Source organism: Actinomadura geliboluensis (genome assembly GCF_043197915.1).
GTDB lineage: Bacteria > Actinomycetota > Actinomycetes > Streptosporangiales > Streptosporangiaceae > Spirillospora > Spirillospora geliboluensis.
The window spans coordinates 52,833-278,331 of the sequence record NZ_JBICUA010000011.1; the positions used below are offsets into that span (position 1 = coordinate 52,833).

At 74.9% G+C, this 225,499-nt stretch carries 208 protein-coding genes and 1 tRNA gene (2 of these 209 only partly in view); 91 read left to right on the forward strand and 118 right to left on the reverse strand.

The genetic code is table 11. The features are described from left to right. The 5 genes from ACGFI1_RS31655 to ACGFI1_RS31675 form a co-directional block, all read right to left on the reverse strand. On the reverse strand, nt 1-498 hold the 5' portion of the coding sequence (locus tag ACGFI1_RS31655; RefSeq protein ID WP_392790707.1) for a class I SAM-dependent methyltransferase. 138 nt of this gene lie to the left of the window's left edge; the window shows 498 of its 636 coding nt (coding positions 1-498); the start codon lies at nt 496-498; the stop codon falls past the left edge of the window. Next, on the reverse strand, nt 495-1,178 hold the full coding sequence (locus ACGFI1_RS31660; RefSeq protein ID WP_392790709.1) for a TIGR04282 family arsenosugar biosynthesis glycosyltransferase: 684 nt from the start codon (nt 1,176-1,178) through the stop codon (nt 495-497). The genes ACGFI1_RS31655 and ACGFI1_RS31660 overlap by 4 nt, the downstream gene beginning before the upstream one ends. Then, a complete protein-coding gene (locus ACGFI1_RS31665) occupies nt 1,175-1,843 on the reverse strand; it encodes a glycosyltransferase family 2 protein (RefSeq protein WP_392790712.1) in 669 nt (222 codons plus the stop codon). Before ACGFI1_RS31665 ends, ACGFI1_RS31660 begins: the two co-directional genes overlap by 4 nt. A 36-nt stretch (nt 1,844-1,879) precedes the next feature. After that, a complete protein-coding gene (locus tag ACGFI1_RS31670) occupies nt 1,880-2,905 on the reverse strand; it encodes an NAD-dependent epimerase/dehydratase family protein (protein ID WP_392734825.1) in 1,026 nt (341 codons plus the stop codon). A gap of 137 nt (nt 2,906-3,042) precedes the next feature. After that, nucleotides 3,043-4,095: an aminotransferase class V-fold PLP-dependent enzyme gene (locus ACGFI1_RS31675; protein WP_392790714.1), complete on the reverse strand. Its 1,053-nt coding sequence runs from the start codon at nt 4,093-4,095 to the stop codon at nt 3,043-3,045. Between the two features lie 84 nt (nt 4,096-4,179). Between ACGFI1_RS31675 and ACGFI1_RS31680 the strand changes: the two genes are divergently transcribed. Continuing rightward, complete coding sequence (locus tag ACGFI1_RS31680; RefSeq protein ID WP_386865724.1) at nt 4,180-5,145, forward strand: LysR family transcriptional regulator; 966 nt, start codon at nt 4,180-4,182, stop codon at nt 5,143-5,145. Between the two features lie 12 nt (nt 5,146-5,157). On the opposite strand, the gene ACGFI1_RS31685 is transcribed toward ACGFI1_RS31680, so the two are convergent. Beyond that, entirely contained in the window at nt 5,158-5,955 is a 798-nt protein-coding gene (locus ACGFI1_RS31685; protein WP_392790716.1) for an IclR family transcriptional regulator, read from the reverse strand. A gap of 63 nt (nt 5,956-6,018) precedes the next feature. Here ACGFI1_RS31685 and ACGFI1_RS31690 point away from each other — a divergent pair, with 63 nt between their 5' ends. Next, nucleotides 6,019-7,386: a cytochrome P450 gene (locus tag ACGFI1_RS31690; RefSeq protein WP_392790718.1), complete on the forward strand. Its 1,368-nt coding sequence runs from the start codon at nt 6,019-6,021 to the stop codon at nt 7,384-7,386. Here the strand turns inward: ACGFI1_RS31690 and ACGFI1_RS31695 are convergent. Next, nucleotides 7,383-8,363, reverse strand: coding sequence for a helix-turn-helix transcriptional regulator (locus ACGFI1_RS31695; RefSeq protein ID WP_392790720.1), 981 nt, complete (start codon nt 8,361-8,363; stop codon nt 7,383-7,385). The genes ACGFI1_RS31690 and ACGFI1_RS31695 overlap by 4 nt on opposite strands. 62 nt (nt 8,364-8,425) lie before the next feature. Here ACGFI1_RS31695 and ACGFI1_RS31700 point away from each other — a divergent pair, with 62 nt between their 5' ends. Further along, complete coding sequence (locus ACGFI1_RS31700; RefSeq protein WP_392790723.1) at nt 8,426-10,738, forward strand: excinuclease ABC subunit UvrA; 2,313 nt, start codon at nt 8,426-8,428, stop codon at nt 10,736-10,738. A 25-nt stretch (nt 10,739-10,763) separates the two neighbouring features. On the opposite strand, the gene ACGFI1_RS31705 is transcribed toward ACGFI1_RS31700, so the two are convergent. Beyond that, on the reverse strand, nt 10,764-11,153 hold the full coding sequence (locus ACGFI1_RS31705) for a PPOX class F420-dependent oxidoreductase (RefSeq protein ID WP_392790726.1): 390 nt from the start codon (nt 11,151-11,153) through the stop codon (nt 10,764-10,766). 88 nt (nt 11,154-11,241) lie between these two features. Between ACGFI1_RS31705 and ACGFI1_RS31710 the strand changes: the two genes are divergently transcribed. Then, nucleotides 11,242-11,769 carry a pyridoxamine 5'-phosphate oxidase family protein gene (locus ACGFI1_RS31710; RefSeq protein WP_386865714.1) on the forward strand — a complete coding sequence of 176 codons (528 nt, stop codon included), beginning with the start codon at nt 11,242-11,244 and terminating at the stop codon, nt 11,767-11,769. Nucleotides 11,770-11,819: 50 nt separating this feature from the next. Here the strand turns inward: ACGFI1_RS31710 and ACGFI1_RS31715 are convergent, their stop codons facing one another. From ACGFI1_RS31715 to ACGFI1_RS31725, 3 genes are read right to left on the reverse strand one after another with little or no spacing between them, the layout of a single operon-like run. Further along, nucleotides 11,820-12,557 (reverse strand): hypothetical protein, encoded by a 738-nt coding sequence (locus ACGFI1_RS31715; protein ID WP_392790729.1) that lies wholly within the window; start codon nt 12,555-12,557, stop codon nt 11,820-11,822. 28 nt (nt 12,558-12,585) lie between these two features. After that, complete coding sequence (locus ACGFI1_RS31720; protein WP_392790732.1) at nt 12,586-13,926, reverse strand: hypothetical protein; 1,341 nt, start codon at nt 13,924-13,926, stop codon at nt 12,586-12,588. Between the two features lie 2 nt (nt 13,927-13,928). Next, nucleotides 13,929-14,360 carry a hypothetical protein gene (locus ACGFI1_RS31725; RefSeq protein ID WP_392790734.1) on the reverse strand — a complete coding sequence of 144 codons (432 nt, stop codon included), beginning with the start codon at nt 14,358-14,360 and terminating at the stop codon, nt 13,929-13,931. A gap of 147 nt (nt 14,361-14,507) precedes the next feature. Between ACGFI1_RS31725 and ACGFI1_RS31730 the strand changes: the two genes are divergently transcribed. Genes ACGFI1_RS31730 through ACGFI1_RS31740 form a run of 3 tightly spaced genes read left to right on the forward strand, consistent with a single transcriptional unit; the run spans nt 14,508 to nt 17,310 of the window. Further along, the gene (locus ACGFI1_RS31730; RefSeq protein ID WP_392790737.1) at nt 14,508-16,328 is read left to right on the forward strand and encodes a hypothetical protein; all 1,821 of its coding nucleotides are present in this window, start codon (nt 14,508-14,510) and stop codon (nt 16,326-16,328) included. Then, the gene (locus tag ACGFI1_RS31735) at nt 16,325-16,507 is read left to right on the forward strand and encodes a hypothetical protein (protein ID WP_392790740.1); all 183 of its coding nucleotides are present in this window, start codon (nt 16,325-16,327) and stop codon (nt 16,505-16,507) included. The genes ACGFI1_RS31730 and ACGFI1_RS31735 overlap by 4 nt, the downstream gene beginning before the upstream one ends. An 11-nt stretch (nt 16,508-16,518) precedes the next feature. Further along, nucleotides 16,519-17,310 (forward strand): SDR family NAD(P)-dependent oxidoreductase, encoded by a 792-nt coding sequence (locus ACGFI1_RS31740; protein ID WP_392790742.1) that lies wholly within the window; start codon nt 16,519-16,521, stop codon nt 17,308-17,310. Nucleotides 17,311-17,314: 4 nt separating this feature from the next. On the opposite strand, the gene ACGFI1_RS31745 is transcribed toward ACGFI1_RS31740, so the two are convergent. The 8 genes from ACGFI1_RS31745 to ACGFI1_RS31780 all read right to left on the reverse strand — a co-directional run bounded on the left by ACGFI1_RS31745 (nt 17,315) and on the right by ACGFI1_RS31780 (nt 27,495). After that, nucleotides 17,315-17,800 carry a TIGR00725 family protein gene (locus tag ACGFI1_RS31745; RefSeq protein WP_301177375.1) on the reverse strand — a complete coding sequence of 162 codons (486 nt, stop codon included), beginning with the start codon at nt 17,798-17,800 and terminating at the stop codon, nt 17,315-17,317. 7 nt (nt 17,801-17,807) lie between these two features. Beyond that, nucleotides 17,808-18,107: a 4a-hydroxytetrahydrobiopterin dehydratase gene (locus ACGFI1_RS31750; RefSeq protein WP_301177374.1), complete on the reverse strand. Its 300-nt coding sequence runs from the start codon at nt 18,105-18,107 to the stop codon at nt 17,808-17,810. A gap of 76 nt (nt 18,108-18,183) precedes the next feature. Continuing rightward, nucleotides 18,184-20,256, reverse strand: a complete 2,073-nt coding sequence (locus tag ACGFI1_RS31755; protein WP_392790744.1) for an ArnT family glycosyltransferase — start codon at nt 20,254-20,256, stop codon at nt 18,184-18,186. 44 nt (nt 20,257-20,300) lie between these two features. Then, a complete protein-coding gene (locus tag ACGFI1_RS31760; protein ID WP_392790747.1) occupies nt 20,301-22,451 on the reverse strand; it encodes an ArnT family glycosyltransferase in 2,151 nt (716 codons plus the stop codon). Further along, a complete protein-coding gene (locus tag ACGFI1_RS31765) occupies nt 22,448-23,788 on the reverse strand; it encodes a glycosyltransferase (protein WP_392790750.1) in 1,341 nt (446 codons plus the stop codon). Before ACGFI1_RS31765 ends, ACGFI1_RS31760 begins: the two co-directional genes overlap by 4 nt. A gap of 117 nt (nt 23,789-23,905) precedes the next feature. Further along, a complete protein-coding gene (locus ACGFI1_RS31770) occupies nt 23,906-25,384 on the reverse strand; it encodes a sensor histidine kinase (RefSeq protein ID WP_392790752.1) in 1,479 nt (492 codons plus the stop codon). Next, on the reverse strand, nt 25,381-26,115 hold the full coding sequence (locus ACGFI1_RS31775; protein ID WP_387066764.1) for a response regulator transcription factor: 735 nt from the start codon (nt 26,113-26,115) through the stop codon (nt 25,381-25,383). Before ACGFI1_RS31775 ends, ACGFI1_RS31770 begins: the two co-directional genes overlap by 4 nt. Before the next feature lie 84 nt (nt 26,116-26,199). After that, nucleotides 26,200-27,495 (reverse strand): hypothetical protein, encoded by a 1,296-nt coding sequence (locus ACGFI1_RS31780; protein ID WP_392790754.1) that lies wholly within the window; start codon nt 27,493-27,495, stop codon nt 26,200-26,202. Nucleotides 27,496-27,820: 325 nt separating this feature from the next. Here ACGFI1_RS31780 and rsgA point away from each other — a divergent pair, with 325 nt between their 5' ends. Together rsgA and ACGFI1_RS31790 are read left to right on the forward strand one after the other, a co-directional pair. After that, nucleotides 27,821-28,903 (forward strand): ribosome small subunit-dependent GTPase A, encoded by a 1,083-nt coding sequence (rsgA, locus tag ACGFI1_RS31785; RefSeq protein ID WP_392790756.1) that lies wholly within the window; start codon nt 27,821-27,823, stop codon nt 28,901-28,903. Further along, nucleotides 28,900-29,445, forward strand: a complete 546-nt coding sequence (locus tag ACGFI1_RS31790; protein ID WP_392790758.1) for a GNAT family N-acetyltransferase — start codon at nt 28,900-28,902, stop codon at nt 29,443-29,445. Before rsgA ends, ACGFI1_RS31790 begins: the two co-directional genes overlap by 4 nt. Nucleotides 29,446-29,523: 78 nt before the next feature. Here the strand turns inward: ACGFI1_RS31790 and ACGFI1_RS31795 are convergent, their stop codons facing one another. Both ACGFI1_RS31795 and ACGFI1_RS31800 read right to left on the reverse strand, forming a co-directional pair. Beyond that, nucleotides 29,524-30,369 (reverse strand): ABC transporter permease, encoded by an 846-nt coding sequence (locus ACGFI1_RS31795; protein WP_392790760.1) that lies wholly within the window; start codon nt 30,367-30,369, stop codon nt 29,524-29,526. Next, nucleotides 30,366-31,364, reverse strand: a complete 999-nt coding sequence (locus ACGFI1_RS31800; RefSeq protein WP_392790762.1) for an ATP-binding cassette domain-containing protein — start codon at nt 31,362-31,364, stop codon at nt 30,366-30,368. The genes ACGFI1_RS31795 and ACGFI1_RS31800 overlap by 4 nt, the downstream gene beginning before the upstream one ends. 96 nt (nt 31,365-31,460) lie before the next feature. Here ACGFI1_RS31800 and ACGFI1_RS31805 point away from each other — a divergent pair, with 96 nt between their 5' ends. Continuing rightward, a complete protein-coding gene (locus ACGFI1_RS31805; protein ID WP_386865678.1) occupies nt 31,461-32,183 on the forward strand; it encodes a TetR/AcrR family transcriptional regulator in 723 nt (240 codons plus the stop codon). Between the two features lie 188 nt (nt 32,184-32,371). Here the strand turns inward: ACGFI1_RS31805 and erm are convergent, their stop codons facing one another. After that, entirely contained in the window at nt 32,372-33,157 is a 786-nt protein-coding gene (gene erm / locus ACGFI1_RS31810; RefSeq protein ID WP_392791169.1) for an ErmE/ErmH/ErmO/ErmR family 23S rRNA (adenine(2058)-N(6))-methyltransferase, read from the reverse strand. A 449-nt stretch (nt 33,158-33,606) separates the two neighbouring features. Between erm and ACGFI1_RS31815 the strand changes: the two genes are divergently transcribed. Together ACGFI1_RS31815 and ACGFI1_RS31820 are read left to right on the forward strand one after the other, a co-directional pair. Then, on the forward strand, nt 33,607-34,557 hold the full coding sequence (locus tag ACGFI1_RS31815; RefSeq protein ID WP_392790765.1) for an alpha/beta hydrolase: 951 nt from the start codon (nt 33,607-33,609) through the stop codon (nt 34,555-34,557). Nucleotides 34,558-34,671: 114 nt separating this feature from the next. Beyond that, on the forward strand, nt 34,672-34,962 hold the full coding sequence (locus ACGFI1_RS31820; RefSeq protein ID WP_386865674.1) for a hypothetical protein: 291 nt from the start codon (nt 34,672-34,674) through the stop codon (nt 34,960-34,962). A 40-nt stretch (nt 34,963-35,002) separates the two neighbouring features. On the opposite strand, the gene ACGFI1_RS31825 is transcribed toward ACGFI1_RS31820, so the two are convergent. The 3 genes from ACGFI1_RS31825 to ACGFI1_RS31835 all read right to left on the reverse strand — a co-directional run bounded on the left by ACGFI1_RS31825 (nt 35,003) and on the right by ACGFI1_RS31835 (nt 38,335). Further along, a complete protein-coding gene (locus ACGFI1_RS31825) occupies nt 35,003-36,649 on the reverse strand; it encodes a DUF885 domain-containing protein (RefSeq protein WP_392790767.1) in 1,647 nt (548 codons plus the stop codon). A gap of 75 nt (nt 36,650-36,724) precedes the next feature. Next, nucleotides 36,725-37,372, reverse strand: a complete 648-nt coding sequence (locus ACGFI1_RS31830; protein ID WP_386865671.1) for a LysE family translocator — start codon at nt 37,370-37,372, stop codon at nt 36,725-36,727. A 75-nt stretch (nt 37,373-37,447) separates the two neighbouring features. Further along, nucleotides 37,448-38,335 carry a hypothetical protein gene (locus ACGFI1_RS31835; protein WP_392790771.1) on the reverse strand — a complete coding sequence of 296 codons (888 nt, stop codon included), beginning with the start codon at nt 38,333-38,335 and terminating at the stop codon, nt 37,448-37,450. A 113-nt stretch (nt 38,336-38,448) separates the two neighbouring features. On the opposite strand from ACGFI1_RS31835, the gene ACGFI1_RS31840 reads away from it, so the two are divergent. From ACGFI1_RS31840 to ACGFI1_RS31875, 8 genes are all read left to right on the forward strand, one after another. Continuing rightward, nucleotides 38,449-39,462 carry an AAA family ATPase gene (locus tag ACGFI1_RS31840; protein ID WP_301177167.1) on the forward strand — a complete coding sequence of 338 codons (1,014 nt, stop codon included), beginning with the start codon at nt 38,449-38,451 and terminating at the stop codon, nt 39,460-39,462. Then, the gene (locus tag ACGFI1_RS31845) at nt 39,459-40,532 is read left to right on the forward strand and encodes a DUF58 domain-containing protein (protein ID WP_392790773.1); all 1,074 of its coding nucleotides are present in this window, start codon (nt 39,459-39,461) and stop codon (nt 40,530-40,532) included. Before ACGFI1_RS31840 ends, ACGFI1_RS31845 begins: the two co-directional genes overlap by 4 nt. Continuing rightward, nucleotides 40,529-41,476 carry a VWA domain-containing protein gene (locus tag ACGFI1_RS31850; RefSeq protein WP_301177169.1) on the forward strand — a complete coding sequence of 316 codons (948 nt, stop codon included), beginning with the start codon at nt 40,529-40,531 and terminating at the stop codon, nt 41,474-41,476. The genes ACGFI1_RS31845 and ACGFI1_RS31850 overlap by 4 nt, the downstream gene beginning before the upstream one ends. Nucleotides 41,477-41,572: 96 nt before the next feature. Then, nucleotides 41,573-42,187 carry a class I SAM-dependent methyltransferase gene (locus ACGFI1_RS31855; RefSeq protein ID WP_386865665.1) on the forward strand — a complete coding sequence of 205 codons (615 nt, stop codon included), beginning with the start codon at nt 41,573-41,575 and terminating at the stop codon, nt 42,185-42,187. After that, nucleotides 42,184-42,753 carry a TrmH family RNA methyltransferase gene (locus ACGFI1_RS31860; protein WP_392790775.1) on the forward strand — a complete coding sequence of 190 codons (570 nt, stop codon included), beginning with the start codon at nt 42,184-42,186 and terminating at the stop codon, nt 42,751-42,753. Before ACGFI1_RS31855 ends, ACGFI1_RS31860 begins: the two co-directional genes overlap by 4 nt. A 140-nt stretch (nt 42,754-42,893) precedes the next feature. Beyond that, nucleotides 42,894-43,244, forward strand: coding sequence for a TraR/DksA family transcriptional regulator (locus tag ACGFI1_RS31865; RefSeq protein ID WP_301177172.1), 351 nt, complete (start codon nt 42,894-42,896; stop codon nt 43,242-43,244). Further along, the gene (locus ACGFI1_RS31870) at nt 43,244-44,044 is read left to right on the forward strand and encodes a rod shape-determining protein (protein WP_386865662.1); all 801 of its coding nucleotides are present in this window, start codon (nt 43,244-43,246) and stop codon (nt 44,042-44,044) included. Before ACGFI1_RS31865 ends, ACGFI1_RS31870 begins: the two co-directional genes overlap by 1 nt. A 151-nt stretch (nt 44,045-44,195) precedes the next feature. Further along, the gene (locus ACGFI1_RS31875) at nt 44,196-46,031 is read left to right on the forward strand and encodes an MFS transporter (protein ID WP_392790778.1); all 1,836 of its coding nucleotides are present in this window, start codon (nt 44,196-44,198) and stop codon (nt 46,029-46,031) included. A gap of 6 nt (nt 46,032-46,037) precedes the next feature. Here ACGFI1_RS31875 and ACGFI1_RS31880 read toward each other — a convergent pair whose 3' ends face one another. After that, on the reverse strand, nt 46,038-46,259 hold the full coding sequence (locus ACGFI1_RS31880; protein WP_301177175.1) for an EF-hand domain-containing protein: 222 nt from the start codon (nt 46,257-46,259) through the stop codon (nt 46,038-46,040). A gap of 115 nt (nt 46,260-46,374) precedes the next feature. Here ACGFI1_RS31880 and ACGFI1_RS31885 point away from each other — a divergent pair, with 115 nt between their 5' ends. The 3 genes from ACGFI1_RS31885 to ACGFI1_RS31895 are packed head-to-tail and all read left to right on the forward strand — an operon-like array spanning nt 46,375 to nt 48,979. Then, entirely contained in the window at nt 46,375-47,175 is an 801-nt protein-coding gene (locus ACGFI1_RS31885) for a glycerophosphodiester phosphodiesterase (RefSeq protein ID WP_392734891.1), read from the forward strand. 10 nt (nt 47,176-47,185) lie between these two features. Beyond that, complete coding sequence (locus ACGFI1_RS31890; protein WP_392790781.1) at nt 47,186-47,866, forward strand: hypothetical protein; 681 nt, start codon at nt 47,186-47,188, stop codon at nt 47,864-47,866. A 48-nt stretch (nt 47,867-47,914) separates the two neighbouring features. Next, nucleotides 47,915-48,979 (forward strand): dipeptidase, encoded by a 1,065-nt coding sequence (locus ACGFI1_RS31895; RefSeq protein WP_392790783.1) that lies wholly within the window; start codon nt 47,915-47,917, stop codon nt 48,977-48,979. On the opposite strand, the gene ACGFI1_RS31900 is transcribed toward ACGFI1_RS31895, so the two are convergent. Further along, nucleotides 48,976-49,794 (reverse strand): dienelactone hydrolase family protein, encoded by an 819-nt coding sequence (locus ACGFI1_RS31900; RefSeq protein ID WP_387066716.1) that lies wholly within the window; start codon nt 49,792-49,794, stop codon nt 48,976-48,978. The genes ACGFI1_RS31895 and ACGFI1_RS31900 overlap by 4 nt on opposite strands. An 89-nt stretch (nt 49,795-49,883) precedes the next feature. Between ACGFI1_RS31900 and ACGFI1_RS31905 the strand changes: the two genes are divergently transcribed. Then, nucleotides 49,884-50,855 (forward strand): GlxA family transcriptional regulator, encoded by a 972-nt coding sequence (locus tag ACGFI1_RS31905; RefSeq protein WP_392790786.1) that lies wholly within the window; start codon nt 49,884-49,886, stop codon nt 50,853-50,855. A 44-nt stretch (nt 50,856-50,899) separates the two neighbouring features. Here ACGFI1_RS31905 and ACGFI1_RS31910 read toward each other — a convergent pair whose 3' ends face one another. Further along, a complete protein-coding gene (locus tag ACGFI1_RS31910) occupies nt 50,900-51,184 on the reverse strand; it encodes a type II toxin-antitoxin system Phd/YefM family antitoxin (protein WP_392790788.1) in 285 nt (94 codons plus the stop codon). A 163-nt stretch (nt 51,185-51,347) separates the two neighbouring features. Between ACGFI1_RS31910 and ACGFI1_RS31915 the strand changes: the two genes are divergently transcribed. The 3 genes from ACGFI1_RS31915 to ACGFI1_RS31925 all read left to right on the forward strand — a co-directional run bounded on the left by ACGFI1_RS31915 (nt 51,348) and on the right by ACGFI1_RS31925 (nt 52,999). Beyond that, on the forward strand, nt 51,348-51,911 hold the full coding sequence (locus ACGFI1_RS31915) for a ClpP family protease (protein ID WP_386866753.1): 564 nt from the start codon (nt 51,348-51,350) through the stop codon (nt 51,909-51,911). Beyond that, complete coding sequence (locus ACGFI1_RS31920) at nt 51,908-52,513, forward strand: ATP-dependent Clp protease proteolytic subunit (protein WP_138641388.1); 606 nt, start codon at nt 51,908-51,910, stop codon at nt 52,511-52,513. The genes ACGFI1_RS31915 and ACGFI1_RS31920 overlap by 4 nt, the downstream gene beginning before the upstream one ends. A gap of 141 nt (nt 52,514-52,654) precedes the next feature. Beyond that, the gene (locus ACGFI1_RS31925) at nt 52,655-52,999 is read left to right on the forward strand and encodes an RNA polymerase-binding protein RbpA (protein ID WP_131945145.1); all 345 of its coding nucleotides are present in this window, start codon (nt 52,655-52,657) and stop codon (nt 52,997-52,999) included. Nucleotides 53,000-53,080: 81 nt separating this feature from the next. Here ACGFI1_RS31925 and ACGFI1_RS31930 read toward each other — a convergent pair whose 3' ends face one another. Continuing rightward, nucleotides 53,081-53,743: a response regulator gene (locus ACGFI1_RS31930; RefSeq protein WP_392790790.1), complete on the reverse strand. Its 663-nt coding sequence runs from the start codon at nt 53,741-53,743 to the stop codon at nt 53,081-53,083. Continuing rightward, nucleotides 53,740-54,732, reverse strand: a complete 993-nt coding sequence (locus ACGFI1_RS31935; RefSeq protein ID WP_392790793.1) for a sensor histidine kinase — start codon at nt 54,730-54,732, stop codon at nt 53,740-53,742. Before ACGFI1_RS31935 ends, ACGFI1_RS31930 begins: the two co-directional genes overlap by 4 nt. A 136-nt stretch (nt 54,733-54,868) precedes the next feature. Here ACGFI1_RS31935 and ACGFI1_RS31940 point away from each other — a divergent pair, with 136 nt between their 5' ends. From ACGFI1_RS31940 to ACGFI1_RS31950, 3 genes are read left to right on the forward strand one after another with little or no spacing between them, the layout of a single operon-like run. Further along, entirely contained in the window at nt 54,869-55,795 is a 927-nt protein-coding gene (locus ACGFI1_RS31940) for an ABC transporter ATP-binding protein (RefSeq protein ID WP_392734905.1), read from the forward strand. After that, nucleotides 55,792-57,255: a hypothetical protein gene (locus ACGFI1_RS31945; protein WP_392790796.1), complete on the forward strand. Its 1,464-nt coding sequence runs from the start codon at nt 55,792-55,794 to the stop codon at nt 57,253-57,255. Before ACGFI1_RS31940 ends, ACGFI1_RS31945 begins: the two co-directional genes overlap by 4 nt. After that, the gene (locus tag ACGFI1_RS31950; protein WP_392790798.1) at nt 57,252-58,037 is read left to right on the forward strand and encodes an ABC transporter permease; all 786 of its coding nucleotides are present in this window, start codon (nt 57,252-57,254) and stop codon (nt 58,035-58,037) included. Before ACGFI1_RS31945 ends, ACGFI1_RS31950 begins: the two co-directional genes overlap by 4 nt. A gap of 28 nt (nt 58,038-58,065) precedes the next feature. Here ACGFI1_RS31950 and ACGFI1_RS31955 read toward each other — a convergent pair whose 3' ends face one another. From ACGFI1_RS31955 to kamD, 6 genes are all read right to left on the reverse strand, one after another. Continuing rightward, nucleotides 58,066-58,626 carry an FxsA family protein gene (locus ACGFI1_RS31955; protein ID WP_392790801.1) on the reverse strand — a complete coding sequence of 187 codons (561 nt, stop codon included), beginning with the start codon at nt 58,624-58,626 and terminating at the stop codon, nt 58,066-58,068. A gap of 81 nt (nt 58,627-58,707) precedes the next feature. Further along, nucleotides 58,708-59,454 carry a polyprenol monophosphomannose synthase gene (locus ACGFI1_RS31960; protein ID WP_138642124.1) on the reverse strand — a complete coding sequence of 249 codons (747 nt, stop codon included), beginning with the start codon at nt 59,452-59,454 and terminating at the stop codon, nt 58,708-58,710. Nucleotides 59,455-59,459: 5 nt separating this feature from the next. Beyond that, nucleotides 59,460-61,139 (reverse strand): apolipoprotein N-acyltransferase, encoded by a 1,680-nt coding sequence (gene lnt, locus ACGFI1_RS31965; protein WP_392790803.1) that lies wholly within the window; start codon nt 61,137-61,139, stop codon nt 59,460-59,462. A gap of 542 nt (nt 61,140-61,681) precedes the next feature. Next, nucleotides 61,682-62,077 (reverse strand): 3-aminobutyryl-CoA ammonia lyase, encoded by a 396-nt coding sequence (gene kal / locus ACGFI1_RS31970; RefSeq protein WP_392790805.1) that lies wholly within the window; start codon nt 62,075-62,077, stop codon nt 61,682-61,684. Beyond that, nucleotides 62,070-62,924, reverse strand: a complete 855-nt coding sequence (gene kamE, locus ACGFI1_RS31975) for a lysine 5,6-aminomutase subunit beta (RefSeq protein WP_387066699.1) — start codon at nt 62,922-62,924, stop codon at nt 62,070-62,072. The genes kal and kamE overlap by 8 nt, the downstream gene beginning before the upstream one ends. Then, entirely contained in the window at nt 62,921-64,546 is a 1,626-nt protein-coding gene (kamD, locus tag ACGFI1_RS31980; protein ID WP_392790808.1) for a lysine 5,6-aminomutase subunit alpha, read from the reverse strand. Before kamD ends, kamE begins: the two co-directional genes overlap by 4 nt. A gap of 272 nt (nt 64,547-64,818) precedes the next feature. Here kamD and ACGFI1_RS31985 point away from each other — a divergent pair, with 272 nt between their 5' ends. Both ACGFI1_RS31985 and ACGFI1_RS31990 read left to right on the forward strand, forming a co-directional pair. Continuing rightward, nucleotides 64,819-65,583, forward strand: coding sequence for a bestrophin-like domain (locus tag ACGFI1_RS31985; protein ID WP_387066693.1), 765 nt, complete (start codon nt 64,819-64,821; stop codon nt 65,581-65,583). Nucleotide 65,584: 1 nt separating this feature from the next. After that, nucleotides 65,585-66,181, forward strand: a complete 597-nt coding sequence (locus ACGFI1_RS31990) for a hypothetical protein (RefSeq protein ID WP_392790811.1) — start codon at nt 65,585-65,587, stop codon at nt 66,179-66,181. Between the two features lie 46 nt (nt 66,182-66,227). Here ACGFI1_RS31990 and ACGFI1_RS31995 read toward each other — a convergent pair whose 3' ends face one another. Further along, nucleotides 66,228-67,028 (reverse strand): SAM-dependent methyltransferase, encoded by an 801-nt coding sequence (locus ACGFI1_RS31995; protein WP_392790814.1) that lies wholly within the window; start codon nt 67,026-67,028, stop codon nt 66,228-66,230. 100 nt (nt 67,029-67,128) lie between these two features. Here ACGFI1_RS31995 and ACGFI1_RS32000 point away from each other — a divergent pair, with 100 nt between their 5' ends. After that, the gene (locus ACGFI1_RS32000; protein ID WP_392790816.1) at nt 67,129-68,724 is read left to right on the forward strand and encodes a PP2C family protein-serine/threonine phosphatase; all 1,596 of its coding nucleotides are present in this window, start codon (nt 67,129-67,131) and stop codon (nt 68,722-68,724) included. Between the two features lie 21 nt (nt 68,725-68,745). Here ACGFI1_RS32000 and ACGFI1_RS32005 read toward each other — a convergent pair whose 3' ends face one another. After that, a complete protein-coding gene (locus ACGFI1_RS32005; RefSeq protein WP_138640195.1) occupies nt 68,746-70,077 on the reverse strand; it encodes a DUF2252 domain-containing protein in 1,332 nt (443 codons plus the stop codon). A gap of 52 nt (nt 70,078-70,129) precedes the next feature. Beyond that, nucleotides 70,130-71,236, reverse strand: coding sequence for an L-erythro-3,5-diaminohexanoate dehydrogenase (gene kdd, locus ACGFI1_RS32010; protein WP_392790818.1), 1,107 nt, complete (start codon nt 71,234-71,236; stop codon nt 70,130-70,132). A 142-nt stretch (nt 71,237-71,378) separates the two neighbouring features. Between kdd and ACGFI1_RS32015 the strand changes: the two genes are divergently transcribed. The 12 genes from ACGFI1_RS32015 (at nt 71,379) to ACGFI1_RS32070 (ending at nt 84,898) form a co-directional block, all read left to right on the forward strand. Beyond that, the gene (locus ACGFI1_RS32015) at nt 71,379-72,773 is read left to right on the forward strand and encodes a KamA family radical SAM protein (RefSeq protein ID WP_392790821.1); all 1,395 of its coding nucleotides are present in this window, start codon (nt 71,379-71,381) and stop codon (nt 72,771-72,773) included. 73 nt (nt 72,774-72,846) lie between these two features. After that, nucleotides 72,847-74,016: a cytochrome P450 gene (locus tag ACGFI1_RS32020; protein WP_392790824.1), complete on the forward strand. Its 1,170-nt coding sequence runs from the start codon at nt 72,847-72,849 to the stop codon at nt 74,014-74,016. A gap of 62 nt (nt 74,017-74,078) precedes the next feature. Next, entirely contained in the window at nt 74,079-75,170 is a 1,092-nt protein-coding gene (locus tag ACGFI1_RS32025; protein ID WP_392790827.1) for a DUF3616 domain-containing protein, read from the forward strand. A gap of 68 nt (nt 75,171-75,238) precedes the next feature. Continuing rightward, nucleotides 75,239-76,450 (forward strand): acyl-CoA dehydrogenase family protein, encoded by a 1,212-nt coding sequence (locus ACGFI1_RS32030; RefSeq protein WP_392790830.1) that lies wholly within the window; start codon nt 75,239-75,241, stop codon nt 76,448-76,450. Nucleotides 76,451-76,606: 156 nt separating this feature from the next. Next, nucleotides 76,607-77,146, forward strand: a complete 540-nt coding sequence (locus tag ACGFI1_RS32035; protein ID WP_138640189.1) for a DUF1707 and FHA domain-containing protein — start codon at nt 76,607-76,609, stop codon at nt 77,144-77,146. Between the two features lie 132 nt (nt 77,147-77,278). Then, nucleotides 77,279-78,520: an ROK family transcriptional regulator gene (locus ACGFI1_RS32040; RefSeq protein ID WP_386865613.1), complete on the forward strand. Its 1,242-nt coding sequence runs from the start codon at nt 77,279-77,281 to the stop codon at nt 78,518-78,520. 43 nt (nt 78,521-78,563) lie between these two features. After that, a complete protein-coding gene (locus ACGFI1_RS32045; protein WP_392790832.1) occupies nt 78,564-79,880 on the forward strand; it encodes an ABC transporter substrate-binding protein in 1,317 nt (438 codons plus the stop codon). Between the two features lie 3 nt (nt 79,881-79,883). Continuing rightward, on the forward strand, nt 79,884-80,861 hold the full coding sequence (locus ACGFI1_RS32050; protein WP_392734936.1) for a carbohydrate ABC transporter permease: 978 nt from the start codon (nt 79,884-79,886) through the stop codon (nt 80,859-80,861). Beyond that, nucleotides 80,858-81,688, forward strand: coding sequence for a carbohydrate ABC transporter permease (locus ACGFI1_RS32055; RefSeq protein WP_392790834.1), 831 nt, complete (start codon nt 80,858-80,860; stop codon nt 81,686-81,688). The genes ACGFI1_RS32050 and ACGFI1_RS32055 overlap by 4 nt, the downstream gene beginning before the upstream one ends. Continuing rightward, nucleotides 81,685-82,956 carry a 6-phospho-beta-glucosidase gene (locus ACGFI1_RS32060; protein WP_392790837.1) on the forward strand — a complete coding sequence of 424 codons (1,272 nt, stop codon included), beginning with the start codon at nt 81,685-81,687 and terminating at the stop codon, nt 82,954-82,956. Before ACGFI1_RS32055 ends, ACGFI1_RS32060 begins: the two co-directional genes overlap by 4 nt. Further along, nucleotides 82,956-83,960 carry a BadF/BadG/BcrA/BcrD ATPase family protein gene (locus ACGFI1_RS32065; RefSeq protein WP_386866751.1) on the forward strand — a complete coding sequence of 335 codons (1,005 nt, stop codon included), beginning with the start codon at nt 82,956-82,958 and terminating at the stop codon, nt 83,958-83,960. The genes ACGFI1_RS32060 and ACGFI1_RS32065 overlap by 1 nt, the downstream gene beginning before the upstream one ends. 32 nt (nt 83,961-83,992) lie before the next feature. Next, entirely contained in the window at nt 83,993-84,898 is a 906-nt protein-coding gene (locus tag ACGFI1_RS32070; RefSeq protein WP_386865605.1) for a TIGR03619 family F420-dependent LLM class oxidoreductase, read from the forward strand. A gap of 58 nt (nt 84,899-84,956) precedes the next feature. Here ACGFI1_RS32070 and ACGFI1_RS32075 read toward each other — a convergent pair whose 3' ends face one another. Both ACGFI1_RS32075 and ACGFI1_RS32080 read right to left on the reverse strand, forming a co-directional pair. Further along, entirely contained in the window at nt 84,957-85,397 is a 441-nt protein-coding gene (locus tag ACGFI1_RS32075; protein WP_392734942.1) for an Lrp/AsnC family transcriptional regulator, read from the reverse strand. Nucleotides 85,398-85,498: 101 nt separating this feature from the next. Beyond that, entirely contained in the window at nt 85,499-86,515 is a 1,017-nt protein-coding gene (locus ACGFI1_RS32080) for a LacI family DNA-binding transcriptional regulator (protein ID WP_392790840.1), read from the reverse strand. A 149-nt stretch (nt 86,516-86,664) separates the two neighbouring features. Here ACGFI1_RS32080 and ACGFI1_RS32085 point away from each other — a divergent pair, with 149 nt between their 5' ends. Next, entirely contained in the window at nt 86,665-87,903 is a 1,239-nt protein-coding gene (locus ACGFI1_RS32085; protein WP_138638683.1) for an ABC transporter ATP-binding protein, read from the forward strand. Nucleotides 87,904-87,975: 72 nt separating this feature from the next. Here the strand turns inward: ACGFI1_RS32085 and ACGFI1_RS32090 are convergent, their stop codons facing one another. From ACGFI1_RS32090 to ACGFI1_RS32110, 5 genes are all read right to left on the reverse strand, one after another. Further along, nucleotides 87,976-88,905: a carbohydrate ABC transporter permease gene (locus ACGFI1_RS32090; RefSeq protein ID WP_392734945.1), complete on the reverse strand. Its 930-nt coding sequence runs from the start codon at nt 88,903-88,905 to the stop codon at nt 87,976-87,978. After that, entirely contained in the window at nt 88,902-90,290 is a 1,389-nt protein-coding gene (locus ACGFI1_RS32095; protein ID WP_138638681.1) for a carbohydrate ABC transporter permease, read from the reverse strand. Before ACGFI1_RS32095 ends, ACGFI1_RS32090 begins: the two co-directional genes overlap by 4 nt. Before the next feature lie 37 nt (nt 90,291-90,327). Further along, nucleotides 90,328-91,650 (reverse strand): ABC transporter substrate-binding protein, encoded by a 1,323-nt coding sequence (locus tag ACGFI1_RS32100; RefSeq protein ID WP_138638680.1) that lies wholly within the window; start codon nt 91,648-91,650, stop codon nt 90,328-90,330. Beyond that, nucleotides 91,647-92,876 carry an ABC transporter ATP-binding protein gene (locus ACGFI1_RS32105; RefSeq protein ID WP_138638679.1) on the reverse strand — a complete coding sequence of 410 codons (1,230 nt, stop codon included), beginning with the start codon at nt 92,874-92,876 and terminating at the stop codon, nt 91,647-91,649. The genes ACGFI1_RS32100 and ACGFI1_RS32105 overlap by 4 nt, the downstream gene beginning before the upstream one ends. A gap of 249 nt (nt 92,877-93,125) precedes the next feature. Next, nucleotides 93,126-94,232: a M24 family metallopeptidase gene (locus ACGFI1_RS32110; protein ID WP_386865594.1), complete on the reverse strand. Its 1,107-nt coding sequence runs from the start codon at nt 94,230-94,232 to the stop codon at nt 93,126-93,128. 96 nt (nt 94,233-94,328) lie between these two features. Here ACGFI1_RS32110 and ACGFI1_RS32115 point away from each other — a divergent pair, with 96 nt between their 5' ends. The 3 genes from ACGFI1_RS32115 to ACGFI1_RS32125 all read left to right on the forward strand — a co-directional run bounded on the left by ACGFI1_RS32115 (nt 94,329) and on the right by ACGFI1_RS32125 (nt 97,663). Then, entirely contained in the window at nt 94,329-95,249 is a 921-nt protein-coding gene (locus ACGFI1_RS32115) for a 5'-3' exonuclease (protein WP_392790843.1), read from the forward strand. Between the two features lie 231 nt (nt 95,250-95,480). Continuing rightward, nucleotides 95,481-96,203: a Crp/Fnr family transcriptional regulator gene (locus tag ACGFI1_RS32120; RefSeq protein WP_392790846.1), complete on the forward strand. Its 723-nt coding sequence runs from the start codon at nt 95,481-95,483 to the stop codon at nt 96,201-96,203. Nucleotides 96,204-96,244: 41 nt separating this feature from the next. After that, the gene (locus ACGFI1_RS32125) at nt 96,245-97,663 is read left to right on the forward strand and encodes an RNB domain-containing ribonuclease (RefSeq protein WP_138640370.1); all 1,419 of its coding nucleotides are present in this window, start codon (nt 96,245-96,247) and stop codon (nt 97,661-97,663) included. Nucleotides 97,664-97,722: 59 nt separating this feature from the next. Here ACGFI1_RS32125 and ACGFI1_RS32130 read toward each other — a convergent pair whose 3' ends face one another. From ACGFI1_RS32130 to nirB, 7 genes are all read right to left on the reverse strand, one after another. Next, nucleotides 97,723-98,379, reverse strand: coding sequence for a biliverdin-producing heme oxygenase (locus ACGFI1_RS32130; protein ID WP_392790849.1), 657 nt, complete (start codon nt 98,377-98,379; stop codon nt 97,723-97,725). Between the two features lie 48 nt (nt 98,380-98,427). Next, the gene (locus ACGFI1_RS32135; RefSeq protein WP_138640368.1) at nt 98,428-98,721 is read right to left on the reverse strand and encodes a DUF2470 domain-containing protein; all 294 of its coding nucleotides are present in this window, start codon (nt 98,719-98,721) and stop codon (nt 98,428-98,430) included. A gap of 41 nt (nt 98,722-98,762) precedes the next feature. After that, nucleotides 98,763-99,620, reverse strand: coding sequence for an amidohydrolase family protein (locus tag ACGFI1_RS32140; protein ID WP_392790851.1), 858 nt, complete (start codon nt 99,618-99,620; stop codon nt 98,763-98,765). A 10-nt stretch (nt 99,621-99,630) separates the two neighbouring features. Then, nucleotides 99,631-100,224, reverse strand: a complete 594-nt coding sequence (locus ACGFI1_RS32145) for a TetR/AcrR family transcriptional regulator (protein ID WP_392790854.1) — start codon at nt 100,222-100,224, stop codon at nt 99,631-99,633. Between the two features lie 16 nt (nt 100,225-100,240). Then, complete coding sequence (locus ACGFI1_RS32150) at nt 100,241-101,671, reverse strand: MFS transporter (RefSeq protein ID WP_392790857.1); 1,431 nt, start codon at nt 101,669-101,671, stop codon at nt 100,241-100,243. Between the two features lie 83 nt (nt 101,672-101,754). Continuing rightward, nucleotides 101,755-103,233: an FAD-dependent oxidoreductase gene (locus tag ACGFI1_RS32155; protein ID WP_301176295.1), complete on the reverse strand. Its 1,479-nt coding sequence runs from the start codon at nt 103,231-103,233 to the stop codon at nt 101,755-101,757. After that, entirely contained in the window at nt 103,230-105,743 is a 2,514-nt protein-coding gene (gene nirB, locus ACGFI1_RS32160) for a nitrite reductase large subunit NirB (protein ID WP_392790860.1), read from the reverse strand. Before nirB ends, ACGFI1_RS32155 begins: the two co-directional genes overlap by 4 nt. A gap of 212 nt (nt 105,744-105,955) precedes the next feature. Here nirB and ACGFI1_RS32165 point away from each other — a divergent pair, with 212 nt between their 5' ends. Then, the gene (locus ACGFI1_RS32165) at nt 105,956-106,330 is read left to right on the forward strand and encodes a hypothetical protein (protein WP_386865577.1); all 375 of its coding nucleotides are present in this window, start codon (nt 105,956-105,958) and stop codon (nt 106,328-106,330) included. Nucleotides 106,331-106,364: 34 nt separating this feature from the next. Here ACGFI1_RS32165 and ACGFI1_RS32170 read toward each other — a convergent pair whose 3' ends face one another. Then, entirely contained in the window at nt 106,365-107,621 is a 1,257-nt protein-coding gene (locus ACGFI1_RS32170) for a beta-ketoacyl-[acyl-carrier-protein] synthase family protein (protein ID WP_392790862.1), read from the reverse strand. A gap of 223 nt (nt 107,622-107,844) precedes the next feature. Here ACGFI1_RS32170 and ACGFI1_RS32175 point away from each other — a divergent pair, with 223 nt between their 5' ends. Then, nucleotides 107,845-108,690, forward strand: coding sequence for an NAD-dependent protein deacetylase (locus ACGFI1_RS32175; RefSeq protein ID WP_392735271.1), 846 nt, complete (start codon nt 107,845-107,847; stop codon nt 108,688-108,690). Nucleotides 108,691-108,694: 4 nt separating this feature from the next. On the opposite strand, the gene ACGFI1_RS32180 is transcribed toward ACGFI1_RS32175, so the two are convergent. From ACGFI1_RS32180 to ACGFI1_RS32190, 3 genes are all read right to left on the reverse strand, one after another. Further along, complete coding sequence (locus ACGFI1_RS32180) at nt 108,695-109,420, reverse strand: DUF4142 domain-containing protein (protein ID WP_387070032.1); 726 nt, start codon at nt 109,418-109,420, stop codon at nt 108,695-108,697. A gap of 126 nt (nt 109,421-109,546) precedes the next feature. Then, nucleotides 109,547-110,026 (reverse strand): MarR family winged helix-turn-helix transcriptional regulator, encoded by a 480-nt coding sequence (locus tag ACGFI1_RS32185; protein ID WP_301178144.1) that lies wholly within the window; start codon nt 110,024-110,026, stop codon nt 109,547-109,549. A gap of 61 nt (nt 110,027-110,087) precedes the next feature. Beyond that, entirely contained in the window at nt 110,088-113,075 is a 2,988-nt protein-coding gene (locus ACGFI1_RS32190; protein WP_392790865.1) for an FAD-binding and (Fe-S)-binding domain-containing protein, read from the reverse strand. Nucleotides 113,076-113,242: 167 nt separating this feature from the next. On the opposite strand from ACGFI1_RS32190, the gene ACGFI1_RS32195 reads away from it, so the two are divergent. Then, nucleotides 113,243-114,859 carry an MFS transporter gene (locus ACGFI1_RS32195; RefSeq protein WP_392790868.1) on the forward strand — a complete coding sequence of 539 codons (1,617 nt, stop codon included), beginning with the start codon at nt 113,243-113,245 and terminating at the stop codon, nt 114,857-114,859. On the opposite strand, the gene ACGFI1_RS32200 is transcribed toward ACGFI1_RS32195, so the two are convergent. The 6 genes from ACGFI1_RS32200 to ACGFI1_RS32225 form a co-directional block, all read right to left on the reverse strand. Further along, nucleotides 114,824-116,596 (reverse strand): glycoside hydrolase family 15 protein, encoded by a 1,773-nt coding sequence (locus ACGFI1_RS32200; RefSeq protein ID WP_392790871.1) that lies wholly within the window; start codon nt 116,594-116,596, stop codon nt 114,824-114,826. The two genes, ACGFI1_RS32195 and ACGFI1_RS32200, sit on opposite strands and share 36 nt — an antisense overlap. A gap of 71 nt (nt 116,597-116,667) precedes the next feature. Continuing rightward, complete coding sequence (locus ACGFI1_RS32205; RefSeq protein WP_392790874.1) at nt 116,668-119,037, reverse strand: ABC transporter permease; 2,370 nt, start codon at nt 119,035-119,037, stop codon at nt 116,668-116,670. Next, nucleotides 119,034-119,801 carry an ABC transporter ATP-binding protein gene (locus ACGFI1_RS32210; protein WP_392790877.1) on the reverse strand — a complete coding sequence of 256 codons (768 nt, stop codon included), beginning with the start codon at nt 119,799-119,801 and terminating at the stop codon, nt 119,034-119,036. Before ACGFI1_RS32210 ends, ACGFI1_RS32205 begins: the two co-directional genes overlap by 4 nt. Continuing rightward, nucleotides 119,782-120,429: a TetR/AcrR family transcriptional regulator gene (locus ACGFI1_RS32215; RefSeq protein WP_392790879.1), complete on the reverse strand. Its 648-nt coding sequence runs from the start codon at nt 120,427-120,429 to the stop codon at nt 119,782-119,784. Before ACGFI1_RS32215 ends, ACGFI1_RS32210 begins: the two co-directional genes overlap by 20 nt. 165 nt (nt 120,430-120,594) lie before the next feature. Further along, nucleotides 120,595-121,434: an ABC transporter permease gene (locus ACGFI1_RS32220; RefSeq protein ID WP_392790882.1), complete on the reverse strand. Its 840-nt coding sequence runs from the start codon at nt 121,432-121,434 to the stop codon at nt 120,595-120,597. After that, nucleotides 121,431-122,450 carry an ABC transporter ATP-binding protein gene (locus ACGFI1_RS32225; RefSeq protein WP_386865557.1) on the reverse strand — a complete coding sequence of 340 codons (1,020 nt, stop codon included), beginning with the start codon at nt 122,448-122,450 and terminating at the stop codon, nt 121,431-121,433. Before ACGFI1_RS32225 ends, ACGFI1_RS32220 begins: the two co-directional genes overlap by 4 nt. 211 nt (nt 122,451-122,661) lie before the next feature. On the opposite strand from ACGFI1_RS32225, the gene ACGFI1_RS32230 reads away from it, so the two are divergent. After that, on the forward strand, nt 122,662-123,519 hold the full coding sequence (locus tag ACGFI1_RS32230) for an oxygenase MpaB family protein (RefSeq protein ID WP_392790885.1): 858 nt from the start codon (nt 122,662-122,664) through the stop codon (nt 123,517-123,519). A 14-nt stretch (nt 123,520-123,533) separates the two neighbouring features. Here ACGFI1_RS32230 and ACGFI1_RS32235 read toward each other — a convergent pair whose 3' ends face one another. The 6 genes from ACGFI1_RS32235 to ACGFI1_RS32260 are packed head-to-tail and all read right to left on the reverse strand — an operon-like array spanning nt 123,534 to nt 129,881. Further along, complete coding sequence (locus tag ACGFI1_RS32235; RefSeq protein WP_301177308.1) at nt 123,534-126,302, reverse strand: DEAD/DEAH box helicase; 2,769 nt, start codon at nt 126,300-126,302, stop codon at nt 123,534-123,536. Between the two features lie 37 nt (nt 126,303-126,339). Next, on the reverse strand, nt 126,340-127,203 hold the full coding sequence (gene tatC / locus ACGFI1_RS32240) for a twin-arginine translocase subunit TatC (protein WP_364552935.1): 864 nt from the start codon (nt 127,201-127,203) through the stop codon (nt 126,340-126,342). 51 nt (nt 127,204-127,254) lie between these two features. Then, nucleotides 127,255-127,638 (reverse strand): Sec-independent protein translocase subunit TatA, encoded by a 384-nt coding sequence (gene tatA, locus ACGFI1_RS32245; protein ID WP_301177310.1) that lies wholly within the window; start codon nt 127,636-127,638, stop codon nt 127,255-127,257. A 25-nt stretch (nt 127,639-127,663) separates the two neighbouring features. Further along, nucleotides 127,664-127,882 carry a hypothetical protein gene (locus ACGFI1_RS32250; RefSeq protein ID WP_301177319.1) on the reverse strand — a complete coding sequence of 73 codons (219 nt, stop codon included), beginning with the start codon at nt 127,880-127,882 and terminating at the stop codon, nt 127,664-127,666. 23 nt (nt 127,883-127,905) lie between these two features. Further along, nucleotides 127,906-128,898: a helix-turn-helix transcriptional regulator gene (locus ACGFI1_RS32255; protein ID WP_301177311.1), complete on the reverse strand. Its 993-nt coding sequence runs from the start codon at nt 128,896-128,898 to the stop codon at nt 127,906-127,908. Then, nucleotides 128,895-129,881, reverse strand: a complete 987-nt coding sequence (locus ACGFI1_RS32260; RefSeq protein ID WP_392790888.1) for a helix-turn-helix transcriptional regulator — start codon at nt 129,879-129,881, stop codon at nt 128,895-128,897. Before ACGFI1_RS32260 ends, ACGFI1_RS32255 begins: the two co-directional genes overlap by 4 nt. 128 nt (nt 129,882-130,009) lie before the next feature. Here ACGFI1_RS32260 and ACGFI1_RS32265 point away from each other — a divergent pair, with 128 nt between their 5' ends. Next, nucleotides 130,010-131,092: a DUF3866 family protein gene (locus ACGFI1_RS32265; protein WP_392790890.1), complete on the forward strand. Its 1,083-nt coding sequence runs from the start codon at nt 130,010-130,012 to the stop codon at nt 131,090-131,092. Here the strand turns inward: ACGFI1_RS32265 and ACGFI1_RS32270 are convergent. The 12 genes from ACGFI1_RS32270 to ACGFI1_RS32325 form a co-directional block, all read right to left on the reverse strand. Then, nucleotides 131,089-131,595, reverse strand: a complete 507-nt coding sequence (locus ACGFI1_RS32270) for a DUF3291 domain-containing protein (protein ID WP_392790892.1) — start codon at nt 131,593-131,595, stop codon at nt 131,089-131,091. The two genes, ACGFI1_RS32265 and ACGFI1_RS32270, sit on opposite strands and share 4 nt — an antisense overlap. 33 nt (nt 131,596-131,628) lie before the next feature. Beyond that, nucleotides 131,629-132,297, reverse strand: coding sequence for a helix-turn-helix transcriptional regulator (locus ACGFI1_RS32275; RefSeq protein ID WP_392790897.1), 669 nt, complete (start codon nt 132,295-132,297; stop codon nt 131,629-131,631). A 116-nt stretch (nt 132,298-132,413) separates the two neighbouring features. Continuing rightward, a complete protein-coding gene (locus ACGFI1_RS32280; protein ID WP_301177316.1) occupies nt 132,414-133,352 on the reverse strand; it encodes an FKBP-type peptidyl-prolyl cis-trans isomerase in 939 nt (312 codons plus the stop codon). Nucleotides 133,353-133,464: 112 nt separating this feature from the next. After that, on the reverse strand, nt 133,465-134,823 hold the full coding sequence (gene pafA / locus ACGFI1_RS32285) for a Pup--protein ligase (RefSeq protein ID WP_067800572.1): 1,359 nt from the start codon (nt 134,821-134,823) through the stop codon (nt 133,465-133,467). Between the two features lie 203 nt (nt 134,824-135,026). After that, nucleotides 135,027-135,800: a proteasome subunit alpha gene (prcA, locus tag ACGFI1_RS32290; protein WP_301177320.1), complete on the reverse strand. Its 774-nt coding sequence runs from the start codon at nt 135,798-135,800 to the stop codon at nt 135,027-135,029. A gap of 21 nt (nt 135,801-135,821) precedes the next feature. Continuing rightward, a complete protein-coding gene (gene prcB, locus ACGFI1_RS32295; protein WP_138641984.1) occupies nt 135,822-136,667 on the reverse strand; it encodes a proteasome subunit beta in 846 nt (281 codons plus the stop codon). 208 nt (nt 136,668-136,875) lie between these two features. After that, nucleotides 136,876-137,706, reverse strand: coding sequence for an endonuclease VII domain-containing protein (locus ACGFI1_RS32300; RefSeq protein ID WP_392790900.1), 831 nt, complete (start codon nt 137,704-137,706; stop codon nt 136,876-136,878). 424 nt (nt 137,707-138,130) lie between these two features. Then, nucleotides 138,131-138,340, reverse strand: coding sequence for a ubiquitin-like protein Pup (locus ACGFI1_RS32305; protein WP_089325987.1), 210 nt, complete (start codon nt 138,338-138,340; stop codon nt 138,131-138,133). Nucleotides 138,341-138,624: 284 nt separating this feature from the next. Next, complete coding sequence (dop, locus tag ACGFI1_RS32310; RefSeq protein WP_301177318.1) at nt 138,625-140,142, reverse strand: depupylase/deamidase Dop; 1,518 nt, start codon at nt 140,140-140,142, stop codon at nt 138,625-138,627. A gap of 159 nt (nt 140,143-140,301) precedes the next feature. Next, on the reverse strand, nt 140,302-142,065 hold the full coding sequence (gene arc, locus ACGFI1_RS32315; protein ID WP_364552924.1) for a proteasome ATPase: 1,764 nt from the start codon (nt 142,063-142,065) through the stop codon (nt 140,302-140,304). A 289-nt stretch (nt 142,066-142,354) separates the two neighbouring features. Next, nucleotides 142,355-143,326: a tRNA (adenine-N1)-methyltransferase gene (locus ACGFI1_RS32320; RefSeq protein WP_392790904.1), complete on the reverse strand. Its 972-nt coding sequence runs from the start codon at nt 143,324-143,326 to the stop codon at nt 142,355-142,357. 98 nt (nt 143,327-143,424) lie between these two features. Next, nucleotides 143,425-144,609, reverse strand: a complete 1,185-nt coding sequence (locus tag ACGFI1_RS32325) for a M50 family metallopeptidase (RefSeq protein WP_392790906.1) — start codon at nt 144,607-144,609, stop codon at nt 143,425-143,427. Between the two features lie 110 nt (nt 144,610-144,719). On the opposite strand from ACGFI1_RS32325, the gene ACGFI1_RS32330 reads away from it, so the two are divergent. The 5 genes from ACGFI1_RS32330 (at nt 144,720) to ACGFI1_RS32350 (ending at nt 151,535) form a co-directional block, all read left to right on the forward strand. Further along, nucleotides 144,720-145,664 carry a RecB family exonuclease gene (locus ACGFI1_RS32330; protein WP_392790909.1) on the forward strand — a complete coding sequence of 315 codons (945 nt, stop codon included), beginning with the start codon at nt 144,720-144,722 and terminating at the stop codon, nt 145,662-145,664. 122 nt (nt 145,665-145,786) lie between these two features. Continuing rightward, nucleotides 145,787-147,049 (forward strand): histidine kinase, encoded by a 1,263-nt coding sequence (locus ACGFI1_RS32335; protein ID WP_449202376.1) that lies wholly within the window; start codon nt 145,787-145,789, stop codon nt 147,047-147,049. Nucleotides 147,050-147,211: 162 nt separating this feature from the next. Then, complete coding sequence (locus ACGFI1_RS32340) at nt 147,212-147,892, forward strand: response regulator (protein ID WP_301177775.1); 681 nt, start codon at nt 147,212-147,214, stop codon at nt 147,890-147,892. Between the two features lie 329 nt (nt 147,893-148,221). Continuing rightward, nucleotides 148,222-149,034 carry an ABC transporter ATP-binding protein gene (locus ACGFI1_RS32345; RefSeq protein WP_301177774.1) on the forward strand — a complete coding sequence of 271 codons (813 nt, stop codon included), beginning with the start codon at nt 148,222-148,224 and terminating at the stop codon, nt 149,032-149,034. After that, nucleotides 149,031-151,535, forward strand: a complete 2,505-nt coding sequence (locus tag ACGFI1_RS32350) for an ABC transporter permease (RefSeq protein WP_392790913.1) — start codon at nt 149,031-149,033, stop codon at nt 151,533-151,535. Before ACGFI1_RS32345 ends, ACGFI1_RS32350 begins: the two co-directional genes overlap by 4 nt. A gap of 138 nt (nt 151,536-151,673) precedes the next feature. On the opposite strand, the gene ACGFI1_RS32355 is transcribed toward ACGFI1_RS32350, so the two are convergent. From ACGFI1_RS32355 to ACGFI1_RS32385, 7 genes are all read right to left on the reverse strand, one after another. Continuing rightward, complete coding sequence (locus ACGFI1_RS32355; protein ID WP_386865523.1) at nt 151,674-152,819, reverse strand: ABC transporter ATP-binding protein; 1,146 nt, start codon at nt 152,817-152,819, stop codon at nt 151,674-151,676. A 23-nt stretch (nt 152,820-152,842) separates the two neighbouring features. Continuing rightward, nucleotides 152,843-153,910, reverse strand: coding sequence for an ABC transporter ATP-binding protein (locus tag ACGFI1_RS32360; RefSeq protein ID WP_301177772.1), 1,068 nt, complete (start codon nt 153,908-153,910; stop codon nt 152,843-152,845). Further along, nucleotides 153,910-154,923 carry an ABC transporter permease gene (locus tag ACGFI1_RS32365; RefSeq protein ID WP_138639957.1) on the reverse strand — a complete coding sequence of 338 codons (1,014 nt, stop codon included), beginning with the start codon at nt 154,921-154,923 and terminating at the stop codon, nt 153,910-153,912. Before ACGFI1_RS32365 ends, ACGFI1_RS32360 begins: the two co-directional genes overlap by 1 nt. 107 nt (nt 154,924-155,030) lie before the next feature. Next, nucleotides 155,031-156,791, reverse strand: coding sequence for an ABC transporter substrate-binding protein (locus ACGFI1_RS32370; protein ID WP_138639964.1), 1,761 nt, complete (start codon nt 156,789-156,791; stop codon nt 155,031-155,033). 53 nt (nt 156,792-156,844) lie between these two features. Next, nucleotides 156,845-157,837 (reverse strand): ABC transporter permease, encoded by a 993-nt coding sequence (locus ACGFI1_RS32375; protein ID WP_138639958.1) that lies wholly within the window; start codon nt 157,835-157,837, stop codon nt 156,845-156,847. 481 nt (nt 157,838-158,318) lie between these two features. Then, nucleotides 158,319-158,759 (reverse strand): hypothetical protein, encoded by a 441-nt coding sequence (locus ACGFI1_RS32380; protein WP_387070004.1) that lies wholly within the window; start codon nt 158,757-158,759, stop codon nt 158,319-158,321. 216 nt (nt 158,760-158,975) lie between these two features. Next, entirely contained in the window at nt 158,976-159,659 is a 684-nt protein-coding gene (locus ACGFI1_RS32385) for an HAD family hydrolase (RefSeq protein WP_301178242.1), read from the reverse strand. Nucleotides 159,660-159,848: 189 nt separating this feature from the next. On the opposite strand from ACGFI1_RS32385, the gene ACGFI1_RS32390 reads away from it, so the two are divergent. From ACGFI1_RS32390 to ACGFI1_RS32405, 4 genes are all read left to right on the forward strand, one after another. After that, on the forward strand, nt 159,849-160,307 hold the full coding sequence (locus ACGFI1_RS32390; RefSeq protein ID WP_138639961.1) for a universal stress protein: 459 nt from the start codon (nt 159,849-159,851) through the stop codon (nt 160,305-160,307). A gap of 217 nt (nt 160,308-160,524) precedes the next feature. Continuing rightward, on the forward strand, nt 160,525-161,379 hold the full coding sequence (locus ACGFI1_RS32395) for a PAC2 family protein (protein ID WP_386865516.1): 855 nt from the start codon (nt 160,525-160,527) through the stop codon (nt 161,377-161,379). A gap of 157 nt (nt 161,380-161,536) precedes the next feature. Further along, nucleotides 161,537-162,070 carry a TrmH family RNA methyltransferase gene (locus ACGFI1_RS32400; RefSeq protein ID WP_392790917.1) on the forward strand — a complete coding sequence of 178 codons (534 nt, stop codon included), beginning with the start codon at nt 161,537-161,539 and terminating at the stop codon, nt 162,068-162,070. A 39-nt stretch (nt 162,071-162,109) separates the two neighbouring features. Beyond that, a complete protein-coding gene (locus tag ACGFI1_RS32405; protein ID WP_392790919.1) occupies nt 162,110-163,687 on the forward strand; it encodes a serine/threonine-protein kinase in 1,578 nt (525 codons plus the stop codon). A gap of 13 nt (nt 163,688-163,700) precedes the next feature. On the opposite strand, the gene mshC is transcribed toward ACGFI1_RS32405, so the two are convergent. The 8 genes from mshC to ACGFI1_RS32445 form a co-directional block, all read right to left on the reverse strand. Continuing rightward, on the reverse strand, nt 163,701-164,930 hold the full coding sequence (gene mshC, locus ACGFI1_RS32410) for a cysteine--1-D-myo-inosityl 2-amino-2-deoxy-alpha-D-glucopyranoside ligase (protein ID WP_392790920.1): 1,230 nt from the start codon (nt 164,928-164,930) through the stop codon (nt 163,701-163,703). Between the two features lie 106 nt (nt 164,931-165,036). Beyond that, nucleotides 165,037-165,981, reverse strand: a complete 945-nt coding sequence (locus tag ACGFI1_RS32415; protein ID WP_392790922.1) for an ABC transporter permease — start codon at nt 165,979-165,981, stop codon at nt 165,037-165,039. A 7-nt stretch (nt 165,982-165,988) separates the two neighbouring features. Then, nucleotides 165,989-166,972 carry an ABC transporter permease gene (locus ACGFI1_RS32420; protein ID WP_387069997.1) on the reverse strand — a complete coding sequence of 328 codons (984 nt, stop codon included), beginning with the start codon at nt 166,970-166,972 and terminating at the stop codon, nt 165,989-165,991. Beyond that, nucleotides 166,969-168,753, reverse strand: coding sequence for an ABC transporter substrate-binding protein (locus ACGFI1_RS32425; protein WP_392790925.1), 1,785 nt, complete (start codon nt 168,751-168,753; stop codon nt 166,969-166,971). Before ACGFI1_RS32425 ends, ACGFI1_RS32420 begins: the two co-directional genes overlap by 4 nt. A gap of 173 nt (nt 168,754-168,926) precedes the next feature. After that, nucleotides 168,927-169,691, reverse strand: a complete 765-nt coding sequence (locus ACGFI1_RS32430; RefSeq protein WP_392790927.1) for an NRDE family protein — start codon at nt 169,689-169,691, stop codon at nt 168,927-168,929. A gap of 63 nt (nt 169,692-169,754) precedes the next feature. Beyond that, a complete protein-coding gene (locus ACGFI1_RS32435; protein ID WP_392790930.1) occupies nt 169,755-170,546 on the reverse strand; it encodes an SCO1664 family protein in 792 nt (263 codons plus the stop codon). Between the two features lie 53 nt (nt 170,547-170,599). After that, nucleotides 170,600-171,148, reverse strand: coding sequence for a DUF3090 domain-containing protein (locus tag ACGFI1_RS32440; protein WP_386865496.1), 549 nt, complete (start codon nt 171,146-171,148; stop codon nt 170,600-170,602). A 10-nt stretch (nt 171,149-171,158) separates the two neighbouring features. Next, nucleotides 171,159-171,872, reverse strand: coding sequence for an MSMEG_4193 family putative phosphomutase (locus tag ACGFI1_RS32445; protein WP_392790931.1), 714 nt, complete (start codon nt 171,870-171,872; stop codon nt 171,159-171,161). A 58-nt stretch (nt 171,873-171,930) separates the two neighbouring features. Between ACGFI1_RS32445 and corA the strand changes: the two genes are divergently transcribed. Further along, nucleotides 171,931-172,911: a magnesium/cobalt transporter CorA gene (corA, locus tag ACGFI1_RS32450; protein WP_392790934.1), complete on the forward strand. Its 981-nt coding sequence runs from the start codon at nt 171,931-171,933 to the stop codon at nt 172,909-172,911. 50 nt (nt 172,912-172,961) lie between these two features. Here corA and ACGFI1_RS32455 read toward each other — a convergent pair whose 3' ends face one another. Further along, on the reverse strand, nt 172,962-173,603 hold the full coding sequence (locus tag ACGFI1_RS32455) for a hypothetical protein (protein ID WP_386865490.1): 642 nt from the start codon (nt 173,601-173,603) through the stop codon (nt 172,962-172,964). Between the two features lie 130 nt (nt 173,604-173,733). On the opposite strand from ACGFI1_RS32455, the gene ACGFI1_RS32460 reads away from it, so the two are divergent. From ACGFI1_RS32460 to ACGFI1_RS32470, 3 genes are all read left to right on the forward strand, one after another. Further along, entirely contained in the window at nt 173,734-174,687 is a 954-nt protein-coding gene (locus tag ACGFI1_RS32460; RefSeq protein ID WP_138639993.1) for an aldo/keto reductase, read from the forward strand. Beyond that, a complete protein-coding gene (locus ACGFI1_RS32465) occupies nt 174,684-176,603 on the forward strand; it encodes an AAA family ATPase (RefSeq protein WP_392790936.1) in 1,920 nt (639 codons plus the stop codon). The genes ACGFI1_RS32460 and ACGFI1_RS32465 overlap by 4 nt, the downstream gene beginning before the upstream one ends. Nucleotides 176,604-176,767: 164 nt before the next feature. Then, nucleotides 176,768-177,430 carry a hypothetical protein gene (locus tag ACGFI1_RS32470; RefSeq protein WP_392790939.1) on the forward strand — a complete coding sequence of 221 codons (663 nt, stop codon included), beginning with the start codon at nt 176,768-176,770 and terminating at the stop codon, nt 177,428-177,430. A 93-nt stretch (nt 177,431-177,523) separates the two neighbouring features. Here ACGFI1_RS32470 and fabI read toward each other — a convergent pair whose 3' ends face one another. Next, entirely contained in the window at nt 177,524-178,309 is a 786-nt protein-coding gene (gene fabI / locus ACGFI1_RS32475) for an enoyl-ACP reductase FabI (RefSeq protein WP_089325951.1), read from the reverse strand. A 4-nt stretch (nt 178,310-178,313) separates the two neighbouring features. Next, complete coding sequence (locus ACGFI1_RS32480; protein ID WP_138639995.1) at nt 178,314-179,018, reverse strand: beta-ketoacyl-ACP reductase; 705 nt, start codon at nt 179,016-179,018, stop codon at nt 178,314-178,316. Between the two features lie 166 nt (nt 179,019-179,184). On the opposite strand from ACGFI1_RS32480, the gene ACGFI1_RS32485 reads away from it, so the two are divergent. Together ACGFI1_RS32485 and ACGFI1_RS32490 are read left to right on the forward strand one after the other, a co-directional pair. Then, the gene (locus ACGFI1_RS32485; RefSeq protein WP_392735025.1) at nt 179,185-180,684 is read left to right on the forward strand and encodes a TldD/PmbA family protein; all 1,500 of its coding nucleotides are present in this window, start codon (nt 179,185-179,187) and stop codon (nt 180,682-180,684) included. 5 nt (nt 180,685-180,689) lie between these two features. Then, a complete protein-coding gene (locus ACGFI1_RS32490; RefSeq protein WP_387070055.1) occupies nt 180,690-182,069 on the forward strand; it encodes a metallopeptidase TldD-related protein in 1,380 nt (459 codons plus the stop codon). Between the two features lie 224 nt (nt 182,070-182,293). On the opposite strand, the gene ACGFI1_RS32495 is transcribed toward ACGFI1_RS32490, so the two are convergent. Continuing rightward, nucleotides 182,294-182,506 (reverse strand): dodecin, encoded by a 213-nt coding sequence (locus tag ACGFI1_RS32495; RefSeq protein WP_138637761.1) that lies wholly within the window; start codon nt 182,504-182,506, stop codon nt 182,294-182,296. A gap of 69 nt (nt 182,507-182,575) precedes the next feature. Between ACGFI1_RS32495 and ACGFI1_RS32500 the strand changes: the two genes are divergently transcribed. The 5 genes from ACGFI1_RS32500 (at nt 182,576) to ACGFI1_RS32520 (ending at nt 187,834) form a co-directional block, all read left to right on the forward strand. Beyond that, nucleotides 182,576-182,938, forward strand: a complete 363-nt coding sequence (locus ACGFI1_RS32500) for a DUF3099 domain-containing protein (RefSeq protein WP_138637762.1) — start codon at nt 182,576-182,578, stop codon at nt 182,936-182,938. Between the two features lie 490 nt (nt 182,939-183,428). Beyond that, nucleotides 183,429-185,252, forward strand: coding sequence for a substrate-binding domain-containing protein (locus ACGFI1_RS32505; RefSeq protein WP_392790942.1), 1,824 nt, complete (start codon nt 183,429-183,431; stop codon nt 185,250-185,252). A gap of 86 nt (nt 185,253-185,338) precedes the next feature. After that, nucleotides 185,339-186,490: an acyl-CoA dehydrogenase family protein gene (locus ACGFI1_RS32510; RefSeq protein ID WP_138637764.1), complete on the forward strand. Its 1,152-nt coding sequence runs from the start codon at nt 185,339-185,341 to the stop codon at nt 186,488-186,490. Between the two features lie 14 nt (nt 186,491-186,504). Then, nucleotides 186,505-187,260: a 3-oxoacyl-ACP reductase FabG gene (gene fabG, locus ACGFI1_RS32515; RefSeq protein WP_386865480.1), complete on the forward strand. Its 756-nt coding sequence runs from the start codon at nt 186,505-186,507 to the stop codon at nt 187,258-187,260. Next, nucleotides 187,244-187,834, forward strand: coding sequence for a TetR/AcrR family transcriptional regulator (locus ACGFI1_RS32520; protein ID WP_138637766.1), 591 nt, complete (start codon nt 187,244-187,246; stop codon nt 187,832-187,834). Before fabG ends, ACGFI1_RS32520 begins: the two co-directional genes overlap by 17 nt. Here the strand turns inward: ACGFI1_RS32520 and ACGFI1_RS32525 are convergent. Then, nucleotides 187,831-188,601: a helical backbone metal receptor gene (locus ACGFI1_RS32525; protein WP_392735031.1), complete on the reverse strand. Its 771-nt coding sequence runs from the start codon at nt 188,599-188,601 to the stop codon at nt 187,831-187,833. The genes ACGFI1_RS32520 and ACGFI1_RS32525 overlap by 4 nt on opposite strands. Beyond that, on the reverse strand, nt 188,598-191,825 hold the full coding sequence (gene icmF, locus ACGFI1_RS32530) for a fused isobutyryl-CoA mutase/GTPase IcmF (protein ID WP_392790945.1): 3,228 nt from the start codon (nt 191,823-191,825) through the stop codon (nt 188,598-188,600). Before icmF ends, ACGFI1_RS32525 begins: the two co-directional genes overlap by 4 nt. Before the next feature lie 45 nt (nt 191,826-191,870). Between icmF and ACGFI1_RS32535 the strand changes: the two genes are divergently transcribed. Continuing rightward, entirely contained in the window at nt 191,871-192,461 is a 591-nt protein-coding gene (locus ACGFI1_RS32535) for a MarR family transcriptional regulator (protein WP_392790948.1), read from the forward strand. 12 nt (nt 192,462-192,473) lie between these two features. On the opposite strand, the gene ACGFI1_RS32540 is transcribed toward ACGFI1_RS32535, so the two are convergent. Further along, nucleotides 192,474-193,577 (reverse strand): alpha/beta hydrolase, encoded by a 1,104-nt coding sequence (locus ACGFI1_RS32540; protein ID WP_392735036.1) that lies wholly within the window; start codon nt 193,575-193,577, stop codon nt 192,474-192,476. A 132-nt stretch (nt 193,578-193,709) separates the two neighbouring features. Between ACGFI1_RS32540 and ACGFI1_RS32545 the strand changes: the two genes are divergently transcribed. Then, a complete protein-coding gene (locus ACGFI1_RS32545) occupies nt 193,710-194,513 on the forward strand; it encodes a tryptophan 2,3-dioxygenase (protein WP_240807836.1) in 804 nt (267 codons plus the stop codon). Next, nucleotides 194,503-195,825, forward strand: a complete 1,323-nt coding sequence (locus tag ACGFI1_RS32550; RefSeq protein WP_392735040.1) for an FAD-dependent oxidoreductase — start codon at nt 194,503-194,505, stop codon at nt 195,823-195,825. The genes ACGFI1_RS32545 and ACGFI1_RS32550 overlap by 11 nt, the downstream gene beginning before the upstream one ends. Here the strand turns inward: ACGFI1_RS32550 and ACGFI1_RS32555 are convergent. Further along, nucleotides 195,822-197,255 carry a DHA2 family efflux MFS transporter permease subunit gene (locus ACGFI1_RS32555; RefSeq protein WP_386865468.1) on the reverse strand — a complete coding sequence of 478 codons (1,434 nt, stop codon included), beginning with the start codon at nt 197,253-197,255 and terminating at the stop codon, nt 195,822-195,824. The two genes, ACGFI1_RS32550 and ACGFI1_RS32555, sit on opposite strands and share 4 nt — an antisense overlap. An 80-nt stretch (nt 197,256-197,335) precedes the next feature. Between ACGFI1_RS32555 and ACGFI1_RS32560 the strand changes: the two genes are divergently transcribed. After that, entirely contained in the window at nt 197,336-197,575 is a 240-nt protein-coding gene (locus tag ACGFI1_RS32560; RefSeq protein WP_138637773.1) for a hypothetical protein, read from the forward strand. Between the two features lie 24 nt (nt 197,576-197,599). Here ACGFI1_RS32560 and ACGFI1_RS32565 read toward each other — a convergent pair whose 3' ends face one another. The 3 genes from ACGFI1_RS32565 to moaA are packed head-to-tail and all read right to left on the reverse strand — an operon-like array spanning nt 197,600 to nt 199,483. Further along, nucleotides 197,600-197,905 (reverse strand): DUF6457 domain-containing protein, encoded by a 306-nt coding sequence (locus ACGFI1_RS32565; protein ID WP_240807838.1) that lies wholly within the window; start codon nt 197,903-197,905, stop codon nt 197,600-197,602. A gap of 33 nt (nt 197,906-197,938) precedes the next feature. Beyond that, nucleotides 197,939-198,493: a molybdenum cofactor guanylyltransferase gene (mobA, locus tag ACGFI1_RS32570; protein WP_392790952.1), complete on the reverse strand. Its 555-nt coding sequence runs from the start codon at nt 198,491-198,493 to the stop codon at nt 197,939-197,941. Continuing rightward, nucleotides 198,494-199,483, reverse strand: a complete 990-nt coding sequence (gene moaA / locus ACGFI1_RS32575) for a GTP 3',8-cyclase MoaA (RefSeq protein WP_386865460.1) — start codon at nt 199,481-199,483, stop codon at nt 198,494-198,496. It lies immediately after the preceding gene. A gap of 141 nt (nt 199,484-199,624) precedes the next feature. Between moaA and ACGFI1_RS32580 the strand changes: the two genes are divergently transcribed. Continuing rightward, nucleotides 199,625-200,443, forward strand: a complete 819-nt coding sequence (locus ACGFI1_RS32580; protein WP_392790955.1) for an alpha/beta hydrolase — start codon at nt 199,625-199,627, stop codon at nt 200,441-200,443. On the opposite strand, the gene ACGFI1_RS32585 is transcribed toward ACGFI1_RS32580, so the two are convergent. From ACGFI1_RS32585 to ACGFI1_RS32595, 3 genes are all read right to left on the reverse strand, one after another. Then, nucleotides 200,433-200,624 (reverse strand): hypothetical protein, encoded by a 192-nt coding sequence (locus ACGFI1_RS32585; protein WP_392790957.1) that lies wholly within the window; start codon nt 200,622-200,624, stop codon nt 200,433-200,435. The genes ACGFI1_RS32580 and ACGFI1_RS32585 overlap by 11 nt on opposite strands. Before the next feature lie 237 nt (nt 200,625-200,861). Further along, nucleotides 200,862-202,094 carry an RtcB family protein gene (locus tag ACGFI1_RS32590; protein ID WP_392790959.1) on the reverse strand — a complete coding sequence of 411 codons (1,233 nt, stop codon included), beginning with the start codon at nt 202,092-202,094 and terminating at the stop codon, nt 200,862-200,864. Nucleotides 202,095-202,146: 52 nt separating this feature from the next. Next, entirely contained in the window at nt 202,147-203,967 is a 1,821-nt protein-coding gene (locus tag ACGFI1_RS32595) for a selenocysteine-specific translation elongation factor (RefSeq protein WP_392790961.1), read from the reverse strand. A 347-nt stretch (nt 203,968-204,314) separates the two neighbouring features. On the opposite strand from ACGFI1_RS32595, the gene ACGFI1_RS32600 reads away from it, so the two are divergent. Together ACGFI1_RS32600 and ACGFI1_RS32605 are read left to right on the forward strand one after the other, a co-directional pair. Then, nucleotides 204,315-205,745 carry an MFS transporter gene (locus ACGFI1_RS32600; protein ID WP_386865452.1) on the forward strand — a complete coding sequence of 477 codons (1,431 nt, stop codon included), beginning with the start codon at nt 204,315-204,317 and terminating at the stop codon, nt 205,743-205,745. Between the two features lie 91 nt (nt 205,746-205,836). Further along, nucleotides 205,837-207,849 carry a propionyl-CoA synthetase gene (locus ACGFI1_RS32605; protein WP_392790963.1) on the forward strand — a complete coding sequence of 671 codons (2,013 nt, stop codon included), beginning with the start codon at nt 205,837-205,839 and terminating at the stop codon, nt 207,847-207,849. 51 nt (nt 207,850-207,900) lie between these two features. On the opposite strand, the gene ACGFI1_RS32610 is transcribed toward ACGFI1_RS32605, so the two are convergent. Beyond that, nucleotides 207,901-208,176, reverse strand: a complete 276-nt coding sequence (locus ACGFI1_RS32610; RefSeq protein WP_301177914.1) for a GlsB/YeaQ/YmgE family stress response membrane protein — start codon at nt 208,174-208,176, stop codon at nt 207,901-207,903. 101 nt (nt 208,177-208,277) lie between these two features. Further along, on the reverse strand, nt 208,278-209,270 hold the full coding sequence (gene selD / locus ACGFI1_RS32615; protein WP_392790965.1) for a selenide, water dikinase SelD: 993 nt from the start codon (nt 209,268-209,270) through the stop codon (nt 208,278-208,280). Nucleotides 209,271-209,541: 271 nt separating this feature from the next. Between selD and ACGFI1_RS32620 the strand changes: the two genes are divergently transcribed. The 3 genes from ACGFI1_RS32620 (at nt 209,542) to ACGFI1_RS32630 (ending at nt 211,702) form a co-directional block, all read left to right on the forward strand. Then, nucleotides 209,542-211,344 carry an AMP-dependent synthetase/ligase gene (locus ACGFI1_RS32620; protein WP_392790967.1) on the forward strand — a complete coding sequence of 601 codons (1,803 nt, stop codon included), beginning with the start codon at nt 209,542-209,544 and terminating at the stop codon, nt 211,342-211,344. A gap of 10 nt (nt 211,345-211,354) precedes the next feature. Further along, nucleotides 211,355-211,450 (forward strand) — tRNA-Sec (locus ACGFI1_RS32625). A 69-nt stretch (nt 211,451-211,519) separates the two neighbouring features. Beyond that, nucleotides 211,520-211,702, forward strand: coding sequence for a DUF3099 domain-containing protein (locus ACGFI1_RS32630; RefSeq protein WP_138639493.1), 183 nt, complete (start codon nt 211,520-211,522; stop codon nt 211,700-211,702). 31 nt (nt 211,703-211,733) lie between these two features. On the opposite strand, the gene ACGFI1_RS32635 is transcribed toward ACGFI1_RS32630, so the two are convergent. Beyond that, complete coding sequence (locus tag ACGFI1_RS32635) at nt 211,734-212,060, reverse strand: DUF4333 domain-containing protein (protein WP_171069272.1); 327 nt, start codon at nt 212,058-212,060, stop codon at nt 211,734-211,736. A gap of 254 nt (nt 212,061-212,314) precedes the next feature. Here ACGFI1_RS32635 and fdhD point away from each other — a divergent pair, with 254 nt between their 5' ends. From fdhD to ACGFI1_RS32660, 5 genes are all read left to right on the forward strand, one after another. After that, complete coding sequence (gene fdhD, locus ACGFI1_RS32640; RefSeq protein WP_387069969.1) at nt 212,315-213,127, forward strand: formate dehydrogenase accessory sulfurtransferase FdhD; 813 nt, start codon at nt 212,315-212,317, stop codon at nt 213,125-213,127. Nucleotides 213,128-213,258: 131 nt separating this feature from the next. Continuing rightward, nucleotides 213,259-214,194 carry a metal-dependent hydrolase gene (locus ACGFI1_RS32645; RefSeq protein ID WP_392790969.1) on the forward strand — a complete coding sequence of 312 codons (936 nt, stop codon included), beginning with the start codon at nt 213,259-213,261 and terminating at the stop codon, nt 214,192-214,194. Nucleotides 214,195-214,346: 152 nt separating this feature from the next. Continuing rightward, nucleotides 214,347-216,035 carry an SDR family oxidoreductase gene (locus tag ACGFI1_RS32650; protein ID WP_392790970.1) on the forward strand — a complete coding sequence of 563 codons (1,689 nt, stop codon included), beginning with the start codon at nt 214,347-214,349 and terminating at the stop codon, nt 216,033-216,035. A gap of 50 nt (nt 216,036-216,085) precedes the next feature. Beyond that, the gene (locus ACGFI1_RS32655) at nt 216,086-217,699 is read left to right on the forward strand and encodes a phytoene desaturase family protein (protein WP_364554844.1); all 1,614 of its coding nucleotides are present in this window, start codon (nt 216,086-216,088) and stop codon (nt 217,697-217,699) included. Nucleotides 217,700-217,797: 98 nt separating this feature from the next. Next, nucleotides 217,798-218,232 (forward strand): CBS domain-containing protein, encoded by a 435-nt coding sequence (locus tag ACGFI1_RS32660; protein ID WP_392790972.1) that lies wholly within the window; start codon nt 217,798-217,800, stop codon nt 218,230-218,232. Nucleotides 218,233-218,257: 25 nt separating this feature from the next. Here the strand turns inward: ACGFI1_RS32660 and yczR are convergent, their stop codons facing one another. Further along, complete coding sequence (gene yczR / locus ACGFI1_RS32665; protein ID WP_392790974.1) at nt 218,258-219,727, reverse strand: MocR-like transcription factor YczR; 1,470 nt, start codon at nt 219,725-219,727, stop codon at nt 218,258-218,260. Nucleotides 219,728-219,823: 96 nt separating this feature from the next. On the opposite strand from yczR, the gene yczE reads away from it, so the two are divergent. Then, nucleotides 219,824-220,447 carry a membrane protein YczE gene (yczE, locus tag ACGFI1_RS32670; protein WP_392790976.1) on the forward strand — a complete coding sequence of 208 codons (624 nt, stop codon included), beginning with the start codon at nt 219,824-219,826 and terminating at the stop codon, nt 220,445-220,447. Here yczE and ACGFI1_RS32675 read toward each other — a convergent pair. From ACGFI1_RS32675 to ACGFI1_RS32690, 4 genes are all read right to left on the reverse strand, one after another. Further along, entirely contained in the window at nt 220,444-221,571 is a 1,128-nt protein-coding gene (locus ACGFI1_RS32675; protein ID WP_392790978.1) for a glycerate kinase, read from the reverse strand. The genes yczE and ACGFI1_RS32675 overlap by 4 nt on opposite strands. Then, nucleotides 221,571-222,461, reverse strand: coding sequence for a hypothetical protein (locus ACGFI1_RS32680; protein WP_392790980.1), 891 nt, complete (start codon nt 222,459-222,461; stop codon nt 221,571-221,573). The genes ACGFI1_RS32675 and ACGFI1_RS32680 overlap by 1 nt, the downstream gene beginning before the upstream one ends. Continuing rightward, complete coding sequence (locus ACGFI1_RS32685) at nt 222,458-223,495, reverse strand: S66 peptidase family protein (protein WP_387069963.1); 1,038 nt, start codon at nt 223,493-223,495, stop codon at nt 222,458-222,460. The genes ACGFI1_RS32680 and ACGFI1_RS32685 overlap by 4 nt, the downstream gene beginning before the upstream one ends. A gap of 165 nt (nt 223,496-223,660) precedes the next feature. Next, a complete protein-coding gene (locus tag ACGFI1_RS32690; protein ID WP_138640063.1) occupies nt 223,661-224,428 on the reverse strand; it encodes an SIR2 family NAD-dependent protein deacylase in 768 nt (255 codons plus the stop codon). A gap of 123 nt (nt 224,429-224,551) precedes the next feature. Between ACGFI1_RS32690 and ACGFI1_RS32695 the strand changes: the two genes are divergently transcribed. Further along, on the forward strand, nt 224,552-225,499 hold the 5' portion of the coding sequence (locus tag ACGFI1_RS32695) for a sulfotransferase family protein (protein ID WP_386865425.1). The gene runs 9 nt beyond the window's last position; 948 of the gene's 957 nt are visible here — the first part of the coding sequence; its start codon is at nt 224,552-224,554; the stop codon falls past the right edge of the window.

Consider the following 225,499-nt stretch of genomic DNA (forward strand, 5'->3'; position numbering starts at 1 on the left):
GCCGACGGTGTACCCCGACCGCAGCCGCACGGGCTCGATCCGGGAGCCGGCGCCGGGCGGGTCGACCTCGACCAGGACCCGGCCGCCGGGCGCGGGCAGCGCGAGGACGCGGCGCAGCAGCGCGGCGGGGTCGCCGCCGATGCCGATGTTGCCGTCCGCCAGCAGCACGGTGCCCCACCGGCCGGTGCCGGGCACGCGCCCGAACACGTCGCGGCACAGGGCGGGCGCGCCGGCGGCGACGGTCAGCGCGACCGCGGCGGGGGCCACGTCGATGCCGAGGACGGGGACGCCGCGGCGGGCCAGCGCCACGGTGAGCCGGCCCGGCCCGGACCCGACGTCCAGGACGGCGCCGCGGCAGCGGGCCAGCAGCCCGGCGTCGCCGGGGCGGGCCGCGGCGAGCCAGTCCTGCACCGGCAGCGGGCGTCGGCGGCCGTCGGCGTGCTCGATCTCCACGGGGGCGCGGCCCCGCAGCGCCTCCTCGTACAGCGCGCCGATCATGCCGGGACGGTCCCGGCGTGCAGGCCTCGCAGCGCGGCGGCGAACCGGGTCCCTTCGGCCAGCGCGGCGACGGCGCGGGCGTCGGCGGGGGTGTCGACGTCGGTGAGCTCGGGCAGCAGCCCGACCCGCAGGCCGGCGCCGCGCAGCCGGGCGAGCTGGGCGGTTCCGGTGTCGGGACGCGACATCGGGACGCCGCGCAGCAGCCGCGGGTCGGGGCGGCGCAGCCCGAGCAGCCAGTACCCGCCGTCGGCGGCGGGCCCGAGCACCGCGTCGCGGTCGCGCAGGGCGCGGGCGGCGCGGCGCAGCAGCGCGGGGGTGACCTGCGGTGTGTCCATGCCGATGAGGACCAGGGGGCGGCCGGCCCACGCGTCGGTGAACGCGGCGGCCAGCCGCTCGTCCAGGCCGCCGCCGCGCTGCGGCACGACGGTGAACCCGGCGGGCAGCCACGGCCCGGGCGCGCCGTCCAGCGCCAGGACCCGCCGCCCGGCGGGCGCGGCGGCGACCGCGGCGAGGGTGTCGCACAGCGCCGCCTCGGCGAGCGCGGCGGCCTGGCCGGGCGTGTAGGCGGGGGTGAGGCGGGTCTTGACGCGCCCGGGCGCGGGCTCCTTGGCGATCACGACGAGATCGGCGGGCGGGTCGGCGTCCGGAGTGGCGTCCGGGGCGGCGGCGGGGGCGGTCACCGGGCGGCCTCGGCCAGGACGCGGCGCATGTCGCGGACGGCGCGGACCGTCCCGCCGAGGGTCCCGGTCACCTTGGACGCGCCGGTGCGGGGCAGGTAGGCGACGTCGATCTCGGCGACCGGCCAGCCGTGGGCGGCGGCGCGCAGCACCATCTCCAGCGGGTAGCCGAACCGGCGGTCGGCCAGGCCCAGGCCGAGCAGCGCGGCGCGGGGCGCGGCGCGCATCGGGCCGAGGTCGCGCAGGCGGGTGCCGGCGCGCCGGTTCAGGGAGCGGGCCAGGACGGCGTTGCCGAGGCGGGCGTGCGGCGGCCACGCGCCGCGTCCCGCGGGGCGGCGGCGGCCCAGCACCAGCGCGGCCGCGCCGCCGGCGCGCAGCGCGGCGAGGGCGGCGGTGAGCCGGGGCAGTTCGGCGGGGTCGAGGGAGGCGTCGGCGTCCATCACGCACACCACCTCGGTCTCGGCGGCCAGGAGCCCGGCGTGGCAGGCGGCTCCGAACCCGCGTTCGGGCGCGGCGACGACGCGGGCGCCGCGGTCGGCGGCGACGCGCGCGGAGCCGTCGGTGGAGGCGTTGTCGACCACCAGGGGCCGGAACCCGGCGGGCATCCGGTCCAGTACCCAGGGCAGTGCCTCGGCCTCGTTGAGGCACGGGAGAACCACATCGATCACGGTCCGACGCTACTTTCGGTGACGGGGCGGCGACCCTTACGAAGTGGTGACGGGCGCGGCGGCGAACTCGGCGATGCCGTCGGCGAACGCCACCGCCGGGGAGAACCCCAGTTCGCGGCGGGCCCGGTCGGGGCGGGCGACGATGTGTCGGACGTCGCCGAGCCGGTAGCCGCCGGTGACGCGCGGCGCCGGCCCGCCGTACGCGGCCGACAGCGCGGCCGCCATCTCCCCGATGGTGCGGGGCTCGCCGCTGGCGATGTTGTAGGCGCGCAGCCCGCCGGGCTCGGGCGGCCCGGCGGCGAGCCGCTCCAGCGCGAGCACGTTGGCGCGGGCGACGTCGCGGACGTGCACGAAGTCGCGGCGCTGCGCGCCGTCCTCGAACACCAGCGGCGGCCGGCCGTCCAGCAGCGCGGACCGGAAGATCGCGGCGACGCCGGCGTAGGGGGTGTCGCGGGGCATCCGCGGCCCGTAGACGTTGTGGTAGCGCAGCGCGGCGGCGGACCCGCCGGTGGCGCGGGCCCAGGACGCGGCCAGGTGCTCCTGGGCGAGTTTGGTGTCGGCGTAGGCGTTGCGGGGGTCGGGCGGGGCGTCCTCGGCGACGGCGCCGGGCGCGAGCGGCCGCCCGCAGGCGGGGCAGCCGGGGTCGAACCGGCCGGCGGCCAGGTCCTGCTCGGGGCGGGGCCGGGGCCGGACGGGCCCGTGCGCGGCGCAGCCGTAGGCGCCCTCCCCGTAGACGACCATCGAGGAGGCCAGGACGAGGGCGCCGACGCCGGCGCGGGCCATCTCGGCCAGCAGCACGGCGGTGCCCTGCACGTTCGCGGCGGTGTAGGCGGGCAGGTCGGTCACGTCGACGCCGAGGCCGACCTTGGCGGCCTGGTGGCAGACGGCGTCGACGCCGGCCAGCCGCCGGGCGACGGTGGCGGGGTCGGCGACGTCGGCGGGCGCGCCGCCGAGGCCGTCGGGCCGGGCGTCCAGGCCGCGGACGCGGTGCCCGGCGGCGGTGAGCGCCTCGGCGACGTGCGAGCCGATGAACCCGGCCGATCCGGTGAGCAGTACGTTCATGGCGACGAAGGTAGGACGCTCGGCGCGGCCGGGACGGCGTCCGCGGCCCGGTCAAGCCACCTTGTTCCAACCTTGTAAGAACTTCACCCGCGAGCCCCCCGCCGCGACCCCGCCGCGACCCCGCCGAGGGGGGTGGGTCAGGGGGTGACGAGCGGGGCGAGGAGCCCGACGGCCTTGTCGACGTCGGCCTCGGTGGTGGTGAGGTGGAACGCGCAGCGCAGCCGCCCGGCCCGCACGGAGGCGATCACCCCGCCGCGGCGCAGCGCCTCGGCGGTGCCGCCGGGGACGTCGACCGCCACGATCGCCGAGTCGCCGGGCGGCAGCCCGAGCCCGGCGCGGAACCGGCGGGCCAGCGCGACGTCGTGGTCGTGGATCGCGGCGATCCCGACCCGCTCCAGCAGTTCCAGCGCGGGGGCGTGCCCGGCCCAGCACTGCCACGCCGGGGACAGGTCCAGGCGGCGCGCGTCGCCGGCCAGCCGCAGCGGCAGCCCGTAGATCGAGTCCCAGATGTCGGCGCCGGCGTACCAGCCGGCGCCGATCGGCGGCAGCGTCCGCAGCGCCTCGGCGGTGCCGGTGAGGAAGCAGGTGCCGCGGGGCCCGAGCAGCCACTTGTAGCCGCCGCACACCAGCCAGTCGACGCGGTCGGCGGGCAGCGGCAGCCATCCGGCGGCCTGGGTGGCGTCCAGCAGGATCCGGGCGCCGTGCGCGCGGGCCGCGGCGATCAGGTCGCCGAGGGGGGCGATGCGGCCGTCGGCGGACTGCACCGCCGACACCGCGACGACGCCGGTGCGGGCGGTGACCTGCTCGGCGATCCGCTCCAGCGGCACCGACCGGACGGTGAGGCCGGGCCGGGCGGCGAAGGGGAACAGCAGGGAGGTGAAGTCGCCGTCGGCGACCAGGACCTCGGTGCGGTCGGGCAGCGACGCGGCGACCAGCCCCACGAAGTAGGACACCTGCGGCCCGCACGCGACCCGCGCGGCGGGGACGCCGAGCAGCCGCGCGAACGCCTCCCGGGACCGGGTGACGGCCGCGTCCAGGTCGGTGGGGACCATGAGCCCGGCGGCGCGGTCGCGTTCGGCGGCGAGCATCGCCTCGTGCGCGGCGCGGGGCGGCAGCCCGTAGGTGGCGGTGTTGAGGTAGGCGGCGCCGGCGGCGAACTCGCGCTGCGCCGCCTCGATGGAGAGGGTCATGGTCCGATCGTCGGGCACCCGCGTCCCATAGCGCAAAGTACGGTTTTCTGGGCGTCCCATCAATATCGTTGATACCTTGCGGGGATGCTGGACCTGCACCGGGGCCGGATCCTGCGGGAGGTCGCGCGGCTCGGCTCGATGACCGCCGCCGCGCGGGCCCTGTCCTACACCCAGCCCGCCGTGTCGCACCACATCGCGCGGCTGGAGGCCGAGGCCGGGACGCCGCTGGTGGTGCGGCACGGCCGCGGGGTGCGGCTGACCGAGGCGGGCCGGATCCTGGTCGAGCACGTCGAGGACGTCCTGGCCCGGATGGACGACGCGCAGGAGCAGATCGCGGCGATCGCGGGGCTGCGGGCGGGGCGGGTGCGGGTCGCGGTGTTCCCGACGGCGGCCGGGGCGCTGCTGCCGGACGCGCTGGCGCGGCTGGCCGGGCGGGCGCCGGGGGTGTCGGTGACGCTGGTGGACGCCGAGCCGCCGGAGGCGCTGTCGCTGCTGCGCGCGGGCGACACCGACATCGCGGTGGTGTTCCGCTACGAGCACACTCCGCCCGACGCCGACGCCCGGTTCCGGGAGGTGGCGCTGGCGCGCGACCCGCTGCGGCTGCTGGTCCCGGCGGGCCACCCCCTGGCGGCGGCGGAGGCGCCGCGGCTGGCGGACCTGGCCGGGCAGCGGTGGGCGTCGGGCTGCGCGCGGTGCCGCGACCACCTGCGGTGGGCGTGCGGGCGGGCCGGGTTCGTCCCCGACATCGCGTTCGCGACCGAGGACCACGTCGCGGTCCAGCGGCTGGTCGCGCGGGGCCTGGCGGTCACGGCGCTGCCGGCGCTGGCGCTCGGCCTGCACGCCGAGCCGGGCGTGGCGGTCCCGGACGTGCCGGCGGTGGGCAGCCGCCTGATCAGCGCGGTCGTCGCGGCGGGCCCGCGGCCGCCGGCGGTGGCGGCGCTGCTGGACGAGCTCACCGCCGTCTCCGCCGCCGCCGTCGGCCCGGACGGTCCCGCACAGGCCGAGCCGGTCGAACCGGCGGAACCGGCTGAACCGGCCGGGGCGGGCTGAACCGGCCGGGGGTCAGGACAGGTGGCGGTGCAGGGCGGTGAGGCGGCCCGCGGCGGCCAGGACGGCCTCGGCCAGGCCGGGCAGCCGGTCGTCGCCGAACCGCACCGACGGGCCCTGCAGCGCGACCGCCGCGAACACCCGGCCGCCGCCGTCGCGGACCGGCGCGGCCACCGCCCGCACCCCCACCAGCCGCTCCTCGTCGTTGAGCGAGTAGCCGCGCGCGCGGACGCGGTCCAGGTCGTCGTCCAGGCCGCGGCGGGTGGTGAGGGTGGCGGGGGTGTAGCGGGCGTAGGGCTCGTCCATCGCGACGGGGTCGCCGCCGAACGCCAGCAGCGCCTTGCCCATCGCGCAGGTGTGGATGGGGTTGCGGTCGCCGGGCGGCTGGTCGTAGCGCAGCGGGTGCAGCGACGGCAGGTGCATCAGGACCGCGACCTCGTCGCCGGCGCGGACGCCGAGGCTGACGGCCTCGCCGGTGCCGTCGCGCAGCGCGGTCAGCTCCGGCTGCAGCAGGGTGGCGCCCATCCGCTCCAGCGCGAGCCGGCCGAGGATCGCGGTGGTGGGGCCGAGGAAGTACCGCTCGGTCGCCGGGTCCTGCGCGAGCATCCCGGTGGCGTGCAGGGCGTGCACGATGCGGTGCGCGGTGCTGACCGACAGCCCGAGCCGGTGCGCGATCTCGGTGGGGGTCTGCCGGGCGGCGTCCTCGAAGGAGCGCAGGACCGCCACCGACCGGTCCACGGTCTGCGTGCCAGGTTTGGGGTGATGGGTCCCGTCCGCCCGTCCGCCGGGGACGGCGCCGCTGTCGTCCGTCACGGAGCCCATCCTCCCACCGCGGCCCGCGCCGGGACCGGCGGGGGGGCGTGCCATAGTGGGCGGGTGGCCTCCCAGACCCCGGTACGGCTCCCCCGTCCGCACGGCCCGCGCGGCGGGCCGTCCCCGGCGCTGACGGCGCGGCACGGGCTGGCGTTCGCGCTGAACCCGTGCGCGAGCCTGCTGCGCCTGCACGCCGAGGCCGGTCCGGTCGCGGCGGTGGGGACGCGGCGCCGCCCGTTCGTGCACCTGTTCGGCCCCGACGCCAACGCGTTCGTGTTCGCCAACTCGGGGCTGTTCCGGTGGCGGGAGGCGTTCGACCTGCTGGTGCCGGTGAACGGGGAGACCGCGCTGATCGTCAGCGACGGCGCCGACCACCGGCGGCGCCGCCGGCTGGTCCAGCCGGCGTTCCACCACCGCCGCGTCGGCGGGTACGTGGCGCGGATGGCGGCCAACACCGACGCGGCGCTGGTGTCGTGGCGGCCGGGGCGGCGGCTGGACGCCTACGCCGAGCTGCGGTCGGTGATCCGCCGCAGCACCGTGGAGGTGCTGTTCGGGGACCGGCTCGCCGCCGACGCCGAGGTGATCGGGCGGCGGCTGCAGACCGCGCTCGCCGCGATCGACCGGAACTTCGTCCTGCAGATGGCGCTGCGGTCGGTGCCCAACCCCTACATGCGGCGGGTCGCGGCGGCCCGCGCGCAGGTGGTCGCGCGGGTGGACGAGGAGGTCGACCGGCGGCTGCGCGAGGGCGGCGCGCACGACGACGTGCTCGCCATGCTGATGGCCGCCCGCGACGAGGACGGCGCGGGCCTGACCCGCCAGGAGCTGCAGGACCAGGTCATCAGCCTGATCTCCGCCGGGTACGACACCACCAGCGCGGCGATGGCGTGGGCGGTGTACGCGCTGGCGGCGCACCCGGCCGCGTGGGAGCGGGCGCGCCGCGAGGTCGCCGAGGTGGTCGGCGACCGGGCGGTGGCGGCCGCGGACCTGCCCGCGCTGACCTTCCTGGACGGGGTGGTGAACGAGACGCTGCGGCTGTTCCCGCCGGCGGTGCTCAGCGCCCGCGTCCCGGTGGAGGACTTCACCTACGCCGGGCACCGGGTCCCGGCGGGCGCGATGGTGCTGTACTCGCCGTTCGTCACGCACCGGATGCCGCGGGTGTGGCCGCAGGCGGGGCGGTTCCGGCCCGAGCGGTGGGATCCGGCCTCGCCGCTGCACCGGCCCGCGTCGCCGTCGACGTTCCTGCCGTTCGGCGGCGGGCCGCACCGCTGCATCGGGTCGACGCTGGCGACGGTGGAGCTGAAGACGATGCTGGCGTGCCTGCTGCGCGGCACGCGGCTGCGGCCGGCGGGCCCGGTGCCGGTCCCGACGAGCGTGACGGCGATGCGGCCGCGCGGCGGCCTGCCCGTCGAGATCCTCCCGCCCGCCCCCTAGCCGCCGGCCGGGCCGCCGGCCGGGCCGGTGGCGGCGCGGGTCAGTCGCTCGCCCATGGCCGCGAGCCGTTCGCGCAGTTCGGCGGGTTCGCGGATCTCGAAGTCCAGGTCGAGGTAGGCGATGCGCAGCGCCGTCCATTCCAGGGAGTCGGCGGTGGTGCGCAGCAGGCAGGTGTCGTCGTCGACCGGTTCGACCTCGGCGGCGGTGACGCGGAACCGGTCGGCGAGTTCGGCGGCGGGGGCGTGCACGAGCAGCACGGCCTGCCGCAGCGGCCGCGACCGCGCCAGCGACCGGGTGACGAACGCGGCGGCGCCGCCGGCGGGCGGCTCGCGGGGCGGGAACCGGACGCCGGTGGGGTGCGGGGCCGAGAGCCGGTCGACGCGGAAGGTCCGCCATTCGCCGCGGCCGGTGTCGTGGGCGACCAGGTACCAGCGGCGCCCCGCCGACACCAGCCCGTGCGGGTCGGCCAGGCGGCGGGTCTCGGCGCCGCCGGAGTCGCGGTAGGCGAAGCGGAGCCGTTCGCGGTCGCGGCACGCGGCGGCCAGCGCGGTCAGGACGGCCGGGTCGGCGGCGGGCCCGGCGGGCGGCCCGGTCAGCGGGGTGGTCGCGGTGTGCAGGGCGGTGACGCGGCGCCGCAGCCGCGCGGGCAGGACCTGTTCGAGCTTGGCCAGCGCCCGCACCGACGCCTCGCCGATGCCCTCGACCGCTCCCCCGGCGGCGGTGCGGAGCCCGACGGCGATCGCGACGGCCTCCTCGTCGTCCAGCAGCAGCGGCGGCATCGCGGCGCCGGCCTCCAGCGCGTACCCGCCGGCGGCGCCGAGGGTGGAGTGCACGGGGTAGCCGAGGCCGCGCAGCCGCTCGACGTCGCGGCGGACGGTGCGGGCGCTGACGCCGAGCCGCTCGCGCAGTTCGGGGCCGCTCCATTCGCGGCGGGCCTGCAGGAGCGACAGCAGGCGCAGCAGCCGTTCGGACGACATGCCCCCAGTATGCGGGCGAAGGAGGCCAGGTCCTGACCGCTTTGGTTCCTAGCGTGGCGGGCATGAGCGACGACGACATCGTGATCATCGGGGCCCGGCACAACAACCTGAAGGACGTCTCGGTGCGCATCCCGAAGAACCGGCTCGTGGTGGTGTCGGGGGTGTCGGGGTCGGGCAAGTCCTCGCTGGTGTTCGGGACGGTCGCGGCGGAGGCGCAGCGGCAGCTGGGCGAGACGCTCGGCTGGTTCGCCCGCGACCGGCTGCCCAAGCGGGAGCGGCCGGACGCCGACGCCGTCGACCGGCTGGCGCCCGCGGTGGTGGTCGACCAGCGGCCGGTCGGCGGGAACGCCCGCTCGACGGTCGGGACGGCCACCGGCGTGTCCCCGGTGCTGCGGGTGCTGTTCTCCCGGTTCGGGACGCCGTCGGCCGGGGAGGCCGCCGCGTACTCCTTCAACGACCCGCGGGGCATGTGCCGGGCGTGCGACGGGCTGGGCCGGGCGGTGCGGGTCGACCTGGACCGGTTCCTGGACGTCTCGCGGTCGCTGAACGAGGGCGCGGTGAACTTCCCGCCGTTCGGCGTCGGGACCTTCCCCTGGCAGCTGTACGCCGAGTCGGGCCTGTTCGACCCCGACAGGCCGCTGCGCGAGTTCACCGAGACCGAGTGGGAGCTGCTGCTGCACGGCAAGGGCTTCCGCGTGCCGCGCCGCAACCGGACCGGGTCGATGGGCGACAACGCCTACGAGGGCCTGGTCGCGCGGTTCGAGCGCCTCTACCTCAACCGGGACCCGGGAGCGCTGCGGGCGGGGCTGCGGGAGGCGGTGCGGCGCGTGGTCCGCGAGGACGCCTGCACCGCGTGCGGGGGCGCGCGCCTGAACCCGGCGGCGCTGGCGTCGCGGATCGGCGGCCGCTCCATCGCCGACCTGGCGCGGCTGGAGGCCTCCGACCTGATCGGCGTGCTCGCCGCGATCACCGACCCGGTCGCGGCGCGGGTCGCGGACGCGGCGGTCACCCGGCTGCGGCGGCTGGACGGCATCGGCCTGGGCTACCTCACCCTGGACCGCGAGACCGGCACCCTGTCGGGCGGGGAGGCGCAGCGGCTGAAGGTCGTCCGGCACCTGGGGTCGAGCCTGACCGGGATGGCCTACGTCTTCGACGAGCCGACCGCCGGCCTGCACCCCGCCGACGTGGACCGGCTGACCGGGCTGCTGGCGGGGCTGCGCGACCGGGGCAACACGGTGCTGGTGGTCGAGCACGACCCCGCCGTCATCGGCGCCGCCGACCACGTGATCGACATGGGGCCGGGCGCGGGCGAGGACGGCGGCCGGGTGCTGTTCACCGGCACCCCGGAGGCGCTGCGGGCCGCGGGGACGCCGACGGGGCGGGCGCTGCGCCGCACCGCGCCGGTCAAGGCCGCGGTGCGGGAGCCGTCGGGCTGGACGACGGTGGCCGACGCACGCGCCCGCAACCTCAAGGGCGTGACGGCGCGGTTCCCGCACGGGGTCCTGACGGCCGTGACGGGCGTGGCGGGGTCGGGCAAGACCACCCTGGTCATGGACGGGTTCGCGGCCCGCCACCCCGGCGCGGTCGTGGTGGACCAGTCGGCGATCGCGGCGTCCCGCCGGTCGACCCCGGCGACGTTCCTCGGCGCGATGGACCCGCTGCGGCGGCTGTTCGCCCGCGCGAGCGGCGCCGCGCCGGCGCTGTTCTCGCACAACTCGGCGGGCGCGTGCCCGGACTGCGGCGGCAGCGGCGAGATCGTCACCGACCTGGCGTTCATGGACCCGGTCACGACGCGGTGCCGGGCGTGCGGGGGCCGCCGCTACCGGCCGGAGGCGCTGGCGCACACGCTGCGCGGCCGCACGATCGCCGACGTGCTGGAGATGACCGCCGACCGCGCCCTGGCGTTCCTCGAAGGACCCGCCGCCGACGGGCCCGCCTCCGAGGGGGCCGCCGCGGAGGGGATAGCCGGGCCGCTGCGGGCGCTGCGGGACGTGGGCCTGGGCTACCTGACGCTCGGCCGTCCGCTGACGTCGCTGTCGGGCGGGGAGCGGCAGCGGCTGAAGCTGGCGGCGCGGCTCGGCGGCACCGGCGCGGTCTACGTGCTGGACGAGCCGGCGACCGGGCTGCACATGTCCGACGTCGGCGGGCTGATCGCGCTGCTGGACCGGCTGGTGGACGCCGGGAACACCGTGGTGGTGGCCGAGCACGACCCGCGGGTGGTCGCGGCGGCGGACTGGGTGATCGACCTCGGCCCGGGCGGCGGCCGGCACGGCGGCGAGATCGTGTTCGCCGGCACCCCGGCGGCGCTGCTGGACGCGCCGGGTTCGGCGACGGCGGAGTACCTGCGCCGCGAGGCCGCCCCCGCCGCCGTGTGACCCGCCGCCCCGGGCCTCGTCGGGGCTAGTCGCCGGCGGCGAGGCGGGCGGGGAACCCGCCGGTGGCGATCGGACCCCACCGGTCGATCGCGACGCGGATCAGCGACTTGCCCTGGCGGCGCATCGCCTCGCGGTACTCGTCCCAGTCGGGGTGCTCCCCGGCGATGCACCGGTAGTAGTCGACGAGGGCGTCGGCGGCGTCGGGCATGTCGATGACCTCGGCGGTCCCGTCGACCTGGACGTAGGGGCCGTTGAAGTCGTCCGACAGCACGCACAGCGACACGCGCGGGTCGCGGCGGGCGTTGCGGGCCTTGACGCGCTCGGGGGTGGACAGCAGGGCATGGTGGCGGGGCCGCAGGAACTCCAGCAGCTCGGCGCGGCCGACGCGGTTCGCGGTGGCGATGGAAGGAGCCATGGCCCCACCCTAGGGAACCGGGCGCCGATGAGTTCGGGCCCGCCGCGCGGTCTGCACCAGGAGACGGCCCAGCCGAAGGAGGACGGAGATGACCACCGACCGCGAACCCGTCGAGGCCCGCAACCTCGACATCTACGGGAGCCCCGAACTGGAGTGGGCGGACGTCCGCGACGCGCTCGTGGGGGCGCTGCCCAAGCCGGAGACGGCGGCGTTCCTGGGGACGGTCCGCCCGGACGGCCGACCGCACTCGGCGGGCATCGGCCCGCTGTGGCGCGACGGCGAGGTGTTCTTCGTCAGCGGGCCCGGCACCCGCAAGTCGCGGAACCTGGCGGCGAACCCGGCCTGCACCCTGTCGGTCCGCACCCCGTCCGGGGACGTGGTGCTGGAGGGGACGGCCGAGCGCGTCACCGACCCGGCGGTGCTGGAGCCGGTCGCGGCCGCCTACCGGGAGGGCGGCTGGCCCGCGCAGGTCGACGGGGACGCCTTCACCGCCCCCTACAGCGCGCAGAGCGCCGGCCCGCCGCCTTGGCACCTGTACCGGCTGGTGTTCCACACGGTGGTGGCGCTCAGCACGGTCGAGCCGTACGGCGCGGCGCGCTGGCGCTTCGCGACCTGACCGCCGCCCGGCCGCCTCGGTCGGCCGCCCGGCCGGTCATCGACTTTCGTCTACGGTCCCGTCGCCGTTCGGGCGCACCGCGCGGCGCCGGCGGGCGGCGAGACTTGCTGCATGGCACGGGGCATTTCACTCGGGGGCGCGCCGGTGGGCCGCTGGAGGCTGGAGCACGGCGGCCACCTGCTGGAGGTCGAGACCGGCCGCGCCGGCTGGGACCGGTTCGCGCGCCTGTACGTCGACGGCGCGGAGGCGGCGGCCGTGGACGGGGTGCTGCTGAAGGCGGCACTGCCGTACGGGCAGTGGTCGGTGGCGGTGGTGTTCGACGCGGCCGGGCTGCTGGACGGGCAGGCCGCCCGCTGCGCCCTGACCCCGCCGAAACCCGCCGAGGACGACGCGACCGACAAGGGCGTCGAGGACGACAAGGGCGTGGAGGACGGCGCGGTCGGCGGGGAGCCGGTGGCGTTCGAGCCGCCGGCGGGGACGCGGGCGGCGCGGCGGGAGGCGTTCGCGCGGGCGCGTCCGGTCCTGTACGCCTCGCGGCATGTGGTGGTGGCGGCGGGGAAGGTGCTGTTCCCGCTGCTGGGGCTGGGTGCGCTGGTGCGGCTGCTGCTGGCGCTGGTGCCGCGCCCGGACGTCGACCTGCCCGACATCGACCTGCCGTCGCCGCCGTGGCCGGACATCCCGTGGCCGGACGTCCCGCTCCCGGACCTGCCGGAGGTGCCGGGGTGGGTGCGGGCGGTGCTGGCGGCGACGAAGTTCTGGGTGCCGGTGCTGATCGCGGCGGTGGTCACGGCGCGGGAGGTGCGGCGCCGCGGCCGGTCAGCCGCTGAGCAGGGCGAACAGCCCGGCGCAGGTGAGCGCGACCATGACGGCGGCGATCGGGAGCTGCCCCCGCGCGGCCGGGCCGGGGCCGCGCAGGGCGAGGTCGTGCGCGGCGATGGTCCCGGCGATGTGGCCGAGGACGATGGCGTTGACCTGGACCTGCGCGGTGAGCGTGGGCCCGGCGAGGTCGTAGTCGATCCGGTTGCCGGTGGAGCCGAGCAGGTTCCAGCCCGTCCCGAACGGGTCGCTGGCGAGGATGACGGTGGTCTGCCCTTCCAGGACGAAGAAGGAGAAGTAGTGGGCGAGGGTGTAGCCGAGCGCGATGGGCAGCAGCGTCGCGGCGAACCGGGCGGGCAGCGCGGCCGGGTCCTGGCCGGTCAGGCCGGCGCTGAGGCGCAGCGCCGCGACGTAGAGGGCGGCGACGGCGCCGATCGCGGCGGCGAGCCCTAGCGTCCCGGCGGGGACGCTGGAGGGGTCGACGTTGTCGCGCCAGTAGGTGGTGCGGGTGATGCCGTCGAACCCGGTGGAGCCGATGAGGACGCAGGCGGTGGCGGTGAGGCCGGGTTCGGGGGCGCCGGTCATCAGGCCGGTGAGGGGCGTCCGCAGGACGAGGGTGCCGTCGGGGCGGCGGCCGATCGGGCACATCCGGGCCAGCAGGCTCGCGTAGGCCTCGAACCCATCCCCGCGGGTGAACCAGTCGCGGCCGAACCACCAGGCCAGGGCGAGGTTCGCGGCCGCGTAGGCGAGGATGAGCGTCCCGACCAGGCGCGGGTCGGAGCGGTGGGGGGCGACCAGTTCCAGCCACACGAACCCGGTGAGCCAGGCGGCGGCGGGCCAGTACCCGAGGCGGGCGGGCAGGGGGCGGCGCCCGGTGGGCGGGGTGCGGGTGGCGCGGCACAGGACGGTGTGCAGGGTGCGGAGCGGGTTGACGCGCCGCCACACGGGTCCGAGCAGGACGGCGGCGGGGACGAGCCCGACCCAGAACGTCACGTACAGCGCCCACGGCGCCAGGTTGGCGTCGGCGCCGGGCGGCCCGGCGAACGCGACCGCGACGACGAGCGCCGCCGCGGCGAGGGCGAGGGCCCGCCCGGCGGCGGTGAGGGCGGGGGCGTCCAGGGCGCGGGCGAGCGCGGCCGGGAGGGGGCGCCCGGCGGCGGGGTGCAGGCGGGGCCGCTTCCACGCGGCGGTGAGGGCGGCGAAGGAGGCGGCGACGGCGATGCCGCCGCCGGCGATGGCGGCGACGGCGTCCAGCGGCAGGTCGGTGCGTCCGCCGAGTCCGTGCGCGAGGACGGGCCCGTGCGCGAGGACGGGGCCGGCGGCGAGCGCGTGTCCGGGCACGCTCAGCCGACCCGCAGTTCGAGGACGCGGGTGCCGGAGCGGTGCAGTTCGGCCTCGAACACGCCGGGGGTGTCGGCGGTGAACCGCAGGACGGCGGGGCGCCCGGGGGTGATCGTCAGTTCGCGGTCGTAGCCGTGCAGGTGGAACTCCTCGGCGGTGTCGCCGGTGACGGTGATCTCGACGATCGCGCCGCGCGGGACCCGCACGCGGTGGTGCGGGACGCGGGGCTCGCCGCCGGAGACGGTCACCGCGACGCGCACGACCCGCGGCGCGGTCCCGGTGGGCGCGGCCGGCGTCCCGGTCGCGGCGGGCACGGACGAGGCGGGCGGTGCCGGCGGGGCGGCGGTGTCGGGGGCGGCGGGCTCTCCGCATCCGGCGGCCGCCGCCAGTGCCGCGGCGGCGGCCGCCGTTCCCGCGATGGTCCGCAGCCTCATGGCGCTCCTCTCGTCCCGGTGTCGCACACCACAGATTGTGACACTAGCCAATGACACATTCAAAGATGGCATACTCCGTCGCGGAAGGCGGTGTTCGCCCCCTTCCGTTCTGGTTCCTGCGGCGAGGGAGCACCGGTGGTGGAGCACATGACGGGCACGGGGGCGGGCGCCGCGGCGGCGGCGCTGCGGCTGGCCGCGGCGGCACCGGCGAAACCGGCCGGCGGCGCGGCCCTGGACCAGATCGTCATCGCCTCCACCGGCGCCGCCGCGCTGACGGCGGTGCTGCTGGTGCTCGGCTGGGGGCACCGCACCGGCCGCGTCACCGCGCTGGCCCGGCTCGCGCGACTGGCCGAGCGGGGCCCCGGCCGCGGCATGCCGGGCTGGGCGGCGCTGCCGCTGCAGGTCGCGCTGCTGTCGCTGCTCGTCGCGCTCCTCGGCATGTACTGGGACATCTCCCTGCACATCTCCCACGGCCGCGACGAGGGGCCGCTGGCCAACGCCGCGCACTACCCGATCCTGGTCGGGCTGTTCGGCATCTTCACCTCCGGTGTCCTGGCGGTCGTGCTGCCCAAGGGGGCGCGGCCCGGCGCCGCGTCGGTGCGGATCACCCGGGGCTGGTACGCGCCCGCCGGCGGCGTCCTGCTGGCCGGCGCCGGGTTCTACGCGCTGCTCGGCTTCCCCCTCGACGACGTGTGGCACCGCATCTTCGGGCAGGACGTCACGCTGTGGGGCCCGACCCACCTGATGCTGATCGGCGGGGCCGGGCTGTCGCTGGTGGCGATGATGATCCTGGAGCGGGAGGGCCGCCGCGCCCTCCCCGACGCCGCCGGCCCGCCCGGCTGGGTCCGCTACGCGCGCCGCTGCATGCTCGGCGGCGGGCTGCTGATCGGGCTGTCGGTGTTCCAGGCCGAGTACGACTTCGGGGTGCCGCAGTTCCGGCTCGTCCACCAGCCGCTGCTGATCGCGCTGGCGGCGGGCTGCGCGCTGGTCGCGGTGCGGCTGTGGGCCGGGCGCGGCGCCGCCGTCCTGGCCGTCGCGTTCTACATGCTGGTGCGGGGCGGGGTGTCGGTCGTGGTCGCCGGGGTGATCGGGGAGCTGTGGGCGGCGGTGCCGCTGTACGTCGCCGAGGCGCTGTGCGTGGAGGCCGCGGCGCTCCTGCTGGCGCGGCGGCCGCTGGCGGCGGGCGCGGTGTCGGGGCTGCTGATCGGCACGGCCGGGTTCGGCGCCGAGTACGCCTACGGGCAGGCGGCGTTCCGGCTGCCGTGGACGCCCGACGTCCTGGCCGAGGGCATGCTGATGGCGGTCGTCGGCGGTGTCGCGGGCGGACTGTGCGGGGCGCTGCTGGCCGAGGGCCTGGCGGGCCGGTCCCCGCGCCCGGCGGTGGCGCGCGGGCTGTTCGCCGGCGCGATCCTGGCGGTGTCGGCGGCGGTCGCCAACGGCCTGGTCGTCGACGTCCCCGCCGGACGGACCGCCACCGTCACCCTCACCGGCGTCCGCGGCGACGCCGCGCACCGCACCGCCTCGGCCCGCGTGGAGTTCTCCCCCGCCGGCGCGGTCGACGGGCCCGCGTGGGTGACGGTGACCGGCTGGCAGGGCAAGGGCCTGCACGTCGACCGCCTGGTCCGCGAACGCCGCGGCGTCTACCGGACGAGCGCGCCGATGCCGCTGCACGGCGACTGGAAGACGCTGATCCGGGTGCACGACGGCCGGACCCTGGCGGGCGTCCCGGTCTACCTGCCCGCCGACCCGGCGATCGGCGCGGCGGCGCTGCCCGCCCCGGCGGAGTTCACCCGGGACGTGCGGGGCGAGCGGTCGATCCTGCAGCGGGAGCTGAAGACCGATGTGCCGGGGTGGCTGTGGGCGCTGTGCTCGGCGGTGGTGCTGGCGTGCACGCTGGCGCTGGTCCTGGCGCTCGGCTGGGGCGTCGCGCGGATCGCCCGGCTGCTGCCCGCGGAGCGGGGCGCGTGAGCGCCGCCGGCGGGGTCCTGGCGGCCCACCCGCTCATCTCGGCGGTGCCGTTCTTCGTGCCGACGTTCATCGTCGTCGCGGTGATCGCCGTCGTGGTCTGGCGCGACCGCCGCCGCACCGACGACGAGGACACCGGCAACGAGGGGGACGGGGAGGGCGGCGCGCCGCCGGAACCGTAGACTCGGCGGTCATGAACGAGCGGACCTCCCCTGCCGGGTACCTGTCGGAGCTGTTCTCGCTGGAGGGCCGGGTCGCGGTGGTGACCGGCGGCAGCTCCGGGATCGGCCGGGCGATCGCGGTGGCGCTGGCCCGGTCGGGCGCGTCGGTCGTGGTGGTCGCGCGGCGGGAGGCCGAGCTGGCCGCGACGGTCGCCGAACTCGAGGGCCACGGGTGCAAGGCGGCGTCGGTCAGCGCCGACCTGGCCTCGCGGGACGCGGTCGCCGAGGCCGCCGACGCGGCCGCGGCCGCGTTCGGCGAGCCCGACATCCTGGTCAGCGCGGCGGCGGTGAACCTGCGCCCGCCGATGGACGAGCTCGGCGCGGACGTGTGGGACGCCACGATGGCGGTGAACCTGGACGCGCCGTTCCTGCTCGGGCAGCGGTTCGGGCCGGGGATGGCCGAGCGCGGCTTCGGGCGGCTGATCCACATCGCCTCGCAGCAGGCGTTCCGCGCGTCGGTGACCAGCGGCGCCTACGGGGTGTCCAAGGCGGGCGTGGTGGCGCTGGCGCGCTCGCAGGCCGAGGCGTGGTCGGGCCGCGGCGTCACCGCCAACGCCCTGGTCCCGGGGTTCGTGATGACGCCGCTGAACGCGCGGCTGTCGGCCGACCCGGTGAAGGTCAAGGCGCTCGCCGAGCGCACCATGACCGGCCGCAACGGCCTGGCGGAGGACTTCGCGGGCGCGGCGGTGTTCCTGGCGTCGGCCTCGTCCGGCTACGTCACCGGCCAGTCGATCTTCGTGGACGGCGGCTTCTCCGCCCACTGACCGCCTAGCGGTCCCGCCGGTCCCACAGGCCGGTGGCGTCGACGGCGGCGGCCGGGTCGGCGGCGTGCACGATCCCGCCGGCGGGCCGCCCGTCCTCGTCGTGGACGCGCCACCCGCCGAGCTGCACGACGGGGACCCGTCCCGCGCGCATGGCCAGGGCGATCTCCGACAGCGTCCCCCAGGACCCGCCGACGGCGATGACCGCGTCGGCGGCGTTGACGACGAGGTTGTTGCGGGCCTGCCCGAGGCCGGTGGGGACGGCGACGGTGAGGTCGGGCCCGGCGGCGGCGCGGTCGGCGGCCGGCAGCACCCCGACGGTGATCCCGCCGCCGGCGCGGGCCCCGGCCGCGGCGGCGGCCATCACCCCGCCGAGCCCGCCGCACACCACGACCGCGCCGCGCACGGCCAGCAGCCGCCCGGTCTCGTACGCCAGGTCCCATTCGCGTTCGGTGCACTCGCCGGGCCCGCACACCGCGACCTGCACGGCCATCGCGCGGCTACTCCGCGCCGTGCCGGGCGGCGATCTCGTCGATGACGGCGGCGAGGTCGAAGTCCTTGCCGGTGATGCCGCCGGCGCTGTGCGTGGACAGCGTGAACGTCAGCGTCCGCCAGCGGATGTCGATGTCGGGGTGGTGGTCGGCGTCCTCGGCGGCGCGGGCGACGTCGGCGACGATGTCGATCCCGGCCAGGAACGCGGGCGCCCGCACGCGCCTGCGGATCGCGTCGCCGTCGCGCTGCCAGGCGGGCAGGCCGCGCAGGCGTTCCGCGACGGCGGTGTCGTCGAGCGTGTCGGCCATCGGCCCTCTCCTCTGCCTCACCGGCGCCGCCTCGCCGGGCGCCGGTGCCGTTCCCCTTCCCACTACATCACGCCGGTCACCCGCCGCCGAGGTCGTACAGGACGGTGCCGCCCACGGTGGTGGCGGTGTAGTTCGCGGCGACCCACGCGCTGATCTTCTGGGCGGCGTCGCTGCCGCTCTGCGCGCGCATGGCCGGGCCGCCGCCGCGTCCGGTCCCGATGAAGTAGTGGATCCGGCCCTGCCGGACCAGGCTCTGGAACCCGGCGAGGGTGGGGGCGGGGTCGGTGCCGTTGAACCCGCCGACGGCCATCACCGGCTCACCGGTGGCGAGCTGGTACCCGGCGGCGGTGTTGGACCCGACGGCGGCGGCGACCCAGGTGTAGGAGCCGGCGTCGCGTTGGAGCGCGGACACGGCGGCGGCGCCGGGGGCGGCGGTGTCCAGCAGCCCTCCCGGCCCCCCGCCGCCGCCCGGCGCACCGGGCACGCGCCCCGGCCCCCCGCCCCATCCGGGCCGCCGCTGCCCGGTGCGCTGCTGCCCGGTGCCGGGGGCGAGGCCCATGGGCGGGGGCCCTGCGGCCGGGCCCCGGTTCCCGCCGCCCGGGCCGCCGCGCCAGGGACGTCCCCCGCGCCCGCCCGGCCCGGCGCCCGCGGTGACGGCGGGCCCGGCGGTGACAATGGCGCCGGTGTGCGGGGTACGGGCGGTCTCGGCGGCGTAGGCGGCGGGCCCGGCGAGCCCGGCCAGGACCGCCAGCGCGGCGGCGCCCCCGAGGACCCGGGGCCGCAGGACCCGCGCCGCGGCGAGCCCGGCGGCGCCGGCAAGGCCGGCGGCGCCGGCAAGGCCGGCGGCGGCGACCGCGGGCGCCAGCCACGGATGCCAGCCCGGGGACCGCCCCAGCAGCACGTACGCCCACAGCGCGGTCACGGCGGCGGCGGCCGTGAGGGCCGCGGCCGGACCGGGGGCGCGGCGCCGCTCCCACAGCAGCGCGGCGCCCGTGCCGGTGAGCGCGGCGATCGCGGGCGCCAGCGCGACGGTGTAGTACTCGTGGAAGATCCCCTGCATGAAGCTGAACACCGCACCGGTGAGCAGCAGCCACCCGCCCCACAGCGCCAGCGCGGCGCGGGCGGGGTCGGTGCGGGGCGCGCGGCGGACGGCGGCCAGCCCGGCGGCGAGCAGGACCAGCGCGGCGGGCAGCAGCCAGGAGACCTGCCCGCCGATCACGGGCCCGAACATGCGGCCCCAGCCGGCGTCCTGGTTCAGGTTGCCCAGGCCGCCGGTCTCCTCGCCGTTGAGGCGGCCGAGCCCGTTGTAGCCGAGCGCCAGCTCCAGCACCGAGTTGTGCTGGGAGCCGCCGATGTAGGGGCGGCGGGAGGCGGGGACGGCCGCGACCGCGGCGACCCACCACCCGGCCGAGGCCAGCAGCACTCCCCCGGCGGCGGCCAGCTGCGCCAGCCGCCGCCGGACCGGGCCGGGCGCGGCGGTCAGGTACACGGCCGCGAACACCGGCACGACCAGGAACGCCTGGAGCATCTTGGCCAGGAACCCGGTGCCGGTGCAGGCGGCGGCGAGCAGCAGCCACCGGGTGCTCGCGGTCTCCTGCGCGCGGAGCACCGCGTACGCGGCCAGGGTCAGCAGCAGTACCAGCAGCGCGTCGGGGTTGTTGTACCGGAACATCAGCGCGGCGACGGGCGTCACCGCGAGCGCGGCCCCGGCCAGCAGCGCCGCCCAGGCGGGGGCGTGGCGGCGGACGCAGGCGTGCACGGCGGCGACGGCCGCGACGCCCATCAGCGCCTGCGGGACCAGGATGCTCCAGGTGTTGACGCCGAAGACGCGGGCGGTCAGCGCCATCGGCCACAGCGCGGCAGGGGGCTTGTCGACGGTGATGGCGCCGGCGGCGTCGGAGGAGCCGAAGAAGAACGCCTTCCAGGAGGTCGCGCCGGCCTGGACGGCGGCGGAGTAGAACGCGTTGGCCCAGCCTGACGCGCCCAGCCCCCACAGGTACAGCACGGCGGTGGCGGCGAGCAGGGCCAGCAGCGCGGGCCGGGCCCAGGCGGGGTTGTGGTCGGGTCCGCGCCAGAGGCGGCGCGGGAGGCCGCCCCGCCCGCGCGGGGTGCGGGACGCGGGCGGGGCGGCCTGGCCGGTGGAGGTCATGTGGTCGTTTCCCGGTAGTGGTCGTTTGCCGTGGTGGTGGGCGGTCAGCCGAGTTTGTAGAGCTGTGCGCCGGAGGCTCCGGCGCCGGTCTGTCCGGTGGCGGATCCGCCGTACTCGCTCGCGTCGACGGGTGTGCCGTGCCGCTGGACCCAGGCGGTGACGGCCGAGCTGCCGCCGCCGGGGCCCATGCGTCCGCCGAGGAGGATGTAGCGGAGCTTGCCGTCGCGGACGTAGGACTGGAGCTTGGCGGTGGTCATGGCGGGGTCGCTTCCGGTGAAGCCGCCCATGGCGATGACGGGCCGCCCGGTGGCCAGGATGATCGAGGACGCCTCCTGGGCGGAGGACACGGCGACGAGCCAGGTCGCGCCGCCCTGGTTCTTCTCCAGGTAGCCGATCATCTGCTGGTCGACCCGTCCGCCGGGCCCGCCCCCGCCGAACCCGCCGGGGCCTGCGGAGCCGAAGCGGGGTCCGCGCGCGTCACGGTCCCCGCCGCCTTGGGCGGTGCCGTCGGGGCCGGTGCCGTTCTGCCACGGGGGACGCTGCCCGCCGGGTGCACCGGGTGCACCGGCGGGGGCGCCTGGGCGGCCGTCCGGCATGCCGCGCCCGTCCGCCGTCCCGGGTGGGCCGCCGCGGCCGCCTGGCATGCCGAAGCCGCCGCCGGTCGCGGGCCCGGCGAGGGGGTTGGTGCCGTTGACGGCGGTGGAGGCGGCGGACACGGCGTAGGCGCCGGGCCCGGCCAGTCCCGCGGCGGTGGCCAGGACGAGCCCGGCCGCGGCGGTGCGGGCTCCGGCGCGCGGGATGAGGCGCCCGGCCAGGAGCGCGGCGACCGCGAGGACGGTGGCGGCGGCGATGGCCCACCGCAGCCACGGGTGCCAGCCGGGGGTGCGGTCCAGCAGCAGGAACGCCCACGCCCCGGTCGCGGCGATCCCGGCGGGCAGGACCCACGCCCACGCCGCGCTCCGCCGGTACGCGCCGGCCAGCAGGACGGCTCCGGCGCCGGTGAGCGCGGCGACGGCGGGCGCCATGGCGGTGGTGTAGTACGGGTGGAAGGTGCCCTGGGCGAAGCTGAAGACGGTGTAGTGGACGGCGAGCCAGCCGCCCCACAGGATCAGCGCGGCGCGGGCGAGGTCGGTGCGGGGCCGGCGCCGCAGGAGCACGAGCCCGGCGGCGAGGGCGAGGACGGCGAAGGGGATCAGCCAGGAGATCTGGCCGCCGATGATGTCGTTGAACAGCCGTCCGGCGCCGGGCTGCCCGCCGAACCCTCCGCCTCCACCAGGGCCTCCGCCGGGTCCTCCGCCGGGGCCGCCGGGTCCGGCGGTCTCGCCGAGGATGCGGCCGAGGCCGTTGTAGCCGACGACCAGGTCCCGGGCGGTGCCGTCGGTGCTGCCGCCGATGTAGGGGCGGGAGCGGGCGGGGACGAGGTCGACGGCCAGCACCCACCACAGCGACGACGCGGCGAGGACGGCGCCGGCGGCCGGCAGGTGCAGCATCCGCCTGCCGATCCCGGGCCGCGCCGCGACCAGGTAGGCCAGCGCGAACGCCGGGACGACGAGGAACGCCTGCAGCATCTTGGTGTTGAAGCCGCAGCCGACCAGGAACGCCGCGAGCAGCAGCGGACGCACCCGGCCGGTGGCGATGGCGCGCTGGCAGGCCCAGGCCGCGGCGGCCATGAGCAGGACGAGCAGGGTGTCGGGGTTGTTGTCGCGGTTGATCGCGACGGTGATCGGGGTGAGCGCCAGGACGGCGGCGGCGGTGACCGCGGCGGCGTGCCCGAACGCCCGCCGCACGGTCGCGTGGACGACGGCGACGGCGGCGACGCCCGCGATGACCTGCGGGAGCAGCAGGCTCCACGTCCCGAATCCGATGATCCGGGCGCAGATCCCCATGGCCCACAGCGCCATCGGGGGCTTGTCGACGGTGATGTAGGACCCGGCGTCCAGGGAGCCGAAGAAGAACGCCTTCCAGCTCTGGGTGCCGCTCTTGACGGCGGCGGAGTAGTAGGAGTTGGCGTATCCGGACTTGCCGAGCCCCCACGCGTACAGGGCCGCGGCGGCGATGAGGACCGCCCACAGCGCGGGCCGCGCCCATCGGGGGTCGCCGTCGCCGCCGAGGAGCAGGCGGCGGGCGCGGCGGGCCGCGGCGGGGCCGCGCGGTGCGGGCGGCGCGGCGGCGGGTGAGGTGGCGGGTGCGGTCATGACGTGCTCCCTGCGGTGCCGTCCCCGGCCGCGGGGAGCCGGTCGCCGTGGCCGCTCTGCTCACCGGGGCTGGTGCCGTGGCTGGTGCCGGGTCGGCGGTCGGGTCGGCGGTCGAGGCGGCGGGGGTGGAAGATCCAGGCGCGCATCAGCAGGAACCGGGCCAGGGTGGCGGCGGCGTTGGCGGTGACGAGCGCGGCGAGCTCGACGGCGCGGGACGCGCCGGGCGCGGCGGCGTGCAGCAGCGCCAGGCCGCCGGTGGACAGGGCGAGGCCGAGCAGGAACGCGGCGCCGCCTTCGAGCTGGTGGCGCAGGGCGCGGCGGGTGCCGGTGACGCCGAAGGTGAAGCGCCGGTTGGCGGCGGTGTTGCCGATCGTGGTGACGGTCAGCGACACCGCGTTCGCCCACAGCGGCCCCATGGCCAGGCGCAGCAGCAGGAACAGGGCGAGCTGGGCGAGGGTGCTGAGGACGCCGATGACGGCGAAGGCGGGCAGCTGCCGGCGCATCCCGGCGGGCAGGCCGGCCGTCGGCGCGGCGCGGGCGACGGGGGCGCGGAACGCGCCGGTGAGGATGCGGCGGGCGACGCGGGCCATGCCGCGCAGGTCGTCGCGGGCGGTGCGGAGCACGTCGACGCGGGAGTCGGGGTCGTCGACCCAGTCGACGGGGACCTCGTGGATGCGCAGCCCGTTGCGTTCGGCGAGCAGCAGCAGTTCGGTGTCGAAGAACCACGCCTCGTCCTCGACGGCGGGCAGCAGCGCCTGGACGATCTCGGTGCGGGCGGCCTTGAACCCGCACTGGGCGTCGGTGAAGCGGGCGGCGAGCGCGGTGCGCAGCAGCAGGTTGTAGCAGCGGGAGACGGCCTCGCGGCGGGGGCCGCGGACGACGGCGGAGCCGCGGGTCAGCCGCGATCCGATGGCCAGGTCGCTGTGCCCGGAGATCAGCGGCGCGACCAGCGGCAGGAACGCGTCCAGGTCGGTGGACAGGTCGACGTCCATGTAGGCGACGACGTCGGCGTCGCTGCCGCCCCACACGTGCCGCAGCGCCCGCCCGCGGCCCTTCTGCTCCAGCCGGACGGCCCGCACGTGCGGGAGCCGGGCCTGCAGGCCGGCGGCGATCGTCCAGGTGGCGTCGGTGCTGGCGTTGTCGGCGACGGTGATGCGGAACGGGTAGGGGAAGGTGTCGGCCAGGTAGCCGTGGAGGCGGTGGACGCTGGCGGCCAGGACGCGTTCCTCGTTGTGGACGGGGACGACCACCTCGACCAGCCGTCCCCGTCCCGCGTGCTCGGGCGGGGACGGCGGCGGCCCGGCAGGCGTGCCCCGTTCGGTGATGAGGTGACTCATGGGACCGAGGTTGCGGCGCGGCCGTGGGAAGCCGGTGAGCCGCCGATGAAGGCGGCATGAGAATGCGCCCGGCGCCCTCTCATCCACCCGGGCGGATGAGAGGGTGCCGGGGGCCGGTCAGTCGGGGGGCCGGGGGGTGCCGGGGAGGTTCACGCGGGCGAGGGTGCCGCCGCCGGGGGCGGGGTCCAGGGCGACGGTGCCGCCGGATTCGGCGACGACGCGGGCGACGATGGACAGGCCCAGGCCGGAGCCGGGCAGGCTCCGCGCGGACGGGGACCGCCAGAACCGCTCGAACACGTGCGGGAGGTCGGCGGCGGGGATGCCGGGCCCGTGGTCGCGGACGGTCAGCTCCCCGCCGGTGAGGCCGACGGTGACGGTGCCGCCGGGCGGGGAGAACTTGACGGCGTTGTCGAGCAGGTTCACCACGGCGCGTTCCAGGGAGGCGGGGTCGCCGAGCACGTACCAGGGGCCGATGGCGGCCTCGATGGTGAGGCCGGGGCCGCGGAGCCGGGCGCGTTCGACGGCGCGGCCGGCGACGTCGTGCAGCGCGACGGTCTCGTGGACGGGCTGCGCCTCGGCGGGCCGGGCCAGTTCCAGCAGGTCCCCGACGAGGCTGGACAGCTCCAGCATCTGCGCCTTGACGCTGGTGAGCAGGTTGCGGCGGGCGGCGGGCGGCAGGTCGCGGCCGGTGGCCTCGGCGCGCAGCAGCAGGTCGATGTTGGTGCGCAGGCTGGTGAGGGGGGTGCGCAGTTCGTGGCCGGCGTCGGCGATGAGCTGCTGCTGGCGTTCGCGGGACGCGGCGAGCTGCGCGGTCATGCTGTTGAAGGAGCGGCTGAGCCGGGCGATCTCGTCGGTGCCCTCCTCGGGGATGCGGGTGGCGAGGTCCTCGGTGCGGGCGATGTGCTCGACGGCGCCGGTCAGCTCGTCCACCGGCCGCAGCGACGCCCGGGCGATCATGAGGCCGGCGGCGGCCGACACCAGCACGCCGAGGGCGGTGACGGCGGTGAGCAGCAGCGCGAGGTTGTCCAGGGGGCCTTCGACCTCGTCCAGCGACAGCGCGTAGGACGCGGCGGCGGTGCCGCCGTCGGGGGTGCGGAACCCGCGGGTGAGGACCCGGACGTGGTCGTCGGCGCCGGCGGCGGTGACGCCGGTGCCGTCGTGGTAGACGTGGCCGCGTTCGCCGCGGGCGACCGCCGCGTCGGCGTCGGTGACGCGCAGCGCGCCCGCGCCGGGGACGGTGCAGCGGCGCCCGTCGGCGGCGACGACCTGCATCATCTCGTAGGGGCCGGGCAGGGCGTTGAGCGCGGCGGTGGGCCGGTCGGTGCAGTCGGCGAGGGCGGTCTGGACCTGCCGGGCGGTGCGGGCGCGGAACGGCCCGGCGGGGCCGCCGGGCGCCTCGGGCGGGCCGCCGGAGGTGACGGCCAGCCGCCGGTCCAGTTCCCGGTACAGCTGGTTGCGGGTGAGCAGCCACCCGGCGGTGGCGCAGGCGGCGACGGCGAGCGCGACGGCCGCGGCGGTCAGCAGCGCCATGCGGGCGCGCAGGGTCAGCCGCCGGGCGACGCGGGCGCGGGTCCCGCCGCCGGCGGGCCGGGTCATGGGGACGCCGCCGTCCGCAGCACGTACCCGACGCCGCGGACGGTGTGGACCAGCCGCGGCAGCCCGCCTGCCTCGGTCTTGCGCCGCAGGTACATCACGTACACGTCCAGGGAGTTGGAGGCGGGTTCGAAGTCGAAGCCCCAGACGGTCTCCAGGATCTGCTCGCGGGTGAGGACCTGGCGGGGGTGGGCGAGGAACATCTCCAGCAGCATGTACTCGGTGCGGGTGAGTTCGACGGGCCGGCCGGCGCGGGTGACCTCGCGGGTGCGGGTGTCCATGCGCAGGTCGTCGAACGCCAGGACGTCCTGCCGGGCGGCGCCGGCGGCGGGGGCGGCGGTCATGGCGGCGCGGCGCAGCAGGGCGCGGACGCGGGCGAGGAGCTCGTCGAGTTCGAAGGGTTTGGCGAGGTAGTCGTCGGCGCCGGCGTCCAGGCCGGTGACGCGGTCGCCGACCATGTCGCGGGCGGTGAGCATGAGGACGGGCATGGTGGCGCCGAGGGCGCGCAGCCGCCGGCAGGTGGTCAGGCCGTCCATCCGGGGCATGAGGACGTCCAGGACGACCAGGTCGGGGGTGTCGCGCTGGACCTGGTCGAGGGCGGTGACGCCGTCGGCGGCGCCGGCGACCCGGTAGCCCTCGAACTCCAGGCTGCTGGACAGCGACTCGCGGACGGCGGGTTCGTCGTCGACCACCAGTATCCGCGCGGGTCCGGTCTCCGGGGTGTCGGGCTCCATGCACTCACCGTAAACAGCGCCGGTGGCGGCCCGCGCACCGGCGCTGGTTTCTCATGGTTCTCTCAGGATCTTCTGAGCGGCGGTTCAGGCGCGCGGCGGGGCCCCGCCGTCGGTTTCGGCGGTGGTTTCGGCGGTGGCCTCGGCCCACACGTCGCCGGGGTCCCGCGCTTCGGCGCGTTGCGTTTCGGTTCGGTGCACGTCGGTGGGGTGCGGTTCGGCGGCGGGGGCGGTCTCGACGACCACGGTCGCGGTGACGACGGTGGTCTCCCCGGCCTTGCCGACCTCCGCGCTGACCTCGGTCGCGGTCGCGGTGGTGGGGCGGGTGGCGGTGGTCCAGGTGGTCTTGGCGACGTCGACGACGACGTCGCGGGAGATCTCCAGGATCATGCCGCGCAGCCGCTCGCGCATGGCCAGGCGGAGGGCGTCGCGGAGCAGTTCGCGCAGGGCGGCCTCCATCGCGGCGGTGGCGGCGCGGGTCGCGGCGCGGGCGGCGAGGTCGCGGGCGGTGCGGGCGAGGTGGCTGCCGGCGGCGGCGGTGAGCAGGCCGGCGGCGGTGCGGGCGGTGCCGGATCCGGCGGCGCGGGCGGCCAGGTCCCCGGCGGTGCCGGCGAGCGGGGCGAGTTCGGCGGTGAGGCCGGTGTCGCGGGCGGTGTCGCGCAGGGCGGCGGCGAGGTCGCGGGCGGCCTGCTCGGCGGTGTCGCGGACGACCCGGGCGACGATGTCGCGGCCGGCGGTCAGCGCGGCCTCGGTCGCGGCGTCGGCGGCGGTGTCGATCGCGGCGTCCACGACGGCCCTGGTGGCGATCTGCACGGCCGGCGCGGACGCGGTCCGCCCGGCGAGGTCGCGGGCGGCGCCGGCGAGGTCGCGGGCCAGCGGGCTGCGGACGGCGAAGCGGCGCGCGGCGGCCGCGGCGGGGTGCCGCACGGCCTGCTCGGCGAGGGACATCGCGGCGGTGGCGGCCTCGAACGCGCCGGCGGTCGCGGGGTTGGCCGCTGCGGCGGCGCGGGCCTCGGTGACGGCGCGTTCGGCGGCGCCGCGCGCGGCGCGGACGGCGGCGTCGCGGGCCGCGGTCTCGATGGCGCGCATGGCGGGGGTGCCGGACGCCTGCTCCAGGATGCGGGCGGCGGCGAGCGCGGCGGCGTCGCGGGCGGCGGTGCGGACGGGTTCGCCGGCCTGCGCGGCCAGCCGCGCGGCGGACTCGGCGGCGGGCGCGAGCGCGTCGAAGACCTCTTCCAGCCGCCGCGCGGCGGCGCGGTCGGCCCGTTCCGCGCGCCCGGCGAAGGTGTCGCGCCGGTCCCCGGTGCCGCGCCGGTCCCGGCCGTCCGCCGGGTCCGCCGGGTCGGTGTGGTCCTTGCCGTCCTGCTGGTCTGTGTCGTCCACGGCCACGCCCCTCATCGCGATCCGCCCCGAATTCACCATAACCGGCGCGGGACGGTGCCGGTCCCCCGCCGCCCGTCCGGCCGCCCGACCGGCCGTGCGGGCGCCGCGCCTTGTCAATTGGGTGGCGCGGTGCGGGGCGGGGGCGGTAGTGTCGCGCGTGAACGTGAGGAGGTGGGGACGAATGGCCGTTGCCGCGGTTGCTGCTGCCCGCAGCATTCAGCCTGTCCTCATCCTCCGGGCCGCCGGCTGAGCCGACCTGAGCCGCATTCGTCGTTGCGGTGTCCGCCCGCCGGGGCCCTGTTCTCACGTGAAGGGTTCCACTGCATTGTCCTCCGCATTCGCGGACTCGTCCCCTCTTGCCGCCTACGGCTGGGACGAGGACCTGGAGAACGAGTTCACCTCTCATCGCGCGGCGGGTCTGGTGCCCGCGCGCGTGGCCGCGGTCGACCGCGGCCTGTGCGACGCGGTCACCGAGGACGGCCCGGTCCGGGCGTCGGTGCCGCGTGCGGTGTCCCCCGGCGACCCGGTGCCGTGCACGGGCGACTGGGCGGCGCTGCGCCTCGACGGCCCAGACGGGCGCCCGGTCGTGGCGGCGCTGCTGCCGCGGCGGACCGCGATCACGCGGGCGTCGGCGGGGCGTGATTCCCGCGGCCAGGTGCTGGCCGCCAACGTCGACACCGTCGCGGTCGCGGTGTCGCTGGCGGCCCGGCCGGCGCCGGGCCGGATCGAGCGGCTGGTGGCGCTGGCCTGGGAGAGCGGCGCGCAACCGGTGGTGGTGCTGACCAAGGCCGACCATGTCGCGGACACCGCCGCGGCCGAGGCCGACGCCGCGGCGGCGGCGCCGGGCGTGCCGGTGGTGGCGTGCAGCGCCGCGACCGGCGACGGCGTCGAGGCGGTCCGGGCCGTCCTTGCGGGGACGGTGGTGCTGGTCGGGCCGTCGGGCGCGGGCAAGTCCACGCTGGGGAACGCGCTGCTGGGCGCGGACGCCCTGGTGACGGGCGCGGTCCGGGAGGCCGACGGCAAGGGCCGGCACACCACCGTGCGGCGGGAGCTGCTGCCGCTGCCGGGCGGCGGCGTCCTGATCGACACGCCGGGGCTGCGCGGCGTCGGGCTGGTCGATGCGTCGGCCGGGCTGGAGCGCACGTTCGCCGACGTGGAGGAGCTGGCCGCCGGGTGCCGGTTCGCCGACTGCGCGCACGAGACCGAGCCGGGCTGCGCGGTGCTGGCGGCTGTCGAGGACGGGACGCTGCCGCAGCGCCGCCTCGACAGCTACCGGCGGCTGCTGCGCGAGAACGCGTGGGCGGCCTCGCGCAGCGACGCGCGGCTGCGCGCCGAACACGAGAACCGATGGAAAACGATCAAGAAGGAGCAGCGGCGGATGTACCGGGAGCGGGGGCGGGACCGATGATGTGGACGACGAGGCCGGAGCGGCCCGGCGACGCGGCGGCGGTCCGCGCGGTGGTGGAGGCGGCGTTCCCGACCCCCGCCGAGGCCGACCTGGTGGACGCGCTGCGCGAGGACGCGGCGTGGATCCCGGGCCTGTCGGTGGTGGCCGAGGCCCCGGACGGGCAGGTCGCCGGGTACGCGCTGGTGACCCGGTGCCACCTCCTCGACCCCCGAGAGGGCGGGGACGGCGGGCCGGGCGTTGCGGCGCTGGCGCTGGCTCCGGTGGCGGTGGCGCCGGGTCTGCAGCGGCGCGGTGCGGGCGGCGCGGCCGTCCGCGCGGTGCTGGCGGAGGCGGCGCGGCGCGCGGCGGCCGGCGGTGAGCGGCTGGTGGTGGTGCTCGGGCATCCGGAGTACTACCCGCGGTTCGGGTTCGGGCGGGCGTCGGCGCTGGGCGTCGGCGTGGCGTTCGAGGTGCCGGACGAGGCGCTGATGGCGCTGGTGCTGGACGGGCCGGGCCCGGTCCCGTCCGGGACGGTGCGGTACCCGGCGCCGTTCGGGGTGTGAGTGCGCCCGCGGCCCGCGGCGGGGTGTCCGCCGCGGGCCGCGGGTCCGCGGTCGCCGGGGGTTCGCGGTCGCCGGGGTTCAGCGGCCGCGCCGCCGGTAGGTGCGCACCGACAGCGGGGCGAACACCGCCAGCAGGACCAGCGACCAGCCGAGGGTGGCGGCGACGGGGTGGGCGAGGGGCCAGGCGGTGTCGGCGGCGGGCGCGCCGGGGTTGCCGAACAGGTCGCGGCAGGCGGCGGTGAGGGCGCTGACGGGGTTCCATTCGGCGATGATCCGCAGCGGCGCGGGCATGCCGCCGGTGGGGACGAAGGAGTTGGACAGCATGGTGACCGGGAACACCAGCGGGATGAGCTGGTCGGCGGTCTGCTCGTTGCGGACGACCAGGCCGAGGTAGCAGCCGGCCCAGCTGAGCGCGTACCGCATGAGGGCCAGCAGCGCGAACGCCTCCAGGGTGGACCACAGGCCGTTGTGGGCGCGCCATCCGACGAGGAGGCCGGCGGCGGCCATGATGAGCATGCCGAGGACGCCGTGGAGGATCTCGGCGCCGGTCTGCCCGAACGGGACGGCGGAGCGGGCCATGGGCATGGAGCGGAACCGGTCCATGACGCCGCGGGAGGCGTCGGTGGCCACGCGCAGGGTGACGGCCATGGTGGAGGTGAAGGTGACCATGGCGAACAGGCCGGGCATCAGGTATTCGCGGTAGTCGCCGCCGCCGGGGACGGCGATGGCGCTGCCGAACACGTAGCCGAACAGCACGACCATGACGGCGGGGAAGATCAGCGCGGCGATGAGCTCGCCGGGTTCCTGGCGGATCCGCGACAGTTCGCGGCCGATGAGGGTGAGGCCGTCGGCGACGGCCCAGCGGATCCGCGCGGTGCGGTCGGCGGGCGCCGCGGGCGGGGCGGGGGCGGTGAGGGCGGTCATCGGACGGTCTCCTTCACGGCCGCGCCGTCGCCGGCGGCGGCTTCGGCGGTGCCGGGGGCGGTGCCGGGGGTCGCGGTGAGGCGGAGGAACACCTCGTCGAGGGTGGGGCGGCGCCGCCCGGCGTCGGCGGTGGCGACGCCGGCGCGGTCGAGTTCGCGGACGACGTCGGCGAGGCGGACGGTCCGGGCGGTCAGCGGGACCGAGAGCCGGTCGCCGTCCAGGGCGGGGTGGGCGCCGGTGAGGGCGTGCAGGACGCCGGCGGCGGCGCCGGCGTCGGCGGGGTCGTCCAGGACGACGTCGAGGCGGTCGCCGATGGTGGCCTTCAGCTGGTCGGGGGTGCCGGTGGCGATGACGCGGCCGTGGTCGACGACGGCGATGTCATCGGCTAGTTGATCGGCCTCGTCCAGGTACTGGGTGGTGAGCAGGACGGTGGTGCCGTCGGCGACCAGGCCGCGGACGGCGTCCCAGATCTCGCCGCGGCTGCGGGGGTCCAGGCCGGTGGTGGGCTCGTCCAGGAACAGCACCTGGGGCCGCAGGATGAGGCTGGTGATCAGGTCGAGGCGGCGCCGCATGCCGCCGGAGTAGCCGGCGACCTGCCGGTCGGCGGCGTCGGCGAGCCCGAACCGCTCCAGGAGCTCGTCGGCGCGGCGGTGGGCCTCGCGGCGGGGCAGGTGGTAGAGGCGGCCGAACATGCGCAGGTTGCCGCGCCCGGTGAGCTTCTCGTCGACGGCGGCGTACTGGCCGGCCAGGCCGATGCGGGCGCGGACCTGGTCGGGGTGGCGGGCGACGTCGAACCCGGCGATGCGGGCGTGCCCGGAGTCGGCGTCGGCCAGGGTGGCCAGGATCCGCACGGCGGTGGTCTTGCCGGCGCCGTTGGGGCCGAGGACCCCGCAGACGGTCCCGGCGGGGACGGCGAGGTCGAGGCCGTCCAGGGCCTGGGTGGCGCCGTAGCGCTTGCGCAGCGCCTCGGCGGCGACGATCGGTTCACCGGTCACGGCAACTCCTCTGGGTACGGTGTACGCATCTCACGGTAGACAACTGGGTACGTCGTACGCAACTAGGATGCTCGGTACGACCCGCGAGGAGGTTCGGTGGCAGCCGGCGAGCAGCACGTCAGCATCTGGTCGGTCCCGGAGCGGCAGGGCCGCGGGCCCCGCCCCGCCTACAGCCGCGCCCAGATCACCGAGGCGGCGATCCGCATCGCCGACGCCGACGGGCTGGAGGCCGCCTCGATGCGCCGCATCGCCGCCGACCTCGGCACCGGCGCGATGTCGCTGTACCGGTACGTGCCGTCCCGCGACGACCTGCTGGAACTGATGGTCGACCACGCGCTGCTGGAGCTGGACATCCCCGACCGGCCCTCCGGCGACTGGCGCGCCGACCTGACGCTGATCGCCGAGAACACCCGGGCGGTGTGGCTGCGGCACCCCTGGCTGGCCGGGCTGCACCGCCCCCGCGCCACCATGGGCCCGAACCGGCTGCGGCTGCTGGAGTTCGCGTTCGGGGCGCTGGACGTCGGCATCCCCATCGACCAGATGCTCACGCTCCTGGACATGCTGAACGGCTACGTCGAGCGCGTCGTGCGCGGCGAGATCGAGTGGATGCGGGAGATGCGGCAGAGCGGGATGACCCCGGAGCGCTGGATGCTGCACAGCGGCCCCTACGTCCAGGAACTGCTCGGCACCGGCCGCTACCCGATGTTCGAGCGCATCGTCATGGACGCGCGGCTGCCCCACATGAGCGCCGAGGAGCAGTTCCGCTACGGCCTGGACCGCGTCCTGGACTGCATCGGCGGCGTCCTCCCCGCCCCCTGAACGCGCGGGATCCCGTCCCCAGGGTGACAGCGGGGACGGGATCGGAGACGCCGGCGGGAATCGAACCCGCGGGGGAATGGCGGCCCGGTGCGCCGCCGCGGCGCCCGCCGGAGCGGCCGCCTGATCAGCCTGCCCCGGCCGCGGCACCGCCGCAACGCATTTTCCCGCGCCCTCCCCGCCGTGCACGCTCACTCCAGGCGGTGCAGGACCCGCACGAGCTCGACCCACTCCCCCGGGTGGACGTACCCGACGACCGCGCCGCGCGGCAGCCCCGCCGCGCGGAACGCCGCGTCCACCCGCCGCCGCGGATACGCCGACCGCAGCGACGCGTGCAGGGTGCCGCCCCGGCCGGTGAACCCCAGCTCCACGCACTGCGCGTACCCCTCCAGCGCGCCGGGCGGCAGCAGCGGCCGCGCCCGCCGCTCCAGGCTCAGCACGGCCGAGTCCACCCGCGGGACGGGCCGGAACCGGCTCGCGGGGATCCGCTCGCCCAGCCCCCACCGGAACACCGGCCACGTCCGGACCGTCAGCAGGCTCCACCGCCCGTAGTCGCCGGTGCGCTTGCGCGCGTACTCCCGCTGCGTGATCAGCGTCGCCGCCTCCAGCGCCGGCGCGTCCAGCGCCCACGCCACGATCGCCGATGTCGCCGCGTACGGGATGCTGCCGGCCAGCCGGAACGGGACGCGCGGCGGCCGCGCGGCCAGGAAGTCGCCGGTCACGCACTCCACGCCCGGCAGGCCCCGGCGCCGCAGCCGCGCCGCGTGCGCCGGGTCGATCTCGTAGGCGATCACCCGGTCGGCGTGCGCGGCGAGCGCGGCGGTGATCCGGCCGTCGCCGGCGCCGGCCTCCACGACCAGCCCGCCGGGCGCGGCCAGCCGGGCGTACCGGGCGATCACCTCCGGGTCGGCGAGGAAGTTCTGGGACAGCTCGCGGCGCGCGCGCCCGCGAGCGGTGGTTCGGTTTCGGTGAGTGATGGCGGCCGTCCTCGGCTCCCGGCCACGGCGGGCCGGCGGACGGGCCGCGCACACGCGCACGGCGGCGCGGCGCGGCGGAAACGCATCACAGCGGAGAACGCGGCGCACAGGAAGGTGCTGCCGGGATGCGCGGCGGGGCCCGTCCGGGATCGTCAGGGGCGTCGGCGTGCCCTGGACGGCCGGTGCGCGCGAGCGCACGCCGCGGCCGCGGCGCCGCGCAACGGCGCCGCTCGGCGGCGGCAGATCAGGCGGCGCGCACCCGGAGGTCCAAGGCGGGGCGGCGGCCGCGGAGCCGGACGTAGGCGGCGGCGGCCATCACCCGCGCCGCGCAGTCGGTGACGGCGGTCATGCGCCCGATCTTAGGGACCCCGGCCGCCCGCCCCCAACAGGTTTTCCCCGGCCGCTTCCCCGTCCGCCGCCCTCCCGCCGCACGCCGTAGGCTGCGCTGTGTGACCGGTCGCGATCCGGAGTACCTGGCGTTCCTGCGCCGCCGCCTCGCCGAACCCTCCGGCGACGACGGCACGGGCGGTGTCGAGGACGCGCGCCGCGCCCACGCCGCCGACCTCGCCCGGTCCCCGCGCCCGCCCGCCGGGGCCGTGACCGACCTGGCCGTGGACGGCCCGGCCGGGCCGCTGCCCGCCCGGCTCTACCGGCCCGCCTGGGACGGACCCGCACCCGCGCTGGTGTACCTGCACGGCGGCGGATGGGTGCTCGGCGACGTCGACTCCTACGACCCGGTGGTGCGGGCCCTGGCCGCCGCCAGCGGCGTCGCGTGGCTGTCGGTCGGGTACCGGCGCCCGCCCGAGGACCCCTTCCCCGCCGCGCTCGACGACACCGTCGCCGCCGTCCGCTGGACCGTCCGCAACGCCGCCGCCCTCGGCCTGGACCCGCGCCGGATCGGCGTCGCCGGCGACAGCGCCGGCGGGCAGCTCGCCGCCGCGGCCGCCGGGATCCTGCGCGCCGCCGGCCCCGACCGGCCCGTGCTGCAGGTCCTGCTGTACCCGGCGCTGGACCTGCGCGCGGTGCCGCCGCCGCTGCCCGACCCCGACGGCCTCGCCCCGCCCCGCGACGGCGTCGACCGGGCCCTGCGCGCCTACCTGCGCGGCACCGACCGCACCCGCCCCGACGTCTCCCCGCTCCTGGACCCCGACCCCGCCGGCCTGCCCCCGGCGGTCATCGCCACCGCCGAGCACGACCGGCTGCGCCCGCAGGCCGAGCGGCACGCCGCCCGGCTCCGCGCCGCTGGCGTCCCCGTCACCCTCGTCGCCGGCACCGGCCTGGACCACGGCTTCCTCGGCTGGGGCGCGTTCGCGCGCCGCTCCGCCGAGGCCGTCGCCGAGATCGGCGCCGCCGTCCACCGCGCCCTCACCGCCGTTCCGGACGGCCCCGACACCCCCTGACCTCCTGTCCTTAAAGAGGCTTGCCCACCCCGTTTAACCCCCTTGACGTGGGAAATCACACAAGCAGGTCGGATTTCGCCGAACGCCGCCGACGGTCGAGGGAGGACCACCGACTTGCACAGGACCCATGAGATGCGGATGGTCCGCACCGGAGAGTCCGGACTTGAGGAATGGGCCTGTCCCACCTGCGGACGCCGCATCCTGCTGCGGTGGCCGCCCCACTACGCCAAGAGCGTCCTGGACACCGGCGACCCCAAGGCCTGCCACATCGCCCGCACTCCCGACGAAACGCCTGACGAAACGCCCGCCGCGGCCGCCGGCAGCAGCCGCCGCCTCCACGAAACCGGCGCCGACGCACTCGGCGCCCCCGCCCGACCACACGTCAACCCACCCGAACCCGTCTGACCACGCCCGCCCCCCGCCACAAGGCCGGGAGGCGGGACGCTCACGCCTCCGCGAGCTCGGCGCGCAACCGACCCAGACCCATCGGCCCCAGATCCAGCGCCCGCCGGTGGAACTCCTTCAGATCGAACGCCGCACCCGCCCGCCGCCGCGCCGCCTCACGCGCCTCCAGCCACACCTTCTCCCCCAGCTTGTACGCGATCGCCTGCCCCGGACGCCCCAGATACCGGTCGATCTCGAACGCCACCACCGAATCGGGATCCGGGCCCTTGCGCGACCGCAGGAACTCGAACCCCAGCTCCGGCGTCCACCGCTCCCCCTCGTGGAACCCCGTCCCCTTCGGGATCGGCAGCTCCAGATGCAGCCCGATGTCCAGGACCACCCGCGCCGCCCGGAACCGCTGCCCGCCCGCCAGCATCCCCAGCCGGTGCGCCGGATCCGCGTAATGCCCCAGCTCGTCCATCAACCGCTCCGCGTACAGCCCCCACCCCTCGCAATGCCCCGCGTGCAGCTCGCTCGACACCCGCTGGAACCGGTTCAGCCGCGGGTTCAGCACCGTCACCCCCAGCTGCAGATGATGGCCCGGCACCCCCTCGTGGAACATCGTCGTCGGCACCGACCACGTCACGATCTCCGCCGCCGGATCCTCCACCGTCCACCACACCGTCCCCGGACGCGACAGGTCCTCCGCCGGCGCCAGGTAGTAGATCCCCGACTCCACCGGCGGGATCCGGCACTCGATCCGCCGCAGCGGCGCCGGAATGTCGAAATGCACCCCGTCCAGATCCGCGATCGCCCGGTCCGCCAGCTCCTGGATCCACCCCCGGAACGCCTCCGCGCCCACCACCCGGTACGCCGGATCGGCGTCCAGCGCCGCCATCACCGCAGGCAGCGGCTCACCCGGCAGGATCTCCTCCGCCGCCACCGCCATCTCCGCCTCGATCCGCGCCAGCTCCTCCCAGCCCCACGCGTACGTCTCCGCCAGATCCAGCTCCGTCCCCAGGAACTCCCGCACCCCCAGCCCGTACCGGTCCGCGCCCAGCGCGTCCCGCTCCGGCGCCCGCGCCGCCAGCACCCCCGTCAGGAACCCCGCGAACTCCACCAGCGCCGCCGACGCCGCCCGCACCGCCTCGCCCAGCGCACCCGCCAGCGGCCCCTCCCCGTACCGCGCCGCCAGACCCTCCAGATACGCCGGGAACTCCGCGCACTCCCGCGCGCTGCGCAGCACCTGCCGCCGCGCCGCGACCCGCCCCCGCCCGCACGCCTCCTCCAGCGACACCCGCAGCCCCGCCAGCGCGCCCGGCAGCGCCGCCAGCCGCGACCGCACCGCCTCCCAGTCGGTCTCCGCCCCCTGGTCCAGCAGCTCCACCGCCATCCGCAGCCGCTGGACGGGACCGTCGGTGGTGTCCAGGAACCAATCCCGAACCCCCGCCTCGTCCAGCGCCACCTCCACCTCCAGCCGGTCCCGCAGCACCGCCGCCGCGACCCGGCCCGCCTCCCCCTCCACCGGCACCCGCGCCAGCTCCGCCAGCGTCCGCCGCGACAGCTCCGCCCGCGCCGCCGCCCCGTCCGGGCCGTAGTCGGTCAGCCGCGCGTCCTGCCCGGCGATCCCCATCAGCGCCGCCAGGCACGGATCCAGCGCGGCGAACTCGTCCGCGTACCGGCCGGCAAGGTCATCCAGTGCGGTCATCGCCCCAGGCTACGACCCGCACCACCAAAACTGATCATGAAAATGTGCCAAAAAACGTCATACCGCCCAGTGCCGTCACCGCGCCTCGACCGCCAACCGCACCCCCAACCCCACCAGCACCACACCCGACACCTGCTCCAACCGCCGCCGCACCCCCGGCCGCCCCAGCACCCGCCGCGCCGCCCCCACCACCCACACCACCACCGCGTACCACGCCAAGTCGATCAGCGCCCACAGCACCGAGAACCCCACCAGCGTCCACCCCACCGCCCACCCGTCCGGCACGAACTGCGGCAGGAACGACACCGCGAACACCCCCGCCTTCGGATTGGCGAAGTTCGTCACCAGCCCCAACCGGAAACACCGCCACCCCGACAACCCCGCACCCCCACCCTCCACACCCTCCAACCCCTCCGGCGCCCCAACCGACGCCCCGCCGCGCCGCGCCCGCCACAACGCCCGCACCCCGAACCACACCAGCACCACCGCACCCGCCACCCGCAACCCCTCATACGCCAACCGCGACGCCACCAGCAGCGCCGACAACCCCACCGCCGCCGCCAACCCCCACACCAGCACCCCCGCCTCATTCCCCAGCACCACCGCCAGCCCGCCGCGGCGCCCCGACCGCACCGACTCACGCATGATCACCACCGTGCTCGGCCCCGGCGCCATCGCGATCAGCACCGCCGCACCCGCGAACGCCAGCAGACTCTCCACCATCCGCCCATGCTCGCCGTCCCGCACCAACCCGCGCAACGCCAAACCCCACCCCGCCCGCCCCCGGCGGGCAGACGATCACAGCGGCGCGCCGTCATCCCCTCCCGTACCCGACGGCGACGGCGTCGGCGGACTCGACGGCGACCGCGGCGGCCCCGAAGGAGACCGCGACGGCGTCGGCGACCGCGACGGCTGCTGGAACGTCGGCGTCGGCTCCGGAGGCGTCGGCGGCGGCTCCTCCGCCGTCGGCTGGCACGCGAACAGCACCGCCATCAGCAACGCCAGCACCAGCAGCGCCGCCGCCAACGCCACCACCGCCGCCACCAGATTGCGCTCCGGCGGACGCTCCCCCGCCGGCACCCCGCCCGGCACCGGCGCCGCCGGACCCGGCCGCGGCGCCTCCAACGCAGGCTCCCCCGACCCCAGCCAGTACGGCTGGAACTGCGGACCACGCCGCCGCCCGCCCCACCACGCACGCCCCGGCCCCTGGAACACCACCGGCTCCAGGAAACGCTCAGCCCCCACCCGATCGGGCTCGTACAACGTCGCCACCCACGGCGCCGGACCATCCGGATGCGCCGCCACCACCGGCGCCTGACCACCCGTCCCGCCCGCGGCCTCCCCCGGCCCCCGGCCCGGCACACCACCCGCCGCCGGCACCGCCGCGTTGATCGCCGCACGGAACCGGTCCCGCGCCGCCGCATCACCCGCCGCACCGCGGTTCAGCACCGCCACACTCGCGCGCCGCCCCTCACCGTCCACCCCCAGGAACACGATCCCGGCGGCCGACTCCGACAAACGCGCCGACAAACGGAACGGCCCCAGCTGAACAGGATCACCCGGCGGCAACGGCCTCGACATGGCCGCAACACTAACAACCAAGCCCCGCACTCGGCCCCAGGACACCGACACGCCCGGCAACCCGCCCACCAGCGCGCCCCCGCCGCGGCACCCTGAACCGATCATCGCCCGAGCGCACGTATCCCGAACGAACGGGTACAAGTGATCGCGTAGGGTCGTAACACGCCCACCGGCACCCGACGGACAGGCCCACCAGGGACAGCGAGGGGACTCCCACCATGACCATCGCCACCGACGTCGACGAGGCCGCGGCGCTCCTGCAGAACACCCTCACCGAGGTCAAAAAAGTCATCGTCGGCCAGGACCACATGGTCGAACGCATGATCGTCGCGCTCCTCGCCCGCGGCCACTGCCTCATCGAAGGCGTCCCCGGCGTCGCCAAGACCCTCGCCGTCGGCACCCTCGCCCGCGTCGTCGGCGGCACCTTCGCCCGCCTCCAGTTCACCCCCGACCTCGTCCCCTCCGACATCGTCGGCACCCGCATCTACCACCCCTCCACCGAGCAGTTCGACGTCGAACTCGGCCCCGTCTTCGTCAACTTCGTCCTCGCCGACGAGATCAACCGCGCCCCCGCCAAGGTCCAGTCCGCCCTCCTGGAGGTCATGGCCGAACGCCAGGTCTCCCTCGGCGGCAGCACCTACCCCCTCCCCAAGCCCTTCATCGTCCTCGCCACCCAGAACCCCATCGAGTCCGAAGGCGTCTACCCCCTCCCCGAAGCCCAGCGCGACCGCTTCCTGATGAAGATCGACGTCCACCACCCCGCCGCCCACGAGGAACTCCAGATCCTCCAGCGGATGAGCGTCGACCCGCCCGAAGCCGCCCAGCTCCTCGACACCGGACGCCTCGCCGGCCTGCAGCGCGCCGCCGAAGAGGTCTCCGTCCACGAACTCATCGCCGACTACATCGTCCGGCTCGTCATGGCCACCCGCGAACCCGAGCAGTACCGCCTGCCCGACCTGCGCGGCGTCATCGAGATCGGCGCCAGCCCCCGCGCCACCCTCGGCCTGGTCTCCGCCGCCCGCGCCCTCGCCCTGCTGTCCGGACGCGACTACGTCCTGCCCGACGACGTCCGCGCCGTCGCCGGCGACGTCATGTCCCACCGCCTCGTCCTCACCTTCGACTCCCTCGCCGACGGCATCGACCCCGCCGACGTCATCGCCCAGATCCTCGCCGCCGTCCCCCCGCCCCGCGTCGTCTGGAACCACGGAGCCGCGGCGGTGACCACCGCATGAGCCCGCGGCGCGCCGACCACGCGCACCACGCCGCCGGCCACGCCCCCGCACGACGCCGCGGCGGGAGCGGGGGCAAACTCGCCCACCTCGCCCCCGAACGCACCCTGCGCCGCCTGGAACTCCAGGTCACCCGCCGCCTCGACGGCCTCCTCAACGGCGAGCACCTCGGCCTGCTCCCCGGCCCCGGCACCGAACTCGCCGAAGCCCGCCTCTACCAGCCCGGCGAGGACGACGTCCGCCACATGGACTGGGCCGTCACCGCCCGCACCACCACCCCCCACGTCCGCGACCTCGTCGCCGACCACGAACTCGAAGCCTGGTCCCTGGTCGACCTCACCCCCAGCATGGACTTCGGCACCGGCACCATGATCAAACGCGACCTCGCCGTCGCCGCCCTCGCCGCCGTCGGCTTCCTCACCGTCCGCCTCGGCGACCGCGCCGGCGCCTACCTCCTGCACACCGACGGCATGCGCCGCTGGCCCGCCCGCACCGGCAAGGCCGCCCTCTACGCCCTCCTGCAGTCCGTCCTGGACGCCCAGTCCGCCGGACACGGCCCCGGCTCCCGCACCGGCCCCACCGCCCCCCGCGACCTCGCCGCCGCCATCACCTCCCTCGACCGCGGCCAGACCCGCCGCGGCCTGCGCGTGGTCATCTCCGACTTCCTCGCCCCCGACGGCACCGACCCCCTCACCGGCCCCGCCGACCCCGGCCCGCACGGGCAGCCCGACTGGGAACGCCCGCTGCGCCGCCTCGCCGCCCGCCACCAGGTCCTCGCCATCGAGATCATCGACCCCCGCGAACTCGACCTCCCCGACGTCGGACTCGTCGAGATGGCCGACCCCGAGACCGGGACCGTCCACGAGATCGTCCTCAGCCGCCGCACCCGCGAGCGGTACGCCGCCGCGGCCGCCGCCCAGCGCGAGCGCAACCGCACCGCCCTGCGCCGCAGCGGCGCCCACCATCTCGTCCTGCGCACCGACCGCGACTGGATCGCCGACGTCGCACGCTTCGCCCTCCGCCAGCGCCGCGCCGCAGGCCGGCCCTTCACCACCGCGGGAGTGCGCCCATGACCTTCCTGTCACCCGAACGCCTCTGGCTCCTCGGCCTCCTGCCGCTGCTGGCCGCCGCCTACACGGTCCTGCAGCTGCGCCGCAGCAGGTACGCCGTCCGCTTCACCAACCTGGCGCTGCTGTCCCAGGTCGCCCCCCGGCGGCCGGGCTGGCGCCGGCACGTCGCCGCCGGCCTGTTCCTCATCATGATCCTGCTGATGATGGTCGGGTTCGCGCGGCCCGCCTCCTCCGTGAAGGTCCCCCGCGACCGCGCCACCATCATGGTCGCCGTGGACGTGTCGCTGTCGATGATGGCCAGGGACGTCTCCCCCAGCCGCTTCGACGCCGCCAAGGCCGCCGCCAAGAAGTTCATCGGCGACCTGCCCAGCCGCTTCAACGTCGGCGTCGTCGCCTTCGCCGGCAACGCCAACCTCGTCGCCGCGCCGTCCGCCGACCGGGCCGCCGCCATCGCCTCCCTCGACCAGCTCGCCCTGGCCAAGCGCACCGCCATCGGCGAGGCCGTCTTCACCTCCCTGCAGGCCGTCCGGTCCTTCGACGCCGAGGCCAGCCAGGACCCACCGCCCGCCCACATCGTGCTGCTGTCCGACGGGGACAACACCACCGGACGCTCCGTCCAGGAGGCCGTCGACGCCAGCCGCGTCGCCCACATCCCCGTCTCCACCATCGCGTTCGGCACCCCCTACGGCACCGTCGACATCGAGGGCGAGACCACCAGCGTCTCGGTCAACAAGGAGACGCTCAAGACCCTCGCCGACAGCACCGAGGGCAAGGCCTACGAGGCCGCCGACGCCGGCCAGCTCGACGAGGTCTACGGCAACATCGGCACCTCCCTCGGCTTCCGGATCGAGCACCGCGACGTCGCCGCCCGCTACATCGGCATCGCGCTGCTGTTCGCCCTCGCCGCCGGCGGCGCCTCCCTCGCCTGGTTCTCCCGCCTGCCCTGACGTTTCGCCGCCCGCCTGACCACCCGCCTGACCACCCGCCTGACCGCCCGCCCGAGCGGCTCGGGCGCCGCGTCCGCACTGATAGCGTCGGCGGACGTGGGGGATCACTACTTCGCCGAGCGGCCAGGCGCCGCCAGCCGGCGCCGCACCGTCGACCTCGTCCTGCCCGACCTGCACCTGCGGCTCGACACCGACAGCGGCGTCTTCTCCCCCGACCGGGTCGACCCCGGCACCCGCGTGCTGCTGGAGACCGTCCCACCGCCCCCGCAGCACGGCGACCTCCTCGACCTCGGCTGCGGCTACGGACCCATCGCCCTCACCCTGGCAAAGCGTTCCCCGTCGGGGATTGTCTGGGGTGTGGATGTGAACCGGCGGGCGTTGGAGATCGCTGAGGGCAATGCCAAAGCCGCCGGCCTTGACAATGTAAGGTTCAGGCTGGCGGACGAGATCGACCCCGCGCTGCGCTTCACCGCGCTCTGGTCCAACCCCCCGATCCGCATCGGCAAGGCCGCCCTCCACGACCTCCTGCTCACCTGGCTCCCCCGCCTCACCCCCGAGGGCACCGCCCACCTCGTCGTCCAGAAGCACCTCGGCTCCGACTCCCTGCAGCGGTGGCTGACCGGCCAGGGCTTCCCCACCGAGCGGATCGCCTCCCGGTCCGCCTACCGCGTCCTGCGCGTCACGTCCCGCACGGAAGGCACCACCCGATGACCACCCGCGACCCGAAGAGCACCCCCGAGCCCGCCCCGGGCCGCCGGCAGCTGCGCGCCACCGACGTCAAGCGCCTCAACCGCGACTGGCGCCGCCGCACCGACGCCCGCCTCGGCCTGCTCGTCGAGTCCGTCACCCAGCCGTTCAACATGGGCTCGATCATCCGCAGCGCCGCCGTGTTCGGCGTCGAACACCTCTGGCTCGCCGGCAACGCCACGCCCCCCACCCACCGCGGCGTCGCCAAGACCGCCCTCGGCACCGACCGCCTCGTCCCCTGGGAGCACGCCGGCACCCCCGCCGAGGCCGCCGCCGCCGTCCGCAAGGAGGGCCTGCGCCTCGTCGCCGTCGAACTCACCGCCGACGCCGTCCCCCTGCACGACGCCCCCCTCGACGGCGACGTCTGCCTCGCCGTCGGCGGCGAGGACCACGGCTGCTCCCCCGCCCTGCTCGCCGCCGCCGACGCCGTCGCCTACATCCCCCAGATCGGACGCGTCGGCTCCCTCAACGTCGCCGTCGCCACCGCCATCGCCCTCGCCGAGGCCCGCCGCCGCGAATGGAGCTCCTGACCCGCGCCCCCGGCCCGGCCGTCTGCACCCTCCCACCCCCCGTAAATGGGTGCCCGCCCCCATGGTGGGCGCTGCCCCCTTGCCCCATGGTGGAGGTTCGCCACGTACTTTCCCCAGGCGACCGAAGGGAGCCCCTTGCGATGACGGTCAACGGCGCGGTCAACGGCGCGGTCGGCGACGCCTCCGGCGGCTACCCGCCGGGCGGCGCGGCGGCACGGCAGGCCCGCGAGCTCCTGGAGCGCGAGCGCCGCAACCGCATCGCCGAACTCGGCCTCCTGGACGGCGAGGGCCCCAGCGCCCCCGACGAGGCCGCCATGGCCCGCCGCGGCACCCTCCAGGGCAACCTGGAGGAGATCGACGCCGCCCTCGGCCGCCTCGACGCCGGCACCTACGGCCTGTGCGAGGACTGCGGCAAGCCCGTCCCCGAGGGCCGCCTGGAGATCATCCCCTACGCCCGCCGCTGCGTGGCCTGCCAGCAGCGACGGCGGTGATGACCGCCACCACCGCGGCACCCGGCGGCGCCCGCGCCGCCCTCGACCTCGGCACCAGCCGCATCCGCGCCAGCGTGCCCGCCCTGGACGTGATCGTCGACCGCCCCTCCGCGGTCGGCGACCACGTCCCGGCCCCCACCGGGCGCCGCCGCACCGCCCCCGCACGCCCCATCGAGCACGGCATCGTCACCGACGCCGGCGCCTGCACCCGGCTCACCCGCCGCACGCTGCAGGAGGCCGGGCCCGACCTGCGGCTCCGCCACATCCTGCTCGCCGTGCCCGCCGCCGCCAGCGGCGCCCAGCTCGGCCGCGCGGCCACCGCCGTCCGCGCGGCCGCCGGCTGCCCCGTCCGCACCATGGAGGCGCCCCTGGCCGCCGCCATCGGCGCCGGCATCGGCATGGACGACCCCCGGCCCCGCCTCATCCTCGACATCGGCGCCGGCATCGTCGAGATGGCCGTCATCATGCGCGGCCGCGTGCACCTGGCCCGCTCCATCCAGTACGTCCCCGACCGGCAGGCCGGGCACGCCGTGCCCCGGCTGCCCGAGTACGTCCGCGAGCGCCTCCCGGGCAGCGTCCAGCACCTGCTGGCCGACCTGCCCGCCCCGCTGCGCCGCACCGCCCGCGACGGCGGCCTCCTGCTCACCGGCGGCGGCGCCCGGCTGCCGTCCCTGCCCGGCCGCCTCACCGCCGAGATGAGCCTCACCGTCACCATCGCCCGCGACCCCGCGCGCGCCACCATCCGCGGCCTCGCCCGCGCCTGCCGGTCCCCCGACCTGTGGCGGCTCGCCCGGGCCTGACCGGCCGCACCCCCGCACCGGCACGCTACGATCGGCCCGTGCAGTTCCTCATCCGTGCGTAGGACGCCCCGACGCCGCCGCCTCGGCGCGGCGGCCTCCGGCGTCCCCATGAACCGCCCCACCGCGGGCCTCCCGATGAGGAACACCTTCCGTGGCACCGTCGTACGCGGCCGTCCTGCGCGCACCCCACGCCTTCCGCACCTTCTCCCTCGCCCTGGTCGGACGCCTGTCCTACGGGACGGTCTTCCTGTCCCTGACGCTGGCGTTCACCGCCTCCACCGGCTCCTACGCCCGCGCGGGCGCCCTCATGGCCCTCAACGGCCTCACCGTCTCCGTCCTGTCGCCCCTGCGCGCCGGGCTCATCGACCGGCACGGCCCGCGCCGCACCCTCCCGCCGATGGCCGCCGGCTACTGCCTGGCACTGCTCGCCCTGGCCGCCCTCACCTGGCGCCCCGGCGCGCCGCTCCCGCTGCTCACCGCGCTCACCCTCGCCGCCGGCACCACCATGCCGCCGCTCGGCGTGGTCATGCGGACCCTCTGGAACACCCTCCTGCCGGACGGGCCGCTCCTGCGCCGCGCCTACAGCCTCGACACCGTCTGCGAAGAGCTCGTGTTCGTCACCGGGCCGCTGCTCGCCGGGCTGCTGGCCGCGGCCGCCCACCCGGCCCTCGGCATCGCGCTCAGCGCCGCCCTCATCGCCGCCGGCACCCTCGGCCTGGTCACCTCCCCGGCCGTGCGGCCCCGGCGGCACGCGGCCCGCACCGGCCGCCGCCGGCCCGCGATCCCCCTCGCGCCGTGCCTCGCCGCCGCGTCCACCGGCGTCGTCCTGGGCTCCACCGCCCTGCTCGCCGTCGCGTTCACCCGGCAGCACCACCAGCCCGCCGCGGTCGCCTGGATCGAGGCCGCACTCGCCGCCGGCAGCGCCGCCGGCGGGCTCGCCTACGGCGCGCTGAGCCGCACCCCGCCCGGACGCGGCCGGCTCGCCCTGCTCCTCCTCCCGCTCGGCGCCGCCCTCGCCGCCGCGGGCCTCGCCCCCTCCACCCTCGCGCTGACGGCGGTGGCGTGCGTCGCGGGACTGTTCATCAGCCCCGTCCTGACCGCCGCCTACCTGCTCGCCGACGCGACCGCCCCGCCCGACGCCCGCACCCGCGCGGCCGCCTGGGTCAACACCGCGCTCAACCTCGGCGCCGCCAGCGGGACGGCCGTGACCGGCGTGTACCTGGACGCCCTCCCCCTGCCGCTCTGCTACGTCCTCGCCGCCGCGCCCGCCCTGGCCGCCGCCGCGCTCCTGCCCCTTTTGCGGGAACGGCAAAGCAATTCGCCGGAACCGGCGGCCATCGCGCACCATCGACCCATGGACGACACCACCACCGGCCAGGAGTTCTGGGACTCCCGCTACGCCGAGAGCGACCGCATCTGGAGCGGCAACCCCAACACCGTCCTCGTCCGCGAGGTCGCCGATCTCGCTCCGGGCACCGCCCTGGACCTCGGCTGCGGCGAGGGCGCCGACGCCATCTGGCTCGCCCGGCGGGGCTGGCGCGTCACCGCCGTCGACGTCTCCGGCGTCGCCGTCGAACGCGCCGCACGCCACGCCCGCGACGAGGGCGTCGCCGACCGCGTCGACTTCCAGCGCCGCGACCTGGCCGAGTCCTTCCCCGAAGGGGAGTTCGACCTGGTCTCGGCCCAGTTCCTGCACTCCCCCACGACCATGCCCCGCGAGCGCGTCCTGCGGGCGGCCGCCGCGGCCGTCGCGCCCGGCGGCGTCCTGCTGGTCGTGGGGCACGCCGGGCCGCCGCCCTGGGACCCCGACGCCCACCCCGAGGTGCACCTGCCCACCCCCGACGAGGTGCTGGCCTCGCTCGAACTCCCCGACGGCGCGTGGGAGGTGCTGCTCAGCGGCGAGCACGAGCGGGTCCAGACCGCCCCGGACGGACGCACCATGACCCGCACCGACAACGCCCTGAAGATCCGGCGGCTGCCTGGCTGACCCGGGTCAGGACCGGGCGGTCCCCTCCATCAGCGCCGTGAACTCCTCCAGGGAGATCTTCCCGTCGCGGTTGGCGTCGGCGGCCACGACCACCTCCACCGCGCGCGTCTCGGTCACGTCCTGGCCGAGCTTGGTCATCAGGTTCTTCAGCTCCGCCGTGGAGATGTAGCCGTCGCCGTCGACGTCCACGAGCTCGAACGTCGCCCTGTAGTCGTTCACGTCCGCCATGCCGGTGCTCCTTCGCTGATCGATTTTGCGGGGCGACCGTAGCACCGCGGCACCCGCCCCCGCCCTTTACGCAGTAAGGTCAAGGCTGATCGACGCGTCCGCCATAATCGGAGGGGTGCGCCGCTCGTACGAGTTCCTCGACCACCAAGGCCCCATCCCCTTCGCCCACCGCGGCGGCGCGGCCGGACGGCCCGAGAACTCGATGGCCGCCTTCCAGCGCGCCGCCGACCTCGGCTACCGCTACCTGGAGACCGACGCCCACGCCACCGCCGACGGCGTCGTCGTCGCCTTCCACGACCGCACCCTCGACCGCGTCACCGACCGCACCGGCACCATCTCCCGGCTGCCCTACACCGAGGTCGCCAAGGCCCGCATCGCCGGCACCGAGCCCATCCCCCGCCTGGAGGAGGTCCTCGGCTCCTTCCCCGACGCCCGCGTCAACATCGACCTCAAGGACGCCCACGTCATCGGCCCGCTCGCCACGACGCTGCACCGCACCGCCGCCTGGAACCGGGTGTGCATCACCTCCTTCTCCACCCGCCGCCTGGCCCAGATGCGCGCCCGCCTCCCCCTGTTCACCGGCCGCGACGTGTGCATGGCGCTCGGCCCCCGCGGCGTGATGGCGCTGCGCGCCCGCTCCTACGGCGGCCCCGCCGCCAAGCTCGTCCGGCTGGCCGCCACCGGCGTCGCCTGCGCCCAGGTCCCCTACGGCCTCGGGCCCGTCCCGTTCGTCACCGAGGCGTTCATCGACCACGCCCACCGGCTCGGGCTGCAGGTCCACGCCTGGACGGTCAACGACCCCGCCGCCATGGAGCGGCTCCTGGACCTCGGCATCGACGGCATCATGACCGACGAACTGCTGAGCCTCCGCCGCATCATGTCCGCCCGCGGCCTGTGGCCCCACGGCACCGCCTGAGGAGGCCCCAGTGCCAGGAGACGACGCCGGGGACCCGTCCGGCACGCTCGCCCGCGCCCTGTGGATCGGCGGCGGGCAATGGGCCGGCAAGTCCACCGTGGCCCGGCTGCTGGCCGTCCGGCACGGGCTGACCGCCTACCGCTACGACTACCACGACGCCCGCGGCCACAACGACCGCCGCATCGCCCGCCGCGTCCGCCTCGGCGAACCGCCCGCCGGCCCCGACCCCGAGGCCGCCTGGGTCGACACCACCCCGCAGGCCATGGCCGCCGAGACCCTCGCCGGCTTCCCCGTCCGGTTCGAATGGGCCCTGGACGACCTGCGCGCCCTCGTCTCCGGACGCCCCGTGATCGCCGAGGGCTGGGGGCTGCGCCCCGAACTGGTCGTCCCGGTCGCCGGCTCGCCCCGCCGCATGGTCGTCATGGTCCCCACCGAGGAGTTCCGCGACCGGCAGCAGCGCACCCTCCCCCGCGCCGCCGCCCTCGGCCACGACCTCAGCGACCCCGCCCGCGCCCAGGCCAACCGCCTCGAACGCGACCGCCTCGTCGCCGCGGACGCGGTCCGCTCCGCCCGCCGCCTGGGCGTCCGCGTCATCGAGGTCGACGGCACCCGCGACGCCGCCGCCGTCGCCGACCTCGTCGCCGACCACTTCCGCCCCTACCTCCCGCCCCCGGAGCCCGCGGCGCCCTGACCCGCGGCCCCCTGACCCGCGCCCCGCGGCACCGGCCATAGGCTGCGCATGTCCGGCACAGAAGGGATCGAGATGTCCGCCGACCTCCACCACCGCGCCGTCGTCGCCGACACCCACAACGATCTGCTGATGGCCGTGGCGGCCCGCCCGCCCGCGCAGTGGGCCGGGTTCTTCCGGGAGCGCTGGCTCCCCCAGCTCCGCGACGGAGGCGTGGACCTGCAGGTCCTCCCGGTCTTCATCGACGACCGGTTCCGGCCGGAGGGCGCGCTGCGCGAGACCCTCCGGATGGTCGAGGCCGCCCACGTCCTGGCCGAGGGCAACGCCGGCGAGGTCAGCCTGTGCCGGAACGGCGAGGACATCGACCGGGCGCTCGCGGACGGCAAGATCGCCCTGGTGCTGGCCCTGGAGAGCGCCCCCGGCCTCGACGCGAACGTGGAACTGTTCTCCACCCTGCACCGGCTGGGCGTCCGGGTGGCCTCGATCGCGCACTGGGGCCGCACCCCGCTCGCCGACGGCAGCGGCGAGGACGCCACCGGCAGCCGCCTGACCGCCGCCGGCGTCGACGCGCTGGCCGAACTGGAGCGGCTCGGCGTGGTCTTCGACGTCTCCCATCTCGGGGCCGCCGGCGTCGCCCACGTCCTGGAACTCGCCACCCGCCCGGTCATCGCCACCCACTCCTCGGCCCGCGCGCTGCGCGACCACCACCGCAACCTCACCGACGACCAGCTCCGCGGCATCGCCGCCACCGGCGGGGTGGTGTGCGTCAACTTCGTCGCGGGCTTCCTCAGCGCCGACCCCGAGGGCTACACCGTCGACCGCCTCGTCGACCACATCGAGCACGTGGCGTCCGTCGCGGGGATCGACCACGTCGGCCTCGGCCCCGACTTCATCCGCGAGGTCACCCACGAGCTCACCCCGCCCTGCTGCGAGGACATGAGCGCCCTGGCCGGCTTCGACGTCAACGCCGTCGTCCCCGGCCTCGACGGCCCGCGCGGCCTCCCCCTGGTCACCGAGGCCCTGCTCCGCCGCGGCCACACCGAGCCCGACATCCGCAAGATCCTCGGCGAGAACGTCCACCACCTCTTCCGCAAGGAACTGGGCCGCCCCGCCTAGGGGTGCAGGCGGGCGGTCAGGTAGGCGATGATCTCGTCCCTCGCGCGCAGGGTGGGGTGGCCGTCCTCGTCGACCAGGTGGGCGGTGGTGACGCTGTGGGGGGTCTGGACGACGTCGCGGAAGAACGGGGGCGGGTCGGTGTTGGCGGCGCCGCCCGGCAGGACGCGGCCGTCGAACGCGTCGCCCAGCAGCTTCCGGTAGGCGGCGAAGCGCTGGCCGGTGCACCAGCGGTCGTTGTCGAACCGGTAGGCGAGGACCGTGAGCCCGTCGCGCTCGACGCGCTCCCGCACGGCGCGGGCGTCCTCGTCGCTGATCTCGAGGCCCGCGGGGTCGTCCAAGGGCAGCGAGGGGTGGTTGACCACCGGCGCGATGACGGACGGCTCGAGCGTCATCGTCAGGGCGAAGTTGCCGGTGAAGCACAGGCCGATCGCGCCCACTCCCGGGCCGCCGCACTCGCCGTGCGCCTGCCGCGCGAGGCCGCGCAGCCACGCGGTGACGGGGCTGCTGCCGCCGCCGGCGAAGGCGCGGAACTCGGCGCTGACGCACGCGCGGCGGACGACCTCCTGCCCGCCCTCGGCCGTGGGGTAGGCCCCGTCGGCGCCGAACAGCGAGGGCACGTACACGGTGAACCCCCCGTCCCGCACCCACCGCGCCAGCCGCAGGACGTCCGGGCTGATGCCGGGCATCTCCGGCATCAGTACGACGCCCGGCCCGTCCCCGGAGACGTACACCGTCTTCACCACCCCGTCGACGTCCACCCGCCGGCGGGAGAAGTCCGTGATCGCGTCGTCAAGACTCATGTTGGTCGCGTTCATGGGACAAGCCTGGACCGTCGCCCCCTCGCACCGGGATAGGCCGGATCGCCATTCACAGGGGTAATCTCGCCAGCGAAGAGGAGGCGGGGATGAGCGCGTTGCGAGTCGGGGTGCTGGCCTATCCGGAGTGCTTCGCGTCGGAGGTGTTCGGCGTCCCCGACCTCCTGACGATGGCCGCGCACATCGCCGGCCCCGGACGCGACGGCTACGAGGTCTCGGTCGTCTCGCCCCGCCGCCGCGTCGCCGCGTCCGGCGGCACCGTGCTGGCGGTCTCCCCGCTGCGCGCCGTCGACGTCCTGGTCGTGCCCGGCTTCGAACTCGCGCCCGGCCTCGACGTGGACGCGAAACTGGCGTCGCTGACCCCCGAGATCGCGGCGATCCGCTCCCACGCCGCCGCGGGCGGGGCCGTCGTCGCGATCTGCGTCGGGGCGTTCCTGCTGGCCGAAGCGGGCCTGCTCGAGCGGCGGCGGGCGACGACGGCGTGGCTCTTCGCGGACGAGCTGGCACGGCGCTGCCCGGACGCCGACGTCCGGCCCGAACGGCTGGTCGTCACCGACGCGGGTGTGACGACGACCGCCGCCTTCAGCGCCATGTACGACTTCGCGCTGGAGCTGATCCGCCGCCACAGCGGCGCAGGCGTGGCCCGGAGGACCGCGCGGGTGGCGCTGGTCGACGACGCACGGTCGTCCCAGGCCCCCTACGTCGACGCCGGGCTCCTCCCGCGGCCGGGGCACGAGTTCTCCCGCAGGGTCATGCGGTGGCTCGACCAGAACCTCGCCGCCCGGTACGACCTCGCCGCACTGGCGGAGGCCTTCCAGGTCAGCACCCGGACGCTGCTGCGCCGCTTCGCGCAGGAGACCGGGCAGAGCCCGCTGGAGTACCTGCAGACCTCCCGGGTCCGGCGCGCCCGCCACCTCCTGGAGACCACGGACGGCACCGTCGCCGCCATCGCCGCCGCGGTCGGCTACCGCGACCCCGGAACCTTCTCGGCTCTCTTCGCCCGGCACACCGGGCGGCGCCCGCGCGACTACCGCACCGCCTTCCGGCGCCGGACGGCCTGACGGGCGCCCACGTGGCAGGGCGCGCACGGACCGCCGGGGTGGGGTCAGCGGTTGAAGCCGGGGGGGCGGTACTCGGCGGCGATGCGCATCGGCGGCTGGGGCCGGGGGCGCTCCGCGGGCCGGGACGGCTGGCCCGGCGGGACCGTCCCGCCTACCTGGAGGTCGTGGCGCTGGGCGCGGATCGCCTCGAGGAGTTCCAGGTCCTCCGGGGAGACCAGCGCGGCCATCACCTTGCCGCGGCGGGTCAGCTTGACGGGCTCGCCCGTGTAGGCGACCCGGTTCACCAGGTCCGCGAACTCGGCACGTGCTTCGGTCACCGGAACTTCCACGTGATTCATCGTATAGCGAAATTCGCCGTCCTCGCCTGGCGGCCCCTCTTCCCCGAGATTACTGTCCATCTGTACGTACTGTACAGATGACCTAGGAGGGCGCATGAGCGGTCAGCGGCGGGTGGAGACGTTCGTGGGGAGGTCGCGGGCGGCGGTGGCGGACATGCCGCGGATCGCGGACGCGCAGCTGTTCGAGCGGCTGCTGGCGCAGCGGATCGTGTTCCTCGGGACCGAGGTCGACGACCAGGTCGCCAACCGCATCAACGCGCAGTTGCTGCTGCTCGCGGCGCAGGACGCGCGGCGCGACATCACGCTGTACATCAACTCGCCCGGCGGGGTCGTGGACGCCGGCATGGCGATCTACGACATGATGCAGTTCGTCCCGAACGACATATCCACCGTCGCGATGGGCATGGCGGCGTCCATGGGTCAGACGCTGCTGTGCGCCGGGGCGCCGGGCAAGCGGTACGCGCTGCGGCACGCGCGGGTGATGATGCACCAGCCGCACGGCGGCATCGGCGGCACCGCGTCCGACATCAAGATCCAGGCCGAGCAGTCGCTCTACCTCAAGCGGACGCTCGCGGAGCTGACCGCGGTGCACACCGGGCAGCCGCTGGAGCGCATCGAGGCCGACGGCGACCGGGACCGGTGGTTCACCGCCGAGCAGGCCCGCGAGTACGGCTTCGTCGACCACGTCATCGACAGCACCGACCGGGTGGGCACATGACAAGGGCGGAACGGCGGTACCTCGTCCCCGAGTACGAGGAGCGGACGAGCTACGGCCGCAAGGACACCAACCCCTACAACCGGATGTTCGAGGACCGGATCGTCTTCCTCGGCGCGCCGGTGGACGACACCAGCGCCAACGACGTCACCGCGCAGCTGCTGGCGCTGGAGGGCATGGACGCCGACCGGCCCATCTCCCTCTACATCAACTCGCCGGGCGGGTCGCTGACGGCGATGCTCGCGATCTGCGACACGATGCGCTACGTCCGGCCCGAGATCGAGACGACCTGCGTCGGGCAGGCCGGGTCGGCGGCCGCGGTGCTGCTGGCGGCGGGCTCGCCGGGCCGCCGGCAGGCGCTGCCGGGCGCGCGGATCCTGCTGCACGAGCCGGAGGTCGAGGTGTCCCGCGGCTACGCCACCGACCTGGACATCCAGGCGCGGGAGGTGCTGCGGCTGCGGGCGCAGACCGAGGCGATCCTGGCGGAGGCGACCGGCCGCGACGCCGCGGCGGTGCGCCGCGACCTGGACCGGGAGCGGTACTTCACCGCGGCGGAGGCCAAGGAGTACGGGCTGATCGACGCGGTCCTGGACGGCCGCGGGTAGGGCCGCGGGCCCCGGTCCGCGCGCCCGCGGCGGGCCGCGGCCGGAAACGGCAGGGTTGGATCACCCCGGCGGGGGGAATCTTGTCACGGTGTTCAGCGTTGGTGAGGGCAAGACCGCAAGCCGTCTGGGAGGCACGTGACGATGGCCGAGCGCGCACTTCGCGGCACCCGACTCGGAGCGACGAGCTACGAGAATGATCGCAACACCGATCTGGCCCCTCGGCAAGAGGTGGACTACACCTGTACGAAGGGCCACCGGTTCACCGTGACGCTCGCCGCCGAGGCCGAGGTGCCGATGACCTGGGAATGCCGCAACTGCGGCGCCACCGCCCTGCGGGTCGACGGCGAGCTGCCCCAAGCCAAGAAGGGCAAGCCGCCGCGGACCCACTGGGACATGCTCATGGAGCGCAGGACCGTCGAGGACCTTGAGGAGGTCCTCGCCGAGCGCCTGGAGATCCTGCGGGCGGGGCGCAGGAGGTCCGCCTAGCGGACGGGGGATTCATCTTCGGTGGGAAGGGCCCGCACCGGGCGGCCGGTGCGGGCCCTTGCCATGTCCGGGGTCCGGCGCTCAGCGGCCCGTGCGGGGCCGGACGAGGCCGCTCTCGTAGGCGGTGACGACGGCCTGCACCCGGTCGCGGAGCCCGAGCTTGCGCAGGATCCGGCTGACGTGCGTCTTCACCGTCTCCTCCCCCACCACCAGGCGCCCCGCGATCTCGGCGTTGGACAGGCCCGCGGCGACCAGGCGCAGCACGTCGGTCTCGCGGGGCGTGAGGGCGTCCAGGACGTCCGGCTCGGGCGGACGGGGCCGCAGCCGGGCGAACTCGCCGATGAGGCGGCGGGTGACGGCCGGGGCGAGCAGCGCGTCCCCGGCGGCGACGACGCGGACGGCGTCGAACAGCCGCTCGGCGGTGACGTCCTTGAGCAGGAAGCCGCTGGCCCCGGCGACGAGGGCGGCGTAGACGTGCTCGTCGAGGTCGAAGGTGGTCAGCATCAGCACCCGCGGCGGGTCGGATTCGGCGGTGACGCGGCGGGTGGCCTCGATGCCGTCCATGACGGGCATCCGCACGTCCATCAGCACGACGTCGGGCCGGTGCTCGCGGCACGCCCGGACCGTCTCGGCGCCGTCGGACGCGGTCGCCACGACGGCCAGGTCCGGCTGGGTGCCGAGCAGCGCCCCGAACCCGGCGCGGACGACCTCCTGGTCGTCGGCGACCACCACGCGCACGGTCACGGCGCCTCCACCGGCAGGACGGCCTCGACCAGGAACCCGCCGAGCGGCCCGGGGCCGGTGCGCAGCTCCCCGCCCGCGGCGGCGGCGCGCTCGCGCATGCCGAGCAGCCCGTGCCCGGCGGATCCGTCCGCCCGCGCGGGGCCGGGGCCGTTGTCGCGGACGGTCACCCGCAGCGCGCCCGGCGCGTAGTCGATCTCCACGTCGACGGCGGCGCCGGGGGCGTGCCTGCGGGCGTTGGTCAGCGCCTCCTGGGCGATCCGGTAGGCGGCGAGCTCCAGGCCGGGGTCGAGGGCGGCGACGTCCCCGCGGACGATCAGCCGGACCGCGCCGGCGCCGGACTCGCGGGTCTGGTCGACGAGGTCGAGGAGCTGCCGCAGGCCCGGCTGCGGGCGGCGGTCGGGTTCGGCGCCGGCGTCCTCGCGCAGCACGCCGAGCAGCCGGCGCATCTCGGTGAGCGCGGTGCGGGCGGTGTCGCCGATGGCCAGCAGCCGCTCGGCGCCCTCGGCGGGCATGCCGGGCACGGCGAGCCGCGCCGTCTCGGCCTGCACGGAGATCATCGAGATGTGGTGGGCGACGACGTCGTGGAGCTCGCGGGCGATGCGGGCGCGCTCGCCGCGCGCGGTGTGCTCCAGGAGCGTGCTCTCGAACGCGCGGCGGGACGCGGCCAGCGCGGCGGCGGCGGCGCGGCGCCGCCGGATCCGCCGCAGCAGCAGCACCGTCCACACGGTGGCCAGGGCGGTCAGGGCGGCGACGGCGGGGCCGCGGTGCAGGGCGCACGCGGCGGCCGCGGCGACGGTGATCACGGCGGCGGCCGCGCCGGGCCGGTCGCGGACGGCGGCCAGCGGGAGCGTCGCGCACACGTCCACGGCGATCGCCAGGGACAGCACCACGCCGGAGCCGTGGGTGCGCAGGACGGCCTCCGCCACGCCCGCCGCGGCCAGGCAGGCGCCGGCCGCCGGCCATCGCGGCCACCCGTCGGTCTCCCCCACGCACGCCATTGTGGCGTGGACGGCGGCGCGGCGGCGTCCCTCCCGAGGGGGACCCCGCGTCCCCCGTCCCCCGCCGCCCAAGACGCCTCCGCGGCGGGACGACGCGGGCCCGCGGCGGTCCGTAGCCTGCCGGGTCATGGACGCAACCATCGAAGTGCGGGGCCTGCGCAAGCGGTACGGGGCCGCCGTCGCCGTGGACGACCTGTCGTTCACGGCCGCGCCCGGTCAGGTCACCGGGTTCGTCGGCCCGAACGGCGCCGGGAAGTCCACCACCATGCGGATGATCATGGGGTTGGACCGGCCGGACGCCGGTGCGGCGCTCGTCGGCGGCAGGCCGTACCGGTCGCTGCGGACGCCGCTGTGCCGCCTCGGGGCGATGCTGGACGCGGCGGCGGTGCACCCGTCGCGGCGGGCCCGCGACCATCTGCGCTGGCTGGCGCACGCCAACGGGCTGCCGGCGCGGCGGGTGGACGAGGTGATCGAGCTGGCCGGGCTGGGCGGTGCGGCGCGGCGCCGGGCGGGCGGGTTCTCGCTCGGCATGCGGCAGCGGCTGGGGATCGCCGCCGCGCTGCTCGGGGACCCGCCGGCGCTGATGTTCGACGAGCCGGTGAACGGCCTGGACCCCGAGGGGATCACCTGGATCCGGGGGCTGCTGCGGTCGCTGGCCGCCGAGGGGCGGGCGGTGCTGGTGTCCAGCCACCTGATGAGCGAGCTGGAGGGCGGCGCCGACCGCCTGGTGGTGATCGGGCGGGGCCGGCTGATCGCCGACACCAGCGTCGCCGACCTGCTGGCGGCGGCGTCCGGGGGGCGGGTGGAGCTGCGCACCGCCGAGCGGCAGGAGGCGATGACGGTGCTGGCCCGCGCGGGCGCCACGGTGGCGGCGGGGCGGGACTCGGTGACGGTCGCGGGTCTGCCCGCCGAGCGGATCATCGCGCTGCTGACCGGCGCCGGGGTGGGGTTCAGCGGGATCTCCGAGCACCGGGCGTCGCTGGAGGAGGCGTACATGGAGCTGACGCGGGACGCGGTGGAGTTCCAGGCCCTGACCGGGCGGGAGGCGCGGTGAGCGCCCCGGCGCCGGAGGCGGGCACGGTGTACCGCAGCACCGTGCGGGCGGAGGCGCGCGACGGGTTCGGGCGGCTGCTGCTGGCGGAGTGGACCAAGCTGCGGACCGTCCCCCGGTGGATGCTGACGCTGCCGGCGGCGGTGCTGCTGACGGTGCTGGTGGCGCTGCTGTCGGCGGCGGGCAGCGAGTCGACCGGGGCGGGCGGGCCGGGCGGCGGGCCGGCGGCCGAGCACTCGTCCGGCACGTTCGACCTGGGCCACTTCACCTACCTGCCCCTCGCCGGGGACGGCGCGGTCGTCGCGCGGGTCGCCGCGCAGGAGGGCGGCGGCGCCTGGGCGAAGGCCGGGCTGATGATCCGGGGCAGCGCCGAGCGCGGCACCCCGTACGCGGCGCTGGTGGTGACGCCGGGCCACGGCGTCCGGTTGCAGACCGGGTACGAGAGCGGCGGCGCGGGCGGTGGGACGGCCGTGGCGCCGCGCTGGTTGAAGCTGGCCCGGTCCGGCGCGACGGTGACGGGCTACGACTCGGCGGACGGGCGCTCCTGGCACCGGGTCGGCTCGGTGCGGCTGGAGGGGCTGCCGCGGCAGGCGCTGGCGGGGATGGTCGTGGCCGTCCCCGACCAGGTGGAGGTGCGGCGCCAGTTCGGCGGCGAGAGCGTGTCCGGTGAGCCGGGCGCCACCCGGGCGACGTTCGACCACGTGGCGGTGTCTCCGGCGGCGCCGGGAGCGTCCTGGCGGGACCGGGGGGCGCCGGGCGGGCCCGCCGCCGACCCGGACGCGGACGGGCGCACCCAGGCCGGCGGGGCGTTCACGCTGAAGGGGACGGGCGACATCGGCCCCGACCTGTTCGCCGACGACATCACCAAGACCACCCTCACCGGCGTGCTGGTCGGGCAGGCGGCGATCGTCGCGCTCGCGGTGCTGTTCATGACGGCCGAGTACCGGCGCGGGTTGCTGCGCACGACGTTCGCGGCGAGCCCCCGGCGCGGCCGGGTCCTGGCGGCCAAGGCGGTGGTGGTGGGCCTGGCGGCGCTGGCGGCCGGGCTGGCGGCGGCGTTCGGCGCGGTCCTGCTGGCCGGGCCGGTCCTGCGCTCGCACGGCCTGGCGCCGCCGCCGCTGTCGGACGGCGCGGTGCTGCGGGCGGTCCTCGGCACGGCGGCGCTGCTCGCGGTGATCGCGGTGTTCTCGCTGGCGGTCGCGGTGATCGTGCGGCGCAGCGCGCCCGCGATCACGCTCGTGCTGCTGCTCCTGCTCGTCCCGCAGATCGTCGCGACGGCGCTGCCGCTGTCGGCGGCGCGGTGGCTGGAGCGGGCCACCCCGGCGGCCGGGTTCGCGATCCAGCAGACCGTCACGCGGTTCGACCGGGCGATCGCGCCGTGGGCCGGGTTCGGGGTGCTGTGCGCGTACACGGCGGCGGCGCTGGCGCTGGCGGCGTGGCTGCTGAGGCGGCGGGACGCATGAGGGCGGTGCACGCGGAGTGGACGAAGCTGCGGACGCTGCCGAGCACCTGGTGGGTGCTGCTGGCGCTGGCGGGCCTCACGGCGGCCGTGGGCGCCGCCGTGACGGGGTCGGTCGACACCTCGCACTGCACCAGCCCCGCCGGCTGCATGGAGGACACGCCCAAGCTGGCGCTGTCGGGCGTCCAGATCGGGCAGGTCGCGGCGGTGGTGCTCGGGGTCCTCGCGGTCGGCGGCGAGTACGCCACCGGGACGATCGCGGCGACGCTGGCGGCGGTGCCGCGGCGGGCCGCGGTGCTGGCCGCCAAGGCCGCCGTGGTCGCGGGCGCGGTGGCCGCCGCCGGGACGGCCGGGGTGCTGGCGTCGCTGGCGGCGGGGCGGGGCCTGCTGCCCGGGAACGGGTTCACGGAGGCGAACGGGTATCCGCCGCTGTCCCCGCTGGACGGCCCGACGGCGCGGGCCGCGGCCGGCACGGTGCTGTACCTGGTCCTGGTGGCGCTGCTGTCGCTCGGGGCGGGGACGGCGCTGCGCGAGCCGGCGGCGGCGATCACCGCGGTGCTGGCGCTGCTGTGGATCGTGCCGGTCCTCACCCGGCTCACCGCGAGCGACACCTGGCAGGAGCGGCTGGAGAAGGCAGCGCCCATGACGGCGGGCCTGGCGGTGCAGGCGACGCGCGGGCTGGACCGGCTGCCGATCGGGCCGTGGGCGGGCCTCGGCGTGATGGCGTGCTACGCGGCGGCGGCGCTGCTGGCGGGCTGGGCGCTGTTCGCGCTGCGGGACGCCTGAGCAGCTCCGCGGTCAAGCAGGGCCGCGGTCAGGCGCGGGACGCCGTGTCGTCGTCCCCGCGCACGCCCTGCTCCCGGGCGCCGTCCTCGTGGATGACCTCGCCGCGGACCACCGGTCCCGGCGGGGTCTCCACGCGCTCGGGCCCGGGGCCGCGGCCGAACGGGTCGAAGCCGGTGCCGCCGAGGCCGGGCGGGAACACCGTGGCGGCGCGCTCCTCGGCCGCCCGCATCCGCCGCTCGGCGAACCGGGACAGGGCCCGGCGGGCGAGGGGGCGGGTGAACGGCAGCACGAGCAGCAGCCCGGGGACGTCGGTGAGGAAGCCGGGGAACAGCAGCAGCATGCCGCCGGCCATGACCAGCGCGGCGTCGCCGAGTTCGCGGTCCTGCAGGACGCCGCTGCGCAGGGTGTCGTTCAGGGCGCCCCAGGCGCGGCGGCCCTCCCGCCGGACGAGCCACGCGCCGAGCACGGCCTCGGCGACCAGCAGCCCGGCCGTGGCCCAGCCGCCGATCGCGGCGCCGACCTGGAGGATCACGAGGATCTCCAGCACGGGCACGGCCAGGATTCCCAGGACGATCAGCAGCAGCGGCATGGCCTCATCTTCGGTTCGGGGTGTCCCTCTCCCCTAGAACAACGCCGGGACGGGCCCGAACGTTTCCCGCGCGGGACGGGTTCAGCGCGGCGGGCGGATCTTGCCGACGCGGTCGGACATGCCCCACTGGGTGATGCGCAGCGCCGCCTCGGCCATCACGTCCCGGCTCATCTTGCTGGTGCCGTGCTCGCGCTCGACGAACGTGATCGGCACCTCCACCACGCGCAGCCCCTGCCGCACGGCCCGCAGCGCCAGGTCGATCTGGAAGCAGTAGCCGCGCGAGTCGACCTCGTCCAGCCCGATCTTGGCCAGCGTCGCGGCGCGGAACGCGCGGTAGCCGGCGGTGGCGTCGTGCAGGGGGATGCCGAGCATGAGGCGGGCGTAGGTGTTGGCGCCGCGCGACAGCGCCTCGCGCCGCTTCGGCCAGTTGCGCACCTTGCCGCCGGGGACCCAGCGGGCGCCGATGACCAGGTCGGCGTCCTCCAGCGCGGCCAGCAGCCGCGGCAGTTCCTCGGGCTGGTGGGAGCCGTCGGCGTCCATCTCGACCATGACGTCGTAGCCGTGCTCGGCGGCCCACCGGAACCCGGCGATGTAGGCGGGGCCGAGGCCGTCCTTGCCCTCGCGGTGCAGGACCTGGATCTGCTCGTCGGCCGCGGCCATCGCGTCGGCGACCTCGCCGGTGCCGTCAGGGCTGGCGTCGTCGACCACCAGGACGTCCACCGACGGGACGGCCGCGCGGACCCGGCCGGCGATGCGCTCGATGTTGTCCCGCTCGTTGTAGGTCGGGATGATCACGAGCACCCGGCCCAGGGCGGCTGGGATCTCCATCGGTGTCAATTCCCCTCGTTCTTCCTGGCTGTCCATGCCGCCGCGAGGACGGCGCCGAGCCCGAGCGCCGCCAGCGCCCACTCCGGCGCCGCGCCGACCCGGTCCGCGACCGTCCGCGCGGTGCGCGCCGGGACGGTCCTGACCTGGATGTCGGGGACGAACTCGCGTGACTCGTCGAGCATCCGGCCGTCCGGGGCGACGATCGCGCTGATCCCGCTGGTCGCGGCAACCAAGATCGTACGGCCATGTTCGACCGCGCGCAGCCGGGACATCGCGATCTGCTGCGGCGGCAGGGTGGTGCGGCCGTAGGTGGCGTTGTTGGTCTGCACGACCAGCAGGTTGCCCGCCGCCACGTCACGGACCTCGGTGTCGTAGGCGACCTCGAAGCAGATGACGTCGCCGACGGTGACCGGGCCGAGCCGCATGACGCCCGAGCGGGTGCCCTTGGCGAAGTCGCGGGGGATCCGCTCGAACCGGGTGATCAGCTTGGTGAGGACGTCGCGGAACGGCAGGTACTCCCCGAACGGGACGGGGTGCCGCTTGACGTAGTAGTCGCCCGGGCCGCTGCGCGGGTCCCAGACGATGCCGCGGTTCTCGACCTTCTCGCCGTCGGGGGTGTCGGTGAGGGCGCCGACCAGGACGGGGACGCCGACGTCCTTCACCGCGCCGTCGATGGCGGTGTAGGCGTCGGGTTCGGCGTAGGGGTCCAGGTCGCTGGCGTTCTCGGGCCACACCACCAGTTCGGGGCGGGGCAGCTCGCCGGCGCGGACCCGGGCGGCCAGCTCGTGGGTGGCCTTGACGTGGTTGTTCAGGACGGCCTTGCGCTGGCCGAGGAAGTCCAGGCCGAGGCGCGGGACGTTGCCCTGGATCACCGCGACGGTGACCGGGCGCCCCGAGGCGGGGGTGGGGATCAGCAGCCCGCCGCCGGCGAGCGCCGCGATCAGCGCGAGGGAGGCCGCGGCCGGGACCAGCGCCCGGGGCGGCGCGGGCGGGCGCTCCTCCCCCTCGGCGGAGGCGGCGGCGCGGCGGGCGGCGCGGGCGCGGTGCGCGGCGACGGCGGCGTAGGCGAGCAGCCCGCCGATCAGGGCCGTCACGAACGTCACCAGGGGCGCACCGCCGTAGGACGCGTACGGGGTGAGGGGCGTGGCGGTCTGGCTGAAGGCCAGCCGCGCCCACGGGAACCCGCCGAACGGGACCCGGCCGCGGATCAGCTCCTCGCCGACCCACAGCGCGGCCGTCCACAGCGGCCAGGCGGGCAGCCGGGTCACGACCGCGATGCCCGCGCCCAGCGGCAGGAAGTACAGCGCTTGGACGAGGCTGAGCACGATCCAGCCGTCCGGGCCGATCGCGGAGATGCCTTCCAGGACGGGCAGGAAGAACGCGGCGCCGGCGACGAAGGCGACCCAGGCGCCGGTGCGGGCCGGCAGGCCCCGCAGCACGAGGGTGAGCAGCGCGACGCCGGCGGGGGCGAGCGGGGTGAGGTCGAGCGGCGGGAACGCCAGCCACATGGCGAGGCCGGCGGCGACGGCCAGCAGGGTGCGGGGCCAGCCCGCGCGGCCGCCGCGCCGCACCGCGCCGCGCAGTCGGCTCAGCCGCCCGCGCGGAGCCGCGGCGCCGGGCGCGCCGTCCCGGCCCCCGCCGGGGCCCCCGGCCGGCGACCGGTCGCGCAGGGTCTCCTGGGCCACGTACCCACCTCGTTCGCTCGTTCCCTTCCCGGAACGCTACCGGGCGCGAGCGTCCGCGGCGACCGCGCCCGCGCCGCCGGGGGTCGGGGGGCCGCGGACCGGCGCGCAGAGGCCGGAGGCGTGCGGACACGGAAGAGGGCCCGCGACATCCGTCGGGCCGGAGCCGTCCCACAGGCGGTGAGAGCGAGCCTCCGTTTTCTACTGGATGTCCGGGCCCTTCCCGGGTCCAACCCCCCGCGCGATCGGGCGGCTCCGCCCGGGCCCGCTCCCGGAGCACCGCACTGGCTGAGGCGGACACGAAACCGGACCACTCGCGTGGTCCCCGTCCCCGTCGTGGTGCGATGCCCGGCGGCGCCTCGGGCGGCCGATCGGTGAGTCCCGTGCTGGACTGCAGCAAAACTACCGGCTTCCGGCCTCATGTCAACCGCCGCATGTTCTGCGGGGACTCGCGTCGCCGCAGGTCAGAGACATGATCAGCCGTCCGCGAAATCGGCTGCGAAGATCGCCGCGAGCGGCGTGGCGGGACCCGCCGGGGGCGGGGGTCAGCCGCCGGGCGCGGCGACCACCACCGTGCCGGTCGCGGTGACCGCCACGATCGGCTCCGCCAGCGCCTCGGCGGCCGACTCGCCCTTGTCGGGGCGGCCCCGGCACACCACGCGCGCCTCGAACTCCATCACGCGGCTGCGGGTGCCGGCGCGGACCAGCACGGCCGTGGTCTCCAGCACGTCCCCGGCCTTGACCGGGGCGCGGAACTGGACGTCGGAGTAGGAGGCGAACAGGCCCTCGTCGCCGTCGGTGCGGACGCACAGCTCGGTGGCCGCGTCGCCGAACTGCCCGAGGACGTAGGCGCCGTCGACCAGGTCGCCTGCGTAGTGGGCGTGGGAGTAGGGGACGTAGCGGCGGTGGGTGACGGTCGTCCCCTCGCGCGGATCACTCATCGTCGTCTCCGTGGTCGGGGCCGTCCGCGCCGCGGGCGGCCGGCTGGTCGGGCAACAGGGCGTGGACGAGGTAGCTGGCGACCTCGGCGGGCGTGGTGCCCTTGCCGAAGATCCGGTCGACGCCGAGGTCGGCCTCGGTGACGGTGTCGAAGCGGGGGCCGCCGACCACCAGCAGCGGCCGCCCCACCCCGCCGGCCACGGCGGTCGGGTACTCGGCGTGGAACGCGGCGGCCATCTGCTTGGTGTTGTGCAGGTGCGCGTTGCGCTGGGTGACGACCTGCGACACCAGGACGGCGTCGGCGTTCTCGGCCTTGGCGCGCTCCACCAGCTCCTCGACGGTGACCTGGGCACCCATGTTCACGACCTGGATCTCCCGGTAGTACTCCAGGCCCTTCTCCCCCGCGAACCCCTTGACGTTCAGGATCGCGTCGATGCCGACGGTGTGGGCGTCGGTGCCGATGCAGGCGCCGACGACCACCAGCCGCCGGTTCAGCGCGCCGCGGATCGCCAGGTTCACCTCCTGCGAGGTCAGCAGCGGGTAGGCGCGCTCCTCGGGGGCCGGGATGGACGCGTAGTCGATCAGGTGCCGGACCTTGCCGTACACGATGAAGAAGGTGAAGTCGGGCCCCATCGGCTTGGCGTGCACGACGCTGGCGGGGTCCAGGCCCATCTTCCCGGCGAGCTGCAGGGCGGCGGCCTCGGCGCGCTTGCCGGCGGGGACGGGCAGGGTGAACGACATCTGCACCATGCCGTCGCCGGTGGTGTCGCCGTAGGGGCGGATGACCTGGCGGGTGTCGGCGGGCTCGGCTGGCGCCCGCGTGCCGGTTCCGGGGCTCTCGACGGTCATGCGGGCACCTCCTGCTGGGCCGCGCCGACGGTGCTGCCGGCGTGCGGGTCCTCGGTGTCGAGGATGTCGATGGCGGGGTTGAAGTAGCCGTCGGCGCGGGGGACGACGCCGTCCAGGCCCTTGCCGCCGTCGGGCGGGCGGCGGGTGACGCCGAAGGTGCCCTCGGCGATCGCGTTGAGGAGCCCGTCGTCGGCGATGCGCTCGAGCAGGTCCACCGACTCCGCCAGCACCTGCCGGGCGCGCTGGACGATCATCCCGTCCGGGCGGGGCGTGAAGTCCTCGGCGAGGCTCCCGCAGGCGTCGCGGACGTAGCGGACGTTCTCCAGCGCGAGGTCGCGGTCCGACAGCCACGGGGTGTGGATGCCCTCGGTCATCATCCCGATCAGGATGATCGACTGGCCGGTCATCACGCCGGCGAGGTTGAAGAAGGCGTCCAGCAGGTAGCCGGCGAAGATGTTGCCGGTCATGTGCTTGGTGGGCGGCATGTACTTCAGCGGCGCGCCGGGGAACAGCTCCCGGACGAGCTGGGCGTGCGCGAGCTCCAGCCGGAAGGACTCGGGCACCGCCGGGTCGATCTCGAAGGCGTGGCCGAGGCCGAGCTGGGCGTCGGAGAGGCCGGCCTCGTGCCCGAACCGCTCGTTGAGCAGCTGGCTGACGACCACGGTGTGCGCGGCGTCGACGGCGTCGGCGGTGGTGAGGTAGTTGTCCTCGCCGGTGTTGATGACGATGCCGGCGCGGGCGTGGACCTGCCGGGAGAACCGCTGGTCGATGAACGTCCGGCGGGGGTTGATGTCGCGGAAGATGATGCCGTACATGCAGTCGTTGAGCATCATGTCCAGGCGCTCCAGCCCGGCGAGCGCGGCGATCTCCGGCATGCACAGCCCGGAGGCGTAGTTGGTCAGCCGGACGTAGCGGCCGAGCTCGCGGGAGACGTCGTCCAGCGCGGCGCGCATCAGCCGGAAGTTCTCGCGGGTGGCGTAGGTGCCGGCGTAGCCCTCGCGGGTGGCGCCCTCGGGGACGAAGTCCAGCAGCGACTGGCCGGTGGAGCGGATCACCGCGACGACGTCGGCGCCCTCGCGGGCGGCGGCCTGCGCCTGCGGGATGTCCTCGTAAATGTCGCCGGTCGCGACGATCAGGTAGACCAGCGGCTGCGGCGGGTCGGCGCTGTCGGGGGCGGGCAGCTCGGCCAGCAGCCGGTCGCGCTCGGCGCGGCGCCGGTCGATGCGGGCGATGCCGCCGCGGGCGGCCTCGGCGGCGGCCTTGCGGGCGTGGTCGGCGTCGGTGCCGGACGGGAGCCGGAACGACACCCGGCCCGCGGCGGCGGCCTGCGCGAGGTCGCGCAGGGAGCCGTGCGGGCCGCTCAGCAGCGCGTCCCAGACCGGGAGCGCGAGGCCGTGCTCCAGGCCGACCTGGTCGCGGACGGCGTCGGCGAGGTGGTTGGCCCACGGCCGCCCGCCGTCGTCGGCGCCGGCGAGGCCGGCCAGGCGCAGCAGCGCCCGCTCAACCGAGACGGTGGTGTGGGAGCGCGCCATCTCGATGATCGGTTCCGCGGCGCGGGCGGCGAGCCGCCGGGCGGTGCGCACCGCCTCCGGGTCGAGGTCCAGCTTTCCCTGCGGCGCCATCGCCGTCTCCCCTCACGCAGCCGCCCCTCTCAGGCCGGTCCGAACAATCGTCCTTCATACCGGGTGCTCTACGGGAGATCTTCCGGCATGAACAGCGTATTTCACAAGAAGTCGCGGCAGATTCCTCCGACCTGGCCGCGCCCGTACCGATCACCTTCCCTGTCCGGCCGGTCATGTCACCTTCAGGTGACGGTCAGTGGCGAACCCACCGGTAACGACCGTACGTGAAATTAAACTCACCCTCAGTGATAACAGCCCAACGCGGGAGTGGCATGATCCTTTACTGTGCGGCCGCGGCCTGCGCGATCGGCGTGGTGCTCGTGGCGAGCCGGCTCGTCCGCCGCCTGAAGGGCGTGGACGACCCCGACCCCGACGGCCCCACCACCGCGCACACCGGGGCGATGCTCTCGGCGCTGTTCCTGCTGGCCTTCGCCATCGCCATCGTGGTGCCGTGGACGACCGCCGACGCGGCGCGCTCCAACACCTACGCCGAGAGCCAGGCGATCTCCGAGGCGTACTGGGCCGCGAACCGGCTCCCCGCGCCCGACGCGCGGCACGTCCAGGCGGAGCTGAGCCGGTACGTCGCGCTGGTCCGCGGCCCCGAGTGGCGGCTGATGGAGCACGGCCGCCTCAGCTCCGACGGCCAGCGCGACCTGGACGACCTGCGCCGCTACGTCATCGCCGTCAAGGCCGACTCCGACGAGCTGAAGGACGCCCGCAACGCCGTCCTCGACCACCTCAGCGAGATCTCCGGCGCCCGCAACCAGCGCGCCGCCGACGCGCGCACCGCCCCGCCCGCCGGGCTGCTGGCGATGACGCTGCTGACCGGCGTCGCCGTCCTGCTGCTGCCGTTCCTGTCGGGCGCCCGCCCGCGCGGCGCCACGCTCGTCCCGCTGTCGATCATGGCGGCGCTGCTGGCCGCCGGGGCCTACCTGACCGTCGACATCTCCCATGTCTTCAGCGGCGCCCTCGCCGTCGGCCCGGAGGCGTTCACGCACCTGCAGGCCGAGCTGCAGCGCGTCGGGGCGGGCGGCTGACATGCGCCCGCTGCCGTTCCGGCCCGCCGCGCTGCCCGCCGTGCTGCCCGCCGCGGTCGCGGGCGCGCTCGCCTTCCCCGCCGCCGCGCTCGCCGACCCGACCCCGCATCCGATCATCAGCGTGTGCATCGACATCGAGATCGGCCCCGGCGCCGGCCAGGGCGGCTCACCCTGCGAGCCGCACCAGCCCCCGCCCCCGCCTCCGCCGCCTCCGCCGCAGACCCCGGCCCCTCCGCCGCCGCAGGAACCGCCCGCGCCGCCGGAGGAACCACCGCCCCCGCCGCAAGAGCCGCCGCCCGAGGTCCCCGAGCCGCCCGCCGAACCGGCCCCGCCAGCCCACTCCCCCGCGCCCCCGCCGCGGCCGGCGGCGCCGCCGCCCCGGCCGGTCGACGCGCAGGCCCCGCCGGCGCCGCCGCGCACGCGCCCGGCCCCGCCGCCCGCGAAGAAGCCCGAGCAGGCGTCCCCGCAGCCGGCGCACACCGCGCCGCGCGCGGTGAAGGAGCCGCCGCGCCGCCGCGACCCGCTGGACACCTCGCTCGTCCTGGTCGTCCTCGCGGTCGTGATCAGCGCCGGCACCGCGATCGCCTTCGCCCGCTGAGACGCGCCCGCGAGCGGGCGCGCGCCGGGGCAGCCGGGGCGGGGCGTCAGGGCAGGCGGCCGACTCCGCCGTAGACCAGGAACCGCTCGGGGTCGTCGACGGTCTCGCCCTCGTCCGGGCGCCACAGCGGCACGTACACCAGGCCCGGGTCGAGCAGCTCCCAGCCGTCGAAGAACCGCAGGATCTCCGCGTGCGAGCGGGCGACCGCCGGGGAGCTGGCCCGGTCGTAGAGCTTGCCGATCGCGGCGGTCTTGCCCGGCTGCGCCTCATGGGTGAGGTGCGAGACCACCAGGTGGCTGCCGGGGGCGGCCGCGTCGCGGAACGCCGCGACGATCCCGCCCGGGTCCTCCTCGGGCTTGACCAGGTGCAGGGCCGCCACCAGCAGGAACGCCACCGGCTCGGACGGGTCGACCAGCCGCTTCAGCTCCGGGTCGGCGAGGACGTCGGCCGGGCGCCGCATGTCGGCCTGCAGGACCGCGGTCTGGTCGTTGCCCGCCAGGATCGCGCGGCTGTGCGCGACGGCGACGTCGTCGTTGTCGACGTACACCACCCGCGCGTCCGGGTTCACGCTCTGCGCGACCTCGTGCACGTTGCCCTGCGTCGGGATGCCCGAGCCGATGTCGACGAACTGCGCCACGCCCGAGGCGGCCAGCGTGCGGACCGCGCGCCGCAGGAACGCCCGGTTCGCCCGCGCCAGCTCCCGGGCCTGCGGCTCCACCCGCAGCAGCCCCGTCGCCAGATCACGATCTGACGCGAAATTGTGGGCTCCGCCGAGCAGGAAGTCATAGACCCGTGCGACGCTTGGCCTTCGACTGTCGACCTCGGGTGGGATCCACTCGGAGTCCATGCATCGTCTCCCTAATGACCGAGGGGTGGCCGTCGCGGGGCGGACTCAGCGTAACCCGGGCCGCTCCGCCGAGCGCCCGCAACCGGGACAGCGAGGACCGATGTCCGAACAGCCCGCACGACCGGGGCCGGTGACCGTCCTGCTCGCCCCCGACGGCAGGGTCACCGGGTGGAGCGAGGGCGCCGCGCGCCTGTTCGCCCGCGGCGCGGGCGAGGCGGTCGGCGCCGCGCTGCCCGGCCTGCTCGGCCGCCCCGGGGCGGCCGAGCCGCTCGCCGCCGCGCTGAAGCTGGCCGCCTCCGGCCGGCCCTGGTCCGGGGTGCTGCCGCTGTCGGGCGACGGCGTCTCGGTCACCTGCGCCCCGTTCGTGTGCGCGGACGGCGGCACCGCCGCCGTGCTGACGGTGTCGCCGCCCTGGGCCGACGGGCTGGAACTGCTCAACGAGGCGGGCCGCCGCATCGGCTCCACCCTCGACCTGCACCGCACCGCCCGCGAGATCGTCGCCGTCACCGTCCCACGGTTCGCCGACGCCGGCGCTATCTACGTGCTGGAGCGGCTGCTCGCCGACGACGACCAGCCCGCCGCGGAGGCCGACGGCTCGGCGGTCGTGCGGCGCCTCGCGGTCGCGTTCGCCGAGGACGACCCGCGCGAGTGGGCCCGCGAGTTCCCCGTCAACGAGGTCATCGTCTACCCGCCGTCCACCCCCTACGCCCGCTGCCTCACCACCGGCGGCATGGTCGAGTTCGGCGGCGACGCCGTCCAGGACACGGTGGCGCGGCACACCGGCCGCGTCATCGACGGGCTGCTGGACCACGTGTCGCTGCTGGCTGTGCCGCTGGTGGCGCGGGGCCGGGCGCTGGGGTTCGCGGTGTTCAGCCGCAAGCGCGGCCGGCTGCCGTTCGCCGCCGCCGACACCGCGCTCGCCGCCGAACTCGCCGGGCGCGCCGCGACCTGCGTCGACAACGCCTGCCAGTACCGGCGCGAGCATCGCACCGCCACCGCGCTGAAGGCCGGGCTGCTGCCCGCCGGGATCGCCGTCCCGCCCGGCCTGGAGATCGCGCACCGCTACCGGCCGGCGGGCAGCGGCGTCGGCGGCGGCGACTGGTACGACGTGGTCCCGCTGCCCGGCGACAAGGTCGCGGTCGTGATCGGCGACTCGGTCGGGCACGGCGTCACCGCCGCCGCCGCGATGGGGCAGCTGCGGGTCGCCGCGCACACCCTGGCCAGCTGCGAGTTCCCGCCCGCCGAGGTGCTGGAGCGGCTCGACTCCATCGCCCAGGACCTGGACGCCGCCCAGTTCGCGACGTGCCTGTGCATGGTGTGCGACCCGGCGACGCTGCGCTGCGAGGTGGCGTGCGCGGGGCATCCGCCGCCGCTGCTGGCGCTGCCCGACGGGACGGCGCGGCGGTTCGCGTTCCCGCACGGGCTGCCGCTCGGCGTGTCCGACCCCGACCACCCGCCCGCCTACGAGCAGCTGGCGGCCGAGATCCCGGCGGGCGCCACCCTGGCGTTCTACACCGACGGGCTGGTGGAGAGCCGCATGCGCAACATCGACGAGGGCATCGCCCGGCTGGCGTCGGCGCTGGTCGCCTCCCGGTCCGCGTCGCTGGAGGACACCGCCGACGGCGTCCTGGCCCTGATGTCCGACCAGCAGGGCCACGACGACATCGCGCTGCTCCTGATCCGCCCCGCGTCCTGACCCCGGAGGGGCGGGCCCGCCCTACAGGCCGGGGATCTCGTGGTTGCGGAACGCGTCGACGAAGTAGGTGTGGTCGTCGCGGACGATCTCGGCGTACCGGGTGCCGAACGCGACCATCGCCTCGACGAACGCCGACTCGTCCGGGCCGATCACCGCGTTGATGGCGTCCTCGACCTGGAAGCCGACGAGGGTGTGGTCGGAGTCGGTGTCGGACACGCAGTGCACCTTGGCGGTGGCGCGGCCGAGGTCGTCCAGCACCGAGAGCATGTCCTCGGGCTCGGTGAGGCCGCCCCAGTCGAGGTCCTCCTCGTAGGGGGACAGCTCCTGCACGACGTAGCCGACGCCGCCGATCCGGGTGTGGCCGAGCCACGGGTCGCTGTTGGCCTGCAGCGCGCGGCGCGACACGGCGGTGCGGTGCCCGTGGTGCTGGAAGTAGGCGCGGATGCGCTCGTCGTGGACGACGCGGCTCGGCGCGGCGACGTTGCCCTGCTTCATCGACAGGACGACGTCGTTCTCCAGCGCCTGGGTGTTGCCCTCGACCAGGATGTTGTAGGCCGACAGGCCGGCCGAGCCGATGCCGAACCCGGACGCGCCGACGATGTCCTTGACCTGGTAGGTGAGGCTGCCGAACCGCTTCTCGGCGGGGATCGTGGTCAGGTACTCCTGGTAGGCGGCCTCGACCTCGGCGCGCTCGGCGTCGCCGAGGCGGCGGACGCCGGGCCGGTCCCTGAAGCGGCGCTCGGCGCCGTCGACGACCGTCATCTCCGCCAGCAGCCCGATGCGGGTGCCGCCCATCGCGGCGACGAGCACGTCCCGGACGTAGCCGTCGGTGGTGTCGAGGGTCAGCGCGAACTTCTCGTCGCCCTCGTGCTCGGCGAACCTGCGGACCTGGTCGACGTAGGCGCGCACGTAGGTCTCGATGAGCCGGCGGATGTCGGCGTCGGAGATCGCCTTCTGCCAGGCCAGCAGCGCCAGGCTCGCGACGAGCCGCTTGACGTCCCAGGTGAAGTGGCCGACGTAGGCCTCGTCGTAGTCGTTGACGTCGAAGACGAACACGCCGTCGTCGTTCATGTAGGTGCCGAAGTTCTGGGCGTGCAGGTCGCCCTGGATCCATACGCGGGAGGTGCGCTCGTCGGCCCACGGGTCGTCGTCGCCGGCGATGTCGGCGTAGAACAGGCAGGCGCTGCCCCGGTAGAACGCGAACGGGTCGGAGGCCATCTTGCGGAAGCGGCGGCGGAACTCGGCGGGGCTGCGCTCCATCAGGTCCGAGAACGCGTCGACCAGGACGTCGACGATCTGCGCCCGGCGCTCCTTGGGGTCGCGCCCGCGCAGCTCCTCGGTGATGCTCGCCATTCTCTCTCCCTCGATGATCGGGTGAGCCCCGCCGCTGCCGGGGCGTTCCCGGTCATTGTGCCGAATCCGGACCCGTCCGGGAGGTGAACAGCGCGCGCACGGCCGGTTCCGTCCGGACCAGGTCAAGGGCGGTCTCGGCGTGCCCGGGGACGTACCCGTTCCCGATGAGCATCGTGACGTCGGCGGCGAGGCCCTCGGCGCCGAGCGCGGCGGCCGGGAAGGAGGTCGCCATGGAGAAGAACACGACGGTGCCGCCGGACGCGGTGGCGAGGATCGCGCCGTGCTCGCAGCCGGGGACGTCCACGCACACGACGGTGACGTCGACCGGCTCACCGATGGCGGCGGCGACGGCGACGGGGTCGCGGGCGTCGGCGCGCACGACGGTGTCGGCGAGCCCGGACGCGGTGAGGCGCTCCTCCTCCTCGGCGGTGGGCACGAGCCCGATCACGCGGGCCGCGCCGGCGCGGCGCGCGGCGGCCAGCGCCAGGCAGCCGGACTTGCCGGCGGCGCCGAGCACCGCGACCGCCGGGGCGCTGCGGGCGGCGACGACCCGGGCGGTGAGGGCGGGGGCGCCGCAGACGTCCATGACGGCGAGCGCGAGCGGGACCGGCAGGTCGCCGGGCAGGACGGCGGCGATGGAGCGGGCGAACAGGATCGCGTGGCCGCGGGCGGGCACCTGCTCCGACAGGCCGTCCCAGCCGGCGAGGCCGTCGGTGACGGCGAGGGGGGTGAGGGTGAGGGAGACGAGGGTGGCGACGCGGTCGCCGGGCTCCAGCCCGAGCGGCGACTCCGGCCCGGCCTCCTCGACGACGCCGACGAGCATGCCGCCCGACCCGGTGACGGGGTTGTGCATCTTGCCGCGCTCGCCGATGATCCGCAGCACCTCGGCGCGGATCGCAGCGGGGTCCCCGCCGTGCGCGGTGTGCAGCTGCCGGTAGGACGCGGCGTCGAGGTTGAGCCGCTCGACGCCGATGCGGACCTCGTCGGGCCGGATCCGCGGGTCGGTGTCGAGGCGGTGCGCCGCCTGCGGCAGCACGCCCGCGGGCTCCAGCACCCGGTGCAGCCCCACCGCCGTGCCGCCGCCCGTGCCGCCGTCCGTGCCCGTGCCGCCGTCCGTGCCCGTGCCCCCGCCCGTGAGGGCCGTCCCGCCGTCGGTCATCGCCGTCCCGCCTCTCTTCCGAAAACACCCGGTGTAGCGCAAGATGTTCAGGGCACCACTAGTTTCGACGAAAGTCTTCCCGTAACGTCGGGCCCATACAAGAGTTTTGCGCGATCAATGTGAGGCTAGGAGGCGGTCGACGATGACCACTGCCCTGCACCCGGACGCGGCCGCGGCCGGCGCCCGCGCGTCCGACGGGACCGCACGCCAGCCGTACGCCTACCGGCGCCGGCCCCTGGAGGAGCCCGACTGGCGGCGCCTGCCCGGCTGGCGGGACGTCACCGAGGACGAGTGGGAGTCGGCGCAGTGGCAGCGGGCCCACTGCGTGAAGACCGTGCGGCAGCTCCGCCGGCTCATGGGTGACCGGCTTGACGAGTCGTTCTACGCCGACCTGGAGCGCGACCAGGCCGAGCGCGCGACGATGTCGATGCTGCTGCCGCCGCAGATGCTCAACACGATGGACTCCTCCTCCACCGACGCCTTCTACGCCGACCCCGTGCGGCGCTACATGCTCCCGGTGTTCAGCGACCGGCGCACCGACTGGCCGTCGCACCCGCTGGCGACCCGCGACTCGCTGCACGAGGCCGAGATGTGGGCGGTCGAGGGCCTCACCCACCGCTACCCCACCAAGGTGCTGGCGGAGCTCCTGCCGACCTGCCCGCAGTACTGCGGCCACTGCACCCGCATGGACCTGGTCGGCAACTCCACGCCGAACGTCGACAAGCACAAGTTCACGATCAAGCCGCCGGACCGGCTCGGCGCGATGCTCGACTACCTGCGCCGCACCCCCGGCGTCCGCGACGTGGTCGTGTCCGGCGGCGACGTCGCCAACATGCCCTGGCCGCGGCTGGAGTCGTTCGTCGCGTCCCTGATGGAGATCGACAGCATCCGCGACATCCGGCTGGCCAGCAAGGCGCTGATGGGCCTGCCGCAGCACTGGCTGCAGGACGACGTCCGCGCCGGGATGGAGCGGCTGGCCGCCACCGCGCACCGGCGCGGCGTGCAGATCGCGATCCACACCCACGTCAACGCCGCCCAGTCGGTGACGCCGCTGGTCGCCCGGGCGGCCCGCGCGATGCTCGACACCGGCATCCGGGACGTCCGCAACCAGGGCGTGCTGCTGCGCGGCGTCAACGACACGCCGGAGGCGCTGCTCGACCTGTCGTTCGCGCTGCTCGACGAGGCCGGGATCATGCCGTACTACCTGTACATGTGCGACATGATCCCGCACAGCGAGCACTGGCGGCTCGCCGTCTGGGAGGCGCAGGAGCTGCAGCACGCGATCATGGGCTACCTGCCCGGCTTCGCCACCCCGCGCATCGTCTGCGACGTCCCCTATGTCGGCAAGCGGTGGGTGCACCAGCTCGCCGACTACGACCGCGAGCGCGGCGTCTCCTACTGGACGAAGAACTACCGCACCGGCCTGGAGCTGTCCGACCCGGACGCGCTGACCCGCCGCTACGAGTACTACGACCCGATCGACACCCTGCCCGAGGCGGGCCGGGCGTGGTGGCGGGAACGCTCCACCGCCGCGTGAGGTGCCGTGACGCGCGACCGGCCCGGCGCCTTTACGTTGTAGATCATAAGCGCCGGGCCGTATCCTCGGACGGATGACCACCGTGCCGGCCGCCGCCGACCTGACCGCCGCCGACCTGGCGGACGCCCCCTACCCGCACCTCGCGCGGCTGCGGGAGCGCGACCCCGTCGCCCTCGTCCCCGCCCTGGGCGGCCGGCTGGTGACCTCCCGCGAGCTGGCCCTGCGGGTGCTGCGCGACGCCGCGACCTTCACCGTGGACGACCCGCGCTTCTCCACCGCGCAGGTCGTCGGGCCCAGCATGCTGTCGCTGGACGGCCCCGCCCACACCCGGCACCGCGACCCGTTCGCGCGGCCGTTCCGCCCGGCGCGGACCCGCGAGCGGTTCACCGCGTTCGTCGAGGCCGAGGCGGCCCGGCTGGTGGACGGCCTCGCCCCGGACGGGCGGGCCGAGCTGCGCGGCGCGCTCGCCGGGCCGCTCGCCGTCGCGGTCGTCACCGAGGCGCTCGGCCTGGAGGGCGTGGACGCGGCGACCGTCCGGTCCTGGTACGGGGCGTTCGTGGACGCGGTGTCGGCCATCACCGCGGGCGGCACCGCCCCGATGGCCGCGGCCGAGGCGTACCGGCTGCTCACCGCGGCCGTCGAGGAGGCGATCACCGCGTCCCGGCCCGGGTCGCTGCTGGCCGAGGCCGCCCGCGACGAGGCCGGGCTCGCCACGGCCGAGGTCGTGGCGAACGCGGCGATCCTGATGTTCGGCGGCATCGACACCACCGAGGGCATGATCGCCAACGCGGCGCTGCACCTGCTCGGGCACCCCGGGCAGCTCCGGCTCGTCCTGGACGACCCGGGCCTGCTCCCCGCGGCGATCGAGGAGTCGCTGCGGCTGGAGCCCGCCGCGGCCGTCGTCGACCGGTACGCCGTCCGCGACACCGAGCTCGGCGGGACGGCGATCCGCGCGGGCGAGCTGGTGCGGGTGTCGATCACCGCCGCCAACCGCGACCCGGCGGTCTTCCCCGACCCCGACCGCTTCGACGTGCGGCGCGCCAACGCCGCCGAGCACCTGGCGTTCGCGCACGGCCCGCACTTCTGCTTCGGCGCCCACCTGGCCAGGCTGGAGACCCGGACGGCGCTCGGCGCGCTGCTCGGGCGGCTGCCGGGGCTGCGCCCGGACCCCGGCCGCCCGGCCCGCCCGCACGGGCTGGTGTTCCGCAAGCCGCCGCGGCTGGACGTCCGCTGGGACCGCTGAAGGCCAGTTCAGGCCCCTTTTCCCCGGCATGAAGGGCCGCCGGATATGGGAGCATGTCGCCCATGATCGTGGAACGCCGGGTCGAACTCCGGTTCGGAGCGGAAAGCCGGGAAGCCGGGACGCACACCAACCTGTCCGCCGTACGGCAGGACGGCCGCTGCCTGTGGGTGGCGGGCGACGAGACCGCCACCATCGAGCGGCTCACCGCCGTGCTGGACGGCGACGGCCGCGTGACCGGCTACGACGGGCAGGCCACGGTCGCGCTCGCCGACCTGGTGCCGCTGCCCGCCGGCCCCGACGAGGAGGCCGACATCGAGGGCCTGGCGCGGGCCAACGGCTGGCTGTGGGCCATCGGGTCGCACAGCCTCAAGCGCAAGAAGATCAAGCCGGGGCAGAGCGCGGCGAAGGCCCGCAAGCGGCTGGCCACCGTCGTCCGCGAGGACAACCGCTTCATCCTGGCGCGCCTCCCCCTGGTCACCGGCGAGGACGGGCTGCCCGCCGTCGTCCGCGAGGACGGCGGCCGCACCGCCGCCGTCCTCGGGCTGGACAAGGACTCCCTCACCGACCTGCTGGAGGACGACCCCCACCTCGCGCCGTTTCTGGGCATCCCGAGCAAGGACAACGGCATCGACATCGAGGGCATCGCCGCGCACGGCGACCGGCTCTACATCGGGCTGCGCGGCCCGGTGCTGCGCGGCTGGGCGGTGCTGGTGGAGATCCGCCCCGGCACCGACCCCCGCGACCCGCGCAAGCTGCGCCCGCTGCCGCTCGGCGACGGCGACGAGGACGGGGACGGGGACGGGGACCTGTACCGGACGCACTTCCTCGACCTCGGCGGCCTCGGCATCCGGGACCTGTGCCCGCACGGCGACGACCTCCTCGTCCTCACCGGGCCGAGCATGGACCTCGACGGCCCCGTGCGGGTCGTGCGCTGGCGCGGCGCGGCCCGCGCGGACGCCGCCGGGATCGTCCCGGCCGAGGAGCTGGAGACGCTGGGCGACCTGCCCTACGGCGACGGCGACGACCACGCCGAGGGCATCGCCGTGCTGGACGAGCCCGGCACCCGCGTCCTGGTCGTCTACGACAGCCCGGCCCCCGCGCGCCTCACCGCGGGCGGCGGCGTCCTCGCCGACGTGGTCGCGCTACCCGAATAAGCGCTCGCTTGCCTCGTCTGCTTGGATGGCCCTGCAACCGGCAGGAGTCGAAGGGGCAGGACGAGAGCATGATCGAGTGGTCCGAGGAAGACCTGATGATCCGGGACGCGGTGCGCGGCTGGATCGACGCCGAGGTCCGGCCCAACCTGGACGCGCTGGAGTCGGGCGAGCTGCCGCCCTACGACCTGCTCCGCGGTCTGTACAAGACGTTCGGGATGGACGAGATGGCGCGCTCGTCCTTCCACGCCCGCATCGCCAAGGAGCGTGCGGGCGAGGCGCGGGAGTCCGGCGAGGAGGACCGGCCCGGCAGCGGCGGCGCCGCGATGACGATGATCCCGGTCATCGAGCTGTGCAAGGTCGCGCCCGGCCTGGTGTCGGCGATGGGGGTCGGGCTCGGCCTCGCCGCCGGGACGATCATGAAGCGCGGCACCCCCGAGCAGAAGGAGCGCTGGGCGCTGCCGCTGCTCACCATGGAGAAGGTCGGCGCCTGGGCCATCACCGAGCCCAACTCCGGCTCGGACGCCTTCGGCGGCATGCAGGCCACCGCCAGGAAGGTCGGCGACGAGTACGTCATCAACGGCAGCAAGACCTTCATCACCAACGGCCCCTACGCCGACACCATCGTCTTCTACTGCAAGCTCGACGACGGGCGGGAGGCGCGCGACCGGGAGATCCTGACGTTCGTCCTCGACCGCGGCATGGAGGGCCTGGAGCAGAGCAAGCCGCTGCGCAAGATGGGCCTGCACTCCTCCCCCACCGGCGAGCTGTTCCTCAACGACGTCCGCGCCGGCGCCGACCGCCTGCTGACCTCCGGCTCGCAGGGCGGCAAGGAGTCGGCCAAGCAGAACTTCGTCACCGAGCGCGCCGGCGTCGCCGCGATGGCCCTCGGCGTCATCGAGGAGTGCCTGAAGCTGTCGGTCGAGTACGCCAAGACCCGCGAGCTGTGGGGGCAGCGGATCGGCGACTTCCAGCTCATCCAGCTGAAGCTGGCCAAGATGGAGGTCGCGCGGCTCAACGTCCAGAACCTGGTGTTCCGGCACATCGAGATGCAGCGGGCCGGGCGGCCGATGACGCTCGCCGAGGCGTCCGCGATGAAGCTGTACGCCGCGCAGGCCGCCAGCGAGGTCGCGCAGGAGGCGGTGCAGCTGTTCGGCGGCAACGGCTACATGAGCGAGTACCGCGTCGAGCAGCTCGCCCGCGACGCCAAGTCGTTCCAGATCTACGCGGGCACCGACGAGATCCAGGTGACGCATATCGCCCGCGACCTGCTGTCGCGCTGACCCCGCGCGTCCGGCACCGGAAAGACGGCGCCCGCCGCGAACTTCCGCGGCGGGCCGGCCATCGAAAAGGTGGGGGGCGGGTGAGGGCGATCGCCCGCCCCCCTGGGCCGCGGCCCTTTCTGGACAGCCGACGATGGGGACTGGATACTCACAGCCATGGACGGTCAGGGCTCATTCCCGGTGAGAGCGTCCGACACGCAGCGGGACCGGGCCCTGCGCGTCCTGAGCGACCGCGTGGCCGAGGGCCGGATGTCGGACGAGACGTTCGAGCGCCGCGTCGACCAGGTGCTGCGGGCGCGCAGCCAGGCCGAGCTGGCCGACATCGTGCACGACCTCCCCCCGCAGAACCGCGTCATCGACCGGCTGACCGGGCTCGTGTCGTCGGTGTCGCAGGTGACCGCGCGGATCGAGGCGGCCTGGCGGGCGCCGCGGCTGCCGCGGTTCATGCTGCCGCCCGCGGAGCTGAAGCGGATCGTCGTCGGCCGCGCCCCCGCCTGCCAGTTCATCCTCACCGACCTCACCGTCTCGCGGTTCCACGCCGAGATCTACCGGGCCGGGGACGGCTGGATGATCTCCGACCTCGGGTCGATGAACGGCACCCGGGTGAACGGCTGGCGGCTGACCGGCCCGGTCCGGCTGCGGCCCGGCGACGAGGTCGGCTTCGGCAACGCCAGCTTCGTCGCCACCGCCCCCTGACACCCCGCTCCCCGCCCCTCCCCCGCCCCTCCCTCTGTTCCGTCCGGGACCGGCCGGGGTCTTGACGTCTTCGTTAAGAGTCCTTACTTTCTCCTCCAAGTTAGGAAACCTTCTTAACTCGGAGGAGCCGCCGTGCCCAGCCCGTCCGTCCCGGGGACCCCCAGCCTGCTGCGGGCCATCAACGACCGCGCCGCGCTGGAGGCGCTGCTCGCCCGGGGCCCGCTGACCCGGCCGCAGATCTCCGACCTCACCGGGCTGTCCAAGCCGACCTCCTCGCAGCTGCTCGCCCGGCTGGAGGCGGCCGGACTCGTCGTCCGGGACGGGATCCGGGAGGGCCTGCCCGGCCGCACCGCCGAGCTGTACCGGATCAACGGCGCCGCCGCCCACGTCGCCGGCGTCGACGTCACCCCGGCGCGGATCCGGGCCTCCGTCGCCGACCTGGCCGGGACCGTCGTCGGCGAGCACACCCTCGCCACCCCCGCGCGCACCGGCGTGGACGCCGTCGCCCGCACCGCCGAGGCGCTCGACGGCGCCGCCGCCGCGGCCGGGCTGGCCCGCACGGCGCTGGCCCGCGCCGTCATCGGCATCCAGGGCGCCGTCGACCCCGCCACCGGGCGGCTCGGCTACGCCGCGCACATCCCCGGCTGGCACATCCCCGACCTCGTCGCCGTGCTCGGCCGCGGCCTCGGCGTGCCCGTGGCCATCGAGAACGACGTCAACCTCGCCGCGCTGGCCGAGCAGGCCCGCGGCCAGGCGGCGCCGGAGGCGGGCGGCGCCCGCGACTTCGTGCTGCTGTGGGTCGCCGACGGCGTCGGCATGGCCGTCGTGCTCAACGGCGCCCTGCACCGCGGCGCGACCGGCGGCGCCGGCGAGATCGGCTACATGCCCGCCGTGGGCGCCCCGCTGATGCGCGGCGTCCGCCGCACCCACACCGGCGGCGTGCACAGCCTCACCGGCGGCAGCGCCGTGCTGAAGCTGATGCGCGAGCACGGCTTCCGCGGACGCGACGCCGCCACCGCGCTCGGCCGCGCCGCCGCCGACGTCGAGACCGGCCCCGCCACCGGCAAGCGCACCGCCAGCGACGCGGGCGCGCGCGCGGAACGCGCCCTCACCGAACTCGCGACCCGGCTCGGCGCCACCCTCGCCACCGTCGTGGCCGTCATCGACCCCGCACTCGTCGTCCTCACCGGCGACGTCCTGCGCGCCGGAGGGGAACCGCTCCGCGCGCGCGTCGAACAGCACCTGCACAGCCTGACGATCCCGCGTCCCCGGGTGCGGCTCAGCACCGTCGAGGGCAACCCCGTCCTGGCCGGGGCGCTCCAGCAGGCACTCACGGAGACCCGAGACGAGGTCTTCTCCACCACCGTCCCCTGACCCCCGTACCGCACGCCCTCCCCCACCCCCAAGGAGGACCGCAGTGCCCACCACCATCCCGCGCCGCCTCACCGCAGCCTTCGCCGCCGTGTTCCTCGCCGCCGGCTGCACCGCCGGCGGCGATTCCTCCAGCGGCCCCGGGGCCGAAGCGAAGCAGACCATCGAGGTCTGGCACGGCTGGAGCGCCCCGCACGAGGTCAAGGCGTTCGAGGACGCCGTCGCCGGCTTCAACAAGGCCCACCCCAACGTCACCGTCAAACTCGTCAAGGGCCAGACCGACGACCGCATCACCAACGCCATCCGCGGCGGCAACCCGCCCGACGTGGTGTCGTCCTTCACCACAGACAGCGTCGGCCAGTGGTGCCAGAGCGGCGCCTGGCAGAACCTCGCCCCCTACATCGCCAAGTCCAAGCTGGACCTGAACCAGTTCCCCAAGGCCGTGCAGCAGTACACCCAGTACAAGGGCGTCCGGTGCGCGATGCCGCTGCTGGCCGACGCCTACGGGCTCTACTACAACAAGAAGCTGATGAAGGGCGAACAGCCGCCCAAGACGATGAGCGAGCTGACCGCGCTGGCCAAGAAGCTCACCGTCCGCGCCCCCGACGGCACCATCAAGGTCGCCGGGTTCATGCCGTCCGCCCAGTACTACGAGCACCAGACCCAGCACCTCGCGCCCCAGTTCGGCGTGACGTGGCTGACCCCCGGAGGCACGTCGAACTTCGCCGCCGACCCCGCCGTCACCGCGTACCTGGAGTGGAGCAAGAGCCTCCTCGACTGGTACGGCTACGACAACGTCAAGAAGTTCCTGCGCTCGATGGGCCAGGAGTTCGAGTCGTCCAACCCCTTCCAGAAGGGGAAGGTCGCGATGGCCGTCGACGGCGAGTGGCGCACCAAGTTCATCCAGGAGGAGGCGCCGGGGCTCGACTACGGCACCGCGCCCGCGCCCGTCTCCGACGACCGCGCCGCCGGCTACGGCGGCGGGTTCCTCACCGGCACCGTCGTCGGCATCCCGCGCGGCGCCGAGCACGCGCAGGCCGCCTGGGAGTTCGTCCGGTACCTCACGACCGACACCGGCGCGCTCGTCACCTTCGCCAACGCGCTCGGCAACGTGCCGTCCACGATCCCGGCGCTGTCGTCGCCGCAGCTGAGGCTGCCGGAGCAGTTCCGCACGTTCCTCGACGTGTTCAAGAACCCCAGCAGCACCACGGCCCCGCCGACGGCGAACGGCAACGACTACATCGTGCGGTTCCAGAAGTTCGTCCAGGACGAGTGGGAGCCCGGCAAGGTCCGCGACCTGCCCGCCGCGCTCAAGCGGCTCGACGGCGAGGTCGACGGGTCCCTCAAGCTCGCCGGGGGCTGACCCGTGGCCCCCGGCTCGCTGCGCCTCCCGCTCCCGGGGGCGCGGACCGGGACGGCGGCGGCGCGGGCGCGCCGCCGCCGGCGCCTCCGCGTCCTGGCGTTCCTGTCCCCCTGGCTCGCGGGGTTCGGGCTTTTCTTCGCCTACCCGCTCGCCGCCACCGTCTACTTCTCCTTCACCCGCTACGACCTGTTCACCCTGGAGTACACCGGCCTCGACAACTACGCCTACCTGCTGCACGACCGGGAGGCGTGGACCGCCATGCGGAACACGCTGTGGCTGGTGGCCGTGCTCGTCCCCCTGCGGGTGCTGTTCGGGCTCGGCGTCGCCCAGCTCCTCACCCGGATCAGGCGAGGCGGGAACCTGCTGCGCGCCGTCCTCTACCTGCCGTACCTGATCCCGCCGGTGTCGGCCACGGTCGCGTTCGTGTTCCTGCTGAACCCCGGCACCGGCCCCTTCCCGGCCCTCACCGAGCGGCTCGGGTTCACGCTGCCGGACTTCTTCAACGACGCCGCCTGGGCCAAGCCCGGCCTCACCCTGCTCGCCCTGTGGGCGGTCGGCGACGTGATGATCATCATGCTGGCGGCGCTGCTGAACGTGCCCGCGTCGCTGTACGAGGCCGCCGCCATCGACGGCGCCGGCGCCTGGTCGCGGTTCCGGCACATCACGCTGCCGTCCATCTCCCCCGTGCTGGCGTTCTCCGCCGTCACCGGCGTCATCGAGGCGCTGCAGTACTTCACCCAGCCGATGGTGGCGGGCAAGGTCGCCTCCGGGCGCGCCGACCTGCCCGGCACCCAGTACGCGCCCGGCTACCCCGACGGATCCACGCTGACGTTCCCGCAGTGGCTCTACGACCAAGGGTTCCGGCAGTTCAACATGGGCTACGCGTGCGTGCTCGCGCTGGTCATGTTCGCCACCGCGATGGTGTTCACGCTCTTCCTGCTGCGCCGGTTCCGCGCGTTCACCGGGGAGGAGGCCCGATGACCCGCGGAGGCCGGGCGAGCCGCGCCCTGCAGTGGGTCGCCGTGCACGCCGTCGCCGTCGCGCTCGCCGTGATGTTCCTGGCGCCGCCGGCGTTCATGCTGCTGACCGCGGTGATGTCCGACCGGCAGGCGCTCAGCGGCGACCTGTGGCCGGACGGCTGGCACCTCGCGAACTTCGCCGACGTGTTCAGCGGCGACATGGTCCGCTGGACGGTCAACAGCACCGTGTACGCGGCCCTGTCGACGGTGTTCATGCTGGTGTCCAGCGTCCCGGTGGCGTACGCGCTGGCGCGGTTCCGGTTCCGCGGCCGCAACGCCGCGTTCGTCGTGGTGATCGCGGCGATGATGCTGCCGCCGCAGGTCACCATGGTGCCGCTGTACATCGTGTGGGCGCGGCTCGGGCTCACCGGCACGCTGTGGCCGCTGATCATCCCGCAGCTGTTCGGGGACGCGTTCTCCATCTTCCTGCTGCGCCAGTTCCTCGTGACGATTCCCCGCGAGTACGCCGACGCCGCCCGCGTGGACGGCTGCGGGGAGCTGCGCACGATGCTGCGGGTCGTGCTGCCGATGGCGAAGCCTGCGCTGGCGGCGGTCGCGCTGTTCCAGTTCTTCTACTGCTGGAACGACTACTTCCGGCCGCTGGTGTACGCCGACCCCGACCACTGGACGCTCGCGATCGGCGTCGCCACGTTCCGCGCCGCCCACCACGTGGAGTGGAACCTCACCATGGCGGCGACGCTGCTGACGATCCTGCCGGTGCTCGTGGTGTTCATGCTCGCCCAGCGGGTGTTCATCCAGGGTGTGACGTTGACGGGAGTGAAGGGTTGAAGCTGACGGTCATCGGGGGCGGGTCCACCTACACCCCCGAACTGGTCGAGGGGATCGCGGCGGCGCACGCGGCGCTGCCGGTGTCGGAGCTGGTGCTCGCCGATCCCGACGCGCGGCGGCTGGAGCTCGTCGGCGGCCTCACGCGGCGGATGCTGGCCCGCGCCGGGCATCCGGCGCGGGTCGTCACCGCCGAGGTCGCCGCCGCCGGCGACCTCGACGCGGCGGTGGCGGACGCGGCGGTCGTCCTGCTGCAGCTGCGGGTCGGCGGGCAGGCCGCCCGGCACGTCGACGAGACGCTGCCGCTGGCGTGCGGCTGCGTCGGGCAGGAGACGACCGGCGCCGGCGGCCTGGCCAAGGCGCTGCGCACCGTCCCGGTCGTGCTGGACATCGCCGCGCGCGTCGCCGCCCGCGCCCCCGACGCGTGGATCATCGACTTCACCAACCCGGTCGGCATCGTCACCCGCGCGCTGCTGGACGCCGGGCACCGCGCCGTCGGGCTGTGCAACGTCGCGATCGGGTTCCAGCGGCGCGCGGCGGCGCTGCTCGGCGTCGAGCCCGGCCGGATCGGCCTCGGCCACGCCGGGCTCAACCACCTCACCTGGGTGCGGTCGGTGCGGCGGGACGGGCAGGAGGTCCTGCCGGAGCTGCTCGACCGGCACCCGGACGCGCTCGCCGCGATCTCCGGGCTGCCCGCGCCGTTCCTGCGCGGGCTCGGTGCCGTCCCGTCCTACTACCTGCGCTACTTCTACGACCACGACCGCGTGGTCGAGGAGCAGCGCGGCGCGCGGTCGCGGGCCGAGGAGGTCGCGGCGCTCGAACGCGACCTCCTCGCCCAGTACGCCGACCCGAAGCTGGACTCCAAGCCCGCCCGGCTCGCCGAGCGCGGCGGCGCGTTCTACTCCGAGGCCGCGGTGCGGCTCGCGGTGTCGCTGCTGGCCGGCCGCGGCGACGTGCAGGTCGTCAACGTCCGCAACCACGGGACGCTGCCGTTCCTGGACGACCGCGCCGTCATCGAGGTGCCGGCGCGGATCACCGCGTCCGGCGCGGTGCCGCTGCCCGTCCCGGCCGTCGAGCCGCTGTTCGCGGGGCTGATCGCGCACGTGTCGGGCTACGAGGAGCTGGCCCTGGACGCGGCGCTGCGCGGCGGCGTCGACCGGGTCGCGGCGGCGCTGCTCGCGCACCCCCTCGTCGGGCAGCGCGAGCCGGCCGAGCGGCTCGCCCGCGACCTGGTCGCCGCCAACCGCGCGCACCTGCCGTGGGCGGCGTGATGGCCGCCCGCGGCGGCCATCACGCCCCGGGCGTGCTCGTCGCCGTGGACGGCGGCAACAGCAAGACCGACGCGGCGGTGCTGGGCGCCGGCGGGGAGCTGCTCGCCACCGCGCGCGGCGGCGGGTTCCACCCGCAGGCGGGCGGGCTCGACGCGGCGCTGGACGCGCTGGACGCGGTGGTCGCCGCCGCGCTGCGCGACGCGGGCGCCCGCCCCGGCGACGTCGCGCACCTCGCCGCCTACATGGCCAACGTCGACCTGCCGGACGAGGAGGAGCGGCTGGAGAAGCTGCTGCTGGCCCGCGGCGCCGCGCCGGGCGTCACGGTCGGCAACGACACGTTCGCGCTGCTGCGCACGGCCGCCACCGAGGGGTGGGGCGTCGCCGTGGTGTGCGGTGCCGGGATCAACTGCGCGGGCGTCGCCCCGGACGGCCGCACCGCCCGGTTCCCCTCCCTCGGCGACCACACCGGTGACTGGGGCGGCGGTGCCGCGCTCGGCCGGGCCGCGCTGTGGCACGCCATCCGCGGCGAGGACGGCCGCGGCCCCGCGACGGCGCTGACCGCGGCGGTCGCCGCGCACTTCGGCGTGGAGCGGGCCCTCGACGTCGGCCTCGGCATCCACCTCGGCGAGATCGCGCAGGGCCGCCTCACCGGCCTCGCGCCCGTCCTGCTGGACGCCGCCGAGGCCGGGGACGCGGTCGCGGGCCGGGTCGCGGCGCGGCTCGCCGAGGAGGTCGCGGTCCTCGGCTCGGTGGCGCTGCGCCGTCTCGGGCTGCTGGACACCCCCGCCGACGTGGTGCTCGGCGGCGGTGTCCTGGCCGCCCGCCGCCCGCCGCTGATGGACGCCGTCGCCGCCCGCTACGCCGACCTCGCCCCCCGCGCCCGGCTCCTCGTCCCCGCGGACCCCCCGCTGCTCGGCGCGGCGCTGCTCGCCCTCGACCACGCCGGCGCGCCGCCGTCCGCCCACGACACGCTCCGGGCCACGTTCCGCCGCCGCCGGCCTTGACGTTGTAAGGTTCGGCCGGGGAGGGCAGAGGGATGCTGATCGGATTCGCCGTGCCGGGGTCGGGCGCGTGGGCGACGCCCGCGAACCAGGTGACGGTGGCGCAGCGCGCCGAGGAGCTCGGCTACCGCTCGCTGTGGACGCTGCAGCGCGTCCTCAACCCCGCCGGGTCCGCGGACCGCACCTACCGGGGCGTCCCGGACCCGTTCGTCACGCTGGCCTTCCTGGCCGGGCACACCGCCCGGGCGCGGCTCGGGGTGGCGATCGCCAACCTGCCGTTCTACGCGCCGCCGGTCCTCGCCAAGCAGGCCGCCACCCTCGACCGCGTCAGCGGCGGCCGGCTCGACCTCGGCCTCGGGCTCGGCTGGATGCGCGAGGAGTTCGCCGCGGCGGGCGCGCCGATGGCGCGGCGCGGCGCCCGCGCGGAGGAGTGCCTCGCCGTGCTGCGCGGGCTGTGGAGCGGCGCCGCGACCGAGTTCCACGGCGAGTTCTACGACGTCCCGCCGGTCGTGATGGAGCCGCCGCCCGTCCAGTCGCCGCTGCCGGTGCTGCTGGGCGGCGCCGCCGAGCCGGCGCTGCGGCGCGCCGGGCGGCTCGCCGACGGCTGGGTCAGCTCCAGCCGCGCCGACCTCGCCGTGATCGGCCGCTCCATCGGCATCGTCCGGGAGGCCGCCGAGGAGGCGGGGCGGGACGCGGGCGCGCTGCGGTTCGTGTGCCGGGGCGCGGTGCGGCTGCGCCCGGCCGGGCGGGCGGGCCGGCGGCCCCTCACCGGCTCCTACGAGGAGATCGCCGCCGACCTGGAGGCGCTCGCCGCGCAGGGCGTCACCGAGGCGTTCGTCGACCTGAACTTCGACCCCGAGGTGACCGGCCCCGACGCCGACCCGGGCGCCTCCCTCGACCGCGCCCTGGAGGCCCTGGAGGTCTTCGCGCCGCGCGGCTGAGCGCGCGGGCGGAGCGGGCCGGCCGGGGCGGGCCGGAGGAATGGACTAGAGGGGCGGGCTAGAGGGGCGGGCGGCGCGCCTCCCACGGGGTGCTGAGCACCACGGTGGTCCGGGTCGCGACGTTCGCGGCGGCGCGGATCTTCTGGAGCAGGTCCTCCAGCTCGTTGGGGGACGCGACCCGCACCTTGAGGATGTAGCTCTCGTCCCCGGCCACCGAGTGGCACGCCTCGATCGCCTGGAGGTGCGCGAGCCGGTCGGGGGCGTCGTCGGGCGCGGCCGGGTCGATCGGCTTGATCGACACGAACGCGGTCAGCGGCAGCCCGATCTGCCCGCTGTCCAGCTGCGCGGCGAACCCCCGGATCGCGCCGCGCTTCTGCAGCCGCCGCACCCGCTGGTGCACCGCCGACACCGACAGTCCCGTCTCCTTGGCCAGGTCGGTGAAGCTCATCCGCCCGTCGTCGGCGAGCAGCGCCATGATCTGACGATCGATCTCCTCCACCCGGGAAATCTAGCGCGCCGGAGGCCGTCCGCGCGTCCCCATAGATCACGGATCGGCCGTCATCGGCCGATTTCCGGCCGCGGGGCCGGGCGGGCCGGGCGTCAGCGGCGCGCGGGCCGCAGCGGGCCGCAGCTGCCGCGCACCACCAGCTCGGTCGGCAGCAGCACCGGGCCGCCCCTGCCCCGCCGGGCGGGCTCGCGCAGCAGCAGCTCGCAGGCGCGGTAGCCGATGTCGTGGCCGGGGCGCGCGACGGCGGTCAGCGGCGGGTCGCACAGCTCCGCCCACGCCACGTCGTCCACCATCGCGATCGACACGTCGGCGGGGACCCGCAGGTCCAGCTCGCGGGCGACCAGCACGGCCGCCTCGCCGAGCAGGTGCCCGGCGGCCAGGACAGCGGTGACGTCGGCGCGGCGCTGCAGCAGCCCGGCCGCGGCTGCGTAGGCGGCGTCGCGGGCCGGGCGGGCGGCGACGACCAGGTCCTCCTCCACCGGGACGCCGAGCTGGGCGAGGGTGTCGCGGAACGCGCGCTCGCGCACCCCGGCGGGCGTGCCGGGGGCGCCGCCGAGGAAGCCGATGCGCCGGTGCCCGAGCCCGGCGAGGTAATCGGTGAGGGACCGGACGCCGCCCGCGTCGTCGGCGAGCACGGCCGGGACGTCGGCCATGCCGGGCAGCACCCGGTCGGCGAACACGACGCTGGAGCACACCCGGGCGGCGCCCCGCCAGTCGGCCTCGGTCCCGGCGGGCACCGCGATGATCCCGTCCACGCGCTGCGCGACGAGCCGCTCCACGATCTCGGCCTCGCGTGAGGGGTCGCCGTGCGCGGCGTCGACGATGACGTGCTCGCCGAGGCTGCGGGCGCACGCCAGCACCCCGGCGACCAGCTCGGCGCGGAACGGGTCGGTGACGTCCGGGACGATCAGCCCGATGCCGCCGCTGCGGCGCAGCTTCAGGCCGCGGCCGAGGGCGCTCGGGCGGTAGTCCAGCTCGCCCGCGGCGGCCAGCACCCGCTCCCGGGTGGCCGCGCTCACCGAGCCGCCGGAGAACACCCGCGACACGGTCGCGATGCCGACGCCCGCCGCCGCGGCCACGTCCTTGATCGTCGCCGGACCCTGGCGCACCGCCCGCCACCTCCCGATTCGCCGGTTTTCGATGATCTTATCCGGTGCGGCGCTCCCATGGAAACGATTCCATGATGTTTACTCCTTCCAGTGATGTAAAACCCCTGTTCGGCAGGGGGTAATGGAAACGTTTCCATGAAAGGGATCCGATGGCCAAGATCGTGCTGGACCGGGTCGACAAGGTGTACAGCGGCGGCGTCAAGGCCGTGGACGGGCTCGACCTGGAGATCCGGGACGGGGAGTTCATGGTCCTCGTCGGCCCGTCCGGCTGCGGCAAGTCCACCGCGCTGCGGATGATCGCCGGGCTGGAGGAGATCAGCGGCGGGAAGATCTCCATCGGCGACCAGGTCGTCAACGACCTCGCCCCCAAGGACCGCGACATCGCGATGGTCTTCCAGAACTACGCGCTCTACCCGCACATGACCGTCGAGCAGAACCTGGCGTTCGGCCTCAAGCTGCGCGGCACCCCGAAGGCGGAGATCAAGGCCAAGGTCCGCGACGCCGCCAAGATGCTCGGCCTGGAGCAGTTCCTGTCCCGCAAGCCCGCCGCGCTGTCGGGCGGCCAGCGGCAGCGCGTCGCGATGGGCCGCGCGATCGTCCGGGAGCCGCAGGCGTTCCTGATGGACGAGCCGCTGTCGAACCTGGACGCCAAGCTCCGCGTGTCCATGCGCGCCTCCCTCAGCCAGCTGCACGAGCGGCTCGGCGTCACCACCGTGTACGTCACCCACGACCAGATCGAGGCCATGACGCTCGGGACGCGGGTGTGCGTGCTGCGCGAGGGCGTGCTGCAGCAGGTCGACACCCCGCAGCGGCTGTTCGACAGCCCCGTCAACCTGTTCGTCGCCGGGTTCATCGGGTCGCCCGCGATGAACTTCGTCCTCGCCGACCTCGGCACCGGCGACGGCGGCGCGCGGGTCTCCTTCGCCGGGTACACGCTGCCGGTGCCGGCGTCGGTGCTGAACGACAAGCCGGGCCTGCAGGACTACCTCGGCCGCAAGGTCATCCTCGGCATCCGCCCGTCCGACTTCGAGGACGCCGCGCACGCCAACCCCGAGTGGGCGCCGATGCCGGTGCGCAGCAGCGTCACCGAGGAGCTGGGCAGCGAGATCAACGTCATCTTCACCATCGACGCCCCGCCGGTCGAGCACAAGGACACCGCCGACCTCGCCGAGGACGCCGAGGCCGACGGAGACATGGCGATCCCGCTGGTCGACAACAAGGCGCTGTGGACGGCGCGCGTCAACTCCCGCTCGCACGTGCGGCCGGGCCAGGACGTGCAGCTCGCCGTCGACACCCGCCGGCTGCACTTCTTCGACCCGTCCAGCGGCCTGGCGATCGGCCACCCGGACGCGGCGGCGCGGCACGGCGCAGCGGACCTGCGCAAGTAACACCCGGCCCCGGACACGGCGACGCCCCCCGGCCCGCGCGGGCCGGGGGGCGTCGTCGTGTTCCGTCGGGGGCTATTTCACCGAGCCCGCGAGGACGCCCTGCACGAAGTACCGCTGGAAGGCGAAGAACACCGCCAGCGGGACGATCAGCGACAGGAACGCACCCGGCGCGAGGATGTCGATGTTGCCGGTGAACTGCCGCATCTGAGACTGCAGCCACTTGGTCATCGGCTGCGACTCGGTGTCGGCGAACACCAGCGCGACCAGCAGGTCGTTCCACACCCACAGGAACTGGAAGATGCCGAGCGAGGCGATCGCCGGGCCGCCCAGCGGGAAGATCACCCGCCGGAAGATCGTCCACTCCGAGCCGCCGTCCATCCGCGCCGCCTCCAGCAGGTCGCGGGGGATCGCGGCGAAGAAGTTGCGGAGCAGGAAGATCGCGAACGGCAGCCCGAACGCGACGTGGAACAGCACCACGCCGGTGACCGACCCGAACATCTGGAACCCGCCGAACTCGATCGCCCCGTACAGCTTGGCGACCGGGATCAGCGCGACCTGGACCGGCACCACCAGCAGCGCCACCACGATGATGAACAGCCAGTCGCGCCCGGGGAACTCCATCCACGCGAACGCGTAGGCGGCCAGCGAGGCGATCACCACCACCAGCAGCGTCGCCGGGACGGTGATCAGCACCGTGTTCCAGAACGAGTCGACGAAGTCGCCCTTGTCCAGCAGCGCGCTGTAGGACTCCATCGTCAGCTGCGTCGGCTTGGCGAACACGTTCCACCAGCCGTCGGCGCTGTTGTCCTCGTTGGAGCGCAGCGACGCCACCAGCAGCCCGAGCGTCGGGACGAGCCAGAACAGCGCGATCAGCACCAGCAGCGTCTGCGCGACGCCGCCGCCGATCCGGCCGACGATCCGGGCGGCGATGCCGCGCCGCGGCGCGCCCGCCGCGCCGCCGCCCTCCGCCGGCGCCTTCGTGGGTTCCACCGCGGTGCTCATTTGCGCTCCTGCCGCAGTCGCCGGACGTTGAACAGCATGGCGGGCAGCACCAGCAGGAACAGCAGCACGGCGATCGCGCTGCCGGCGCCCTGGTCGCCGCCCCCGCCGAACGACACCGTCCACATCTGCAGCGCCAGCACGCTGGCGTTCGGATCCCCGCCGCCGATGATGAAGACGAGGTCGAAGACCTTCAGGACGTTGATCACCAGCGTCACCAGCACCACCATCAGGACGGGCGCGAGCAGCGGGATCGTCACCCGCCGGAACACCTGCCATTCGGTGGCGCCGTCCACCCGGGCCGCCTCCAGCGCGTCGCGGGGGATCGCGGCGAGCCCGGCGGCGATCAGCACCATCGCGAACCCGGACCACACCCACAGGTACGACCCGATGATCGCGGGGGTGATGAGGGTGCTGCCGAGCCATTCGGCGCCGCGGTAGGCGCCGGTGAAGTTGTCCTTGGGCAGCCGCACCGTGTACGTCCCGTCGGGGACGTCCTTCATCGTGAAGGTGCCGTCGGCCTCCGTGGTGGCCTTGGCGACCACCTTGCCGTCCTTCACCGCCTCGACCTTGATGCCGGGCAGGCCCGACTCCCCCGCGTTGGGGGTGTTCTGCTGCCCGCCGCCGCCGCGGGTGAAGTCGAACCAGACCGTCCCGGTCAGCTGCCCCGGCTTCGCGGCGGGCGGCTGCGCGGCAGGCTCGGCATCCTTCGGCAGGTACTCCTGCTTGACCTTCAGCAGCGGGACGAGCGCGCTCTGCCCGGCCTGGTAGGAGTTCACGGTGACGACCCCGCCGCCCTCCGCGCGGACGGGCGCGTCGCCGCCGCTGCGCGGACCGGCGCCAGGGTAGGTCGTGCCCTGCGCGAAGGTGTCGTGGATCGCGACGAGCGCCGCGTTCGCGACGCCCTTGTCGGGGTCCATCTGGTACACCAGCCGGAAGATCACACCGGAGGCGAGGAAGGAGATCGCCATCGGCATGAACACCACGAGCTTGAACACCGTCGCCCACCGGATCCGCTCGGTGAGCACGGCGAACACCAGGCCGATGATGGTGACGATGGTCGGGGCCACCACCACCCAGATCGCGGTGTTGCGGACCGCGACGAGGTTGTCGTGCCCCTGGAAGACCCCGGTGTAGTTGTCGACGCCGACGAACGAGTCGCCCGAGGCGTCGAAGAAGCTCCGGATCACCGAGTAGACGATCGGGTAGACGACCAGGAAGCCGAGCAGCAGCAGCGCCGGCAGCAGGAACGTCAGGGCGAGCCAGGACGGCGGGGTCAGCCGCTCGCGTCCCCGGCGGGCGCCGGGCCGCCGGGCGGCCGGTACGTCGACGGCGGCGGCGCCGCCGGCCGTCGCGGCCGGCGGCACCTCCTCATTGCGAGCCTTCATCCAGGGGTCCCCTACTTGTCGGCCCTACGCGTGCGCGTCACTTGTACGCCTTGGCGGCCTCGGCCTCCAGCTTGGCCTGCGTGCCCTTGACGTCGGTCGGCTTCATCACGAACTGGCGCAGCGCCTCCCACTCGCCCTTGCCGGGCGTCGCGCCGAACGCGGCGGGCGCCAGGTCGGACATGTCGTAGCGGGCGGCGTCGCCGGACTGCTGGAGCTGGCCGATCAGCTGCTTGGCGATCGGGTCGGAGTAGGCGTCCGGCGGGACGTTCTTGTTCGGCGTCAGGTAGCCGCCGAGCCCGGCCCAGACCTTGCCGGCCTCCGGGGAGGCGAGGAACTTCATCAGCTCCTGCGCGCCCTTGCCGTCCTTCAGCGCGACCGCGACGTCGCCGCCGAGGATCGCCGGGGCGGTGTCGCCGGCCTTCGGGAAGGCGAACACCTTGGCGTCGGTGCCGACCTTGGCCTTGGTGGTGGCGATGTTCGCGGCGGCGAAGTCGCCGCCGTAGACCATCGCGGCCTTCTGCTGGCCGAAGACCTGGGTGACCGACTCGTCGAACTTGGTCTTGGTCGCCGCGGCGACGCCGCCGTTGAGGTAGTCGGCCTTGCCCCAGATCTGCGCGAGGGTCTCCAGCGCCTTGCCGACCGTCGGGTCGGTCCACTTGATCTCGTGCTTGGCGAGCTTGTCGTAGTTCTCCGGGCCCGCCTGCGACAGGTAGACGTTCTCGAACCAGTCGGTGAGCGTCCAGGAGTCCTGCGGGCCGGCGGCGAGGGTGAACGGGGTGCTGCCCGCGTCCTGCAGCGTGCCGGACGCCTTGACCAGGTCGGCCCACGCCGCGGGCGGCTGCACGCCGGCCTCGGAGAACGCGTCCGGCCGGTACCACAGGATCGACTTGTAGGCGGCCTTGACCATCACGCCGTAGGTCTTGCCGCCGGAGGAGCCGAGCTCCTTCCAGTACGGCGCGAAGTTGTTGCCGACCTCGGTGACGACGTCGGCGGAGAGCGGCTTCAGCGAGCCCTTCTGCGCGTACTGCTGCATCAGGCCGGGCTGCGGCAGGATCGCCACGTCCGGCGGGTTGCCGGCCTCGATGCGCGGGCCGAGGTAGGCGTCGGTGTTCTCACCGGTGGAGGCGTAGTTGACCTTCGCCCCGGTCTTCTGCTCGAACGCCTGCAGCACCTTGCGGAAGTTGGTCTCCTCCGCGCCGGTCCACTTGGCGGCCACCTCGATCGTGGTGCCCTTGAGCGCTCCCCCGCCGGCGGGGGTGGAGCCGTCGCTGCCGCCGTCGTCGTCGCCGCCGCACGCGGCTGCCGACGACAGGAGCAGACCCGCCGCGACGGCGGCTCCCATCATTCTGCTGACCCTCATTCTTCATCCTCCCTGGACGGACCGGCGGCGTCCGATCCCCAGATCGCCGCGCCGGACTCGATATCGAAGAAATGCAGGCGGCCGGTGTCGACGCGGATCGTCACCGGGTCGCCCACCTTCACGCGGGTGCGCGGGCTGAACCGCGCGACCAGGTCCGTGCGGGGGCTCTCCAGGTGCCCCAGCACGTCGGTCCCCGCGTCGCGGGCGAGTTCCCTGGTGTCCTCGGTGACGACCTGGGACGCCTCGATCGCGAAGTGGACCAGCACGTCCGAGCCCATCGCCTCGACGAGGTCGGCGGTGGAGGTGAGCCCGGACCCCGCGGGCGCCTCCACGAGCTCGGAGTCCTCCATATCCTCGGGGCGGATGCCGACGACGACGTCGCTCCCGAGGCGGGACGCCAGGGCCGGGCGCTCGGTCAGCACCTCGGCCGGCAGCGCCAGGGTCTGGCCGCCGATCTCCAGGCGCGGGTTCGCCGCGTCCCCGGACAGCGTGCCCTGGACCAGGTTCATGGCGGGCGAGCCGATGAAGCCGGCGACGAACAGGTTGGCCGGCCGGTCGTAGAGCTCCTGCGGCGGCGCGACCTGCTGCAGCTCGCCCTTCTTCATCACCGCGACGCGGTCGCCGAGCGTCATCGCCTCGGTCTGGTCGTGGGTGACGTAGATCGTGGTGACGCCGAGGTCGCGCTGGATGCGGGCGATCTCGGCGCGCATCTGGACGCGGAGCTTGGCGTCGAGGTTGGACAGCGGCTCGTCCATCAGGAACGCCTGCGGCTCGCGGACGATCGCGCGGCCCATCGCGACGCGCTGCCGCTGCCCGCCCGACAGGTTGCGGGGCTTGCGCGACAGGTGGTCGGTGAGGCCGAGGATCTCGGCGGCCCGGTCGACCTTCTCCCGGATCTCGGCCTTCGGCAGCTTGCGCAGCGACAGCCCGAAGCCGATGTTGTCGCGCACCGACAGGTGCGGGTAGAGCGCGTAGCTCTGGAACACCATCGCGACGTCGCGGTCGCGGGCGGGGACGCGGTTGACGACGCGGCCCCCGATCGTCACCTCGCCCTCGGAGATGTCCTCGAGCCCGGCGACCATCCGCAGCGCGGTGGTCTTGCCGCAGCCCGAGGGGCCGACGAGCACGAGGAACTCCCCGTCGGCGATGTGGAGGTTCAGGTCGGTGACGGCCCGGGTGCCGTCGGGATAGACCTTCCCGACGCTGGTCAGGTCGACCTCTGCCACGGCGTCTCCTCTTCTTCACGGCACGGCTCCGGCAAGGGGGAGAAACCCGATTTACCCCCGCGTAACAATGCATCTAGGTGGTACAGGGCCGACCACCCCGGCCGCAATACGCACGGCGCTTCGCTGATGGTTTTGGTGCAGAGATCGTTACCGACCCGTTTTACGGTGCGTTTCGCCCTGTCCGAAACACCGCGAGGGTGCGGACGCAAACCCGTCCGCACCCTCGCCTCCCGTCGCGCCGCGACAGGGTCAGTCCACGACCACCAGGCCCCGCTCGGTGACGTTCATCGGCTCGTAGCCGTCCTCGGTGCACACGACGATGTCCTCGATGCGGGCGCCGTGCGGGCCGGGGTAGATGCCCGGCTCGATGGAGAACGCCATGCCCGGCTCCAGCGGCTCCCGGTTCCCGGCGACGATGTAGGGGTCCTCGTGCGACTCCAGGCCGATGCCGTGGCCGGTGCGGTGGAAGAAGTGCTCGCCGTGCCCGGCCGCGGCGATGATGTCGCGGCCCGCCGCGTCCACCGCCTCGGGCGTCGCGCCCGGCCGGACGGCCTCGCACGACGCGCGCTGCGCCTCCTCCAGCACCGCGTAGTAGGCGCGGTAGTCGGCGGGCGGCTCCCCGACGCAGTAGTTGCGGGTGGAGTCCGAGCAGTAGCCGCTCGGCATCGTCCCGCCGATGTCGACGACGACGGGCTCGCCGGGCCGGATCACGCGGTCCGACAGCTCCGCGTGCGGGTTCGCGCCGTTCGGGCCGGACCCGACGATGACGAAGTCGACGCGGGCGTGGCCCTCGGCGATGATCGCGTCGGCGATGTCGCGGCCGACCTCCCGCTCGGTGCGGCCGGCCTTGAGCAGGCCGGGCACGAGGCGGTGCACGCGGTCGATCGCGGCGCCGGCCTCGCGCAGCGCCGCGACCTCGGCGGCGGACTTGCGCATCCGCAGCTCGCGCAGCACCGGCCCGGCCGCGACCTGCTCGGCGCCGGGCAGCGCGGCGCGGAACCGCAGCGCCATGACCGCCCACATCCGGTCGGCGACGCCGATCTTCCCCGCCTTCGGCAGCCGGGCCGCGGTCAGCGCGTACGGGTCGTCGGTCTCGTCCCACGGCACCAGCTCGACGCCGAGCGCCCCGACCGGGGACTCCTGCGCGGCGGGCAGCTCGAGCCGGGGGACGACCAGGAACGGCTCCCCCTCGGCGGGCACCGCGAGGCACGTGAGGCGCTCCAGCTGCAGCGCCTCGTAGCCGGTGACGTAGCGCAGGTCGGGGCCGGGGGTCAGCAGCACGGCGCCGAGGCCCGCCTTCGCCGTCGCCTCCCGCACCCGGCCGATGCGCTCCGGCGGATACAACTCCGTTGTCACACCCGTCTCCATTCTCAGGTCCTGTCCGATGGCGGTACCAGGATCCCAGGAGCGGCGGAGCGGCGGAGCGTCGGACCCGCGTGGGAGCATGGCGCCATGAGCGGGTTGATGCTGCTGGACACGCCGTCGCTGTACTTCCGCGCCTTCTACGGGGTGCCCGAGTCGGTGACGGCGCCGGACGGGACGCCGGTGAACGCGGTGCGCGGGCTGATCGACATGATCGCGCGCCTCGTCCAGGACCGCGCGCCGGACCGCCTGGTCTGCTGCATGGACGCCGACTGGCGGCCGGCGTTCCGGGTGGCGGCGCTGCCGTCCTACAAGGCGCACCGGGTGGCCGACGACGGCGGCGACCAGACCCCGGACGCGCTGGAGGAGCAGCTCCCGGTGATCGACGCGGTGCTGGACGCGGTCGGCCTGGCCCGGGTGGGCGTCGCCGGCTACGAGGCCGACGACGTGATCGGCACGCTCGCGGTGCGCGGCGCGGCCGCGGGGCCGGTCGACATCGTCACCGGCGACCGCGACCTGTTCCAGCTCGTCGACGACACCGGCCCGGTCGCCGTCCTCTACACCGCGCGCGGCATCCGGAACCTGCAGGTGATGGGCGAGAAGGAGGTCGCGGCCAAGTACGGAATCCCGGGCCGCGGCTACGGCGACTACGCGACGCTGCGCGGCGACCCCAGCGACGGCCTGCCGGGGGTGCCCGGCGTCGGCGACAAGACGGCCGCCGCGCTGGTCACCCGCTTCGGCTCGGTCGACGGCATCCTCGCCGCGCTGGACGCGGGCACCGACGCGGGCTTCCCGGCGGGCGCCCGCCGCCGCATGGAGGCGGCCCGCGAGTACCTGGCCGCCGCCGAGACGGTGGTGCGGGTGGTCACCGACATCGACGCCCCGGAGCTGGCGGCCCTGGACGACCGCCTCCCCGCCGAGCCCCGCGACGCCGAGGCCCTGGTGGAGCTCGCCGACCGCTGGAACCTCGGCAGCCCCGTCAACCGCCTCCTGAACGCCCTCTCCCGCTGACACACCTGGAGGCCCCCCGCGACGGCACGGGCGGGGTTTCGCTGCAAGTTTCGGCAAAAGTGTCATAAGACGCAGACACGGCGTTCCGCGGCGTGCAGCATGCGAGACGGTGACGGGTTGTCATGGGCGCATGCAGACGACCGGTACCCGCGGCACTGGGCCTCACCGCCCCACTCCCCCCATGTGCCGGGGGTGCCGGTTCACCCGGGCGTGCGCGGGGGCGGATGCGCGGTGAGCGGGCGGGCGGTGAGCGAGCGGGCCGAGGCGCGCGGCGGGCGGTTCTGGGACGCGCTGGACGGCCGGGAGCGCGCGGCGCTGCGGGAGGCCGGCCGGTCGCGGGTCTACCGGGCGCGGGCGCCGCTGTGCTACCAGGGCGACGACTCCGACCACATCATCGTCATCGAGTCGGGGTGGGCGAAGGTCGTGGCGTCCAGCGCGGACGGGCACGCGGTGGTGCTGGCGGTGCGCGGCCCCGGCGACCTGGTGTGCGAGAGCGCGGTGCTCGGGCGGCGGGAGCGGTCGGCAACGGTGCAGGCGCTCGACCAGGTGCGGGCGCTGCTGGTGCCGGCGGCGCGGTTCACCGCGTTCCTGGACGCCCATCCCGGGGTGTGGATGCTGGTCAGCGGCACGTTCGTGCGGCGCCTGGACGACGCGGGCCGGCGGCTGCAGGCGCACGTGTCGGCGCAGGGCCCGCGGCGGCTGGCGATCCTGCTGGCGGACCTCGCGGAGATGTCGGCGCGGCAGGGCGCGGCGGGCGCCGGCGCGGCGGTCCCGATCGGGCCGCCGCTGTCGCAGGAGGAGCTCGGCAGCTGGATGGACGCCTCCCGGGAGACGGTCGCGCGGGCGCTGGCGGTGCTGCGGGACGCTGGGCTGGTGCGCACCGGCCGGCGCCGGATCACGGTGCTGGACCCGCGGGGGCTGCGGGCTTTCGCGGACGGCGCCTTTACATTGTAGATTCCTAACGATCCGGGCTTTTCGTCCCGTACGCTCGTGCTGTGCCGCGCCGACCGCTGCGACTCCGCACCGCCGAGGCCGACGCCGAGGTCCGCGCGGGACTGGACCGGATCCGCGCCGAGTTCTCGGTGCCCGGCCCGTTCCCGCCCGCGGCCCTCGCGGAGGCCGCACGGGCCGCGGCTCCCCCGGACGGCCGCGCCGACCTGCGCGAGGTGCCGTTCTTCACCCTCGACCCGCCGGGCTCGCTGGACCTGGACCAGGCGATGCACCTGGAGCGGCGCGGGTCCGGGCACCGGGTGCGGTACGCGATCGCGGACGTGGCCGGGTTCGTGCGGCCCGGCGGCGCGCTGGACGCCGAGGCGCACGCCCGGGGCGTCACCCTCTACCTGCCGGACGCGAACGCGCCGCTGCATCCGCGGCGGCTGTCGGAGGGGACCGCGAGCCTGCTGCCGGGCCGGGACCGCCCGGCCGTCGCGTGGACGATCGACGTCGACGCCGCCGGGCGGATCACCGGGGTGGACGTGCGGCGCGCCGTCGTGCGCAGCCGCGCCCGGCTCGACTACGCGACCGCGCGCCACGACGACGGCGATCCGCGGATCGCGCTGCTCGGCGAGGTCGGCGAGCGGCTCATCGCGGCGGAGGCGGCGCGCGGCGGGGTGAGCCTGCCGCTGCCGGAGCAGGAGGTCGCGCACGCGGACGGCGGGTGGGCGCTGAAGCTGCGCGGGGACCTGGCGACCGAGGCGTGGAACGCGCAGATCTCGCTGCTGACCGGCCGGGCGGCGGCGCGGCTGATGCTGGCGGGCGGGGTGGGGCTGCTGCGCACGATGCCGCCCGCGCCCGCCGAGGCGGTGGCGCGGCTGCGGCTGGCGGCGCGGGCGCTCGGGGTCGCCTGGCCGGCGGACGCCTCCTACGGCGACATCGTCCGCGCCCTCGACCCGGCCGTGCCGCGGCACGCGGCGTTTCTGCACGACGCGGCGGGGCTGATGCGCGGCGCCGGCTACACCGCGTTCGACGGCGCGGCGCCGGGGCAGGCGGCGCACGCCGCGGTGGCCGCCCCGTACGCGCACGTCACCGCGCCGATCCGGCGGCTGGCGGACCGGTACGCGACCGAGGTGTGCCTGGCCCTGGCGGCGGGGCGCCCCGTGCCGGGGTGGGTGCGGGAGGCGCTGCCGCGGCTGCCGGAGGCGATGCAGCGGGCGCTGCGGCGGGCCGCGGACGTCGACCACGCCTGCGTCGACCTCGTCGAGGCGCTGCTGCTGCGCGAGCACGTCGGGGAGGTGTTCGACGCGGTGGTGGTGGACGTGAGCGCCGACCGGTCGGGCGGCCGGGTGCAGCTGGTGGCGCCGCCGGTGTTCGGCCGCTGCGAGGGCGCGGACCTGCCGCTCGGCGAGCAGGTCAAGGTGCGGCTGGAGGAGGCGGACCCGGCGCGGCGCCGGGTCCGCTTCTCCCGGACGGAGTGAGCCCGCGCCGGAGTGAGCCAGCACGGGGTGAGCCCGCGCGGGGTGGGCCGGCGCCGGGGTCAGGCGGCGCTGAGCCGGAGCCGCTCGCCGAGTTCGGCGGTGACGGCGGCGTTGAGCCGGTAGGCGGCCTTGACCTCGCCGATGACGGCCTCCTGCTCGGCGGCGTCCCAGGGCGCGGTGTCGAGCAGCTCGCGGTAGCGGTCCTTGTAGGACTTGGGCTTGCCGGGGAAGCGGTAGAAGCGGACGCCGTCCTCGCCGGCGGCGAGGTCGAGGGTGCGGCGGACCTGGCGGCCGATGTACTGCCCGCCGGACAGGTCGCCCAGGTAGCGGGTGTAGTGGTGGGCCACGAACCCGCCGGGCCAGTCGAAGCAGACCTCGCGCAGCCGGGCGCAGTACCGCTCGGTGGCCGTGTTCGGTTCGATGCGGGCGCGCCAGCGGGGCCCGTAGAAGTAGCCGAGGTCGGCCTCGAGCGCGTCGCGGCGGCGCAGGCCGGGGAGGTCGAACCGGCCGACGACGGGGTCGGCCGCCATCCGGTCGGCGGCCTCCTCCAGCAGGTCGTAGACCGGGTGCAGCTGCGCGACCAGGACCGCGTACTCGTCGCGGCCGAGGCGCCCCTCGGCCAGCGCGCTCATGTAGGCCGAGCCCTCGTTGTCGCCGTGGTCGTCCCAGGTCGCGGCGCGCAGCCGCGCGGAGAACAGCTCGTTTTCCGACGCCATGTCGGCTACTTTACCGACAGGGCGTCGGGAACGTCCAGCCGCCGGGCGTCAGCCGCTCAGCGCGGCGCGGGCCTCCTCGGTCATCCGGACGACCTCGTGCCGCACCTGGGGCCGCTCGGTGAGCCGCTCGGTGAACGGGATCCGGACGGGCTGCTCCACCCCGCCGTCGGTGACGGCGAACTCGATCCCGTCGGCGTCCAGCCCGGTCATGCGGGCCGCGGTGGCCCCGGGGCGGCCGCCGAGCGCCCGGCAGATGGTGAGGCAGTCGTCGGCGTGGTCGTCGTTCATGTGCCGCATGATCTGGCCGACGACGTCCTCGGTGAACGGCCCGGGGTCGGTCATGAAATGGTCCTTTCCCGCAGGTAGGGGCTGAAACGGACAGACTAGAGGGCCAGGCCCTTGTAGACGCGCAGGGCGTTGCCGCCGAGGACGAGGCCGAGGGTCTCCTCGTCGAGGCCGAGCCCGGCGAGGGCGCGGGCGTTGCGGGCGACGCCGGGGACGCCGGGCCAGTCGGTGCCGAAGACGAACTTGCGGGCCAGGCGGCGCAGGTCGTGCCGGGCGTAGTACTCGGGGAGCCGGCGCGGCGGCAGCCCGGACAGCTCGATCCACACCTCCTCGCGCGACAGCGCGAGGAACGCGGCGGCGTCGTACCACCAGCCCCGGCCGCCGTGCGCGAGCACGAACGTCAGGCCGGGGAACAGCCGCAGGACGTCGTCGATGGGCGTGGGGTCGGCGTACCGGTTGGCGGAGCCGGGGAACGAGCTGGTGCCGCAGTGGACGACGACGGGCACGCCCGCGTCGCGGCAGACCTGGTAGGCGGGGTACAGCTCGGGGTCGGCGACGCTGAACGCGCCGTGCACCGGGTGCAGCTTCAGCGCGGCGGCGCCGAACTCCAGCTGCCGGGCGACCTCGGCGTCGATCGGGTAGTGCAGGTGCGGGTTGACGTTGGCGATCGGCTTGAAGCGGCGCGGGTTGTACTTGAGCAGGGGCTCCAGGTCCTCGATGGGCTGGGTGCCGGTGGTCCGCGGGCTGTACTCGCACAGCAGCAGGGCGATGTCGACGCCCTCGCCCTCGAAGTAGGCGTCGACGCGCTCGGGGACGAGGGCGCCGTCGGCGCCGTAGAGGTCCTGCCAGGGGTGGGAGGCGCCGAACTCCTCGGCCCAGCGCCGCCACGCCGGCGGCAGGGTCGGGAGGCGGGCGGTGTGCACGTGCGCGTCGATCAGCGGACGTCCGTCGAGCATGCGGCGGAGCCTACCTGCCGCCGGGGCCCGTCCCGGCGGCGAGGGCGCCCATGACCGTGGTGACGAGGGCGTCGGCGGCCTCGTCGGCGGCCAGCCGGCCGCCGTCGACCTCCTCGGCGGCGGCGTGCATGAGCGCGTACACGACGCCCGCCTGCCAGCCCGCGGGGACGGCGGTGCCGAAGGCGCCCTCGGCGCGGCCGCGCTCGATGACGTCCTCGACGCGGGCGAGGACGTCGCCGTGCCGGGCGCGGACCCCGGCGGGGCCGAGGATCCGCAGCCCGGCGGCGAGCAGCGTGCGGTACCGGTCCAGGACCCCCCAGGACGAGCGGACCGCGCGGGCGAGGGCCTGGTCGGCGGGGCCGGCGCCGAGGTCGGCGGCGTCCAGCGCGGCGCCGGCGTCGGCCAGCGACCGGGTGAACAGCGCCTCGAGCAGGTCCTCGCGGGAGGCGAAGTGCCCGTACAGGGTGACCCGGCCGACGCCGGCGGCCTTGGCGATCTCGGTCATGCTGGCGCCGGGGTCGCGGGCGAAGCACCGCAGGGCGGCGTCCAGGATGGCCTCGATGTTGCGTTCGGCGTCGGCGCGGCGGCGGGTGGTCGCGGGCATGGGGCCAGGGTAGGGCTCAGTGGGCGAACACCGGGCCGTCGCCCGGGTCCGGCCGCCCGGCGCGGACGAGCAGCAGGGCGAGGACGGCGGTGGCGGCGCCCACCGCCGTGAACGCCGCGAACGCGGTGTGGAACCCGTCCACGGCCTGCCCGCCGACGCTGGCCCCGGCGAGCGCGGTCGCGAGGGCGATGCCGAGCGCGCCGCCGATCTCGTGCCCGGTGCTGACGACGCCGGACGCCAGCCCCGCCTCGTCGTGGGAGACGCCGTTCATCGCCGTGGCCGTCGCGCAGACGAACGCGGCGCCGAGCCCGGCGGCCAGCAGCACGAACCCCGGCAGCACGCCGGTGAGGGCGCTCCCGTCGGCCGGGAGCCGGGAGAGCAGGAACGCGCCCGCGGCGGCGAGCGCGAAGCCCGCGCCGGCGACGGGGCGCGGTCCGGCCCGTCCGGTGAGGGTGGACGCGGCGTGCGCGCCGGCGATGGTGGCGAGCGCGACGGGCAGGAACACCAGCCCGGTCTTCACCGCGGAGTAGTCCAGCAGGTTCTGCAGGTACTGGGAGATGAGGAAGAACCCGGACAGCAGCAGGCCGGACGCGGCGAGCATCAGCAGGTTGCCGGCGGCGATGGTGCGGCGGCGCAGCAGGCCGGGCGGGACGAGGGGCGTCGGCACGGACCGCTCGACCAGGAGGAAGGCGGCGGCGAGGACGGCGGCGCCCGCGAGCGGGACGAGCGCCTGACCGCTCCCCCAGCCCCGCTCGCCCGCCTTGACGAGCCCGTAGATGAGCGCGGCGGCGGCGAGCGTGACGGTCGCGGCACCGGCGAGGTCGAGGGGCCGGCGGGCCGGGGCGGCGGCCGGGACGACGCGGGGCAGCGCGGCCAGCACCGCCAGCCCGGCCGGGACGTTGACGTAGAACACCCACTCCCAGCCGGGTCCGCTGGTCAGCAGGCCGCCGAGCAGCACCCCGGCGGCGGCGCCGGTGCCGCCGATGGCGGCCCACACGCCGAGCGCGCGGGTGCGCTCGGGCCCGTGGAAGGAGGTCGTGACGATCGCCAGCGCGGCCGGGGACAGCAGGGCGGCGCCCACGCCCTGCGCGGCGCGCGCGCCGATGAGCGTCCCGGCGTCCCAGGCGAGCCCGGACAGCAGCGAGGCGGCGGTGAACAGCGCGAGCCCGATGAGGAACGCGCGCCGCCGTCCGAGGGTGTCGGCGAGGCGTCCGCCGAGCAGGAGCAGGCCGCCGAAGCACAGCGAGTAGGCGGTGACGACCCAGGTCTGCGCGCCGCGCCCGAGGGAGAGGTCGGCGGCGATGGACGGCAGGGCGACGTTCACCACGGTGAGGTCGACGATGAGCATGAACTGGGCGAGGCAGAGCAGGACGAGCGCCCACCGGCGGCGCGGAAGCCCGGCGCCGGACGGCTCGTGGTGCGGCGGCGCCGCGGAGGAGGTGTGCATGGGAAGACCCCTAACTCGAACATCGTTGTTCGAGTTAGGGTAGCCCGGATCGCACAGAACTTGAACAGTTCTGTTCGAGTTATTTAGGCGACGTCGGCGGACTCCTGCCCGTCGAGCCAGCCGAGGATCCCCTCGACGGCGTCCTTGCAGCCGCCGCAGCCCGTCCCGGCGCGGGTCGCGCGCGCCACGCCGGCGGCGGTGCGGGCGCCGGCCTGCCAGCAGGCGCGGATCTCCCCCTTGCTGACGTTGTTGCACTGGCAGACGGTGGCGGCGTCCGGCATCCGCACCGGCGACTCGGCCTCCGCCGCCGCGGACATGCCGGGGAACAGCAGCCCGAGGCGCTCTGCGGGCAGCGGCGCGGCGCGGTCGTAGAGCCGGGTGAGGGTCCCGGCGGCGGAGGTCTCGCCGAGCAGGATCGCGCCGATCAGCCGGCCGTCCCGGATCACCGCCTTCTTGTAGGTGCCGCGGGCGGCGTCGGTGAACCGGACGACCTCCACGTCCTCGTCGTCGTCGCCGAAGTGGGTCTCCCCCATCGAGGCCAGCTCGATCCCGGCGGCCTTCAGCCGGGTGATCTGCCGGGCGCCGGTGAAGCGGGCGGCGGGCTCGGTGCCGGCGAGCAGCCCGGCGAGCACCCCGGCCTGCTCCCAGGCGGGCGCGACCAGCCCGTACACCTCGTCGCGGTGCTCGGCGCACTCGCCGATGGCGCGGACGGACGGGTCGGTGACCGAGCGCAGCTCGTCGTCCACGAGCACGGCGCGCCCGACCGCGAGCCCGGCGGCGCGGGCGAGGCCTACCTCGGGCCGCACCCCGCAGGACAGGATGACCAGGTCGGTGGCGAGGGTCTCGGTGCCGCCGCCGGGCCGGGCCAGCTCGACCCCGGTGACGGCGCCGCCGGCGGTGCGCAGGCCGGTGACGTCGGCCTGCAGCCGCGTCCCGATGCCGAGCGCGGCGAGGGTCCGGGCCAGGACCCTCCCGGCGGCGGGGTCGAGCTGGCGCTCCATGAGGTGCCCGGCCAGGTGCAGGACGGTGACCTCCAGGCCCCGGCCGGCGAGCCCGCGCGCGGCCTCGATGCCGAGCAGCCCGCCGCCGATCACGACCGCGCGGCGCGCCGACGCGGCCAGCTCGGTGATGCGGCGGCAGTCGTCCAGCGTGCGGAACACCTGCGCGCCCTCGGGCAGGCCGTCGCGCAGGCCCGGCATCGGCGGGACGAACGCGGTGCTGCCGGTCGCGAGGACCAGCGTCCCGTAGCGGGTGGCGGTGCCGTCGGAGGCGTGCACGGTCCTCGCGGCGCGGTCGACGCGGACGGCCTCGACGCCGAGCCGGGCGTCGACGCCGTGGGCGGCGTACCAGGCGGCGTCGACCAGGCCGATGTGATCGGGCCGCGTCACCCCGGCGAGGACGTTCGACAGCAGCACCCGGTTGTAGGGGGCCTGGGTCTCGGCGCCGAACACCGTGATCGGGACGGCGGGGTCGCGGGCGCGCAGCTCGCCGACGAGCCGCGACCCGGCCATCCCGTTGCCGACCACGACGACGCGTTCGCCGTCCCGGGTCCGCGCGGTCATCGCTTCACCTCCAGCGGGAGCGGCTTGATCTGGTCGCGCTCGACCTCGAACGCGATGCTCGGGTCGGGGGTGCGCGGGGCGTTGACGAAGGACACGAACCGGCGGAGCCGCTCGGGGTCGTCGAGGGTGCCGCGCCATTCGTCGGTGTAGGACGCGACGTGGCGCTCCATCGCGGCGTCGAGTTCGGCGCAGATGCCGAGCCGGTCGTCCACGATGACCTCGCGGAGGTAGTCCAGGCCGCCGTCGAGGGACTCCAGCCACGTCGCGGTCCGCTGCAGCCGGTCGGCGGTGCGGATGTAGAACATCAGGAACCGGTCGATGTAGCGGAGCAGCTCCGCGTCGGTGAGGTCGGTGGCGAACAGGTCGGCGTGCCTCGGCCGCATGCCGCCGTTCCCGGCGAGGTAGAGGTTCCAGCCGTTCTCGGTGGCGATGACGCCGAAGTCCTTGCTCTGCGCCTCGGCGCACTCGCGGGCGCAGCCCGACACCGCCGACTTCAGCTTGTGCGGGGCGCGCAGCCCCCGGTACCGCAGTTCGAGGCGGATCGCCATGGCGGCCGAGTCCTGGACGCCGTACCGGCACCAGGTGGACCCGACGCACGACTTCACCGTCCGCAGCGCCTTGCCGTAGGCGTGGCCGGACTCGAACCCGGCGTCCACGAGCCGCCGCCAGATCTCCGGGAGCTGCTCGACGCGGGCGCCGAACAGGTCGATCCGCTGCCCGCCGGTGATCTTGGTGTAGAGGCCGAAGTCGCGGGCGACCTCGCCGATCACGATGAGCCTGTCGGGGGTGATCTCGCCGCCGGGGACGCGCGGCACGACCGAGTAGGTGCCGTTCTTCTGCAGGTTGGCCAGGAAGTGGTCGTTGGTGTCCTGCAGCGCGGCCTGCTCGCCCTCCAGGATGTGGCCGTTGCCGAGGCTGGCGAGGATGGACGCCACGGCGGGCTTGCAGATGTCGCAGCCCCGGCCCGTCCCGTGCTCCTCCACGAGCTGGGTGAAGCTGGTGACCCGCCCGGCGCGGACGATGTCGAACAGCTCGGCGCGGCTGTAGGCGAAGTGCTCGCAGATCGCCCGGCTGACCTCGATCCCGGCGGCGGTCAGCTCGGCGTCCAGGATGCGCTTCACCAGCGGGACGCAGCTGCCGCAGCTCGTCCCGGCGCGGGTGCAGTCCTTGACGCCGGGCACGTCGGTGAGGGAGTGCTCGGAGATCGCGCAGCGGATGCCCTCGGCGGTGACGTTGTTGCAGGAGCAGATGACGGCCGCGCCGGGCAGGTCGCCGCCGGCGGTCTCGGTCCCGCCGAACAGCATCTGCTCGGGCGCGCCCGGCAGACTCCCGCCGACGAGGGCGCGCAGCGTGCCGTAGGATTCGGCGTCGCCGACGAGGACGCCGCCGAGCAGGGTCTGCGCATCGTCGCTGACGACGAGCTTCTTGTAGACGCCCGCGACGGGGTCGGTGTAGGTGACGCCGAGCGCGCCCCGCTCGGGCCCGGCGGACGGGTCGCCGAAGCTGGCGACGTCGACGCCCATCAGCTTCAGCTTCGTGGACGTGTCGGCGCCCTCGAACACGGCGGTGCTGGCGTCCGACAGGAGCCGGTCGGCGACGACCTCGGCCATGGAGAAGCACGGCCCGACCAGCCCGTAGACGGTGCCGCCGGCCGCGCCGCCGACGAGGGCGCACTCGCCGATCGCCCAGATGGCGGGGTCCTCGGTGCGGCAGGCCTCGTCCACCGCGACGCCGCCGCGCTCCCCCACCGGCAGGCCGCAGCCGCGGGCCAGCTCGTCGCGCGGCCGGACGCCGGCGGAGAACACCACGACCTCCGCCTCGACCGCGGTGCCGTCGTCGAGGACGACGCGGCGGACGGCCCCGTCCTCCCCCGGCTCCAGCGCCCGGATCGGGACGCCGGTGCGGACGCTCAGGCCGAGGCCCTCGATGTGGCGGCGCAGCATCGCGCCGCCGCCCTCGTCGAGCTGGCGCGGCATCAGCCACGGCGCGACCTCCACCACGCCGGCGCGCAGCCCGAGGCCCTGCAGGGCGCGGGCCGCCTCCAGGCCGAGGAGGCCGCCGCCGACGACGGCGCCGCTGCCCCTGCCCCGCGCGTAGGCGCGGATCGCGTCGAGGTCGTCGATCGTGCGGTACACGAACACGCCGGGCAGGTCCGCGCCCTGGACCGGCGGCACGAACGGCGCCGACCCGGTGGCCAGGACGAGCGCGTCGTAGGGGACGGCGTCCCCGGCGGAGGTCGTGACGGTGCGGGCGGCGCGGTCGATCGCGGTGACGCGCTCGCCGGTGCGGACGGCGACCTCGCCGCCGTGCGCCGGGAACGCGAGGTCGGCGCCCTCCAGGTACGTCGTCAGCGCGACCCGGTCGTAGGCGCTCCGGGGCTCCTCGCCGATGACGGTGATGGTCCAGGTCCCCGCGGCGTCGCGCGCGCGCAGGGCCTCTACGAGGCGGTGCGCGGCCGGCCCGTGCCCGGCCACGACCAGCCGCCTGTCCGATGTGCTGTCGGCTCCCATGAACCCCGATGCTCGGCGGCCCTTATTTCCCGGAGAGATCACCGGTGTCACCCGCACGTTAACTGGAGCTCACCTCGCCCGGGCCCGGCAGTGGAGGCCCGTCCGGCTCCGTTCCCCCGAGCGCGGCCGCCGCAGGTCCGCCCGTTAGGCCACGTATGGGCGGGTAGGACGGACGGACAGGCCAGAACCGTCCGCGGAGAAGGGGTACCGCGATGGGCGAGTCGCAGCACCGTCCGGTGCAGGGCGAGCACCGCTACGAGCAGGAGGTCGGCTCGGCGCGCGAGCACGAGGAGCGGGCCGGCAAGAGCCTGGTCACCACCGACCACGAGGCGATCCGCCACTGGGCGGAGGAGCGCGGCGCCGAGCCGTCGACCGTGCCGGGCAGCGACTACGGCGGCCGGCCGGGCCGGCTGCTGTTCGACTTCCCCGGCTACGGCGGCGAGAACCTGGAGCACATCTCCTGGGACGACTGGTTCCGCACGTTCGACGAGCGCGAGCTGAACTTCATCTACCAGGAGCACAAGAAGGACGGTTCGCAGAGCAACTTCTTCCAGCTGGAGAACCCGCACACCGGCGACGGCGGCTGACCGGCCGCCGCCCGGGGCCGGCTGCCGATGGGCCTCAGGCGGGAGTGAGGACGAGCGTCGCGTCGTGCCCGCCGAACCCGAACGAGTTCGACAGCGCGGGCGCGGCGGGCACGATCGACCTAGGCTCGCCGTGCACGACGTCGACCAGCGCCGTCTCGGCGTCGGGGGCGGCGAAGTTGGCGGTGGGCGGGACGAGCCCGTCCGCCGCGCTCAGCAGCGCCACCATCGCCTGCAGGGCGCCGCCGGCGCCGAGGACGTGCCCGGTGACGCCCTTGGTGGCGGTGACGGGCGGGGTGCGGCCGCCGAAGCAGCGGTCGATCGCGAGGGCCTCGGCGCCGTCGTTGCCGCGGGTGCCGGTGGCGTGCGCGCTGATGTGCCCGACGCGGGAGGGGGCGAGCCCGGCGTCGGCGAGCGCGGCGGCCATGCACCGGGCGGCGACGGCGCCGTCCGGGCGCGGCCGCACGAGGTGCGCGGCGTCGGCGGCGCACCCGTACCCGGCGACCTCCCCGTAGACGCGGGCGCCGCGCGCGGCGGCCAGGTCGGCGCGCTCCAGGACGAGGAACGCGACGGCCTCCCCGACGACGAACCCGTCGCGGTCGGCGTCGAAGGGGCGGCCGGCGGTGTGCGGGGCCGGGTCGCGGCGGGCGAGGGTGCCGATGCGCGCGAACGCGGCCATCGCGAACGGGGTGAGGATCGCGTCGACGCCGCCGGCGACGGCGGCGTCGATCCGGCCGGCGCGGATGGCGAGGACGGCCTCGCCGATCGCGGTGGCGCCGCTGGCGCAGCCGGTGGAGAAGGTGAGGCAGGGCCCCTCGCAGCCGTGCCGGATGGACACGTTCGCGGCGACGGCGTTCGGCATGATCTTCGGAACGGCGGGGACCGGGACGCGGTCCAGCGTCCCGGCGTGCTCGTGGCCGCCGAGCGCGACGGTGGCGGCGAGCCCGGCGGCGGCGGTCCCCACGTAGACGCCGCGGCGGGCGGGGTCGCCGCCGGGGCCGGGCCCCGCGTCGGCGACGGCGTCGTCGGCGGCGGCCACGCCGAGCTTGGTCATCCGGTCGAGGCGGCGCCGCTCGGGCCGGGTGAAGTAGCGGTCCTCGTCCAGCGGCCGGGCGGGGCAGCCGAACGACACGGCGGTCCCGGCCTCCAGCAGCTCGGGGACGTGGACGGCCTGCGACTTGCCCGCGAGGACGGTCGCGAGCACCTCCGCGGGCGTGCCGCCGGCGGGGCTCTTCACGCCGAACCCCGTCACCACGACGCGGGGCGTCCCGTCCGCGCGCTGCTCAGCGGTCATCCGTCACCTCGCGGTCTGGGGGTTTCCCGCGGGAGGCGCGGGGCTTGGAAGCTAGCGCGGCGGCGCTCGTGGGAACTTGCCACCCCGTGCACATTCTTGTTGGCGGTTTTTGTCACCTGGGTGACACGGGCCACAGCGTGATCAGGCGTTTCGTCCCCCACTCGTCGCGGTCGTGCACCATGGAGGGGTGACGGAGGTTGTGGAGAACGCGGCGGGTGCGGGGATCGCAGCAGCGACGGAGGCGGGGGCCGAGGGGCTGCGGCTGCTGGCCGATCTCGTCGGGGACGGCGACGTGGTGGTGCTGAGCGGGGCGGGCCTGTCCACCGAGTCGGGCATCCCCGACTACCGGGGCGAGACGGGGCGGCGGCGGCCGGCGCAGCCGATGACCTACCAGGAGTTCACCGGCAGCGAGGCGGCGCGGCGCCGGTACTGGGCGCGCGGCCATCTCGGCTGGCGGCACATGGCGGGGGTCCGCCCGAACGCGGGCCACCGGGCGGTGGCCGAGCTGCAGCGGCGCGGGCTGCTCGCCGGGATCATCACGCAGAACGTCGACGGGCTGCAGCAGTCGGCCGGGGCGTCCGGGGTGATCGAGCTGCACGGGGCGCTGGACCGGGTGGTGTGCCTGGCGTGCGGCGCGCGGAGCCCGCGCGCCGCGCTGGAGGCGCGGCTGCGGGCGGCGAACCCCGGCTTCGAGGCGCGCGCGGAGGCGATCAACCCCGACGGCGACGCGGTCCTGCCGGACGCGGCCGTGGCGGAGTTCCGGCTGGTGGGCTGCGAGCGGTGCGGCGGGCCGCTCAAGCCCGACGTGGTCTTCTTCGGCGAGAACGTCCCGCCGGCCCGGGTGCGGGACTGCTACGCGCTCACCGAGGGCGCGGGGGCGCTGCTGGTGCTCGGGTCGTCGCTGACGGTGCTGTCGGGGTACCGGTTCGTCCGGCACGCGGCGCGGCACGGCGTCCCGGTCGCGATCGTGAACCGGGGCGCGACGCGCGGCGACGAGCACGCGCTGGTGACGCTGGACGCGCCGCTCGGCTCGACCCTCACGGCCCTCCTGGACGAGTTGGGGCGGTAGGCGGTCACCCTCCGGCGCCGGGCAGCGCCGTCGCGGCGGGCGCCGTGGACGCCCGCGAGCCGGGCGGGGCGGGCGGCGGCGGGTCGTCCACGGCGGGCGGGTCGGGCAGCGTGTCGCCGGTCACGAACCCGGTGGCCTCCAGCTGCCTCATCTGCTCGTTGACCAGCGGCTGCGCCTGCTCGGCGAACCGCCGCACGAGGGTGTTGCGGGTGGCGGCACGGACGGCGCCGAGCTCGGTGTAGAGCAGGCCCTGCGCCATCCGCGTCCGCGCGACGGCGGTCTTGTCGTAGTCGTTGCCGGACTTGCCGGTGATCTCCGACATCCAGCTCTGCTGGTCGGAGGTGGGCCGGTCGGGCAGCGGGACGCCCAGCCGCGCGGCGGTCTGCCGGTTCAGCCGGTCGAGCCGGGCGTGCTGAGCGGCGGACGCGGCGAGCGCGCGGCGGGTCGCGGGCCGGGCGGCGCGGCGCTGCGCCTGGCGGGCGACGGGGATCTCCCACAGCGCGGCCTGCCGGACGCGGACGAGGACGTCGCGGTCGGCGGGGCCGAGCGGGCCCCAGTCGGTGGTGACGGTGGACTGGGCCGCGGCCTCGCCGCCCGCCTTCGGCGCCACCGCGGCGCCGTCGGTGGCCTGCCGGCCGGCGGGCTGGCAGCCGGCGAGCGGCAGTCCCGCGGCGAGCGCCGCGGCCAGCGCGGCGGCGGCCGCCGCGGCGGCCGGTCGGGGGCGGGGCATCCGGGACCGCCTTCCGGTCGGGGGAAACGGCGTCACGGCAGCAGTACGCACGTCCCGGCGGCCGGGTTCGACGGGCCGGGCCCAGAGGTCGGGCCGGGAGGGCGGGCCGAGAGGTCGGGCCAGGGGTCAGGTCCAGCCGAGCTGGGCGACGGCGGTGACCGGGGGCTCCCCGCCCGCCTCGGTGAAGGCGCGCAGCGCGGCGACGAGGGCGCGGCGCTGCCCGGCCGGCATGCGCGCGACGACCTCGGCGATCTCGGCGCGGCGGCGGGCGGTGACGTCGTCGACGATGCCGCGGCCGGCGGCGGTCACCTGGATGCGGACCTCGCGGCCGCTGCGCGGGCTGGCCTCGCGGCGCACGAGCCCGGCGGCGGCGAGCCGGTCCACCATCCGCATCGCGGTGGAGGGGTTGACCTCCAGCAGCCCGGCGAGCGTGACGAGCTTGGACGGCCCCTGCGAGGACAGCACGACCAGCAGCCGGAACTGCGGCAGCGTGACGGCGTCCTCGACCGCGGCCAGGGACCGCGCCGAGACCGCCACCAGCAGCCGGGAGGCGGTGAGCAGCGCCGAGGTGACCTCGTCGACGCCCGCGTCCGCGTCCTCGTTCATGACCACTTTCTACAGGGCCGAGCCCGCGCGGCGCCAACGCGCCCCGGGCGGTTCCGGGCGGTCATCCGCGCCGCCGCGCGGGCAGCAGCTCGTCGAGCAGTTCGGCCAGGTGGCGGGGCCGGGCCCGGGTGCCGGCGGTGATCTGGGTGCGGCAGGAGAAGCCGTCGGCGAGCACCTCGGTGCCGGGCGCGGCGTCCCGGACGGCGGGCCACACCCCCTGCTCGGCGATCTTCACCGACACCTCGTAGTGGCCGCGTTCGAAGCCGAAGTCGCCGGCGAGGCCGCAGCAGCCGGCGTCGAGGACGTCCACGTCGACGCCGGCGCGGGCCAGCACGCGCCGGTCGGCGTCGAAGCCCATGACGGCGTGCTGGTGGCAGTGGGGCTGCGCGACCGCGCGGACCCTCGGGGTGTCGAGGCCGGCGACGACGCCGTGCGCCGCGCCGGGCGAGGGGCCGCCGGCCTCCTGCTGGCGCTCGTCGAGCAGTTCGGCGAGGGTCCGGGTCCGGTCGCGGAGCAGCCGCGCGTCGGCGGCGAGGGGGTCGTCGTGCAGCAGCTCGGGCGCGTCCGCGCGGAACACGGCGGTGCAGGACGGTTCCAGCCCGACGACGGGGACGCCGTCGCGCAGCCGGGGCGCCAGCGCCCGGACGGTGCGGCGCAGCACCCGCGCGGCCGTGCCGAGCTGCCCGGTGGAGATCCAGGTCAGGCCGCAGCACAGCGGGGCGGGCGGCACCTCGACCCGGTATCCGGCGGCCTCCAGGACGCGGACGGCGGCCCTGCCGATGTGGGGGTGGAAGCTGTTGGTGAAGGTGTCGGGCCACAAGACGACCCGGTCGCCGCCGGGCCCGTCCGGCGCGGGGCGCCGCTTGAACCAGTCGGTGAACCGCTCGGCGGCGAAGCGCGGCATGTCGCGGCGGGGGTCGATGCCGCCGATCCGCTTGGCGGCGCGGCCGAGGCCGGGCAGGTGCAGGGCGGTGTTGGCGGCGCGGGGCGCGACCGCGGCCAGCCGCGCCCACACCGGCAGCCAGCCCATCGTGTAGTGCGCGGGCGGCCGGATCCGTCCCGCGTAGTGGTGGTGGAGGAACTCGGCCTTGTAGGTGGCCATGTCGACGTTGACGGGGCAGTCGCTGCGGCAGCCCTTGCACGCCAGGCACAGGTCGAGGGCGTTGCGGACGTCCTGCGAGCGCCACCCGTCGGTGATGACGGCCGCCTCGTCGCCGCCGGTCCCCGAGCCGCCGCCGGGCATGCCGCGCATCATCTCCATCAGGATCCGGGCGCGGCCGCGGGTGGAGTGCTCCTCGTCCCCCGTCGCCCGGTAGCTCGGGCACATGACGCCGCCGGAGGAGGCGCGGCACTTGCCGATGCCGACGCAGCGGGCGGCGGCGTGGGTGAACCGGTGGTGGTCGTCGGGGAAGGCGAACCGCGTGCGCGGCTCGGCGGGGCCGTAGGCGAGGTGGTCGAGGTCGTCGTCCAGCCGCCGCGGGTGGACGATCTTGCCGGGGTTCATCCGGTTCGCCGGGTCGAAGACCGCCTTGAACCGCTCGAACAGCCGGACGACCTCGGCGCCGAACATCAGCGGCAGCAGCTCGCCGCGGGCCTGCCCGTCGCCGTGCTCGCCCGACAGCGACCCGCCGTAGGAGGCGACGAGCCGGGCGGCGCGCTCGACGAACCGGCGGTAGGCGGCGGCGCCCTCGGGGTCCTCCAGGTCGAAGGGGATGCGGGTGTGGACGCAGCCCTGCCCGAAGTGCCCGTACAGGGAGACGGGCCCGTAGCCGAACTCGCGGATGAGGGCGCGGAAGTCGCGCAGGTAGTCGCCGAGCCGGTCGGGCGGGACGGCGGAGTCCTCCCAGCCCTCGTGGGTGTCGGGGCGCCCGGGCGGGTAGGCGGTGGCGCCGAGGCCGGCCTCGCGGACCTTCCAGAGCAGCTCCTCCTCGGCGGGGTCGCGGACGAAGGTGTGCCGCGGCGGGTTCGGCCCGGCCGCCACCCGCTCGATGAGGTCGCGGGCGCGCGCGTCGGCGGCCTCCTTGGTGTCGCCGCCGAACCGGACCATCAGCCAGCCGGCGCCGCCGGGCATGTCCTTCACCACGCGCGGCCCGGCCAACCGGTGCCGCTTGGCGAGGTCGAGGAGCCGCTCGTCCATGCCCTCCAGGGCGAGCGGCTCGGACGGCAGGATGCGCGGCACGGCGTCCCCGGCGAGGGCGATGTCGTCGTAGCCGAGGACGACCAGCGACTGGTGCGCCGGGACGGGCACCAGCTCGATCTCGGCGCGCAGGACGGTGACCAGCGTGGACTCCGACCCGACGAGGGCGCGGGCCACGTCGAAGTGCTTCTCCGGCAGCAGCGAGTCGAGGTTGTAGCCGGACACGCGGCGCGGGATGGCGGGGAAGCGGGTGCGGATCGGCTCCAGCCCGTCGTCGCGCAGCTCGCGCAGCGCCCGGTAGATCTCGGCGCGCCGGCCGCCCGCCGCCTGGATCCGGGCGTACTCCTCCTCGCCGGTCTCCCCCACCCACATCCGGACGCCGTCGTAGGTGAGCACCTCCAGCCGGACGACGGAGTCGACCATCTTCCCGTACGCCTGCGCGGACGCGCCGCACGAGTTGTTGCCGATCATCCCGCCGATCGTGCAGGTGTCGTGGGTGGACGGCTTGGGCCCGACCATCAGCCCGTGCCCGGACAGCTCGGCGTTCAGGTCGTCCAGGCAGGCGCCGGGCTCGACGACGGCGCGGCGCGCCGCGGTGTCGAGGGAGACCAGCCGCCGGCAGTACTTCGACCAGTCGATGACGACGGCGGTGTTGACGCACTGCCCGGCGAGGCTGGTGCCGCCGCCGCGCGACAGGACGGGCGCGCCGTGCTCGGCGCAGACGCGGACGGCCTCGGCGCCGGCCTCGACGCCGCGCGGCACCACCGCCCCGATGGGCGGCCGCTGGTAGTTGGAGGAGTCGTGCGCGTAGGCCGCGCGCGACCCGGGGTCGAACCGGACCTCTCCGTCCACGCGCTCGGTGAGGGCGCGCCGGAGCGCGTCCCACTCCTTGTGCTTTGCCGAAACTGCCATGGCGCAACGCATACCCAGGGGGACGCACGCAACCGTCTGCCGTGCCGCACAGTGTCCACCATCGGCCCACTCGTCACACTGATCCCTGTAAATCCCTTTTGAGATACTTCACTCTTGATCATGTCGAGCCGGCCCACCCCTGGATCACCCGTCCTGGAGGGACGTCCATGCGAACACGGCACGCGGGCGGCATCGCCTTCGCCCATCCGCCGGCCTTCTGGGCCGGGTTCCTCGCCTGCGTGGCGGGGGTGCTGCTGCACCTGCCGATGTACCTCGGCGCCGCGGACATGCACTACATGATGCGCGGCATGGCGATGGACGCGCCGATGACGGCCGGGATGGCGCTGATCGTGGCGGGCCTCGCCGCCACCGCCTACGGGCTGGTCCCGCGCGGGCCCGCCCCGTCCCGCGGCGCCGGGGAGCCGCGGATCCGCGCCGCGTACGGCGCGCCGCTGCGGCGCGCCCACATCGGGCTGCTGCTGGTGACGACGACGGCCGTGACCATCGACGCGATGAAGCCGATCTCGCTGTCGTTCGTGGCGCCGGGGATGGGCGCGGAGTACGGCCTGAAGTCGCCGCTGAACCCCGGCGGGCACTGGCCGGTCGCGCTGCTGCCGCTGTCCGGCCTGACCGGGACCGTGCTCGGCTCGTTCCTGTGGGGCTGGCTCGGCGACCGCATCGGGCGGCGGCCGTCGATCCTGCTGGCCGGGGTGATGTTCGTGACGACGGCGGTGTGCGGGGCGATGCCGTCGTTCTCCTGGAACCTGGTGATGTGCCTGCTGATGGGCGTCGCGGCGGGCGGGATGCTGCCGATCACGTTCTCGCTGCTGGCCGAGACGATCCCGGGCCGGCACCGCGGGTGGGTGATGGTGCTGATCGGCGGGAACCTGGCCCTCGCCTACGTCGTCACCAGCGCGCTGTCGTCGGCGCTCGTCCCGCACTACTCGTGGCGGATCCTGTGGCTGGTCGGGCTGCCGACCGGCGTCCTGCTGATCGCGCTGAACCGGTGGATCCCCGAGTCGCCCCGGTTCCTGCTCGCGCGCGGCCGGGAGGCCGAGGCGCGGCAGATCATGGCGCGGTACGGCGCCGTCGAGGAGACCGCCGCCGGGCGGGAGGCCGGGCGGGAGCCGGAGGCCGCGCACGGCGCGGGCTTCGGGCCGCTGTTCCGGCCGCCGTTCACCGGGCTGAGCCTCGCGGTGGTCGTGCTCGGCCTCGGGATCGGCCTGGTCACCTACGGCTTCCAGCTGTGGATCCCGTCCAACCTGCAGAAGCTCGGGCTGGCGCAGCAGGCCGCCGACCGGGCGCTGCGGGACTCGGCGGTGCTCGGCCTGCCGCTGGTGTTCGTCGCCGCCGCCATGTACGGGCTGTGGAGCGCCAAGAAGACCATCGTGGCGCTGACCGCGCTGGTCGCCGCGGCGCTGGCGGTGTTCTCGGTGGCGGGCGAGTCGCTCGCCCACGACCGGACGTGGCTGTACGTGCTGCTCGCGGGGCCGATCGTCGGCACCGCGACGATCGCGGCGGTGCTGGCCGCCTACAGCTCGGAGATCTACCCGACGCGGATCCGCTCGCGCGGCTCGGGCCTGTCGGCGGGGGTCGGCAAGCTCGGCGGCGTCGCGGTCACGGCGGTGCTGGCCGCGGGGGCGGCGGTCCCCTCGATCGGGCAGACGGCGCTGCTCGGCGCGGTGCCGCTGCTGGCCGCGGTCCTGGTGGTCGCGGTGTGGGGGGTGGAGACGCGGGCGGGGCGCGGCTCAGTCCGCGAGCCGGCTCGCGGTCTCCAGCAGTAGGGCGTGCACGAACGCCTGCGGGATGTTGCCGCGCAGCTGCCGCTGCCGGACGTCGTACTCCTCGGAGAACAGGCCGCTGGTCGCGCTGCCGGACCGGGTGCGCTCGAAGGTGCGCAGCGCGCGGGCGGTGTCGCCGGCGCGGTGCTCGGCGAGGGCGAGGACGAACCCGCACAGGGTGAAGGCGCCCTCGGCGACGCCGAGCGGCTCGTCCCCGACCCGGTACCGGTAGACGAAGCCCTCCTGGACGAGTTCGGCGCGGACGGCCTCCAGCGTCGCGGCGCTGCGCGGGTCGCCGGCGGGCAGGGCGCCGCGCAGCGGCGGGATGAGCAGGGCGGCGTCCACGCGGTCGTCGTCGGCCGCGCGCCGCCACCGGCCGCCGGGGGTGAGGGCCGTGCGGGAGGTCTCGGCGAGGATCGCGTCGGCGAGGGAGGTCCAGGCGGCGGCGTCGGCGGGGCCGCCGAGGACGCGGGCGGCCTGCCGCAGCCCGGCCGCGCAGATCAGCCGGGAGTGGGTCCACAGCCGGTCCTCGGTCTCCCAGATGCCGGCGCCGGGCTCGTGCCAGCGGCGCGCGATGGCGTCCGCGGCGACGCGGGCGGCCTCGCGGGCGCCGGGTCCGGCCCGGTCGTGCTCGGCGGCGGTGGCGAGCAGCAGCAGCGACTCGCCGACGGCGTCGAGCTGCCACTGCGCGCTCGCCCGGTTGCCGGTGACGGCGGTGGCGCCGGGGTAGCCGGGGAGCGCGCTGGGGCGCTGGCCGGGCACCGCTCCCCCGGCGACGGTGTAGGCGGGGCGGAGCCGGTCGCCGTCGGCCAGCAGGCGCGCGGTGACGAAGCCGGCGGCGCTGCGCAGCACGTGCGGGGGGCCGCCGTGGGCGGCGACGGCGTGCCCGGCGAGGCACTGGTCGCGGATCCAGGCGTAGCGGTAGTCGAAGTTGCGGCCCTCGTCGGCGCGTTCGGGCAGCGCGGTCGTCGCGGCGGCGGCCATGCCGCCGGCGGCGCTGGTCAGCCCGGTCAGCACCCCGTAGGCCAGCCGGGCGTCGCGGGGCGCGGCGGTGTCGTCGCAGGAGGGGACGGCCGCCCGCCAGTCGCGCTCGGTGGCCTCCCACAGCGCGCCGGGGTCCAGGTCCGCCGGGGGCTCCCCGGCGGACTCGGCGGCGATCTCCAGTACCAGGTCGCGCGACTCGCCCTCGGCGAGGTCGAACGTCACGGCGAGGACGGCGCCGCCGTCGGCGCCCTCCCGCACGAGCGCCTCGCCGGCGCCGCGCCAGTGTATCCGGGCGCCGCCGGCGCGGGCCGTCCAGTACGGGTCGCGGTGGTGCAGGTCCCGCATGCGGGCGCCGCCGGGGCGCACGTCCAGCAGGGCGCGCAGCCGGGCGCCGCCGCGGACGGCGCGGCAGCGGCGCAGGACGACCGCGCGGTCGGGGAGGGCGGGCCGGGCCAGCGCCTCGCGGCACTCGACGATCGCGCCCTCCCCGGTCACCCAGCGGCTGTGCCAGATGAGGCCGTGGTCCTCGTAGTAGCCGCCCCACACGAACCGGTCGCACACCGGCCGGACGTCGTAGCCGCCCGGCCCGCCGAGCAGGCCGGCGAAGGCGGGCTCGGAGTCCCAGCGGGGGAAGCACAGCCAGGCGTGCTCGCCGTGCGGGCCGACGAGGATCCCGCGCTCGCCGTCGGCGATGAGGGCGTAGTCGCGCAGGGCCTTGGGCATGGCGGCCATCCGCGCCGAGGGGTCGGTCAGCATGGCCCTCCCCTACCCGCCGCAAGCCGATCAAGACGCCGACGCGGGCGCCGCGGCGCCCGCGTCGGCCGGGGTCACCCGGTCCGTTCGCGGACGAGGGCGGCGAGGTTCATCCGGGAGAGGCCGCGCAGGCCGGGGCGCTGCGCGAGCCAGGCGACGGCGAGCACGGCCAGCGCCGACCAGGCGAACGTCGCGGGCTTGATCTCGGCGTGGAAGGACATCAGGTCGCTGTTGAACGCGCCGAGGAACGCGCCGGTCGCGAGCCGCCCGAGGACCAGGCCGGGGACCGCGCCGGCGGCGACCACGAGCAGGTTCTCGGCGGTGACGAGCCGGGCGAGGCGGCGCCGCCCGACGCCGGCGGCGCGCAGGGTGGCCAGTTCGGTGCCGCGTTCGGCGAGGTTGACCGACAGGGTGGCGAACAGCACGGTGAAGGCCAGCAGCCCGCCGAACGCGAGCATGACCGCGACGAACACGTAGAACAGGTTCATGTACTGGTCCATGGTCTTCTTCAGTGCCTGCGCGTCGGTGTAGGCGACGACGCCGGGCCGGGCGGCGAGGGCGTGCTCGACGGCGGCGCGGTCGGCGCCGGGGTCGAACGTCACGAGGACGGTGTCGGGCCGGGCGCCGGGGTCCCACGCGGCGACCTGGTCGAGGGAGGCGTAGGCGTAGGTGCCGAGCGGCTCGTCCACGAACCCGGCGACGGTGGTGGTGACGGTGCGGCCGCCGGGCAGGCGCAGCCCGATCCGGTCGCCGGTGTCCACGCCGAGCTTGCCGCGCAGCGCGGCGCCGATCAGCGCGCCCCGCCCGGGCAGCGCCCGCTCACCGCCGTCGGGGGTGAGGAAGCGGTGCATCGTCGTGGTCTCGGGGAGGCCGACGACGGTGGTGGAGTACCCGGCGTCCCCGGCGGTGATCGTGACGGGCACGTGCGCGGCGGGCTCGGCGGCGCGGACGCCCCGCGTCCCGGCGATCGCGGCGAGGCCGCCGCCGTCGAGGGGGCGGCCGAGGGTGAGCTCGGCGTCCTGCCGCTGGATCCGGTCGAACTGGCGGGACACGGTGGCCTGGGAGGAGTCGAGCATCCCCCACGACACCAGGATCAGCACGAGGGCGAGGACGACGCCGGCCATGGTGTAGAGGGTGCGGCGGAACTGGCGGGCGGGGCCCCGCAGCACCAGCCACGCCCCGGCGGGCAGCCGCCCGGCGAACGGCAGCGCCCGCTCCAGCCGGGCGAGGAGCCCCGCTCCCCCGGTGCGGGGGACGGTGCCGCGCATCGCCTCGGCGGGCGGGACGCGGGCGGCCGCCACGGCGGGGGCGAGGGCGGCGAGGGCGCCCGCGACGATCCCGAACGCGAGCCCGGCGAGGACGGTGGTGGCGCGCACCGACACCAGCGTCTCCGGCAGCCCGATCGCGTCCCCGTACAGCCGCGTGACCGTCCCGGCGAGCAGCAGCCCGGCGCCGACGCCGAGGACGGACCCGGCGCCGCCGACCGCGACGCCGGTCGCCAGGTAGTGCCCGACTAGGGTGCGGCGGCGGAACCCGCTGGCGCGCAGCGTGCCGATGACGACGCGGTCGCGGGCGACGCGGCGGGTCAGCACCACGTACACGGCGACGCCTGCGGCGGCGAGGAACAGCAGCGGGAACATCACCGCCAGCTCGGAGAACCCCTTGATGTCCTCGGCGAGGGTGGCGTTGGAGGGCTGCTCGGCGCGGGGGATCGCGGCGCCGGCGCCGTGGCCGCGGGCGGCGGCGGTCAGGGCCGCGTCCAGTTCGGCGGCCCGGTCGCGGCCCGCGGAGGTGTAGTACACGGCCACCTGGTTGGGCGCGGCGGCGCCGGCGATGCTGCGGGCGAGCGGCTCGGGGACGAACAGCACCCCGAACGAGCCGGGCGCGGGCAGCACGTCCTGGCGGCTGGCGGCGGGCCACAGGTACTCGGGCGAGGACGCGGTGCCGCGCACGCGCACCGTCCGCCACGCGCGGCCGTCCCACACCGACACCCCGTCGCCGGGCTTGAGGTGCGCGTGGTCGGCGATGTGCCGCTCGGCGAGGACGCCGTCGGGCGCGGCGGGGTCGAGGTAGGCGCCGGTGAGGACCTTCACCCGGTTCACCTCGGGCTGGGACCCGGCGGGCAGCCCGACGACGCGGCCGACGAGGGTGTCCCCGCCGGGCATGCGCAGCGGGACGTCGGCGACGGTGCGGGCGGCGGCGGCCGCCACACCGGGCCGGGCCGCCGCCTCCCCGGCGATCGCGGCGGCGTCGCCGCCCGACAGGGTGAGGTCGGCGAACCGGTAGTCGCGGAAGGTCTGCTGGTATCCGGCGTCCAGGTTCTTGTAGGCGTCGTAGGACGCGCCGAACAGCGCGACGCCGAGCATGACCAGCACCACCACCGCCACCAGCTGCGCGGGGCGGCGCCGCAGGTCGCGGCGGAGCTTGGTGTTGAGGACGCTCACCACGTCACCTCGTCGGCGCCGGCGGGCGCGTCGTTGGCGGTGACCTCGACGATGCGGCCGGAGCGCATCCGCACCACGCGGTGCGCGATCGCGGCGATGGCGGCGTTGTGGGTGACGACGAGGACGGTCCTGCCCTCGGCGTTGAGGTCCTTCAGGACGCGCAGGACGCCGCGCCCGGTCTCCAGGTCGAGGGCGCCGGTGGGCTCGTCGCACAGCAGCAGCGCGGGGTCCTTGGCGATGGCGCGGGCGATCGCGACGCGCTGCTGCTCGCCGCCCGACAGCTGCGCGGGGAAGTGCCCGGCGCGCTCGGCGAGCCCGACGGCGGCGAGCGCGGCCTCGGCGCGCTCGCGGTCGCCGCGGCCGGTCAGCTCGGCGACCAGCCGGACGTTCTCCAGCGCGGTCAGCGACGGGACGAGGTTGAAGAACTGGAACACGAACCCGACGGTGTCGCGCCGGTAGGCGGTACGGCCGTCCTCGCCGAGGCGGGAGATGTCGCGGCCGCCGGCGACGACCTCGCCCTCGGTGGCGGGCTCGATCCCGCCGATCAGGTTGAGCAGGGTCGTCTTGCCGGACCCGGACGGGCCGAGCAGCACGGCGAACTCGCCCTGCCGCACCTCCAGGTCGGCCTCGCGCAGCGCGTGGACGGCGGCGTGGCCCGTCCCGTAGGTCTTGCCGGCGCCGCGCAGCAGGACCGCCGGCGGGGCGTCGGCCCGCGCGGTCCCGGCCGCGCCGGCGGGTGCCGGCTCACTGGCGTGTCGCGTCATCCTCGTCTCCTCCGTCTTCGTCGGCGCGCCCGGCCGTGCGATGGGGCGCGGGGCCGGGGGCGCGCAGCAGGGCCAGCAGCCCGGCCGCCGCGTCGCCCGCCTCGGTCTCGGGGTCGATCAGCACGTGCATGAGCAGCCCGTCCAGCAGGGCCGCGATCACCACGGCGAGGCCGCGCGGGTCGGCGTCGGCGCGCAGCGTGCCGGCCGCCTGGTTCTCGGCGAGCCGGGCGGCGAGCAGGTCGCGGAACATCCGGATCTGCCGCTCGGTCTCGGCGCGCAGCTCCGCGTCGCGGATCCCGTGCAGCATCGCCTCGACCATCACCCGCTGCCCGGCGGTGCCGGGGCCGCGCGCCACCAGCTCGCGGACCGCGTCGGCGACCCCGGCGAGGGCGTCCCCGGCGCGCAGGATCGCCTCGACCGGGCCCTCCAGCTCCTTCTCGACCGCGTGCATGACCGCGGCCCGCCGCAGGGCGTCCACGGACCCGAAGTAGTAGTGCACGAGCGCGTTGTTGGCCTGCGCCCGGTCGGCCACGACCCGCGACGTCACCGCGGCCCAGCCGCCCTCGGCCATCACCGCGACGGCCGCCTCCAGCAGCCGGATCCGGGTCGGCGCCTCGCCGTCCGCCATCGCTCCCCCGCTTCTTGGTCACTCGCTTTAAGCAACTGCCCAACACAGTAGACCCGAACCTTTGCACCATGCAACAGTCCAGCTCGCGGGCACGAAAAAGCCGCCGGCCTCCCGCGCCCGGTGGGGCGGGAGGCCGGCGGCCGAGATCGGCGGCGCGGGCCGCGGTCAGGCGTCGCGGCGCTTGAGCAGGTACGCGGCGACGGCGAGGAGCGCGGCCGTCCAGAGGGCGAAGACGCCGTACCCCTGCCAGGGCGACAGGATGTCGTCGGGGCCCTGGTGGGCCTTGGCGATCAGCGCGCCCGCCTCCGACGGCAGGTAGGCGTGGATGTGGTCGCCGACGCTGCCGGGCAGCAGCATCGCCAGCGGCGCCAGCACCAGCACGAACCCGATGACGCCGGTGATGCCGCCGGCGGTGTGCCGCACGATCGCGCCGACGGCGAGCGCGAACAGCCCGAGCATCGCCAGGTACAGGCCGCCGCCGATGACGGCGCGCAGCACGCCGTCGTCGCCGAGGGAGACCTCGATCTTGTCGCCGCTGATCGCCGAGCCGATGAAGAACGACCCGAACGACACCGCGACGCCGAGGACGAGCACGACGGCCGCGAACACGGCCGCCTTGGCCCACAGCATCGGCAGCCGCCGCGGCACCGCGAGCAGGCTGGCGCGGATCATGCCGGTGGAGTACTCGGAGGCGACCACCAGCACGCCGAGCACGCAGATCGCCAGCTGGCTGAGGAAGAAGCCGCTGCCGAGGATGAAGCTGACCGGGTCGGCGGCGATCTGCGCCCGGTCGGTCGGGCTCGCGTTGTCCCACTGGGCGATGGTGAGGCCGACCAGCAGCGCGGTGAACCCGAGGTCGAGGACGACCAGCAGGATCAGCGACCACAGCGTGGACCGGACCGTGCGGATCTTCGTCCACTCGGCGACCAGCAGCCGCCCGAAGCCGGGCTTGGCGAACTCGTCCGGACCGGCCTGGGGCGCGGCGGCGGTGGCGGGCGTTGTCATCGCGGCTCTCCCTCTGCGCTCGGAACGGCTCCGGGGGCGGCTCCCGGCACGGCGCCGGGCACGTCTCCGGCGCCGGGGAGCGCTCCGGGCGCGCCGGGTGCTCCGAGGGCGCCCTCGCCGGCGCCGTACTCGACGCTGTCGCGGGTCAGTTCCATGAACGCCGCCTCCAGGGAGCCCCGGGTCGGGGTCAGCTCGTGCAGGACGATCCCCTCGGCGGCGGCGAGCTCGCCCACGCGGGGCGCCTCCATGTGGGTGACGGTGAGCAGGCCCTCGCCGCCCGGCTCGGCCTTGCCGCCCTCGGCGGAGACGACGCCGGCCAGGCGCTCGGCGTCGGGGCTGCGCACGACCACCGCCTTCTGGGTGCTGCGCTCGATGAACTCCTCGGTGGAGCAGTCGGCGATCAGCCGGCCGCGGCCGATGACGATGAGGTGCTCGGCGGTGACGGCCATCTCGTTCATGAGGTGGCTGGAGACGAACACGGTCCGGCCCTCGGCGGCGAGCCGCTGCATGAGGGTGCGGATCCACACGATGCCCTCGGGGTCGAGGCCGTTGACGGGCTCGTCCAGGATCAGCACGGACGGGTCGCCGAGCAGCGCGGCGGCGATGCCGAGCCGCTGCCCCATGCCGAGGGAGAACCCGCCGGCGCGCTTGCGGGCGGGCCCGGTGAGCCCGACGAGGTCGATGACCTCGTCGACGCGCTTGCGGCCGATGCCCTGCGTCTGCGCCAGGCACAGCAGGTGGTTGTAGGCGCTGCGGCCGGTGTGCACGGCCCGCGCCTCCAGCAGCGCGCCGACCACGCGCAGCGGCGCGTTCAGGTCGCGGTAGTGGCGGCCGTGGATGCGGGCGTCGCCGCGGTCGGGCCGGTCCAGCCCGAGCAGCAGCCGCATGGTGGTCGACTTGCCCGCCCCGTTCGGGCCGAGGAAGCCGGTGACCCGGCCGGGGACGACCGTGAAGGACAGGTCGTCCACGGCGGTCTTGTCGCCGTAGCGCTTGGTGAGGTTCTCCGCCTCGATCATTCACACGTCCCGGTCGGTTCGGCGGCGTTTTCCGTGATCACGGTCACACTAGCGCGTCCGGCGCGGGGCGCGGATCCTCCGGAGTGCGGAGCCGCCTCCGACCTTCGGAGGGGGTGCCGGCCTGGGGGTCCCGCGCCGCCCGGCCTTATTGACCGTTCGTCAATAGGTGCGGGAGGATGGCGGCCACGCTCCGACCGCTCGGGAGGCACGCTTGCCCGCCACACCCCCGATCCCCGCGCCCGACCTGCCGGCCGAGCGGCTCGCCGACCGCGACGTGCTGCGCGCGCTGGCCGCCGAGCCCCTCGTCGGCCTCGCCGCCGGCCGGGCCCTGCTGATGCAGCTCGCCCACCCCGCCGTGGCCCGCGGCGTCGCCGAGCACAGCGACTTCGCCGACCGGCCCCTCGCCCGGCTGTTCGGCACCCTGGACTTCCTGCTCGTCACCACCTTCGGCACGCCCAACCAGGTCGGCCGGATCGCCGCGAAGGTCCGCGGCATCCACGGCGCCGTCCGCGGCGAGGGCTACTCCGGCAACGACCCCGGCCTGCAGCTGTGGGTGAACGCCACCCTCATCGACTCGGCCCTGTACGTCCACGAGACCCTCATGCGGCCCCGCGACGACGGCCTGCCCGAGGACTACTACCGGCAGGCCCGCGTCGTCGCCGAGGTCCTCGGCTGCCCGCTGGACGCCCAGCCCGCCGACCTGGCCGAGTTCCGCGCCTACATGGCCGAGACGCTCGCCTCGCTGGAGGTCACCGACACCGCCCGCGAGGTCGCCGACGCCGTCCTGCGGCCCCGCAAACTGCGCGTCCTGTTCCCGGCCCTCGCGGTGTTCCGGCTCGTCACCGCGGCGATGCTGCCCGAGCCGCTGCGCGACCAGTACGGGCTGCCGTGGACGCCGGGCCGGCGCCGCGCCGCCGCGCTGCTGCTCGGCACCGCCTCCGCCGTGCACCGCGTCACGCCGGGCGTGCTGCGGCGGCCGCCGCAGCCGCTCCTGGTCCGCCTCGCCACCCACCGGGTGAACCGCACCCTGTCGGCCCGCCGCGCCCGCCGCCGCGACGGCCGCCCCTAGCCCGTGGGGCCGGGCTAGGCCACGGACGAGTACGCCACGACGCCGCGGCGCATCGCGTCCATCGCCCGCCGCGCGGTCTTGCGCAGGTGGCTGTTCTCCGGCGCCGCGTCGACGATCTGGCCGAGCAGGTCAAGCAGCTGCTTGACCGCGCGGACGAAGTCGCCCGCGGTCAGGTCGCTCTCCAGCAGCACCTCGTCCAGGTCGTCGCCCTTCGCCCACCGGTACGCCGTCCACGCGAACCCCAGGTCGGGCTCCCGCAGGAACGACACCCGGTTGTCGCGCTCGACCGCGTCCAGCTCCCCCCACAGCCGCACCATCGCGGCCAGGGCGTCCTGCGCGGCACCGCCCGGCGTCCGCGGCGGCGTCGCGTCGTCGGGCTGCCGCGACTCGTACACCAGCGCCGACACGCACGCGGCCAGCTCGGCGTGGCCGAGCTTGTCCCACAGCCCCTCGCGCAGGCTCTCGGCCGTCAGCAGGTCCAGCTCGTTGTAGATCCGGCCGAGGCGGCGGCCCGCCTCGGTCACCGCGTCGCCGTCGAGGTACCCGAGCTGCTGCAGCACCGCGCACACCCGGTCGAACGTCCGCGCGATCACCTGCGAGCGGCCCTCCACCCGGCGCCGCAGCTGCTCGGTCTCCCGGTCCAGCCGGTGGTACCGCTCCGCCCAGCGGGCGTGGTCCTCGCGCTGGTCGCAGCCGTGCACGGGATGGCGGCGCAGCTCCGCGCGCAGCCGCGTCACCTCGGCGTCCTCGGCCGCGGCCGAGTCGCCCCGCGACCGCTTGCGCTCCCGCACGTCGTCGGGCACCCGGTTGCGCAGCGTCGACGCCAGGTCGCGGCGGTCCTGCGGGTTGCGGGGACTGAACGACTTCGGCACCCGGATCCGGTCGACGGGCTCCACCGCGCGCGGGAAGTCCTGCACCGACAGCCGCTGCACCGACCGGTTCACCGTCAGCACCAGCGGCGCCGGGCCGTCCGAGCGGCGCCCCACCCCCGGGTCCAGCACGACGGCGAGGCCCGACCGCCGCCCCGACGGCACCAGGATCACATCGCCCGGCCGCAGCCGCTCCAGCGACTTCGCCGCCTCTGCGCGCCGCGCCGACGACCGCTCCCGCGACAGCTCCGCCTCCCGGTCCGACAGCCGCCGCCGCATCGCCGCGTACTCCATGAAGTCGCCCAGATGGCACTGCGCGGCCTCCGCGTACCCCTGCAGCGCCTCCTCGTTCTTGCGGACCTGCCGGGCCAGCCCGACCACCGCCCGGTCGGCCTGGAACTGCGCGAACGACTCCTCCAGCAGCGTCCGGGCCCGCTCGATCCCGACGGCGCCGACCAGGTTCACCGCCATGTTGTAGGACGGCCGGAAACTGGAGTTCAGCGGGTAGGTGCGGGTGCCCGCGAGCCCCGCCACCGACGCCGGCTCCACGTTCGGGCCCCACACCACCACGGCGTGGCCCTCCACGTCGATGCCGCGCCGCCCCGCCCGGCCCGTCAGCTGCGTGTACTCGCCGGGCGTCAGGTCGACGTGCGCCTCCCCGTTCCACTTGTCGAGCTTCTCGATCACCACGGTGCGGGCCGGCATGTTGATGCCGAGCGCCAGCGTCTCCGTCGCGAACACCGCCTTGATCAGCCCGCGGGTGAACAGCTCCTCGACGATCTCCTTGAACGTCGGCAGCATCCCGGCGTGGTGCGCGGCGACACCGCGCTCCAGCGCGTCCAGGAAGTCGCCGAACCCGAGGATCCGCAGGTCCTCCGGCGCGATGTCGGCGGTGCGCAGCTCGGCGTGCGCGCGGATCTCCTCCGCCTCCTCCTTCGAGGTCAGCCGGATCCCCGCGTGCAGGCACTGCAGCACCGCCGCGTCGCAGCCGGCCCGGGAGAAGATGAACGTGATCGCCGGGAGCAGCCCGGCGCGCTCCAGCCGCTCGATCACGTCCGGCCGGTGCGGCGGCCGGAACCGCTGCGGCCGCGGCGCCCGCCGCCGGCCCGTCCGCCGCCCCTGGTTGACCTTCGCGCGGCGGACCTCCTCCACCGCCATCCGCGTCAGCTGCGGGTTCAGCCGGGCCTGCCGGTCCTTGCCCTTGCCGGTGTCGGCGAACAGGTCGTACAGGCGGGAGCCGACGAGCATGTGCTGGAACAGCGGGACGGGACGGTGCTCGTCCACGATCACGGCGGTGTCGCCGCGGACCTCGTGCAGCCACTCGCCGAACTCCTCGGCGTTGGACACCGTCGCCGACAGCGCCACGATCCGCACCGAGTCCGGGACGTGGATGATCACCTCTTCCCAGACGGCGCCGCGGAACCGGTCGGCGAGGTAGTGCACCTCGTCCATCACCACGAACGCCAGCCCCGCCAGGGTCTGCGACCCCGCGTACAGCATGTTCCGCAGCACCTCGGTCGTCATCACGACGATCGGCGCCTCGCCGTTCACGCTGTTGTCACCCGTCAGCAGCCCCACCTTCTCGGGCCCGTACCGGCGGACGAGATCGGCGTACTTCTGGTTCGACAGCGCCTTGATCGGCGTGGTGTAGAAGCACTTGGTGCCGCCGGTCAGCGCCAGGTGGACGGCGAACTCCCCCACCACGGTCTTCCCGGATCCGGTGGGCGCGGCGACCAGGACGCCGCTGCCGTCCTCCAGCGCCTGGCACGCCTCCAGCTGGAACGGGTCCAGCTCGAAGTCGTACAGGGTGCGGAAGTCCAGCAGGGCCGGGCCGTGCCCCGCGGTGCGCCTGCGGTAGGCCGCGTAGCGCTGGGCCGGGGACTGCTCGGCCGACGTCGTGTCGGGGGTGGTCATACTTCGAGCCTACGGTTTCGACCGGCCCGATACCCAATCAGCGGGCCCGCTCGCCCTTCTCCAGCTCGGCGTCGATCGCCTCCAGGTCCAGCGGGGACGCCTCGTCGTCGGACAGGCCCGCGTACGGATCGGCGCGGTTGGCGCGGCGGCGGTCGTTGAGGAACGCCAGCAGCGCGGCGATCTCGAACAGCAGCACCGTCGGCAGCGCCAGCGCCAGCATCGTGAACGGGTCCGCGCTCGGCGTCGCGACCGCCGCGAACACGAAGATCCCGAACAGGATCATCCGCTGCGACCGGCGGATCCGCGACGAGCTCAGCACCCCGGCCAGGTTCAGCACCACCACGAACAGCGGGAGCTCGAACGTCAGCCCGAACACCAGCAGCATCGTCAGCACGTAGCCGAGATAGCTGTCGACCGTGATCAGGGGTTTGACGTCGTCGGCGACGAACCCCAGGAAGATCGCCAGGCCCTTGTCGACCGTCAGGTACGCCAGGCCGGTGCCGACGAAGAACAGCGGGACCGCCGCGCCCAGGAACACATACGTCCAGCGCCGCTCGCGCTGGTACAGCCCCGGCGCGATGAACGCCCACAGCTGGTACAGCCACACCGGCGCGGAGATCACCGCGCCGATGATGCAGGAGATCTTCAGCTTCAGGAAGAACGAGGAGAAGATCCCGTTGACGAACAGGGAGCACTGGTCCTTGTCGACCACGTGGGACTGCGGCAGCGAGCAGTACGGCTGCTTCAGGAAGTCCCAGACCGGGTCGAACAGCAGCCAGCCGGCGATCGCGCCGACCACGAAGGCCAGGATCGCCTTGATCAACCGGTTGCGCAGCTCACGGAGGTGGTCCATGAGCGGCATGCGGCCGTCGGGGGCGGCGTCGCGCCTGTTCAGCTTCATCGCGGGCATTCAGGCTCGGGGGCGGCGGGGCGGGATCGTCGCGGCGGGCCGTCAGCCCTGGCGGAGCCGGTCGGGGTCCGACACCGGCACACCCTGGATCGGCTCACCGGAACCGAGCGCACCGCGCGGGCGCCCGCCCTCGGCCGCGGCGGCCTCGCGCTCCAGCCGGGCCGCCTCCTCCCGCAGCCGCGCCGCGCGCTCGCGCGCGTCCGCCTCACCCTGCGGCTGCGCCGGGGACTGCGCCGCCGCCTGCGCCGGCTGCGCGGCCTGCTCGGCGGGCGCGTCGTCGTCCTCGCGCAGCCCCTTGGTCTCCGCCTTCAGGATCCGCGCGGACTTGCCCAGCGACCTCGCCAGCTGCGGCAGCTTCGCCGAACCGAAGATCAGCACGACGACCAGCAGAATGATGATCAGTTCGGGAGTCCCGATGTTCGGCATGGCAATCCTCTTCAGCAGACGGCACTCACGCAGATCGTACGCCCTCGCCGGACGTTTGTGACGACCGGGATTCGTCGAGGCGGGAGAGTTCATCGCGCAGCGCCGACTGTTTCGGCTCCAGCCGCCGCCTCGTGCGTTCCAGTTCACGACCGAAACGCCGCACGCCCAGCCACACCTTGAAGGCGCACCAGGCGAGCACGGCCAGCCCGGCGAAGCCCAGCGACACCGACACCGCGACCCACATCACCCGGCGAGGCTACCGGATCGCTACGCCAGCCCGTACCGGGACAGCGCCCGCGCCGCGTCCTCCCGCACCCCGGCCGCGACGGCCTCGGGCGCCACCACCCGGCCCTGGTCGCCGAGCCGCAGCGCCAGCCCCCGCACCCACCGCGCGTCCGGGGACCGCAGCACGACCCGCAGCCGCCCCTCCCCGAGCTCCTCCACGCTCTCGCACGGGTAGTAGTCCGCCACCCACCGGCCCCGCGGCGTCAGCTCCAGCGTCACCGCCGCGTCCTGCGGCGACGGCCGGAACAGCCCCGCGTCCACGTCGATCGGCTCCGCCTCGTCCGGCACCTGCGCCGGCACCTCCAGCACCGCCAGCCCGGCGATCCGGTCCAGCTTGAACAGCCGCACCGCCTCCGCCCGCCGGCACCACCCCTCCAGGTAGGTGTTGCCCTCCACCACCAGCAGCCGCATCGGGTCGACGTCCCGCTCGGTGTTCTCGTCCCGCGCCGGCACGTAGTACGTCAGGTGCACCCGGCGGCGCCGCGCGATCGCGTCGCGCAGCACCCCGACCGCGGTGCGCGCCGGGTCCGCGGTGCCGCCGTAGGCGTCCACCTCCACCGCTACCTTGCTGGACACCGCCGCGGCCTCCCCCGCCGCGCTCTCCAGCTTCGCGATCACCCGGCTCAGCGCGTCCCGGTCGTCCAGGTCCGGGATGCCCGCCAGCATCCGCAGCGCCACCAGCAGCGCCGACGCCTCGTCGGTCTTCAGCCGCAGCGGCCGCGCGATCGACTCCGCCTCCGCCACCGTGATCTCCCCGCCCTCGTAGGACAGGTCGATCGGGCAGTACGGGTCCGGCGCCCGCAGCTCCACGCACCACAGCAGGTTCAGGTCGTCGATCAGCTGCTTCTCGGTCACCCCGAACGCCGCCGCCGCCTCGCCGAGGAGCACCGAGTCCCGGTTCACCACGTACGGCACCAGGGCCAGCAGCCGCCCCAGCCGGTCGGTCGACGTCGTCGCCGCCGCCTTCCCGCTCATCGGACCTCCCCCTCCGGCGCCGGCCGGGCGCCCGCGCCCGCCAGCACCGACTTCAGATGCTGGATCACCGCCTCCCGCAGGTCGGGCGGGTCCAGCACCACCACGTCGTCGGCGAACCGCGCCAGGTACGGCGCGAACCGGTCCACGTCACGGAACGTCAGCACCGCCTCGTCCCAGTCGCCGTCCCACGCCGCGTCCTCCACCGGGCGCACGTCCCGGGCCCACCGCCGCGGGCCCTGCGCCGCGCCCCGCCGCAGCCGCACCACCGCCGGCCGCGGCTCGCTCACCGGGTCGCCCCAGTCGAACGCGATGCGCCGCACGTCCACCCCGTCCGGGACGGTCACCGACCCCGCCGCGCCGTCCGCCGCGACCTCGCCCACGATGCGGCTCAGCCGGAACACCCGCTGCTCGTCGCGGTCGCGGTCGAACCCCACCACGTACCAGCGGCCGCGGCGGCTCACCACCCCCCACGGCTCCAGGTGCCGCCGCACCACCGACGTCCGCCCGATGCCCTGGTAGTCGAACGCCACCGGCCGGCCGTCCCGCACCGCCTCCCACAGCGCCGCGAACGACGGCTCGTGGGTGTTCACCCGCGGCTCGATCCCCACCGCGGGCGCCGCGTCGGTCTCCACCCCCGCCGCGCGCAGCTTCAGCAGCGCCCCCGACGCGGCCTCCGCCATGCTCGCCCGCTGCCACACCCGCGCCGCGAGGCCCAGCACCGCCGCCTCGTCCGGCGTCAGATGGATGTCGGGCAGCTCGTAGGCCTGCGGCGGGATCCGGTACCCGATCTCCTCACCGCCGCCGCCCTGCAGGTCGCTGCCCACCTCGAGGGGGACGCCGAGCTCGCGGAGCTCCTCCTTGTCCCGCTCGAACATGCGCTTGAACGCCTCATCGGAGTCCGGGTAGCCGGGCACGGCCCGGCGGATCTGCTCGGCCGTCAGATAGCGCCGGGTCGCGAGCAGGCAGACCACCAGATTCAGCAAGCGCTCGGTCTTGCGCCGCGACACTCCGCCACCACCTCGTTCCCTCCGTGTCCCCGCGTGGCCCCGCCCCCGCCGGGTGGGCCGATCGCCCCCGCGAGCCGTCGTGCAGGACGCTACCGTTTCCCGGTGTGATCCGATGGCGCAAAGGCACAGTCGAGGACATCCGCCGCGAATGGCCGGGGGCGGTCGAGCTGACCGTCTCGATCGGGGGCAACGGCACGCACCGCGCCCTGGCCTATCCCGCCCTGGTGGGCCGGCCCGAACCGGGCGATACCGTCCTGCTCAACACTACGGCCTTGGCGATGGGCCTCGGCACCGGCGGCTACGCCATGGTCGTCGCGGTCCCCGACCGGCTCCCGCCCGACCCCGCCGGCCCCGGCCACCTGGTCAAGGCCCGCTACACCCCGCTCCAGGCCACCGTCCTCGGCGCCGACGAGCAGGACTCCCCCCACCACGACCTGCTCCGCGACGCCGACTCCCTCGGCGGCATGCCCGTCATCGTCGCCGACCTGCACTCGGCGCTGCCGCCGATCCTGGCCGCGCTGCTGGCCGCCCGGCCCGCCACCCGCGTCGTGTACGTCATGCCGGACGGCGGCGCGCTGCCGGCCTGGTTCTCCATGTCCATCGCCCGGCTCAAGGACGCCGGGGCCCTGGCCGCCACCGTCACCGCCGGGCAGGCGTTCGGCGGCGACCTCGAAGCCGTCACCGTCCACACCGGGCTCCTCGCCGCGCGGCTCGTCCTGGGCGCCGAGGTCGCCGTCCTCGCCCAGGGCCCCGGCAACCTCGGCACCGGGACGAAATGGGGGTTCTCCGGCGTCTCCGCCGGCGAGGCCGTCAACGCTGCGTCCGTCCTCGGCGGCCGGCCCGTCGGCTCACTGCGCGTCAGCGAGGGCGACAAGCGCGAGCGCCACATCGGCGTCTCCCACCACTCCCTCACCGCCTACGGCCGCGTCGCCCTCGCCGCCGCCGACATCCCCGTCCCGGAACTCGGCGGCGCCTTCGGCGCCCGCGTCGCCGCCGAGGCCGCCCCGCTCGGCGACCGGCACCGGCTCGTCCCCGTCCCCGTCGACGGCCTCCACGAGACCCTCAGCGCCGCCGAGAAGGACTGGGGCGTCCGGCTGTCCACCATGGGCCGCCGGCTCGACGAGGACCTCCCCTACTTCCTCACGGCGGCCGCCGCCGGCCGCCACACCGCCGCCCTGCTCGGCTAGGAGACCCCGGCGGCCCCCGCCGCCGCGGTCTCCTCCGCGGCGGCGGCCTCGGCGGCGGTGTAGGACGCGTTGAACGTGAACGCGCGCGGGGACGGGCCGTGGGCGCGCAGCAGCGCGAGGCGCTCCAAGCCCTCTTCCACGGTCGGGATCTTGCCCGCCGGGATCCACCACATGACCAGATGCGCCTCCAGGTGCCGCCGGAACCACTCCCGGCGCCGCCGCAGCGTCTCCAGGTGGGCGCTGCGGTACACGAAGTCCCACAACTCCTCGGCCGACTCCCACACCGAGTAGTTGACGATCACATCGGCGCCGGCGGGGCGCATGCCGGTCGCGTCCGCCTCCCCCTCCTCCACCAGGCGCCACACGAAGCCCGGCGCGGCGTCGGCGAGCGCGTTCACCGGGTCGAGCAGCGCGACGAAGTCGGCCATGCCCGGCGCGTCGAGGGCCTCCAGGAGGGTGGCGACGTTGAACTCGGCGAGATGGTACGCGGCGTCATCGGTCATGATCCCCACCTCACCACGGCGCGCGTTTCTATGTCAACGCTCATTGTTTTTAGAAGGCGGCTCCGACTGCGGGACGTCGGCCGCCACACAGCACCAGCCCGGGTGCGGATCCATCCGCACCCGCACCTCGGAACCCTCCACCAGCCCCTCCAGCAGCGCCAGGTTCATCCCGCACACCAGCGGCGGGAACAGCTCAGCCACCGCGTGGAACGGGCAGTTGCGCATCCGCAGCACCGCCCCGCACTCGTCCGCCACCGGCTCATAGCCCCGCTCCGCCAGCACCCCCGCCAGCCCCTCGGCGCCACCGCCCCACGCGCCCCGCAGCGCCCGACCCCGGCGCCGCGCCGCGTCCTGCACCTCCATGTCCAGGCCCGCCGACTCCGCCGCCTCCGCCAGCACCCCCGCGGCCGTCCCGTAGTCACGCGGCGGCACCGACACGCCCCGCTCCACCGCCGACCGCCGGTACACCTTCGCCGGACGCCCCGCACCCGGCCCCGACCGGCCCGTCAACCGCCGGCTGCCCGCCTCCAGCAGCCCCGCGTCCACCAGCTTGTCCAGATGGAACGCCGCCAGCGTCCGCGCGACGCCCGCCGCCTCCGCCGCCTCATTGCGCCCCACCTCGCGCCCCTGCGCGGCCACGAACTCGTACAGCCGCCGCCGCACCGGATCCTGCAGCAGCGCGATCGCCTCGATGTCCTCCACCCCGCCATACTAAGAACAACGAGGACTTCGCTTAGAAGCGCCGCGACGGCCTGCCACCGACGGCGGGCCAGCGTGGAGGGAGTCAGTGCGCGGTGCGGGTCAGTGCGCGGTGCGGGTCAGTGCGCGCCCAGGAGGTCCACCACGAACACCAGGGTGTCCGAGCCCTTGATCCCGAACTGCGCCAGGCCCTTCGCCCCGTATCCCAGCGACGGCGGCACCACCAGCAGCACCCGGCTGCCCACCCGCTGCCCCACCAGGCCCTGGTCCCAGCCCTTCATCACCTGACCGGTCCCGATCACCGCCGCCGACGGATGCCCCGACGACCACGACGAATCGAACACCCGCCCATCCCGCCAGAAGTACCCGCCGTACTGCAGCACCATCAACTGCCCCTTGCGCACCGCCGGGCCGTCACCCCGCACCAGCGTCCGCACCTGCAGCCTCTTCGGCGCCGCCACCCGCGGCATCGTCACCACCGGCGCCTGCCCCGCCGGCGCCTCCGCCACCTTCGGCAGCCCCGGCTCGCTCAGCGGCGCCTGCTTCGCCCCGCGCGGCCCCGCCGACTTCGGATACACCGCCCGCACGTCCAAGACGTACACCAGCGTGTCGTCCGCCCCCACCTGGTGCTTCGGGTCCCCGTCCGCGCCGAAACCGTCCTCCGGCGGGATCCGCGCCACCACCCGCGACCCCGCCCGCGCCCCCACGAACGCCTTCGTCAGCCCCGGCACCAGCCGCCCCGTCGGAAACGCCCCCGGCTGCCCCTTCGCGTAACTGCTCGCCAGCAGCTTCCGCCCGTCCTTGCTCCACCGGTAGCCCACATAATCGGCCACCACCAGATCACCCTTGCGGGCCGCGGCGCCCTTCCCGTCCGCCAGCGTCTCCACCGCGAACTTCTCGCCCGGCGCGCCCTTCGGGAACTTCACCTCCGGCAGCTTCCCGACATCGCCCCGCACCGTCACACCCACACCGTCGCCGCCCCACCAGCACCCCGCCGACAGCGCCAACGGCGCGGCGAGCACGACGACCACGGACAGCACACGGGAACGGCGGAGCATACGGGGGTCCTCCGAGGGGCGACGAACCGCTACTGCGCGCTCACCCTACCGCCCTGGTGACCCGCCGGTAGCCCCCGGCGCGCGTGTCGCGCCGGAGGCCGCCGCGCCGCCGCTACATCCCCGCGATCAGCTTGTCCACCCGCTCGTCCACCGACCGGAACGGGTCCTTGCACAGCACCGTCCGCTGCGCCTGGTCGTTCAGCTTCAGATGCACCCAGTCCACCGTGAAGTCGCGCCGCTTCTCCTGCGCCTTCCGGATGAACTCGCCCCGCAGCCGCGCCCGCGTCGTCTGCGGCGGAACCGACTTCGCCTCGAAGATGTCCAGATCACGGGTCACCCGGTCCACCGAGCCCCGCTTCTCCAGCAGGTAGTACAGGCCCCGGTCACGGTGCACATCGTGGTACGTCAGATCCAGCTGCGCCACCCGCGGCGACGACAGCGGCAGATCGTACTTGCGGCGGTACCGCTCGATCAGCTTGTACTTCGTCACCCAGTCGATCTCCCGCGCCACCAGGTCCAGATCCCCGGTCTCCACCGCGCGCAGCGTCCGCTCCCACAGCTCCAGCACCCGCTTCGCCGTCGCGTCGCCGCCGCGCGCGTCCACGAAGTCCCGCGCCTTGCCGAAGTACTCCTTCTGGATCTCCAGCGAACTCGCCTCCCGGCCGTTCGCCAGCCGCACCTTCCGCCGGCCCGTCATGTCATGGCTCACCTCGCGGATCGCCCGGATCGGGTTCTCCAGCGTCAGGTCGCGCATCACCACGCCCGCCTCGATCATCCGCAGCACCAGGTCGGTCGCCCCGACCTTCAGCAGCATCGTCGTCTCGCTCATGTTCGAGTCGCCGACGATCACGTGCAGCCGCCGGAACCGCTCCGCGTCCGCGTGCGGCTCGTCCCGCGTGTTGATGATCGGACGCGACCGCGTCGTCGCCGACGACACGCCCTCCCAGATGTGCTCCGCCCGCTGCGACACGCAGTACACCGCGCCGCGCGGCGTCTGCAGCACCTTCCCGGCACCGCAGATGATCTGCCGCGTCACCAGGTACGGGATCAGGACGTCCGCCAGCCGGCCGAACTCCCCGTGCCGGCCCACCAGATAGTTCTCATGGCAGCCGTACGAATTGCCCGCCGAATCCGTGTTGTTCTTGAACAGGTAGATGTCGCCGGCGATGCCCTCCTCGCGGAGCCGCCGCTCGGCGTCCACCAGCAGACCCTCCAGGATCCGCTCACCCGCCTTGTCATGCGTCACCAGATCCACGACCGAATCGCACTCCGGCGTCGCGTACTCCGGATGACTCCCCACGTCCAGGTACAGCCGCGCCCCATTGCGCAGGAACACATTGCTGCTACGACCCCACGACACCACCCTCCGGAACAGATAGCGCGCCACCTCGTCCGGCGACAGCCGCCGCTGCCCCCGGAAGGTACAAGTGACGCCGTACTCGTTCTCAAGCCCGAAGATGCGCCTGTCCACACCAAGACCCTATGCGGCCAGGCCCCCACTTGGCAGTCTCTCGACCCCACCGTTTCCCGCGGCCCCCGCGGCGCCGCTCCGCCGCACCCCCGGCACGGCAAAGCCCGCCGCGGCGACGCGGACACGACCGCACCGCCACGACGGGCCCGAACCCCGCGGCCCCCGCCCGCCCCCACCGGGACGGCGCGCAGGACCGCGCGGCCTCAGTCCTCGTCCGCCCCCGACGCCGGAGACGACCCCGCGGAACCGCCCGGCTCGGCATCGCCCGACGCGGCCCCCGCCCCGCCGGACCCCTCCGCCGCCGACAGCAGATCCGCGATCCGCGCCGCCGTCAGCCGCTTGAACAGCCGGTGCTCCCGGTTCCGGTCCAGCACCGCGACCTCCAGCGACGTCGCCTCCAGATGCCGGTCCGAATCCTGCGCCTCCAGCGCCCGCACCGCCGTCCGCAGCGCCTCCACCAGCGACGAGCCCTCGCGGTAGCCGTCCTTCAGCGACTGCGCCACCGCGTCCGCCTGCCCGCCCATCGCCACATAGCCGTGCTCGTCCGCCACCGAACCGTCGAACGTCAGCCGGTAGATCTGGTCGGTCTCCGCGTCCTCGCCCACCTCCGCGACGACCAGCTCCACCTCGTACGGCTTGTTCGTCTCCGTGAAGATCGTCCCCAGCGACTGCGCGTACACGTTCGCCAGCCCCCGCGCCGTCACGTCCCGGCGGTCGTACTGGTACCCGTTGATGTCGGCGTACCGCACCCCGCCCAGCCGCAGGTTCTCGAACTCGTTGTACTTCCCCACCGCCGCGAACGCGATCCGGTCGTAAATCTCACTGATCTTGTGCAGCGCCCGCGACGGATTGTCCGCCACGAACAGGATGCCGTCGTCGTACTGCAGCACCACGACACTGCGGCCACGCGCGATACCTTTGCGCGCATAGTCCGCCTTGTCCTTCATCTGCTGTTCGGGCGACACGTAGAACGGCATGGACACCGGTCAGGATCCCTTCTATCGCAGCGGGGCGGTCGGACCGCCCGGCGAGTCGTAACGTCCGTCGACGACGGCCTGCGCCAGCGCGCCCACCTCGTCCTCGCCCAGCCGGCGATACCCGTCCGACGTCACCGACGCCACCACCGGGAAGATCCGGCGCGTCAGATCGGGCCCGCCCGTCGCCGAGTCGTCATCCGCCGCGTCGTACAGCGACTGCACGCACACCAGCGCCGCGTCCTCCGCCGACAGGTCGCCCCGGTACAGCTTCTTCAGCGCGCCGCGCGCGAACACCGACCCCGAGCCGATCGAGTGGAAGTCCCGCTCCTCGTACCGGCCCCCCGCCGGGTCGTAGGAGAAGATCCGGCCCTCGTCCCGCTCCTCGTCATAGCCCGCGAACAGCGGCACCACCGCCAGGCCCTGCATCGCCATCGCCAGGTTCTGCCGCACCATCGTCGCCAGCCGGTTCGCCTTGCCCTCCACCGACAGCGTCCGGCCCTCGCGCTTCTCGTAGTGCTCCAGCTCCACCTGGAACAGCCGCACCATCTCGATCCCGATGCCGGCCGTCCCGGCGATCGCGATCGCGGAGAACTCGTCCGCCCGGAACACCTTCTCGATGTCGCGCTGCGCGATGACGTTGCCCGCGGTCGCCCGCCGGTCCCCCGCCATCACCACCCCGCCGGGGAAGCTCACCGCGACGATCGTCGTCCCGTGCGGGATCTCGTCCCCCGCCCGCGACGCCGGCGGCGTCCGCCCACCGGGCAGCGACTGCGGGGAGTACGCCCCCAGGAACTCGGTGAACGACGACGTATCCGGGTTCGCGAACAACCCGGGCAGACGCCCGATATGCGAATCGTGGGACGCCACGCGACTCCCTTCCCTCCACCATGGCACCGGCGCTGGACAACCCCACCGGCACGGACGTCTACGACCCTACTGTTCAAGGTCGCCCGCGCGCATGCCACGTGATCCCCACCCCCGTAAGCCCACGGCGAACCCCCACACCGCTACGGCCTCCAACGGCCGGGCGCCGCACAGGCCACATGCGCGACCGAACGACCGCTCCCGGACCATTTCAATCGGGCATCACCAGATCCTGCCTGACCTCGTCCCATGTCGGCATGTCGAGCTCCTCGTCGAACGGCAGGGTCTCCTTGCGGAACCGGCCGTCCTCCTCCCAGTACGCCTTCCAGCCGCCCTTCGGCACCGTGGCCGGATCGACGTCCGGGACCGTGAGCGACAGCCGCGTCCCGCCCCCTGCCGTGCCCACCGTCCGCACGAGCCACCCCGTCACGTAGTCCGCCGCGCGGCGCAGAGCGATCGGATCGTCCCGCAGCTGGCCCATACCCGAGTTGCACCCGACACACGTCAGGCCGCGCACCGCGCCGGTCTCGTGATCGTGATCGACGTGCTCCGCAGGGTGGTCGGAGCACACCGCGCAATACCCGACCTGCACTTTGAGGAGCCACTTCGTGTCGTCGTCGTTGATGCCGTACTTCTGGCGCAGGTGGTAGTGCCGTGATGACTGCGTCGCACTCGCCCGCGCCCGCCAGAAGGGGTCCCAGCGGACGCGGTCCGGACCACCGAAGACGGGCGTGCCGATCTCGATGCGCAGCCGCCGCGCATGGGGCCCGCGCAGCTCGAGGTAGTTGGCCGCGAGGCGCATGCGGTCGGGGTCGTCCCGGAACTGCCCGAGCCCGCCGTTGCACTTGAAGCACAGGATGCGGCGGACGACGCCCGTCAGGTGGCTGTGGTCGACGTGCTTCGCGTCAGCCCGCAGGCAGATGGCGCATACCCCGCCCTGCTCGGCGACCATCTTCCCGACCTGCTCTTCGGTGACGCCGTAGCGGAGCTTGAGCAGGTAATTGCGGCTGCTCCCGTGGTTGCGCTGCCGGTTCTCCAGCATGGCCTTGCCATGACACGGACGGCAGTAGGCGGCCCTCCCGTCGTGAAGTGCCCGGTTCTTCCCGAACTCGTCCCGTGACTTGGTCCTTTTACACCGCGGGCAGTACTTCATGCCTTCCGGGACATCCGAGTGCCTCCGGTAGGCCCTCGTGACTTTGCCCAGACTTGCCTGCTTCTTCCGATAAGACCGACTGTTGCGCAACCCGAAGCAGACTTTGCAGTAGTAGGCAAGACCGTCTTTGGAAGACTTGAGCTTCCAGAACTCCGTCGCAGGCTTGGTCTCGCCGCAGTCGAGACACTTTTTCGAACGCATGGGCGAGACTTTAACCGTCTCGCCCATGCGTCGCGAACTGCTTTGAGATTACGAGGAGAGTGTCCGGATATGCCGTCCGATCAGTGGGGCGATCAAATCGGACATACCAGGATCACTCGCCGCCTTTTTGTATATAGGCGCGTACGAAGTCTTCTGCGTTCTCTTCCAATACTTCGTCTATTTCGTCCAGAATTGAGTCCACGTCGTCCGTGAGCTTCTCCTGGCGCTCTTGCACGTCCTCGGTGGTCGTGGCCTCGGTCTCCTCGACCTCTTCCGTGCGCCGGGTGGTCTGCTTCTGACCGCCGGTGTCCTTCGTGGCCATTCCGTACCTCCGCTCTGCCGGTGCCTCCGACCCTAGCCGGGATCTTCGACGGCTAGCGGATCTTGAAACGTCCGTTTCGCCGTCCCGGTTCCCCGCGGGCCGAGGGCATGCTCGGGTTATCGCCGGTCCGCCGGGCAGTGAAACGGGCAAAGCGGTCACGAAACCGAGACCTCACCCGTCCGCGCAGGTCAGCGGGGCGATAGGGCTCGATAGTCACACTATCCAATGGAACGCGCGAGAGCCGGGCGGCGCGCTCTCGCGCCGCCCGGCTCCGGGGCGTCCGGTCAGCTCTGGCCGGTCAGGGTGGCCACCAGGTCGGCGGCGGTGCGGCAGCGGTCCAGGAGGCCGCCCACGTGCTGCTTGGTGCCGCGCAGCGGCTCCAGGGTCGGGACGCGCTGGAGCGACTCGCGGCCGGGGACGTCGAAGATGACCGAGTCCCAGGACGCGGCGGCGACGGACTCGGCGTACTGGCGCAGGCAGCGGCCCCGGAAGTAGGCCCTGGTGTCCTCCGGCGGGTCCTCCACGGCGGCCTGGACCTCGGCCTCGGTGATGACCCGGTCGATGCGGCCGCGGTCCACGAGGCGGTTGTAGAGGCCCTTGTCGGGGCGGATGTCGGTGTACTGCAGGTCGACGAGCTGCAGGCGCGGGTGCGACCAGTCGAGGCCGTCGCGGCTGCGGTAGCCCTCGAGCAGGGAGAGCTTGGCGACCCAGTCGAGCTCGCGGGACAGCTGCATGGGGTCGTCGCCCAGGCGGTGCAGGACGGACTCCCAGCGGTCGAGGACGTCCTTGGTCATCTCGTCGACGTCGGCGCCGAAGCGGTCCTCGACGTACTTGCGGGACTGCTCGAGGTACTCCATCTGGAGCTGGACGGCGGTCATCTTGCGGCCGTCGCGGAGGGTGAGCAGGTGCTTGCAGGACGGGTCGTGGGACACGGCGCGGAGCGCGGCGACGGGCATGTCGACGGACAGGTCGACGGTGAGGAAGCCGTCCTCGATCATGGCGAGGACGAGCGAGGTGGTGCCGAGCTTGAGGTAGGTGGACAGCTCGGCCATGTTCGCGTCGCCGATGATGACGTGCAGGCGCCGGTACTTCTCGGGGTCGGCGTGGGGCTCGTCGCGGGTGTTGATGATCGGCCGCTTGAGGGTGGTCTCCAGGCCGACCTCGACCTCGAAGAAGTCGGCGCGCTGGCTGATCTGGAAGCCGTCGCCGCGGCCGTCGACGCCGATGCCGACGCGGCCGGCGCCGCAGACGACCTGGCGGGAGACGAAGAAGGGGGTGAGGTGCCGGACGATGTCGGCGAAGGGGGTCTCGCGGCGCATGAGGTAGTTCTCATGGCAGCCGTAGGAGGCGCCCTTGTTGTCGGTGTTGTTCTTGTAGAGCTGGATGGGGTGGGTGCCGGGGACGAGGGCGGCGCGCTGCGCGGCGTCGGCCATGACGCGCTCGCCGGCCTTGTCCCAGATGACGGCGTCGCGGGGGTTGGTGCACTCGGGCGCGGAGTACTCGGGGTGGGCGTGGTCGACGTAGAGCCGGGCGCCGTTGGTGAGGATGACGTTGGCGAGGCCGAGGTCCTCGTCGGTGAGCTGGGTGGGGTCGGCGACCTCGCGGGCGAGGTCGAAGCCGCGGGCGTCGCGGAGCGGGTTCTCCTCTTCGAAGTCCCAGCGGGCCCTGCGGGCCCGTGCCGCCGAAGCCGCGAGGTAGGCGTTGACGACCTGGGAGGAGGTCACCATCGCGTTGGCCCCTGGCTGTCCCGGTACGGAGATGCCGTACTCGGTCTCGATGCCCATCACCCGCCGAACAGTCATATCGTCGAGCCTATCGGGGCGGCGGGGGTGGAGCCACGGGACGGGGGTGTGGCGGGGGTTGCGGCGTGGCGGCGCGGGGTCCGGCGGCCCCGCGGAACGCGGGCGCGGCGGCCCCCCGTCGGGGGAGCCGCCGCGCGGTTGCCGTCATGGTGCGGGGCGTTACAGGTACTGGCCGGTGTTGGCGACGGTGTCGATGGACCGTCCGGCCTCGGCGCCCTTGGTCCCGGAGACGAGGGTGCGGATGTAGACGATCCGCTCGCCCTTCTTGCCGGAGATGCGGGCCCAGTCGTCGGGGTTGGTGGTGTTGGGCAGGTCCTCGTTCTCGCTGAACTCGTCGACGCAGGCGGCGAGGAGGTGGGTGACGCGCAGTCCCTTCTGGCCGGTGTCGAGGAACTGCTTGATGGCCATCTTCTTGGCGCGGTCGACGATGTTCTGGATCATCGCGCCGGAGTTGAAGTCCTTGAAGTAGAGGACTTCCTTGTCGCCGTTGGCGTAGGTGACCTCCAGGAAGCGGTTCTCCTCGGTCTCGGCGTACATGCGCTCGACGGTCCGCTGGATCATGGCGTCGACGGTGGCCTCGGCGGAGCCGCCGTGCTCCTTGAGGTCGTCGGGGTGGAGCGGGAGTCCGCCGAGGATGTACTTGGAGAAGATGTCCTTGGCGGCCTCGGCGTCGGGCCGCTCGATCTTGATCTTGACGTCGAGCCGGCCGGGGCGCAGGATCGCGGGGTCGATCATGTCCTCGCGGTTGGACGCGCCGATGACGATGACGTTCTCCAGGCCCTCGACACCGTCGATCTCGCTGAGCAGCTGCGGGACGATGGTGTTCTCGACATCGGAGGAGACTCCGGAGCCGCGGGTGCGGAAGATGGAGTCCATCTCGTCGAAGAAGACGATGACGGGGGTCCCGGCGGACGCCTTCTCGCGGGCCCGCTGGAAGACGAGGCGGATGTGCCGCTCGGTCTCGCCGACGTACTTGTTGAGCAGCTCGGGGCCCTTGATGTTGAGGAAGAAGCTCTTGCCCTCCTGGCCGGTCTTCTCCGCGACCTGTTTGGCCAGGGAGTTGGCGACGGCCTTGGCGATGAGGGTCTTCCCGCAGCCGGGGGGTCCGTAGAGGAGGACGCCCTTGGGCGGGCGGAGCTGGTGCTCCCGGAACAGGTCGGCGTGCAGGTAGGGAAGTTCCACGGCGTCGCGGATCAGTTCGATCTGGGAGCCGAGGCCGCCGATCTCGTTGTAGGAGATGTCGGGGACCTCTTCGAGGACGAGTTCTTCGACCTCGGCCTTGTGGATCTTCTCGTAGGCGTAGCCGGACCTTGATTCGAGCATCAGGGAGTCGCCGGCGCGGAGCGGGACTCCGCGCAGCGGCTCGGCGAGCTTGACGACGCGTTCCTCGTCGGCGTGCGCGATGACGAGGGCGCGTTCGCCGTCGTCGAAGAGCTCCTTGAGCATGACGACTTCGCCCTGCTCTTCGAAGTCGAGGGCTTCGACGATGTTGAGCGCCTCGTTCAGCATGACCTCTTGGCCGCGCTGGAGTTCGTCGATCTCGACGGCGGGGCTGACGTTCACGCGGAGCTTGCGCCCGCCGGTGAAGATGTCGACGGTCCCGTCGTCGCGGGCTTCGAGGAAGACGCCGAATCCGGACGGTGGTTGTGCGAGCCTGTCGACCTCCTCCTTGAGCGCCACGATCTGTTCGCGAGCCTCTTTGAGGGTCGCTACGAGTCGCTCGTTCTGGCCGGTCACTGCGGCCAGGTTTGCCTGTGCCTCATGGAGGCGTTCTTCCAGCACACGTACTTGGCGCGGGGATTCCGCGAGCTTGCGGCGCAGCACGGAGATCTCCTCCTCCAGGAAGGAGATCTGCGTTTGGAGGTCCCTGACCTCCTTTTCGTGCTGCGCCCTGCGCGCCCCAGCATCGTCACGAGCGGCCACGCCCCGTCACCTCCTCACGAAGAGAGCCGACGACCTACTGAGACCCTACCTATCTGGAGGGCTTCCGTAACCTGCCCATTCGGTGTTCGTGTCGTGCGGGGGTCTTCCGGGAGGGTTGGGAGGGGTGCTGTGGGGGTGGTGCGGGGCGTGGGGTTACGGGGTGTGGACCTGGGGGTCCGGGGTGTCGGGCGTGTCGTGACGGGGGGTTTGCCGAGTTCGGTGGGTGTGCGCGGGAAGCGCGCGGCCGGGCGCGGCGCGGCGGGGCGCCGCCGGGCGGCCGGATTGTGATCTAGGACTCGGTGGGGCGCCCGGGCGCGTCGTCGGGGCCGCCGGCGGGTTCCGCGCCGGGCGTGTCGCCGCGGGGGGCGTCGCCGTCGGGGGCGGGGTGGGCGCCCTTGGCGGGGCGGCGGCGGCGGGCGGGCGGGGTGACGCCGTCGGCGAGGCGGCGGGCGGTGACGAGGAAGCCGGTGTGGCCGACCATGCGGTGGTCGGGGCGGACGGCGAGGCCGTCGACGTGCCAGGAGCGGAGCATGGTCTCGAAGGCGTAGGGCTCGGCGAAGCTGCCCTGGGCGCGCAGGTCTTCGACGACGCGCGACATCTGGGTGGTGGTGGCGATGTAGGCGCAGACGAGGCCGCCGGGGATGAGGGCCTTGGCGACGGCGTCGAGGGTCTCCCAGGGGGCGAGCATGTCGAGGACGACGCGGTCGGCGTCGGTTTCGGCGAGGGCGTGTTCGAGGGAGCCGACGGTGAGGCGCCAGGCGGGGTGGGGGCCGCCGAAGAACTTCTCGACGTTGGCGCGGGCGATGTCGGCGAAGTCGGGGCGGCGCTCGTAGGAGGAGACGAGGCCGTGTTCGCCGACGGCGCGCAGGAGGGAGCAGGTGAGGGCGCCGGATCCGGCGCCGGCCTCGATGACGCGGGCGCCGGGGAAGATGTCGGCCATGGCGATGATCTGGGCGGCGTCCTTGGGGTAGACGACGGCGGCGCCGCGGGGCATGCGGAGGGTGAAGTCGGCGAGGAGGGGGCGGAAGGCGAGGTATTCGATGCCGCCGGTGGAGCGGAAGACGCTGCCTTCGGGGCTGCCGATGATGTCGTCGTGAGGGATGGAGCCCTTGTGGGAGTGGTAGAGCTTGCCGGGCTGCAGGGTGATGGTGTTGATGCGGCCCTTGGGGTCGGTGAGCTGAACCTGGTCGCCGGGGCGGAAGGGGCCGTGGGGGATGCGGCCGAGGGCGGGGGCGGGTCCGGTGGGCTGGGGTTCGCTCATGGTCGTCAAGGCTAGCGGCGGGGGCGGGCAGGTCGGGCCGCTCGGGGGCCGCCGCGGCGCGCCCGGCGGGGCCGGGCGCGGGTGCGGGTTCGGGTGGGTCAGACGCCGGTGAAGGCGTGGTCGACGTCGCTGACGGCGAGGACGCCGTAGAGGCGGCCGTCGGGTTCGACGAGGAGGTATTCGGAGGCGGGGGCGCGGCGGAGGGCGTCGAGGAGGTCGTCGCCGGCGAGGTCGGCGGGGAGGGTGAGGTCGTCGTGGACGCCGCGGGAGAGTTCGCCGGCGGTGACCCAGGGGCGGCGGTGCTCGGGGGTGGCGGTGACGGCCTTCTCGTTGACGAGGCCGAGGGGGTGCCCGTCGTGGTCGGCGATGACGATGGCGCCGGCGTGGTCGGTGTGGGCGCGGCGGATGGCCTCGGCGAGGGGGGTGTCGGCGGTGACGAGGGTGGCGCGGCGGGCGAGGCGGCGGGCCGACAGCAGGGGGATGCGGTCGCGGACGCGTTCGGCGCGGATGGCCTGGGTGGCGCCGACCCAGATGAAGGAGGCGATGAGGGCGGACCACAGGAGGGCGAGCCAGCCGATGCCGCCGTCGGCGGCGGTGGTGGTGTAGGTGGCGAGGTAGGCGCCGGCGACGAGGCAGCCGATGGCGACGGCGCGGCCGACCCAGCCGGCGATGATGGCGCCGCTGCGGGCGCGTCCGGTGGCCTTCCAGACGGCGGCGCGGACGAGGCGGCCGCCGTCGAGGGGGAGGCCGGGCAGGAGGTTGAACAGGCCGACGAGGAGGTTGGCGAAGGTGAGGGCTTCGAGGAGCAGGAGGGCGACGTCGGGGAGGGCGAGGGTGGCGTGGGCGAGGAGGCCGAGGCCGGCGAGGACGAGGTTGGTGAGGGGTCCGGCGAAGGCGATGAGGAATTCGCGGCCGGGGGTGGGGGCCTCGCGTTCGATGGAGGTCTCGCCGCCGAGGACGTGGAGGGTGACGGAGCGGACGGGGAGCCCGAAGATCTTCGCGGTGACGGCGTGGCTGAGTTCGTGGACGAACACGGAGCCGTAGAGCAGGACGGCGTAGGCGAAGGCGACGAGGTAGCTGAGGGGGCGTTCGACGACGCCGTGGACCTGGCCTTCGAACATGACGGTGACGAGGACGGCGACCAGGAACCAGCTGGGTGAGACGTAGACGGGGACGCCGAGGACGCGGCCCATGGAGAGGCCGGGTCGGGGGTTGCGGCCGTGGTCGTGGCCGGGGCCTCCGGCGGGTGTCCTGCCCTGGGTCGGGGGCGCGCTGTTCGTCACGTCTTCGATGCTACGGCCCCCGGCGGGCGGGCGGTGCCGCCGGCCGGGGCGGGGCGGGTGCGGGGCGGGTGCGGGATTTTCGTCGGGGGTGTCGCCTAGTCTGCTGTGCCATGACGACGACCGATGCGGGTAGTGAGGCGTCCGTTCCGTCCGCGCGGGACGGGGGCGGGGGCTCGGGGGGCGTCGCGGTGGTGGGGTCGTTGTCGCCGTCCCGTGCGGGCGATTTCATGACGTGTCCGCTGCTGTACAGGTTCCGGGTGATCGACCGGATCCCGGAGCGTCCGAGTGCGGCGGCGGTGCGGGGGACGCTGGTGCACGCGGTGCTGGAGCGGCTGTTCGACCTGCCGACGGGCGGGCGGACGCCGGAGGCGGCGCTGGAGATGCTGGCGCCGGAGTGGGAGCGGCTGCTGGCCGAGGAGCCGGAGCTGGCGGGGCTGTTCGCGGACGGGGAGGCCGGGGACGCCGAGCGCGCGGAGTGGCTGGGGCAGGCGCGGCGGATGGTGGAGCGGTACTTCGCGCTGGAGGACCCGCGCCGGCTGGAGCCGGCGGAGCGGGAGCTGTTCGTGGAGACGGTGCTGGAGTCGGGCCTGAAGCTGCGGGGGTACATCGACCGGGTGGACGTGGCGCCGAGCGGCGACGTGCGGATCGTGGACTACAAGACGGGGACGGCGCCGCGGGCGGATTTCGAGGCGCGGGCGCTGTTCCAGATGAAGTTCTACGCGCTGGTGCTGTGGCGGTTGCGGGGGCGGGTGCCGCGGTTGCTGCAGCTGATGTACCTCGGCAACGGCGAGATCCTGCGGTACGAGCCGGATGAGGCGGATCTGCGGGCGACGCAGCGGAAGGTGGAGGCGCTGTGGGCGGCGATCCGCCGGGCGATGGACAGCGGCGAGTGGCGGCCGCGGGCGGGCCGGTTGTGCGACTGGTGCGACCACAAGGAGCGGTGCCCGGAGTTCGGGGGCACTCCCCCGCCGCTGCCGGAGGTGCCGGTGCGGCGCCCGTCGCCGGCTGATCTCGAGGTCTCCGAGGGCGCGGTGCGCGAGCACGGGGACCTGTAGGGCCAAGCGCCGGGCCCGGCCCGGAACCGGGTGCTGGTCCTGGGCGGCGCCGGGGGCGGAGGCGCCGTCCGCGGGGGCGGTGCGGGCTCATCCTTGGGGATGACGGCGGATCCGCGTTCAGGATGGGCCGGGACCTGCCGGGACCTCCTAGGGTGAGTGTCGTGTCACCCCGCATCCGTGGTCTTCATGCCGCTCGCGCCTGGCTGCAGGCGCGTCCGATGGCGGCCGACGCTCTGCTGGCCGTCGGGCTGCTGCTGGTGGGGGTGCCGCAGCTGTGGCTGCAGGAGTTCCCGCAGGGCGAGGAGTTCGCGGGGTTCCGGTCGCCGGACGGGTGGAACGCGCTGCTGGTCGTCGCGGTGACGATGGCGCTGGCGTGGCGGCGGCGGCATCCGCTGCCGGTGCTGCTGTTCATCATCGCCGGCGAGCTGGCGATGGCGGTGCTGCAGTATCCGCCGAGCGTGCCGGACGTGGTGGCGTTCCTGATCGCGGTGTACAGCGTGGCGGCGCACCGGGGGCTGGCGCAGAGCGCGCTGGGCGGGCTGATCGGGTTCGTGTACTTCCTGGTGTACCTGCTGGTGCTGCCGGTGTCGGCGGAGCCGGTGGTGATCATCACCGATTCCGCGCTGGTGATCGGCGTGTGGATGCTGGGGCGGAGCCTGCGGCTGCGGCGGGCGTACTTCGCGGAGCTGGAGGACCGGGCGGCGCGGCTGGAGCGGGCGCGGGGCACCGACGCGCGGGCGGCGCGGATCGAGGAGCGGTCGCGTATCGCGCGGGAGCTGCACGACGTGGTGGCGCACCATGTGAGCGTGATGACGGTGCAGGCGGGCGCGGCGCGGCGGATCATCGACCGGGATCCGGGGAGCGCGCGGGAGGCGATGTCGACGATCGAGGAGGTCGGGCGGACGGCGCTGAGCGAGATGCGGCGGATCGTGGGGGTGCTGCGCACGGACCGGGACGCCGAGCAGGCGGGCCGGGAGCTGGCGCCGCAGCCGGGTCTGGGGGATCTCGGGGAGCTGCTGGACCATGTGCGGGAGACGGGCCTGTCGGTGCAGCTGTGGATCGAGGGTGAGGCGCGGCCGCCGTCGCCGGGGGTGGACGTGGCGGCGTTCCGGTTGATCCAGGAGGCGCTGACGAACACGTTGAAGCACGCGGGTCCGCAGGCGCGGGCGTGGGTGCGGCTGTACTACGGCGACGGCGACCTGACGGTGGAGGTCGAGGACGATGGGCGCGGCACGGCGACGATCATGGCGGACAACGGGGACAATCCGGGGCACGGCTTGGTCGGCATGTACGAGCGTGTGGCGCTGTACGGTGGCGAGTTGAGGATCGGTCCGCGGGTCGGCGGCGGGTTCGGTGTGCGGGCCCGTTTCCCCCTGGAGGCGTGAGTCCCGCTTGGGGCGTGTGCTCCCGGCTTGTCGGTTGCCGGTGGGCGGGAGGGTAGGCAGGAGCGTCGTGAGGCGAGGAGCGGGAACGATGGAGCGACCGTGCGGGTGGCGGGGCGGCCGGGTGCGGCCGGCCGGGGCGGCGCGTGCGGCGGGGGTGCCGCGATGACGGCGGTGCGGGTGCTGCTCGTCGACGACCAGCCGCTGCTGCGGACGGGGTTCCGGCTGATCCTGGAGGCGGAGGCCGACATCGCGGTGGTCGGCGAGGCCGGGGACGGCGCGGCGGCGGTGGAGATGACGCGGTCGCTGCTGCCGGACGTGGTGCTGATGGACATCCGGATGCCGGGCGTCGACGGGATCGAGGCGACCCGGCGGATCATCCGGGAGGGCGCGGCGTCGCACGATCCGAAGGTGCTGATCCTGACGACGTTCGACCTGGACGAGTACGTGATCGAGGCGGTGCGGGCGGGGGCGTCGGGGTTCCTGCTGAAGGACTCGCCGCCGGAGGACCTGGTGCAGGCGATCCGGATCGTGGCGGCGGGCGACGCGATCGTGGCGCCGTCGGTGACGCGGCGGCTGCTGGACAAGTTCGCGACGCGGCTGCCGGCGGTGCGGGACCAGTCGCCGCCGCCGGGGCTGGACACGCTGACCGAGCGGGAGCGGGAGGTGCTGTCGCATGTGGCGCGGGGGCAGTCGAACGCGGAGATCGCGGCGGAGCTGGTGGTGAGCGAGACGACCGTGAAGACGCATGTGGGGAACGTCCTGGCGAAGCTGGGGCTGCGGGACCGGGTGCAGGCGGTCGTGTACGCGTACGAGACGGGTCTGAGCAGGCCGGGGCAGAGCTGAGCGGCGCTCCCCCTGCACTCCCCCGGGGCTCCCCCGCGCCCCCGTCCCGTCCCGTCCCGTTCCGGTGCGGGCGTCGTGGCAGGTCGGGGCGGCGGTCCCCGGCCGGTTTCAGGGTCGGTCCCTGAGGCGACCCCGGGGCCGGCGCCGCGAGGACTACTCCCGAAGGACGACGGGTGGAGGGTCCCTCCTGCCTCGGGTGGACCGGCAAGTCCGTTCCTGGGGCGCATCATTCGGGTCCGCGGGGCTTCTAGGGTTCTGGGTGTCGGATCGCCCGGGGGCTCGGTGCGCGGTCCGGTCCCATCCAGTCCACTCACTTACGGGAGTCTTCAGTGACGAACACCGCCCCTTCGACCGCCGGCGCGCAGTCCGCGCCCGGGGCGGGCGACTTCGCCGCACGGACCCAGCAGATCGCGAAGGTGTACGGGCGCGGCGACGCCCAGGTCGTCGCGCTCGACGGGGTCACGGTCGGCATTCCCCGCGGCCGCTTCACCGCGATCATGGGCCCGTCGGGGTCGGGCAAGTCCACGCTGATGCACTGCATGGCGGGGCTGGACTCGGTCGACTCCGGGCAGGTCTTCATCGGCGGCACCGAGCTGACGGCGCTGAAGGACAAGCAGCTGACGCGGCTGCGCCGCGACAAGATCGGTTTCATCTTCCAGGCGTTCAACCTGGTGCCGACGCTGACGGCGCTGGAGAACATCACGCTGCCGATGGACATCGCGGGCCGCAGGCCCGACCCGGAGTGGCTGAACGTGGTGATCGACACGGTCGGGCTGCGGCCGCGGCTGAAGCACCGTCCGGCGGAGCTGTCGGGCGGGCAGCAGCAGCGGGTGGCGTGCGCGCGGGCGCTGGCGTCCCGCCCGGAGATCATCTTCGCGGACGAGCCGACGGGGAACCTGGACTCGCGGTCGGGCGCGGAGGTGCTCGGCTTCCTGCGGGACTCGGTGCGGCGGATGGGCCAGACGATCGTGATGGTGACGCACGACCCGTCGGCGGCGGCGTACGCCGACCAGGTGCTGTTCCTGTCGGACGGGCAGATCGTCGACACGATGGCGGAGCCGACGGCGGAGCGGGTGCTGGAGCGGATGAAGGGCTTCGACGGCGCGGCGCCGGCGGCGGGCGCGGAGGTCTCGGCGCGATGATGCGCAAGGTCACGCTCCGCAACCTCGCGGCGCACAAGATCAGATTGGTGCTGACGGCGGTCGCGGTGATCCTCGGCGTGGCGTTCGTCGCGGGCACGCTGATCTTCACCGACAGCATGAACAAGCAGTTCGACGACCTGTTCAGCCGGATCGGCACGAACGTGGCCGTGGACGTGCGGGCCAAGAAGGTCGGCGGCGGCGACACCGACGGCTACGCGGCGCAGCCGGTCCCGGCGAGCGTCCTGAAGGCCGTCCAGGGCGTCGAGGGCGTCAAGGACCCGAAGGGGAACGTCAACGGGTACGCGGCGGTCGTCGGCAAGGACGGCGAGCTCGTCGGGACGGCGCAGAACGGGCCGCCGCAGCTCGGCGTGAACTGGACGGGCGGCGACGGGACCTACGAGCTCGCGTCGGGCCGCGCCCCGCGCGGGCCGGGCGAGGTCGTCATCGACGCCGCGACCGCGAAGAAGGGCGAGCTCGCCCTCGGCGACACCACGCAGGTGCTCACCGCGGGCCCGCCCGCGCGGATGACGGTCGTCGGGCTGATCGACACCGGGAACCTGATGGGCGCGACCGTCACCGGGTTCGACACGCCGACGGCGCAGAAGCTGATGCTGAAGCCCGGGTACTTCTCCGACATCGAGATGGGCTCGTCGGGCCCGTCGCAGGAGGAGCTGCGGGACCGGGTCGCGAAGGTGCTGCCGCAGAACATGGAGGCCGTCACCGGCGAGGAGCTCCGCGAGGAGTCCAAGAGCGACATCGCGCAGATGATGGGGTTCTTCCGGACGTTCCTGCTGGTGTTCGCGCTGATCTCGATCTTCGTCGGGGCGTTCATCATCTTCAACACGTTCTCGATGCTGGTCGCGCAGCGCACCCGTGAGCTGGCGCTGCTGCGCGCGATCGGCGCGGCGCGCGGGCAGGTGACGCGGGCGGTGATCGGCGAGGCCGTCGCGGTCGGCGTGGTCGGGTCCACGCTGGGCCTGGCGGCCGGCGCGGGGCTGGCGTCGCTGCTGCAGACGCAGATGGGCGACGCCGGGCAGGGCGGCCTGACGTTCACCGTCACCCCGGTGATCTGGTCGTACGCGGTCGGGATCGTGGTGACGGTGGTGTCGGCGTACTTCCCGGCGCGGCGCGCCGCGAAGATCCCGCCGGTGGCGGCGATGCGCGACGACGTGGCGCTGCCGCAGCGGTCGCTGCGGATCCGGGTGGCGCTCGGGTCGCTGCTGACCCTGGCCGGCGCGGGCCTGATCGGGGTGGGGCTGGCCGGTGGCGGCGGCAACCCGGTCGCACTGGTCGGCACGGGCGCGTTCGGGGTGTTCATCGGCGTCGCGATGCTCGCGCCGGTGATCAGCGTGCCGGTGCTGAAGGTGCTCGGGGCGCCGTTCGCGCGGCTGATGGGCTCCCCCGGGCGGCTGGCGCGGCAGAACGCGCTGCGCAACCCGCGCCGCACCGCGGCGACGGCCGCGGCGCTGATGATCGGGCTGGCACTGATCACCACGGTGAACGTGCTCGGCGCGACGATGCGGGCCTCGATCGACGAGCAGGTGGACGCCCAGTTCGGCGCGGACTACCTGGTGCAGTCGCAGGGCCCCGGCGGGGTGAACGCCGAGGCGCGGCGCAAGATCGAGCAGACGCCCGGGGTGGTCTCGGTGTCGCCGACCTACGACGCCCGCGGCGAGATCAAGGGCAAGGACGTCTACTACCTGGCGGGCGACCTGCCGGCGCTGGCGAAGGCCGCGCGGCTGAAGATGGTGTCGGGCACGGCGTCGGCCGGGCCGGCGTCGATCATGGTGGACGAGGGCACCGCGGAGGACCAGGGCTGGAAGGTCGGGACGGCGGTGCCGATGCGGTTCACCGACGGCCGGACCGAGCAGCTGACGCTGACCGGCGTGTACGCCAAGAGCGACATGATCGGGCCGCGGCTGGTGTCCGAGCAGGCGTACCTGCGGCACACGGTGCGGCCCGCGGCGTCGATCATGGTGGTGGACGCGGCGCGGACGGACGCGGCGACGAAGTCGGCGCTGGACGCGGCGGTGAAGGCGTACCCGAACCTGGAGGTCGCCGACCAGGCGAAGCTGAAGGACGACGCCCGCAAGCAGGTCGACGGGTTCGTGACGTTCCTGACGATCCTGCTGATCATGTCGGTGATCATCGCGGCGGTGGGGGTGGTGAACACCCTGGCGCTGTCGGTGATCGAGCGGACCCGGGAGATCGGGCTGCTGCGCGCGATCGGGAGCTCCCGTCGGCAGCTGCGCCGCATGATCCGGCTGGAGTCCATCATGATCGCGGTGTTCGGCGCGGTGCTCGGCATGGGCATCGGGGTGGCGTTCGGCGCGGCGCTGCAGAACGCGCTCGCCGACCAGGGCCTCGGGGTCCTCGCCGTCCCGTACGGGACGCTGGGGGTGTACCTGGTGGTCGCGGCGCTGATCGGCGTCCTGGCGGCGCTGTGGCCCGCGTGGCGGGCTGGGCGCATGGACGTCCTGAAGGCCATCTCCACCGAGTAGCCGTCGGGCGCGCCCGGCGCCCGTAGCCGGGAAGCCGAAAGGACCCGGTCCCTCCGCGTGGAGGGGCCGGGTCCTTTTCGTTCGGGTTCTTCCGTGCCGTTCGGCCGCCGGCTGTGCGGCCGGGGCGGCGCGGGCGTGCTACTCGGTCTCGTCGGCCGCGGCGGTGGCGGCGCCGGGCGCCACCGCGGCCTTGGCGACCGCGTCGGTCGCGCTGACCGTGGTGTTCTCCGGGAAGTGGCAGGCGGCCTGGTGGCCGGGGCTGAGCTCGACCAGCGGCGGCTCGACCTGCTTGCAGATGTCCTGCGCCTTCCAGCACCGGGTGTGGAACCGGCACGCGGGCGGCGGGTCGAGCGGGCTCGGCACGTCGCCCTGCAGCCGGATCCGCTCCCGGCCGGCGCGCTCGCTCGGGTCCGGGATCGGCACCGCCGACAGCAGCGCGTTGGTGTAGGGGTGCATGGGCCGCTGGTACAGGTCCGCCCGGTCCGCCACCTCGACGATCTTGCCGAGGTACATGACGGCGACGCGGTCGGAGATGTGCCGGACGACCGACAGGTCGTGCGCGATCACCACGTAGGTGAGGTCGAGCTCGTCCTGCAGGTCCTCCAGCAGGTTGACGACCTGTGCCTGCACCGACACGTCCAGCGCCGACACCGGCTCGTCCGCGACGATCAGCTTCGGCTTGAGGGCCAGGGTCCGGGCGATCCCGATGCGCTGCCGCTGCCCGCCGGAGAACTCGTGCGGGTACCGGTTGTAGTGCTCGGGGTTGAGGCCGACGAGCTCCAGGATCTCCTGGACGGCCTTCTTGACGCCCTGCTTGGCCTCGATGTTCTGCAGCCGGAACGGGGCCCCGACGATCGCGCCGACGGTCTTGCGCGGGTTCAGCGACGAGTACGGGTCCTGGAAGATCATCTGGAGGTCGCGGCGGAGCGGCCGGAGCCGGCTCTGCGACATCCGGGTGATGTCCTGCCCCTCGAACTTGATCGTCCCGAAGCTCGGGTCCAGCAGCCGCATGATCATGCGGCCGGTGGTGGACTTGCCGCAGCCGGACTCCCCCACCAGCCCGAGGGTCTCGCCCTTGCGGACCGAGAACGTCACGCCGTCGACGGCCTTGACCGCCGCGACCTGCCGGCGCAGCAGCCCCGCGGTGACGGGGAAGTGCTTGCCGAGGTTGTCCACCTCCAGCAGCGGCTCGCCCTCCGCGGGGCGCGCCGCCGCGGGCTCGGCGGCCGCGGCCGGGGTCGTGCCGGCCGGGGTCTCGCCGACCGGGGTCTTCGATGTGCTCACAGTCTCGTTCCCACCCGTGCTCGTCACAGCTTCGGCCGGATCTCGTCGTTCCAGATCTCGCGCTTCTTCTCCAGCGGGAGGTGGCACGCCGCCTTGTGGCCGGGCTCGACCTCGACCAGTTCGGGTCGCTCGGTCGTGCTCTTGTCGCCGTTGAGGTCCTTGTAGGGGCAGCGCGGATGGAACGCGCACCCGGACGGGACGTTGATCAGGCTCGGCGGCGACCCCTTGATCGGCATGAGCCGCTCGCTGCGCTCCCGGTCCAGCCGCGGCATCGAGCCGAGCAGCCCCCACGTGTAGGGGTGCAGCGGCCGGTGGAAGGCGTCCTCGACGGAGGCGTACTCCACGGCGCGGCCGGCGTACATCACCAGGATGTCGTCCGCCAGCTCGGCGACCACCCCGAGATCGTGGGTGATCATGATGACGGCGGAGTTGAACTCCTGCTGCAGGTCGCGGATCAGGTCCAGGATCTGCGCCTGGACGGTGACGTCCAGCGCCGTCGTCGGCTCGTCGGCGATCAGCAGCTCCGGGTCGCAGGACAGCGCCATCGCGATCATCGCGCGCTGCCGCATGCCGCCGGAGAACTGGTGCGGGTAGTCGTCGACCCGCTTGTCCGGCTTGGGGATGCCGACGCGGCCGAGCATGTCGATGGCGTGCTTGCGCGCGACCTGCTTGGACACGTCGTTGTGGACCCGGTACGCCTCGATGATCTGCGCGCCGACGGTGTAGAAGGGGTGCATCGCCGACAGCGGATCCTGGAAGATCATCGCCATGTCGCGGCCGCGGAGGCGGCGCACCTCGGTCTGCGAGGAGCCGACGAGCTCCTTGCCGTTCAGCCAGATCTCCCCGGACACGTCGGCGTTGCGCTTGTTGTGCAGGCCGAGGATGCCGAGGCTGGTCACGCTCTTGCCCGAGCCGGACTCGCCGACGATGCCGAGGGTGCGGCCGCGCTCCAGCTGGAACGACAGGCCGTCCACCGACTTCACCAGGCCGTCGTCGGTCGGGAAGTGGATCTTCAGGTCGCGGACGTCGAGGAACGCGGTGGGGGCCTCGCCGGTGTCCGCGGTGCCCGCGGCGGGCGCGGTGCCGGTCATCAGCTCAGCCTCACTCTCGGGTCGACGACGGCGTACAGCAGGTCGACGATCAGGTTGATCACCACGATCGAGGTCGCCGTGAGCAGCGTGATGCCGAGCACCATGGGCAGGTCGCCGCCGTTGATCGAGGTGATCGCGAGCTGGCCCAGCCCGGGGATGCCGAAGGTGTTCTCGGTGAGCACGGCGCCGCCGAGCAGCAGGCCGAGGTCGAGGCCGAAGATCGTGAGGATCGGCGTCAGCGAGGCGCGCAGGGCGTGCTTGGTGACGACGGTCTTCTCCGGCAGGCCCTTGGCGCGAGCGGTGCGGATGTAGTCCTCGTTCATCGTCTCCAGCATGCCTGCTCTGGTGAGCCGCGCGTACATCGCCGCGTAAAGGAACGCGAGCGTCACCCATGGCAGCACCAGCGACTGGAACCAGGTCACCGGGTTGGTGGTGAGCGGCAGGTAGCTGCCGCCGCCCGGGAAGATCTTGAAGGTGTAGGAGAACAGCGCGAGGGAGACCAGGCCGGTGAAGTAGATGGGCAGCGACACGCCGCTCAACGCGATGATCATCGCGGCCCGGTCCCACAGCGAGCCCCTGCGCAGCGCCGACACCACGCCGGTGGTGATGCCGCCGACGAGCCACACGACCGCCGCGCCGAGCGCGAGGGACGCCGTCGCGGGCGCCCGGTCGAGCAGCGTCTCCAGCACCGGCTGGCTGCTGCGGTAGGAGTAGCCGAGGCAGGGCGCCGGGCAGTGGTCGGTCACCGGGCCGGCCTTGTAGTCCTTGCCGACGACGATGGCCTTCAGGTACTCGCCGTACTGCACCACGACCGGCTTGTCGAGGCCGAGCCGCTCCTTGGTGTCCTGGATCGCCTCGGCCGTCGGCGCCTTGCCGACGTAACCGGCCGCGATCTGGTCGGTGGTCTGACCGGCCAGCTTGGGCAGCCAGAAGAAGATGCCGAAGGTCACCAGGCTGACCAGCATCAACATGAGCACGGCACCGATGAGGCGCCGGATGAGGTATGGGAACACACTGCGCGGCCCCACCCGCCGGCCGTGGCCGGGCCTGTAGGCCCGGTCACGGCCGGGGGGCTTTCGCCTTCACCTGCCTTCAGATGGACTCACGGACGAGCGGAGTGTTACTCCACGCCCATGTTCAGGTAGTCGTACATGCCGCCGTAGGCGTAGGTGATGCCGGCGTTGGTGACGCGCTTCGGCCGGTACATCAGCGCCTTGGCGTAGATCAGCGGCACCTCGGTGGCGGTCCCCATGATCAGCTTGTCGACCTCGCCGTACGCCTTCATCCGGGCCGCCTTGTCGGGGTTGGCGATGGCGGCGTCGAGGCCCTCGTTGACCTTGGGGTCGTCCAGCTCGGCGAGGTTGTTGCCGCCGGACGGCTTGATGGCGTCACCGTGCGCGATCTGGGCGAGGAAGCCGTAGCCGGTCGGCCAGTCCGCCGCCCACGCCATGATCATCATGCCGACGCCGTGCTCGTGCACGTACTTCGGCACGCCGACGTACTTGCTGAAGTAGTCACCGGCCGGGAACTGCACCAGGTCGACCTTGATGCCGACCTTGGCCAGGCTCTGCTGGATCGCCTGGGCCATGGCGACTTCCTTCGGCCGGTCGGACCGGGCCGAGATCTTGGTGCTGAAGCCGTTGGGCTGGCCGCAGGCCTTCAGCTCCTCCTTGGCCTTGTTCATCGTGGCGTCGTCGAGGCCGTTGCCGCCCGCGGCCTGCTTCTGCGGGTACAGGTCGAACTTGGTGTAGCCGTCGACCGAGGGGGGCAGCACCGTGGTGGCGACGTCACCGCCGGCCAGCGGGCCTCCGTAGGCGGTCTGCGCGGCGACCTTGTCGGTCGCGTACTGCACGGCGATCCGGCAGTGGACGTTGTCGAGCGGCTTCACGTGCACGTTCAGCGACATGAACCGCAGGAAGCCCTGGACGGGGTTGTCCACGTACGGCTTCTGGTCGTCGGCCAGCACCTTGGGCTGGGTGCCCGACTGGACGCCGACACCGGCCATGTCCATGTCCAGCGAGCCGGCGAGCAGCCGCTGGTCGATGTCGTCCGCGTTCTGCTTGAGCTGGATCTCGATCTTGTCGGGCAGGGCCTTGCGGATCGGGTCCGTGCTCTGGTTCCAGTGCGGGTTGCGCGACATCGTCATGGACTTGCCGCGCGTGTAGTTGTCGACCTTGTACGGGCCGGACGAGACGATCGCGTTCTCGTACTTCAGGCCGGTGTCCTTGGCCTTCGGCACGGGCATGGTCTGCGACATGGCGACCAGGTAGTCGAACTCGGCGAACGGCTCGTTCAGACGGAAGACGATCGTCTGGTCGTCCGGGGTCTCGATCGACTTCAGGCCCTCTTCGGACTTGTCCTTGTAGGGGCCCTTGTAGGCGGGCTTGTTGTCGACGAGGTACTGCTTGAAGTACTTCGGCCCGGACTGCAGCTCGGCGCTGAAGTTGCTGCGCTCGACCGCGTACTTGACGTCCTTGGAGGTGACCGCGGTGCCGTCGTCGTACTTGACGCCGGTCCGCAGCTTGTACGTCCAGGTCTTGCCGCCGTCGCTGGAGGTGCCCAGGTCGGTGGCGAGGTCCGGGATGACCTCCAGGCTCTCCTTGCCGGCGGCGGGCTTGAACGTCGTCAGGCCGCGACCGTACAGGCGGGAGAGGTTCTGCGAGTAGGCGTAGTACGTGTTGCCCGGGTCCGGCGAGTCGAAGTCGTCGGACTCGGCGAGCTTGAGGGTGCCGCCCTTCTTGTCCGACTTGTTGACGACCTCGTTGACGCCGGCGTTGTAGCCCGGGCCGCTGCCCGAGCCGCCGCCCGAGTCGCCGCCGCCGCAGGCGGCGAGCCCCGCGGCCGCGACCACCCCGGCCGCGAAGACCGCGATTGGTCTCATCTTGTTCATGTGCAGGCGCACCCCTTCAAATAGACGGGTCCGATGGACCCGAGTCACTTGGACCGAGGGTCGAGAGCGTCCCGCAGCCCGTCACCGAACAGGTTGAAGGCGAGGACGGTGATGAAGATCGCCATACCGGGGATGATCATGTACATCGGGTCCGAGGAGTAGATCGGCACGGCGAGCGTGAGCATCCCGCCCCACGACGGGGCCGGCGGGATGACGCCGACGCCGAGGAACGACAGCGCCGCCTCGAACAGGATGTTGGTCGGGATCAGCAGGGTCGAGTAGACCAGGATCGGCGCGACCAGATTCGGCAGGACTTCCTTGAACAGCACGTAGGAGTTCCGGGCGCCCATGCTGCGCGCGGCGTCCACGAACTCGCGCTCGCGCAGCGACAGGGTCTGCCCCCGGATGATGCGGCCGATGTACGGCCAGTTGAAGAACCCGATGACCACGATCAGGACCGAGACGCGCAGCCCGTTGCCCGACAGCCCGAAGGCCCCGTCGGACATGACGCCGACCAGCGCGATCGCGAACAGCAGCAGCGGGAAGGCCAGGAAGGCGTCCATGGCGCGGCTGATGAGGTAGTCGACCCAGCCGCCGAAGTAGCCGGCCAGGATGCCCATCACGGTCCCGATGAGCACCGACAGCAGCGTCGCGAGGAACGACACCAGCAGCGAGATCCGGGCGCCGTGGACGATGCGGGCCAGCAGGTCGCGGCCGGTGCCCGGCTCGACGCCGAACCAGTGGTCGCTGCTGATGCCCGAGTGCCAGAAGCCGCTCTTAGGCCGGTTGTAGGTCGGGTCGATCAGGTTCTGGTGGTAGGCCAGCGGGTCCTGCACGAAGTACGGACCGAAGATGGCCAGGAGGATCAGCAGGATGACCACGACGGCGCCGGTCAGCGCGACCTTGTCGCGCTTGAGCCTCATCCAGGCGATCTGACCGAGGGAGCGTCCCTGGATCTTCTTGCTGTCGACACCGACGAGGACCGATTCCGGCTGCGCCTCGGTGTCGGACCCGGTCACCTCAATGGGTGCGGCCACGCTCCATACCTCCTACCGTTCGGCCACTGGTTCGGCCTTGCCGCCGGCGTCCGGCCGGCGGGGCCGCGGAGATCATCCGCTGCCCCCGTGCCCGTTACGCCGCGTTTGCTGAAGGGAAACGTAGTCCTTCGGGCAAGACTGTCCATCCGTGAAGCGGGCTTCGCCAGTACCCGTATCTGACTTGTGATCTCGTCGTCATCTGGGGCACACGCGTCCGCACACCACTTCGGACAAATCGCCCGAATAGTACGTTCAACTCCACCCGGACAGGCAACTCGACAGCGGTCTAGACCGCCAAGCTTTACCGTACCGAGTCCGATCTGAGACCGATTCTCCGCAGGTCAGCCCACTGGAGCAACACGCGGCACAGGAAACCGGCGGGCCGGGGCGCTCCCGCGGCGCGCGAGCGCCGCACGGGAGCACCCCGGCCCGCCGGTCCGCCGGGCGCGTCGCGCGCGCCCGGCCGCCCGGCCCGGCCGGGTCAGGAGATGCCGCGGTCGCGCAGGATGCGCTCGATCTCCGCCATCTCCGGGTCGCCGCCGCCGCCCTGCGCGGGCCCCTCCACGGCGCCCTTGGACTTGCCGCGCCCGGCGGCCTTGCGCCCCCCGTCCCCGGCGGCCCGGCCCGCGCCCGCGGCGCCGGCCTCCTCGCCGCCCGCGCGGCGGCTCAGCATCGCGCCCGAGGTCAGGTAGAGCAGGACGGCCAGGCCCGCCACCCCGACGCCCGCCCACTTCACCGGGCTGAACGCCAGGTCGACGAAGAACTCCGTCACCCCCGTCATCGCCGCCGCCAGCGGCACCAGGGACAGCGCCGCGCCGCGCAGGCCGGTGCCCGCGCCGCGGCGGCGGTAGGCGCCATAACTGATCACCAGACCGACCAGGGTCACCCCGAGGCTGATCGCGAAAATGGCTGCGTCGCTCATGCCGGCCCCTCATTCCGAACGGTGGTCCTCCCTCCCATCGTCACACGCGGGACGGCGGTACCGCTCCTCCCGGCGGACGGTTCCCGGCCTGGTCGGCCTCCTCCTCCGGCGGGAGCCCGGTCCTGCAGAACACTCCCCCGGAGGCAGCCCTCGGGTACCGGTCGGGCGTGCGCCGGCCGGCGGACGTCACCCGGCGGGCGGCGGGCGGGGCGCGTGTCAGCCGGGCGCGGGCTCGCCGGCCGCCAGGGCGCGCAGCAGGTCCACGTCGACCTCGCGCAGCGAGGCGACCACGGTGCGGCCCGGCGCGGGCGGGATCGGCAGGACGCCCGGGACGGCGATGGTGGCGCAGCCCGCCGCCTCCCCCGCCGCGACCCCGTTCGGGGAGTCCTCCAGGACGACGCAGCGGGCCGGGTCGGCGCCGAGGCGCGCGGCGGCCGTCAGGTACGGCTCGGGGTCGGGCTTGGTGCGGGCGACCTCGTCGCCGGCGACGCTCAGCGCGAAGTGCTCGCGGCCGATCGCGTCCAGCACCGGCTCGATCAGCCGCCGGTGGCTGGAGGACACCAGCGCCGCCGGGACGCCCGCCGCGCGGACCGCGGCGAGCAGCTCCTTGGCGCCGGGCATCATCGGCACGCAGGCGGTGAGGCGCTCGGCCATGCCGTCCAGCATCCGCCGGGCGATCTCCGCCGGGTCGGCGGCCGCGCCGGTCAGCTCCAGCATGTAGTCGACGGCGATGGCGATGGAGCCGCCGACGAGCCGCTCCTGGTGGGCGGGGCTCCACTCGCCGCCGAGCCACGCCATGACCTCCGTCTCGACCTCCAGCCAGACGTGCTCGGAGTCGATGAGGAGGCCGTCCATGTCGAACATCACGGCCTGCAGGCCGCCGCGGTCTCCTGCGCTCATGCGCGCCGTCCCGGATGCGGGGGACGCGAGAAGGGGGTGCTCATGTATCCCCACCATAACCGCGTGATCGCGGGCGCCGTCCGGCCCCCTCACCGGCCGCTTTTGGACGAGGTGTGCAAGGAGACGGTGACGGATGGGTCACCGGCCCGATACCGTGCCTGCAGTGACTACCAACGGGTAAGGAACGGCATGAGCGCGTACCGCATCATCCTCGTCGGCACCGACGGCTCGGACTCCTCGTTCCGCGCGGTGGACCGCGCCGCGCAGCTGGCCGCCGCCACCGGCGCCACCCTCCTGCTGGCCTCCGCCTACAGCCCCATGCCCGAGCGGGAGCGCGCCAGCGCCGCCGACCGGCTCGGGGACCTGGCGTACAAGGTGCAGGGCTCGACGCCCGCCGACGACGCGCTGCGGGCGGCGCGCGAGCGCGCGGTCGCGGCCGGCGCGCTCGACATCGACCAGGTCGCGGTGGAGGGCGACGCCGTCGACGTCATCTCCAAGCTCGCCAAGGAGCGCGGCGCCGAACTGGTCGTGATCGGCAACCGGGGCCTGAACAGCCTCGCGGGCCGGATCCTCGGATCGGTCCCGGCGAACCTGTCGCACCGGGCGCCCTGCGACGTGCTGATCGTGCACACCACCGACGGCAAGTGACCCCCGGCCGGCCCCCGCCGTGCGCCCCGCCTCCGCCCCGGGTACCCCCCGGAGTTCCGCCGCGGGCGTACAGGGCGGGGGTCTGGCTCTCGGGGGGTGGGGTAGGTCACTGTCAGGACGTAGGCTGACAGCCACCGATCATGAGCGGGGCCCCCGACCCCGGGAATGACGGCCCCCGTCGGTGACGCTGTACCTGGGCGTCGGAAGGAGGCAGCGCGTGGTCGAGCTCGAAAGCGTGCCGGAACTCGTCGATCCGGTGCTCGTGGCCGCCTTTGAGGGGTGGAACGACGCCGGGGAGGCCGCCAGCGGGGTGATCGCGCATCTGGAGTCGACCTGGGAAGCGGTGCCGATCGCCGAGCTCGATCCCGACGACTACTACGACTTCCAGGTCACCCGCCCGATCGTGGAGATGACCGACGGCGAGACCCGCGGCATCACCTGGCCGACGACCCGGGTGTCGTGGGCGCGGCTGCCGAACGGCAAGGACGTCGTCCTGCTGCACGGGATCGAGCCGAACATGCGCTGGCGGTCGTTCTGCCGCGAGCTGGTCGGGCTGATGCTGGAGCTGCGGATCAGCAACGTCGTGCTGCTGGGCGCGCTGCTGGCCGACGCGCCGCACACCCGCCCGGTCCCGGTGACCGGGGCGGCGTCGGAGGCGGGGCTGGTCAGCACCCTGCACCTGGAGCCCGCCCGCTACGAGGGGCCGACCGGCATCCTCGGCGTGCTGCAGGACGCGTGCGCCAAGGCCGACCTCGACACCGTGTCGCTGTGGGCGGCGGTCCCGCACTACGTCGCGCAGCCGCCGTCGCCGAAGGCGACGCTCGCGCTGCTGCGCCGCGTCGAGGACCTCCTCGACGTCACCGTCCCGCTCGGCGAGCTGCCCGAGGAGGCGCGCGCCTGGGAGCACGGCGTCAACGAGCTCGCCGAGGAGGACTCCGAGGTCGCCGAGTACGTCCGGACGCTGGAAGAGCAGAAGGACGCCACCGAGCTGCCGGAGGCGAGCGGCGACGCGATCGCCCGCGAGTTCGAGCGCTACCTGCGGCGCCGCGACCCCGGGCGCGGGCCCGGCTAGCGGACGGCCGGCGGATGCCGGGCGGCGGGCGGATGCCGGGCGGCGGGCCGCGGGGTTACACTCGGTCGCGTCCCGCCGTCGGCGATGGCCCGCGCACGCCGCCAAGTGCGCCGATCATGATCTTCTTCTTCCCGGAGGGCGGTGGCGCCCGGCGCCGGTGAGCCGCCGGACCGCCGGCCCGGCGATCCGGGTCCGCGCCCCGCGCGAGCTGCGCCGGCAGCGCCGCCGCCACGCCCACTCCTGCTGGGACCACCTCCTCGCCGCACCGCTGTGGCCGCTGCACGGCGCCAACCTCGGGACGCTGCTGCGAACCTGCGACGCGGTCGGCGCGTGCCTGGCCGTCCCCCGGTTCCCCTGGGTGCCGGAGGCCCTCGAACGCGGCAACACGCTGCGGCGGCCCGCCTGCGTCCACTGGGTGAACGACCCGCTCGGGTGGCTGCGGCGCCAGCGCGAGGCCGGTTCGCGGGTCGTCGGGGTCGAGCTGGCGGACGAGGCGGTCCGGCTGGCCGACCTGCCCGCCGCCCGCGTCCGGACGGTCGCCGTGCTGGGCCACGAGCAGACCGGCATCCCCGCGGAGGCGGTCGACCTGCTCGACCTCGCCGTGGAGATCCCTATGGTGGGACATGGCAGCAGCTTGAACGTGGCCGTCGCCGGCTCGCTCGTCCTCTATAAGCTGGCGGGCCTGCTGTGATGGGCGGCCATCACCGACCGGACCGGAGGGAGCGCAGGTTTGCCGGAGGCCCAGCCGCTGCGTCCGCACGACCCGGCCCGCCTCGGCCGCTACGAGCTCCTCGGGCGGCTCGGGGCCGGCGCCCAGGGCACGGTGTTCCTCGCGGAGGGCGCCGGCGGGGAGCGGGTGGCGGTCAAGCTCCTGCAGGTCCAGTTCGACGACGACGCCACCGCGCGGGCCCGGTTCGTCCGCGAGGCGGAGGCGGCCAAGCAGGTCGCCCGGTTCTGCACCGCGCAGCTCCTGGACGCCGAGGTCGCCGGGGACACCCCGTACCTGGTCAGCGAGTACGTCCCCGGTGAGGCGCTGAACCGCGCCGTCGCGCGGGACGGCCCGCTGGCCGGCGGGGCGCTGGACCGGCTCGCCGTCAGCACCGCGAGCGCACTGACGGCCATCCACCGCGCGGGCGTCGTGCACCGCGACCTCAAGCCGCACAACGTGCTGCTCGGCCCGGACGGGCCCCGCGTGATCGACTTCGGGCTGTCGCGGGTGCTGGACGCGGCGAGCGCGGTGAGCAGCCGCGCCGTCGGGACGCCCGCGTACATGGCGCCCGAGCAGGTGTCCGGCGGGAGCGTCGGCGCCGCCGCGGACGTGTTCGGCTGGGGCGCGACGATGACGTTCGCCGCGACGGGGCGGCCTCCGTTCGGGTCCGACTCCATCCCGGCGGTGATGTACCGGGTCCTGCACCACGATCCCGACCTCGGCGGACTGGACGGGGAGCTGGGCGCGCTGGTCGCGGCGGCGCTGGCGAAGGACCCGGCGCGGCGGCCGACGGCCGCGCAGCTGCTGCTGCTCCTCGTCGGCCACGACGACGCCTTCGACGTCGCCGCCGCGTCGGAAGGCAGCACGGCCAGCGGCACGGACGGCGGCACGGACGGCATCGTGGACGGCGTTCCGGCCGGTGCCGCCGTCCTGCCCGCCGAGCCCGCGGCGGGGGACGCGGGCGGGGGCGACACGCTGCCGCCCGCGTCCACCGAGCCCGACGGCGGCGGCCCCGGCCGGCGGCGCGGGAGGCGCTCGCGCGGGCGGCGGCTGGGCTACGGGGCGGTGGCGGGCGCGGCGGCCGCCGTCGTCGCGGCCGCCGCCGGGGCCGGCGGGTACGCGCTGCTGGACCGGCCGGGCGGCGGCGAGCCCGCCGCAAGCTCCCCCGACCGGGGCGCGGTGACGGCCACCGCGCCGGCGCCGAGCCGGTCCTCGTCCGGGCCGCCGACGACCGAGCCGTCCCGGCCGCGGCCGGGCGGGTCGACGCCGGCCGGGCCGCCGAGCAGGCCGGGCCCCGGGCAGGGCACGCGGCCGGGGCAGGGCGGGGGCGGCGACGGTCCGCCGCCGTCCAGCGACCCGCCGCCCGCGCCCGTCGTGCTCGGGTCGCCCTCCCCCGCCCGGTATTGCGGCGCCCGCGACCGCGACGCCGAATTCCGGATCCGCGACTGGTACTGCGTGCCGCGCGGCGGCGACATCGGCGTCGACACCAAGATCTCGATGACCGCGGTGTGCGCGTCGCAGTACCGGCCCGACGCCGAGGCGCGCCTGCGCGGCGACGCCGCGGACCCCGGCGACTGGGAGTGCTACGTGCTGCGGTGACCCGCCGCGGGCGTCACAGCGCGACGCCGAGCAGCGCGTCGGTGATCGCCTTGACCTGGGCCGGTGCCCGCTCGTCGGTGCCGTCGGCGGCGGCCCAGGCGTCGACGGCGGCGAGCGCGGCGGGCGCGTCCAGGTCGTCGGCCAGGTGGCCGCGCACGGCGGCGGCCAGCGGCGCGGCGGGCGCGCCGGACGGGCGGGCGGCGGCCGCGCGCCACCGGGCGAGGCGGCCGGCGGCCTCCTCCAGCGCGCCGCCGGTCCACTCCCAGTCGGCGCGGTAGTGCCGGTCCAGCAGCGCCAGCCGGATCGCCATCGGGTCGGCGCCGGCCTCCCGCAGCTTCGACACGAACACCAGGTTGCCGCGCGACTTCGACATCTTCTCGCCGTCCAGGCCGACCATCCCGGCGTGGACGTAGGCGCGGGCGTGGGGGCGTTCGCCGGTGGCGACCTGGGCGTGCGAGGCGCTCATCTCGTGGTGCGGGAACGCCAGGTCCGAGCCGCCGCCCTCGACGTCGAACGCCATGCCGAGGTACTCCACGGAGATCGCCGAGCACTCCACGTGCCAGCCGGGGCGGCCCTCGCCGAACGGCGACTCCCAGCCGGGCTCGCCGGGGCGGCGCGCCATCCACAGCAGCGCGTCGAGCGGGTCGCGCTTGCCGGGCCGGTCCGGGTCGCCGCCGCGCTCGGCGAACAGCGGCGCCATGGCGGCGCGGTCCAGCCGGCTGACCGCGCCGAAGGACGGGTCGGCGGCGACCGGGAAGTAGACGTCGCCGTCGACCTCGTAGGCGGCGTCGCGGCCGCGCAGCTTCTCGATCATCTCCACCACGAGGGGGATCGCCTCGACCGCGCCGATGTACTGGTCGGGCGGCAGGATCCGCAGCGCCGTCATGTCCTCGCGGAACAGTTCGATCTCCCGGTCGGCGAGGGCGCGCCAGTCCTCGCCGGTCTGCTGGGCACGTTCCAGCAGCGGGTCGTCGACGTCGGTGGCGTTCTGCACGTAGTGGACGCGGTGGCCGAGGTCGCGCCAGACCCGGTTGACGAGGTCGAAGGCCAGGTAGGTGTTGGCGTGGCCGAGGTGGGTGGCGTCGTAGGGGGTGATGCCGCACACGTACATCCGGGCGGTGTCGCCGGGAGCGGTGGGGCGCGCCGTGCCGGTGCCCGTGTCGTGGAGGCTCAGCGGACGGTCGGCGGCGGGCAGGCCCGCGGCGGGCAGGCTGGGGACTTCGGAGGCGGGCCACGATCGCATACCGAAAGCTTATCCATGCGCAGCTCGCGCGCTTACTCCGAGATCATGTGATGTGTCCCCCGGTGCCCGGACCGCCCGCCGGGCGGGGCGCGCCGGGCGAGGCCCGTCAGGCGAGGCGGACGCGCGGGTCCAGGACGGCGTAGCCGACGTCCACCACGAGGTTCGCGACGGTCACCGCGAACGTCACCAGCAGCGTCACCCCGATGATCACCGGGGTGTCGCCGGCCGCGATGGACTGGTAGACCAGCTGCCCCACGCCCTGCAGCCCGAACACCTTCTCGGTGACGATCGTGGAGCCGATCAGGGCGCCGAGGTCGATGCCGAGCTGGGTGGCGACCGGGGTCAGCGCCGCCCGCAGCGCGTGCCGGCGGACGACGCGGCCCTCCGACAGGCCCTTGGCGCGGGCCGTGCGGACATAGTCCTCGCCGAGGACGTCCAGCATCGCGCCGCGGGTGAGGCGCGTGTAGGCGGCCATCATCAGGAACGCCAGCGCGAACCACGGCAGGACCATCCGGCGCAGGAAGTGCTCCTGCAGCGGCGGGCCGGCCTCGAAGACGTGGACGCCGCCCGCGCCGAGCCCCGCCGTGAACAGGTACAGCAGCGCCAGCGCCATCACGAACGGCGGGGTGGACAGGCCCGCCGCCACGAACACGGTGACGGCCCGGTCCCACGGGCCGCGGGCCCGCGCGGCGCCAGACACCCCGGTGGCGACGCCGCCGGCGAACCACAGCACCGCCGCGCCCGACACCAGGCACAGCGTCGTCGGGAGCCGCTCGCCGATCAGCTCCGTGACCGGCGTCCCGTTGACGTAGGAGTCGCCGAGGTCGCCGCGCGGCAGCCGGGCGAGGAACTCCCAGTACTGGACGAGGAGGGGCCGGTCCAGGCCGAGGTTGGCGCGGATCTGCGCGAGCGTCTCGACGGTCGCGCGGGGGCCGCCGATGACGCGGTCCACCGGGACGGGCGACGCGTGCAGCATCACGAACGTCATCGTGGACACCAGCCACAGCACGACGGCCGCGTACAGCACGCGGCGCAGGACGAACCGGGGCACGGGCGGGTCACCTCCCGGCGGCGGCGCGGTCGCCGCGGGGGTCGAGGGCGTTGCGGACGCCGTCGCCGAGCAGCGTGAACGCCAGCGTGGTCGCCAGCAGCAGGCCGCCGGGGACGGCGAGCAGCCACCACGCGGTGCGGAACACGTCGCCGCCCTCGGCGAGCATCGACCCCCAGCTCGGCATCGGCGGCCGCACCCCGACGCCGAGGAACGACAGCGTCGCCTCCGACACGATCGAGGACGGGATCAGCAGCGAGGTCAGCACGGTGATCTGCGCGGCCAGGTTCGGCAGCACGTCGCCGACCATGATCCGCGCGTTGGAGGCGCCGAGCGCGCGGGCCGCCTCGATGAACTGCCGCTCCTTCAGCGACAGCACCTGGCCGCGGATGGTGCGGCCGTAGGCGGCGAACGAGAAGAACGCGATGACGAGGACGGTCATGGCGAGGCTCGCGCCGGGCGAGGAGATCCGGAAGGTGCTCGCCAGCATGATCGCCACGAGCAGGTAGGGCAGTGCGAGGATCATGTCCATCAGCCGGGCCAGCAGCGCGTCCAGCGCGCCGCCGGCGAACCCGGCGAGGGTGCCGGCGAGGGTGCCGGCGGCGGAGGCGAGCACCGCCGCGCCGATCCCGGCGGTCAGCGAGATCCGCGCGCCGTAGGCGGCGCGGACGAGGACGTCGCGGCCGAGCTGGTCGGCGCCGAGCGGGAACCGGGCGCCGGGGCCGCGCGGCTGCCCGCCCGCGTCCAGCCCGGTGCCGGGGAACGTCGCGTCGTAGGAGTGGCCGGTCAGGTGCGCCCACAGCGGCGCCAGCGCCGCGAACGCCATGACGGCCAGCAGCACGGCGAGGGCGGCGAGGGCGGTGCGGTCGCGGCGGAACCGGTCCCAGGCGAGCCGGGACGGGCTGCGCCCGTGCACCGGCTCCGGGACGGCGGCGTCCGCGGCGGTGCCGGGCGGCGGCGGCCTGCGGGTGCCGAGGTCGGCGTAGCCGGTCATGAGAACGTGACCTGGTTGAGGTCGTAGGCGCGGTACTGGGGCAGGTAGCGGGCGTTCTCGACGCGCGCGGACCGGAAGATCGGGGTGCGCGGGTTGATGAGCGGCACGACCGGGGCGCTCTCCATGATGCGGCGGTCGGCCTGCGCCCAGAACCCGGACGCGTCGGCGACGTCGCGGGCGCCGAGCGCCTGGTCGATGAGGCGGTCGACGGCGGGGTCGTCGAAGCCGCCGTAGTCGGTGGAGTTGGGGCCGTAGTGGCGGCCGTCGAACAGCGGGACGATCGTGGTGCGGCCGTTGTTGCCGTACCAGTCGGGCACCCAGCCGGGCGCGGCGATGTCCCATTTCCCGGCGCGGGCGTCGGCGGGGGTGGCCAGGGTCGAGGAGTAGAAGGCGCCGCTGGTGTCGGGGCGGGTCTCGGTGGCGATGCCGCAGGCGGCCAGGTCGTCGGCGATGGACCGGGCGGTCCGCGGGTGGTTGCCGCTGACCCGGTAGGGGAAGCGGAGCGTCAAACCGCGGGGGTAGCCGGCGCGGGCGAGCATCCGCCTGCAGGCGGCGGGGTCGCCGGCGTCGCCGGGCGTCGGGTACAGGTCGAACTCCTGGTGGCCGACGCTGCGCGGCGGGATGACCTGGTGGAGGACCTCGGCGATGTCGGGGCCGCCGTGGATGCGCACCACCGCGGCCTTGTCGACGGCGTAGCTGATCGCGCGCCGGACCTCGACCTTGCCGAGGGCGCCCCCGTTGTTCGGGCTGAGGGTGTTGAAGACGAGGTAGGGGCTGAGCGCCGAGCCCTCCATGACCGCGAAGCGGGCGTCCTCGCGCAGCCGCGGGATCGCCGCGGACGGGACCGGCTGGTCCCAGGACAGGTCGGCGTCGCCGCTCTCCAGCAGCCGCTGCACCTCCTCCGGGGAGTCGTGGCCGAGGGTGATCTCGATGCGGTCGGGGTGCTGCGCGCGGATCGGGTCGGACGCGGCGCGCCAGGTGCGGTTCCTCTCCAGGACGTACCGCTTCCCGGGCGTGTAGGAGGTGATCTGGTAGGGGCCGTCGGAGACGGTGTGCCGCCGGAACTCGGGGCTGTCGGGGACGTAGCGGTCGTACTCGGCGGGCGCCGCCGCGGCGAACTCCAGGGCGAGGAGTTCGGGGAAGTCGCTCGCGGGCCGCTCGAGCGTGACGACGAGGGTCTTGGCGTCCGTGGCGGCCAGCCCCGCCACGTCGGTGGTCCGCTGGTAGCGGGCCATGGCGGCGGCGCTGCGGGGGTCGACGTCGGCGTAGTCGGCGCAGAACTCGGCCATCCCGGTGATGGTCTCGGTGTAGTAGGCGCGGCCGCCGGACGGGACGGCCGGGTTGCAGACCCGCTTGATGCCGCGGACGAAGTCGGCGGCGGTGACCTCCCGCGGCGGGTCGGTGTTCCACCGGACGCCGTCGCGGAGCCTGATCGTGTAGGTGCGGCCGTCGGGGCTGACGCCGCCGTTGCCGGGGGTCGGGACCTCCAGCGCCACGTCCGGGCGCACCTTGGCGGCCTCGGCGAAGTCGCCGGACGCCGCGAACCCGAACAGGGTGCGGGCGTACTGGCGGGCGAGCAGCCCGCTCCAGGTGCTGTAGGCGGCGGCGGTGTCGAGGTGGTCGACGTCGGAGGAGCCGGCGACCCGCAGCGTCCCGCCCGCGACGCCCCGCTTCTCGCCGCCGCAGCCCGCGGCCGCCGCCGCGAGCACCGCCGCCAGCAGCGCCGCCGCGAGACCGGCCGCGACCGCCCTCCCCCGCGCCACCCCCGACGAAGATCGCATTAAGTAGCCAATTTAGCACCCAGCGTCACCCGCCCGCAGGTGTTCGCGCGACACCGCGCGAAGCACGCCGAACGGGGCCGGATGGACCGGGCGGACGCGGCCCGCGCACAGCCGTCCTGCGCTACAACCCGTCCGGCCCTACAGCCCGCGCGGCTCTACGGCTTGCCCCGGCCCTAGAGGACCCGGGTCCAGGCTTCGCCGTCGCCGGGGGCGGCGGAGAAGTCGTACCGGACGCCGTCCGCGCGCAGCGCGGTGAGGCTGACCGAGGTGGTGCCCCACACCCGGCCCTCGCCGAGGTCGAGCAGCGGCAGCAGCGCCCGGTGGTCGGCGCGCGGCAGGCCGTCGCCGTTCAGCAGCGGGAGCCAGGTGCCCCAGGCCCGCTCCACGGGCTCGTCCGGGCCGGGCTCGGGACGCGGCGCGGCGGCCAGCCGGGGCCGGAAGTGGGCGAGCCGCGCCGCCATGTAGGCGTCCTCGGTCTCCCCCTCCAGCTGCCCCTCGCCCTCCAGCCCGCTGTTGACGATCATGTGCAGGCCGGGGCCGAGGCCGCGCTCGGTGAGGGCCTCCCCGTCCCAGCTCCACAGCCGCACCCGGTCCGGTTCCGCGCCGACGAGGTGGAACGGGTCGTAGGCGGCGAGGCCGGGGTCGCCGAGCTTGCCGTCGGCCGCGACGCGCAGCGGCAGCCCCCCGCGCGAGGACCGGGCGGCCTCGGGCGCCATCCGGCCGCGGCCGTTCAGCACGACCGCGACCCGCGGCGCCTCCGGGTCGACCGCCAGCCACGTCCCGCCCGCGCGCAGGTCGCGCCCGCCGACGAGGCGCGGGCGGTCCGGCCAGTGGCGTCCCGGTCCGGTCCACTCCCGCGCGACGAACTCGTCCCGCACCCCGACCACGAGGACGGGCACGGGGGACGACGGCTCGACGCTGATGATCGCCGTACACATGCCCCAATTGGAGCATCCCGCCGGTTTCGTCCGGCGGCCGGGGGGCCGGGGCGGGGCCGGGGGCTAGAGCGGCGGCCAGGGGATGGCGGGCCAGTCCTCCGGCGGGTAGGGGTGGATGCGGTGCTTGAGCATCAGCTCGACGCGGCGGCGGGTGGCGTCGACCTCCTCGGCCGTGAGCAGCTCGGCGAGGCGGGCGCCGAGGGCGCCGCCGCGCAGGCCGGCCTCGACCCGGCCGAGCGCCTCCAGCGCCTCGGGCGTGAGCGGCTTGCCGCGCCACTGCCACAGCACGGTGCGCAGCTTGTACTCGGTGGAGAAGCACACGCCGTGGTCGCAGCCGTAAACATGGCCGTCGCCCGGCGGCAGCAGGTGCCCGATCTTGCGGTCGGCGTTGTTGACGACGGCGTCGAACACCGCCATGCGGCGGATCGCCTCGTCGTCGGAGCGCGACAGCGCGACCAGGTCGACGTCGGGGTCGGGCTCGACCCACAGCTGCACCATGCCGGGCCCGTAGGGGCCGTCGCGGTGGACGGTCGGCGGGACGGTGCCCCACCCCATGACCTTGGACACCTCGTAGGCGGCGACCTCCCGCTCGGCGAGGGTGCCGTCGGGGAAGTCCCACAGCGGGCGCTCCCCCGCGACGGGCTTGTAGACGCAGTTGGCGGCGGTGCCGCCGTCCTCGATGGAGCAGTACAGGGTGGCGTTGGACGCCTGGACGAGGCGGCCCTCCACGCCGAGCCGCCCGGCCGACAGCAGCCGCTCGGCGGCGGCCGCGTCGCGGGGGGAGACCGGGCCCGCGGGCACGTCCCGGCCGGTGTCGCGGCCGGCGGGCGCCCGGTCCCGGGAGGACTGCGTCATGCGTTCATTCTCCCGGCCGCCTCGTCCATGATCCAGCACGATGAGGGCTCATCTCAGCCCATGTAGCCGTTCTGGCGCGGGCACACGTGCCCCTCGCCGTCCAGCGGCAGGCCGCACAGCGGGCACGGGGGCCGCCCGGCGGCGACGACCTTCAGCGCGCGCTCGGCGAACGCGCGCGCCTGCGCGGCGCTGATCCGCACCCGCAGCACCGCGATCGCCGGGTCGTCCTCGCCGACCTCGGGCTCCTCCTCGGACTCGGTGACCTCCTGCGCCTCGATGACGACCTGCTCGTCGTCGGGGTCCCAGGCGAGCGCCATCGTGCCGACCCGGAACTCCTCCTCCACCGGCTGGTCGAGGGGGCCGTCGTCCTGGAGCTCGGCGGGGGTGACGGCGGGCACCGGGGCGTCGCCGCCGCTGCGCCGCAGCACCTCGTCCAGCAGCTCCTCCAGGCGCTCGGCGAGCAGCGTCACCTGGAACTTCTCCAGCCCGACGCTGGTGACCCGGCGGCCGGAGCGGGCCTGCAGGTAGAAGGCGCGGTCGCCGGGGCGGCCGACGGCGCCGGCGACGAAGCGCTCCGGCGGGTCGTAGGAGATGACGGGCATGACACCGACCCTACGCGCCGCCGCCGACGGGCGCGTCACCCGCACCGAGTCCGGCTTTTCCGGAACCTTCCGCCGGCGGTCGCGGAACCAGCGCGGTGACATCGCCGCCGGTGTCGTTGACGCGGACCACGAACGGGCGCGTCTCGGTGTAGCGGATCACGGTGAGGGACGCGGGGTCGGCCTGGATCCGCTGGAACTGGTCCAGGTGCAGGCCGAGCGCGTCGGCGACGACGGCCTTGATGATGTCGCCGTGGCTGCACACCGCGTAGAGGGCGTCGGGGCCGTGCTCGGCGGCGACGCGCTCGTTCCAGTCGCGGACGGCGGTGACGGCGCGGTGCTGCGCGGCGGCCAGGGCCTCGCCGTCCTCGCCGGGGAACCGGGCGGCGCTCGGGTGGGCCTGCACGACCCGCCACAGGGGCTCCTCGGCGAGCTCCTTGAGGGGGCGGCCCGTCCAGTCGCCGTAGCGGACCTCGCCGAACCGGTCGTCGGTCTCGACCTTCTCGATGGGCGGGGCGTGCCCGGCGGCGAGCGCCGCGGCGGTCTCGGCGCACCGCTGCAGCGGGCTGGACACGACGGCGGCGATCGGGAGCGGCGCGAGCCGGGCGGCGAGCGCGGCGGCCTGGGCGCGGCCGCGGCCGTCGAGGCCCACCCCGGGCGTCCAGCCGGCGAGCACCGGGCCGGTCATCGCGGTCAGGCCATGCCTCACCAGGAGAAGGGTCGTCACAGCGGCCACTCTAGGAGATGCCGGGCATTCAGGCGGCGGGCGGCGCGGATGCGCGACAATGCCTGCCGTGATCGTGGACAAGGCCATCTACGCGGGCGGGACGCGCCGCGACATCGACGGCGACATCAGCGACGCGTTCGACCTGGCCCGCGAGGACGGCGAGTGCTTCCTGTGGATCGGCCTTTTCGAGCCCGACGAGGACGAGTTCGAGCTGGTCAAGGACGAGCTGAACCTGCACCCCCTGGCCGCCGAGGACGCGGTGTCGGCGCACCAGCGGCCGAAGCTGGAGCGCTACGGCGACACCCTGTTCGTGGTGCTGAAGACGCTGTCCTACCTCGACGAGACCTCCGACATCGAGGTCGGCGAGATCATGGTCTTCCTCGGCCGGGACTTCGTCGTCACCGTCCGGCACGGCGCCGGGAACCCGCTCGGGCCCGTCCGCAAGCGGCTGGAGGAGGACGCGGAGCTGATCGCGCACGGCGCGACCGCCGTGCTGTACGCGGTGTGCGACGAGGTCGTCGACCGGTACGGGCTGGTCGCCCACGAGGTGGAGGTCGACATCATCGGGCTGGAGCGGGCCGTGTTCGACCCGGGCGCCCGCGACGTCACCGCCGCCATCTACTCGCTCAAGCGGGAGGTGCTGGAGTTCCGCGGCGCCGAGGACCCGCTCGTCCCGGTGCTGCAGGAGATCGTCAAGGGCCGCGTCGCCGAGTGCGGCTCGACCCGCGAGTACTTCCGCGACGTCCTGGACCACCTGCTGCGCGTGGACGAGCAGGTCGACGCGCACAACGAGCTGCTGAACAGCGTGCTGACCGCGCATCTGGCGCTGCTCGGCAAGCAGCAGAACGAGGACATGCGCAAGATCTCCGCGTGGGCGGCGATCATCGCGGTGCCGACCGCCATCGCGGGGATCTACGGGATGAACTTCGACCACATGCCCGAGCTGCACTGGAGCTTCGGGTACCCGCTGGTCATCGCGGTGATGGCCGCCGCGTGCGTGCTGCTGTTCCGGCGGCTGCGCAAGAGCGGCTGGCTCTGACGCCCCGCGCCGGGGTCCAGGCCGCGGGGGTCTAGTCCAGGCCGCGGGGTCTAGGACGGTGGCTGGGACGCGTCGTCGCGCGCGGGCGTCGGGGCGGCCAGCAGGACGGCCCACAGGTGCGACTCGGCGCCCCGCGCCTCCAGCCGCCGCCGCATCCGCTCCACGCCGCCGCGCGTGGGCAGCGCCAGCCACACCAGCAGCGGGTAGCCGACGGCGAACCCGGCGAGGAACACCGCCTCGCTGTTGCCGGCCATCGCCAGCGGCAGCCCGAGCAGGATGACGCCCTCGGCCAGCGCGAACCGCAGCAGGACCGCCTGCCGGAACACCAGCAGCGCCGCGCGGGCCGCCACCGCCGGGTCGGCGGGCGCGGCGCCCGGCGGGATCGGCCGCGGCGCGAGCGGGCCGGCCGCCAGCGCGACCAGCGCGGCGGCGGCGAGCGGCGCGTACAGCCACGGCGGCGCGTCCCCGCGGCCGTCCTGCACGATCAGCGGCATGATCGCCAGGATGAGGACGGGCGCGGCGAGCAGCACCAGCATCATCGCCCGCAGCCGGCCGAGCTCGGTCCCGGCGCGCAGCGAGGCCAGGTACCCGGGGTCGTCGCCCGGCCCCGCGCCGAACACCGGCGCCACGTCCGGGCCGCCGTCGCCGTCCGGCGACTTCGGCGAGTACATGGAGAACGGGGGTGGCGCCATGGCTGCGCACTTTAGCCCGGCGGCGGCCCCCGGCAATAGAGCTCACCAGGATCTTCGCGCCGGACGAAGATCCACGCGGCGGGCCGCTCGCTTTCCGCGCGCCGGGCGCGGACCGCTACATTGACCGCCTATGAAGGAGCGTCACCTCGGGAGGAGCGGGCTGCTGGTGTCCCGGCTGGGCCTCGGCACCATGACCTGGGGGCAGGACACCGACCCCGACGAGGCCGCGGCGCAGCTCGCCGCGTTCGTGGACGCCGGGGGCACGCTGATCGACACCGCCGACGTCTACACCGGCGGCGTCGCCGAGCGGATCCTCGGCCACCTGCTGCGCGAGACCGTCGACCGGGACGGCCTGGTGGTCTCCACGAAGGCGGCGATCCGGCCGAACGGCCGCTACGACGGGTCCCGCCGGCACCTGCTCGGCGCCCTGGACGCCTCCCTGGACCGGCTCGACCTCGACCACGTCGACCTGTGGCAGCTGCACGTCTACGACCCGGCGACGCCGCTGGAGGAGACGCTGTCGGCGCTGGACGAGGCGGTCGCGTCCGGCCGCACCCGCTACGTCGGGGTGGCCAACTACGCCGGCTGGCAGGTCGCCAAGGCCGCCGCGTGGCAGCGCGCCTGGCCGGGCCGCGCCCCGGTGGTGTCGGCGCAGGTGGAGTACTCGCTGCTGGCCCGCGACATCGAGCGGGAGGTCGTGCCGGCCGTGCTGGACGCCGGGGCGGGGCTGCTGCCGTGGTCGCCGCTCGGCCGCGGCGTGCTCACCGGCAAGTACCGCACCGGCATCCCCGCCGGGTCGCGCGCCGCCGCCCCGCACTTCGCCGACTTCGTCTCGCCCTACCTGGACGAGGAGTGCGCCCGGATCGTGGAGTCGGTGGTGACCGCCGCCGAGGGCCTCGGCCGGTCCCCGCTCGCGGTGGCGCTGGCGTGGGTCCGCGACCGGGAGGGCGTCGCCGCGCCGATCGTCGGCGCCCGGACCGCCGCGCAGCTCGGCGCGATCCTGGAGAGCGAGGACCTGACGCTGCCGGCCGAGATCCGGGGGGCGCTCGACGACGTCTCCGACACCGCGACGGGAAGCCCGTGACCGACATCCCCGAACCCGCATCCGACCAGCCCTCCCCCGCCGAGCGGGCCGCCCGCGCGGCCGCGGCGCTGCGCGCGGCCGAGGCCGCCGCCGGGGCCCTGGACGACCGCGCGCCCGCGGGCGCGCCGCCCGCGCCCCAGGGCGCGCCGCCCGGGCCCGCCCGGCCGGAGTCGGCGCCGCCGGCCGCGGCCGGCCGGAGCGCGCGCGACGGGCTGGCCGCCCTGACCGAGCTGTTCGCCGCGGCGGGCGCGCCCGCGCCGCTCGCGGCCGGTGCCCTCGCCCGGCTCGGCCCGGACGCCGCGGACCGGCTGCGCGCCGACCCGTGGCTGCTGCTGCGCGTCCCCGGCGTCCGGCCCCCGCAGGCCGACCACTTCGCGCGCGCCGTCCTCGGGGACGCGGCGGGGCCGGGCGACGTGCGGCGCGGCCGGGCGCTGGTGCTGCACCTGCTGACCGAGGCGGCGCGCGCCGGGCACACCGTCACGCCGGCCGCCGACGTGGTCGCGGCGCTGGAGCGGGCCCGCGTCCCGGACCCGAGCGCCGCCGTGGAGGCCGCGCTGGACGAGGCCGAGGTCCTCTCCCTCACCGAGGAGCCGGAGTTCGACGAGGAGTCCTTCGCCGAGGACGCCGAGCCGGAGGAGCCGGAGGAGATGCTCGGCGCGGCGCGGTGGGCGCTCGCGGAGGAGGCCGCCGCCGAGGGGTTCCAGCGGCTCACGCTCACCGCCGCGCCGCTGCTGGACGACGCGGCCGTCAAGGAGCTGCGCGACGGGCTGCCCGAGGACCGGTCGCTCGCGCTCACCGCCGCGCTGCGCACCGGCGTCAGCGTCCTGCGCGGCGGCGACGCCGACGGGCTCGCCGCGGCCGCCGCCGGGATCGCCGGCGCCGCCGCGGCCGCCGGGCTGCGGGCCGCCGTCGCGGCGCCGACCGACCGCGCCGCCGCCGGCCTGCCCGCCCCCGAGGGCGTGGCGGTCACCGGCCTGCACCGGCTCCTGGAGCCGCGGGAGGCGCCCGGCGGAGGCGTCGTCTACGACCGCGGCGAGCGGCACCCCCTCGACCTCGACCTGCTCGTGGTGGCGGACGCGTCGGCGCTCGACGTCGAGCTGTGCGCGGCGCTGGCGGAGGCGTGCCCGGACGGCGCCCACCTGGTGCTGTGCGCCGAGCCCGGCGCCGCGCCGCCCGCCGGGCCCGGCCGGCCGCTGGACGACCTGGAGGCGTCGGAGACCGTCCCCGTCGTCACGCTGGACGCGGCGCCGCCGTCCGGCCCGCTCGGCGTGCTGGCGGCGGCGGTGCGCGGCGGCGACCTGCCCGCCGTGGACGCGCCGGACCGGGAGGTCGTCATCGTGCCCGCCGCCGACCCGGGCGAGGCGGTGCACCGGGCGGTGCAGCTGCTCACCGACTCGATCCCCCGCGCGCTCGGCATCCCCGCCGAGGACGTCCAGGCCGTCGCGCCCGCGGCGGGCGGCCCGGCGGGCGCGGGCGCGCTCAACGCGGCGCTGAAGGCCCGGCTGAACCCGGGGCCAGGCGCGTTCGGCGGGATGGACCCCGGCGACCGGGTCGTCGTGGCCGCGCCGCTCCCCCAGGCCGCGGTCGGCGAGACCGGCACGGTGACCGGCGGCGGCCCGCACGGCCTCGACATCGACTTCCCCGCCGGGCCGGCCACCGTCGCCCCGGCGGACGCGGCCCGGCTGCGGCACGGCTGGGCGGTGCCGGTCGCGCTGGCGCGCGGGACCCGCAGCCCCGCCGTCGTGGCGGTGCTGCCCGCCGAGGGGCTGTCGCGGCCGCTGGTGGCCACCGCGTTCGGGCTGGCGCGGCGGCACCTGTCGGTCGTGCAGGCGGCCGGGCCGGCGCTGGCCGCGGCCGTGCGCGAGGGGGGTCCGGCGCCGCGGCGCACCCGCCTGGCGTCACTCGTCGCCCAGTGAGGCCCGCCGAGGCCAACGCGAGGTAAAGAAACCACCGTGTCGCGGTTTACGGGCGGGCCCGTATGGGACACGATGTCAACAGGGTCGGGCGCGTGAAGGCCCTGCAGGGCAGCGGTTTCAGGCACGGCGGCTGTTTCAGGCACGGCATCGGGTGGAGGAAGAACATGCCCCAGGGGCTCAGGCGGCTCGGTTCGGCTTCGGCGGCGGTCTCGGCGGGGGCGCTCGTCCTCGTGCTCGCGGCCCCGCCGGCCGACGCGGCGGCGGCGCAGGAGTGCAAGAAGGGCACCGACCCCGAGAGCACGATCGAGAACTGGAAGTGCAACCTCGGCAACCTGCGCGAGGCCCTCACCCCGAAGACGCCGACCCCGACACCGGCGCCGACGAAGACCACCGCGAAGCCGGCGCCGAAGAAGACCACCTCGCAGAGCACCAAGAAGTCCACGGGCAAGAAGACGGCGGCCAAGCCGCGCCGGCCCGCCGCGCCGCCGAGCGGCGCCCGGGCCGCCGACCCGTCCGGGCCGTCGCCCATGACCGGCGGCGCGGGCCTGCGGCCCTACAACGGCCAGGTCCCGGCCGCCGGGCTGCCCGGCGTCCTGCCGACCCCGGAGATCGCCGCGGACCCGAGCGCCTACCGCACCGGCGCCGGCGGCACCGCCCCGATGCCGCAGACCCGGCTGATCTCCCCCGTCGCCGCCGGGTCCGGCGCGGGGCAGGACAACCGGCAGCTGCTGCTGGTCGCCGCCGCGGCCGGCGCCGCCGGAGCGGCCGGCGCCCTCAACCTCAGCGCCGCCGGACGCGTCCTCCGCCGCCGGCGCGCGGGCCGCTGACACCCGGCCCGGGGCACACTTCCCGCACGCCGACACGCGAAGGCCGGCGCCGGTGCGACGAGCACCTGGCGCCGGCCTTCGGGACGTCCGGGGCTAGTACGCGCCGCCGATGGCGTGGATGCCGCCGTCGACGTGGACGATCTCGCCCGTGGTGGCGGGGAACCAGTCCGACAGCAGCGCCGCGCAGGCGCGGGCCGTGGGCTCGCTGTCCTTGATGTCCCAGCCGAGCGGGGCCGCCTTCGGCCACATGTCCGTCATGCCCTCGAAACCGGGGATGCTCTTGGCCGCCATCGTCGCCAGCGGACCCGCCGCGACCAGGTTCACCCGGATGCCCTGCGGGCCCAGGTACTTGGCCAGGTAGCGGGCGCACGACTCCAGGCCGGCCTTCGCCACGCCCATCCAGTCGTACACCGGCCACGCCTTCGTGGCGTCGAAGTCCAGGCCGACGACCGAGCCGCCGTCCTTCATCAGCGGCAGGCACGCCATCGTCAGCGACTTCAGCGAGTACGCCGACGCGTGCACGGCGGTCGCCACGTCCTCCCACGGCGTCTCCAGGAACGCGCCGCCGAGCGCGGTCTGCGGCGCGAACGCGATCGCGTGGACGACGCCGTCGAGATGGTCGAAGCCCTGCTCGCGCAGGTTCCCGGCCAGGGCGTCCAGCTGCTCGGCGCTCGTCGCGTCCAGCTCGATCACCGGCGGCGGGTTGTCCGGCCCCGTCGGCAGCCGCTTCGCGGTCCGCGCCGTGAGGGTCGGGCGCGGGTAGGCGGTCAGGACGACCTCGGCGCCCTGCTCCTGCGCGACCCGCGCGATGTGGAAGCCGATCGAGGCGTCGGTGAGGACGCCGGTGACCAGGATCCGCTTGCCTTCGAGAATGCCCATGCCGTCAGTGCCCCATTCCCAGTCCGCCGTCGACCGGGATCACGGCCCCGGTGATGTAGGCGGCGTCCTCGCTCGCGACGAACCGCACCGCCTTCGCGATCTCCTCCGGCCGCGCGATCCGCCCGAGCGGGACCGCCGCGGTGATGGCCTTCTGCTGGTCCTCGCTGAGCACCGCCGTCATGTCGGTGTCGACGAACCCGGGCGCCACCACGTTGACCGTGATGTTGCGGGAGCCGAGCTCGCGGGCGAGGGACCGGGCGAACCCGACCATGCCCGCCTTGGACGCCGCGTAGTTCGACTGCCCCGGCGACCCCATCAGCCCCACGACCGACGACACCAGCACGATCCGGCCGGACCGCTTGCGCATCATGCCCTTCACGGCCCGCTTCGCGACCCGGAACGAACCCGTCAGGTTCGTGTCGAGCACGGAGGTGAACGTCTCCTCGCTCATGATGGCCAGCAGCGTGTCCTTCGTGATGCCCGCGTTGGCGACCACCACCTCGACCGGGCCCTGCTCGGCCTCGACCTTGGCGAACGCCGCGTCGACGTCCTCGGCGTCCGTCACGTCGCACCGGACGCCGAACAGCCCCTCGGGGGGCTCCCCCGACCGGTAGGTGACGGCGACCGCGTCGCCCGCCGCGGACAGCTCACGGGCGATGGCGAGGCCGATGCCCCGGTTACCGCCGGTCACGAGGACAGAGCGACTCATCAGGACCCTCTCGTCGACTTGCGTGCTCAGAAGACGTTCGTACTCGGAAGACTGGGCACGACCCTAGCGGCCCCCACCGCGCCCTGCGGATGTGCCGAACCGACAAGAACCCGCGACCCGCATTTGTTCTCGGCCCCGCGCGGGCGCGGCGGGTAGGTTGCGGAAGGTGCATGACATCGATCCCGCCTTCACGGCGCTGCCGCTCCGCGCGCTGGCCGACGCGGCCCTCACCCGGGCCCGCGAGCTGGGCGCCGAGCACGCCGACTTCCGCCTCGAACGCATCCGCAGCCAGACCCTCCGGCTCCACGACGCCGCCCTGGAGACCGCGCTGGACGCCGACGACGTCGGCCTGTCCGTCCGGGTCGTCAAGGACGGCACCTGGGGCTTCGCCGCCGGCATCGACCTCACCCCCGACGGGGCCGCGCGCGTCGCCGCGCAGGCCGTCGAGGTCGCCGCCGTCGCGAGGCCCGTCAACCGCGAGCCCATCGAACTCGCCCCCGAACCCGTCCACGGCGAGCGGACCTGGGTGTCGTCCTACGAGACCGACCCGTTCGACGTGCCCACCGGCGACAAGGTCGCGCTGCTCGCCGGGTGGAGCCGCCGGCTGCTCGGCGACGACCGCGTCGACCACGTCGACGCCACCCTGCTGCAGGTCAAGGAGAACAAGTTCTTCGCCGACCTCGCCGGGACCGTCACCACCCAGCAGCGCGTCCGCCTCCACCCCGTCGTCAACGCCGTCGGCATCGCCGGCGGGCTGTTCGACACCATGCGGACGGTCGCGCCGCCCGCCGGATACGGGTGGGAATGGCTGACCGGGGACCACTGGGACTGGGACGGCGAACTCGCCCGCATCCCCGAGATGCTCGCCGAGAAGCTCGCCGCGCCGACCGTCGACCCCGGCTCCTACGACGTCGTCGTCGACCCCTCCAACCTGTGGCTGACCATCCACGAGTCGATCGGGCACGCCACCGAACTCGACCGGGCCCTCGGCTACGAGGCCGCCTACGCCGGCACCTCCTTCGCCACCCCCGACAAGCTCGGCGCCCTGCAGTACGGGTCCAAGGTCATGAACATCACCGGGGACCGCACCACCGAACACGGCCTGGCCACCATCGGCTACGACGACGAGGGCGTGCAGACCCAGTCCTTCGACATCGTGACCGAGGGCCTGTTCACCGGATACCAGACCGACCGGCGCATCGCCCGCCTCACCGGCGCCGCCCGCTCCAACGGCTGCGCGTTCGCCGACGCCGCGTCCAGCATGCCGATCCAGCGGATGGCGAACGTCTCCCTCAAGCCCGCCGACGGCGGCCCCTCCACCGACGAGCTGATCTCCGGCGTCGACCGCGGCATCTACATCGTCGGCGACAAGAGCTGGTCGATCGACATGCAGCGGTACAACTTCCAGTTCACCGGCCAGCGCTTCTACAAGATCGAGAACGGGCGGCTCGCCGGGCAGCTCCGCGACGTCGCCTACCAGGCCACCACCACCGACTTCTGGAACTCCATGGAAGCCGTCGGCGGCCCCCAGACCTACGTGCTCGGCGGCGCGTTCAACTGCGGCAAGGGCCAGCCCGGGCAGGTCGCGCCCGTCAGCCACGGCTGCCCGTCCGCGCTGTTCCGCGGCGTCAACATCCTCAACACGCTGAAGGAGGCCGGCCAGTGACCACCATGCGGCCGCAGGAGGCCGTCGAACGGGCCCTGTCGCTGTCCCGCGCCGACGACTGCATCGTCATCGCCGACGAGACCAGCACCGCGAACCTGCGGTGGGCGGGCAACACCCTCACCACCAACGGCGTCACCCGCTCCAGCCGGCTCACCGTCATCGCCCTGCGCGAGACCGCCGGCGGCGTCGCCGCCGGCGTCGTGTCCCGGTCCGCCGTCGGCGCCGGCGGCATCGAGGAACTCGTCCGCGCCGCCGAGGCCGACGCCGCCGGCAACGAACCCGCCGAGGACGCCGCGCCCCTCGTCGCCGAAGGCCCCGCCGGGGCGTCCGGCTGGGACGACGACCCCGCCGAGACCGGCATCGGCGTGTTCGAGGGCCTCGCGCCCGCGCTCGGCGAGGCGTTCGCCGCCGCGCAGTCCGCCGACCGCCGCCTCTACGGATTCGCCAACCACGTCCTCACCTCGACGTTCCTCGGCAGCTCCGCCGGGCTGCGGCTCCGCCACGACCAGCCCACCGGGCTCCTGGAACTCAACGCCAAGGGCGCCGGCGGCTCCGCCTGGGCCGGCGTCGGCACCCGCGACTTCACCGGCGTCGACGTCCCCGCCCTCACCGCCGACCTCGCGCGGCGGCTCGACTGGGGCGAACGGCGCGTCGACCTGCCCGCCGGGCGGTACGAGACGATCCTGCCGCCGTCCGCCGTCGCCGACCTCATGATCTACCTCTACTGGTCCGCGGGCGCCCAGGACGCCCACGACGGCCGCACCGTGTTCAGCGCCCCCGGCGGCGGCACCCGCGTCGGCGAACGCCTCGCCAGCCTGCCCGTCACCCTGTCCAGCGACCCCGCCGCGCCCGGCATGGAGAGCAGCCCGTTCGTCGTCGCGCACGCCTCCGGCCGCGAATCGTCCGTCTTCGACAACGGGCTCCCGCTCACCGCCACCGACTGGATCCGCGACGGGGAACTCACCTCCCTCACCCAGACCCGGCACTCCGCCGCACGCACCGGGCTCCCCGTCACCCCCGCCATCGACCACCTGGCGCTGGTCGGGCCGGACGGCGGCGCCACCCTGGAGGAGATGGTCGCCCGCACCGAGCGCGGGCTGCTGCTCACCTGCCTGTGGTACATCCGCGAAGTCGACCCGCAGAGCCTCCTGCTCACCGGGCTCACCCGCGACGGCGTCTACCTCGTCGAAAACGGCGAAGTCGTCGGAGCCGTCAACAACTTCCGGTTCAACGAGAGCCCCGTCGACCTGCTGTCCCGGATCGCCGAGATCGGCGAGACCACGGCGACACTGCCGCGGGAATGGTCGGACTACTTCAACCGGGCGGCGATGCCGGCGCTGAGGGTGGGCGACTTCAACATGTCGACCGTCTCTCAGGCGTCTTAGGTGTGGGGGGCGACCCCCCACGCCCCCCGGTGCGGGGTGGCCGGTGCCTTGCGCTCGCTGGCGCTCGCTCCAGGCTCCGGCCACCCCGGTGGGGGGCCAGCCCCCCACGCCCCCTGGTGGGGTTCCCCCTACACCCCCTTGGCCTGCGGCCTTCCCCCGGTTGGTTGCGGGTGTGCGCGAACCTCCCGTAGTCGGGGGGGTGTGCGGACTGATCTTCGGGGGGGTCAGGTGTCCTCCAGGCGGAAGCCGACCTTCATCGTCACCTGGAAATGCGCCACCTCGCCGTCCTCGATCTGGCCGCGGACCTCCCGCACCTCGAACCAGTCCAGGTGGCGGAGGGTCTGGGCGGCCCGGCGGACGCCGTTGCGGATGGCGGTCTCCACGGACTCCGGGGAGGTTCCCACGATCTCCGTCACCCGGTACGTGCGATCGGTCATCTCGTTCACTCCCATGTTTTGACCCGTACTGCCGTCGCAGGTCGGACTCCATGGGCTTACCGTGGAAATGTGAAGGTCAATCCCCGCCACCACCGGGAGCCGGCGGTCTACACGGTCACCGACGCTCCCCGCCCCATGTCGGAGGACATCGGCCACCGGCAGCGCCGGTACCTGATCTCCATGGGGGTGCGCACCGTCTGCTTCGTCGGCGCGGTCGTCGCCGCGGTCGCGGGCGCGCCATGGTGGCTGGCGATGCTCATGGTCGTCGGCGCCCTGCTGCTCCCCTACATCGCGGTCGTCATCGCCAACGGCGGGCGCGAGCCCACCGCGTCGGCGTCCTTCCAGGACGCGACGCGGCCGGAGCTCCGGCAGGGGGGCTCGGAGCGCGGACAGAAGCCGGATTCCGGACAGCGACCGGAAATCGGGTCGTGACATTCTCTTGACTAACCGCGGGGGGTTTCGGTGTACGATTTGTACCGGCGCTCTGGTCCCCCGTCGGAGCGCCCGTGCCGGTGTTCCGGGCCCCCGTCGGAACACCGATGATGCGGCGCCGGGTGGATTGCCCCCGTATCCACCCGGCGCCGCTTTTCAATGTCCGGGGTTTTTCCTGGGAGTTCCCCGGTTCGCGGCAGACGCTGTCATGACTTCGCCTTTGCCCGCTAGGTCGGGGCCACGCACATCCGGGTGAGAACGGCAAGGCCCGCTGGTGGCCTGGTCCGGCCAGCGGCCGAAACCCGGACTCTCCGAACTTTCCGCCCATAGAGGGCGTGTTCGCACCGATCCGTTCCGCGACCGCGTGCGTACTGCTGACCGGGCCCCCTTGACGGATCACGCTGATGAGACGAACATCACAGCTGATTCCGAGTGAGACAGATGGGTTATGTGTCTCATCGGCGCGGTGGCCGGGAGACGGAGGTCGGCGATGAGCGGACACGACGACGTGCCCAAGTGGGCGCCCCGGAGTTCGACGGAGCCGGGGGGCATCCCCTACGTCTTCCTCGGCGTCTCGGAGCCCAGCGGGCCTCCCGTCGTGCGCGCCGAGCGGCCACGGCCCGCCGGGCCTGCGCACGCGGCCGCCAGGACGGGCCGGCGGCGGCAGGCCGGGCCGCGGCGGGTCGGTGGTGTGCTGCTAGGGCCGCTGGCGGGGGCCGTCGGGCTGGTGCTGCTGACCGGGGCGGCCGCGTACGCGTTCGGTGCGGGCGGCGGGTGCTCCGAAGAGGTCACGGTCAGTGTGGCGGCCGCGCCGGACGTCGCTCCTGCGGTCGTCCGGACCGCCAGGCGGTTCAACGACGCCCGGCACAAGCTGGACGGGCGCTGCGTCAGCGCGCGGGTGCGCGCCACCGACCCGGCCGCCGTCGCGACGCTGCTGTCCGGCAAGGGCGTCGCCGGGGTCACCGAGCGGCCCGACGTCTGGATTCCCGACTCGTCGTTGTGGATCGGGCTCGCCGGTGGCGGGCCCGCCGTGCTCGGGAGCATCGCCACCACGCCGATCGTGGTGGCGATGCCGCGTGGGCTCTCCACGCAGTTGCGGAATCTGGGGGCGCCGGCGCGGCCCTCGTGGACCGAGCTGCTCGCCTCGGCCGGGACCGCTGAGGGCGCCCCGGGTGACTCGGTGATCCCGCCGCGGCTGCTGCGGCTGCAGGTTCCCGACCCCGACCGCACTGCCACGGGGATGGGCACGCTCGTGCTGGCGAACACTCTGCTGGATCGCTCCGCCGGGTTCACCGGTGTGGTGCGGACGATTCGGGAGGGCGTCGCGGTCTCGGTCAAGGCCGAGTTCGACGCGTTCGGCAGCGGCGCGACCGACCGGTACCCGGTCGCGCTCGCGCCGGAGCAGGCGGTGCGCGCCTACAACTCCCGGCGTCCCGCCGCGCCGGTGGTCGCGGTGCATCCGGCGGAAGGGACCGTCTACCTCGACCATCCCGTCGCCGTACTGGCCCCGGGCAAAGCCCGTGCGGCGCGGCTCTTGTGGCGGGAGCTGTCGGGCGAGGACGTTCGCGATGACGTTCAGCGGCTCGGGTTCCGGGCGCCGGGTGGTGCGGCGTCGCCGCAGGCGCTTCCGGCCGTGCCGGCCGCCGAGGTGCGGCGCATCATGCAGTCGTGGGCGCAGCTGTCGCTCAGCATCCGGATGCTCAGCATCATCGACGTGTCCGGGTCGATGGACGAGCCGGTCGCGCCGGGCGTGACGCGGCTGCAGTCCACCGTGCGGACCGCGCAGGGCGGGCTGTCGCTGCTGCCGGAGGACAGCGAGCTCGGCCAGTGGATCTTCTCCACCGGGCTGGAGGACGGGCGGGACTGGCGGGAGCTGGTGAGCGTGGGGCCGCTGGACGAGCGGCTCGGCTCGGCGACCCGCCGCCAGCTCGTGCTGAGCGCGTTCGCGCGGATCCGGGTGAAGCCGCACGGCGACACCGGCCTGTACGAGACGGTCATGGCCGCCTTCGACTACATGAAGCGCACCTACAAGCCCGAGTACGTGAACTCGGTGCTGCTGTGGACCGACGGCCGGAACGAGGACCCGGGCGGCCCGTCCCTGGCGGAGACCCTCGACCACATGCGCCGCGAGTACGACCCGGAGCGCCCGGTCCAGGTCAACATGCTCGGCTACGGGCGCGGCGTCGACGTCAACGAGCTGCGGCAGATCGCGCAGGTCACGCACGGCGACGCCTACGTGGCCGAGACGCCCGGGCAGATCCAGGGCATCTTCCTCAAGGCCGTCTCGCGGCGCGTCTGCGAACCGGACTGCTGACCTCGTCTGTGTTTGATTCTAGAACTACATTCGAGTTAAGTTAGCGTTCCGTTAGTTGCACCCCGGCACAGGAGAGGGGCCACGGCGTGCGCCGCACCGTATTCAACGAGGACCACGAGGCGTTCCGGGACACGATCCGGGCCTTCATCGAGGCGGAGGTCGTCCCGGTCTACGAGGACTGGGAGAACGCCGGCCACCCGCCGCGCGAGTTCTACACCAAGCTCGGCGAGCTCGGCGTCTTCGGGATCCAGGTGCCCGAGGAGTACGGCGGCGCGGGCGAGACCAGCTTCAAGTACCAGGCCGTGGTCTCCGAGGAGTGCGCCCGCGCCGGGGTGAGCTTCGGCGGCTACGGGGTGCACGTCAACCTCGTCCTTCCCTACCTGCTGAAGTACGGCAGCGAGGAGCAGAAGAAGCGCTGGCTGCCGCCGTTCGTGTCCGGCGAGATGATGACGGCCATCGCGATGACCGAGCCCGGCACCGGGTCCGACCTCGCCGGCATGCAGACCACCGCCAGGCTCGACGGCGACCACTACGTGCTGAACGGCGCCAAGACGTTCATCACCGGCGGCGTCCTCGCCGACCGGGTGCTCGTGGTCGCGCGGACGTCCCCCGCCACGCCGGAGAACCGGCGCGCGGGCCTGTCGATCCTCGCCGTCGACACCAAGAGCGAGGGTTACGCGGTCGGCCGCAAGCTGGAGAAGATCGGGCTGCGCAGCTCCGACACCGCCGAGCTGTCGTTCACCGACGTCCGGGTGCCCGTCGAGGACCTCCTCGGCGAGGAGGGCCGCGGCTTCGAGTACCTCACCCACAACCTGGCCGAGGAGCGGCTCGGCATCGCGACCAGCTCCTACGCCTCGGCCGCCGCCGCGGTCGAGTTCGCCCGCAAGTACGTGCAGGAGCGCACGGTCTTCGGCAAGACCGTGTCGTCGTTCCAGAACACCAAGTTCGTCCTCGCCGAGTGCGCCACCGAGGTCGAGGCGGCCCGCTCCCTGGTCGACCGGTGCATCGAGGCGCTGGACGCCGGCGAGCTCACCCCCGCCGACGCCGCCGTCTGCAAGCTGTTCTGCACCGAGGTGCAGGGCCGCGTCGTCGACAAGTGCCTGCAGCTGCACGGCGGCTACGGCTACATCCTGGAGTACCCGATCGCGCGCCTGTACGCCGACGCCCGCGTCACCCGCATCTACGGCGGCACCAGCGAGGTGCTGAAGACCATCATCGCCAAGGACATCCAGGTCTGACGGAGGCAGTGAAGATGACAGGCACCAGGGTCGCCATCGTCACCGGCGCGGCGCGCGGCATCGGCGCCGCCACCGCCGCGCGGCTCGCGCGGGAGGGCTTCGCCGTCGCGGTCTGCGACCTCGACGAGGCCGCGTGCGCCGGGACCGTCGAGGCGATCGCGAAGGAGGGCGGGACGGCCCTCGCCGTCGGCGTGGACGTCGCCGACTCCGCGGCGGTGTCCGCCGCCGTGGCGCGCGTCGCCGCCGAGCTGGGCCCGCCCGTCGTGCTGGTGAACAACGCCGGCATCACCCGCGACAACCTGCTGTTCAAGATGTCCGACGACGACTGGGACTCGGTCATGTCGGTGCACCTGCGCGGCTCGTTCCTGATGAGCCGCGCCGCGCAGGAGCACATGACCAAGGCCGGCTGGGGCCGGATCGTGAACCTGTCGTCGGTGTCGGCGCTCGGCAACCGCGGCCAGGTCAACTACTCGGCCGCCAAGGCGGGCCTGCAGGGGTTCACCAAGACCCTGGCGATCGAGCTGGGCAAGTTCGGCGTCACCGCCAACGCGATCGCGCCCGGGTTCATCGCCACGGAGATGACCGCGGCGACCGCCGCCCGCGTCGGCGTCGACTTCGAGGACTTCAAGGCCGCCGCCGCCAAGGAGATCCCGGTGCGCCGCGTCGGCGTCCCCGAGGACATCGCCGGGACGGTCGCGTTCCTCGTGAGCGACGACGCCTCGTTCGTGTCCGGCCAGGTGATCTACGTGGCGGGTGGTCCCCGCGCGTGAGGCGGCGGCCCGCGGCCGGGACCGGGAGGCCACGGAGGAGTCGCTGCGGGCGGCGGCGGTAGCGCTGCTGCGCCGCGGCGGCGTCCTCGCCGGGCTGAACCTGCGGCAGGTCGCCGACGAGGCGCGGGTCAACCGCGGGCTGGTCTACCAGTACTTCGGGTCGCGGCGGTCGCTGCTGCGCTCCGCACTGTTCCACCGGTCGCGGCCGAACGCCGAGGACGCGGTGGACGCGGCCGGGCTGCCGCTGCGCGAGCGCCTCGCCCGGCTGTTCTGGACGAGCCTGCGCAACCCCGAGCCGGTGCGGCTGGCGACGCTGCTGGTGCTGGACGGCGACGACCGGCCCCGCGTCCTGCTGAACCGGGGCGCGGGCCGCGCCGACCTCGCCGCCGAGGCCGGGCGGGGCGAGCTGCCCGTCGCGGACGTGGAGGCCGTGCAGGCGGCGATCGCGTCCACGATCTACGGGTACACGCTGCTGCGCGAGCACCTCGCCCGCGAGATCGGCCTGCCGGCCGAGGAGCTGGACGAGCGCATGGCCGGCTGCGTGGAGGCCATGTTCGCGCGGCGGGACGGCTAGTACGCCCGGGCCGCGGCGAGCTGCCGGGCGAGGGCCGCCGGGGCGTCCACGAGCGACGGGCCGTACCAGGTGAGGTGCCGCCCGTCGACGAGCGCGACGTCCAGGCCGGGGAACGCCTCGGGGCCGTCGTCGGCGGTGAACCGGTACGGCTCGTCGGGCAGCACGACGAGGTCGGCGCCGGCGGCGTTCAGCTCGTCCAGGGGGATCTTCGGGTAGCGGTCGGGGTGGCCGGCGTAGACGTTGGACACCCCGAGCCGGGACAGGACGTCGCCGGTGAAGGTGTCGCGGCCGACGACCATCCACGGCCGCCGCCAGATCGGCACGACGGCCGCGCGCCGCCGCCGCGGGACCACCGCCGACCAGACCCGGGACGCCTCGTCGAGCCAGCCCGGCACCGGGACCCGGCACGCCTCCGCGAGCATGCGGCGCAGCGACGCCAGCGCCTCGTCCACGGTGCGGATCTCCGTCATCCAGACCGGGACGCCGGCGGCGCGCAGCGCCGCGACGTCGGCGGGCCGGTTCTCCTCGGTGTTGCCGAGCACGACGTCGGGCCGCAGCCCGGCGATCCGGTCCAGGTCGGGGTTCTTCGTGCCGCGCACGCGCGGCACGTCCAGGCCCTCGGGGCGGGTGCACCAGTCGGTGGCGCCGGCGAGCAGGCCGGGCGCGCTCACCGCGACCGTCTCCGTCAGGGACGGGACGATCGACACGACGCGGCGCACCCGGTCCGGGACCGGGACCGGGTGGCCGGTGTCGTCGCGGAGCGTCATATGTTGCGGCGGTACTGCCCGCCGACCTCGAAGAACGCGTCGGTGATCTGCTGGAGGCTGCACACGCGCGCCGCGTCCATCAGCACGGCGAAGACGTTCTCGCCCGCGCGCGCCGCGTCCTTCAGCGCGGCGAGGGCGGTCTCGGCCTCGTCGCGGTGCGCGCCCTGGAAGGCGTGGACGCGCTCCAGCTGGGAGCGCTTCTCGTCCTCGGTGGCGCGGGCCAGCTCGATCTTCTGCGGGGTGCCGTCGCCGCCCTCGGCCGGGCGGAACGTGTTCACCCCGATGATCGGCAGGGAGCCGTCGTGCTTGCGCTGCTCGTAGAGCATCGACTCGTCCTGGATGCGGCCGCGCTGGTAGCCGGTCTCCATCGCGCCGAGGACGCCGCCGCGCTCGCTGATCCGGTCGAACTCGGCGAGCACCGCCTCCTCGACCAGGTCGGTCAGCTCGTCGATGATGAACGAGCCCTGCAGCGGGTTCTCGTTCATCGCCAGGCCCCACTCCCGGTTGATGATCATCTGGATGGCCAGCGCCCGCCGGACCGACTCGGCCGTCGGCGTGGTCACGGCCTCGTCGTAGGCGTTGGTGTGCAGGCTGTTGCAGTTGTCGTAGACGGCGATGAGGGCCTGCAGGGTCGTGCGGATGTCGTTGAAGTGCATCTCCTGCGCGTGCAGGGAGCGCCCCGACGTCTGCACGTGGTACTTCAGCTTCTGGCTGCGCTCGTTGGCGCCGTACCGGTCGCGCATGGCGACGGCCCAGATGCGGCGGGCCACGCGCCCGAGGACGTTGTACTCGGGGTCCATGCCGTTGGAGAAGAAGAACGACAGGTTGGGCGCGAAATCGTCGATGTCCATGCCGCGCGCCAGGTAGGACTCGACGTAGGTGAACCCGTTGGCGAGCGTGAACGCCAGCTGGCTGATCGGGTTCGCCCCGGCCTCGGCGATGTGGTAGCCGGAGATCGACACCGAGTAGAAGTTGCGGACGCCGTTGGCGATGAACCACTCCTGGATGTCGCCCATCATCCGCAGCGAGAACTCGGTGGAGAAGATGCAGGTGTTCTGCCCCTGGTCCTCCTTGAGGATGTCGGCCTGCACGGTGCCGCGCACGGTCGACAGCACGCGCGCGCGGATCCGCGCGGCCTCCTCCGCGGACGGCTCGCGCCCGTGCTCCTCGTAGAAGGCGTCCAGGCCCTGGTCGATGGCGGTGTTGAGGAAGAACGCCAGGATCGTCGGCGCGGGGCCGTTGATCGTCATCGACACCGACGTGGTCGGCGAGGACAGGTCGAACCCGTCGTAGAGGGCCTTCATGTCGTCCAGCGTCGCGATCGACACCCCGGACGTGCCGACCTTGCCGTACACGTCGGGGCGCTCGTCGGGGTCGCGCCCGTACAGGGTGACCGAGTCGAACGCGGTGGACAGCCGGGTCGCGGGCTGGTCCTCCGACAGCAGCTTGAAGCGGCGGTTGGTGCGGAACGGGTCGCCCTCGCCCGCGAACATGCGGGCCGGGTCCTCGTTGTCGCGCTTGAACGGGAACACCCCGGCGGTGAACGGGAACCTGCCGGGCAGGTTCTCGTTGCGCAGGAACCGCAGCAGCTCGCCGTGGTCGGTGTAGCGGGGCAGCGCGACGCGCGGGATGCGGCTGCCCGACAGCGACTCGCGGGTCAGCGCCGTGCGGAGCTCCCTGTCGCGGATCTTCACGACCTGCTCGTCGCCGGAGTAGGACTCCACGACGGCCGGCCAGCCCTCGATCAGCTCGGCGCTGCCCGGCTCGACGTCCCGGCGGGCCTTCTCCAGCAGCGCCTCGACCTCGCCCGCTTCGGTCAGCTCGGCGCGCACCTCGTCCAGCCGCTGGACGCGCCGCACCGCCGCCACCTGCCGCACCGTGCCGGCGTGGTAGTCGCGGACGGTCTCGGCGATGTCGGACAGGTACCGCACCCGGCCCGGCGGGATCACGGTCGCGGCGCCGGTGGACACCTTCGTCGCGACGTCCGGCAGGCCGCCGTCCGCCAGCTCCAGGCCGTGCTCGCCGAGGAGCCCGCCGAGGTGCCGGTACAGCGCGGTGACGCCGTCGTCGTTGAAGGTGGCGGCGCTGGTGCCGAAGACGGGCATGTCCTCGGGCTTCTGCCCGAACGCCTCCCGGTTGCGGACGAGCTGCCGCGACACGTCCCGCAGCGCGTCGGCCGCGCCGCGCCGCTCGAACTTGTTGATCGCCACCACGTCCGCGAAGTCGAGCATGTCGATCTTCTCCAGCTGGGACGCGGCGCCGAACTCCGGCGTCATCACGTACAGCGAGACGTCCACCAGCGGGACGATCGCGGCGTCGCCCTGCCCGATGCCGGGCGTCTCCAGGATCACCAGGTCGTACCCGGCGGCCTTGCAGGCGGCGACGATGTCCTCGATGTTGTCGGGCAGCTCCCGCGCGCCGCGCGTGGCCAGCGAGCGGAAGTACACGCGGTCGCCGTCCAGGGAGTTCATCCTGATCCGGTCGCCGAGCAGCGCGCCGCCGCCGCGCCGCCGGGTCGGGTCGACGGCCAGCACCGCGACGCGCAGCCGGTCGCCCTGGTCGACGCGGAACCGCCGCACCAGCTCGTCGGTGAGGGACGACTTGCCCGAGCCGCCGGTGCCGGTGATGCCGAGCACGGGGACCCGCCGGGCGGCCGCCGCCTCTGCGAGCCGCGCGCGGTCGTCGTCGGGGAGCTTGCCGGCCTGCAGGCAGGTGATGGCGCGCGCCAGGGCGCGCCGCTCCCCCGCGAGCACGTCCGCCGCCGGGACCGGCTCGGCCGCGAGGTCGGTGTCGCAGTCGCGCACCAGCTCGTTGATCATGCCGGGCAGGCCGAGCCGCTGCCCGTCCTCCGGCGAGAAGATCCGCACGCCCGCCCCGGACAGCCGCGCGATCTCGTCGTGGACGATCACGCCGCCGCCCCCGCCGAACACCTTCACGTGCTCGGCGCCGGCCTCCTTCAGGCTCCGCGACAGGTACTCGAAGTACTCGACGTGGCCGCCCTGGTAGGAGCTGACCGCCACGCCCTGCGCGTCCTCCTCCAGCACGGCGTCGACGACCTCGCGGACCGAGCGGTCGTGGCCCAGGTGCACGACCTCGGCGCCCTGCGACTGCAGGATGCGCCGCATGATGTTGATGGCCGCGTCATGGCCGTCGAACAGCGCCGCCGCGGTCACGAACCGCACCGGGTGCACCGGCGCGTGCAGCTCCCCCGTCACCGACCCCACCACCAAACTTTGGACATCCAATATTTGGAAGTTAAAATAGTTTCCGTGCGCGAACACGTCAAGACGGCATACGGTGTTGCGGTGCCCGACACCCCCGACCCCATCGCCGAGGCCCACCGCCAGTGGAGCGCCCGCTGGCCCGAGCACGCCGACCACATGGCGGCCGTGACCTCCGTGATGCGCGCCCAGCAGCTGCTGCTGAGCCGCATCGAGGCCGTCCTCAAGCCCTACGGGCTGACGTTCGCCGCCTACGAGGCCCTGCGCCTCCTCGCCTTCGCCCGCACCGGGACCCTTCCCATGGGGAAGATGGGCACACGCCTCATGGTGCACCCCGCCTCGGTCACCAACGTGATCGGGCGCCTGGAGCGGCGCGGCCTCGTCGGCCGCGGCCCCTCCCCCGGCGACCGCCGCGTCGTCCTCGCCACCATCACCCCCGCCGGCCGCGACCTCGCCGAGGAGGCCACCGCCGCCCTCAACGAGTCCGGCTTCGGCATCGCCGACCTGCCCGCCGGGCAGGCCACCGAGATCACCGCCGCGCTGCGGCCCGTCCGCGTCTGCGCCGGCGACCTCCCCTCGGGCGACCTCCCCCCGGGCGACCTCCCCTCGGGCGATCCCGGCGACGGCGCGCCGGAGTGACGTCCCGCGGGGTCAGTGGTCGCGGACCCAGGCGTCGATGAGGTAGGCCGCGCGGGGGCGCGAGTCCGGCAGGTAGTGGGTGTCCTTGATGTGGTCCAGGGTCTTGTCGGACGCCGCGAGGGCGTCGAAGATCGCGCGGGCGTCGCTGTCGTAGACGCACTCGTCGGCGGTGGCGTGGATCACCAGCGACGGGACGCTCACGCGCGCGAGGTGCGGCGCGGCGGTGCACTGCGAGGTGCGCAGGCTCCACATCGACAGCCAGGTGCGCAGCGTGCACGTGGAGCCGATGCCGAACACCCCGTAGTTGGCCCTGGCCGGCTCGCCGAGGTAGCAGCGGTTGGGCTCCCGGTCGGACGGCTCGATGGCCGGGTCGATCATCCGCAGGTCAGCCCAGGTGCGGTGCACGTTGAACAGGGCGTCGCGGGCCCGAGTGCCCTTCAGGGCGTCCAGCCGGGCGAGCACCCAGTCGGTGATGCGCTCGTTGCGGGCGCGCTGGGCGGCGCGATAGCGGGCCTGGAACTCGGCGCTGTAGGGCGGGCCGTTCTCGGGGTTGAACGGGTCGAGGGACGGGTCGGCGGACAGGGCGTCGGTCTCGTCGGTGACCGACGGGTCCATCCAGGCGGTGAGGACCTCGGGGCGGCCGGAGTGCGCGGCCAGGGCGATGAACAGGTCCCCGGCGGGCAGGTCCTCGATCGCGGCGACCGGGCGCATCCCGGCGACCGGCGCGACGTTCGGCTCGACCGCCTGCGACTGGTAGGCGGCCATCAGGGAGCCGCCGCCGGAGTTGCCGAGCAGCACGACCCGCTCCGCGCCGGCCCGCTCGCGCAGCCACCGCACGCCCTCGCCGATCTCGGCCAGCGCGTGGTCGAGCAGGAAGAACGCCTCGTTGCCGCGGAAGCGGGTGTTCCAGCCGAGGAAGCCGTAGCCGCGCGCGGCGAGGTGCTCGGCCAGGTAGTGCTCGGAGAAGTCGACGTTGTAGTGCGCCGCGATGAACGCCGTCCTCGGCGGGGCCCCGGCGGGCCGGTGGTAGACGCCCTGGCACGGATGGCCGCCCGCGCCCGCCCGGCCGGCCAGGGGCGACGGCAGCCCCACGAACTCCCTGACGATCTCGCCCATCCGGGGACCCCTCCGCGCTACCGAACCGGGTTCTGATCGTAGGGGGCGGGATCCGGCGGCGGCACCCGTTTCCGGGTGCGGGGAGAACGATCCCTTATGCTGCGGCTCACATCCGTTGTGTCGCGAGGAGGCATGATGGCGGATTCGCCGACAATGACGTACGGCGGCTACCTGCGGCTCGACGATCTTCTCTCCTGCCAGGAGCCGAAGACCCGGGCGCACGACGAGCTGCTGTTCGTGATCATCCACCAGGTCTACGAACTGTGGTTCAAGCAGATCCTGCACGAGGCCGCGCTGCTGCAGCGCCGGCTGGAGGAGGGCAACAGCGCCGGGTCGCTGCACACCGCGCGGCGCATCGCCAAGATCCTCAAGACGGTGGTCGGGCAGCTGGACGTCCTGGAGACGATGACCCCGCGCCAGTTCGCCGCCTTCCGCGACGTGCTCGGCAGCTCCAGCGGGTTCCAGAGCGAGCAGTTCCGCGAGATCGAGGCCGTCCTCGGGCGGCGCGCGTTCCCCGCGTCGGTGCTGCGCGAGGACGAGCGGCTGCGCGCCGCGGTGACCCGCCCGTCGCTGTTCGACTCGCTGCTGCGCTACCTGGACGGCCACGGCTTCCCCGTCCCGCGCGCGGCCCTCGACCGCGACACCTCCGCCACCTGGGAGCCGGACCCCGGCGTCCAGAAGGCCCTCCTCGCCGCCTACGCCGACGAGTCCGGCGCCGCCGCCGAGGTCTGCGAGGCGCTCGTCGACGTCGACGAGGGCGTCCAGGAGTGGCGGTACCGGCACCTGAAGATGGTCGAGCGGACGATCGGCGCCAAGCTCGGCACCGGCGGGTCGGCGGGCGCCGACTACCTGCGCCGCACGCTGTTCGCGCCCGCCTTCCCCGACCTGTGGGAGGTCCGCTCGCAGACCGAGGAGGCGCCCGTCCATGGCGGGTGAGGCGGAGCGGGTCGCGATCGTCGGGGCGGGCCTCGCGGGGTCGCTGCTCGCGGTGCTGCTGGGCCGCCGCGGCATCCCCGTCACGGTGTACGAGCGGCGCCCCGACCCGCGCGTCGCGGGCGCCGAGCGGGGCCGCTCGATCAACCTGGCGGTCTCCGCCCGCGGCCTCGCCGCGCTGGAGCAGGTCGGGCTGCGCGACCAGTCCCTCAAGCAGGCGCTGCCCATGCACGGGCGGATGGTGCACCCGCTGCCGGGCGCGCAGAACTTCCAGCCCTACAGCGCCGACGGCGAGCGCGCCATCAACTCCATCAGCCGCGCCGAGCTGAACCGGTCGCTGCTGGAGGCCGCCGAGGCCACTCCCGGGGTCGCGCTCCGGTTCTCCCAGCGCGTCACCGGCGTGGACGTCGACGCCGGGGCGCTGCTGTTCGAGGACGCCGACCCCGAGCCCGCCAGTGTCGTGCTGGCCGGTGACGGGGCCTACAGCGCCGTCCGCCGGTCGCTGGGGTTCGACCACGAGGCCGACTTCCTGGAGCACGGGTACAAGGAGCTGACCGTCCCGCCGCGGGACGGCGAGTTCGCGCTCGACCCGGACGCGCTGCACATCTGGCCGCGCGGCACCTCGATGATGATCGCGCTGCCGAACCTGGACCGGTCGTTCACCTGCACGCTGTTCTGGCCGAAGGGCGACTTCGAGGCGCTGGCCGCCCCGGCGGACGTCACCGCCTACTTCGCGGAGCACTATCCGGACGTCGCCGGGCTGATGCCCGACCTGACCGACGACTACGCGCACAACCCGGTCGGGTCGCTCGTGACCGTCCGGTGCTGGCCGTGGACCCGGTACGGCGACGGCGCCGTCGTCGGGCTGCTCGGCGACGCCGCCCACGCGATCGTCCCGTTCTTCGGGCAGGGCGCCAACTGCGCGTTCGAGGACTGCATCGAGATCGACCGGTGCCTCACCGAGGCCGGCGGCGACTGGCGGCGCGCGCTGTCGCTCTACCAGGAGCGGCGCAAGGCCAACACCGACGCGATCGCCGAGATGGCCCTGGACAACTTCATCGAGATGCGCGACCGGGTGTCGTCCCCGGTGTACCGGGCGAAGCAGGCCGCGACGCACGCGCTGGAGCGGCGCCTGGCGGGGCGCTACGTCTCCCGCTACGAACTGGTGTCGTTCTCGACGATGCCGTACGCCGACATCCCAGCCCGCATCAGGCGCCAGAACCTGGCGCTGGGCGCGGCCGTCGCGGGCGGCGCCGCGGGGCTCGGGCTGGCGCTGCGCGCGGCCCGGCGCGCCCGGCGGCGGCCGGCCGGCTAGCGGGCGAGGCGGCGCCGGCGGCGGCCGGCGGCCAGGTCGGCGACGGCCGCCGCCAGCGCCGCCGCCACGAACCCCAGCACGACGACCAGCCCGTGCCGGAACGCCGTCGCCCAGTCCCCGTGCGTGCTCGCCAGCGCGGCGAAGAACACCGCGCCGACGGCGGCGATGCCCATCGCGGTGCCGACCCGCTGGCCGGTCTGCAGGACGCCCGCCGCGCTGCCGCCCTCGGTGTAGTGGACCTCCGACAGCGTCAGCGTCTGGTTGGGGGCGATGACCAGGCCGGTGCCGATCCCGGCGACCAGCAGCGGCCCCGCCGTGGCCCAGGCCACGCCCGGGCCCGGCCGCAGCTCGACGGCCAGCCACGCGGCGCCGAGGCCGATCAGCACCACGACCAGCCCGGCCGCGACGAGCGGCCGCCCGTAGCGGGTCACGACCCGGCCGCCGACCGCCGAGGCGAGCCCGGACCCGACCGCGAACGGCGTGATCGCGACGCCCGCGCCGAGCGCGCTGTAGCCGAGGCCGTTCTGCAGGTAGAGGGTGAAGATGAAGAAGACCGCGGTGAACCCGGCGAAGTACAGCAGCGCGATCGCCGTGCCGAGCGCGTAGGAGCGCAGCCGGAACAGCTCCAGGTCGACCATCGGGGTCCGCGCGCGGCGCTCCCACCAGGCGAACACGGCGATCAGCGCGGCGCCGGCGAGGACGAGCAGCCACTTCAGGCCGCCGTGCCACTGCCGCTCCTGCACGAACGGCAGCAGCACGCTCACGACGCCCGCGCCGAGCAGGAGGACGCCGAGCGGGTCGAGGCCCTGCCGCTCGCCGTAGATGGGGGCGGGAAGCAGCCGCCATGCCAGGAACAGCGCGGCCACCCCGACGGGGATGTTGACGTAGAACACCCACCGCCAGCCCTCCGCGTCGCCGCCGAGGGCGATCAGGGCGCCGCCGAGCAGCGGCCCCACGGCCGTCGCGACCCCGATGACGGCGCCGAGCGCGCCGAACGCCCGGCCCCGCTCCGCGCCCTGGAACAGCTGCTGGATGAGGCCCGCCACCTGCGGGTTGAGGATGCCGCCCGCGACGCCCTGCACGAGCCGGGCGAGGACGAGCAGCAGGATCGTCGGCGCCAGCCCCGCGCCCGCGCTCGCCAGCGTGAACAGCGCGAGGCCCGCCATGAACACCGCGCGGCGGCTGCGGGCGTCGCCGAGCCGCCCCGCCGGGACCAGGACGAGCCCGAACGTCAGCGCGTACCCCGACAGGATCCACTGCAGCTGCGCGTCGGAGGCGTCCAGCCCCGACCGGATCGACGGCAGCGCCACGTTGACGATGCTGACGTCCAGCAGCGTCATGAACGCCGCGACCAGGCACACCGACAGCGCCCGCCACCGGCGGCGGCCGTCCCCGCCCGGTGCCGGGTCGTCCGCGGGCTGTGTCCGCACTGCGGGCTCCTATCCGGAGATCACCGGGTGAAACACGGGGCGGGGGCGGCCCCGCCGCGCGGCTGTGCCACAGTGGCCGGATGACCGACCTGGCCCCGGGGACCGGCCCCGACGAACTGCTGTGCTCCGCCAAGGGCTGCCGCGCCGCCGCCGTGTGGGCGCTCCGCTGGAACAACCCGAAGATCCACACGCCGGACCGGCGGAAGATCTGGCTGGCCTGCGACGAGCACCGCGAGAGCCTGTCGGCGTTCCTGTCCCGGCGCGACTTCCTCAAGGACGTCGTGCCGGTCGCCGACCGCGACGCGCCGCCGGCGGGCTAGGCGCGCGGGCTAGATGTCAGCGGGCTAGGCGTCGTCGAGGACGGGCTCCCCCGCCGGGCCGGGCACCTCCGGCTCCGGCGCGCGCTCCCGCCAGGCCTCGGCCATCTCGGTGAGCCGGGCGGCGGCGTCCCGGGCGGGCGCGCCGCGCCCGACCGCGAGGCCCAGCAGGTACGCCGTCAGCGGCGCGCCGGGCCGCGCGACGCCGTGCGCGACGTCGCGGGCGAGGTCCAGGATCAGGCTCTGGTCGATGTCGCCGCGCTCCAGCCCCAGTTCGAGGCACGTCGCGTTGATCCAGTCCTCCAGCACCGACATGGCTCCCCCTTCACGCATGGTTGCGGACGACACCTCCCCACTCTCGCACGATCAAAGCAGCCGCTCGGCGGCGGCCAGCTCCTCCGGGGTGTCGCAGTCGTACCAGGCGGGGCGCGCACCCGCCGGCAGCGCCACCGTCGCGGGGCCCAGCGGGCCGAGGACGCCGCGCAGGGACGCGCCCTCGTAGCCCTCCAGAGCGGTGCGCAGCGGGCCGGCCTGCCAGCAGCCGGCGAGCCACTGCTCGCGGCCCTCCCCGTCCAGCAGCACCGCGCCGGGCCGCTCCGCCGTCGCCGCCAGCAGCCGCGCGACGTGGGCGGGGCGCAGGAACGGCAGGTCGGCCGCCAGCAGCGCCAGCCGCGGCGCGCGGACCTCGGCGAGGCCGGCGCGCAGCGCGGGCACCGGGCCGGCGCCGGGCGGGTCCTCGCGGACGACCACCGCGCCCGGCAGGACGTCCCGCCGCGGCCCCACCACGATCAGCCGGGACGCGCCCGCCGCCGCGGCCGCCGTCCATTCGACGAGCGCGCGGCCGCCGACCCGCGCGGCGGGCTTGTCGGCGCCGAACCGGCGGGCCCGGCCCCCGGCGAGCAGGACCGCGTCGAACTCCACTCAGCCGCCGATCGCCGACATGGGGCGGGCCGGCTGCAGGAACGACGGGTCGTCGATGCCGTGCCCGGCGCGCTTGGCCCAGACCGCCTTGCGCCACCGGTCGGCCAGCTCGGTGTCGGTGGCGCCGCCGCGCATAGCGTCGCGCAGGTTGGACTCCTCGGTGGCGAACAGGCAGTTGCGGACCTGCCCGTCGGCGGTGAGCCGCACCCGGTCGCAGGCGCCGCAGAACGGCCGGGTCACCGAGCCGATCACGCCGACCGTGGCCGGGCCGCCGCCGACCAGGAACGACTCGGCGGGGGCGCTGCCCCGGTCGTGCGCCGCGTCGGGGGCCAGGTCGAACGCGGCCGACAGCCGGTCCAGGATCTCGTCCGCGGTGATCATGTTCTCGCGCGTCCAGCCGTGCTGGGCGTCCAGCGGCATCTGCTCGATGAACCGCAGCCGGTAGCCGTGCTCCAGGCAGAACCGCAGCAGCGGCACCGCCTCGTGGTCGTTGATCCCGCGCATCAGCACCGCGTTGATCTTCACCGGCTCCAGGCCGGCGGCGCGCGCGGCGGCGAGGCCCTTCAGGACGTCGCCGAGCCGGTCGCGGTGCGCGAGCCGCTTGAACGTGGCGGGGTCGAGGGTGTCGAGGGAGACGTTCACCCGGTCCAGGCCCGCCTCGGCCAGCGGCGCCGCCAGCCGGTCGAGGCCGATGCCGTTGGTGGTGAGGGAGATCTGCGGGCGCGGCTCCAGCTCCGCCGTCCGCGCGACGATGCCGGGCAGGCCGCGCCGCAGCAGCGGCTCGCCGCCGGTGTAGCGGACCTCGGTGACGCCGAGGTCGCGGACGGCGAGGCCGACCAGCCGGGCCACCTCGTCGTCGGTGAGCAGCTCCGGCTTGGGCAGCCAGTCCAGCCCCTCCGGCGGCATGCAGTAGGAGCACCTCAGGTTGCAGCGGTCGGTGAGCGAGACCCGCAGGTCCGTCGCGGTACGGCCGAAGGTGTCGACCAGCACGGGCGCCCCTTCCTGCTGGCCGGCGGCCGGGTTCGCGGCCCGCCGGAGGTTGCGGTCGGTCCCACCAGCCTATTGCGGCATTTGACGATCCGGCGCATCGCGTTGGACCGTGACGTTCTGCCGAGCAACAGGGAGGCCGGAGTGACGACGGTACGCGAGTGGGAGTTCGCGGGTACGCGGGGAGCGGTCACCGCCCGGATCTGGGCGGACGGCGAGCCGCGCTACGTCGCCGTGCTCGTGCACGGCTACGGCGAGCACCTCGGCCGCTACGACCACGTCGCGGACGTCCTCGTCCGGCACGGCGCGGTCGTGTGCGGGCCGGACCACATGGGCCACGGCCGGTCCGCCGGCGACCGCGTGCTGATCGAGGACTACGAGGACGTCGTCGCCGACCTGCACACGGTGGTGGAGTCGGCGCGCGGCGACCACCCCGGCCTGCCCGTCATCATGATCGGGCACTCGATGGGCGGGCTGATCGCGGCCCGGTACGCGCAGCTGCACGGCGCCGGGCTCGCCGCGCTGGTGCTGTCGGGGCCGGTGCTCGGCCGCTGGCACGCCGTGGACGAGCTGCTCCCCCTGGCGGAGATGCCGGACGCGCCCATCGACACCGCCACGCTGTCGCGCGACCCCGCCGTCGGCGAGGCGTACACCGCGGACCCGCTGGTCTGGCACGGCCCCTTCAAGAAGGCCACCATCGAGGCCCTGGACGCGGCGCTGCGCCGCGTCAACGAGCACGGCTCGCTCGGCGCGCTGCCGGTGCTGTACGTGCACGGCGACGCCGACGAGCTCGTCCGGCCGGCCGACACCCGCACCGGCATCGAGGCGATCCGCGGCGAGGGCCTCACCGAGCGGCTCTACCCGGGCGCCCGCCACGAGGTGTTCAACGAGACCAACCGCGACGAGGTCCTCGCCGACGTCACCGCCTTCATCGACCGCGCCCTCGGGTCCGTCAGGGCCTGAGGTCGAAGAACGCCCTCACGCGGCGCCGGTGGTAGTCGTGACCGTCGGCGCCGTGCACGGCGCCCCGGCGCGCGGGGTTGCGGTGGTGGAACTCGGCCGGCCAGCGGTCCAGTCCCGGATCGGCGAGTGCGACGACCGTGGCGCCGTCGCGGGCGCGCAGGGGCGCCACCGCTTCCGGCATGGTGGCGGCGTGGAGGGCGATGGAGTGGCACCATTCGGCCTCGGCGGTCGTCCACCCGGTACGCCGCCGATTCCTCCCCGCCGTACAGCCGTACCGGTTCCCCTTGGAGGGGCCGCCCCCATGCTTCGCCGACCGCGCGTCGCATGGGGACGGTCAGGGGCGTCTCCACGAAAGGCATCACAACCACCTACAGCAACGCGCCCGGCGCCGCAAAAGGGCACCCCTTCGCCGGACGCGTCAACCCTTCACGCAGATGAGCTGGCGCAGGCGCGCGACGACCTCGACCAGGTCGGACTGGGCCTCGATGACCTCTTCGAGGTCCTTGTAGGCGCCGGGGATCTCGTCGACGACGCCGCCGTCCTTGCGGCACTCGACGCCCCGCGTCTGCTCGATCAGGTCGTCCACGGTGAAGCTCTTGCGGGCCTTGTTGCGGCTCATCCGGCGGCCCGCGCCGTGGGAGGCGGAGTTGTAGGCCGTCTCGTTGCCGAGGCCGCGCACGATGTAGGTGCCGGTCGCCATCGAGCCCGGGATGATCCCGAGGTCGCCGCGGCCCGCCCTGATCGCGCCCTTGCGGGTGACCAGCAGCTCCTCGCCGCCGTAGTCCTCCTCCGCCACGTAGTTGTGGTGGCAGGAGATGACCTCGCCCCAGCGGCAGCGCTTCTCGCCGAACCGGTTGGTCACGACGTTCTGCGCGAGCGCCATCATGACGGCGCGGTTGCGGCGCGCGTACTCCTGCGCCCAGAACAGGTCGTGGCGGTAGGCGTCCATCGTGTCGGTGCCGGCCAGGAACACCGCGAGGTCGGGGTCCGGCAGGTCCTGGTTGTGGGGCAGCTTGCGGGCCGCCTCGATGTGGTGCTCGGCGAGCTCGTTGCCGATGTTGCGCGACCCCGAGTGCAGGACGAGCCAGATCGCGCCCTTGTCGTCGGCGCACAGCTCCAGGAAGTGGTTGCCGCCGCCGAGGGTGCCCATCTGCTGGCGGGCGCGGCCGAAGCGGGCGCGGACCGCCGGGTGCAGGTCGTCGAACTGCTTCCAGAACGCGTACCAGCCGCGCTCCTTGAGGTTCGGCAGCGCGGACGGGTCGACGGCCTGCTTGTGGGAGCCGCGCCCGACCGGGATCGCCTTCTCCAGCCGGTGCCGGATGCCGGCCAGGTCGTCGGGCATGTCCTCCACGGTGAGGGACGACTTGACCGCGGTCATCCCGCAGCCGATGTCGACGCCGACCGCCGCCGGGGACACCGCGTCCTTCATCGCGATGACCGAGCCGACGGTCGCGCCCTTGCCGTAGTGGACGTCGGGCATGACCGCGAGGCCCTCCACCCACGGCAGGGCGGAGACGTTGCGGAGCTGGTCGAGGGCGATGTCCTCGACCGTGTCGGGGGCGGTCCACATCCGGATGGGCACGCGGCCGCCCTTGAGCGTCTGGTACGGCACGCCATCTCCTTGATCGTCGGGAACCGGACCGCGATCCATGAGGCCAGAAACACCGGCCGCCGTACAACCGGTTTTCCCGTCCTGGAGGGGTTTACGACCGTTCGGCGCCGCGGCGTTCGGTGAGTCCGCGCCGGTCGAGGTGGCGCAGCAGCGCGACGGCGACGCGGCGGCCGGTGCCGAGGGCCTCGGCGGCCTGGCCGGGCGTGAACGGCTGCGGCAGAGCGTCCAGGACCCGCAGCGCGGCCAGGTCGGCGCCCGGCGCCAGCACGATCTCCCCGGCCCCGTCGTCTCCCGTCCCGTCCTTGCCCGCCTCCTGGCTGCCCGCCCCGTCCTTGCCCATGTCGTCGGGGACGCGCAGGACCGCGCCCGCGCGCTCGGCGGCGTCGAGCAGCTCCCCGGTGAGGCCGAGCTCGCGGAGGCGCTCGGCCGACGGCGGCGCGAAGGGGGCGGCGGCGAGGTCGGCGCGGAGCCGGTCGACGGCGCCGGCCCAGGGCGGCGGGGGCTCCGCGGCGATCGCCGTGGGGGCGGCCGGGCGCGCGTCGGCCTGCGCCGCCGGCTCGGGCGGCGGGCCGTAGACGCGTCCCGCGTCCACCCGCAGCGGCGGCCTGACCAGCGCGGCGACGAGCTGCCGGGCCGGCAGGCCGAGCCGCAGCCGGACGGTCTCCAGCGGGATGCCGGGCGCGTGCGGGCTGCCCGCGGCGTGCCGGGACGCCTCCTCGGCGAGCCGGTCGAACAGCGCCGACCAGTGCGCCGGGTCGGCGAGCCACTCGCCGTTCAGCGCGACGGCGTCCGGCGGCGGCGCGCAGCCCATCAGCGACAGCTCCGAGCGCCGCAGCACGCCGTGCCGGCGCAGCACGACCGCGCCGTCCGGCCGGTCCGGCCAGGACGCCAGCTCGCGGGCGCGGGCCGCGCCGGCGCCGCGCCGCACCAGGGTCGGCGGCCGGACGTCCAGCACGCTCACCCCGGCCATCGAGCGGCGCGCCGGGTCGCGCAGGACGCCGGTGTCGCCGAGGTGCAGGGCGAGCCGGGTGTTCAGGGTCAGCCGGGCGGTGTCGGGGCCGAGCGGGCGCAGCCGGACCGGGACGGCGGCGGTCCCGAGGTGCAGCGTCATCTGCCGGGCGAGCCGCCCCGACGCCGCGCCGAACCGGGTGCGGACGTCGACGCAGGTGGTGTGGGTCCAGGCGCCGGGCGTGACGAGGGCCATGCCGGGGTCGACGCGGCCGGCGTCGCGGAGCGTCAGCACGACCCGGGAGACCCCGCCGACGGACTCGCGCGGCGCGCCGGCGCTGCCGATGGTGCGGACGCGGACGCGCTCCCCGGCGGGCATGAGCAGCAACTCGTCGCCCACGGCGACGGTCCCGGCGGCGAGGGTGCCGGTGACGGCGGTCTGCCGCCCGGCGGTGATGGCGTGGTCCACCCACAGCCGCACCGGGGCGGCCGGGTCGGGGACGGGCAGCCGGCCCGCGAGCCGGTCGAGGGCGGCGGCCAGCTCGGGCACGCCGGCGCCGGTGGCGGCGCTGACGGCGACGGCCTCCACGCCCTTCAGCGGGGTGCCGGCGAGCCGCTCGCGGACCTGCCGGAGCGCGAGCCGGGCGTCGGCCGCGTCGGCCTTGGTGACCGCGAGGACGCCGAACCGGACGCCGAGCGCGCCGAGGGCGTCCAGGTGCTCGGCGGTCTGCGGCATCCACCCCTCGTCGGCGGCGACGGCGAGCAGCGCCGCGGGCGCCGGCGCGGCGCCCGCGAGCATGGCCGGGAGCGACCGCTCGTCGCCGGGGACGTCGACGAACGCGACGCGCCGCCCCGAGGGCAGCTCCGTCCAGGCGCCCGTCTCGCCGGGCTCCTTGCCGGTGAGGGCGCGCACGAGCGCCGACTTGCCGTGCCCACCGTGTCCGGCGGTGGTGACGACCTGCATCAGCGTCCTCTCCGGGCCGGGACGCGGAAGGCCGTGCGGGGGGATGCATCGCGGGGGTTGCGCAGACGAAGGTCCACGGAAGGCAACCCTAGGGACGCCGGGGCCCGGCGTCGAACCCGGTCCGGCCGGTGCGGGGGCGCGGACACGCCCACCGGCCCCACCTCGACCACAAACGACCAGAAATCGACTCCGAATCGGTCCCGTCCGGAACCGCACCCGCGGTGGAGCATGAGCGAAACGGCCGATCTATGCTTACTTTCTCTAAGTAAGTACAGAGCGGACGGGAGCACGCCGCGCGGCCGGGCCGCCGCCGACCGGACGTCACGATCGCCCCTCGGGAGGTTCGCATGACCGGCGCCCCGGCCACGGCGCGCACCGCGACCGGGGCCCCGCCCGCGGGACCCGCGCGCACCGGCCGCATCCTGCTCGCGCTCGCGGCGGCCGGGATGGTCGTGTCGGTGCAGCAGACCCTGGTGCTGCCGCTGCTGCCCCAGTTCATGGTCCGCTTCGACGCCCCGATCACCGACGTGACATGGGTGTTCACCGCGTCGCTGCTGACCGGCGCGGTCGCCACCCCGCTGCTGACGCGGTTCGGCGACATGTACGGCAAGAAGCGGATGATCCTGCTCGCGCTGGTGCTGCTGCTGGCCGGCTCGGTGGTCTGCGCGGTGTCGTCCTCGCTGCCGGTGCTCATCGCCGGGCGCGCGCTGCAGGGCGTGTCGTCCTCGATGATCCCGCTCGCCATCGGCATGATCCGGGACGCGTTCCCGCGCGAGCGGATCACCACCGCGATCGGCATCGTCAGCGCCACCATGGGCGTCGGCGGCAGCGCCGGCATGATCGTGACGGGGCTGATCGCGGCCCGCACCGACAGCCACCACCCGGTCTTCTGGATCACCGCGGCGCTGGCCGCCGGCGCGCTGGCGCTGGTCGCGGTGCTCGCCCGCGACGTCGGCGTGCGGGCCGGCGGCCGGCCCGACTTCGCGGGCGCGGTCCTGCTCGCCGCGTGGCTGGTGTGCCTGCTGCTCGCCATCAGCGAGGGCAACGCGTGGGGCTGGACGTCCGGCGGCGTCCTCGGGCTGTTCGGCGCCGCCGCCGCGCTGTGCGCGGTGTGGGTCGCGGTGCAGCTGCGGGTCCGCGCCCCGCTGGTGCGGCTGACCCTGCTGGTCGGGTCGCGGTCGCTGTCGGCGAACGTCGCCTCGGCGCTGCTCGGGTTCTCGATGTTCGCCGCGTTCACGCTGATCGCCGGGTTCGTGCAGGCGCCGTCGGCGGAGTTCGGGTACGGGCTGGACGGCTCGGTGCTGGACGTCGGCCTCTACATGCTGCCGAGCACCGTCACGATGCTGGTGTTCTCGGCACTGGCCGGGCGGATCGCGGCGCGGCTCGGCCCCGCCTACACGCTCGCGACCGGGTCGGCGTTCGCCGGGCTGTGCTACGTGTGGCTGGCGGTGTCCAACTCGCACGTGTACGACATGCTCGCGTTCAGCGCCATCCAGGGCATCGGGTTCGGGATCGCCTACGCGGCGCTCGGGACGCTCGCCGTCCAGCACGTGCCGATGGACCAGAGCGGCATCGCCAGCGGCATCAACTCGCTCGTCCGCACCACCGGCGGCGGCGTCGCGGGCGCCGTGACCGCGTCGATCCTGGCCGGGCGGGTGATCGCGGGGACGGACGTGCCGACGCTCGGCGCGTACGAGCTGTGCTTCTGGATCGTCGCGGCGGGCGCCTTCGCGGCCGCGCTCGTCGCCGTCGCGCACGGCCTGCGCCACCCCGACTGACGGCCCCGCGCAGGGGCCCCGGAGACGGGCACGGAGACGGGCGCGGTGACGGGCCGGGCGGCGCGGGCTCTTGACGAACCGGCCCCGGGGCATGCCCTATAGGGGTGCGGCCCGGTTTCGCGAACCGGGCCTCAGCGCACACCTGGGTCATGGAGAAGACAGGGCCACGGAGCACACAGGGCCGCGGAGCGACCGGCCGGAGGCCCGCCACCGGGAGGACGACATGGGCGCCTACGCGGCCGCGTACGAACGCAGCATCGCCGACCCGACCCGCTTCTGGGGGCTGGCGGCGCGCGACGTCCGCTGGCTCGTCCCACCGGACCGGGTCCTGGACGACGGGGCGCCGCCGTTCTACCGCTGGTTCACCGGCGGCGAGCTGAACACCTGCGACAACGCGCTGGACCGGCATGTCGAGGAGGGCCGCGGCGAACAGCCCGCGCTGATCTACGACAGCCCGGTCACCGGGACCGTCCGCACCTACAGTTACCGGGAGCTGACGGGCCTCGTCGCGCGGTTCGCCGGGGCGCTGCGCGCGCAGGGCGTCGACCGCGGCGACCGGGTCGTCATCTACCTGCCGATGGTGCCGGAGGCGGTCATCGCGATGCTGGCGTGCGCCCGGCTCGGCGCGGTGCACTCGGTCGTGTTCGGCGGGTTCGCGGCGCGGGAGCTGGCCGTCCGCATCGACGACGCCCGGCCCAAGGCGGTCGTGTCGGCGTCGTGCGGGATCGAGGCGGGCCGGGTCGTCGCCTACAAGCCGCTGCTCGACCAGGCGCTGGACATGGCGCGGCACAAGGTCGAGCGGTGCGTGATCCGGCAGCGAGAGCAGCTGCACGCCGACCTCGTCCGGCCCCGGGACGTGGAGTGGGACGAGGCGGTCGCCGCCGCCGAGCCCGCCGAGTGCGTGCCCGTCGCCGCCACCGACCCGCTCTACATCCTCTACACCTCGGGGACGACCGGGCGGCCGAAGGGCGTCGTCCGCGACAACGGCGGGCACGCGGTGGCGCTGCGCTGGTCGATGGAGAACGTGTTCGGGGTCGGGCCCGGCGACGTGTTCTGGGCCGCGTCCGACGTCGGCTGGGTCGTCGGGCACTCCTACATCGTGTACGCGCCGCTGCTGACCGGCTGCACGACCGTCCTGTACGAGGGCAAGCCGGTAGGGACGCCGGACGCGGGCGCGTTCTGGCGCGTCGCGGCGCAGCACCGGGTGAAGGCGCTGTTCGCCGCGCCGACCGCGATCCGGGCGATCAAGAAGGAGGACCCGGAGGGCGCGCTGCTCGCCGGGCACGACCTGTCGGCGCTGGACACGCTGTTCCTCGCCGGGGAGCGCCTCGACCCCGACACCTACCGGTGGGCGTCGCGGGTCCTGGACCGGCCGGTCATCGACCACTGGTGGCAGACCGAGACGGGCTGGCCGATCGTGGCGAACCTGCGCGGGCTGGAGCCGATGCCGGTCAAGGCGGGCTCGCCCTCGGTGCCGGTGCCCGGCTACGACGTGCGGATCCTCGGCCCGGACGGCGGGTCGGTGCCGGCCGGCGCCGACGGCGACATCGCGATCCGGCTGCCGCTGCCGCCCGGGACGCTGCCGACGCTGTGGCAGGACGACGAGCGGTTCGTCGAGTCGTACCTGACGAAGTTCCCCGGGCACTACCTGACCGGCGACGGCGGGCACGTCGACGAGGACGGCTACGTGTGGGTGATGGGCCGCACCGACGACGTCATCAACGTCGCCGGGCACCGGCTGTCCACCGGGACGATGGAGGAGGTCATCTCCTCCCACCCGGCCGTCGCCGAGTGCGCGGTCATCGGCGTCGAGGACGCGCTGAAGGGGCAGGTCCCGCGCGGGCTGGTCGTGCTCAAGAGCGGCGTCCTCGCCGAGCCGGCGGAGTTGGCCGCCGAGCTGGTCGGGATGGTGCGCGAGCAGGTCGGGCCCGTGGCCGCGCTGAAGGAGATCGCGGTCGTCCCGGCGCTGCCGAAGACCCGCTCGGGCAAGATCCTGCGGGGCGTGATGCGGGGCATCGCCGACGGGCGCGAGGTGACCGTCCCGTCCACGATCGAGGACCCCGACGTGCTGGACGAGCTGCGCCCCGTCCTGCGGAGGCCGTGACCGCGCGGGCCGGTGTGTGCTAGGGCCGGTGTGCGCTAGGGCCGGTGTGCGCTAGGGCCGGGGGCCGGTCCGCTTGGGCCACAGGGCCGCGACCAGGCACACGCCGGCCGCCGCCAGCACGATCTGCAGGACGGTCTCCCAGGGGCTCCAGCCGCTGCCGGTAAGGCCGAACACCTGCGCCAGCCCCGTCCCGGCGAACGCCGCGACGACGCCGGTCGCCATCAGCAGCCAGACCGGCATGCCCGGCCGTCCGGGCGCGATCAGCCGCCCGAGGATCCCGATCACCGCGCCCAGGACGACGGCGGCCGCGAGCCCGGTGATGGTCATGTCGGCGTGCGCTCCTTCGCTCCCCCGCCCCGCCGGAGCGGTAGCCCCTCCCCTACCCGCGACACGGGCCGCGACACGGGCCGCGACACGGGCGGCGAGCGTCAGCGGACGACGAGGGTGCGCCGCTCCCGCGCGACCAGTTCGCCGATCACCGGGGCGCCCGGGACCTCCCCGGCGACCAGCAGCCCGCCGGAGGTCTGCGCGTCGGCCAGCAGCAGCCGCTCCTCCTCGCCGATGCGGCGGAAGTCGGTGTGCGGGGACACCCACGCCAGGTTGCGCCGCGTCGCGCCGGGCACGAACCCGTCCCGGACGGCGGCCCGCGCCCCGTCCAGGTAGTGGACGGCGGCGGCGTCGACGACGGCCGTGACGCCGCTCGCCCGCGCCACCTTGTACAGGTGGCCGAGCAGCCCGAACCCGGACACGTCGGTCGCGCACGCGGCGCCGCGCTCCAGCGCGGCGATCCCCGCGTCGGCGTTGAGCCGCGTCATCGTCTCCACCGCGTGCGGGAACACCTCGCCGGTCGCCTTGTGCCGGGCGTTGAGGACGCCGAGGCCGAGCGGCTTGGTCAGCGACAGCGGGACGCCGGGGCGGCCGGCGTCCAGCCGCAGCAGCCGGTCCGGGTCGGCGATCCCGGTGACGGCGAGCCCGTACTTGGGCTCGGGGTCGTCGATGCTGTGCCCGCCCGCGATCGCGCAGCCGGCGAGCGCCGCGGCGTCCCGGCCGCCGCGCAGCACCTCGCGGGCGAGTTCCGCGGGCAGCGCGTCGACGGGCCAGCCGAGCAGGTTGACGGCCATCAGCGGCTCGCCGCCGACCGCGTAGACGTCGGAGAGTGCGTCGGCGGCGGCGATGCGGCCCCAGTCGTAGGCGTCGTCGACGACGGGGGTGAAGAAGTCGGCGGTGGAGACCACGGCCCGGCCGCCGTCGATCCGCAGCACGGCCGCGTCGTCGCCGTCCGGCCCGCCGACCAGCAGGGCGTCGTCGCCGCCGGTGAGGCCGGTCACGACCCGCTCCAGCACCCCGGGCGGAATCTTGCAGGCGCAGCCGCCGCCGTGCGCGTACTGCGTCAGGCGGGCGACGGGGGCGAGGCTGGTCACCCGCACGATTTAACGCACAACTATCGCAAATGATCAAGAAACGGACAGTACGGGGGCGGTCACCGAACGGCGAACATCCCGCCCGACCAGCGCGGAAAACCGCGAACCCCTTGTCCGAACCCCGTTCGGCATGATGCGATTTCCCCTCTGCAAGTCATCACTTACTTCAAGGGGCGACATGGGGATTCCAGACAGGCCGGCCGAGCGGAGCTCGTCGTCTGAACGGCGGCGGGAGGGGGCTGGAGGACGGGAGGCCGAGCTGGATCGGGCCGTGGCGGGGCAGACGGTCTGCACGAACCTGGCGGCGACCGTCGAGCGGCACGGCGGCCGGCCCGCCTACGCCGACCGGATCGACGGCGAGTGGCGGACCCTGACCTGGGCCGGCACCCGGACCCGGGCGCTGGAGGCGGCGGCCGGGTTCGCCGCGCTCGGCCTGGAGCCCGGCGACGTGGTCGCGCTGATGATGCCGAACCGCTCCGAGCACGTCCTCGCCGACCTCGGCGCCGTGCACGCCGGCGGGGTCCCGACCACCGTGTACGCGACGCTCGCGCCCGACCAGATCGCGTTCGTGGCCGGGGACTGCGCCGCCAGGTACGCCGTCCTGGACGGCAGGGCCCAGCTCGACCGCTGGCGGCCCGTCCTCGACCGGCTGCCCGACCTGCGCAAGGTCATCGTGGTGGACGCCGCCGCCTGCCCGGACGGCGACCGCTACCTCAGCTGGGAGGCGTTCACCGCGCTCGGCCGCGAGCGGCTCGCCGCCGACCCTGCCGACATCGAGCGCCGCTGGCGGGCGGTCAAGCCCGAGGACACCGTGACGCTCCTCTACACCTCCGGCACCACCGGCGACCCCAAGGGCGTGCTGATCACCCACTCGATGGTGCTGCACGAGGCCGAGATGGTGGAGCGCAGCTCCGTGCTGCCCGAGCACCCGGCCGGGGTCTCCTACCTGCCGTTCGCGCACATCGCCGACCGCGTCCTCAGCTACTACCTGCCGATCCGGCTGGCGTCCCACGTCCACTTCTGCCCCGACCCCGCCCAGCTCACCAGCGTCCTCGCCGAGGTGCGGCCGCACTCCTTCTTCGGCGTGCCCCGCGTCTGGGAGAAGATCATGGCGGGCATCCAGGCGGTGCTGTCGGCCGAGCAGGACGAGGCCAAGAAGCAGGCGGTCGGCGCCGCCCTGGAGGCCGGCCGCGCCTACGTCACCGCCCAGGAGTTCGGCAACACCCTCACCCCCGAGATCACCGCCGCGTTCGAGCGGGCCGACCAGGCCGTCCTCACCCCCATGCGCGCGCTGCTCGGACTGGACCGCGTCCGGCAGGCCTCCAGCGCCGCCGCGCCGCTGCCGGTGGAGGTCGCCCGGTTCTTCTCCGGCCTCGGCCTGAAGATCTTCGACGCCTACGGGATGACGGAGACGACCGGCGCCATCACCGCCAACCTCGCCGACTCCTTCAAGCTCGGCACCGTCGGCCGCCCGTTCGCCGGGGTGGAGCTGAAGCTCGCCGAGGACGGCGAGATCCTCGTCCGCGGCGCCACCTGCACCCCCGGCTACCTGAACCGGCCGGACGCCACCGCCGACCTCATCGACGCCGACGGCTGGGTGCGCACCGGCGACGTCGGCCGCCTGGACGCCGACGGCTTCCTCACCGTCGTCGACCGCAAGAAGGAGCTGATCATCACCGCGGGCGGGGAGAACATCGCCCCGTCCCTGATCGAGAACCACCTCAAGGAGCACCCGCTCATCGGGCAGGCGCTCGCCTTCGGGGACCGCCGCCCCTACGTGGTCGCCCTCATCACCCTGGACGGCGAGGTCGCCCCCGTCTGGGCCGCCGCCCACGGCATCGACACCACCGACCTCGCCGCCCTCGCCGAGCACCCCGTCGTGCGGGAGGAGGTCGCGAGGGCCGTCGAGGACGCCAACGCCCGCCTCGCCCGCGTCCAGCAGGTGAAGAAGTGGCGGCTGCTGCCCGCCGAGTGGACCGCCGAGAGCGAGGAGCTCACCCCGACGCTCAAGCTCAAGCGCCGCGTCGTGCACACGAAGTACTCGCCCGACATCGACGCCCTCTACGCGGGCTAAGATCATCGGCGGAGGCGTGTGAGCGCCTGGTGGCCTCCCCGGCCTTCAAAGCCGACGGTCCCGAGGATCTCGGGACGGCGGGTTCGATTCCCGTACGCCTCCGCCACCCGGCGTCCCCCCGCCCGCGGGCGGGGGGACGCGGCGGCGCGCGCGGGCACCGGCGTAGCGTGGAGGCATGAGGCGCCGGAAGATCGCCTACGGGATCATGATGGGGACGTGCCTCCTGCTGTTCGTGCTGGCCTGGGCCGTCGTCCGGCACTGGTCGCACGCCGCCGCGATCGCGATGTCGGTCGCGGCGCTCATCATCCCGCCGTTCGCGGCGATCGTGGCGAACTGGAACATCGACCGCCGCGACTGACCTCCCCCGGACCGCGCCGGCACGCCCGGCGCTACTCGGCGCCCTTCGGCTGCGGCGGCTCCTTCATGCTGAAGCGGACCTGGTCGCCCTCGACCGCGGTGACGGTGACGATCAGCGGGTAGGCGCCGCCCTTGGCGTCGTGGACGACGCACTCGATCGTGGTGCCGATCTCGCCCTTGAGGTCCTCCGGGCAGTCGGCCGTCGCCGGGCCGATGCCGCCGTCGTCGAAGGGCGGGCCGAACTTGGCGACGATCTGCTTCTCCACCGCGTCGGCGGAGACGGTCTTGGTCACCTCGCAGGCGGCGGTGGTCAGCGCCAGGGCGCCGATGAGGGCGGGTACGGCAAGGTACTTGCGCATCGGTGTCGTGCTCCCCGTGTTCCTGTGCGTGGCTGTGCGTACGCGGTCGTGCGTACATGGCTGTGCGTACGTGGTCGTGCGCGTGGCCGGGCGGCGTCCCGGTCCCCTGTGGGGCGCCGTTGGTACGTTCCGATGGTCGGTCCCCGGCCGCCCCGGGCACCAGGGCGCCCCGTCCCGAGGAGAAAGGGACCAAAAAGGGGACAGAGCGGATCGAACTTTTCGTTACTCATGGGTATCCGGGGTACGGTCACGGCATGGGGCGGATCACCGTGCGCAAGCCCGTGCTGCGGGTGAGCACGACCGGCGCGCGGGGCCGCCGGCCGGACACGCTCGCGGTGGAGGAGCCGCTGGAGATCCGCGTCGCCGGCAAGCCGCTCACGATCACGATGCGCACCCCGGGCCACGACTTCGACCTGGTCGCCGGGTTCCTGGCGGCCGAGGGCGTCATCGGGGACGCGGGCGACCTCGCCGCCATGCGCTACTGCGCCGACACCGCCGAGCAGAACACCCTCGACGTCGCGCTGGCGCCCGGCGTGGCGCCGCCGGACGACTCGATGACCCGCGCGTTCACGACGACGAGCGCGTGCGGCGTGTGCGGGAAGTCCAGCATCGAGTCCCTGCGCGCCTCCCGGCCGTACGAGGTCGGGGCCGACCCGCTGCGGATCGCGCCCGAGGTGCTGGCGGTGCTGCCGGAGCGGCTGCGGAAGGCGCAGCGGGTGTTCGACCGGACGGGCGGGCTGCACGCGGCCGGGCTGTTCGGCGCCGGCGGCGAGCTGCTGGCGGTGCGCGAGGACGTCGGGCGGCACAACGCGGTCGACAAGGTCGTCGGGTGGGCGCTGCGGCAGGGGCGGCTGCCGCTGGCCGGAACGGTCCTGATGGTGAGCGGGCGCGCGTCGTTCGAGCTGACGCAGAAGGCGATGACCGCGGGCGTCCCGGTGCTCGCGGCGGTGTCGGCGCCGTCGTCGCTGGCGGTGGAGCTGGCCGAGGACGCCGGCATGACCCTGGTCGGCTTCCTGCGCGGCGAGACCATGAACGTGTACGCGGGAGCGGAGCGAATCGCCCTGTGAAGGGCGCCACTTGTCATCACGGGGCTAAAACCAAGCGGTAACTTGTTGGTTCGGACCCAAGAAACCGCACCCCCCGCAAGAGTTGACTGTCGCCTCAACGCACACACGCGCGCGCGGAGAGCGAGGACGGCATGACGAGGCCCCTGACAGGCGGCGCACCGGCGACCGGCATCGACGAGCGCCACCCGCCGATCAAGCCTCGGCGGGTGAGCTTCGACTGGTCGGCGACGCCCCTGCACTGGGTGCCGGGCGACCCGGTCGCCACTCACATCATCAACTCGTTCCACATCGTCCTGCCGGAGGGCGAGAAGTGGTTCATCCAGTGCGTCAAGGACGCCCGTCCCCACATCAAGGACGAGCGGCTGCTGGAGGAGATCAAGGGGTTCATCGGCCAGGAGATGGTGCACGCCCGCTCCCACCAGGGGGTGCTGGACCAGATCCTGGAGGCCAACGGAATCGACGTCTCCCGGATCACGGACGCGGCCGCCAAGGGCAACGCCGAGCGGCCCGCGCAGATGACGGCGCTGAAGGAGCGGAACCCGCGGGCCTGGCGGCGCCGGCTGCGGTTCGAGCTGGCCGCCGTCGCCTCGATCGAGCACTACACCGCCGTCCTCGGCCAGTGGATCATGGACAACGAGCGGTTCGAGAAGGCCGGCGTGGACCCGACCATGCTGGACCTGCTGCGCTGGCACGGGGCCGAGGAGGTCGAGCACCGGTCGGTGGTGTTCGACGTCTACAAGGCCATGGGCGGCCGCTACCCGACGCGCGTCGCGGCCTGGGTGGTGTCGCTGTTCTTCCTGTACTGGGCGCTGATCGGCGGGTCGCTGTACCTGCTCAAGCAGGACCCGACCATCAAGAAGCGGGTGACGCCGCTGCGGGTGTACCGCTCCTACCGGCGGTCGGTCCGGCTGGGGCACGTGCCCGGCATCTTCAAGCTGCTGCTCGGCGAGGCGCCCGTCTACCTGAAGCCGAACCACCACCCCTCGAAGGTGTGCTCGACCCCGCGCGCGCTTGAGTACCTGATGCAGTCCCCGGCGGCTAAGGCCGCAGGCTACGACCCGTACTAGCGCTCCGCCCGCTCCCCTGCCCGCCCTGCCCGAGGGCCCGTACCGCCGCGCCGTACGGGCCCTCGTTCTCCGCGGGTCCTTGTTCTCCATGCGTGGCGGGGCTCACGCCGCGTCCCCTTGACCCCGGGGCGATTCGGCGATTTATTACCAAGATGTCTAATAAAGCGGTCGGCGGCCCCCCGGCCCGCAGGCGCCGGGTCCGCGGCGACGGCGTCGACCTCGCCGTCTACGAGCAGGGCGACCCCTCGCGCCCCACGGTGCTGCTCGTCCACGGCTACCCCGACACCCACGCGGTATGGGACGAGGTGGCCGGGCTGCTCGCCGGGCGGTTCCACGTCGTCCGCTACGACATGCGCGGCGCGGGCACGTCGTCGCGGCCGTTCGGCCGCAAGCGCTACACCTTCGACTACCTGATGTCCGACATGAGGGCCGTGCTGGACGCCACCGCGCCCGAGCGCAGGGTGCACCTCGTCGGGCACGACTGGGGATCGATCCAGGGGTGGGAGGCGGCGTGCACCATGCCGGACCGCTTCGCCTCCTTCACCTCCATCTCCGGCCCCTGCCTGGACCACGTCGGGCACTGGATGCGGCGCAACCTCACCCGCCCCACCCCGGCCAACCTGCGCCGGGCCATGGGCCAGGGCCTGCGCTCCTGGTACATCTACGCCTTCCAGACGCCGGTCCTGCCGGAACTGCTGTGGATGGCCGGGATGACCAAGCCGTTCAACCTGGCACTGGCCCTGGGCGAGGGCGTCCCGCCGCGCCCCGGGCACCCCGCCCGGACCATGGCGCGCGACGCCGCGGCCGGCGTCGGCCTGTACCGGGCCAACATGCTGCGGCGGCTGCGCGGGCCGCGCGAGCGGCGTACGGACGTCCCGACGCAGGTGATCGTCCCGACCAGGGACCTGTTCGTCTCGCCGCACCTGGTGGGCGGCCTCGGCGAGCGCGTCCCGAACCTGTCGCTGCGGCCCGTCGCCGCCGGGCACTGGGTGCCGCGCAGCCACCCCGGCCTCGTCGCGCGGTGCGTCGCCGAGCACGTCACGGCCGTCGAGGGCGGCCCGCTGACGGCCGCCGAGTCCCGTGCCCTGGAGCGGGCGCGGGTCCGGCCGGGGCGGTCGCCGTTCGGCGGCTCGCTCGTCGTCGTCACGGGCGCGGGCGGCGGCGTCGGCCGCGCCACGGCGCTGGCGTTCGCCGAGCGCGGCGCCGAGGTCGTCGCCGCCGACCTCGACCTCACCTCCGCTCAGCGCACCGCCGAACTCGCCGGGCTGGCCGGGCCGCGCGGGCACGCCCACCGGGTGGACGTGTCCGACCCCGCCGCGATGGAGGACTTCGCCAAGGCCGTCCTGCACGAGCACGGCGTACCGGACGTCGTCGTCAACGCCGCGGACACCGCCCTGGCCGGCTCCTTCTTCGACCACTCCACCGAGGACTGGCGCACGCTCCTGGACGTCAACCTGGGCGGCGCCGTCCACGGTTCGCGGCTCTTCGCCCGGCAGATGGCGGAGCGCGGCCAGGGCGGCCACATCGTCAACACCGCGTCGGCCGCCGCGTTCACGCCGTCGCGCGCCCGGCCCGGCTACGCCACGAGCAAGGCGGCCGTGCTGATGCTGTCGGAATGCCTGCGCGCCGAACTGAAGGGCAAGGGCATCGGGGTCACCGCCGCCTGCGCCGGCCCCCGGGCGCGGCCGGAGCGGGTCGCCGAACGGATCGTCGCGGCCGTCCGCGCCGACCGGGCCCTCGCCGTGACGCCGGCGGCGCGGCCCGCCCGGCTGGCCGCCCGCGCGGCGCCGGGGGCGGTGCGGCTGCTCGCCCGCCGCGAGCCGGGCGGCGCGCGGGGCTGACCGCCGCCCGCCCGGACACCCCCTAGGGTGATCACCGGGAGGGATGCCGCATGGCGGACGCCGTGGTCATCGGGGCGGGGCACAACGGGCTCGTCGCGGCCAACATGCTGGCCGACGCGGGCTGGGACGTCGAGGTCCTGGAGGCGCAGCCCGAACCGGGCGGCGCGGTGCGCAGCGACCGGGGCGTCCACCCCGACTACGTCAGCGACCTGTGCAGCGCGTTCTACCCGCTCGGCGCGGCGTCGCCCGTCATGCGCGCGCTGGACCTCGAACGGCACGGGCTGCGCTGGCGGCACGCGCCGGCCGTCCTCGCGCACCCGCTGCCGGACGGGCGCTCCGCCGTCCTGGAACGCGACCGCGACGCGACCGCCGCGAACCTGGAGGCGCTGGGCGCGGGCGACGGCGAGGCGTGGCTGCGGCTGTGCGCCATGTGGGACGAGACGGGCGACGACGTCCTGCGGGCCCTGTTCACCCCGTTCCCGCCGGTCCGGGCGGCGCTGCCGCTGGCGGCGGCGCTGCGCCGCGCGGGCGGCCTGCGGGCCGTGCGGCGGCTGCTCGCGCCCGTCCGGACGCTCGGGGAGCAGGAGTTCACCGGGCCGGGCGGGCCGCTGCTGCTCGCCGGGTCGGCGCTGCACACCGACATGTTCCCCGAGTCGACCGCGGGCTCGGTGTTCGGCTGGCTGCTCGCGATGATCGGCCAGCGGGACGGCTGGCCGGTCCCCGAGGGCGGGGCGGGCGAGCTGACGGCCGCGCTCGTGCGGCGGCTGGAGTCGCGCGGCGGGCGGGTCCGCTGCGGCGTCCCGGTCGCGTCGGTCGTCGTCCGCGGCGGGCGCGCGCTCGGCGTGCGGACCGCGTCCGGGGAGGCGGTGCGCGCGGCCAGGGCCGTGCTCGCGGACGTGGCCGCGCCCGCGCTCTACGGCGGCCTGGTCGGCTGGTCCGACCTGCCGGGCTCGCTGCGCGACGACATGCGCCGCTTCGACTGGGACCACGCCACCTTCAAGGTCGACTGGGCGCTGTCGGGCCCCATCCCCTGGGCGTCCCCGGACGCCGGGCGGGCCGGCACCGTCCACCTGTCCCCCGGCATGGAGGCGCTGACCGACTACAGCGCGGACCTCGCCACCGGCCGCGTGCCGGCCGAGCCGTTCGCGCTGCTCGGCCAGATGACGACCGCGGACCCGGCCCGCTCCCCCGCCGGGACCGAGTCGGTGTGGGCGTACACGCACGTCCCCCACCGCGTGCGGGCCGACGCGGGCCCCGACGGCATCACCGGCGCCTGGGACGAGCGCGAGCGGGACGCCATGGCGGCCCGCCTGGAGGGCGTCGTCGAGCGCCTCGCGCCCGGCTTCCGCGCCCGGATCACCGCCCGCCGCGTCACCGCGCCGCCCGCCTTCGCCGACCACGACGCCAACCTCGTCAACGGCGCCCTCAACGGCGGGACCGCGCTGATCCACCAGCAGCTCGTGTTCCGGCCCGTCCCCGGCCTCGGCCGGGCCGAGACCCCCGTCGCGGGCCTGTACCTGGCGTCCGCGTCCGCCCATCCCGGCGGCGGCGTGCACGGCGCCTGCGGGGCCAACGCCGCCCGCGCCGCGCTCGCCCACGCCGGGCCCGCCGGCCGCGTCCTCACCCCCGCCCTGCGGGGCCTGAGCCGGCTCCTCGCGCCGTAGGTTTACCGGCGCGGGGTTTTCCTCGGCGCCGGAACATGCGACCTTGTCAGGACGACGCGGGTGGCGGCCACCCGGCGACCGGCAGCGGAGCGTGAGGCATGCGGATTCGCGACATCCTTCGACGGAAAGGGGACGCGGTGGCCACGGTGCGGCCCGACGCCACCGTGCGGCACCTGCTCGCCGTCCTGGCGGAGCACAACATCGGGGCGGTGGTCGTCTCCCCGGACGGCACGTCGATCTCCGGCATCGTGTCCGAGCGCGACGTCGTGCGCAGGCTGCACGACCGCGGCGCGGCACTGCTGGACCGTCCCGTCACCGAGATCATGACCGCGGAGGTCCGCAGCTGCGGCCCCGGCGACAAGGTCGAGGACCTGCGCCGCACCATGACCGAGCACCGGTTCCGGCACGTGCCCGTCGTCGAGGACGGCCGGCTCACCGGAATCGTCAGCATCGGCGACGTCGTCAAGAGCGCCATCGACGAGCTGGAGAACGAGCGCGAGCACCTGGTCGGCTACATCCAGAACGTCCCCTGACGCCCGCCGACGGGCGGGGGCGCGGTCACACGTAGGCGGGCAGCGTCCGGGCCGCCGGGGCCGCCATGACCTCCCGGTGGGCCACGGCGAGGCGCTCGACGGCCGTGCGCAGCGCGTCCGGCGGCAGCACGTACGGCAGCCGGACGTAGTCCTCCAGGACGCCGTCCGCGCCGAACACCGGCCCGGCGACGACCCGGACGCCGAGCCGCTCGGCCGCCTCCGCCAGCGCCGTCGCGACGGGCGCGCCGATCCGCGCCCACAGCGACATGCCGCCGGCGGGCAGCCGGAACTCCCAGCCGGGCAGCAGCTCGCGCAGCGCCCCGGCGAGCGCGTCCCGGCCGCGCAGCAGGGTCCGCGCGCGCTCGGCGCGGACCTCCTCCACCCGCAGCAGCAGCTCCCGGACGATCAGCTGGTCGAGCACCGGGCTGGCCATGTCGAACGGCTCCCGGGCCAGCACGAGGCGGCGCGCCAGCGGCGCGGTCGTGCGGACCCAGCCGATGCGCAGCCCGCCCCACAGCAGCTTGGACGCCGACCCGATGGTGATGACGCGGCCGCCGCCGTCGTAGGCGGCCAGCGGCGCCTCGCGCGGCGCGTCCAGGTCGTGGGCGAGGTCGGCGAACGTCTCGTCGGCGACGAGGAAGGCGTCGGCGCGGCGCGCGGCGTCGACGAGCGCGGCCCGGTCCGCCGCCGGCATCAGGTGCCCGGTCGGGTTGTGGAAGTCGGGGACGGTGTAGGCCATCCGGACGGCGGCCTGCCGCATCGCGCCCGCCGCGAGCTCGATGTCCCAGCCCTCGTTCACGCCGACCGGGACGAGCCGGGCGCCGCGGCGGCGCAGCGCGCCGAGCGCGTGCGGGTAGGTGGGGCGCTCGACCATGACGGCGTCGCCCGGCTCCACCAGCAGCTGCGACAGCAGCGTGAACGCGTGCTGGGCGCCGGTGGTGACGACGATCTGGTCGGCGCGGGTCGGGACGCCGCGCGCGGTGTACCCGGCGGCGACGACCTCGCGCAGCCCGGCCAGCCCGGCGGGCTCGTAGCCGGGCCCCGAGCTGTAGCGGGGCAGCTCGGCGACGGCGGCGGCGACGGCCTCCTCGAAGATCGCCGGGGCGCCGGGGGTGGCGCAGCCGAGGTCGATGAAGGACCCGTCGTCCGGCACCGGGTACGCCTTGCCGTACAGCCCGCCGGGGGGCGCGTCGGTGCGCCGCTCGACCGCCGACATCCGCACCGGGGGCAGCGCGGTCCAGCTCCCCGCGCCCTGCCGGCTCTCGATGTAGCCCTCCTCGCGGAGCCGGTCGTAGGCGGTCGTCACGGTGGTGCGGCTGACGCCGAGGGCGGCGGCGAGGTCGCGTTCGGCGGGCAGCCGGGTGCGCAGGGCCAGCCGCCCGTCCAGGACGAGGGCGCGCACCGACCGGGCCAGCGCGGCGTAGACGGGGCGGTCCCGCGAGACGTCCCCCAGCAGCCGGGCCAGGTGCGGGCCGCTCACATAGCGGGTGCTCATACAAGCCACTTTCGCATAATTGGCCCTACAAGTACCAGTCCACTTCACGCCAGAGTGGGTCCGGAAGATGGCCACTCATGGTGTTGGAGGCGGATAATGGCCTTGATGGCGCGACGGCTCGTGCAGCTCTACGTTGGATTGGCCTTGTACGGGCTCGGGATCGCCCTCCAGGTGTCGTCCGGCCTCGGGAACGATCCATGGGACGTCTTCCACCAGGGGCTCTCCCGCCGCTTCGGACTGTCGATCGGCGCGTGGATCATCATCGCGGGCGCGGTGGTGATGCTCGCCTGGATCCCGCTGCGGCAGCGGCCCGGGATCGGGACGATCAGCAACGTCGTCCTCGTCGGCGTGTTCGCCGACCTGTTCCTGTGGCTGCTGCCCGCCCCGGACGCGCTCGCGTTCCGCTGGGGGTTCCTCGTCGTCGCGGTGCTCGTCGGCGGCGTGGCGACCGGCTGCTACATCGGCGCGGGCCTCGGCCCCGGCCCGCGCGACGGGCTGATGACCGGGATCGCCGCGCGCGGCCACTCCATCCGCGTGGTCCGGACCGGGATCGAGCTGGCCGTGCTCGCCGCCGGCTGGCTGCTCGGCGGCACCGTCGGCCTCGGCACGGTGCTGTACGCGCTGGCGATCGGCCCGCTGACGCACGTGTTCCTGCCGATGCTGACGGTGAAGGCCCCGGCGGCGGAGCCCGTGCCCGAGCCGGAGCCGGCCCCCGCCTAGCGGGCGAACAGGCGGACGGCCTGCTCCGCCGCGGCGGCCAGCAGCGGCGCGGCGTCCGCCTTCAGCTCCGCTAGGGTGCGGGGCCCGTCGGCGAGGCTGAACGCGGCGGTGAGGCCGAGCGCGTGCAGCTCGTCCAGGGGCCCGGCGACGCCGCCGGCCAGGGCCAGGCAGGGGACGCCGCGGTCGCGCGCGAGCGCGGCGACGGCGGAGACGACCTTGCCGCCGGCGCTCTGCCCGTCGACCCGGCCCTCGCCGGTGACGACCAGGTCGGCGCCGGCGAGGGCGGCCGGGAGGCCGACCGCCGCGGCGACGAGCTCGGCCCCGGCGGCCGGCTCGGCGCCGAGCACCCCGACGAGGCCGCCGCAGGTGCCGCCGGCCGCGCCCGCGCCGGGCAGGTCGTGGACGCGGGGCCCGCCGCGCGCGGCGAGCACGTCGGCGAAGACGGTGAGGGCGGCGTCCAGCTCGGCGACCTGCGCGGGCGACGCGCCCTTCTGCGGGCCGAACACGGCGGCGGCGCCGGCCGGGCCGACGAGCGGGTTGGTGACGTCGCAGGCGACCCGGAACCGGGTCGCGCGGACCGCGTCCGGCAGCGCGGAGTCGTCGATCGCGGCGAGCCGGGCGAGGGCCGCCCCGCCGGGCGGCAGCTCCGCGCCGGCGGCGTCCAGGAAGCGGACGCCGAGGGCGCGCAGCAGCCCGGCGCCGCCGTCGGTGCTGGCGCTGCCGCCGATGCACACGAGCACCTCGCGGGCGCCGCGCCGCACCGCGTCCGCGATCAGCTCGCCGGTGCCGTGGGTGGCGGCGCTCAGCGGGTCGGGCGGGACGTCCTCGACGAGCGGCAGCCCGGACGCGGCGGCCAGCTCCACCACGGCGGAGCGCCCGTCGCCGGACAGGGCGTAGCGCGCCTTGACCGGGCGGCCCAGCGGGTCGGTGGCGGCGATCTCGACGGCGTCGCCGCCGCGGGCGGCCAGGAAGCAGTCGAGGGTGCCCTCGCCGCCGTCGGCCATCGGCACCGCCGCGACCTCGGCGTCCGGCACGGCCCGGCGCGCGCCCGCCGCGACGGCGGCGCACACCTCCGCCGCGGACAGGCTGCCCTTGAACGAGTCGGGCGCGACGACGATCCGCATCAGTGCTCGGCCGCCAGCGTGGCGAGGACGGACGCGAACTCCTCCGGCAGCACCATCGTGTCGCCCTCGTAGCGGGTCTCCAGGTAGGTCAGCTCGCCCGCGCGCCACCAGTACAGGTGCGGGCTGAGCGAGCCGGGGCCCTCCTCGTAGGCGCGGTGGGCCTGCGCCTGCAGCTCGGCCGCCGCCGCCACGGCCGCCCGGTACCGCGCCCGCGGGTGCCCTTCGGCGATCCGCAGCGGGTGGGCGACGATCAGGCTGCGGTTCGGCGCGATCACCAGCGCCCCGTACGGCCCGATCGGCAGGTACTCCTCCAGCCACGCCAGGTGGGTGACGGCGTAGAACGTCCAGCCGTGCAGGACGGAGACGCGGACGCCGCCGAGGTCCTGCTCGTCGAGCTGGAGGGGCCCGTCGGCGCGGACGTTGGCGCGGCCCAGCATGAACAGCGCGTCGCCGGAGACGGGCCAGCCGTCCATCTCGTCGGTGGTGACGGTGCGGACCGTGGTGGGCGTGTCGACGACGACGGCCTCGATCAGGCCGGGCGCGAACGGCCGGGCGGCGAGGACGCCGTTGTCGGCCTCCGCCGGGTAGATGCGGGTGCGCAGCAGGTGCTGGGCGAGGTCGAAGTCGCTGAGGTCCAGCGGCTCCTCGATCGCGGTGACGATCGTGGTGACGTGGTCGGAGACCAGCGCCGGCCAGTCGTCGCGCGGCACGAGGCGGGCGAGCTGCCGCAGGTCGCGCAGGCTGACGTGCAGCCGGTTCGCGCCCTCCAGCAGCATCACCTCGCCGGGCGCGGGGGTGCAGCGGTAGCCGAGGCTCTCGGCGACCAGTACCAGCAGCGAGTCGAGGGTCCCGTCGTCCCAGGGTTCGGGACGGGCATGGCGGCCGCTCATCGCGCACCTCCCGAGGGCGCTTCAAGGGTGAGCGCGCCGGGTTCCGGCACGGCGGGGTGCGGATCATGCGGGGACTGCGGGGGCGGCGGGGAGGCCGTGAGGACGGCGGGGGCGCCGAGTTCGAGGGTCAGCTGGCGCGGGCCGTGCCCCGCGGGCAGCCCGGCCAGCACCGGGACGCCGAGCGGGCCGAGCCGGGCGGCGAACACCGCGTCGAGCTCGGCGGGGTCGCCGCAGTCGCGCCAGGTGCCGAGCGCCACCCCGGCCGCGCCGTCGAACCAGCCGGACTGCAGGAGCTGCACGAGCATCCGGTCGATCCGGTAGGGCGCCTCGGTGACGTCCTCCAGGAAGACGATGCGGCCCGCCGCGGGCGGCGGGGCGTACGGGGTGCCGGCGAGGGCCGCCAGGAGCGACAGGGTGCCGCCGGTGAGCGGGCCCTCGGCGCGCCCCGGGCTGAGGGCGTGCGTACCCGGCAGCGTGACCGGGCCGCCGAACAGGGCGGCGCGGAGGGCGGCGAGGGTGTCGGTGTCGGGTTCGTCGTCGGCGAGGAGGCCGGCGGGCATGGGGCCGAAGGACGTCGTGACCCCTAGGCGCGTTCCAAAGGCCGCGTGCAGTGCGGTGATGTCGCTGGAGCCGTGCAGGATCTTGGGCGCGCCGGACGCGGCCGTTGCGGCGGCCAGGGCGTCCCAGTCGAGGTGGTCGAGGACGCGGGTGGCGCCGTAGCCGCCGCGGGCGCAGACCACCGCGCGGACGCGCGGGTCGCACCAGGCGGACTGCAGGTCGGCGGCCCGGTCGGCGTCGCCGCCGGCGAGCCGGTGCCAGCCCTCGCGGACCGGGCCGGGGGCGCCGAGGTTGACACGGTCGAGGGCGTGCTTGCCGACCACGGCGTCAAGGCCGAGGTCGCGCAGCAGCGCGCAGCCGGCCTCCAGCCGGGCGGGCTCGGCGGGGCCGCTGGGCGCGATCACCGCGACCCGGTCGCCGGGCCGCAACCGCCCGTACCGGCGGGTCCGTCGCGCCCGGCCGCGGTCTCCGGGCATGCCGGCACCCGGCGCGGCCGGCGGCCCGTCTGCCGTCTCCGCGCGGGCGCCCCCGCTCTTCAACCCGATCCCTCCTCGCACCGCGACGGATAGAGCTTGTCAGGATCCGGACGCCAGTGGAAGAGGCGCCCGGTCACGACCCGCCAACAGATCATCGCCAACAGATCATCGCCCCGTGCCGAGCGCGAGGCCGGCGAGGCGCGGCAGCGTCTCGCCGATCGGCCGCCGCAGGACCGCGTCGGCCAGCCCATCGTACGGGGTCGGCTCGGCATTGATGATCACCAGGCGGGCGCCGGCGTCGACCGCCTCCAGGCACAGCCCGGCGGCGGGCTGCACGGTCAGCGAGGTGCCGGCGGCCAGGAACAGCTCGCAGTCGCGGGCGGCGGCGATCGCGGCGTCCAGCACGTCCGGGTCCAGGGACTGGCCGAAGGAGACCGTCGCGGACTTCTGCAGGCCGCCGCACGCCGCGCAGGGCGGGTCGTCCTCGCCGGCGTCGACGCGGGCGAGGACCTCGGGCATGGGGGTGCGCAGCCCGCACGACAGGCAGACCGCCTCGCGCACCGTCCCGTGGATCTCGATGACCGCGGCGGCGGACGACCCGGCCCGCTGGTGCAGGCCGTCGATGTTCTGGGTGATCAGGGCGCGCAGCCGCCCGGCCCGCTCCAGCTCGGCGAGGGCCGCGTGCGCGGCGTTCGGCTCGGCCGTCCAGACGGGGTCGTCGCGGCGGGACCGCCAGGCGCGCCGCCGCACCTCCGGGTCGGCGAGGTAGGAGCCGATCGTGGACATCGCCTCCGCCGCCGGATCCCGGGTCCAGACGCCGCGCGGGCCCCGGAAGTCGGGGATGCCGCTGTCGGTGGAGACCCCGGCGCCGGTCAGCACGGTGATCGCGCCGACGTTGGGCAGAAGCTCGGCGAGCGTCAGGGGAACGTCCACCCCGACATGGTAGGTCCCGTGCGGGGGTCATGGTCCGCTCCGGTTAACGGATGGGTATCGGGCGGGCCCTTACGCTGGGTCACGGACCGGCCAGTCCGCAAAAGGTGACAAACTTGCCCTGGTATGAGGTCGACGCCGCACATCCTGGTGGTCAACGGCACCAAGGTCCGCCGCCCGGTGTTCATCCTGGGGGCTCCGCACTCGGGTGCGGAGCTGCTGGCGCGCGCGGTCAAGCGGACCCCCGGCTTCCATCTGACCACCGGCCGGCCCGGCGTGCTGCGCGTCACCTACGCGTTCGCGCGGCAGCCCTCGATCGCCTCCGACCGGGAGAAGGGCGCCGCGCGGGTGCTGCGGGACGCCTACGCCGAGGCGTGGCTGGTCTCGGCGCGGGCCTGCGCGCAGTGCCCGGACGAGTGCCGCGAGCTGGCCGGGCTGCCGCCGCGGCCCCCGGCCCCGCCCGGCGCCCCGGCCCCGGCGCCCGCGGAGGCGTGCGCGGACGCGCAGGGCCTGGAGCGGTTCGCCGACGCCTCCCCCGACCTGATCTACAGCACCGACGTGCTGCTGGACGCCTTCCCCGACGCCCAGCTCGTCCAGGTGATCCGGGACGGCCGGGACGCGGTCGCCGACATGCTGGAAGACGAGCGCTGCCTCGCCTGGTTCAAGCCGGGCCTGGCCAACCTCGACACGGTGTTCCCCAACCCGTTCTTCGGCGTCGAGGACCACACCGACCGCAACCGGTGGCCGCGCGCGGCCACCGCGGTCAAGTGCGCGCTGCGCTGGCGCGGCTCTGTGCGGCTCAGCGCGAGGCTCCGGCAGCAGGTGCCCGAGGAGCAGCTGCTCACCGTCCGCTACGAGGACCTGCTGGCCAAGCCGCGCGCCATCGCCGCGGGCCTGTCGGAGTACCTGGACGCGCGCGTCCCGAGGTCCGCGCTGTCGGGCCTGGTGCGGGCCGGCGAGGCGGCCGACGGCGGCGTCGGATCGTGGCGCGACCGCCTCACCCCCCGGCAGGCCGCCCAGGTCGAGAAGGTCGCGGGGACCGAGCTGCGCAGGCTCGGCTACCGCACCGGGCCG

Bases quoted from the DNA above. Each gene is read 5' to 3' on its own strand.
- ACGFI1_RS31670 (WP_392734825.1), bottom strand. From the start codon at position 2,905: ATGAACGTACTGCTCACCGGATCGGCCGGGTTCATCGGCTCGCACGTC.
- ACGFI1_RS31675 (WP_392790714.1), bottom strand. From the start codon at position 4,095: ATGACCCTCTCCATCGAGGCGGCGCAGCGCGAGTTCGCCGCCGGCGCC.
- ACGFI1_RS31680 (WP_386865724.1), top strand. From the start codon at position 4,180: ATGCTGGACCTGCACCGGGGCCGGATCCTGCGGGAGGTCGCGCGGCTC.
- ACGFI1_RS31695 (WP_392790720.1), bottom strand. From the start codon at position 8,363: ATGTCGTCCGAACGGCTGCTGCGCCTGCTGTCGCTCCTGCAGGCCCGC.
- ACGFI1_RS31700 (WP_392790723.1), top strand. From the start codon at position 8,426: ATGAGCGACGACGACATCGTGATCATCGGGGCCCGGCACAACAACCTG.
- ACGFI1_RS31705 (WP_392790726.1), bottom strand. From the start codon at position 11,153: ATGGCTCCTTCCATCGCCACCGCGAACCGCGTCGGCCGCGCCGAGCTG.
- ACGFI1_RS31710 (WP_386865714.1), top strand. From the start codon at position 11,242: ATGACCACCGACCGCGAACCCGTCGAGGCCCGCAACCTCGACATCTAC.
- ACGFI1_RS31725 (WP_392790734.1), bottom strand. From the start codon at position 14,360: ATGAGGCTGCGGACCATCGCGGGAACGGCGGCCGCCGCCGCGGCACTG.
- ACGFI1_RS31730 (WP_392790737.1), top strand. From the start codon at position 14,508: ATGACGGGCACGGGGGCGGGCGCCGCGGCGGCGGCGCTGCGGCTGGCC.
- ACGFI1_RS31740 (WP_392790742.1), top strand. From the start codon at position 16,519: ATGAACGAGCGGACCTCCCCTGCCGGGTACCTGTCGGAGCTGTTCTCG.
- ACGFI1_RS31745 (WP_301177375.1), bottom strand. From the start codon at position 17,800: ATGGCCGTGCAGGTCGCGGTGTGCGGGCCCGGCGAGTGCACCGAACGC.
- ACGFI1_RS31750 (WP_301177374.1), bottom strand. From the start codon at position 18,107: ATGGCCGACACGCTCGACGACACCGCCGTCGCGGAACGCCTGCGCGGC.
- ACGFI1_RS31755 (WP_392790744.1), bottom strand. From the start codon at position 20,256: ATGACCTCCACCGGCCAGGCCGCCCCGCCCGCGTCCCGCACCCCGCGC.
- ACGFI1_RS31760 (WP_392790747.1), bottom strand. From the start codon at position 22,451: ATGACCGCACCCGCCACCTCACCCGCCGCCGCGCCGCCCGCACCGCGC.
- ACGFI1_RS31765 (WP_392790750.1), bottom strand. From the start codon at position 23,788: ATGAGTCACCTCATCACCGAACGGGGCACGCCTGCCGGGCCGCCGCCG.
- ACGFI1_RS31770 (WP_392790752.1), bottom strand. From the start codon at position 25,384: ATGACCCGGCCCGCCGGCGGCGGGACCCGCGCCCGCGTCGCCCGGCGG.
- ACGFI1_RS31775 (WP_387066764.1), bottom strand. From the start codon at position 26,115: ATGGAGCCCGACACCCCGGAGACCGGACCCGCGCGGATACTGGTGGTC.
- ACGFI1_RS31790 (WP_392790758.1), top strand. From the start codon at position 28,900: ATGATGTGGACGACGAGGCCGGAGCGGCCCGGCGACGCGGCGGCGGTC.
- ACGFI1_RS31795 (WP_392790760.1), bottom strand. From the start codon at position 30,369: ATGACCGCCCTCACCGCCCCCGCCCCGCCCGCGGCGCCCGCCGACCGC.
- ACGFI1_RS31825 (WP_392790767.1), bottom strand. From the start codon at position 36,649: ATGACCGCACTGGATGACCTTGCCGGCCGGTACGCGGACGAGTTCGCC.
- ACGFI1_RS31830 (WP_386865671.1), bottom strand. From the start codon at position 37,372: ATGGTGGAGAGTCTGCTGGCGTTCGCGGGTGCGGCGGTGCTGATCGCG.
- ACGFI1_RS31835 (WP_392790771.1), bottom strand. From the start codon at position 38,335: ATGATCGGTTCAGGGTGCCGCGGCGGGGGCGCGCTGGTGGGCGGGTTG.
- ACGFI1_RS31840 (WP_301177167.1), top strand. From the start codon at position 38,449: ATGACCATCGCCACCGACGTCGACGAGGCCGCGGCGCTCCTGCAGAAC.
- ACGFI1_RS31845 (WP_392790773.1), top strand. From the start codon at position 39,459: ATGAGCCCGCGGCGCGCCGACCACGCGCACCACGCCGCCGGCCACGCC.
- ACGFI1_RS31850 (WP_301177169.1), top strand. From the start codon at position 40,529: ATGACCTTCCTGTCACCCGAACGCCTCTGGCTCCTCGGCCTCCTGCCG.
- ACGFI1_RS31860 (WP_392790775.1), top strand. From the start codon at position 42,184: ATGACCACCCGCGACCCGAAGAGCACCCCCGAGCCCGCCCCGGGCCGC.
- ACGFI1_RS31865 (WP_301177172.1), top strand. From the start codon at position 42,894: ATGACGGTCAACGGCGCGGTCAACGGCGCGGTCGGCGACGCCTCCGGC.
- ACGFI1_RS31870 (WP_386865662.1), top strand. From the start codon at position 43,244: ATGACCGCCACCACCGCGGCACCCGGCGGCGCCCGCGCCGCCCTCGAC.
- ACGFI1_RS31880 (WP_301177175.1), bottom strand. From the start codon at position 46,259: ATGGCGGACGTGAACGACTACAGGGCGACGTTCGAGCTCGTGGACGTC.
- ACGFI1_RS31895 (WP_392790783.1), top strand. From the start codon at position 47,915: ATGTCCGGCACAGAAGGGATCGAGATGTCCGCCGACCTCCACCACCGC.
- ACGFI1_RS31900 (WP_387066716.1), bottom strand. From the start codon at position 49,794: ATGAACGCGACCAACATGAGTCTTGACGACGCGATCACGGACTTCTCC.
- ACGFI1_RS31905 (WP_392790786.1), top strand. From the start codon at position 49,884: ATGAGCGCGTTGCGAGTCGGGGTGCTGGCCTATCCGGAGTGCTTCGCG.
- ACGFI1_RS31915 (WP_386866753.1), top strand. From the start codon at position 51,348: ATGCCGCGGATCGCGGACGCGCAGCTGTTCGAGCGGCTGCTGGCGCAG.
- ACGFI1_RS31920 (WP_138641388.1), top strand. From the start codon at position 51,908: ATGACAAGGGCGGAACGGCGGTACCTCGTCCCCGAGTACGAGGAGCGG.
- ACGFI1_RS31925 (WP_131945145.1), top strand. From the start codon at position 52,655: ATGGCCGAGCGCGCACTTCGCGGCACCCGACTCGGAGCGACGAGCTAC.
- ACGFI1_RS31940 (WP_392734905.1), top strand. From the start codon at position 54,869: ATGGACGCAACCATCGAAGTGCGGGGCCTGCGCAAGCGGTACGGGGCC.
- ACGFI1_RS31950 (WP_392790798.1), top strand. From the start codon at position 57,252: ATGAGGGCGGTGCACGCGGAGTGGACGAAGCTGCGGACGCTGCCGAGC.
- ACGFI1_RS31955 (WP_392790801.1), bottom strand. From the start codon at position 58,626: ATGCCGCTGCTGCTGATCGTCCTGGGAATCCTGGCCGTGCCCGTGCTG.
- ACGFI1_RS31960 (WP_138642124.1), bottom strand. From the start codon at position 59,454: ATGGAGATCCCAGCCGCCCTGGGCCGGGTGCTCGTGATCATCCCGACC.
- kal (WP_392790805.1), bottom strand. From the start codon at position 62,077: ATGAGTGATCCGCGCGAGGGGACGACCGTCACCCACCGCCGCTACGTC.
- kamE (WP_387066699.1), bottom strand. From the start codon at position 62,924: ATGACCGTCGAGAGCCCCGGAACCGGCACGCGGGCGCCAGCCGAGCCC.
- kamD (WP_392790808.1), bottom strand. From the start codon at position 64,546: ATGGCGCCGCAGGGAAAGCTGGACCTCGACCCGGAGGCGGTGCGCACC.
- ACGFI1_RS31985 (WP_387066693.1), top strand. From the start codon at position 64,819: ATGATCCTTTACTGTGCGGCCGCGGCCTGCGCGATCGGCGTGGTGCTC.
- ACGFI1_RS31990 (WP_392790811.1), top strand. From the start codon at position 65,585: ATGCGCCCGCTGCCGTTCCGGCCCGCCGCGCTGCCCGCCGTGCTGCCC.
- ACGFI1_RS31995 (WP_392790814.1), bottom strand. From the start codon at position 67,028: ATGGACTCCGAGTGGATCCCACCCGAGGTCGACAGTCGAAGGCCAAGC.
- ACGFI1_RS32000 (WP_392790816.1), top strand. From the start codon at position 67,129: ATGTCCGAACAGCCCGCACGACCGGGGCCGGTGACCGTCCTGCTCGCC.
- ACGFI1_RS32005 (WP_138640195.1), bottom strand. From the start codon at position 70,077: ATGGCGAGCATCACCGAGGAGCTGCGCGGGCGCGACCCCAAGGAGCGC.
- kdd (WP_392790818.1), bottom strand. From the start codon at position 71,236: ATGACCGACGGCGGGACGGCCCTCACGGGCGGGGGCACGGGCACGGAC.
- ACGFI1_RS32015 (WP_392790821.1), top strand. From the start codon at position 71,379: ATGACCACTGCCCTGCACCCGGACGCGGCCGCGGCCGGCGCCCGCGCG.
- ACGFI1_RS32020 (WP_392790824.1), top strand. From the start codon at position 72,847: ATGACCACCGTGCCGGCCGCCGCCGACCTGACCGCCGCCGACCTGGCG.
- ACGFI1_RS32025 (WP_392790827.1), top strand. From the start codon at position 74,079: ATGATCGTGGAACGCCGGGTCGAACTCCGGTTCGGAGCGGAAAGCCGG.
- ACGFI1_RS32030 (WP_392790830.1), top strand. From the start codon at position 75,239: ATGATCGAGTGGTCCGAGGAAGACCTGATGATCCGGGACGCGGTGCGC.
- ACGFI1_RS32035 (WP_138640189.1), top strand. From the start codon at position 76,607: ATGGACGGTCAGGGCTCATTCCCGGTGAGAGCGTCCGACACGCAGCGG.
- ACGFI1_RS32055 (WP_392790834.1), top strand. From the start codon at position 80,858: ATGACCCGCGGAGGCCGGGCGAGCCGCGCCCTGCAGTGGGTCGCCGTG.
- ACGFI1_RS32065 (WP_386866751.1), top strand. From the start codon at position 82,956: ATGGCCGCCCGCGGCGGCCATCACGCCCCGGGCGTGCTCGTCGCCGTG.
- ACGFI1_RS32070 (WP_386865605.1), top strand. From the start codon at position 83,993: ATGCTGATCGGATTCGCCGTGCCGGGGTCGGGCGCGTGGGCGACGCCC.
- ACGFI1_RS32085 (WP_138638683.1), top strand. From the start codon at position 86,665: ATGGCCAAGATCGTGCTGGACCGGGTCGACAAGGTGTACAGCGGCGGC.
- ACGFI1_RS32090 (WP_392734945.1), bottom strand. From the start codon at position 88,905: ATGAGCACCGCGGTGGAACCCACGAAGGCGCCGGCGGAGGGCGGCGGC.
- ACGFI1_RS32095 (WP_138638681.1), bottom strand. From the start codon at position 90,290: ATGAAGGCTCGCAATGAGGAGGTGCCGCCGGCCGCGACGGCCGGCGGC.
- ACGFI1_RS32100 (WP_138638680.1), bottom strand. From the start codon at position 91,650: ATGAGGGTCAGCAGAATGATGGGAGCCGCCGTCGCGGCGGGTCTGCTC.
- ACGFI1_RS32115 (WP_392790843.1), top strand. From the start codon at position 94,329: ATGAGCGGGTTGATGCTGCTGGACACGCCGTCGCTGTACTTCCGCGCC.
- ACGFI1_RS32130 (WP_392790849.1), bottom strand. From the start codon at position 98,379: ATGGCGTCGGAAAACGAGCTGTTCTCCGCGCGGCTGCGCGCCGCGACC.
- ACGFI1_RS32135 (WP_138640368.1), bottom strand. From the start codon at position 98,721: ATGACCGACCCCGGGCCGTTCACCGAGGACGTCGTCGGCCAGATCATG.
- ACGFI1_RS32140 (WP_392790851.1), bottom strand. From the start codon at position 99,620: ATGCTCGACGGACGTCCGCTGATCGACGCGCACGTGCACACCGCCCGC.
- ACGFI1_RS32145 (WP_392790854.1), bottom strand. From the start codon at position 100,224: ATGCCCGCGACCACCCGCCGCCGCGCCGACGCCGAACGCAACATCGAG.
- ACGFI1_RS32150 (WP_392790857.1), bottom strand. From the start codon at position 101,671: ATGCACACCTCCTCCGCGGCGCCGCCGCACCACGAGCCGTCCGGCGCC.
- ACGFI1_RS32155 (WP_301176295.1), bottom strand. From the start codon at position 103,233: ATGACCGCGCGGACCCGGGACGGCGAACGCGTCGTCGTGGTCGGCAAC.
- nirB (WP_392790860.1), bottom strand. From the start codon at position 105,743: ATGGGAGCCGACAGCACATCGGACAGGCGGCTGGTCGTGGCCGGGCAC.
- ACGFI1_RS32165 (WP_386865577.1), top strand. From the start codon at position 105,956: ATGGGCGAGTCGCAGCACCGTCCGGTGCAGGGCGAGCACCGCTACGAG.
- ACGFI1_RS32170 (WP_392790862.1), bottom strand. From the start codon at position 107,621: ATGACCGCTGAGCAGCGCGCGGACGGGACGCCCCGCGTCGTGGTGACG.
- ACGFI1_RS32180 (WP_387070032.1), bottom strand. From the start codon at position 109,420: ATGCCCCGCCCCCGACCGGCCGCCGCGGCGGCCGCCGCCGCGCTGGCC.
- ACGFI1_RS32185 (WP_301178144.1), bottom strand. From the start codon at position 110,026: ATGAACGAGGACGCGGACGCGGGCGTCGACGAGGTCACCTCGGCGCTG.
- ACGFI1_RS32190 (WP_392790865.1), bottom strand. From the start codon at position 113,075: ATGGCAGTTTCGGCAAAGCACAAGGAGTGGGACGCGCTCCGGCGCGCC.
- ACGFI1_RS32195 (WP_392790868.1), top strand. From the start codon at position 113,243: ATGCGAACACGGCACGCGGGCGGCATCGCCTTCGCCCATCCGCCGGCC.
- ACGFI1_RS32200 (WP_392790871.1), bottom strand. From the start codon at position 116,596: ATGCTGACCGACCCCTCGGCGCGGATGGCCGCCATGCCCAAGGCCCTG.
- ACGFI1_RS32210 (WP_392790877.1), bottom strand. From the start codon at position 119,801: ATGACGCGACACGCCAGTGAGCCGGCACCCGCCGGCGCGGCCGGGACC.
- ACGFI1_RS32215 (WP_392790879.1), bottom strand. From the start codon at position 120,429: ATGGCGGACGGCGAGGCGCCGACCCGGATCCGGCTGCTGGAGGCGGCC.
- ACGFI1_RS32220 (WP_392790882.1), bottom strand. From the start codon at position 121,434: ATGACAACGCCCGCCACCGCCGCCGCGCCCCAGGCCGGTCCGGACGAG.
- ACGFI1_RS32225 (WP_386865557.1), bottom strand. From the start codon at position 122,450: ATGATCGAGGCGGAGAACCTCACCAAGCGCTACGGCGACAAGACCGCC.
- ACGFI1_RS32235 (WP_301177308.1), bottom strand. From the start codon at position 126,302: ATGACCACCCCCGACACGACGTCGGCCGAGCAGTCCCCGGCCCAGCGC.
- tatC (WP_364552935.1), bottom strand. From the start codon at position 127,203: ATGAAGCTGAACAGGCGCGACGCCGCCCCCGACGGCCGCATGCCGCTC.
- tatA (WP_301177310.1), bottom strand. From the start codon at position 127,638: ATGCCGAACATCGGGACTCCCGAACTGATCATCATTCTGCTGGTCGTC.
- ACGFI1_RS32250 (WP_301177319.1), bottom strand. From the start codon at position 127,882: ATGTGGGTCGCGGTGTCGGTGTCGCTGGGCTTCGCCGGGCTGGCCGTG.
- ACGFI1_RS32255 (WP_301177311.1), bottom strand. From the start codon at position 128,898: ATGAGCGGGAAGGCGGCGGCGACGACGTCGACCGACCGGCTGGGGCGG.
- ACGFI1_RS32270 (WP_392790892.1), bottom strand. From the start codon at position 131,595: ATGACCGATGACGCCGCGTACCATCTCGCCGAGTTCAACGTCGCCACC.
- ACGFI1_RS32280 (WP_301177316.1), bottom strand. From the start codon at position 133,352: ATGCTCCGCCGTTCCCGTGTGCTGTCCGTGGTCGTCGTGCTCGCCGCG.
- prcA (WP_301177320.1), bottom strand. From the start codon at position 135,800: ATGCCGTTCTACGTGTCGCCCGAACAGCAGATGAAGGACAAGGCGGAC.
- ACGFI1_RS32300 (WP_392790900.1), bottom strand. From the start codon at position 137,706: ATGCTGGAGAACCGGCAGCGCAACCACGGGAGCAGCCGCAATTACCTG.
- ACGFI1_RS32305 (WP_089325987.1), bottom strand. From the start codon at position 138,340: ATGGCCACGAAGGACACCGGCGGTCAGAAGCAGACCACCCGGCGCACG.
- dop (WP_301177318.1), bottom strand. From the start codon at position 140,142: ATGACTGTTCGGCGGGTGATGGGCATCGAGACCGAGTACGGCATCTCC.
- ACGFI1_RS32320 (WP_392790904.1), bottom strand. From the start codon at position 143,326: ATGAGCGAACCCCAGCCCACCGGACCCGCCCCCGCCCTCGGCCGCATC.
- ACGFI1_RS32330 (WP_392790909.1), top strand. From the start codon at position 144,720: ATGACGACGACCGATGCGGGTAGTGAGGCGTCCGTTCCGTCCGCGCGG.
- ACGFI1_RS32335 (WP_449202376.1), top strand. From the start codon at position 145,787: ATGGGCCGGGACCTGCCGGGACCTCCTAGGGTGAGTGTCGTGTCACCC.
- ACGFI1_RS32340 (WP_301177775.1), top strand. From the start codon at position 147,212: ATGACGGCGGTGCGGGTGCTGCTCGTCGACGACCAGCCGCTGCTGCGG.
- ACGFI1_RS32350 (WP_392790913.1), top strand. From the start codon at position 149,031: ATGATGCGCAAGGTCACGCTCCGCAACCTCGCGGCGCACAAGATCAGA.
- ACGFI1_RS32360 (WP_301177772.1), bottom strand. From the start codon at position 153,910: ATGACCGGCACCGCGCCCGCCGCGGGCACCGCGGACACCGGCGAGGCC.
- ACGFI1_RS32370 (WP_138639964.1), bottom strand. From the start codon at position 156,791: ATGAGACCAATCGCGGTCTTCGCGGCCGGGGTGGTCGCGGCCGCGGGG.
- ACGFI1_RS32380 (WP_387070004.1), bottom strand. From the start codon at position 158,759: ATGAGCGACGCAGCCATTTTCGCGATCAGCCTCGGGGTGACCCTGGTC.
- ACGFI1_RS32385 (WP_301178242.1), bottom strand. From the start codon at position 159,659: ATGAGCGCAGGAGACCGCGGCGGCCTGCAGGCCGTGATGTTCGACATG.
- ACGFI1_RS32390 (WP_138639961.1), top strand. From the start codon at position 159,849: ATGAGCGCGTACCGCATCATCCTCGTCGGCACCGACGGCTCGGACTCC.
- mshC (WP_392790920.1), bottom strand. From the start codon at position 164,930: ATGCGATCGTGGCCCGCCTCCGAAGTCCCCAGCCTGCCCGCCGCGGGC.
- ACGFI1_RS32420 (WP_387069997.1), bottom strand. From the start codon at position 166,972: ATGACCGGCTACGCCGACCTCGGCACCCGCAGGCCGCCGCCGCCCGGC.
- ACGFI1_RS32425 (WP_392790925.1), bottom strand. From the start codon at position 168,753: ATGCGATCTTCGTCGGGGGTGGCGCGGGGGAGGGCGGTCGCGGCCGGT.
- ACGFI1_RS32430 (WP_392790927.1), bottom strand. From the start codon at position 169,691: ATGTGTACGGCGATCATCAGCGTCGAGCCGTCGTCCCCCGTGCCCGTC.
- ACGFI1_RS32435 (WP_392790930.1), bottom strand. From the start codon at position 170,546: ATGACGCAGTCCTCCCGGGACCGGGCGCCCGCCGGCCGCGACACCGGC.
- ACGFI1_RS32440 (WP_386865496.1), bottom strand. From the start codon at position 171,148: ATGCCCGTCATCTCCTACGACCCGCCGGAGCGCTTCGTCGCCGGCGCC.
- corA (WP_392790934.1), top strand. From the start codon at position 171,931: ATGCCTGCCGTGATCGTGGACAAGGCCATCTACGCGGGCGGGACGCGC.
- ACGFI1_RS32455 (WP_386865490.1), bottom strand. From the start codon at position 173,603: ATGGCGCCACCCCCGTTCTCCATGTACTCGCCGAAGTCGCCGGACGGC.
- ACGFI1_RS32460 (WP_138639993.1), top strand. From the start codon at position 173,734: ATGAAGGAGCGTCACCTCGGGAGGAGCGGGCTGCTGGTGTCCCGGCTG.
- ACGFI1_RS32470 (WP_392790939.1), top strand. From the start codon at position 176,768: ATGCCCCAGGGGCTCAGGCGGCTCGGTTCGGCTTCGGCGGCGGTCTCG.
- fabI (WP_089325951.1), bottom strand. From the start codon at position 178,309: ATGGGCATTCTCGAAGGCAAGCGGATCCTGGTCACCGGCGTCCTCACC.
- ACGFI1_RS32480 (WP_138639995.1), bottom strand. From the start codon at position 179,018: ATGAGTCGCTCTGTCCTCGTGACCGGCGGTAACCGGGGCATCGGCCTC.
- ACGFI1_RS32490 (WP_387070055.1), top strand. From the start codon at position 180,690: ATGCGGCCGCAGGAGGCCGTCGAACGGGCCCTGTCGCTGTCCCGCGCC.
- ACGFI1_RS32495 (WP_138637761.1), bottom strand. From the start codon at position 182,506: ATGACCGATCGCACGTACCGGGTGACGGAGATCGTGGGAACCTCCCCG.
- ACGFI1_RS32505 (WP_392790942.1), top strand. From the start codon at position 183,429: ATGAGCGGACACGACGACGTGCCCAAGTGGGCGCCCCGGAGTTCGACG.
- fabG (WP_386865480.1), top strand. From the start codon at position 186,505: ATGACAGGCACCAGGGTCGCCATCGTCACCGGCGCGGCGCGCGGCATC.
- ACGFI1_RS32525 (WP_392735031.1), bottom strand. From the start codon at position 188,601: ATGACGCTCCGCGACGACACCGGCCACCCGGTCCCGGTCCCGGACCGG.
- ACGFI1_RS32540 (WP_392735036.1), bottom strand. From the start codon at position 193,577: ATGGGCGAGATCGTCAGGGAGTTCGTGGGGCTGCCGTCGCCCCTGGCC.
- ACGFI1_RS32545 (WP_240807836.1), top strand. From the start codon at position 193,710: ATGATGGCGGATTCGCCGACAATGACGTACGGCGGCTACCTGCGGCTC.
- ACGFI1_RS32550 (WP_392735040.1), top strand. From the start codon at position 194,503: ATGGCGGGTGAGGCGGAGCGGGTCGCGATCGTCGGGGCGGGCCTCGCG.
- ACGFI1_RS32560 (WP_138637773.1), top strand. From the start codon at position 197,336: ATGACCGACCTGGCCCCGGGGACCGGCCCCGACGAACTGCTGTGCTCC.
- ACGFI1_RS32565 (WP_240807838.1), bottom strand. From the start codon at position 197,905: ATGCGTGAAGGGGGAGCCATGTCGGTGCTGGAGGACTGGATCAACGCG.
- ACGFI1_RS32585 (WP_392790957.1), bottom strand. From the start codon at position 200,624: ATGCCGGAAGCGGTGGCGCCCCTGCGCGCCCGCGACGGCGCCACGGTC.
- ACGFI1_RS32590 (WP_392790959.1), bottom strand. From the start codon at position 202,094: ATGGATCGCGGTCCGGTTCCCGACGATCAAGGAGATGGCGTGCCGTAC.
- ACGFI1_RS32595 (WP_392790961.1), bottom strand. From the start codon at position 203,967: ATGCAGGTCGTCACCACCGCCGGACACGGTGGGCACGGCAAGTCGGCG.
- ACGFI1_RS32600 (WP_386865452.1), top strand. From the start codon at position 204,315: ATGACCGGCGCCCCGGCCACGGCGCGCACCGCGACCGGGGCCCCGCCC.
- ACGFI1_RS32605 (WP_392790963.1), top strand. From the start codon at position 205,837: ATGCCCTATAGGGGTGCGGCCCGGTTTCGCGAACCGGGCCTCAGCGCA.
- ACGFI1_RS32610 (WP_301177914.1), bottom strand. From the start codon at position 208,176: ATGACCATCACCGGGCTCGCGGCCGCCGTCGTCCTGGGCGCGGTGATC.
- ACGFI1_RS32630 (WP_138639493.1), top strand. From the start codon at position 211,520: ATGAGGCGCCGGAAGATCGCCTACGGGATCATGATGGGGACGTGCCTC.
- ACGFI1_RS32635 (WP_171069272.1), bottom strand. From the start codon at position 212,060: ATGCGCAAGTACCTTGCCGTACCCGCCCTCATCGGCGCCCTGGCGCTG.
- fdhD (WP_387069969.1), top strand. From the start codon at position 212,315: ATGGGGCGGATCACCGTGCGCAAGCCCGTGCTGCGGGTGAGCACGACC.
- ACGFI1_RS32645 (WP_392790969.1), top strand. From the start codon at position 213,259: ATGACGAGGCCCCTGACAGGCGGCGCACCGGCGACCGGCATCGACGAG.
- ACGFI1_RS32650 (WP_392790970.1), top strand. From the start codon at position 214,347: ATGTCTAATAAAGCGGTCGGCGGCCCCCCGGCCCGCAGGCGCCGGGTC.
- ACGFI1_RS32655 (WP_364554844.1), top strand. From the start codon at position 216,086: ATGGCGGACGCCGTGGTCATCGGGGCGGGGCACAACGGGCTCGTCGCG.
- ACGFI1_RS32660 (WP_392790972.1), top strand. From the start codon at position 217,798: ATGCGGATTCGCGACATCCTTCGACGGAAAGGGGACGCGGTGGCCACG.
- yczR (WP_392790974.1), bottom strand. From the start codon at position 219,727: ATGAGCACCCGCTATGTGAGCGGCCCGCACCTGGCCCGGCTGCTGGGG.
- yczE (WP_392790976.1), top strand. From the start codon at position 219,824: ATGGCCTTGATGGCGCGACGGCTCGTGCAGCTCTACGTTGGATTGGCC.
- ACGFI1_RS32675 (WP_392790978.1), bottom strand. From the start codon at position 221,571: ATGCGGATCGTCGTCGCGCCCGACTCGTTCAAGGGCAGCCTGTCCGCG.
- ACGFI1_RS32680 (WP_392790980.1), bottom strand. From the start codon at position 222,461: ATGAGCGGCCGCCATGCCCGTCCCGAACCCTGGGACGACGGGACCCTC.
- ACGFI1_RS32685 (WP_387069963.1), bottom strand. From the start codon at position 223,495: ATGCCCGGAGACCGCGGCCGGGCGCGACGGACCCGCCGGTACGGGCGG.